This is a genomic window from Roseburia rectibacter, from assembly GCF_014287515.2.
Lineage (GTDB): Bacteria > Bacillota > Clostridia > Lachnospirales > Lachnospiraceae > Roseburia > Roseburia rectibacter.
The window spans coordinates 655343-886028 of sequence record NZ_CP092473.1 but is presented as its reverse complement, the minus strand read 5'-3'; the positions used below and the strand labels follow the sequence as shown (position 1 = coordinate 886028).

The following is a 230686-nucleotide window of genomic DNA, read 5'->3' as shown; positions in this document are numbered from 1 at the left end:
CCCCTGTTTTACAGTTATTCCTTCTTCATCCACGCAGTAATGCAGGCTGTTCTTCAACACCTCAGATGCTGCAATACGCTGTTTTGAGCGAAGATAAAGTGTGACCGGCATATAAAATAAGATCAGCACTCCAAGCAAACTGCCAAGAACTGCATAGGACAACCCGCGTTCACTATATTTCGTACCTGCCGCAATAAAGCAGATCACTGCTGCGATCACGGAAATCCATCCGGATGCACCGGTATAGGTCTGGTACATGTTAAAACGAAACATATCCTTTGCGGTCAATGTTATATCAAATTCCAATCTCATCGTCAATCCCCCGCCATTTTAGAATCAGCTTAGTATAACATTTTTTGAAAAAAAAGAAAAGACGCATTTCCTGCGTCTTTTCTCCTGAAAAACAAAGTTGCTGTTTTACTGATACCGGCAAATACCGAAATCAGCTTCACTGCTTATGACTGTCTTCCTTTTAAAATCGGAGAAATGTGTTTGTAAGTCACAAATGTAATGACTACGGAAAACATTCCTTTGACAAAGGTAAACGGCATGTTAAAGCAGATCAGGCACTGTAAAATGCTCTTCATTGACGGAGCGATCAGCTGATATGCTCCGAGTACTGCCTCCTGCGGCATGAAGTTGTAATATACCGGATATACAAGGAAGTAGTTAGAAACTACACTGAAAGCTCCCATGATCACTGCTCCAAGTACGGAACCGATGAGTGCGGTCGTTCTTGTCTTTTTGTATTTGTAAAGAAGTCCTGCCGGCAGTACAAATGCCACACCAAGAATAAAGTTTGAAAGTTCTCCTACGCCACCCGTAGATGTAATGAACAGATGAAGAACATTCTTAACCAGACAGATGATCACGCCACAGAGCGGTCCCATGGCAAATGATCCGATCAGTGCCGGAAGTTCTGAGAGATCCATCTTGATAAATGACGGCATAAACGGCACGGAAAAATCCAGAAACATCAGGATATATGCCACTGCTGAGAGCATTGCTGTCACCGTCAGATATCTCACATTGACTCTTTTTACGGTTACTGTTTTGTTTGTTGCATCCATTTCACTCGTCTCCTTTTCTCTTTCGGAAAATATACGAGGGATTGTAAGCGTGTTTACACAATAAAACCCCAGATGTACAAATCATCCGGGGTTCTCATGTAACAGAAACGTCTTTGCTGACGTCTTATCATTCACATGCTTATCTTCTCTCATCCAGACTATACTGTCGGTTCCGGAATCTCACCGGATCAGCTGCCTTAGCAGGTCACGGACTTTGTAAATGAATCTGATCCTATAAGATCAGCACTCTCTACGTCACCGTCGGTCGGGAATCTGCAAATCTTACTGCATCACCCTGCCCCGAAGAATTAATATTATTTTTTTCGTGTTCTATTGTATGCATCTTTTGCGTATCTGTCAACCATTAATTTTCATGGTCAGTGCAATACGCTGTTTTTTCAGATCAACATCCAGTACTTTGACCTCAACAATATCACCGACACTTACCACCTCAAGCGGATGTTTGATAAAGCGGTCACACATCTGTGAAATATGTACCAGACCATCCTGATGTACTCCGATATCCACAAATGCACCAAAATCAATGACATTCCGGACTGTTCCTTTCAGAATCATTCCAGGTTTTAAATCTTTCATGTCAAGCACATCACTGCGCAGGATCGGTTTTGGCATATCCTCTCTTGGATCACGCGCCGGTTTTTCAAGTTCTTTTACGATATCCTGCAGTGTGATCTCGCCTACCCCAAGCTCTTCCGCCAGTTTTTTATAATCGGATATTTTCCCTGAAATGCCGTCTAATCTGCGTTCTTTCACATCATCTGTCGTATATCCGAGACGCTCTAACAGTGTCTTTGCTGCTGCATAACTTTCCGGGTGCACACCTGTTGCATCCAGCGGATTTTTTCCATCGTTGATGCGCAGGAAACCTGCACACTGCTCATATGCTTTTGGTCCTAATTTTGCAACTTTCAAAAGCTGGTTTCTCGCCTCAAAACGGCCATTTTCTTCACGGTATGCAACAATATTTTTTGCAACTGCCTTGCTGATGCCGGAAATATATTCAAGCAATGATGCCGACGCAGTGTTTAAATCAACACCGACTCTGTTTACGCAATCCTCTACAACTCCACCGAGTGCTTCACTTAGTTTTTTCTGGTTCATGTCATGCTGATACTGACCTACACCGATGGATTTCGGATCGATTTTTACAAGCTCCGCCAAAGGATCCTGCAGACGGCGTGCCATGGATGCTGCGCTTCGCTGTCCAACATCAAACTGCGGAAACTCCTCCGTTGCAAGTTTACTTGCAGAATAGACAGATGCCCCTGCCTCGTTGACGATGATGTACTGCACTTTCACCGGTATCTCTTTTAATAACTCTACAATAACCTGCTCGGACTCGCGGGATGCTGTACCGTTTCCAAGCGAGATCAGCGTAATATGATATTTTGAGATCAGCTTCTTTAAAACTGCTTTTGCTTCTTCTACCTTATTCTGTGGTGCGGTCGGATAAATGACTGTGGTATCAAGCACTTTTCCGGTCTGATCCACCACGGCAAGTTTACAGCCGGTACGGAATGCCGGATCCCAGCCAAGCACAACCTGTCCTGCAATTGGAGGCTGCATCAAAAGCTGCTCTAAGTTCTTGCCAAATACTTTGATTGCCCCATCCTCTGCCTTTTCGGTCAGGTCACTGCGGATCTCACGCTCAATGGCTGGCGCGATCAGACGGTCATAGGCATCTTCTATCACTTCTTTTAATACCGGAGTTGTCTGTGGATTGTCACGCACGATCACCTTTTTTTCAAGATATCGCAAAATATCCTCGACCGGTGCCTCAATTTTTACTGTTAAAAATTTTTCATTTTCTCCACGATTTAATGCTAAAATACGGTGCCCTGCAAGTTTTGCTACCGGCTCATCAAATTCATAGTACATCTCATAAACAGACTCTGCCTCAGGATCTTTCGCAGCAGAAACCAAACGTCCTTTTTTAACAGTCAGATCACGGATACGGCTTCGGTAATCTGCCTCGTCTGAAATACTTTCTGCAATGATATCTTTTGCTCCTGCGATCGCATCTGAGGCACTCATCACTTCTTTTTCCGGATCAACAAATTTTTCTGCTTCTTCCTCTAAAGATGTATTTAACATCTGCAGGGTAATGATACTGGCAAGCGGCTCTAACCCTTTTTCTTTCGCGATCGTTGCCCTGGTGCGGCGTTTTGGTTTATAAGGACGATACAGATCTTCCACCACGACCATCGTCTCTGCCGCTAATATCTGTGCTTTTAACTCATCGGTCAGTTTTCCCTGTTCCTCGATGCTTGCAAGAACCGTCTCTTTACGCTCTTCGAGATTTCTTAAATAAGTCAGTCTCTCATATAAGTTACGAAGTACCTCATCATTGAGTGCTCCGGTTGCCTCCTTACGGTAACGGGCGATAAATGGAATTGTATTTCCCTCGTCGATCAGCTTTACAGCTGCTTCAGTCTGATTTTTACGGATTCCGAGTTCTTCGGAAATCTTTGCAATAATATCCATAGCTGCTCCTTTTTCTTTCACCGGTCTCCATTTTTTCTCCGGCACAGTATATCTATTATAGCGAAATATCCACATGGATTCAAGGTGGCGTTGTTTTTTTCCACATTGCATGATACACTATTGTTAGTATTTGCAAGAATGGAGATTTTTATGGATCATCAATTTTACAGACCAATGCCAGACCGGCGTTCAAAACATATGGAAAATCTTTCCTTTATCATGGGCATCATTGCACTATCAACATTTTGTCTGATTTATCCTGCACTGATCTGCGGGGCACTCGGCATTGTATTTGCACTGCTCTCACGCGGCGGTGAGACAACTTTTAGCAGCCGTGCCAAACTTGGACTTGCTTTAAGCAGCGTAGCACTTGGTATCATTATTCTGCTGTTAATCTATTCCGTCGTATTCGCCAACGTTTATTATGGCGGCATTGAAAATATGATGCGGGAGAGCTGCAAGTCTTTAGGAATTGATTATAATATGCTGTTTCCGCAGAATTGAGTTCTGATATTTTAAATAAATAGCGGCTTTAAATTTTATAAAAGATTTATACCCCAGAAAAACCGAACCAAATTTTTTATCGCACAGTTAACAATAAGAATCGCAAGTCCGATCCAGAGATACCGGTCTTTATAGTGCATTGCAACTGATAGTTTATGCTGTGAGAGCCGCTCAATTGTCTGGCTGATCAGAAACCATCCACATAATACCGCTGCGTATAACACAAACGGATGCTCAAAAAATGATATCAGAAAATGTCCCTGAAAGAGGGCACGTACCGCTCTGGTTCCTCCGCAGCCCGGACAGTAATAGCCGGTTACGGCGTGGAACAGGCATGGGTAGAGATAGTTTTCAATACGAAAGCCAGTTATTTGAGAAATGAGCAGATACATGCAGCAGATGGCTGCGCTGCTCAGACCAAGAATATATAAAATGTCATCTATTTTTTTCTGTTCATAAGTGTTTCTTTTTTCCATTCTCCACATTATATCAGAAATCCGTATCTATACAACCCCCTGCCACCTATGCTATAATTTATTCTAATCGCAGCAGAACTGCTGTATGATCTAAAAGGAGTTATTCACTGAATGAAACGCACATCAAAAGAACTCAAACGTATTGCACGTGATATTTTAAATGACAGATACCGTATTCCTATGGCAGCTTTTGTTGCCACAACACTGATCGCAACTGTGATCGAATCTCCTTTTTCCTTTTCCATGGGCGATAATCCGACAAATATGCAGCTTGTGATCTCACTGATCGCAGAACTTCTCATATCCGTTGTCAGTTTTGTATTAGGATGTGGTGTAGCAAAAGTCCATCTGTCCATGACACGCGGAAATGATTTCAGACTTCGTGATATTTTTGATCCATTCAAAAGAAATACCGACCGCTTTTTTATCGCAGGATTTATATTTTTGCTGATGATCTTTGTCTCCATGCTTCCTGTGATCGGCAGTTTTACTTATGCAGTAATCGTAGATTTTTCACTTACTTCTATTGTGATCACAATAGTAACCGGTATTCTTTCCCTGATCTTAAGCTGCTATTTTATGCTTACCTATCATTTTATCGGATATATTACGCTCGATCATCCTAAGTTAAAATGCCGTGAGGTATTCAAAGAATGCAGACTTCTCATGCACGGCAACCGTATGCGTCTGCTTTATATTATGCTCAGTTTTATCGGATATGGGTTATTAATTCTCTGCTCGTTTGGCATCGCATCCCTCTGGGTTGTTCCTTACCAGACAGAAACACTCGTTATTTTTTATCTGGACTGTACCGGAGAATTGAACCGGATTCCAGTCCGCAGTTATACAAATACTGATACAACCCAATTTTGATTCCACAACGCACTTTCCATCGAAGGTGCGTTTCTTATGGGATAAAACCGCAAAACAAAGGAGGAAAATCTTCTGCTCCTGCATAGGCAGTCGCATTTTGCTCCGCAAAACAAAGGAGGATTTTATGAATCAATCTAATCAGAACAATGAACCCATTCGCGATGCCTCAGTACTTGGCATGCCAAAGATGCTGCTGCTCGGTCTGCAGCACATGTTCGCCATGTTCGGCGCAACCATTCTTGTCCCGATCTTAGTCAACAGTTACTTCGGGGAAGATGTACTGCATGTACAGGTCACTTTGATCTGCGCCGGTATCGGCACCTTATTTTTCCACTTCTGCACCAAATTTAAAGTTCCGGCTTTTCTTGGTTCTTCTTTTGCATTTTTAGGTGGATATGCAACGATCGCTTCCATGGATTCCGGTGTGTTTGCCGATATGTCAAATGCTGACAAACTGTCCTATGCCTGCGGCGGAGTTGTCGTTGCCGGACTTTTATATCTGATCCTTGCACTGATCATCAAACTTGCCGGCGTCAAAAAAGTCATGCGTTTCCTGCCACCGGTCGTTACCGGTCCGATCATTATCTGCATCGGTTTAAGCCTTGCCGGCTCTGCTGTAAATAACGCATCCAAAAACTGGCTTTTAGCACTGATCGCACTTGCAGTCATTATCATTTTTAATATCTGGGGAAAAGGAATGTTTAAGATCATCCCGATCCTGATGGGTGTTATCATTTCCTACTGTGCAGCTCTTATCTTTAACGCACTTGGCATGACAAATGCGGATGGCTCTGCAATTCTCGATTTTACAAATATTGCGGCAGCTTCCTGGGTTGGTGTTCCTGCATTTTCCATCTGCAGATTCAATATCTCTGCCATCCTTGTGATGGCTCCGATTGCTCTTGCAACCATGATGGAACACATCGGAGATATCTCCGCAATCTCTGCAACTGTAGATCAGAATTTTATCGAAGATCCGGGGCTGCACCGCACATTGATCGGAGATGGTCTTGCAACTGCACTCTCGGCATTCTTTGGTGGTCCTGCCAACACGACCTACGGTGAAAATACCGGTGTTCTTGAATTGAGCCGGGTTCACGATCCGAAAGTCATCCGTCTCGCAGCATGCTATGCGATCATATTAAGTTTCATTCCAAAAATGGCTGAGGTGATCGGTTCCATGCCATCTGCGATCATCGGTGGTGTCAGCTTTATGCTCTACGGCATGATCTCAGCGATCGGTGTCCGGAATGTAGTAGAAAACCACGTTGATTTTACAAAATCAAGAAACCTTATCATCGCAGGTGTCATCTTTGTATGTGGTCTTGGTTTTTCGGACGGTCTTACTTTTACCGTTGCCGGAACTTCCATCACACTCACATCCTTAGCGATCGCTGCGATCGCAGGTATTCTTTTAAATGCGATCCTGCCAGGTAATGATTATCATTTTGGCAAAGATCCAAAGATCGATGCAAACCGCGGTCTTGATATGATCCCGAATCTGCATGAAGATACAAGCTATGCAGATGACGAGGAGTAAATAATCAGTTGTAATAAATAAAAATGCGGTATCTGCAAACACACGGATACCGCATTTTTCTTTCTTATGATTTTCACCTGTTACATTTTTTATCTGCTAAATATAATGAATCTTAATCACGCCAAAATTCGCCGCTCCGCGCAGATACAGTGCCGCAACACTGCTTCCTTCACTGTGTCCTATCGCTTCCACTGCTCCGAAAGAATGTCTCAGTTCATTCTGTACTTTCCATTCTTTTGGAATATAAAGATTGGTCTCTCCAAAATTGTTTTCCACCTCAATTGATGCAGCATCCCCTGCGATCATTGCATTATCAAAATAAACACTCATGCTTCCGAAATTGTTTTCAAGCCGCGCATCACAGAAATGATCCGAATTGATATAACGAATCGCAGAACCAAAATTATTTTCACAGCGGATATGCTCTCCGCTGCACTGTTCACTGTCTGATGCACCTGTTTTTTCATCCCAGTTTATCGTTTTTTCCCAGGAATTTTTCTTTCTCCGGACATCTTTAAAAATCATCGAAAGTCCAATGCTTAAAAGCAATGCTGCACCAAGTATCGTCCAGTTTGTCAGATTCAGTCTTTCCAGGCCAAGAGGTTTTCTGTAAATAATACAGATAAATGCAATTGCAAACGTCATGGAATAAAAGTTTACTTCTCTTATTCCATCCACGAACAGCCAGACAAACATGATCGTCATAAAAATACCGGGTAAACCAACACCGATTTCAATCCCGGTACTGCTGGTCACTAAATATACCGCTGCAAGAAATACAAAAAACAGTCCCCATGCAATATTTTTCTTTTTCATTGACATAACCTTCTTTCTTCTAATTTTCTGATCAATGGTTTGTAATAATACCTTGACACATATACTTTTTTGTGTGTATTCTCAAATGCCACAACGCTCGACGCCGTCAGATTCCGGTTGATGGAAAAAATATGGGTGGTATTTAAGATTGTCGACTTTGACACTCTCATAAAAAATCCAGGAAGAATTTCCTCAAGTTCATACAGTTTGTATCTTGCCTCATACAGATTATTCCCCGTATGTGCCACCACTCCACTGTCTGCCGTCTCAAAAAACAATATGTCGTTCATCGGCAGATAATACTCGGTATTTCCTTTGTATAGAACCATCTTCTGAACTGCACCAGCCGCTTCACTGACTGCTTTTTGTATGGCTGCGATCTGTTCTGTCATACCACGGCAGCGGATGATGACTTCTTCCTCTGCCACCTGCTCATCCATTTCGATTTTGATTTTCATACTAATCTCCATTCTTGCGCTGCTTTTAAGCGCATCACAAGTTTGTGCGAAGCACAAATCTTGCGTATGAAAAATCTTTAATTTTTCATATCATTCTCCAGTACTGTACTGCTTTTCATCTGCAACCCATTTTTGTACTTAAAGCAAACCGGTTTTCTTTCTTACTGACAAGATCATTATAAAAAACGAACCACCTGATGTAAATGTTTTTACACCAAGTGGTTCGTTTTTCTATGGTAAGTGGTAATTATTTTACATGATACGGTTCATTGCAGAAAGTGCTCTGACTGCTGTCTGCAGGTAAGGATTTTCTGTCTCATAGAATTTTCCTTCGTCTGCCTTTTCTGCAAATGCAGGATCTAACGGAATCTTTCCAAATACCGGAAGTGTCAGCTCTGCTGCAACATCCTCAATATGGCTCTCACCGAATAATTTGATCTCCCTGCCACAGTCCGGGCATTTTAAATAACTGAAATTCTCGATCAGTCCCAGTACCGGAACATGCATCATTTCTGCCATATTGTATGCCTTTTTGACAATCATCTGCACCAGTTCCTGCGGTGAGGTAACGATCACAATACCATCGACCGGAAGTGACTGGAATACCGTAAGCGGCACATCACCAGTTCCTGGCGGCATATCAACAAATAAGTAATCAATATCTCCCCAGACAGTCTCATTCCAGAACTGTTTTACCACACCTGCGATCACAGGTCCTCTCCAGATGACCGGGTCTTCCTCATTATCCAAAAGCAGATTGACGGACATTACTTTGATACCGTTTTCTGCTTCAAGCGGGATCATTCCCTCCTCTGTACCTACAACCTGACCATGTACACCGAGCATTTTCGGAATGGATGGTCCTGTGATATCCGCATCCATGATGCCAACTTTATAGCCGGCCTGTTTCATTGCACATGCAAGTGATGCCGTCACAAACGATTTGCCGACTCCACCTTTTCCGCTGACAACTCCGATTACTTTTTTTACATTGGATGATGGATTCATCGGTTCTTTTGCGATTCCGTTTCCACCTTTTGCTTTGCTCGGACAGCCTTCACAGCTCTCCCTGCTACAGCTTGATGCGCTGCTGCAACTACTATTTTCTGCCATGTCTCATACACTCCTTTTTATCTTCATTCCTGCAGATATTTTATTCTGCCCAATCTTATCTTTCTGATTCCTGTGCCCGCTTTTTAAATATCTCCTGCAATGACTCCGTATAAGGTGCCCGTGCGATTCCGTATTCCGTCACAATTCCAGCGATCAGTTCATGATCTGTCACATCAAATGCCGGATTAAACACCTTTACATCCTTTGGTGCCATGCGCTCTTTGTACCACATCTCAGTCACTTCCTCTGCCGGACGCTGCTCGATATTAATATCGGCTCCCGTCTTTGTATTAAGGTCGATCGTTGAAGTCGGTGCACAGATATAAACCGGTACATTATAATATTTTGCTACTGCTGCAACCACGGATGTTCCGATCTTGTTTGCCGTATCACCGTTCGCTGCCACGCGGTCGCAGCCGACGAATACTGCATTGACCCATCCATTTTTCATAACCGTTGCAGACATATTATCACAGATCAGGGTAACATCCACTCCGGAGGACTGTAATTCAAATGCCGTCAGTCTTGCCCCTTGTAACAGTGGTCTTGTCTCATCTGCAAACACTTTAAAATGATAGCCCTTTTCTTCCCCAAGATAGATCGGTGCTGTTGCCGTGCCATACTTGCTGGTTGCAAGCTGTCCGGCATTACAGTGGGTTAAAATGCCATCTCCCGGTTTTACCAGTGTCAGACCATATTCGCCGATCTTTCTGCAGACACGGATATCCTCCTGCCAGATCTCTATTGCCTCTTCTTTTAAATATTCTTTGATTCTCGCCACATTCTCATCGGCATGCGCTTCTAAAACGCCCTGCACCCGGTTAAGCGCCCAGCTTAAATTAACCGCTGTCGGTCTTGCAGATTCTAAATACTCTTTCTGTTTTATAAACTCATCATGAAAAGTATCATAATCTGCCGCGCCGCTCTGTTTTGCCAGAAGATAGATTCCAAATGCCGCTGCAACCCCGATCGCCGGAGCTCCCCTTACCTTAAGCAGGTAAATGGCATCCCAGATCTCTTCCGCTGTCTTTAAAGCGATCAGCTCTATCTTTCCCGGAAGTTTCGTCTGATCGATGATAATAATTGCATTATTTTCATCATCTAAGCGCACCGTATCATAATTCATGATATTGTCATTTTCTTTGCACTGCTGCATCTTCGTGACCTGTGCCTTTCTTCTTTTATCCACTTCTTTTTATTATACACGCTAAAGAAACAATTTTAAAGTCTGACGCCGGTACTTTTTAAGAAACAAAAAAGAATGGAACATTATCTGCCCCCTTTTAATGCTCTTTTCTTTTCTTTTCATACATTTTAACATCTGCACGGGATCTCGCCGCTTCGAAATCCATATCCTTCTCTGCATCAAATCCGGCAAAACCATAGGCAATCTGTATCTTTGGAATCGTATGGCTCTGATTAAACTCCTGCTGTTCCAATTCAAGTTCTTTCAGTCTTTCTTCCAGATCAAAACCACCCCTGTTTTGAATGACAGTGCAGAACTCATCACCACCAATGCGGTAACATCTTCCATGGCTGCCAAATACACGCGAAATGATCTCAGCAGCATTTTTGATATAAGAATCACCCATCGCATGCCCCATCGTATCATTGCAGTGTTTTAAATTATTCAGGTCAAATGTCACGATCAGTGTTCCATCTGCCTGTTGTTTTTCTTTTACCCATTCATCATAAGAATTACGGTTATACAGACCGGTCAGCACACCAAATCTTCCAATGATATCTGTCTTAATCCCAGGATTCCTGTCAGTTGAAGCAGCATCTGAATAACAAAATTAAGATATGCCATGACACAGATCGTCTCTGAAATCCATCTGTCTTTTATTTTCCAGAAACACTTCATAAACTGAACAAACGGCGGTATCATCAACATCAGTGAAACTGCCGAAACAAATGCACATGCCGTCCGGCTTGGAATCAGGATCGTTGCCATCTTTGTTTCATTAAAAGACCATATCCCCGTCAATAACGCAAAGACACCAAAATATGAAATATCACGTTCGATTGGAACTCTTTTATGCGCCATCAGCCAGTATCCGATTAAAACAACACCCACCATAATTTCGAGCAGGCTGACAATAACCTCGGCTCCTGAACTGTATAACAAATATTTATACATCCGTCCGGTATCCCCGGCATAAAAATCAATCTTTTTCTGACGGACCTGCGGATATGCTGCCCGGACGATTACAGTAAGTTGTTCTGTCTCTGACGGTACATCCACAAAATTCCATATCACTCCCGGCGAATTACCAAAAAACGAGTGTAACTGTTCCACCGAATAGATCAGCTTGTCATCCGCATATACCCAGACAGCCATATGCGATGTAAAAAAACGCACACAATACCCTGTATCACTTATTTCCTGCGTAGAAAATACAATACGCATTCGATATCCTGTTTTTTATCTTATTCTTCAAATCATGTCCTCTTTATGTACTGCTTTTTCCACAAAAAAATCTTGAAAAAATAGAAGGCCTGCTCTTTTTTTCTTCTTCTTTTTTGGGAAATCTTTCTTCTTCTGAATAATCCGGTACCCAGTCAACGAAAAAAAATCTGTCATCTACATCTGTTCTGCCATTAAAATGCCTGCACATGTCTTTAATGACTTCCATCATCGCATCTGCCATTTTCTCTGCATCCTGTGCCATGCGGTCACAAAATTCCATTCCACGGTCCGGTCCTTCTTCCCCCCAGATACAGTCATCTCCAAGCACTCTTAATTTATTCAGACGATCCCTCTGATCCTTGACAGTGCTGAAAAAACGGCTCACTAAAACATTATGCTCTTCTTTGTCGGTATAACATAAAAACTCTTCTAACAGTGTACCTTCCGAAAATCCGATCTCGTAATAATCATTATAAAAGCGGCATATCCGCTCTGCCGTTTTACGGAACAAAATCCCGCTCTGCTGTGGTTCCTTCCAGTAGTGCTTTTCTGCTTCCACAAGCTCTTTGTAAATTTCATCGTACGCAGTCTTGATTTTCGGATCTTTTATCTCACATTCCATCATAAAGTCAAAATTCATTTCTGTCTTCCTCCGCAAAGTTCACTCCAGATCACATTCTTTAAACGTCTTGTCAATGATGTCGTTCCCGCATCCTTAAGCTGCATGGTAAGCAGCATCGTAAGACCGTCTTTTGGGCTGTTGCAGAAATATGCCCCAAGCCATCCATCCCAGCCATATTCTCCTATTGAAGTAAACAGTGGGGATTTTCCAGGGTCTTTCTGGATTCTCAATAAATTGGCATAGGTATATCCGCGAATCCCCTCCCAGCACTGATCTAATACTTCCTGCTGCCAAGGCATTAATGATCCATTTGTCATATATCGTACTGTCTGCGTTTTTAATATCTGTTTTCCCTGATAAGAGCCATCCTGCATTAACATTGACGCAAACTTCGCATAATCATCTAACGTTGAAACCAGTCCTGCGCCACCCGATTCAAATGCCGGTTCCTGTTTCATTGCATTCATGATACCAAGATGATCTTCCGTATAAAGTTTTAGTCCATCTTCCGTCCTCTGGTACACTTTTGCAAGACGGTTCTGTTTCTCCTGCGGCACATAAAATGCAGTGTCTTTCATGCCAAGCGGCTCAAAAAATTCTTCTTTTAAAAATTCTCCAAAAGACTTTCCACTGATCACTTCAATGACTGCTCCAAGTACATCTGCAGATGTACCATACTGAAAACTTTCTCCCGGCTGGAACTGAAGCGGTATCAGACCAAGACGGTTTGCAATCTCCTGCGTAGTCAGCGCATCTTCCAGATATAAATGTTCTTTGATACGGTCAAAAAGTTTTTCCGTCTCCATGGAACAGACGCTCGTGATATCTCCACCATACATCAGACCTGATGTCATATTGAGCAGATCACAGATTCTGACCGGTTTCTCCGCCGAAACCAGTTTTCCTCCTTCTGCAACGATCGCATTGTGAAATCCCGGCAGAAATTCTTCCACAAAAGCTCCCGGATCAAGAAGCCCCCGCTCCATTAAAAGCATGGCAGCAGCAGATGTAACCGGTTTTGACATGGAATAAAGCCGTACTATGGTATCACGCTCATATTTTCTGCCTGCTTTAATGTCTGCATGTCCGCCTGCTGCAAATGCCTTTTCCTTTCCATCCTGTATGACCAGAATATTCGCTCCGGCAATCTCCTTTTTTTCTACTGATTTTTCAATCAGTTGTTCCAGTTTCTGACTTAATTCCATTGAAGTTTCCCCATTTCCACACATACTGCTGTAAAAAATCCGATAAATCATATCGTGCTGTTAACGCACTGACAACCGCTGCCATTCACACATACTGTATACACATCAGATCAATATTTCCCTTAACACTTTCTCATCTGCAGTGACAGATCCCTGAATCATTGCCGCACTTCCGCCACCTCGTGCACCGGTTTTTTCGCGGAGCAGGGCGGCAATCTCCCTGCAGTCCTTTGTTTTACTTCCGATGATAAAATTATAACCACCGTCTTCTTTTTCCACAAAAATACCGCAGATCCCGTCATGTGCTTCCACAAGCCCATTGATGGCATTACGCATGACCGGTGTATCAAGATCTGTCTCAAACAAAAGCACATTTTCCTGTTCTGCTGGAATCTCTTTGATCTTCTGATCAATGAGTTTCTGCTTTGCCTGTGCCAGTTTGTATTTCAGATCCTGGTTGGACTGTTTTAATTTTTCCACAAGCTGTGGAAGCAGCTCCTGATTCGCAGAAAGTGTACCGGAAATTGCTGAAATGATCTGTGATTTTTTCTGTTCCTCCTCTAAGGCACGAAAACCGCTTAAAATACTGATTCTGACACCACCTTTATAATTAGAAAGGCTCTGTACATTGAGTGTTCCGATCTCACCTGTACGCTTTACATGCGGTGCACAGCAGGCACAGACGTCCACGCCGGGGATCGTCACGATACGCACCTGTCCCTCGATCTCGATCTTACTGCGGTAATCAAGTGCTGCAAGTTCTTCTTTTGCCGGATAAGTAATTTCCACAGGGAGATTTTTTACGATCACATCATTGACTGCCGTCTCTATCTCTTTGACCTCATCTGCGGTCAGGACACCATTAAAATCCATTGTAACTATATTGTCGCTTAAATGAAATCCGACATTGTCATATCCAAATCTGCTGTGTACGATCCCGGAAAATATATGCTCACCGGAATGCTGCTGCATATTGTTAAAACGATGTGTCCAGTCAATCTTTCCATGTACATTTTCACCAACAGCAAGCGGTTCTTTTAAACTGTGTGTGACCACATCTTTTTTGATCTGTACATCAGTCACCTCTATGCCGTTTATCGTTCCTTTATCAGGACTCTGACCGCCTTCTTCCGGGAAGAAAAGTGTCCTGTCCAATACAACATGGTAACCACTCTCATCTTTATCATGATATGCCTCACAGGATAAAACTTTTGCATCGAACTCTACTGCATATGCATCCTGATCGTATAATTTTTCTGTCATATTCTTCCTCTTTTCTACTACAATACTGGTGTAAAATCCTCGGTGTCTCCGCAGAAAAGTCCGCCTAAAGAAGCCACGATCTTTTGCATTGCATTCTTTGCGATATCAAATTCTTCCGGTTTTATGGTAACAAGAAATACACACTCACATCCATGTTCTTTCGCAAATGCCGCTGTGATCTCATCTTTTGCCGGAATCTCTGTCTGTTCAATATCAAGCGTTGCTCCATCACTTAATCCTACTTCCAATACACCAGCATCCTCCCAGATCTCTACCTCATAAGATGCTGTTATTGTATCATCATTTGCATTTGTAAGCACATCAAAAATATGACGTACTGTCACATTTTCAGGTGCAAAATATAACCAATCGCCCGGCATATGATTGTTTTCTTTTTTGCTTTTCTTTGGTTTGCTCTGCTGTTTCATCGGATTTTCCTCCGTTTTCTTACTCTGCACTTCGGGTAAACAGTAACATTCTGTACTTTAGTATAGCATAATCTGACATTTTTTCTACTGACATTTCTATATTTTTCTTATATAATTATAGATAATAAATATCATATATCCGGGAGCGGGCACTCCCCTTATATGAAACGTACAGGAGGCACACAGTATGGAAGCATCAAACGTTTATTTTACATCTTTTAAAGCAACAGAGCATGAAAATCTGCTCCAGAAATTACACCGTCTTATGAAAACAGCCGGTTTTGAAACGATCGATTTTACTGACAAATACGCAGCGATCAAAATACATTTCGGTGAATATGGCAATCTTGCATTTCTTCGTCCGAATTATGCCAGAGTCGTTGCCGATTATGTCAAGGAACTAGGTGGAAAACCTTTCCTCACTGACTGCAATACTTTATATGTCGGCAGCCGTAAAAATGCCTTAGACCATCTTGAGACAGCTTATGTCAATGGATTTTCCCCTTACCAGACCGGATGCCATGTCATCATCGGTGACGGCTTAAAAGGTACGGATGAGACGATCGTTCCGATCGACGGTGAATATGTCAAAGAAGCAAAGATCGGACATGCTATCATGGATGCAGATGTTTTTATTTCCCTGACGCATTTCAAAGGTCACGAGATGGCAGGTTTTGGCGGTGCACTCAAAAACATCGGCATGGGATGTGGTTCAAGAGCTGGAAAAATGGAGCAGCACTGCGATGGCAAACCAAGTGTAGACCAGTCCTTATGTGTCGGATGTGGTGCCTGCAGCCGGATCTGTGCGCACGGTGCACCACAGTTTAAAGATCATAAAGCATCAATCGATCATGATAAATGTGTCGGATGCGGGCGCTGCTTAGCTGTATGTCCGAAGGATGCGATCGCTGCTGATTACAATGATTCCATCGCCATGCTCAACTATAAGATGGCAGAATACAGTTTAGCTGTCTGCAAAGACCGTCCGTGTTTCCATGTTTCACTGATCTGCGACGTTTCACCCAATTGTGACTGTCATGCAGAAAACGATATTCCGATCATTCCAAATGTCGGTATGTTAGCATCTTTCGATCCGGTCGCACTTGACGTTGCCTGTGCTGATCTGTGCAACCAGATGACTCCGGTGGAAAACAGTGTCCTTGGTGAAAATATAAAAGTTCATGGCAATGAGAAAGATCACGATCATTTCCATATGACACATCCGGATACGGAGTGGAGAAGCTGCATTTCTCATGCAGTGAAGATCGGACTGGGAAGTGACCAGTATAAGCTGATTACGCTTTAGTGCATTTGAAATTGATATTCAGCCTAATGACCTGCCAGAATTTTTATCTGCCACATTGCATTACACGAATCATTTCACAGACTGCCAAACCAATAATACGAAATATTTTAAATTTTTCCATAATCACCACAATTTGTTTATTTCGACAGTTTTGAAATGAACACCATAAAAATTTACGTACCGCCAAGGGTGTAAAATGAGTTCCCCGGCGAAGGGTGGTTCACAACTTAGCGGCTGGCAAATTGCATCAAGCCGGGATTCGTTTTGTGACTTTGGGAGAAAATTAGGCAATCTTAGTCTGCCTGTTCACGATACAGTGTTGTGCTGCCACGGATGGCAGCACAAGTCTTAATGCCCCTGGACGGGGCGTTTAAGACGCACACGTCACTCCGAGAAACACTAAATCAGGCTGACTTAGCTTGCCTTATTTTCGGACAACGAAACAAAACAGTCCCGGCTTGATGCAATTTGCCACTCACAAAACTGCGCCCCTTCGCCGGGGAACTCAAATCACACCCGAACCATCATTTATCACGCAGCTCCCATCATATTTAACCCAATCACATCATAATACCCGAAAAAAGCTACCGCAATTTATGCGATAGCTTTTTTCATCATATCATAAATCAAACTTATACTTCTGACTCTTTTGCATTATCCAACGCGATCAGTTTGGAAATGATCTCCTCACAGATCTGCGTGACATTTTTTCCATCAGTGGCAACTGTAATATCTGCAACAGCCTCATAACGGTCTTTTCGTTTGTCCATCAGGCTGCTGATAAACTCAACATTCATGTTATTGTTCAGGATCGGGCGTTCATCACTGTCTTTGACACGCTCATAGATCGTCTCAGGTTTTGCAGTCAGAAGTACGACACGTCCATTCTTTTTCATGTGATCGGTATTCTCTTCTCTCATGACAACACCACCACCGCAGGAAACGATCGTCTGTTTTCTCTTCTGCATTTCGATTAAAGTATTACTCTCTAAGTTACGGAAATATGCCTCACCGTATTCATCAAAGATCTCAGAAATGGACATACCCTGTTTTTCTACGATCATCTGATCCATCTCCACACGATCCATTTCAAGTTTATCTTTCAGCTCACCGGCGATCGTACTCTTTCCTGCTCCCATGAATCCGATCAGGAAAATATTGTAATCAAACAGGCTCTTTGCCTGGATACGGCGGCTGTTTTTCATGATATATTTGAAAATATCAAGGATCTCTTCCTCGAACTCATTGTCACCGAGTTTGTTCTTTAATGCATCGGTCTGTTTCTTCTCCTGTTCCGGCTGTAAGATTGGAATACCGGTTGCTTTCTTATAAGAAATGATTTCCTGTATATATGACATTCGAACCGCAAGCTGTTCGATGATAATATCATCACATTCTCCAATTTTATCACGGATTGCTTCTATCTTATCCATTATAATTTACCTGCACTTTCCTCTTTATTCTATAAAAAGCATTATAACAAGATACCTTGCATTCCGCAAGCAAAATATTTTAACGCTTTAAAGTATTTATGTTTTAAAGTGGATGATATCATTTTTTACAGCTTTTTATTCAGCCACATCTTTCATATCACCAAGATATGCATCAATCAGATCTTCAGAAACATTGTTTTCAATCGACTCATACACAGGTTTACAAAGTTCCCGGATCTGGCTATACATCTCATCACTCAGTGAAATGATCTTTGTACCGCTCTCTTCAATTGTCTGGATACGGGATGCGATACGCTCATCCGACTGCTCTCTGGCATATTCTTTTGCCGTCTCCGCAGCTTCCCGGATAATCTCCTGCTGTTCATCTGTTAAACCCTCAAAAAACTCATCACTGACGATCAGTGAGATCAGGTGTGGCAGATGGTTTGTCTCAACAACATAGTCCTGCTGTTCATACAACTTATTAGAAACAATAACCTCGTATGGATTTTCCTGCGCATCAATGGTTCCCTGCTGCAACCCGATATAAACCTCTGAAAATGTCATCGGTGTCGGACTTGCACCAAGCGCTTTCCAGTAAGCCATATGATAGGAGTTTTCCATGGTACGGATCTTCTGTCCCTTAAAATCAGAAATAGACTGTACATTACAATTTGTCGTCATGACACGGAATCCCTGATCGGCATATCCCAAAAGAACATATCCTGCATCTCCATATACCTGCTGCATCATGGAAAGGAAATCAGGGTTATCCACATGTTCCCGCACTTCATCGATGGTTTCAAACACTGCCGGCATATCAAATACTGCAACATCTGGCATAAAAGTTACCTGCGGTGCCGTGTTCTGCACCACAAAAGGAATATCCCCTTCTTTACAGGATTCTAATAATTCCCTGTCTCCGCCAAGTACACTGTTTGGATAAACAGAAATCAGCATAGTTCCATCACTTAAGCGTTCCACTTCCTCAGCAAATTTCTCCGCATAGATCTGTGTGACTGTATCCTCCGGACTCGAACTTCCAAGCGGCCATGCATACCGTTGTACTCTCACCTGATCCTGTGCGTCTTTATTTCCGCAGCCGCTCATCAAAAGTACCGTACCTGCAAGCACTCCGCACACTATTTTTTCCTTATATTTTTTCAATTATTTGCCCTCCTTTTAAAGCAGACAAAGACTGATTGCCGGAATAAATGCGATCAAAAGCAGTGCAAGCAGGAAATATCCGATCATTGGCATTGCTTTTTTTGCGATCTGCATCATCGGCACATTCGTAAGCGAACTTGCCACAAACAGATTGACACCGACCGGAGGTGTAACAAATCCAACTGCAAGGTTTACGATCATCATGACACCAAAGTGGATCGGATTCATTCCAACATGCTGCACGATCGGCAGTAAGATCGGGCTTAAGATCAGAATCGCCGGAGTCGTATCCATGACCATACCAACGATCAAGAGTACCACATTGATCACAAGAAGCAGTACGATCTCATTTGAAAAATGTGTCATGATCCATGCGCTGACATCCTGCGGAACCTGCATCAGCGTAAGTACACGCGAAAATGCCGTCGATGTTGCAAGGATAAATAAGATCGGTGCATAGGTCTTCATCGCCTCCACCATAATGCCCCAGATCTGTTTTACTTTAATGGACTTATAAATAAACAGACTGACAAATAAAGAATAAAATACAGAAATGACAGCCGCCTCTGTCGGTGATGCCACACCGGTATAAATACAGCCAAGTACGATCACCGGACTGAGCAGTGCCCAGATGCTCTCTTTTAAAATATTGAAGAAACCTTTTTCTTTGAGCTGATTCATTTTTGCCTGGATCTTTTCTCTGTCTTCTCCATGATGGCGGCAGTAATAATATGCATAAAAGATCAGCAGTGCACTGATCATCATTCCAGGTACGATTCCTGCTAAAAACAGATCACTGACTGATTCACCCGTCGCCATCGCATACATGATAAATGGAATACTCGGCGGGATGATAACTCCCAGACCGCCTGCCACAGCAACGATCGCCGTGGAAAAATCTTTCTCATAACCAAGCTCGATCAGAAGCGGGATCGTCATACTGCCGACTGCCGCAACCGTCGCCGGGGCTGATCCTGAGATTGCACCATAAAACAGACAGGTAATAATCACTGCACATGGAATCCCCGCTCTTTTATTTCCAAGGAAATATACAAATACATCAAATAATTTTTCTGAAATCTTGCCGTGTGCCATGAGGATTCCCGCAAGCACAAACATCGGCACTGCAAGTAACGGGAAACTGTCAATTCCTCCGACCATGGAACGGATGACATATCCTGCACTTGCCGTAAAAGAAGCATCAAATGCTCCCGGCAGTACAGCTACAATTCCAAGTGAAATAGAGATCGGAATTGCAATGATAAGACATATGGCAAAAATAATAAAAACAACAACTGCTGACATCTATTTCTCCTTTCCCACTGCAGAATGTGAATCATCTGTATTTACATGATCCGGCTGTTCCGGAGCCTCAATCACTGCTTCCTCGATCACGGACGCGATATTACCCTCTTCTAATGGCTTCTTTTCTTTTCCAAGCAAAATACGCCACTCACCAAACCAGCGCTGCACGATACGGAATGCGGTCAGAATAAAGCAGAAAAATGGAGCCGACTGTACATAATACATTGGCAGTCCACATGCCGGGCTGACCTGTCCACTCTCGATCGTTGCCTTTAAATACAGGAAGGAGAACGGTATCAGATAAACAAAAAATACAAATTCTACGGTCAGATTTGTGATTTTAAAAATAGTTTTTCCACGTTTTGGGAACATTTTGATAAACTGATCCACCTTGATAGAAATGCATTTTCTGGTACAGAGACTCACACTTAAAAATGCAGACCATATAAACAGATATCTTGTGATCTCCTCTGACCACGAAAGCGATACTCCAAGAATATATCTGGAAAATACCTGACATCCCATGATCAGCGTCATAGCCGCTAACATGAGAACCATCAGAATTTCTTCAAGACTTTCGTCTATGACATGAATAAATTTTTTCATGCAGCCTTTTCTCCTTCCTTCGTATAACTTCTCTTTATCAATATACAAAATCATTCATTTGTAATAAACGATTTTATACTTATTATTATATCTTATCAGATTTCTCTGTTTTTTTAATGCAATTCTAACAAAAACCGGATGTCAAAAAACTCCATTCGACATCCGGTTTTGTTTTCTTATGAGAATTGTCTCGGTACGGGACATCCATTTTTATGGCTATTCTTACATACTCTCATGAATCAGATTTAAAATTGTATTTAAGTCTGCTGCATTCATCTGGCCCGGTGCAGATGCTTTTCCAACTGCTCCAAAAGTCAGTGCAGAACCGAATACTTCACCACAGAGACGGCTGATCAGACCAGTTCCTGCCATAGACATGGTGATGATCGGTCTGTCTGCATATTCAGATACCATCTCTTCTGTTGCTGCAAGAAGTGTTAAAACATCTTTTTTATTCTGCGGCATTACTGCGATCTTCGGAATATCTGCGTCTAAATCCTGCATTTTGCGGAGACGTCCTACGATATCATCTTTATCCGGTGTCTTGTCAAAGTCATGATTGGAAGCAACAACTGCCACACCAGCTTCATGTGCAGCTTTAATGATCTCTTTCACATAAGAATCACCTGTGAAAGCCTCCACATCAACCAGATCAACCAGCCCTGTTGCTGCTGCTTTTTTATTTAATTCTACATAAACATCTGGCTCGATCGCTTTCTCGCCACCCTCTTTAGAGGTACGGAAAGTGAACAGGATCGGTGTATTGCCAAGTGCCGGACGAAGATCTTTTAATACGTCCTCGACCTGTGCAAAATCAAACACACCGTCAAACCAGTCAACACGCCACTCAACAACATCCATTTTTACATCTGCAAAAGATTTTGCTGCTGCAAGAATCTCTTCTTTTGTTTTACCAACAATCGGTACACAGATCTTCGGCACGCCTTCACCGATTCTGACACCGCGGACTTCTACATAGTTGCTCATATGAATCCTCCATTCCTGTGTGTAAAAATCTCTTATATGATTCTTCACACGAATCTTTTTTAATTATCTGCTTTTGCCTGCACAACCATACTTGTATAACGAAGATTTACAAATAATCCAAGTAATACACCTACTGCTGTTAATACGATATTCATAACCATAACCTGTGAAGGCTGCATCTTTGATGCTGCTGTCAGGATCGTATAATTACACAGTGAGGAAGCGATCATAACAAGTGCCGTTACCGTTCCCTTGATTTTCGGGAAAAGCATGTTGCAGACTGATGTAGCGATCTGAAGCAGTCCGCCTGCGCCTGCCCAGCCGATCAGGAATGCACCTGCGATCATAAGAGGCTGGCTCTTTCCAACTAATACAACAATTAATGTAGCAAGACAGATTACCGGATAGATCACAATAAATCTGACATCTTTAATTTTTCTTGTTAATAATGCTGTTACGATAAGTGCAAGCATTGTTCCTGCGGAATAGTAAGTCTGCATGATGGAAGGATCTGTCCAGCCCACATTCTCTTTTGCAAAGTTCTGCGCACAGTTTAACCAGAGCTGGAATGTACCGGTACAGGTAAAACCGATCAGGATCATTGCAACAGACTCGATGGAAAAATGTGTATGTTTTAAGCTGGCGATCAGTCCTTCTTTTTCTCCCGCTGCCTTCTGATCCGCATCCGGAAGAGGGAAAAGCATTACTAATACTAATAATACAATATAAATGATACCACATCCAAAGAATAATATGTTATAAGATGTAAGACCTGCTGCTGTTGTTGCTACCGTTACGCCAAGTACGAATGGCAGGATCATCTGTGCGATTGCAATGAAAAATTTAATTCCCATCGTTGCAACACCCGGTGCTTTATAAATGATCTCACCTACAGCCGGGTAAATTCCGGTATCAAGGAAAGAGTTGGCAATACCTCCGATGATGGCACAGATATATGCGATCTGATATCCACCATTTGTTCCTGCATTAAATGCAAGCGCAAGACCGATCAGATATACTGCATAAGAACCGCTTCCGATTGCAGTAGAGATACGACGTCCTAACTTATCAGAAAGAGGACCTGCAAATGGAAGTGCGATCAGTCTTCCCAGTCCAAGTGCGGCAGAAATAGCTGTGATTGCCATAGCTTCCACACCCCAGGATGCAGCAAGAGCTTCCTTGATCACTGCCTGTCCTAAAATAGAACATCCGACACCATGGATAAAATAATTTAAATAAAGAATCAGTGCGCTCGGTAAATATTTTTTATTCATTGATTTTCTCCTCAATTTGAGTTGTGATGCAGCGGCATTTTTTCATACCGCCGCATGTGACTGGGGGATTTTATTCGTATTTGATGTTTAATACTTCTTTCATGTGCTCGATCGGCATATCTTTTCCAGTCCAGAGTTTAAATGCTGCTGCTCCCTGGAATAACATCATGCCAAGACCGTTCATTGTCTTACATCCAACTTCTTTTGCCATGGAACGCATCTTTGTCTCAAGTGGAGAATAAGGTACGTCTACAACGATCAGTTCCGGACGGAAGAAAGATTTATCAGGAACAACGGACATTCCCTCTAACGGTTTCATACCAACACCTGTTCCGTTTACGAAGATGTAAGAATCTGCCATCTCTTCTCTTAATTTCTCTTTGTCGTCTAAATCATAAAGAGTAGCTTTGCAGTTTGTTCTCTCATTGATCTTCTTAACAGTTGCCTCTGCGTTCTCCCAGAATTTATCATGAATATTGAAGATAGAGATTTCTTTTACGCCATCTAATGCAGCCTGGATCTCGATTGCTGTTGCAGCTCCGCCGGCACCTGCGATGGTCATTTTCTTTCCGATCACGTCAATGTCGTTGTCTTTTAATGCCTGCATAAATCCGATACCATCTGTGATATGTCCTGTTAATACACCGTTGTCATTAACGATCGTATTTACAGCTCCGCAAAGCTCTGCAGCCGGTGATAATTTATCAAGATACTGACCAACAACTGTTTTGTTTGGCATAGATACGTTAGAACCAACCATCTTTAATGCGCGAAGACCTTTGATCGCATCCTCTAAGGTACTGTTGTCAACCTCGAATGCAAGGTAAGCATAGTCAAGTCCTAAATATGCAAATGCCTCATTGTGCATTGCCGGTGAACTTGAATGTCTGATTGGGTAAGCCATTAATCCGATAAGCTCTGTGTGACCTGTGATTCTCTCTGCCATAGTAGTGTTCTCCTTTTTCTTTTTTGTTTGATTTTCTTATTTAGTTTCATGTTTTTAACATTACCTGCCCGCTTTGTTAAAAACTTAACAACCTCTGATGTAATTATTATACAACGCTTTTTTCAATACATCCAATGCCAATTTCATGCTTTTTTAATAGTTTTAATGTACTAATCATGATATAATGTGTACAAAAACAATGGTTTTATTTTGTAATCGATAGATATTATCTATCATTTATAAGGAGATCTATACATGACACTTAATCAATTGAGTTATTTTTACCAAGCAGCCGTCCTTCAGCACTTCAACCAGGCAGCAGAAAAAATGAATATTTCAGAACCAAGTTTAAGCCGTTCCATTGCTGCTTTAGAAAATGAACTTGGTGTCACACTTTTTGAAAAACGCGGGCGAAATGTCACGCTCACAAAAGCCGGGGAGATTTTTTTAGAGCATGTCACGCAGATTTTAGATGATGTTACACGCGCCTCAAATAAAATGCAGCAGATTGCAACAAACGGTGGACATATTGATATTGCTTATGTTTCCCCGCTTGCCCGTGAATTTATTCCAAATACGGTACGCGCTTTTCTTTCCTTAGAGCAGAATAAAAATATTACGTTTCATTTTTTTCAGGATATTACTTCCATGAATATAGAAGGTTTGAAGAAAGGTTCTTATGATCTGATCTTTGGTTCCTACTCTGCGAATGAACCAAATATTGAGTTTATACCTATTATAAAGCAGGACCTTGTGGCAATCCTTCCCATAGGACATCCTCTCGGTAAAAAAGCTGAAATTGAAGCCGGGGATTTCGAAAAATACCCGGTGCTTGGATACGCAAGACATTCCGGTCTTGGCAAATACACACGTAACTTTTTTAAAGACCACGATGTGATCCCGAATTTTATCTGCGAGTCTCCGGATGAAAACGGAATTGCCTCACTTGTGGCAAAAAACTTTGGGATTGCTCTCGTTGCCGATGTTGATACGATTCACAGGGATGATATCTGCATCAGGCCGCTCATTTCACAGGAAACTTTTTCACACACGGTATATATGGGATATATGCGTGGAAAATATCAACTGCCGGCTGTGCAGAGGTTTATCCAGTTTGTACGGAAATCATACCATTGATAATGCAGCTGTCAGCTTGCCCGAAACTCATTCCATTGATAATGCGGCTGTCAGCTTGCCCGAAACTCATTCCATTGATAATGCGGCTGTCAGCTTACGCGAAACTCATTGCAGGCTGTGAATATTGTGAGGCGGGAACCCATTTAACGAAGGCACGCTTACGCTGCCTGTCGCTCGCAGCGGTACTAAGCGACCAGAATACGGTCGCTAAGTACCGGCGACTCCAGAGCACCTTCTTATAAATGGGGTCCCGCCTCACAACTGACTTTACTGTATTGATGAGTTTCGCTTCACTCTGTTTTCTGTATCGATGAGTTTCGCTTCACTCTGTTTTCTGTATCGGTGAGTTTCGCTTCACTCTGTTTTCTGTATCGGTGAGTTTCGCTTCACTCTGTTTTCTGTATTGGTGAGTTTCGCTTCACTCTGTTTTCTGTATTGGTGAGTTTCGCTTCACTCTGTCTCCTGCGTGACAAACTGGATAAAGGATTTCGCTACGGGGGAGAGGTAGCGTTTTTTCATGGTGGCAAGGTAGACATGGCGTTCGTATTCCGGGTTTGTGATTGTCAGGGTTTTGACGTCGAGGGTTTTTAAGATTGGAATATCCGGCATGACTGCAATGCCAAATCCCTGGGCGACAAGTCCTGCCATGCTGCCATCTTCCTCTATTTCAAAGGCGATCTTTGGAAATACGCTGATCTGTTCATACATCTGGTCGATCACCGGGCGCAGTCCGCTTCCTTTCTGGAAATAGATCTGTGGATAATCTACGGTATCTTTTAAATCCACCGTGTCGTACATGGCAAGCGGGTGGTTTTTCGGTACGGCAAGCACTAACTTCTGATCGCCGATCTGCCGGAATTCGATATCCGGCTCCCCGTCCTGATAAGAGGAAAATACCATATCATACCTGTCATTTTTCAGTCCCTCTAAAATATCTCCTGTCGTTCCGACAATAAAATGAAACTCAATATGGTAATCCGGGTAAGCATCTAAGAATCTCCGCACCATTTTCGGTACAAATGTACTGCCTAAAGTATAAATATAAGCAAGATGTATCATACCTTCTTTGCTTCCATTTAATTCTTTTGTCCGCTGCACCCCCTCCTCTAATACTTTTAAGGATTCTTCCACATATGGAAGAAAAATCTTTCCATAACGTGTCAGAACAACATTTCTGCCTTTTTTTTCAAACAATCTCGTTCCCAGTTCCTGCTCTAACTGTGCGATCGCATGACTTAATGATGGCTGTGTAATCGATAAGATCTGCGCCGCCCTTGTATAATGTTCTTCCTTTGCCAATGTCTTAAAATATTGTAACTGACTTAAATTCATGAATCCATCCCCCGGTTTCTTCCGAATTGTTTCAATATTATAAGAATAACAATCTTACCGCGCAGAATCAATAGAGAAAATCTATCATTTTCCCCGAAAAAACGAATTGGATTTTTTTAATATTTCGGGGTACATTAATCACAGAAAGAGCACACAGACTTTTTCATTGTTAAAAAAGTAACTATCTAAAACACAATTATCTGCCCGCTCAAAACTGCACGCCTACCGCGCCACGTTTTCTGACATTCTAAAAGCTATGCTGCAGTTTTCACCATCCAACAATCTCAACTACACAATTTATTCATTTAAATGCAAAGGAGATTTTATCATGAAAAGCAAATACCCTCATATTTTTGAACCAATGACCATCCGTCGTATGACCGTAAAAAACAGAATCGTTATGACACCAATGGGAACAAACTATGGTGAGCAGAACGGAGAAATGAGTTTCCTTCATATTAATTACTATGAGCAGCGTGCAAAAGGCGGTACTGGTCTTTTGATCGTGGAAAACGCAAGTGTTGATTCCCCTCAGGGTTCTAACGGTACTACACAGCTTCGTATCGATTTAGACAACTATATCCCGCGTCTTTTCAAATTATGTGAAAACGTACACAAACACGGTGCATGCATCGCTATCCAGTTAAACCATGCAGGTGCTTCTGCAATGTCTTCCCGTATCGGAATGCAGCCGGTTTCTGCTTCTGATGTACCTTCTAAAGCAGGCGGAGAGATTCCTCGTCCATTAGAGAAAGACGAGATCATGCATATTGTAAAAAAATACGGTGAAGCTGCAAAACGTGCACAGATCTGTGGATTCGATGCAGTTGAGATCCATGCAGGACACTCTTACCTGATCAGCCAGTTTCTTTCTCCTACTACCAATAAGAGAACAGACGAATTTGGCGGTTCTCCGGAAAACCGTGCAAGATTTGCCAAACTGGTTATCGAGGAAGTTCGTAAACAGGTCGGACCTTTCTTCCCGATCTTCGTTCGTATCAGTGCTGACGAGATGGTAGAAGGTGGAAATACTTTAGAGGATACCTTAGAGTATTTACAGTACTTTGAAAAAGAAGTCGATGTATTTGACGTTTCCTGTGGTCTGAATGGTTCCATCCAGTACCAGATCGATGCAAACTATTTACCGGACGGATGGCGTTCTTACATGGCAAAAGCTGTAAAAGAAAAATATGGCAAACCATGTATGACCGTTGGTAACATCCGTGATCCGAAAGTTGCTGAGGATATCTTAGCAAAAGGTGATGCTGATTTCATCGGAATGGGTCGTGGACTGATCGCAGATCCGGAATGGGTAAACAAAGTTGAGTTTGGAAAAGAATGTGATATCCGCAAATGTATTTCCTGTAATATCGGATGTGCAGGACATCGTATCGGATTAAATCAGCCGATCCGTTGTACTGTAAACCCGGCAGTCAACTCAGGCGAAGATTACATGAAGCATAAGATCAACAAACCTTGCAACGTCGTAGTCATCGGTGGCGGTACCGCAGGTTTAGAGGCAGCCTGCACTGCAGCCGAAGTCGGATGTACCACTTTCTTAATCGAGAAAAAAGCAGAGCTTGGCGGACTTGCTTCCGTAATCTCCAAGATTCCGGACAAGAAACGTTTAGCTGACTTCCCGAACTATATGATTCACCGTGCAAGCAAACTTCACAACTTATTCATCTTCAAAAATACAAGTGCTACACCAGAATTAGTAAAGAGCTTGAACCCGGATATCATCGTAAATGCAACAGGTTCTGTACCTACATTACCACCGATCACCGGTCTGCATGACCTTGTTGACAAAGATAACAGCAACGTTGCTACTGTATTAAAGATGATCGACCGCATCAATGAATATCCTGAAAAAATGGATGGCAAAAAAGTTGCGATCATCGGTGGTGGTGCCGTAGGTCTTGACGTAATGGAATTCTTTACCGAGCGCGGTTCTGATGTAACCATGGTAGAGATGCTTCCAATGATCGGAAATGGTCTTGATCCGGTTACAAAATGCGATACCAACGCTAAGATGGCAAAATACAATGTAAAACAAATGACAAATACTGCACTGCAGGAAGTTCAGAACGATCGCTTTATCGTTAAAAACCCACAGGGTGAGATCGAGGAAATTCCATTTGATTATGGATTCATCTGCCTTGGTATGAGAGCAAACAACCCGATCTTAGATCAGTTGGAGGAGACTTTCGCTGATACTAACGTAGAGATCGTAAATATCGGTGACAGTAAACGTGCAAGAAGAATCATTGAAGGTACTGAAGAAGGACGTAATATCTTAAATGTACTTGCAAAACATGATTATCTGTAATCCCAGAGAGTATTTTAATTCATAGGATATAATTTCCTATAAAATAGTAATCGTAGGCAAAATACCGCTCATCATAAAAACAGCCTGGAATTTCAAAAATCCCAGACTGTTTTTTTATATATTCTTTCATCCAATATCCAGTTTTGCTCTGAATACATCACAATTTTATATATGCTTTCTTCTTTCCATCCAATATTCTTCAGATTTTAGCTGAAGAATAACTTCTTCACATCATCGACCGGCATATCCTGTCCGGTGTAAAGTTTGAATGCAGCAACCCCCTGCCACAATAGCATTCCTTTTCCACCAACACAGGTGCATCCTGCTTCTTTTGCTTCTCTTAAAAGTTTTGTCTCTTCCGGGTTATATACAGCATCTGCAACAACAAGTCCCGGACGGAATGCAGACAGATCTTTTACAACGCTCTGGTCATCCATCGGCTTCATTCCAACGATCGTAGCATTTGCAAAAATATCACTCGACTGGATCTCCTCTGTCATCTTTGCGGTATCTGCAATATCATATACATTTACCACACACTCCGGCACTGCTTTTTTGATCTTCTCTGCAGTCTGCAGTGTTCTCTCAAAAAATGCATCCTTGATATTGAAAATAGAGATTTCTCTCGCACCATCTAAGGCACACTGTACCTGAATCGCTGTTGCGGCACCACCACCTCCGGCTACCGTGATCTTTTTGCCTTTGATCTCGATACCGTGATCTCTTAAATTATGTACAAAACCTTCGCCGTCTGTGATATGACCGGTCAGTTTTCCGTTATCATTGACGATCGTATTGACCGCACCAATGATCTGTGCTGCCGGTGACAATTCATCCATGTATTTTGCAGCCTCAACCTTATCCGGCATGGTAACATTGCAGCCACGCATATTGAAAGTCTTCATTGCAGCGATTGCATCCTTTACTTTATCTTCCTTTATATCAAAAGCCACATAAGCATAATCTAATCCCAGCTTCTCAAAGCTGTAATTGTACATCGCCGGTGATCCTGAATGACCAACCGGTGAACCGATCAATGCTAAAAGACCTGTGTGGCCTGAAATACGCTTTTCCATGTTTAAAATCCTCCTTGTTTTCCGAAGGAAAATGTGACTGTCTTTACAGGAGCAGAGGATTTTCCTCCTTGTTTTCTTACGCAAAATTATTTTAGTAACATGATATCCTCTTTTTCTGATAATATCAAGTACTTTTTTTATTTAAAGCATTAAAGCACTGAATAAAATGCAATTTGACAGAACCGGATGTATTTCTTAAAATAATTTGTGTACCTTTTTCCCAACAAATGATGGTTTGTGGGTGATATGCGTCGCCCGTCCAAATGGTGTGTCGCAGGTCTGTGAGCGGCATCTTGCGCAAAGCCGAATTAATTTTGGTTCCGTTGTCCGAAAATAAGAAAAGCTAGGTCTGCCTGATTTAGGTTATGGCGGAGTGACGTGACCGGCGTTCAACGAGCCATCCTTGGCTCGTGAAGCCTTGTTCTGCCATCCGTGGCAGAACATCACTGTGTAACTACAGGCAGACCAAGTTTTTCTAATTTTCTCCCAAAGTCACAAAATTAGCTTCGACTTTGCGCAAGATGCCAGCCGTCAGGTTATGAACACCATTTGGGTGGGCGGTTCATCTCGAAACTGGGGGCGTAGGTGCGAATTTTTGATATTCGCTTGAATGAAAATATGCTTAAAATGCTAATGTGCTGTATCATTAATATTCAACCTAATGGCTTCCCAGAATTTTTATATGCTACATTGTATTACATGAATTATTTCGTAAAATGCCAGACAAAATAACACAGAATATTTTTTTCAAATGTGTATGGCAATAAACATAGGCATAACGGGATACATTGAGGTTTTCCAGTATTATCAAACCAATAATAATCTATTAAACATAGTTATTTGGAAATATTTTTTTATCAGATTCAGACACAAAACACTAAAAATTTACACCCGCCAAAGTTGTAAAATGAGTTCCCCGGCGAAGGGATGGTTCACAACTTAGTGGCTGGCAAATCGCATCAAGCCGGGATCCGTTTTGTGACTTTGGTAGAAAATTAGAAAGTCTTTGTATGCCTGTTCACAATACAGTGTTGTGCTGCCACGGACGGCAGCACAAGTCTTAATGTGCCCGGATGGCACATTTAAGACGCACACGTCACTCCGCCACAATATAAATCAGGCATACTAATTTCACTCTGATTATTATCAGAGTGAAATCGCTTTCTTATTTTCGTACAACGGAACAAAACGAGTTCCGGCTTGATGCAATTTGCCACTCACAAAACTGTAAATCCACCCTTCGCCGGGGAACTCACATCACAACCACAAACCAATATTTGCCGGGTAACTCATAGCACCATAAATTTTTCTTAAATGGAGGATAAAAATGAACAGTATCATAAGACCTATGACACCTAAAGACAAAAACAGTGTTCTTGAAATGATGCGTGTATTTTACACATCACCGGCAGTTTTTACAAACGGTTCCGACGACATTTTCCGGAATGATATCGAAAACTGTATCAATGACTGTCCTTATCTGGAAGGATATATTTTTGAAGTATCCGGCGAAATCCAGGGATATGGCATGATCGCCAAAAGTTTTTCCACAGAATTTGGCAGACCATGTATGTGGATTGAGGATATTTATATCAAAGAATCCTGCCGTGGAACCGGTATCGGAAGCAAATTTATTGATTATATCGGGAAAAAATACCCGGATGCCATCCTCAGACTGGAAGTAGAGGAAGAAAATAACAGAGCCATCAAAGTCTATGAAAAAAATGGTTTTTCCTTTTTACCTTATATGGAAATGAAAAAATAATCGTTTCTGACAGACCAATCATGAAAAACACGAAACTTTGAGAAAAAGACAGGATCACGGGCTAACCCATAATCCTGTCTTTTTCATATGTCCATTCCATTCATCTGAACTAAAAATTCATCTAAAACAAATATTCATTTAAACTAAACATTTACCTGAAATTAGCGCTCTCTGCAATATTTTATGCTAACATTTCATCTTTTAATACATTATGATCCCGCAGCACTTTCTCAACCACAGTACCCTTTACAAGACGGATCAGCGGTTTCTTTAATGCATTAAGCGGTCCAGGAAGCTGGATCTCTAATGGGGATTTGCCATCCATGAGTTTGACACTGCTGTCTAAGAGTTCACGGATATCATATACGCTTCCCCATACCTCAGGTACACCACGATCTACGCCAAGCAGTCCGTATACAGCCTCCATTGCAGTTCTGACAGAGTACTCTGTGGTAAATACAGTATCTCTCGGTGTCTCTGCAAACTGTCCTAAGAATGCAAAGTTTACACATCCATCCGGGATAACATCCGGGCGGTCACCTTTGGTTCTTGGCATAAAGAATGCTGTGATGTATGGCATCATAGTCGGTACGCAGACAGCGCTGTGCTCTGCAAGTTCTTCGATCTGATCCGTCGGTACACCCATATGATACAGCCACTCTTCCGTGATCTCTTTACCGGTACACTCTTTCATAGGTTTCTTTACATAATCACCCGGTACATCGGTAAACAATCCGTATACCCATACGCAGACTTTATCTTTATCCTGATCCTTGAACTGTCCCTGTCTGTTGATCGTCCAGCTTAACAGCCAGCTCGAATCCTTGCAGCTTACGATACCACCGGTTACAACTTTGCCACTCTTTGGATCTCTCTTACAGATATTCGTGATATATGGCAGGATCTTATCATCCAGCGTAGTTACCGTTGCAGACTCCCAGTTTGTCTTGGCAACATCGGAACAAAATTTCTCCGGGCGTCCAAACGACGGATCCTGTTTTGCAATGTTTTTCCATAAATTCCAGCAGCCACTGTTGCGGACTTCTGCATCTCCGTTCGGCGCATGGTTCTGATCACCATAAATCGTGCCTTCGGTGCAGCTTCCGTTTGTCACAAATACAAGATCATTTTCTGTCAGGACAATACCGCTCTCAACACCTTTTACCTTACACTCGATCGCTGTAGCTACTTTTTTGTCACCTTTGATATCAAAGATCACGTTGGTAACTTCCGTATTAAACTGGAAATCAACCCCTGCTGCTTCCAGATATTTCTGCATTGGCAGGATCAATGATTCATACTGATTGTATTTGGTAAATTTCAATGCACTGAAATCTGGGAGACCTGCGATATGATGGATGAATCTCTGGAAATAAAGTTTCATCTCCAATGCGCTGTGCCAGTTTTCAAATGCAAACATGGTTCTCCAGTACAGCCAGAAAGTAGAATCAAACACTTCATCATCAAAGACATCCTCGATCGTCTTGTCGTAGAGATCCTCGTCTTTGGTCATGAAAAGTTTCATGATCTCCATACAGCCTTTCTGGCTTAAATTGAATCTTCCATCTGTATGTGCATCCTCGCCACGGTTTTCAGTTGCACGGCACAGAGAATAGTTCGGATCTTCTTTGTTCAGCCAGTAATATTCATCCAGGACAGATACACCAGGCGTCTCAATCGAAGGAATACTGCGGAAGAGATCCCACAGACACTCAAAATGGTTCTCCATCTCACGACCGCCGCGCATTACATATCCTCTGGACGGATCAAAAATACCATCACATGCACCGCCGGCAATATCCATTGCCTCTAAAATATGGATATGATCGCCCGGCATCTGTCCGTCACGGACCAGAAAACATGCTGCTGCTAAAGATGCAAGACCGCTTCCTACGATGTAAGCGTTTTTCTCATCGACACCTTCCGGTTTTTTCGGATGTGCAAATGCCTCGTAGTTACCGTTGGTATAATAAATACCTTTGCTGTTTTTCTCGTATTTTCCACGCTCTGTATTGCGGTATGGTGTTCCACTCTCTGCCTGCTGTTTTTCGGCGATTTTCTTTGCCTTTGCCTGTTTGTGGCTGTTGCTTGCCGCAACTGCTGCCACACCGGCTCCTGCTGCAATCAAAGATGCTAACGCGATGGTTTTATTTTTATTTGACATAATAAGAATCTCCTTTCTAACTGCTTTTATTATCTTCGTTCTGTGGTCATCTTATTACTTCCCGGATAAAAATCCAATATACAAAACAGGCGGAATGACAATATTTTTATCATTCCGCCTGTTTTGATAAATAATCGGCCCTGCATTTACAAATCCGGTACAGCGTACCTAAATTAACCGGACGACGTTGCTGACTGTCATCCGAAACATAAATCACACTTCATCTAAAAAATTTCCAATCGAATTACTGATATTTCCGTGCAGTGTCAGACTCATTTTTTTGACGATCGTGCTGTAGTCTTCCTGCATACCGTCTTTGATCCAGTCTAACATCACACCGACAAAACCATACTTGTAAAAATCTGCAATAAAACGTTTATCTTCCTCCGGGAGACCGGTTCCTTCCGCCTTCTCATTTACCACACCCTCGATCAGTTCAAACGTCAGCTTATAAAGATAACTTTCAATCTGTTCCTTGCTGACCGAACGGTATACATTCATGATAAACGGTTTATTTTCCAGCACTGCCTTAAAAATCTGCTCTAACCCTTCCTGCCAGGAATTGTAGGTTCGTTTTCCCTGCAGCGCCCGCTTTCCGTCCTCCACGCATGCCCATTCAACCAGATCATAGATATCTTTAAAATGGTAATAAAATGCCATACGGCTGATTCCACAGTCCGTGGTCAGATCCTGGATCGTAATTTTATCTAATGGTTTCTGTAAAAGTAATTTTTTTAAGGATGCCTCTAATGCTCTTTTGGTTGTATTACTCATACGGACACTCCTTTTCCTTCGTATTTATAATAAATCACAAGTTGTTTAACTATTTTCCCTCGTTTCATACATCTGAAAATACTTGTCTGAATTTTAGCATACCGCTGCTATTCTGTCATTAAAAAGCCTCTATTTTAATGATATTTGTAATTATTGCAATCGAGTAGGAGGGAAATCTGAGTGATTTCCCGACCTCTCACACCACCGTGCGTACCGTTCGGTACACGGCGGTTCAGTCAACTTAACAAGTAACACACCTTTCGGTGTAGTAATCTAACATTGAGATTAATCCAAAACGGGTTAGTCTTTCTTTTGTAACGGCTACATTCATGGCACCGCCTTGACAGCAGTGTGCGATTCTCGCACCATTATAAGCCGTTGAGTACGCTAGTTTCTTATATACCCCTAGCTTTATTAAGTTCTTCGCGCGATTCTGTGGAGTTTTCCAATGTTTCCATATACACATGCGCAATCGAAATCTTATGCTTTGGTCGAGCGTGGCACATAACACCTTCATACTACCTATTTTAAAGTAGTTAATCCACCCTCTGATAAGCTGATTAAGTTTCTCAACCTTATAGCTGTTACTAACGCCCCAGCTACGACAAGTGAGTTCTTTCATTCGCCTCTTGAACTTTGCTACTGATTTTGCATGTGGTTTTGCCTTAAATTGGTGTGCTCTTGAATCAAAGTAGAATCCGAAACCCAGATATTTCAATCCTCTTGGTCTATCTACTTTGCTCTTGGTCATGTTAACTTTGAGTCCTAGTTTCTCTTCAATAAAACGAGATATGTTTCTCATTACACGATTGGCAGACATTTCGCTTCCGACCATAATAATACAGTCATCCGCGTATCGTACAAAGTTAAGCCCTCTCTTTTCCATTTCCTTATCAAGTTCATTCAGCATGATATTTGCCAGTAATGGTGAAAGATTTCCTCCTTGTGGTGTTCCCACAATAGAATCCTCATACTCATCATCAATCATGATTCCACTGACAAGATATTTCCTAATGATAGAGATAACATCTCCATCTTTTATAGTTCTGCCTATGATGGTCATAAGCTTGTCATGGTTTACTGTGTCAAAGAACTTTTCCAAGTCAATGTCTACAATCCAGTCGTTGCCCTCGTTCATCATATCAAGTGCTGTCAGGATTGCCTGTTGTGCACATCTGTTCGGTCTGAATCCATAACTATGATCATGGAACTGCTCCTCATAGATTGGTGTTAAGACCTGTGCAATAGCTTGTTGTATAAATCTGTCTGTTACTGTTGGCACTCCCAGGTTTCTGAAACCGCCATCGGGTTTTGGTATCTCCACTCTCCGTACTGGCTGAGGTTTATACTTTCTTGTCCTCAGCTGCTCCTTAATGATTTCGCCGTTCTTTGCAAGATGTTCCTTAAGTTCTGTGCACTTCATTCCGTCCACTCCCTCTGCACCTTTGTTTCGTACGACCTGCAGATATGCTCTGTTGAGGTTATCGCTAGATAATATCTGCTCCATTAGACTACTTGTGTCCATGCGTTCTTTCCTTTCCGTCTCGCTTGATTTGACCATCTTTTACCCGATTGGTTACGGCAGATGTTATCTCTTCTGCAATACGAGACATACTCAAACTTATTGATTGTTCGCCCCTTTGCTCCATCTCTATTACAGAGACTTCTTCACTACTATGGGCTCGGCTGACTTCTCACAGTTCGTTGTTACTAGGCTAATGAAACCCCTGTGAGACCTCCACGCTTAAGGTGCACGCTCTTTCCTCTCATCTATCCGCCACATTTACTCGTACTTCCAGCAACTTTAGGACTTCATCTCTTTTGGCAGACTTATCCGTATTTCCGAGCCTTATATGTGATTTCTGTCCGTCGGACCAAGAGTTTGCTTACAGCTTCCTTCAGATTCCACCTCACGATGGACACCCTTGCTGTTCTGCTATACACTTCCTCGTTGCCTAGGCGTGTTCGGGACTTTCACCCATTAGAGCGCGCCCATGGCGCGCAAACCAAAAAATCCACCATTTGGGGAAATGGTGGATTTAAAAAGGGGGAGAATTTATGAAAAAAAGTTTTATCACTCTTTCGTGATACTAATAATATATCCGCAATTTGTGAAATCCCGTTGTACATTTTTTGAATACTCTTTGAAGAATCTGTAACAATTCGTTCACACAACGGCTTTCATGTTTTATCTGCCAAGACGGATCACATTCCAGGTTGCTTTTTTCAATACGCTTGTAACAACACCATCATCCAGTTTACTTCTGTCATTTGCAGCAACCGGATATACATTCTGCTCGTTCAGTGTATTTACTGCTTTCAGGTCATCATTTTCCATCACGATATGCTCTTTGATCCGGTATCCCGCAAAGCTGCGCACATCGGTGGTAAGCTCTACATCCTCTTCCAGGTTACGGTTTACTGCAAAGATCGTAACCTCATCCTTTTCTTCATTATAGACAGCTACAGATTCCACGTCCGTGATCTCGTCATGCTTTGCAGTTGCATGTTTTGAACTTGCGATCACCGGCTGCAATGCAATGCCTCTGCCATATTTAGATGCATGCATGAAAGGATAGAAAATCGTCTGTTTCCATGCTCCGCCTGCCGCATCGGTCATAATCGGTGCGATAACATTGACTAACTGTGCCAGGCATGCCATCTTGACACGGTCTGCATGTTTCATCAGCGTGATCAGCATCAGTCCGACTAACAATGCATCCTCGAAGTTATAAATATCCTCTAACATCGGAGGTGCTACCTGCCATGGATGATTTTCTGTAATATCATCATCTGCGGCATTCGAGTGGAACCATACATTCCATTCATCAAAACTTAAATTCATAACTTTTTTGCTGCGTTTTTTCGCTTTAACATAATCACAGGTTGCAATGACTGTACGGATAAATGTATCCATATCATCGGACTGCGCAAGAAAATCATTGCTGTCATTGTCACGGTTGCCATAATACTGATGCATGGAAATATAGTCCACATAATCATAAGTATGACTGAGTGTAACAGCCTCCCAGTCCGGGAAGGTTGGCATATCCAGATTTGAACTTCCGCAGGATACCAGTTCGATATCCGGATCGATCAGACGCATTGCTTTTGCGGTCTCCTCCGCAAGTCTTCCGTACTCTTCCATTGTCTTGTGTCCGATCTGCCATGGTCCGTCCATCTCATTTCCAAGGCACCAGACTTTGATCTTATGCGGATCTTTCACACCATGTTTGATACGCAGGTCACTGTATTTCGTTCCCGAAGGATGATTGCAGTACTCTAAAAGATTGCAGGCATCTGCAATGCCGCGGGTTCCAAGGTTCACTGCCATCATGACATCAGAATTGACTTTCTTTGCCCATTTGGAAAATTCGTTTAAACCGATTTCATTTTTCTCTAAACTTCTCCATGCAAGTTCCAGACGGTGCGGGCGCTCCTCAACCGGCCCCACAGAATCCTCCCAGAAAAAGTTTGACACAAAGTTGCCGCCCGGATAGCGGATGATCGGAACGTCCAGCTCCTTTACCAGCTCCATCACATCTTTGCGGAATCCATCCTCGTCTGCAGACGGATGTCCCGGCTGATAGATTCCCTCATAAACCGCTCTTCCAAGGTGTTCGATAAAAGAACCGTAAATTCTTTTATCGATCGGAGCGATCTGAAATTCTTTATCCAGTACCATTTTTGCTTTTCTACTCATGTATATTTCCTCCTGTCACTTAAAATCTTACTCTTTTACCGCACCTGCTGTCATACCTTCAATAAAGTATTTCTGGAAGCAGATAAATAAGATAAATATCGGTATGATGGAAAATACAGAACCAACAACTAACAGACTGTAGTTATCACCATACGGATTGATCAGTGTGTTAAGACCAATGGTCAGTGTATATTTGTCGGCAGAACGGATAACCAGCAACGGCCACAAATAGTTGTTCCATGCATTCATACCATTTAAGATCGCCATCGCGGAAAATGCCGGTTTCATGATCGGTACGATCAGCTTAAAGAAAATACCGTACTCTGTCGCACCATCGATACGTCCTGCTTCGATCAACGATTTGGGCAGTCCTAAAAGATACTGCCGGAAGAAAAAGATCGTAGATGCATGTGCCAAAAACGGAAGCACAACCGATACATAACTGTCCATCATGCCCCAGCTTGAAATCTGTTTGTAAAGAGGGAGCATAATAACCTCAAACGGTACAGAGAGGATCAGAAGAACTATAATAAAGAAAAAGTTCTTTCCCTTAAAATCATATGCTGCAAATCCATATGCAACAAATGCACTGATCGCCAATGTCAGGATTACAGTGATCACGGTTAGGATAAGGCTGTTGCCAAACCATGTCCAGTAATCATGTTTGCCTGTAAAAAGTAATTTGTAATTGTCCAGTGTTAAATGCGGGATATCCAGATTCAGATTTAATCCATACTGAAGCAGGAAGTTTCCCGGTTTAAAACTGGCTAATACCAACAGATAGATCGGCAGAACGGTAAGGATCGCAAGGATGGAAAAAAATATGATCATACCGATGGTTGCTGCCCTGTCTTTCTTTTTCTGGCTCATTCCAACAGATTCTGCTGCCATATTATCTCTCCTCCTTCTTAAATGTTCCGGTCAATGCAAGCTGGATGATATTAATGATCATAACAATGATAAGAAGTACTAAACCAACTGCACATGCATATCCCATTGCACGCTTCTCAATACCCTGACGATACAGATAACCAACGATCGTAAGTCCGATATTCTGTGGGGAGTTATTACCTTTCCACAGCATGTAAGACTCAAGGAACATGGAAAGTCCTGCATAAATACTAATTGTTAATACATAGATCGTAGTCGGTTTTACAAGCGGTACTGAAATGCTCTTAAACTGCTGCCACTTTGTCGCTCCGTCGATGGAAGCCGCCTCGTAGAGATCCGTGGAGATATTCTGTAACCCTGCAAGGAAATAGAGGATATTGACACCGGTCCAGCGCCAGCACGCTACTAGGAGAAGTGCAAAGTATCCGGTCCATTCACCTTTCAGCCATTTGATGGAAGAATGTCCAAAGAAATTTAAAATCTGGTTTGCAAGTGCCGTATCCATCTCACCAAACATCAGACGGAAGATTGTACCTACAACGACAACAGATGTCAGTGCCGGGATAAAATAAACAGACTTGAAAAATCCCTTCGCCTTCATCAGTTTACTGTTTAACATACTTGCAAATAACATTGGAAACGGAATTAAAAGTACCAGTGTTCCCACCATGTATTTAAAACTGTTCCAGACTGCTTTTCTGAAATATGTATCAGAGAGTAATCTCTTATAGTTGTTCATTCCAACCCATTTATCTTTCAGGACGTCCTGAAAACTTAACAGTACACCATTTGCGATCGGGAATACCCAAAACAAAATGACTGTCAGAACAAATGGAAGAATAAACACATAAGGTGCTGCTTTTTGCGAATACAAAAACTTCTTCACTTTATTCATGCTGTAATGCCCCCTTTTCCCTCATAACAGGAAACGGGATGCAGGACATCTGCCCCACATCCCTGCCTGTTTAAACCTGTCTCTTATTCTCCAAATTCATTCTGAAGTGCAGACTGTGCCTCGTCTAACGCTTCTTTTACATCCATACCGGACTCGAAGATATTATTCAAAGTCTCTGTACAGAAGATATTGTTGATGGATGGCATCTTCTCATCTGTATAGCAGGTCAGTAATCCAATGCCGTCCTGAACATCTAATAATGCATCAAATGGTTTTGTGTTGAAGTACTGTACATACTGATTATCCGGGTTCTCTGTTACGGATTTGTCTGTCCATACTGCTGTGTTAACCGGGTCAAATCCTAATACGTTCCAAACTTCTACGTTTGCTGTGTCAGAAAGTTTGATGTAAGCGAATACTTCTGCTGCAAGGTCAGCATTCGGACTGGATGCTACAACTGCTGTACCGGTACCACCACCACCGATGGTCTTTACTGCATCGTTGTCACCAAATACAGGAGGTGCTGCGATTGCAACTTTACCGGAAAGGTCTGTCATGTAGCTTAAGTAACGGCTGGTCTGCCAGAATGGCATGATTGCTGCTGCGACATCACCGCTGTTGTATAACGGATATGCTTCCTCGTTGTCAGGCTGTCCACCGGCGATAACGTCCATAGCACCTGCATCCTGCATATCTTTCATGGTCTGTAAACATTCAACCATTGTGTCATTGTTTACTGCAAGGCTTCCATCATCATTTAAGTAATCTCCGCCTTTCTGAGCGAGCATTAAGTTTAATGTCCACTGAGCAGTTGTCTCACATGCTGCAAATGTTTTTCCGGTTGCTTCTTTGTATTTTGCACCTGCTTCTTTGAAGTCATCCCAGGTCTTGATGGTTGTGTAATCAATACCTGCTGCCTCTAATGCTTCCGTGTTGTAGAAAGCAACGGTTGTACCAACGTGTGTCGGGAATCCATAATAGTTACCATCTTTGGAGTAAAGCTGTAATCTGGACTCTACTACATTGTCAAGATACGGTTCTACTGCATCGTTCAATGGTTTTAATCCGATATCACCTGTCATGAATGCAGGGAATTTACCAAGCTCGATATCAACGACATCCGGAGCACCCTCTCCTGACTCTAATGCAAGTGATAATTTGTTGTGCATATCATCATATGCCATGTTGGATAAAACAAGTTTAACCTTCTTATCCGGATTTTCCTCATTCCATTTCTCAGCCATGTTAGTGTAGAAATCCTGATGGTTCTCGATGAATGTCCAGACCTCAAGTGTTGTGACATCATCACCTTCTACATCCATCTCTCTTCTTCCTGCGCCGCTGTCTGCGCTCTCAGTACCGGATGCTGCTTCCCCCGCATCGGCGCTGGTGTTTCCTGCTGTGGAATTACCGCCACATCCAGCGAGCATTCCAACTGTCATTGCTGCACACATTAATGCTGCTAAAACCTTTTTCTTCATACTTTTACCTCCCAAATGGTTTTTCTTTATCAGATCGGAAGTATCTCCTTTTTTCAGATGATCTTCCGTGTGATACATATTTTTCTGTCAGATCAGATTCCTGATCCAGACTGCCATCTCCCCGGTTTTCCGGTTTCCCCAGTAACAATATGGGACTGCTTTCAATGTTACATCCTTTAACTCCGGCGGCTGTTCTTTGTATAACTCTTCTGCCGTCCAGTTATCTTCTAAGATACGTTTTCCCTTTGCCTCTACTGTCATCACACCGCCTAAAAGCTGTTCTTCCCACTTTTCGGTCAGCGGCTCTTTTGTATCTACATATAGGGAACTTAAATTTGCTCCATTATCTGTTTCCTCAATGCAATATACCAGCGGTCCACGCATGATACATACTTTTCCTTCATCCGCTCTGACTTTTGGATTTGCATATACAAATCTTGCTTTCATATCACAGGATATCCTGATCTCCTCAGATGCCATAAGATCTGTTATCATAAGATAGCCGTTTTTAATGAGCGGTGTTTCAATTTTCTGTTTTCCGCGCCACACGTTAAATTCTTTCGTGTAACCAGGAATCCTGAGTGCCAGTGTTCCTTTGGACGCTTCCTTTGAATCCAGACGGATCGTTACCGTTCCATCCTTTAAGAAATTACTTTCCACATCCACTTCTGTCTCTGTTTCTCCGATCAGAAGTTTTGTCTGATTCGATATATATAAATTGATGTATAAACTGTTTTCATCTGCCCCGTAGATGTACTGTCCTAAGGAGGCAAGTGTTCTTGCTATATTCGGTGGACAGCACGCCACGCCAAACCATTTCTGTCTGACCGGTTTTACATGTTCCATGGATGTCCGTTCAATACAGTTATCCGGCCATACTTCCAATGGATTTACATAGAAGAAACTCTTTCCATCCATCGCAATTCCGGCAAGTACCGTATTATACAGTGCTTTTTCCACAATGTCCGCATATTTAGCATCCTTTGTGATCTGTTCCATCCGCTTTGCAAACATCGCCAGTCCGATGGATGCACAGGATTCGGAATAATTTCTGTCATTCGGAAGGTCATAGTCGGTTGTAAACCGCTCTAACAATCCTGATGAACCGATACCGCCTGTGATGTACATTCTTTTCTCTGTCATGTTATTCCAGAGTGTTTTACAGGCATCTAATAATGTCTCATCCTGATATTCATATGCCAGATCTGCCATCGCACTGTAGAGATAAACAGCTCTTACTGCATGCCCCTCTGCCGTTTTCTGCTCCCTTACCGGCAGATGCGACTGGGAATATTCCGGTACATATCCGGCAAATTCAGGAAATATCTGCTGATATTTTTCTTTCTTCTCTTCCTGAAAGAAATAATTTTCTCCCACACCTCTTGCATCAATAAAAAACTTTGCAAGATCAAGATATCTTTTCTGTCCGGTTGCCCGGTACAATTTTACTAAAGCAAGTTCTACTTCCGGATGCCCCGGATAGCCATGACACTTTCCTTTCTCCGGTCCAAATGTCTCACAGATCAGATCTGCAAATCTTGAAACGATGTCGAGGAACTTTCTTTTTCCTGTTGCATTGTAATATGCAACCGCTGCTTCGATCATGTGTCCTGCCGTGTAAAGCTCATGTCCTTCTTTCAGATTCGTCCATCTTCTGTCAGGTTCTTTGATCGTGAAGTAGGTATTTAAATATCCGTCTTCACATTGTGCCTTCCCTATCAGGTCGATCGTCTCATCGGCAAGTTTTTCCAACTTGTCATCTCTTCCGGATGAATCTAAGGTAAATGCAACTGCCTCTAACCACTTTGCAACATCGGTATCCTGAAAGACAGCTCCTTCAAAATCTCCCTCTGCCTCACCTGCAGCAATCTTAAAGTTCTTGATACAGTGGCTTGGCGCCGCATCTTTCACATTGTCATTTAACGTGTTCCACTGGTAAGGAAGTATGACATCTTTTACTAATCGGATGTATTTATCCCAAAATGCATCTTTGATCTGAATCTGATGCAGCGGCACATCTGTCAGTTTTTTCTTCTCCATAACTTCCTCCCTCCTTCATGCGCCTGTCATGTGTAATATTAAACGTTTAACCAGGTCAAAATGTCTGTTCTCAGTTTATTCACACTTCATTCATACTTTTTGCATGTTTTTTGAAGTGCTTTTGCTTTTTTTCGTTATTTTGATTGATTTCTATTTCGTTCTTGTTTATATATAACATACTGTTTGCAATAATTAAAGTCTGTTATTTTATATTTATATCAATATATTACTATTTTTTATTATATTTTCTTCTCTTTTCTAACTTTTTCTAAGTTTTTGCTTTTTCGCACAATTTATTTATTTTTTAAATCGTTTAACCATGTGCAACTTGCACAAATAGTGCATATTTCCTATAAAGCATTACATTTATTCACAAATATCTTCACCTACATAAAATAAGCCCTTTCTGCCGGATAATCAGCAAAAAGGACTTATTTACGGATGACAAAGTATTTTATTTCTATAATGTTTTGATCGACTGACGGATTAACTGTTTACATGGGACTTTATATACCAGCGGTTCTTCTGTCTCACCCGGCTGATTTTCCACAAGACCTATCATAACCTCAGCAGCTCTGTAACCGATATCATGAAGCGGAAGTTCGGTTGTGGAAAGCGGCGGTTTATAATAACTTGACAGTTCTCTGTTATCATACCCTGCGATTGAAATCTCCTGAGGTATTTTAATTCCCGATTCATCTGCCCAGTCATAGCATCCGCCTGCCATAAGGTCATTCATACAGAATATGGCAGTTACCTGTTTCTTAAAAAGCTGCTTTGCACCAATATGTCCGGATTCTCTCCCCCAGTCTCCGTAATAGATCAGCTCAGGATCGTACAAAAGCCCCGCATCACGCAACGCTTTCTGGTACCCGATCAGACGCGCCTGTGCATGGAGACTGTCGGTTTTTCCTGTTATCACTCCAATCTTTTTATGTCCCTTTGTGATCAGATAGCGGATCATCTCATATGCTCCCCGCTCATCATCCACAACTACGGAAGGAATGCTTTTACTCTCCGTATAGCCGTATGCCATCACAGCCGGAATGCTTAAATTGTCGGGAATACAATGCATGATGCGCTCATGTGCCGTCACATAGATAATTCCATCCACCTGTGTTGCGATCAGTTTCTTGATCTCCTCATCCACCAGTCCGTAATAATCCGTTCTGTGATAATAATAATCATTATATTTTTTATACAATCTTAAATTGGTCAGAAGGATCTGATATTTTACCTTTTCACAATATTCCGTAATACCGTCAATGATGTCCGGGATACTAAAGATCGTCATATCCTCTGCAATGACTCCGATGCTTCTGGTATTGCGCGCTTTTAAATTTTTTGCCACATAGTTTGGCATATAATCCATTTCTTTTGCAGTTTTTAACACAAGATTTCTTGTCGTTTCGCTTGCCCCCGGCTTTTCATTCAGGATATTCGAAACGGTAGCTACCGACACACCGCAGGCTTTTGCAATTTCTTTGATCGTCGCCATAACCTTACCTCCCGTACCACAAATCCCCTTTATTTAACAATATTTCCAATCAAAAATCAATATCTTTCGATCAGGTATCGAATTTTTGCCCCGGTTATGCTACACTGGTATCTATGAGAATCTTAATTTTATCCTGTAATACCGGCGAAGGGCACAATGCCGCCGGAAAAGCGATCCGGGAAGCTGCCATCCGGTGCGGCCACACTGCCGACATGCTGGATATATTTCTGCTCTCCGGCAAAAAAACTTCACATGCAGTAGGCGGTGCCTACGTGGAACTTGTAAAACATATGCCACATGCTTTTGGTATGCTCTATAAAATCGGCATGGCGATTTCGAGTAGCAAACATAAATCACCTGTCTACTATACCAATGCACTGATGGCAAAAAAACTTGCCGCCTATTTAAAACAGCATGATTATGATATCATCGTAACGCCACACCTTTACCCGGCAGAAACAATGACGTACATGAAGAAAAAGGGGATGCTAAAAATTCCTGCTGCTGCGATCGGCACCGATTATACCTGTATTCCATTCTGGGAAGAGACAGAGCTGGATGCCTATTTTCTGCCCCATGAGGACTGCGTTGCAGAATATGTACACCGTGGGATTCCTGCTGACAGACTATACCCTTACGGTATTCCTGTCAGTCACGCATTTTCCCCTTCTGACGACCGCATTTTAGCGAAGATCCGTGCGCGCAATTCCTTAAATCTGCCACCAAATGTCCCGATCTGCCTTGTTATGAGTGGCAGTATGGGATTCGGGAAACTCGCTGTCTTTGCGGCTGAACTTTCACTGCGTTTAAGATCCGGCGAGCATATGATCATTATCTGTGGCAATAACAAGCACATTTATGATGTGCTGCAAAAACAATTTAAGAATCATCCGCGTGTTCATATTCTTGGCTACACCAACCGTGTTGCCGACTATATGGATGCCTGTGATGTGATCTTTACCAAACCGGGTGGTCTCACCTCCACAGAAGCGTTAGTAAAGCGTATTCCGATCGTCCATACAGCACCGATTCCCGGATGTGAGACCGCAAACCGCAATTTCTTTGTAAAGAGACATCTTTCCGTCTCCTCAAAATATATTGCAAAACAGATCACACTCGGAAAAAGACTGCTCACCAGCTCCCCTGATGGGCATGGAAATATTTCCCTGCGGGAAGAAATGCTTTTCGCACAGATGGAAAATGGGAAACCGGACGCTGCCGTGCACATCATAAAAACATTAGAAAAAATAGTTACTGGTCACACAATGTATGCATTTTAAATTATTATGACATATTTTATTTTTATCCTTCTGGGATTTGTTTTAGGCAGTACATTATTTGCCTACTGGATTTCCAGATTATTTTTCAAAACCGACATTACAAAAACATCCACTGATCACAATCCTGGTGTCGCAAATGCTTACATGCAGGCAGGTTTTTTCGCAGGTACATTATCCCTGCTCTGTGAACTTTTAAAAGGTACCATTCCGGTGTTTTTTGCCGGAAAATTCTTAGACTGCGGTTCCCTGCTGTTTGCGCTTGTCATGGCAGCTCCTGTATTCGGTCACGCTTTCCCTTTTTTCCAAAAAGAAAAAGGCGGCAAAGCAATTGCCGTCTCTTTCGGAGTTATGATCGGACTGTTTCCGGAAATTTATCCTCTCATCAGCCTGATCTTTTATTATATTTTATTTTCACTGGTGCTCACACTGCGCCCGCATTCTTTCCGGTCCGTCATTACATACGGACTGTTTACGCTGACTGTGTTTGTGATCGTACCTCAAAATTCCATACGACTCGGCTGTTTTATCATTTCAGCGGTCGTGATCTACCGTCATATCATCCGCTACCACGATGAGCCGCTGCAGATCTTACTGTTCGGAAAGCATCTGTTATTTCAGAAACATTGATCCTACTTTTGACTGTGCACAGTTTTTGTGTGCAGAACTTCCATATAGCCTCATCCTGTGATTATTTTACCAGCAGAGCACCTCATGACCGTCTTCCGTCACCAGTACCATGATCTCCCACTGTGCAGACGGAAGTCCGTCCTCGGTATAAACTTCCCAGTCGTTCTTATCATCTACATAGATGTCTACTTTGCCCATATTGACCATCGGTTCGATCGTAAAGATCATACCTGGAACTAAGAGCATTTCCTGTCCACGTTTTGTGTTGTAGCCAACCCATGGTTCTTCATGAAACTCAAGTCCGACTCCATGTCCACCGATCTCACGCACAACTGTATAGCCGTTTGCAAATGCATGGTCATGCACAGCCTGCCCCATATCGCCTAAAAATCCCCATGGTTTTACTTCTTTTAATCCAAGTTCCACGCACTCTTTTGTGACTTCCACAAGACGCTTCTTCTCCGGGCTTACATCCCCGATGCAGAACATTCTTGAAGAATCTGAAAAATATCCGTTTAAAATCGTAGATACATCTACATTAATGATATCCCCGGACTTTAAAATCACATCTTTAGACGGAAAACCATGACATACCTGATCATTTACAGAAGTACATACACTGTACGGATATCCCTCATAATTAAGCGGTGCCGGAATACCACCCATTTCTGTTGTCATATCATAAACGATCTTGTCAATCTCTGCTGTATTCATACCCTCATGGATATGCTTCTCAATATAATCCAGCACTGCTATATTGATCTTGCAGCTCTCTTTAATTCCTGCGATCTGATCAGCATTCTTAATAAGGTCATGTGTCGGGACAATATGTCCCTGTGAAGCGATCAGGGCGATACGCTCATCAAATGCCTGATGGCATGCTTTGTATTTTTTCCCGCTTCCGCACCAGCACGGATCATTTCTCCCAATTTTTACTGACATAATTTCTGCACCACCTGATTGATCACACTTCCGTCAGCCTTTCCTTTTAACTCCGGCATAACAGCTTTCATGATCTGTCCTTTATTTTTACTTGCTGCCACATCAGCAAACTTCTCTGTAATATATGCCTCTACCTCTTCTGCTGACATCATCTGTGGTGCATATTCTGCAAAAATATCATATCTTGTCTGGTATTCTGCCAGAAGATCTTCCCTGCTTGCAGGACAGGTGTCAATCTGCTCTTTTACAGATTTCATCTCCTTTAAGATCACTCTGTTTACCAGTTCCTCTTTAATATCATCTCTGCATCCCTCGTCGATCGCAGCTTTCTTCGCTGCGGAAACAAGTGTGGAAATTGCATCCTTACGTACTTTATCTCTCGCCTTCATGGCAGCTATCATATCTTTTTGTAATGTTTCAAACTGCATAATACTCCTACCTTCCTGATTCTAATAATCTTTATTGATTATAGCATAATTTCCATATAATTCATAATTTTTTTCAATATCTATTGCTGCTTTTTTATCATCAAAGTTACAACACACGCCGCACCGTTGTGATCGTACGATAGGTTGCATTTCCATAACAGATACCACTCGACGGTGTCGATGCATGGACGATCCTGCCGCCACCCATATAGATTGCCACATGTCCGGGATAACAGATAATATCCCCCGGCTGTGCATTCTCATAGCTGACTGCCTGTCCGCTCGACTGGAGTGCATAGGAACTTCTTGGAAGTGAAACACCAAAATGGCTGTATACAAGAGACACAAAACCGGAGCAGTCCGTTCCATCCGTCAGACTGTTTCCACCAAACACATATGGATTTCCCACAAAATTAGTCGCATAAGATACCACACTGCTGCCACTCACACCGGTAGAATAGGACGGATTTAAAGCATTATTCGTCAATCCTGTTGAACTGCTGTTAGAGGAACCACTGTCAGAACTGCTCCCCGAAGAACTGTTTCCTGAATCTGTTGTGGATGTACTGCCTCCTGTACTGTCTGTTGATGTTCCACCATCCGTAGATGCAGTCTGGGATGTATTATTCTTTTTGCTTTTCTTTGCCTTTGCTTCTGCTTCTTTTCTGGCTTTTTCCTGACGTGCCTGTTCCTGTACGATCACTTCATTCTGTTTACGGATTGTGGAAGCATACTGACTCGCCAGAGTCTTTGCATTTGAAAGCTGTGAATCAAAATCTGCGATCTGTGCTTTCTTTTCATTGATCACCTGATTTAAAGATGCTTCCTGCTGCTCATAACTTTGTTTCAACTCCTCCATATCTGCCAGTTCCTGCTCTAACTGTGACTCTAAATCTGCCACCTGCTGTACCGTCTCCTGATATGCCACTAAAAGCTCCCTGTCATAGCTGTATACCTCTGAGACATATTCCACACGGTTTAAAAGATCCGATATATCTTCTGACTTCACAATGGCATCTAAAAATGTATCATCACCATTTTCATACATGTACTGGATTCTCTGCTTCATATCCGCATACTGCTTCTGTTCCTTTTCCTGTGCCGCTGCAAGGTCTGTCTTTGCCTGATCGATCTCTCCTTCCTTGTTGTCAATATCTGTCTTTAAAAGTTCCATATCTGTCAGAAGTGACATCAACTGCTCATCATATGCTGCCATCTGACTTTTCACTTTACTCTGCTCACTCTGTATATTGTTAATCTGCTGGTTAATGTTATCTAAATTCTGCTGTGCCTCATTTTTTTTCTTCTGCGCATCTTTGATCACAGATGCATCTGCAGAGTAAAAACACGCAAATCCGATCACACCTGCCATAACCACAGCGATCATTCTTTTTCTTTTTTTTGTATATTTTAATGCCTTTTCCCACTTCATCAAGCATTTCTCCTTCTGTTACCTGCAAAAATAAGCACGGCAGACTGCGACTGGCAGAATCCGTACTTATTTATTCTATCACACTTTATTATATGTTTGTTAGGATTTCCACAAATTCACAAATACTTAATATTTTACCCGACCTGTTTCACGATCAAAATCTTTTCACCTGCGGAAAGTGTCTCACTTTTTCTATGGTTTGTCTCCATGATATTTTGTATGGTCGTATGATTTTCTTTCGCGATCGTCCACAGGTCATCTCCCTCCCTGGCTATATACCCCACCAGTCCCGGCCGGTTTCTGAGCATCTCAAGATCCGGTTGTGACTCTGTGGCATCTTCGATATTTGGTATGATTTCCGAAACAAAGGCGAGCAGATCAAGCCGTACTGCTGCACGGATCTCAACATGCTCCTGATCCAGCATAACTGCAGAAAGCTGTTCTAATGAAGCATCCAGCTCCACCTTTGCCTGCGTTGACATTTCCGGGATTTCCACAAGCTGTGAAAATGGATAAATTTCCTGCATCGCTCCAACCGGCATATGATCATCCGGAGTAATATATAAAATATGAACCTCGATCGTTCCTTCCGCAAGAACACCTTCCGGCGTTATTTCCTGCCGTTCTAAAAGTACTTTTCCCTCACAGGAACAGATCTGAAGGACTTTTTCTTTGTCCTCTTTTAATTCCATCTGCTCAGTCATCCTGCACTTTGCGGCATTTTTAACAAGAAGTCTCTCCAGCGGACACTCCTTCCAGACAGGCTTTACATCTTTCTGCAATGAGTACAGATCTGTTAAAAGCCTTATCTTTTCTTCCTTCCAGATACGGATATGCATATCTAATGCCAGTTCCATGACAAGGATTCTCTCCTCCCCATCATAATCCGGTTTGACTTCCAGCTCCATCGTCACAGGTATCATCTTTACCTGCCAGATACAGTCATTCTCCATGACACCGCACTCTGCCTGTGCATCCAGCGGAACTGTTGTCTCATACCAGGATAAATGTTCTCCTTCCTCCTCATCATTGTATAATATGGAAACCAGTATTTCCCCGGAAAATCTAATATTGCCTTCCGTAAGCCTGCTTTCAACATTGCGTAGCTGCATACTCTGCCAGAGTATTTCACGGATATTCGGTTTACTTGATGGCAGAACCGCCTCACTTTTCTGTCTGCAGATATCACGCCGCACCACGAGCAGTTTTAACGCTTCCTTTTCTACAATATTCTGTTCATAGTCACTGCCATCTGAAAGTTCACTTGTCAGCTCCTCATCCACTTCTGTATCTGCAGATGCCGTCAGGACAATTACCGCACGGATATTTAGTTTTCTGGAGTTGATCACACCAACGGTAAGATCTTCTATATCCCCCACAGCATGAACTGCATCATATTCACTCAGTCCATCCATATTGAGCCGTTCCTGAAATGGGATTTCACCACGCAGGCAGCTTATTTTACCTTCCTGTTTATCACTCCGATAAAGTACTTTAAAAATAAGGCTTCCCTTGATCCATGCAGCCCCCTCCATCGCCTTTACCTCATCAAAGCGCAGTTCTCCATGTTCTTTTATTACTTTTACAATATCCTGTCTGTAGTCCGGCACATTATAGTCATCATCCAATGTGATCTGTGTAACTGCAGATCCTCTTTTTTCACTTCTATGTAGTTTTATTTTCTGAAATTCCAAAAAAAGTCCCCCATTCCGAATCTTTGTAACCATCTTATTCGGACATGGGGGATTTTATACCTGTTTAGCACAATTTCATGCGTATATCTCTTGTAACAATATCAGAATAACTGAATGATAATAACTGAGGTGGATTTTCTTCACGCTCATCATTTACCAGGATCGTGAATACGCTTGGGTAAGCATTCTGGATGACGCCTTCCTGGATGTCAACTTTATTGCGTCCTCGGTCAAGCTGAATCATTACTTTTTTCCCGCACTGCTGATGCACGGATGCCCGAACTTTTCTGATGTCTGCCTGTTGCATGTGTTCTACCTCCTTAATCCGGTATTCTGCAATCATACACATTTGTAATAATATCTCTACCGGACTCCTTTTCTGCTTTAGAATAGCACTGTGCTAAATTTTTGTCAAACATAATTAAATTATTTAAAAAAATTTTAAGAATATTTACTCAAAAATGATACTTTTGTCCTGGTTTTTTACCTGAATTATAATATAAGGAAAACTTGGGCTTGCGTTTGTAACTTCGCCCTTTCTTGGCCCGATGAGTTCTGTATCAAATACCACTGCATTTGTGGTCAGATAACAGTCTTTCACACAGATACTGTATCCTCCTGTCGCCTGTTCTCCATATCCACGTACAATATACAGATCATCCTCCATCTCATAAGTGAGTTTAAAATCCGCTGCTTTCTTTTCTTCGATCATTGATCTTAACTCTTCCGGTGTCTCAGATTCCTCAACGATCGTATATGTAAGATCACTTACCTTCGTTTCATTTGTCTGCTCGATACTGCATCCGCTGATCACTCCCGCCATCAGCAGACCCACCCCACATATTCTTACCAGATACTTTTGAAACATGCTTTCTTACACCCGCCCCTAGTTTACGCTTCTATCTTAATATATGGCTTCTTACCTTTAAATATGTCTTTTTTAGTTGTTTTTCCCCTGGATACCTTATATAATGTGGATATATAAAACTTGGGGATTTCCCCGGAAAGGACACACTATGTTACGCGCAATACTTGCATTGCTTTTTGCCATACTCTATCTGATCATTGGTATTCCGGTGCTTTTTGTCGAGTGGATCATCGGGAAATTTAACCGCCAAGCTGCCGATATCAGCCAGCTGCGCATGGTACAGTGGGCATTTCGTGTCATTCTCTTTATCTGTGGCACAAAACTAACCATCATCGGGGAGGAAAATGTTCCAAAAGACCAGCCGGTTCTTTACATCGGCAATCACAGAAGTTATTTCGATATCATCATCACTTACTCACGCTGTCCGCGTCTGACCGGTTATGTCGCAAAGGATTCCATGAAAAAAGTTCCTCTTTTATCTACCTGGATGACACGGCTGCACTGTCTGTTCATCAACCGTTCTGATGTCAAGGAAGCATTAAAGACGATCCTTGCAGGAATCGATAATATCAAAAATGGGATTTCCATGTGTATTTTTCCTGAAGGAACACGCAACAAAACGGATGATCTGATGCTCCCATTCAAAGAAGGAAGTTTTAAAATGGCAGAAAAAACCGGATGTCTGATTGTACCTATGGCGATCTCCGGTTCCGCCGATATTTTAGAAGCACATTTTCCAAAAGTAAAACCGGTACATGTCATTGTAGAATATGGCAGACCGATCGATCCGAAGTCTTTAGACAAAGACACACGTAAAAAGATCGGTGCACACTGTCAGGGTGTGATCGCCGGAATGCTTGAGAAAAATGATCCACAGATTTGAATTATCTGCCACATGTTTCGTATATATTCGATTGTTCTGGATATGCAGAAAAATCCCCGAACCACCATCGTGATCCGGGGATTTTTATTTTTCATAAACGATTATAAATTCGCATTTTCCCACAGTTACTTACTTTGTAAGCTGTCCTACGACCTCCGGGAATCCCATAAAATGAGATGCCTTTACTAATACAGTGTCACCACTCTTCACATAAGGTAGCAATTCTGCTGTGAGTTCATCTTTTGATTTAAAATAATGAACCTCCGTCTGTGGACTGCATTTTTTTACCGCCTGTGCCAGATTCTCTGACAATACGCCCGCTGCAAACAGGACATCGATTCCTTTTCCTTTAAAATGCTCTCCGACCATTGCATGCAATTCTTTCTCATTCTCACCAAGTTCTCCCATATCACCAAGCACTGCAATCTTTCTGTCTGGTGCCGCTGCAAGCACGTCAATGGACGCTTTCATAGAAACAGGATTGGCATTGTAACAATCGTCGATGATCGTCATTCCCTCCTTATGGATCAGATTGCTTCTTCCTCCGATTGTTTTGACTGACTCGATCCCACGTTTCATTTCATCCACACTAAGACCGAGCTTTCTTGCAACACAGACTGCCGCTAACGCATTGTATACATTATGCTCTCCTGCGATTGGAATCATCACTGCAAAATTCTCTTCCCCAATATGTATTACCGCTTTTGTTCCGTCTAACCCCACCGGCTCTACATCCGTTGCATATACTTCTTTCTCTGCAAGATATTTTTCGCCCTGCTCTGTCTTTGCAAGTTTTGCTTCTTTTCCGATACCGTAAAATACTGTCTTATTTCCGTTTACTGTCTTTTTCTCACAGAGTTTATCATCGTCCCCATTTAACACAGCAATTCCTTCCGGTGTCAGATGCTCAAAACTCTCTGTTTTTGCCTTTAATATTCCATCTCTGGTCAGAAGATTCTCCAGATGGCACAATCCGATATTAGTGATCACACAGATATCCGGATACGCCATTTCCGCAAGGCGGTGCATCTCTCCAAATTCTGAGATTCCCATCTCAAGCACTGCAACTTCATGCTGTTCCCTGATCTTAAAGATCGTAAGCGGAAGACCGATCTCATTATTGAAGTTTCCCTCTGTCTTTAACACATTATATTTCTGGGAAAGAACCGATGCGATCATCTCTTTTGTGCTTGTTTTTCCAACACTTCCGGTAATGCCGACAACTTTGATATCGAGAGTTCTCCTGTAATATGCCGCAAGTTTTTTCATCGCACCAAGCGTTGATTCTACTCTGATATACGGGCCTGCCGGATCAGAAAGCTCCTGCTCGGATAATACGGCAAGTGCTCCTTTTTCAAATACCTGCGGTATAAACCGGTGACCGTCCACCTTTTCTCCTTTTACCGCAATAAAAAGATATCCCGGCTCTACCTGTCTGCTGTCTATCACAGCTCCGGTAATTTCTTTTGTTTTGTCTGTCTCACTGCCATAATATACTCCGTCGCACACTTCTGTAATGCGTTCCAGCGTCATATTTTTCATGATAATCTCCATTCCTGATTTTTATTTTTCGTATTTACTCATGGAAATCTGAATCAGCTTCTCACACAATTCGTTAAAGTTCACACCGACAACCTGTGCTTCCTGTGGCAGAAGACTTGTAGGTGTCATTCCCGGTAAAGTATTTGCCTCTAAACAATAAATGTTTTCGTTCTCATCTAACAGGAAATCTGTACGTGAATAGGTGTCAAGTCCAAGCACCTGTGCTACCTGTTCTGCATAATGCTGCATTTTCTCTGTGACAACTTCAGAAAGTTCCGCCGGACAGGTCTCAACTGCACTGCCTGCTTTGTATTTATTCTTGTAATCATAGAATCCCTGCACCGGAGCGATCTCAATGATCGGAAGTGCCTTTCCCTCGATCACACCGACAGAAAACTCACGTCCCTTCACATATTCTTCCACGATCAGATTTTCTTCCCAGCGGAAAGCTTCATCTAAAGCGGCTTTATATTCATCCGCATTATGTGCGATAGAAACACCGATACTCGAACCACCACAGCACGGTTTTACCACACATGGGAAACTGATGCCAAGTTTTGCGATATCATCGCTGCGGTCAGCCTTTTTCATGGACGCACCCTTTGGAGCCGGTATGCCAGCAGATAAAAACAGTTTTTTCGACATTTCTTTATCCATGGCAAGCGCACTGCTCAAATAACCGCTGCCTGTATAACGAATCCCAAACAGATCAAATGCAGCCTGGATCTTACCATTTTCCCCATTTTCTCCATGCAGTGCCATAAATACAATATCTGACATCTGACACAATTCGATCACATTCGGTCCAAAGAAATTATCTGACTGATCTTTTCTGGATGCTTTTACCTTTGCAAGATCCGGTGCGATTTCCGGTATTCCGGACACTTTTACGCTCACTTCTTCACTCCGGTCAAAAATACCTGTCAGATCTTCTTTTTTATCACTGTATCCCATAAATACATCAAGTAAGATCACCTGATGTCCATTCTCTCTCAATGCCTTTGCCACCATATCTCCGGTTTTAAAGGAAACATCTCTTTCTGTACTTAAACCACCTGCTAAAACAACAATCTTCATGGTATACTCTCCTTACTCATAAAAACATTTCTGCTTTATAGTATACCTTTTTTCTTTATGTGGCAAGGAATTTGCACATTCCTTTGTACTTTTTATGCCTGCATGACATCCTTTCTTAATTTATTTTCTGCCGTTAGGCAATGTCTCCTGGCAGTGCCTCCCGACAGGCGAACACCATTTTCTTTATTTTACTCCCCGTTTTCCCGCATTACCTGCAGCAGCCACAAAAATATCTGTCTGCCAAGCAGATCCTGTCTACCGATCATACTTCCATACCGGTATATTTTTGCAACTACATCTTCGCAACGTTCTTTTTCCCCCGTCAGCAATATTTCACAGAGCAATCCATATCGCTCTCTGTTCCCAGTGCACTGCCTGTCGATTTCTTTCCATAGTTCCGGATACCTTCTTGCCAGATCCACCAGCATCTCCACCCCGTTGTACATTTCTTCCACTTTTTTCTGCTTTATTATATAATTTTCCACTCTTACTCTACTGTCATGCAGGCACTTATACTACATAAGTATCTTATGTCTGTCGAATTTTGTCAACTACATTTGATTTTTCATTTCAGATATTTTGATTACCAAAATATCTTGACAATCTTCTGCGTATCCTATATATTTGTTTTTGTTTGATAGTCAAACTATTTTGTTGGAGGATTAAAAATGAGTGTACGAATTATTGTTGATTCCGCATCTGATCTCACAAAAGAACGGGCAGATGTATTAAATCTTGATTATATGCCTTTAAAAACCATCTTTGGTGAAACGGAATATTTAGACGGTGTTACCATTTCCCATAAAGAATTTTATGAAAAACTGATCGAATGTGGAACGATCCCGACGACCAGCCAGATATCGCCTCATGACTTTGAAGCTAAATTCAAAGAAGTAAAAGATGCCGGCGACACCGCTGTTGTGATCTGCCTGTCCTCCCTTTTATCCGGTACATACCAGAGTGCCCACATTGCACTCGATGGTTACGAGGACTGCATCACATTAGTGGACAGCTTAAATGTATGCCTCGGCGAACAGATTCTCGTACTTTATGCCGTAAGACTGCGCGACCAGGGACTTTCCGCAAAAGAAATTGCCGAAAAACTTGAAGAAAAGAAGAAGGATGTCTGCGTCTTAGCCGTATTTGATACCCTCGAATATTTAAAACAGGGTGGACGTATCTCAAAGACTGCTGCATGGGCTGGAAATATCCTGTCCATCAAGCCTGTTATTGCTATCGAAAAAGGTGAAGTTGTAATCTTAGGAAAAGCAAGGGGGTCTAAAAACGGTAATAATATCCTCATCCAGGAAGTGAAAAATAAAAACGGCATTGATTTTTCCATGCCGTATATGCTGGGATACAGTGGACTCGACGATTCACTGCTTCAGAAATATATTGCAGACAGCGCAGATCTCTGGGCCAGTCAGACAAAGGAGCTGCCGGTCAGCACAATCGGTAGTACAATCGGGACACACGCCGGTCCGGGAGCGATCTGTGTATCGTTCTTTCATAATGCTTAATACAGAATATAGGAACGAAAGGTATATTTCAATTTATTGACCGTCAAATTGCACAAAATCACAGTACAACAAAAACCACCCTGCGGCATTCTCCTGCCACAGGGTGGTTTTATTCACAGCACAATTCTGCAATGATCCATTTTAATATTCCGGTTCGATCAATCCGTATGTGTTGCCTTTTCTCTTGTATACAACGTTGACATCTTCTGTCTCCGCATTGATAAATACGAAGAAATCATGTCCTAATAACTCCATCTGTACACATGCATCTTCCGGATACATCGGCTTCATATCGAACTTCTTAGAACGGATGATCTTGATCTCCTCGTCATCATCAGATGCTGCATCCAGAAAATCCTGTTTGAAAACGGACGCTGCGCTCTGCTGTTTCGTAACCAGCTTCGTTCTATATTTCTTTAACTGACGTTCAATAACCTCTTCTACCAGATCGATCGATACATACATATCGTTGCTTACCTGTTCAGAACGAATATAGTTTCCTTTCATCGGAATCGTAACTTCCACCTTCTGGCGTTCCTTCTCCACGCTCAGCGTTACATAGACATCTGTGTCCGGTGTGAAGTACTTCTCTAATTTGTTTAACTTGTCCTCCACTGCCTCTTTGATACCATCGGTCAATTCAATGTTTCTCCCTGTAATCTTGATTCTCATGATGTCCAACCCCTTTGCCGTTTATTTGATACAGATTTATATCATGGTTTTATTATAGCACTTTCCACAAATATTTCAATACAATATATCATTTTTTATATATTTTTCAGAATATTTATATTTTCCTGTAATATTCTTGTAAAAATACATGTTATTACATATTTGAAAAAACCGCATTACAAGTGACCATTTCCTATCTCCTGTAACACGGCTGTTTTCTATTTCATTGCATCTCTTATGACCTTTTCTGCCCATTTTGCTTCTTCTTTGGTAAGCTGCGGTGTATCCTTGAGAACATAGTCCATGCCAAGATTATCGTATTTAACCTTTCCAAGCGCATGATACGGCAGTACTTCGAGTTTTTCCACATTTGAAAGTGTCTTTAAAAATTGTCCTAGTTCCGTCAATTCTTCCTTTTCAAATGTGATGCCGGGGACAACAACATGACGTATCCATACCGGCTTTTTCTTCTGATCCAGATATCTTGCAAATGCTAAAATATTCTGATTGGAATGTCCGGTCAGTTTACGGTGATCCTCGTCACAGATATGCTTGATATCAAGCATTACAAGATCTGTAACATTAAGCAGTCTGTCTATTTTTTCAAGTGTGATCCCTGATGCAGAGTTTTCATCCTCTGGAAATCCCGGAAACATAATACCTGATGTATCTAAACAGGTATGGATCCCGTGTGCCTTTGCTTTTTCAAACAGTTCCGTCAGAAAATCGATCTGAAGCATCGGCTCCCCACCGGTGGCAGTGATCCCGCCAGTCCGGTAAAAAGAGGCATTACGCATGAAGCGGTCGATGATCTCATCCGCCTCCATCTGTTTTCCATCCGTAAGCACCCAGGTATCCGGGTTGTGACAATACTGGCAGCGCATCGGACAGCCTTCAAAAAATACAACAAATCGTACCCCCGGACCGTCCACGGTGCCAAATGATTCCAGAGAATGAATATAACCCATTGTAATCTCCTTTATTTTACATTAATTCGTGGAAAGTTCTTGCAATAACCTCATCCTGCTGCTCTTTGGTCAGTTTGATAAAGTTAACTGCATAACCTGATACACGGATCGTAAGCTGTGGATATTCCTCCGGATGCTTCTGTGCATCAAGTAATGTTTCCTTATTTAATACATTTACATTTAAATGGTGGCCGCCTTTTTCTGCATAACCGTCAAGCAGTGCAACAAGGTTTGTCTGTGCACTTTCTTCTGTCTTTCCAAGTGCATCCGGCACAATGGTAAAGGTATTGGAAATACCATCCTGCGCATCCATAAACGGCATTTTTGCAACAGAGGCCAGAGAAGCAACTGCACCATTTTTATCACGTCCATGCATTGGGTTTGCGCCCGGAGCAAATGCAACACCTTTCTTTCTTCCATCCGGAGTTGCACCTGTATTTTTACCATAAGATACATTTGATGTAATGGTAAGAATGGAAGTCGTTGCAATACCTCCGCGATAGGTGTGATTTCCTTTTACATATTTAATGAATGTATGCAGAACTTCTTTTGCGATCTCATCTACGCGGTCATCATCATTACCGTATTTCGGGAAGTCTCCCTCAACCTCAAAGTCTACGGTAATTCCGTTCTCATCACGGATCGGTTTTACTTTCGCATATTTAATGGCAGATAAAGAATCTGCTACTACGGAAAATCCTGCAATACCGGTTGCGAACCAGCGTCTTACCTGTTTGTCATGCAGTGCCATCTGCAGTTTCTCGTAGCAGTATTTGTCGTGCATATAATGAATGATGTTTAATGCATTGACATAGACGCCTGCAAGCCATTTCATCATGTCTTTGTATTTCTCCCATACCTCGTCATAATCAAGGTATTCAGATGTGATCGGGCGGTATTTAGGTCCTACCTGTTTGCCGCTTATCTCATCCACACCACCGTTGATGGCATAGAGTAAACATTTTGCAAGGTTTGCACGTGCTCCGAAGAACTGCATCTCTTTTCCGATCCTCATGGAAGATACACAGCATGCAATGCCGTAGTCATCGCCATGAACCACACGCATGATATCATCATTTTCGTACTGGATCGCAGAATGTTTGATCGAGATCTCTGCACAGAACTTTTTAAAGTTCTCCGGAAGTTTTGCAGACCATAAAACTGTCATATTAGGCTCCGGTGCTGCTCCGATGTTGTTTAAAGTATTTAAATAACGGTAAGACATTTTTGTTACCATATGTCTTCCATCTACACCGATTCCGGCAATAGACTCTGTTACCCATGTCGGATCTCCGGCAAAAATAGTGTTGTACTCCGGCGTACGGGCAAATTTTACACAGCGCAGTTTCATTACGAACTGATCGATGATCTCCTGGATCTCTTTCTCAGTGAAAGTTCCTTCACGAAGATCACGCTCTGCATAGATATCTAAGAATGTAGAAGTACGTCCAAGGCTCATTGCCGCACCATTCTGCTCTTTGACTGCTGCAAGGTATGCAAAATAAACAGCCTGTGTTGCCTCAAGAACGTTTGTTGCCGGCTTTGAAATGTCACATCCGTAAATCTTTGCTAATTCTTTTAACATTTTAAGAGCTCTGATCTGCTCGGATAATTCCTCGCGCTCACGGATAACGTCAGAATACATAATCGTACGTGTGGATTCTAACTGTTCTTCCTTGTCTGCGATCAGACGATCCACACCATAAAGAGCCGGTCTTCTGTAATCGCCAATGATACGTCCGCGTCCGTATGCATCCGGAAGACCGGTAATGATATGTGCAGAACGGCAGGCTCTCATCTCCGGTGTATAAGCGTCAAACACACCCGCATTGTGTGTCTTTCTGTGTGTTGTGAAATATTCTACCACTTCCGGGTCTACTTTATACCCATTATCTTCACATGCCTTAATTGCCATACGGATACCGCCATAAGGCTGTAAGGAACGTTTGAATGGTTTATCTGTCTGGAAACCTACGATCTTCTCCTTATCTTTGTCTAAGTACGCAGGTCCATGGGAAGTGATCGTGGAAATGATCTTTGTATCCATATCGAGCACGCCGCCGGCCTCTCTCTCCTGCTTTGAAAGCTCTAATACGTCCTGCCAGAGTGCTGTGGTATCCTCTGTCGGTCCCTCCAAGAAAGAGCTGTCACCATCGTATGGCTTATAATTTCTCTGAATGAAGTCTCTGACATTTACTTCATTCTCCCATGCTCCACCATTAAAATCTCTCCATTCGTTTTGCATTATTTTTCCTCCTGTTTGCTGAAAACTATGGTTTACCTGTATAAAACGGATCTGATCCCCCAATATTTTGGTATTGCTGGAAAATATTGGTAGTTATTTCTAACTTTTGTTAGTTAGTTCTAACGCAGTGAATATATCATGTTTCATCACTGCTTGTCAATATCCGCTTCGTTTCCGGAACTGTTCTTTTTTTCATACAAAAGGATTCCTGTAAGAAGAATATCTTTAAGAATAAAAGAAACCGACAGTCCGGGTTATCTCGCCCAGACGGTCGGCATTGTAAACGTTATACTTCATGTGGTTCTTCCACTTTTTCCGTCAGTCATATAACAATTAGATGTTATAATTTTTTTTTTAAATTTTCAATAGGTAAAATGTACCAAAAATTTTTTAGATCATTGTATAAATTGCTATACTGTCTTTTTCTTCATTTTTGACCTGATAGAGTGCTTCATCCGCTCTGTGATACAATTCACGGAAACTCCTTCCATCCTCAGGACCAAATGCAATGCCAATGCTTGCTGTCGGTTCCTCCGCCATTCCGATCATTTCTTTTTGGAGGCGCAGACGGCGTAAGACTTCATCTGCCTGACTTTGTATCTGCGCACGGTCTTTTACATCCGGAATAAATACTGCAAATTCATCCCCGCCCATGCGTCCGATGCGGGCATTATTACCATAGACTTCCCTTAAAATATTTGATATCCCCATAATGATACTGTCACCAGCCCAATGTCCATACATATCATTGATCTGCTTAAAATTATCCAGATCCAGGGCGATGTATGCATAATTCTGTCCTTCTTCTACTGCCTCTAATTCTTCTTTGATACGTTCTTCCATTGTACCGCGGTTTAAAAGTCTCGTCATGGAATCTCTCGCCGCACAGTCTTTTAAATATTCTCTTTCCCGCGCGTAGCGTCTGTTTTTTTCTACCTTCTCTGTTACATCAGTGATCGTAATATAACTGACAGGCTTTAACTCCATAGATACCATAACACGAAAAGACAGCCACTTTTTATTTCCGTCCTTCGTCTCTGTCAGAGCAGTCAGCTCAAATGGCTCGCCTGTCAGGATTTCTTCATGATGATCCCGCATGACCTCTCTTAGATCAATATCCAAAAACCGGCTCCATCCGCCCTGCACTTTTTTTATATATTCCTCTCTTGTGTAACCGAGCATGTGATATGCCATCTGATTCACATAATATACCTTGCGTTCTCTTCCCTCACCGCTTACGACAAGACCAAACGGAACATTTTTCATGACTTTGTGAAAAACCTTTTCCTCCAATACTGAGCTTTCCATTCTCCCTCTCCTGTTAAAAATTTAACCAACTGATCCCCAGGACAGTATACTACATTACTTTAAAATAAAAAAGTGTTTTTATGAATATTTTTCTTTCTTCTAGACTTCCATACTTTTTTCCTATATAATTTATCTAATTATTTTTTTACTTAATGGAGAAAATTAGTATGAAAATAACATTTTTCACGCAGGAATGGAGAATTTTATGAAAATTGGCATTATTTCCGATACACACGGTATATTTCGCGAAGAATGGCACCGTCATTTAGATGGCTGTGATTACCTGATCCATGCAGGCGATTTCTGTACACAGAAAAATTATGACAGTTTCCGGAATTTTGGTATTCCGCTTTATATGGTCCGCGGCAACAATGACCGCGGCGACTGGGCAAAAAATCTTCCTGAATTTTTACAGTTCCGCATTGGCGGCAAAACTTTTTTCCTGGTTCATAATCAGTTTGTCCTTCCATTTGACCTGACGGATGCTGATTTTCTTATCTTCGGACATACCCATCACTATACGTTTTATGAGCGTTTCAATAAAGTATATATCAATCCGGGCAGTGCCAGTGACGGACGCGGAGATTCAAAGAGTCTTGTGATCCTGACTCTGTCCGGCAGCAATTACAGTTTAGAACGTGTCATTCTGTGATTTTCACAGATTTTGAAAGGAGAGGATTTCCTTGTTACACATCACCTCGTTAAATGATGGGCTTGAACTTTTTAAGGCACTTGGTTCCGATGTAAGAATTGAAATTTTAAATATTTTGCTTGAAAACGACAATATGAGCATGAATGAGCTCGCCTCACGTCTGAATATTACAAATGGTGCTTTAACCAGCCATATTAAAAAACTTGAAAGCAGCGGACTGATCACAATTTCAAGTGAATCTGCCGGTCACGGCAACCAGAAGATCTGTTCCATTCATTTAGATAAGATCCTGATCGATTTAGAAAAGCCTGTGGATATTGAGAATGTTTATCATACAGAATTAAAAGTCGGTCATTATACGAATTATCAGATCTGTCCGACCTGTGGGCTCGCCTCCGCAGACGCCCTGATCGGTGAAGTAGATGATCCCCGGTATTTTGACCATCCGGACCGCTATAACGCTGATATTTTATGGTTTACCAGAGGATATGTTGAGTATGCCATTCCAAATTTCATCCCGGCTTCCAAAAAGATCACACAGATCACGATTTCTGCAGAACTGAGTTCCGAAGCACCCGGCATCAATAATGACTGGCCTTCCGATATCAGTTTTTATTTAAACGACATTCATATCGGCGACTGGACTTCGCCCGGCGATTTCGGTGATGTAAAAGGACTGCTGACACCGGACTGGTGGTATCCGAACTGGAACCAGTACGGTCTGTTAAAACAGCTTGTCATAAATAAAAATGGAACATATATCGATGGACTGAAAATATCTGATGTCAAAATCGATGATTTTCACCTCAACTGCCGCAGTAATATCCGCTTCCGCCTCGCTGTGGAAGACAGTGCAAAACATGTCGGCGGACTTACAATCTTTGGAAAATCCTTTGGAAATTACAGTCAGGATATCAAGGTAAGCCTTGGCTATACCCCGGTGGAAGAAATACAATAATATCATTATCATAAATTAATAAAAAATGGTAACAGTCCGTCTGAACTGTTACCATTTTTTATGTGGGCATTTTGAAACGGCTGCCGCAGCGCGCAGCTCCACATAGCAGCCGCACGCACCGCAGGTTCCCGCATTTAAAAGATCACAGGTTTTACAGACATTAAGACGTCTCTCATACTCGCTCTCTGATACCTGATCTTCTTTTTTGATCGCCTCTTTATATTTCTCTATCATTTTTGCATCTGCCTCCGCCATCTCGCGCAGCAGACACTTTTTACAGATCTGTGCCATATGTCCATCTCCGTCTGTAACTTTCGTTACTGTTCACACTTCCAGTGTAACCAGCAACTAATTTCCCGCCATTGCTGACAATTTTTTATTTTGCAAGACGCAGCTCGATCACACTGTTTGCCGGCATTGTGACATTCACGCCGTTTTCCGTCTCCTCATAGGCAGTAAAATCTTTCTCTGTCACGGTATCCGGTGCCTCAAATGTGTTATGTGCATGCATATCGGAATCGGTCACGATCCTTGCCTCGGTCACATGATAGCCACGGTTCGCAAACTGTATCTCAACATTTTCCGGTGCTTCCACAGACAGATTGTTCATAGTAACGGTGATCACGCCATTCTCATCCATAGATACTGACTCTGTGATCTTTGGCACTCTCCATTCATCCGGTCCGATCTCTCCTGCACCGGTTAAGCTGCTCTCTAACAGGTCTGCCCCCTGATGATGACGATACATATGCATAACATGATAAGTCGGTGTTTTGATCATCTGATCGCCCTCTGTTAAAATCACAGACTGTAAAACATTGACCATCTGTGCTAATGCCGCCATTTTTACACGGTCGCTGTGCTTATTAAAGATATTTAAGGTAATGCCTGCAACGAGTGCATCACGCACCGTATTCTGCTGATATAAAAATCCCGGATTTGTTCCCGGTTCACAGGTATACCAGGTTCCCCACTCATCCACGATCATGCCGACTTTTTTATCCGGATCATACTCATCCATGATCGCACCATGGCGCTCGATCAATGTCTCCATGTACAGTGCCTTTGACAGAGTCTTGTACCATACATCTGCATCAAAATCTGTGGAACTTCCCTTGATCTCCCATCCTTCCGGATGTACATAGTAATGGAGGGAGAGTCCATCCATAAATCCATGCCACTGCTCTGCATGGTCAAATGCTGTTTTTAACACGCCTTTTGTCCAATAATAATCTGCCACATTTGCACCACAGCAGATTTTTTTGATCGGGCGGTCCGGATGATAATTGCGCACATAAGTCTGGTATCTGCGGTATTCGTTCGCATAATATTCCGGCGTCATGTTACCGCCGCATCCCCAGTTCTCATTGCCGACACCAAAGTAATCCACTTTCCACGGAGCCTCATGTCCGTTTTCTTTTCTTAAATCTGCCATCGGAGAAACGCCTTCAAAAGTCATGTATTCCACCCACTCAGACATTTCACGGACAGTTCCGCTTCCGAGGTTTCCATTGACATACGTCTTACATCCGATCTGTCTGCACAACTCCATGTATTCATGGGTTCCGAAACTGTTATCTTCCACGACACCACCCCAGTGCGTATTGATCATTTTTTTACGTTTCTCTTTCGGTCCGATTCCGTCCATCCAGTGATATTCATCTGCAAAGCAGCCACCCGGCCAGCGCAGCACCGGAACTTTTAATTTTTTTAATGCCTCCACAACATCGGTTCGCATTCCATTTACATTCGGAATCTTAGAATTTTCCCCGACATAAATTCCCTCGTAAATACATCTCCCCAGATGTTCTGAAAAATGTCCATAGATCTCCGGTTCGATCCGGCTCTTTTTGTTTTCCTCATTAATAATCAGTTTTGCCATTTTCCCTCTCCTTTTATCTTTTAATTTTCATAGGAAAATACCGGTCTTCCGGCATCATCCCACTTTACTTTCATAAGCATGGCATGACGGTTCGGATTGTACAGTGGATCACCAATGATTTCCGTCTCCGTCCGCGCATGGTAAACCATGATGTCATTTCCATTTTCATCCACAGTAAACGAGTTGTGTCCCGGCCCGTAAATGCCCAGTTTCTCACAGGTCTTAAGCACCGGATAACGCTCTTTTTTCCATAACCGCGGATCCAGCAGATCGGCATCCTCATCGATAGACAACATTCCGACACAGTAATCCACACCCGTCTCGCTTGCCGAGTAAGTTAAAAACAGTTTCCCATTATGATGTATCACTGCAGGTCCCTCATTGACCCAGAATCCTTTTCGCTCCCAGTCATAATCCGGCGTGGTTAAAAGCACCTGTACCGTTTTTAACTGATTACCGGATTCCATCTTTGCGATATACAGATTGGAAACCATCCTGCCAACCCCGACTTTTTCTGCCCATACATAGTAATATTCACCTTTATTTTCAAACACCGTTGCATCCAGCGAAAATGCCTCAAAGGAAAACTCATCTTCCTCAGCGCGTTTCATCTTGCCAAGTTCTACCCATTCATCCGTCAGCGGATTCTCTCCCTGACACTCTAAAACATACGGACGGATCTTCCAGATATCTTCCTTCTCGCCCCCTGCAAAATAAATATACCACTTTCCAAACAGGTAATGTATCTCTGGTGCCCAGATATGATAACTCATCGGACCGGACTCATGTTTCTTCCAGATCATGACTTCTTCTGCTTCCGGCAATTCCTCCAGTGACCCTGCACGTCTTAACACGATCCCATCATATGCCGGAACGGATGCCGTAAAATAATAGGAACCGTCCACATGACGATAAACATATGGATCGGCACGCTGTAAGATCCAGGGTTCGTTGTACTTTAATTTCTTTTCAGTTGTCATGCTTTATCCTCCCCTCTGATGACATTCGCACTGTATTTTTTCTTAGCTATAGTATACTACTTCTTTCTCTTATTGTATATAATATTCTAAAATATTATATATTTTTCTAAATAAATGGCAAATAAAAAACGGTGGAGCCAGTCTGCACTCCACCGTCATTTTATTTCTATTAATATTTTTGTTTTTCAAAGTATTTCTTTGTCTCTGCAACTACCACACCGCTCAATGCAACCAGTGCGATCAGGTTTGGCAGAGCCATGAGTCCATTGAAGATATCTGCGATCGTCCATACAGCAGATACTGTCATGAACGGTCCGATAAACACTGCAAGGATATACAGCCAGCGATATCCTTTTAAGACAGCCTTTTTGTCTCCGACTAAATATTCCAGGCACTTTTCACTGTAATAGTTCCAGCCAAGGATCGTTGTAAATGCGAAGAATACCAGACAGACCATCAGCATAAATGATGCCACCTGCTCCGGAAATGGCAGTCCCATCTGGAATGCCTTTGTGGTTACAGATACACCTTCTAATCCCATATCCCAGGCTCCTGTGATCACGATAGAAAGTCCTGTCATCGTACAGATGATCACGGTGTCAATGATTGTTCCAAGCATGGAAACAAGTCCCTGTGCCACCGGCTCGTTTGTCTGTGCCGCTGCTGCTGCGATCGGCGCACTTCCAAGTCCTGCCTCATTTGAAAAGATTCCGCGGGCAATTCCCATCTGCATGGCGATCAGTATGGAGCCAAGTGTTCCGCCTGCAGCCGCACGCAGTCCAAATGCACTCTGCACGATCTCAACAAGTGCCCCCGGAATCGCACTAAGGTGTGTAAAAAGAACGATCAGTACCACAACCACATAAAGCAGTGCCATAAAAGGTACCACAACCTGTGCCACCGTAGAGATACGCTTAATACCTCCAATGATGACCAGTGCCACACACAGGGTAAGGATAATTCCTGCGATCACAACTGTCCAGGAATATGTTCTTCCAAACAATTCCACTGTACACGTATTCTGTGGATCAAAGAAATTATTCACAGCACTCGTGATTCCGTTAATCTGTGTGAAAGTTCCGATTCCAAGTAACCCCACACCAACACCAAAAAATGCAAAAATCTTTGCAAGCCATTTCCATTTCTCGCCCATTCCGTTTTCGATGTAATAAAACGGTCCTCCGACGATATGACCATCTTTTGCTACAACACGGTACTTAATGGCAAGTAAACACTCGGAATATTTTGTTGCTGTTCCAAGCAGTGCCGCGATCCACATCCAGAACAATGCTCCGGGACCTCCGGCAACAAGCGCTGTTGCTACTCCGACAATATTACCTGTTCCGATCGTTGCAGAGAGTGCTGTACAAAGTGCACCAAAACTGGAAACTTCCCCATGTTCCCCGTTTTTTTCATTTGCCAACATATGTTTTATGGCAAGTGACAGTTTTGTGATCTGAAGTCCGCGCAGACGGATCGTAAGAAAGATACCAACCGCAAGGATCAGTACGATCAGTGGAACACCCCAGACGAAATCATCAATCGCTTTTAACATTTGTATTCGTTCCTTTCCTTGGCTTTACATATGTACCACTTTACCATGGGAAAAAACTCTTTGCAAGCACTTATTTTACTTAAAATATTTTACACCCCAGACACTCTCATTTGCCCCGACTGCAGAAAATGTCATTACATCCGTTCCCGCTTCATCTTTCATCTGACAAAATACACCGTTGTATTCTTTGTCTCCGTATGTAACTGTCATATAACAGGTTCCTTCCTCCATGCTCCAGGTTCCTTCCATATTTTCACCGTATACTTTTCCATTCTCCATAAGTACCAGTTTTACCGGCTCGGCGATCTCTGCATTGATCGCAGTTCCCTGGTCGATCACATAATACGTTCCCGCCACCTCTGAAATATCATAACCGTCTTCTGCGATCGTCTCGCCATCGGTTGCATAAGGCAGCATACATGGCCATCCATCCCGGTTCAGAAAATACTGATGCACACGCGGTTCATGATATTCCTGTCCATTGTCAAAACGGGTATGATATACAATATATTTTTTTCCATCTTCATCCACAAAAGCAGAGTTGTGACCGGTCGCCATATATGCCTTATCAAGCCCCGGCAGATAATAATTACCAGAAAGTTTCAGACCATAAGCTGCATTATCATCCCACATGCCAGGATATGCCCCATTCATATCGATATATTCTCCATCCACTGTTTTAGAACGGAACACGCGCATCTGATAACCACCCTCTCTGGTTAAAGAACCATAGGAAACAAACAGGTAATAATATCCGCTCTCATCATCATAGAGGATATAAGGTCCTTCGATCGATTTATGTCCACCGCCAAGAAGCCGTTTTCCAAAATAAGTATCCACATCATTTTCATCGTCTTCCTGCGGATGAATGACAAGTCCTGTTTTCTCATCGATCTCTAAAAGAAAAATTCCACCCGACCACGAACCATAGACCATCCACATTTTTCCGTCGGCATCATAAAAAACAGTCGGATCGATCGCATTTGGATATTTCTCATAATTATATTTATTTCCTGCCATAATATAGTTCTTTTTGGCATAATCGATATCCACATAGTCAAGTACATCGGTTGCTTCAATCGTATCCTTTGTAAAGCCGGAATAGACCAGTGCCCCCTTCCATGTATACGGTCCCTGCGGCTGATTTGAAACCGCATAGCACAGGTTTGATGCATTCCATGTCGAAGACGTGCAAAAATACATATAGTATAATCCCTGCTCCCTGTTATAAATTACATCCGGTGCCCATACATGATATTTCTTATCATCGGTTGGTATCACAGAATCTTTACTTCCTGTATAATCAAATACATGTTCTGTTCCAAGCAGATTGTCAAAAATCGGATTCGACTGCGTATATCCGTCTCCGATCGATGTCCAGTTCCGCAGATCTTTCGATGACGCAGCAGACATGTGCGATCCAAAAATGTAATAGGTACCATCTGCCTCTATCACAGACGGATCATGTACACTGACTCCTGCCTTAATATCAGCCGTCGTTATTCCATCATAACTGACTGTAAAATCTTTTGGAACCTTCTCTCCTCCTGTCAATGCTGCCCCCGCAAGCACTGCAGTAAATCCCAATACAATACACGTAGAAAAAATGATTTTGTTATGTTTTCTCATACTGTCCTCCTTCTATACTGATAATCTCTGCTATACCCCAATTTCTGATTATCATTTTATTTCGTATGATACTTCTACAATAACAAAATCATTCTTGTTTTACAATTATTTAGTTTATATTTTTCTAAAATATTTTATTTTTATATTTATTCCGGCTGCCACTCCTGCTCCCGGAACAGATTATCCACGATCACACGGTACTCTGCCACCCGCTGTGTCTTTTTGATCTGCTTTACATATTTTTCCGGTTCCGTGAAGTATTTCGCAAAATAAAACCATAGTTCTTTCATCCGGAACAGTGTATTGCGCTCCCCTGACATTACATCCAGATAACCTTTCAGTACATCATCATGAAACGCATGAAACTGATCTTTTGTAATCGGCGCATGTCCCATCAGCTCTCCAACCAGTCCCGGATTCTTTAAAATTCCACGCCCAAGCATCATATGCTCTGTGTGCTGCGCAGTACTTCCACTGCCATGTTCCCTGTCTTTTCCTTCCATCTTCTGTATCCAGGCTTTATAATCATCCACCGAGCAGATATCACCGTTGTAACACAAGGTGTGTCTGCTGTTTTCCACTGCATATAAAAATGCATCCATGTCCGGCGTATTATTATAAAAGTCTTTCTGTACCCTCGGATGAATAATAAGCTCCTCCATCGGATATTTTTCATAAATGGAAAGAATACGTTCCCACTCCCCGGCATCATTTATGCCAATGCGGGTTTTTACCGATATTCTAAGCGGACAGTCTGCAAAAATTTCTTCCAGAAAATGATCCAATTCTTCCGGCACTGCAAGAAAACCTGCTCCACGGTGCTTTGTGACAACCGTACCGGATGGACATCCGAGATTTAAATTAACACTCTCATATCCATAGTTCCCCAGTTCTTTTGCAATCGCAAGAAAATCTTCTGCACGGTTTGTCAGGATCTGCGGAACCACATGCATCCCTTTGTTATGCTCCGGCAGAATGTCCTTGATCTCTTTGTAGTTCATCTTTTTATTGTTGATAAACGGTGTAAAATAAGTATCAATATCTCCAAAGTGCTTCTGATATGCATTACGGAACACAAAACCTGTGAGTCCTTCCATCGGTGCTAAATAAAATTTCATTTCTGCCATCCTACAATGCTTCCCACTGTGCATACAGTTTTACCTTTGCGCCGTCCGTGAGTGAAAGATTCGATACAGATGCCTCATCTCCATAAAAAGTCTCACTGCCATCCGGTCTGGTACTCCATCCGATAAACTGATATCCATTTTTCTGGAATGTATTTGCAGGCAGTTTATAAGTCGTATTGTATTTGCAGGAACTGATCGATCTCATCGTTCCGGCGGTTGCACCATTTCCATCAAATACAATGTCATAAGTATTGATCTTCCATTTTGCATACAGCTTGTAATTTTTGCGGGTTCCTTTCGTAATCTTTGTGATCCTGTTTTTATAAGCAGAATCCGTATACCATCCTTGAAACGTATACCCCTCTTTTGTGGCTGCTGCCAGTTTAAAAGTAGGTGTATCATAATAATAGCTGGTCGGATTGCCGGAAGGAACAGTACCACCACCTGATACATATTTTATGGAGTATGCTTTCTTACTCCACTGTGCATACAAAGTGATCGTTTTGCCGTTTTTAGCTGTGATATTGCGGATATCCTCTCCGTCCTCATAAAAATCACCTTTACCGTTTTTCTTTGTATTCCAGCCTTCAAACACATAGCCTGTACGCTTATATTTATTTTTTGCCAGTGTGTATGTACTGCCATATTTACAGACAGTCACATTTTTCATGGATCCACCGGTTGCACCATTGCCATTGTATTTGATCTTATATTTGTTAATCTGCCATTTTGCATAGAATGTAAGATTTCCAATGGTACCTTTTTTCACCTGTGTCACACGTCTGGTGCATTTTTTGTCTTTATACCAGCCTTTGAATGTATAACCGTATCTGACCGGTGTTTTTAATTTGAATGTCTTAGTATCTACATTGTATTTCTTTACTGTTCCGTCAGCAAGTTCTCCACCGTTTGCCTTGTAAATGATCTTGTAAGTATTTCTTGACCACTGTGCATACAGATCAACGACTGCACCATTCTTTGAGGAAAGATTCTCTATTTCTTCCCTGTTACCGTATTTTCTGCCACTTCCATCTGCTTTTGTGCTCCAGCGGACAAATTTATATCCCTTACGCTTGAATTTATTGCTGTTAAGCGTATAGTCCATATCATACTCAAGATTTTTCATTTCTTTTACACTGCCACTGGTTGCCTTGTTTCCATGAAAACGGATCGTATATTTATTTGCTTTCCATTTTGCATACAATGTAAGATTGCCTTTTGAACCTTTCGGGATCGTTGTGATCTGGTTCTTAAAGCTGCTCTCCTTATACCATCCCTCAAAAGTATAACCTTTTTTGGTCGGTTTCTTCAATGTAATCGTCTCAGTTGTAACCTTATACGACGATGGATTTGCACTGTTGTTTTCTCCATCATACAGTACATATTTAATTGTATATTTTTTATTTACCGGATTGTCCGGGTTATCGGGATCATCCGGGTCATCCGGACTGTCGCTGCTATATTTCGCCCAATAGACATCTCTCGCACGTTTTGCACGTCCTTCAAAATATACACTGGCACAGCGCTCAAAATAACGTGCCCAGTTATATCCTGCCGTATAGGCTCCGTCTGCAGTGTTTTCCACATTTTTAATTTTGGAAAATGCACTGCTTTCCGAATGCTCCAGCTCATATTTTAAGAACTTAAGCTGACCCTCGATAGAAGTATAATCATAGCCATTACTGCTGCAGTAATTCTTAAGATTATCAAATCTTGATGCATTCCACTGGCAGATACCATAACTGATCTTGCCATTGGTATCGATGACACTTGCGGTCGGATTAAAAGATGATTCACTCTCAATATTCGAAAGCACGCCACAGGCTGCTGCCGTATTTAATTTCAGCTTCTTTTTTGCAAAATTATATACTTTTTTCTCGTTGGATTTTTTCTCACTCTGCGAAATACCAGCACCTTTGTATAAGCCTGTACCAGAAATGATCACATTGATATACGGTATTTTCCTTTTCAGTCCTGCTCCAAGGGAATATTGCTCTGTATCCCATCCCGGATCAAATTCATAGACAAAATAATTTGTATTATCATAATCTCCGACACAGTGCCAGGTTACCGGAATGCTTGTGGCATCCTTTCCGCCATCCAGATACACATCAATGCTCTGTGGCATTTTAGCCAGCAGACGTTCCAGGCTGATCTTGCCCGTCATACGGATTTCTTTCGGATTGTCCGCCAGGTCTGCAAAACCTGTGATTTTTCTTTTCTCTGCCATGCTTTCCTGTGTCTTTGTTTCTGCTGCATACACAGACATATCTGTTGCAGCCGTACCGACAGCAAGCAGGAGCGCCATCGCCCCTGCTGCCAGTCTTGTCATGATTTTCTTTGCATAACTTTTCATAGCTGTCCTCATTCCTGCGGATTAACAGTATCCTAAGATTTTTATTAATAGGTCTTATACCGGATACTGATATTTACCTTGCCGTTTACACCATTTACCGTACCCTGATTTGTATATCTCCACATTGCAACATTTCCTTTGCCCTGATAGCCGCTTCCAAGGCTTTCTGCACGGTAATTGATGATCCACAGATCTGTTCCTGTAAGTTTGCTGGTATCCACATACTTGCCAGGATACTGCTGTAAAAGTTTCTGGTTGATTCCAAGTGCAAACTTATACTGTTTACCGCCATCAATGATCTCCGTCTTAAATGCATTGATAAAATCAATTCTCTGCGTTGCTGTTACATTGTTGTATAACAGTGACATATCATCCAGTACATACACAACCGGATAATCAAGCTTCTGTGCATTCAGGATATTTAATACTTTATCGCCCTCACTCTTTGCCTGAGCTGCATTCTGCGCCACGGAATAGCAGTATACACCAACTTTAAGACCTGCTGCTTTTGCATTATTATAATTCGTCTGGAACTTTGCATCTGCTGTTGTTCCTTTGGAAATACGGAGCATTACACATTCATATCCAGATGCCTTAATGGCATTAAAATCTACCGTACCGTTATCACTGGAGATATCGATGATCTTGTTTTCCGTATCAAGTTTATCTTTGACTGTTACTGTGATCTCTTTTGTGATTCCGTTTGCGGACGCCTTTACAGTCGTTGTTCCTGCCTTTAAACCATAAATTGTTCCGTCAGAAGAAACAACTGCAATCGTGGAGTTAGATGAAGTCCAGTATACCACACCGTATGGTTTTGCAGTTGCTGTTACTTTTACACTCGTTCCTGTCTTGATCAGTACACTCGTTGTGCTCACTTCAAGTGCTGACGATATAACACTTACACAATCCGTTGTCGCACTGACATATGCTCCACGAACCGCATATATCTTATAGTAATAAGTTTTTCCTGTTACAGCGGTATAATCAACAAAAGAGTTTGTCGTACAAAGTTCAGTAGCAATCCTGTATGTTCCATTCTCAGAAGTACTTCTAAGTACCGTATAGGTTTCTGCACCATCTACCGCATTCCATGTCAGTTTGATCTGGTTTTCTGCAATTGAGGCTGCATACAGTCCAGTCGGTTTTGTAAGTACCGGTGTTGCCTGTTTTACGGCAGAGTAATTGCCATATAGTTTCTTTCCATTTTTATTCACATAAGCTCTTACTTTATAATAATAGGTCTTTCCTGTCTCTAACTTACTGTTCTTATAAGAAAGCGTATTAACGGAAGAACAGGTTTTGACTGATTTATATTTTCCATCTTTCTCTGTTGCACGATATACACGATATCCATCACACCCTTCTACTTTCTTCCAGGAGACCGTAATGGTGTTATAATTTGCCGCAACTACCTGAATGGATGGTTTTCCCGGAAGCACCTGCATGGACGCCGGCTCTGAATAATCACTGTAGATTGTCTTTCTGCCGGATGTACAGAATGTGCGGACTTTATAGTAATAAGTATTACCGGTTACAAGTCCTTTATCTACATACGAGGTCGTCGTTCCCTTATTGATGGTTTTGATCTTTCTGTATTTTCCATTTTCGGAAGTACTGCGGTAAATTGCATATCCCTTTACATAGCTGTTTTTGGATGCTTTTACCTTTTTCCATGTAACTTTCAGGCTTTCATTTCCTGCTGACTTAATTTTTACAGTTGTGACACTCGGTGAAGCTGTAATTCCTTTTGCAGGCGAATAAGAGGAGCGAAGCACTTTGCCACCTGCAATATTTTTATAGGTCACTACCTTATAATAATATTTTTTACCGATCTTGACAGTCTTGTCTGTATAAGATCCGGTCATGGCTCCGCTCTTTCTTTTTACGGTTCCGATCTGCTTATAGCTTCCTTTTTTGGAAGTTGAACGATAAACAAGGTATCCGTCCTCGTCCCCGGCAGAAGTCACATTCCATGTCAATACAACGCTGTTATATTTGCCGGCTTTGATCGTATCGATCGTTACCGGAAGAAGTTTTGGTGTTGCGGTAAGCTCATTTGAAGTTCCACCATATGCTCTTTTTCCATTTTTATCTTTTGCAAAAGAAACTACTTTAAACGTGTACTTCTGACCAGGTGTAAGTCCTGTCACTGTATAGGAAGTGCTCTTTGTACTGCACCGTTTCAGCAGCTGGTCAGCACCGTTTACGATCTGATATACCGCATATCCGCCACCGGTCGATGGCATGTTAACTTTATTCCAGGTCAGTTTGACCGCTGTTGCACCTGCTGCTTCTGATTTTAATGTTACTGCTTCCGGTGCTGCTTTGATCGTCTGTACATCAGAATATTTTCCTGCTACATCCTTATCTCCAACCGTACGGAATGCACAGACTTTGTAGTAATATTTTTTTCCTACGGATAATTTTTTATCGGTATAAGTAAGTGTTGTCTTATCATTGACAGTCTTAACTTTTCTGTATCCGCTGTCCTTTTTGGTAGAACGATATATTTTATAACCATGTGCACCACTGATCTGGTTCCATGTGATCGTCACACTGTTGTAAGACGCATTTTTAAGTGCGATCTGTGGTGCCTCTAAAGCAGGGGTTGCTGTCGATTCATTGGAATAATCTCCATATACCTGACTTCCATTAACCGTTTTATATGCTCTTACTTTGTATGTATAAGCTGTACCTGCTGTAACCTTTGTATCACTGTAACCTGTCTTTTCGCCTGCTACAGTTGCGATCTTTTTGTAGGAAGATGATGACGTTTTTCTGTAAACTTCATAACCTGTCACCCCATCCACTGCACTCCATGTCAGATTTACTTCTTTATAACCTGCTGATTCTGCAGTCAGTTTTGTTGCTGACGGAAGCGGTTTTCCGGAAAGGATACCGGATGCATCGCCATAAACCTTTTTACCATTGACCACACAATATGGCTGTACTTTATAATAGTAAGTGTTTCCGGCTGTCAGTGCTGTATCCACATAGCTTACTGCTCCATTCGTGATATCCATGATCTGCGTATCCACTTTTGACTTATCTGTGGAACGATATACGATATATCCGGTTGCACCATCCACTTTTTCCCATTTCAGTGTCAGGCTGCTGTAGCCTTCCGCTGTAACCGATGTCAATGCAGCTTTTCCAAGCTGTGGTGCTGCTTTTATGGTTGCATATGTATCCGTATTGGCATAATCCTGTTGTCCGTTGTTTGTGTATTTCGTATATGCGTATACATGATAAATATAAATGATCCCCGTCTGTACTCCCGTATCTTTATATGATACTGCATCCACGCCATCCACATGTGCGATCGTCTGCTCTGTATCTGCACCTTCCACTTTTCGTGTGATGGTATAACCATCTGCATCTGCTGCCTTTGCCCAGTTCAGACTTACCGTATTATAAGTAGTCTCAGCGGTGCAGTTTGCAGGTGCCTTTTCCGGTTTTACAACAACATAATATGTATCCTTGTCACTTGGATTGTCCTTTACCTGCAGTGTGAGGATTGCGACTCCTGCTGTAAGCGTCTTTACCTGTCCTGTAAGCTTTCCATTTACCATCGATGTGGTAAGTGCCGCCACACTGTTGTCATCGATCAGCCACTCGACCTTCGGCTCGTTATCTCCTGTTGTCTCAAACGAATATCCCGGAAGTGCAACCGTCTCTCCGGCACTGACAACTGCATATCTGTCTTTTTTACTGATAATAACTCCGCTTGCCGCTGCTTCTTTGATCTCTGTTTCCTCGGTAGCTTCTGTCTCTTCAGCCGTCTCAGTTGCTTCCGTAACTTCGGTCGTCTCTGTCGCTTCAGTTGTCTCCGTAGCCTCGGTTACCTCTGTCGCTTCGGTTGTCTCCGTTACTTCGGTTGTCTCCTCAGTTTCAGTTGCTTCCGTAACCTCGGTCTGTCCTGTTACCTCAGATGGATTCTCCTGTTCACCATTTTCTTTTGTCTGCTCTGACTGCTCATCTGCTAAAACTCCGGTCTCATTTTCTGTATCCTCTGCCTGCTCTACTACCTGTCCGTTTGCAGCTTCTGCCGCAAATGTCATGGTATCGGAACAGATGATCATAGCACCCGCCAATGTGATGCACAGACCGCGCTTTAACCATTCCAGTTTCTTTTTTATCATAACATTTTGCCTCCCATCCTCTTATTTTTCCTCTTTTGGGGGCAGTTCTTCACATAAACTGCCATCATTGGTATTGTAGCACAATTTTCCTTTTGAATATAGTTTATAAGGGATTTTAAGCAAATATTAAGATTTTTTAAGCGTAATACTGCGCCTGCGTCCGGTAAATCTCTGCGTAGATTCCATTTCCTGCCAAAAGTGTATCATGCGTTCCAATCTCAGCGATACCTCCGGCATCTAACACAACGATCCGGTCACAGAATTTACAGCTGCTCATGCGATGGGAAATATAAATAGCAGTCTTATTTTTTACCATCTCATTAAAATTCTCATAAATCTGTGCCTCAGCGATCGGATCTAAAGCGGCAGTCGGCTCATCTAAGATCACAAACGGCGCGTCTTTATAAAGTGCACGTGCAATGGCAAGCCGCTGTGCTTCACCGCCGGAAATATCGACTCCTGCACCATTGTTATTGTAAAGCTGCGTCTTTAAACCGTCTTTCATTGCTCTCACACGTCCGGAGAGTTCGACCTGATCTAACACTTCCCATGCTCTCTCTTCATCCACCTTGCTGCTTGCAGCGATATTTTCGCCGACCGGCAGGGAAAACATCGCAAAATCCTGAAAGACAACCGAAAATGCCCTTGTGTATTCCGCATAATTGTATTTCCAGATATCAATGCCGTTTAAGGTGATCGTGCCCTCCGTCGGCTCATAAAGGCGGCAGAGCAGTTTGACTAACGTCGTTTTCCCGGCACCGTTTTTTCCGACCAGTGCCATTTTCTCACCAATGTTAAATTTTAAGCTGACATGGTTTAACACCTTTGTCTCACAGTCCGGGTAGGCAAAACTTACATCATGAAATTCAAATTCATACTGTCCGTCATCTCTCTTTTCAATCGGCAGTGTGCCATCGTAATCCATTGCCGGACTTTGTATAAATTCATCAAAAACACTTAAATATTCCGCTGAAAATTGAAAAGAAATGACCTGTGACCCAAATTCCGTGATACAGTTAACGGTCTGTGAAATGACACCCGCATATAAAATAACATTTCCGATATCGATCATCCCGTTTAATGCTTTCATGCCTACCAGCAGATAGGCGACTCCTGCTGCAAACTGATTGATACCTTCGATCGAACCTATGAATTTCCCATTTAATTTTCCCATCTGTAAATAAATGTTAAATCCTTCCATCTTCTGCCGGAATTTTCCCAGAAAAAATCCTGACAGACCATAAAGTCTGATATCTTTGCTGTTTTTTTCTGTCCGCCATCGATTTTCAGTATCAGCAGCAGGAAAAATACGACCGAATAACACATGGAAAAAAACTGTACAAAGATCTGATAACAGGTGTCTATCTGATCTTTAATATCCCCACTTCCCCCTGCCGTAAGTTTTGCACGCCTTAAAGAATCTATCGTCTCCTGTTTTTCAAATTTTTCATACTGCAGTTCAAATGCTTTGTCTGCCATCTGCTGCCTTACGATCTGCTGGCAGCTTTCTCCGAGTACTTCTATCCGTTTCTGGCAGAACCGGTTCACCAGCTCACATACAAACTGTGACAGTAAAAGTACCGCCACACTTTTCACACATGCCTCATAATCTCCTTCAATCGCATGGTTTAAAATCTGTGCCGAAAAATAAAATACCAGAAACGGAACGGACGCTTTCATAAATCCGCCTGCCGCCATGACAACAGCCACATCTTTTTTCCCTTTACTGATCATCTTTATAAAACTTGTAAATTCATGCCATATCTTCTTCATGTGACTGTGCCCCTTCCTCTTTGTAATATTTGCTCTGCACCAGGAACATTTCGGCGTACCCGCCACCCTTGTTCATCAATTCCTCATGGGTTCCTTCCTCCGTGATCTTTCCGTTTTCCAGAAACAGGATATGGTCACAGAACCGCGTCGACGCCAGACGGTGGGAAATAAAAAGCGCCGTTTTTCCCATCAGCATTTCATTGTATTTTTCATACATCTCATTTTCTGCGATCGCATCCAACGCTGCGGTCGGCTCATCCAGTAATAAAAGTGCACATCCTTTATAGAGTGCACGCGCAAGCATCAGCTTCTGCGTCTCCCCGCCGGAAAGATGGATTCCATCTTCCCTTACCTCTTTTCCGATAAATGTTTCCTCTTTCTGTGGCAGTTTCTGTATCTTCTCCCACAGTCCGGCATCCTTTAATGCCTCCCTGCATTTTTCCTCATCATAGTCCGCTCCCATACTGCATGAAACGTTGTCCGCAATGGAAAAAGAATAGATAAATGCATCCTGAAAAACTGCAGCAAGCGACCGGTACCATGCGTCAAGATCCATTGTGGCAAGATCTGTTCCGTTGATATAGATATGTCCTTCATCCGGCATATAAAAACCGCATAACAGTTTGACGATCGTTGATTTTCCGGCACCGTTAATGCCGACCAATGCCATCTTTCCGCCTTTTTTCATATGAAAACTCACATCATCTAATATCTTATAATCAGTTCCCGGATAAGAAAAACTGACATGTGAAAATTCAACCTCTACTGCCGCCAGTTCATCCTCTAACCGGACTTCCTCACCATGGTGATATATATTCTCCAGCTCTGTAAATTTCTGCATCTGTCCAACCGGTTTTAAACAGGCTGATATCTGGCTGATCTTCATGGTCAGTTCCGAAAAATAAGTGGAAAATCCACTGACAATTCCGATATAAAGCACAAAACGTGCCACGGACATTCCCTGCATCAGCTGCCCGATCAGATAACCGTAACAGATCACATCCCTGCCAAGCTGCAGCAGCAGTCCAAACAGATCATCCGCAAAATAACAGGCTTTTTCTTTTGCAAGTAATGTCTGATATTTCTTGTTTGCAGCCCGGTAATGACCACTCAGCCATTCTTTCATCTGGTAAAGCCTTACATCTTTTCCGTTTTCCACGGTATATGCCTGACGGTCGATATAATCCTGTGTTACCGTAAGTTCTGCCTTTGCATCACGGTGCTTTAATTCATAATTATTTGCCAGTTTATAACTTAAGATCTGGATCAGTGAAATTGTGACTAAAAGCACAACTAGCCATGCCGACACGCCGGAGATTAAGGATGCATACAGGATCAATGCACCGGCTTCCTTTAAGAGCTCGACATCACAATGTAAGACGCCCTCGACACCTCTATAATTTCCGCTGACTGCCTCTCCTGCTTTCTTTAAAAGCTGCTGGACTTTTTCATCCTCACACTGTACATAATCAAGTGACATAAATTTCTGATAGCAGCGTTCGGTCATTCTGCTGCAGCGGAATTTAACGTACTGGAACTGATTTCTCCGCTTCAGATATCCGGTGATCATACACCAGATACTGTATCCGACAAAAAATGTCACAAGTTTTGCCATTGCTGTAGGCAGAGCTGCTGCGGTGATCATACCTTTTGTGTACTGCTCTAAGAATGCTACGATCATGGATGGAATCAAAATTGTGCCAAAGCCTTTGCCAATCTCAGCAATGATCTCTGCAAGGGCAAAAAAGATAGTGGACCTGTTGTAGTGCCATAGTTCGCTGAGGATGTAATGCTGGCTTGCTAAGGCGGTGTATTTTTTCGGTTGGTTCATGATGTTGTGGCTCCTCTCGTTTGGGGTGGTGGTGGCTCGATCATTTTGAAACTCTGATGCAGGTTGTGGATGTTGTGAGAGGCAGACCAATTTAACGAAGGCACGCTTGCGCTGCGTGTCGCTCGTAGCGGATACTAAGCGACCAAAATACGGTCGCTAAGTACCGACGGCTCCCCAGCACCTTCTTATAAATTGGTCTGTCTCTCACAACAACTCTGCGTTCTGGATGAGTTTCATAATGATCTATCTCCACTATTTTCCCTGATACTTTCGTGATTTTGGTACATCTGTACGTTATGTCACTTCTTTGTTTACACTCTATCATTATTTTTCACTTTAACACAAAAAGTGCACGGAAGGTTATCTTCCGTGCACCAACGGTATCATCCATATTCAAACACATTTTCTCCCAATTTTTTTCAGAAACTTTTACAATGGCAGCATAATCTCCGTCACAAACACCCCCGGCTCATTCTGCCGGTTAATATAGCCGCCATATTTTTCAACCACAAGATTGATCCGTTTTAATCCATGTCCGTGATTCCCCCGCTTTTTGCTGATATACTCGGAATCCATCTTCCGCACTGTCTCATTCGTTGCATTTGACACCGAAATATAAAGCTGTTTTTTTAGCACGCCGATATAAAGGCGGATAAACGGTTTCTCCGCGGTAAGTTTCTCACAGGATTCCACAGCATTATCAAGGAGGTTTCCGATCAGGGCACACAGATCGATATCACTGACGGCAAGTGTTTCCGGGCATTTCGCCTGATAATCGATAGCGATTCCGTTTTTCTGTGCTAAGGATATTTTTGAATTTAAGATGGCATCTAAATTGACATTTCCAGTCTCGATCAGCTGGTTGACGTGATCTAAATCCTGCTCCAACAATCCTAAATATTCCTCTAACCTGTCATACTGCCCCATCTTCACATACGCTTTCATCGCCTGTAAATGATTGTGGTAATCGTGACGCCAGCCGCGCATGGTAAGATAGATATTCTGTATCTCCTGCACCTGTTTTTCGAGCAGGGCATTCTGGTACTCCATATTCTTTTCTTCCAGATATTTTGTAATCAGGGGTATCCTCATTTTGTTCCTCATTCCTGCTGTTTACAGCAAACTTCTTCTCCGAGGGGTGCACATCCCGCCTGAAAGGCTTTTTCATTCATAGGACGTAATTTCCTATGAATAAAAAACTTATTTTTCACACATATCCCCATGTTCCATATAATACCGGATAAACGCTTCATTTACACTCTTATATGCATTCCTGCTCACCGGCACACTACTGCCATCCGAAAGGATGCACTCTGTGCGCTGCACGCGCTCCACCGCCGCAAGGCTGACAATAAAGCTCCTGTGCGTGCTGACAAATTTTTCTGCCTGTTCCGGCTGATTTTCCATCAATTTCCCTGCTATTTCAGAAAGGTTCTTTTTGTATTCATAATCACCCGCGCTCGTGTGCAGACGGATATAATGCCCTTTCGCCTCCACACTATAAATGGTATCGACCGGAATTTTTACAGTCTCCCCATCCACGTTTTCGATCAGATAGCGTCTTTCTTTGCCAAGCGCATAAGAAATCTCCTCCAGCAGAGAAAACAGCTTTGTCTCTTCCACCGGTTTTAACAGGTAACGCAACGCCCCGACCTCATACCCTTCAAACACATACTCACTGCGGTTCGTCAAAAATACGATAGGGAGATTTTTATCCCATTTCCGTATCTCCTTCGCAAGCGCCATGCCATCCATGCCGTCCATATCAATATCCAAAAAGAGCAGATCGAAAGGAAAGCTGTCCGGATGCTCAAATAACAGCTCCTTTGCACTGCCATAGCCAAAATATATAGCAGTGCTTTTCCTTTCATCTGCCCATTTTCTGATCAGTTGTTCCATATATTCTAACTGGATCTTTTCATCTTCACAATATGCAATATTCATTCTATTCCTGATCCCTGCATTTTTGTTATTGTTCACACAGTAACTTATTTCTATCTGACTTTTCAGCCTCCCACTGTTATTTTCTGTCTGATCTATTCTGCATAAGTCTCTAAATCCCGCGCCAGCAGATAAGTAGCGTCAATAATCTCTTTGGTCTGTTTCATTGCCTCTACCGCATGTTCTGCTGTCTGAAGTCCTTCTGTGGAAGAAGCAGCTATTTCTTCACCAGTTGCAGAGAGATTCGATATACTCTGGGAAATTGTGTCTGTACTGTTTAAAATGGACTGCATACTTCCCTCGATCTCTCCGATTGCACTTGCCAGTGACTGCATTTCGTCATTGATGGTCTCAAATTTATTCTTTGTTGTCTCAATCAGTTCGTTCTGTTCACGGATTGAATCCGCAGAATGTTCCATACTATCCATCGCATGCTGTGCATCTTCATTCAGATCCTGAATGATATCCGTGATCCGGTTCGTTGCATCTTTTGTCTGCTCCGATAACTGACGGATTTCTTCCGCAACGACTGCAAACCCTTTTCCTGCCTCACCTGCTCTTGCTGCCTCAATAGAAGCATTCAATGCAAGAAGATTGGTCTGGCTGGAGATACTTAAGATAGTCGCAACAATTCCTTTTACTTCCTCCACACGGTTGCTGACCTGTTTGGTGGACTCTGCCGCCTGGTTACTTGCCTGCTCCACATTGTCAGCCTGATTTTTTAATCCTGTTACCAGTCTCGCACCCTCTGCCACATTCTCCATCGTATGATTTGCCTTATCAATCATCGCTTCGGTTTCTTTTTCTGCACTGTCCGTATTCTTATGGATTTCCTCACACATCAATGCCTGCTGCTGGATTGCCTCCGCAGTACTTCCCGTGCTCTGGGCAATATTGGAAATAGATTCATTGTTATTATTGATCACTTCCTCTAATGTCTCTAATTTTTCTTTCGCAGAATCAAAATGTTTCACCAGATTTTCCGCTGTAACCAGCATCTTTTCGGATGCTGCAGCCTGCACCTCCAGATTCTCTTCATTAAATTTTGTAAGGAGGATAGATGTCTCACGCACTGCATAGATCAATATGCCAAGCACGATCATTCCAAAAATAAGTTCACTCGAATCTGCGGTTCCACGGATAATCTGTGCAATAATATGGATCACATTTCCAACAACTGCGATCGTTCCTCCTATATATAAAAACCGTACATTTAAATAAATGGTACTTGCTGCCAGAAGCGGCATCGCATACGCATATACGAAATTTGTATGATTAAATACAAGGAAAATAAAATAGACTGCTGTTGCTGTTCCAAGCAGAATCTCTCCGCCTCTTTTTACATCCCAGAACTTCTTCGCATAAGTATTCACAACTATGATCCCCACAACTGTTGCCACTGCCTGAATCGCCACTGTAATCTTAAATCCGGTCAGACATGCCGCTACTGATAAAAATGTCATTACGATCAGCTGCGCCATCACGACATTGTATACTTTCTGGTTTGCTCTTATATATTGTGTACTTGTCATCCTGTATTTCTCCCCTTCTTTTGTATTCTGTGTCAGATTGCATATTTATTATAATATCTCTATCGCAAAAAACAATATTTTTGGCATAAAATCAAGAATTTCTTAATCTTTTTCGACATATTATGCCATAAAATGGGGTAAAAATCGAGTGTGACTTTATGGTAGAGCTACATATCTGTTGTATGCGTAACACTGCCCACAGATTCCAAGAACTATTCATCCAATATACACAATCGCTCTCAATTATTTACCACTTAATATTTATATCTAATCAAGTTGCTCAAACAACAAATCTACATATTTCTGACCAATTAAATATTCTAACAATGCTTTTCTCCTATGAAAACATCCACTAATATAATTAGGATATACACAAATCAACATACTATCAAAATACTTAAATCCCCTCTTTATTCTATTATAGTATTTAGGTCTTTCATTGAGTCCGCTTTTCTTATGAATACATTCATCAAATACATATGATAATATTCATTATTACCTTTTAATTCAAAGCAAATTTTTTTCAGCAAATCGTCCCAAGAATATGAATTTCCCAAATATCTTAGACTCATTCCTGTACCTACAAATAACAATGGGTGATTACGGAATTTTCGTATAAAATCAGATAATTGCATTTTTTCATCCCTTTTGCCACAAAAATAATTTTATTATATTACAATTCTGTTCTCTTCTCATCGTTAGCTAATTGATTATACTTTCTTCTCCATGCACGCAATGTTTTTTACATATACCATCTTCAGATTCAAAAGCACATATTCCAACTATACCATTACTTCAGCAAATATCAGGATTTGTATACCTGCATCCTAAAGTAGTATTTTCTGTATCTCCATCATTTAATGGTGTGGAAAAACCAACCTGTATTTTATTCATTATCATCCATCCTTAATAAGATATTGTTGTAATATTCCTCATTTATCTCAAAACCGATATACTCCCTTTTTAATCTTTTTGCTGCGACTAATGTTGTACCACATCCGCAAAACGGATCTAACACTGTCTGTCCTTCTTTAGTAACTAATGAAATAAGTATTTCCATTAATTCCACTGCTTTTTGTGTCGGATGTAATCCTCTATCAGTTTTTTGAGTTTTTACTTTTAAGATATTAGAGCATACTTCAATACCTTCATTCAGAGTAGTTAATTCTTTTAACTTATTTTCATTAAATGCGCCAACTTCATATTTAGTTATGTTATCTGTCAAAGTAGTTCCCTGCGGATAGGGCTTCATGAACCACAGTATTGGTTCGAATAATGGACGAAGATTTCCTATTTTCCACCCTTCCCATGCCAAACTATTCTGTTCATCATTTCTTCTATCAAAAACACAACTAATTCTCTGTGCTCTGTATGCCGCCGAGTCTTTCTCCCACGCAATCATATCTTTAAAAATAAAACCTGCATCTTCCATTGCGCAAATACATCTATGAGCCATTCTCCGTCCTGCAAATATGAAGCAACTTGCACCTGGTTTCAATACTCTCAACCAATCTTCCGCCCATGATGAGCACCATTGATAATATTCAATCGGAATATTCTTATCTGATTGAGCCCATCCATTTAATGGTTTGCCTCTAGTTTTAAAAATTGTCCCACTTTTTTCTTGAGCTGGGCTTTTCCCTAACAGTGCACTATTTGTATTATTATGTAAAACATCCCATTTATCGTAATTAATTCCATATGGAATATCAGACAATATCAAATGCACAGATTCTGTATCCACACTCTTTATTAATTGTATTGAATCTCCCAATTCAACTCTGCCCATCAATATTCACCTACCTGTTCAATTTATCTATATACTGTGAAATAGCATTTATTTTTTCCTGTAATTTCTTTGCTTTAATTAATTCTTCTATTGCTTTTTCTTTGGTAAATTTCTTTATTTCCTCTATGCAACCATTCCAATATGATATTTCTGTTTTCCCCCTATATGTAATTAATCTTTTATAATCATTTAACATACTTCTATATTGCGCTTCTGGCAAACCTATTTTCTTTGCAACATAAACATCCATTTTAGGTAAAAAACAACATTTAGCATTAGCAAAACTTAATGATTTATCTCTTGCTATCATTTGGGAGGCATTCCATAATGATTCCAAAGATAATGATTCTGTCTCTTTTACATTTTTTTCAAGTAAAATAGATATATGTTCCCAAGACAACAAACATACATTATTTTCGAGAGCTTTTGAATATATTTGACTAGTAGATTGTGGGTATTGAAAATATGGTGCTACTAAAACAGCATATTCATTCTCAGAACCACGCCAATCACTCAAGTTACTCACTTTAAAATCTTTCTGATTCTTTGCTGTTCTACTCAATCTAAAACATTTTGCATCAGCAACTAAGCTATATTTATATCCCGAAATACTTTCTGCCAATATATCAGCACTATCTGCTCTTTCATCCAAAGCCCTCGATGCCAACCCTAACAATCTAAAACATCTTGCTAAAACTATATCCGAAGCCTTTGAATATAATTTTTCTTCTGTAGAATCATGTTCAATATTTTCAGGAATAGTACCTATCTGCTTTACGATTTCTTTGAAATCTTCCTCTGATATTTCATCAATATATTTTCTTATTTTCTCAGTTGCTTCCTTGAAATCTATTGTAGAAAGTTCTTTTATTTGATTTATAAGTTTTTCAAACATTTCATATCTCCTTTTTATATTTCTTATTATCTGATATTGTCCAATTACCATCAAATGTAAATACTACATCTATTCTATTTTCAAAACACAATATTTGTATTATTCTTTGCTAAATGTACATTTTTCATTGCCTAAATTGCTATCCTATATACCTCTTAACTTAACTTTTTATATTATATTCGATATATTGAATAATAGCAACGGAACTTGTGTTTGACTCTTTTATATTATATCACCGTCATAAACCGAACACAAGTTCTATCATAAATTTTATCTCCCCATCATACGCCTCCCACAACCTCTTCTGCTCCGTTCCAATCCTCAATATTTTCTGCAAATCCCTAGCCATAGCCACAACATTAGCATCCATCTGCTCTACTGTCCCTGTCCGGTTACCAGCCTTAATTTCCCACTGAATTGTCTCTTTGATGTAATATTCCCTAGTCTCCACATTCATATATCCATACACCGATTATGAATATCCATTGCTTTTCTCTATGAATACCGGAGCCACTTCACCCTTAGAAGTTTTCCACCTCATAAGCCTTTGAAACCAGCAGATTCCTTCTTTTATCAGCTCCTTGGAATTCTCCAGCAGTTTGCCTAATTCACTAAGTATTCCTCTAAATGAATTACCTGCTTCAATCGTCTTATCCGATTCAACCTGATTGGCATATTCTTCTATTGTCGGTGCAAATAATCTGAATGATGATACAAAAGCATTGATCGTATCAAGCAATTCTACTGCTTTATTTGCTTTATCTGTCATGCTTTCCAGCTCTTGTTTTACCGATTGAAGTTCTGACCGCTTTTCATCAAGTTCCTTAGTCTGTCTCCTTTCCAATTCCCTGTATGCAATTTGCGAAGCGGTTAACACAATATCCGCATCTTGCACTTGTTCCTGTATAGTCAAATATGTGGACATTAGCAAGCCAGGAAACCCAAATTCATTTGACAGAAAACCATTCAGCAAGAAGGAAATCAAAACTTTGTGGGACGCACAAGAATCCAATCAATGATGATAATATGCAGCTTGCAGAAAAGTCCAGGGAAAAGATTCTGACAATCAAAGGCAACACACATGATGGATATGATGTCATCTTCAAGGATGGAAGAACAGTTCATTGCAAGACAAAACTGGAAATCAGAAAATGTCTTGCACAAGACAACAAAAGTCTTGCACAAGACACCTGATTCAGTGTTACTAATTTGTTTCTAACTTGTTACTAACAGACAAAAATTCATAAAAACGGACAAAAAGAAAAATCCCACAAATCCAAGGAATACCTTGAATCTGTGGGACTGATTTTTGTTCTTGAATTATCTCTTTGAGAACTGCGGAGCGCGACGAGCTGCTTTGAGACCGTATTTCTTACGCTCTTTCATACGAGGATCACGTGTTAAGAATCCTGCTTTCTTTAATACTGGTCTGTAGTCAGCGTCTACATTTAATAACGCACGAGCGATACCATGACGGATAGCTCCTGCCTGTCCTGTGTATCCACCACCACGAACGTTTACTAAAACGTCGAATTTATCAGCTGTCTCGGTAGCTGTTAAAGGCTGACGAACAACAACCTTTAATGTCTCTAACCCGAAATACTCATCCATATCTCTTTTATTGATGGTAACTTTACCTGTACCTGGTACTAAATATACTCTGGCAACAGATGATTTTCTTCTTCCTGTTCCGTAATACTTTGTATTAGCCACTGTTTTTCCCTCCTAATTAAAATGTTAAAGCTTCAGGTTTCTGAGCTGCATGCTTGTGATCCGGTCCAACGTATACGAATAATTTTGTATACATCTCTCTTCCTAAAGGTCCTTTTGGAAGCATGCCTTTTACTGCGTGCTCAATAACTCTTTCCGGATGTTTTGCTAACATTTCTTTTAAGGTAGTTTCTTTCATACCACCTACATAATCAGAGTGATTGTAGTAGATTTTCTGGTCTAATTTCTTACCAGTTACTTTAATCTTCTCAGCGTTAACAACGATTACATAATCACCTGTGTCGATGTGCGGTGTAAAGATTGCTTTATTCTTTCCTCTTAATACTTTAGCAACTTCAGATGCTAAACGTCCTAATGTCATACCTTCAGCGTCAACTACATACCATTTTCTATCAATGGTAGCTGGGCTAGCCATAAAAGTTTTCATTGATCTTCCTCCTAGAAATAATGTTACGGAACACCGCTGCAATGTGAATGTCCAGGACACACCGCTTGGTATTCAATAAATTGTTTATAGCTTAAATGTCGCTCCGGGGCTTTGGATTGACATTACTTCACTATCACAGACTTAAATAGTATAGTACACGACGCCTTGTGTGTCAAGTTTTTTTTGCCTTACTGTAAACTTTTTCCTGCCTATTTTATGATTTCAAACTTAAATTTATTACTGCTCCAGACATTATCCTTAAAATGAATTTCTATTGTTTTCCAGTCTGCCGGAACCTCATATCCTATTACACCATTCATTTTTTTCCCTGCTGCAATGGTTCCATCTAATTGATTTGCATCGTTTTTCTCCAAAAGAGCGTTCAGTGAATAGTTTAATGCGTAATCATCCGCATACGCTTCAAAACTTGCCATACTGCTTATATTTATTTCAGAATCAGAATTATTGGCAATCTCAAACTCTACCAGAACAAACTCATTTCCATCCGATGGTTTATTATACTCTGATCCACTATTCTGCGTATAGTTGACCATTGTAACCTGTACATCATTCATTTCCGCGGTTTCGCCAATGCCAAATATATCTTTCTCGCTATTCTCCTGTCCGGCAGATGTATCTTCTGTCATATTTTTTTCTGTATCTGTCTTATTATCCGTAGTATTCTGCACCGGATCATTCTCCACTTTTTTCGGTTTATCCTCTCCACCACCCGAAATTGCTGCAATAAGTGCAACCACGATCACAGCGATCACGATCCATTTACCGATGCCACCCTGTTTCTTTCTGCAGTTCGGGCATACCTTCGCGTCTTTTGGTATCTCCGTCTTGCAATACTTACATACCTTTGTTCCCTTTTCCATTTCAAATCCTCCTGTGTTTTGCGGAGCAAAATGCGACTGCCTTTGCAGGAGCAGAGGATTTTCCTCCTATGTTTTGCGGAGCAAAATGCGACTGCCTTTGCAGGAGCAGAGTATTTTACTCCTATGTTTTGCGGAGCAAAATGTCTGCTATGCAAGCAGCTTTATAGCTTCCATAGCATGTGCCTCTTGCATGGAGCAATGCCCAGCAAGCTGTGCATGATTTTCCTCCTGTGTTTTATATCATCCTACTTTATGCTACTTTATCCTACTTAGTGGTATATGTCAACCATTTATCGTATATATAAAATATAAAAGAAGAAATGAGGTTATCTATGAAACCATTAAAAAATAAAGTAAGCATTACACTTGATTCAGATGTTATCGAACAGTTAAAACTCCTCGCAGAACAGGATGACCGTTCTTTTTCCCAATACATCAATATGATATTAAAGGAATATCTGTCTCAACAGGATAAAAAGAAAGAAGCGTAAAACAGCTTCTGTCTTATGCTTCTCTCATCTTAACCATATTTATTTCGTTTTTGGTATGCTCTGTGCATACATTTTCTCTGTTCCTTTAAAATAATATCGCTTCTAAGGTTACACATATCACAGCTGCCGCAAAAATAAAAATAAATTCCGCAGCCACATAACCGATCAGTCTTATGATCCGTTTTTTGCTGTTTACAACCGGTATATTTCTCCGTATCCCCATATAGTCGCAGACAAAAAATATAAATACGATCTGTGACAGCCAGAGTACAAAACGTTCCAGTGTAAGCTCTTTAGCCGCGAGCGGCTGCCCCTTACTACCACTCAATTCTAACGACCAGAAGAAATATGTAACAAATGCATACCCCAAAACAGAAACGATCATTTTCCACAGTTTTCCAGATCGAAAACCGGGTATTTTATAAAAAGGCGGCTTATGAATACTCACATTTTCCATATTGTAAGACGCACTCACTGCACCGCTTACAGCAGTTTCAAGTTCATCCACATTCTGATACCTGTCTTTTGGATTTAAATTGATGCATTTTAATACCACCGGTTTTAAACGCCCCTCCGTTATCCTTTCCAGAGGAAAACAACGCATGAGCATATAATTAAGCAGTACACCCATCGCATAAATATCAGTTCTCGCATCTGTCTGCCCGAATCCGAACTGCTCCGGTGCTGCATAGCCTTCCGTTCCCATCATAACGGTATCTTTTGACTTGCCCGGCTGGTAAATCCTTGCAATATCAAAATCAATCAGCTTTACTTCTCCCTCATTGGTGATGATCACATTCTCTGCTTTCAGATCTCTGCATATGACCGGCATTTTCGCATTATGTAAAGGATGAAGTGCCCTGCACAGACAGATTATGACCTCTGCTGCTTCCCTCTCCGAAAAAAATTTTTCCCGCAGCATTTCTTCCAGATTTTTTCCGCTTAAATATTCCTCGATCACGATCAGATTCGTCTCTGTCTGTATACATTCATAAATTTCCGGTATATATGGATTCGGATTTTTCTTTAAAAAAAGATAAATCTCCTTCAAATCCGGTGCAACATACTTTCTTACACCAATGACACCATTTACTTTATTCCTTACGATATGTACTTTTTCATTCTCATTCAGCCTGCCAAGATCCACATATTCCGACAGACGGTATTCTTCCTCAAGCAGCATATGACTTTCCACCAGTTTCTTGCATTCATCTGTATAACACGCTATGATAGATGTCGGACAGTAAAACAACCTTACTCTTTTTGCCTGATGACATCTGTATAATCATATAAATGTATTTTATTATTTTGGGGACAACAATTCAAGGAGACCTTATGAAACAGCAAACGACAGACGAATTAATGAAACTTCTCACTGCCACCAAAAATACGGCTGAATTAAAACAATATACCGATACACTTCCGGAAATGGCAGCCGTCTCGACTTTTCCGGAATATCTGAACGAACAGATGATAGCCCACAATATAACCGCTGCAAATCTGATCGCCGCAGCCCAGATACAGCGCAATTACGGCTACCAGATCTTAGACGGCAGACGAAGTCCCTCCCGTGATAAGGTTATTTCTCTCTGCCTTGCGCTAAAGCTCGATCTTTTGGAAACGCAGCGTGCTCTCACGCTCACAAAAAACGGACAGCTCTATTCTAAAAGCAAACGTGACTCTATCCTCATTTTTGCCATAGAAAAAAAGCTGTCCGTGATCGATGCCAATGCCCTCTTAGAAGAATTAGGTGAGCCTTCTCTAAGCTGACTGACTTCAGCCGTATTTTAAAATATTCCGTTATCCTGCTTACTCAAACTCGATCCCCATCATCGTAAGTCCATGTGCCGGTGCCGTAGGTCCTGCCGCACTGCGGTCTTTTTTTGCAAGGATCTCTCCCACTTCATCCGGTGCAACCGCGCCACCGCCAACCTGCACTAACGTCCCTGCAATGATCCGTACCATATTATAAAGGAAACCATTCCCGGTCACACGGATCGTAATGATATCCCCATCTTTTTCCACATCACAGGCATAAATGGTACGCACCGTCGTTTTTACCTGTGCACCGATCGCACAGAAACTCTTAAAATCATGCTCGCCCACTAGATAAGATGCCGCCTTTTTCATTTTTTCCACATCCAGCGGATAATGATAAAAATAAGTATCCAGCCGTCTTGTAGGCATACGGAATGTCCTGTTTAAGATGCGGTATTCGTAAGTCTTTCTGCTGTTCTGATAACGTGGATGCCAGCCATCCTCCACTTTGCATGATCCCTGCACCACAATATCCTCCGGCAGTCTCTGATTCAGGGCAAATGCGATCTTATCTGCCGGCATCCTCGTGTTCGTATCAAACACCGCAATATTTCCAAGTGAGTGTACCCCGGAATCCGTCCGGCTTGCACCGCTCACCACGATCTCTTCCCCCAAAAGTTTCGAGAGATTTTTATTTAACACTTCCTCTATCGTGATGCCGTTCGGCTGCACCTGCCATCCTTTGTAATTTGTGCCGTCATACGCCACAACCATTTTTATACGCATACTGATCCTGTCCCCATTTCTAAACAGCCTGCCGTGTCTGCTTCCATAACTATCTATTTGTTTCTGTGGCACAAAGCTGCTTATATTTTGCAGCTTCATGCAACAAAATTTACTGCGGAAACGGTAAAAAGAATCTGCACAACAGAATAACCACAAAATATCCGATCACAAGCACATATGCCTTATGATCCACACCCGCATAACGCAGCGGTTTCATCTTGGTTCTGCCCTCACCGCCATTATAGCAGCGTGCCTCCATCGCCATCGCAAGGTCATCGGCGCGGCGGAACGCAGAAACAAACAACGGTACTAAAAGAGGAATCATATTTTTCACTCTCTGTAGCAGATTGCCGCTCTCAAAATCAGCACCTCTTGCCATCTGTGCTTTCATGATCTTGTCCGTCTCCTCGATGAGGATTGGAATAAAACGAAGTGCGATCGACATCATCATTGCGATCGCATGTACCGGAACACCGATTTTTGTCAAAGGCATCAATGATTTTTCCAGACCATCCGTAAGCTGGTTTGGCGTTGTTGTAAGTGTCATGATCGAAGTACCAAGAATCAGGTAAGTCAGCCGGATCGCCATCAGAATCGCATTCTGCGCACCTTCTGCTGTGATCTTAAAGATCCAGAAACTCACGATCGGTGTACCCGGTGTCAGGAAAAGATTAAAAGCCGCCGTGATCAGCATCAGCACCACGATTGCCTTTAACCCCTTTACCATAAACTTAAACGGAACCTTCGATGACTTAATGCAGAAGACCAAAAATACAGTCGCAACAAGTAATGCCGCAATCCCTTTAAAACAAAACAATGAAATAATATAAATAAATGTAGCAAACAGTTTTACGCGCGGGTCCAGTTTATGAATGACGGAATCCGCCGGATAATACTGGCCCAGTGTAATATCTCTTAACATCTTCTTCCTCCGAACCGTTACATATGAAAGTCTGTTTTTCCGGAATCAATCCCGGTCAGCGCCTCAAGCAGACACGCTCTCGCCTCTGCTACTGTCGTGGCATCTGTATCAACATTCAGACCTTTTTCCTTCAGTTCATGCATCAGGTAAGTCACCTGCGGTGCCGCAAGACCAACTGATTCAAGCTCCTTATAATGGCGGAACACTTCTTTCGGCGCGCCATCAAACATCACGCTTCCATGATTCATTACGATAATCCGCTCCACATATTTTGCGACATCCTCCATGCTGTGTGATACCAGAATAACCGTAATGCCCCGCTCCCTGTGCATCCGCTCCACAAGATCTAAAATTTCATCACGTCCTGCCGGATCAAGTCCTGCTGTCGGCTCATCTAGGATCAGTACTTCCGGCTTCATCGCAAGCACGCCCGCGATCGCAACACGACGTTTCTGTCCACCGGAAAGATCAAACGGAGACTGGTAATACAGTTCTTCCGGCAGTCCGACACTTCGCAGAGCCTCAAATGCCCTAAGTCCTGCCTCTTCTTTTGATAATCCCTGATTTTTCGGTCCAAAACACACATCATCAAAAATGGTTGTCTCAAACAACTGGTGCTCCGGATACTGGAATACCAGACCAACACGGTTTCTTAGCTCACGCAGATCAAAATCATCCTCATAAATATCCTGACCATGAAAATATATCGTTCCGGATGTGGCTTTCATCAGTCCGTTCAGATGCTGGATCAGAGTTGATTTACCGGAACCGGTATGCCCGATCACACCGATAAACTGTCCATCCTCGATTGTTAAGTTCACATCCTTTAACGCCTGAATCTGGTACGCAGTTCCCTCGCTGTATACATAATTCACTTTATCTAAAATAATTGACATGTTCATCCTCATTTCTTAGTCAATCTGTGCAATCCTAAGGATATGTCCGACCAGTTCTTCCCTCGTCAGCACGCCAAGCGGAATATCGAGTCCAGACTGTCTGAGCAAGTCCGCAAGGATCGTAACCTGCGGTACATCAAGCCTGTATTCTTTGAGTTTTCCGACCTGTGAAAAAATCTCACGCGGAGTTCCCTGCATGACAACTTTTCCCTTATCCATTACGATCACCTTATCAGCACCGACTACCTCTTCCATATAATGTGTGATCAGAATGATCGTGACACCCTTTTTCTCATTAAGTTCATGTGCAGTACGGATGACATCTGCTCTTCCGTTCGGATCAAGCATCGCCGTCGGCTCATCTAACACGATACATTTTGGCTCCATCGCAACAACGCCTGCGATCGCAACACGCTGTTTCTGTCCACCGGAGAGCTTATTCGGTGAATGATGGCGGTATTTTAACATGCCGACCGCCTTTAGGCTCTCCTCCACACGCTGCCAGATCTCATCTGTCGGCACACCGATATTTTCCGGTCCGAATCCGACATCCTCCTCTACTACGCTCGCAATGATCTGGTTGTCAGGATTCTGGAAAACCATTCCGGCGGTTTTTCGCACCGGAATGACATTTTCTTCTTTTGAAACATCCATGCCGTCCACAAAGAGACTTCCCTCGGACGGGGCTAACAGTGCATTGATATGCTTCGCAAGCGTAGATTTACCGGAACCGTTATGCCCTAAAATTGCGATAAAATCTCCCTGCTTCACATCGAGATCCACATGATCTAAGGCAGTCTGGATCGACTCTACGTTTCCCTCTTCATCACGTCTGATATATTCATGCACAAGCTGTTTTGCCTTAATAATTCCCATCTGTTTTTATTCCTTCCCGTATCAGTCATCCCAGCGCAGTCTGTGCAGTTCTCCCTGCAGCTTCATATGGTCAAACTGATTCTGTCTGAGTGCCTCATAGAGCACGATCGCAACGGAATTTGACAGGTTCAGTGAACGTGTCTCCCCGATCATCGGGATCCGCACACAGGTATCCGGATTGGCTTTTAAGATCTCCTCCGGGATTCCTGCACTCTCTTTTCCAAACATAATATAGCAGTCCGGCTCGTAGGAAACCTCTGTGTATACATGGCGTCCCTTTGTCGTTGCCATATAGATCTTTGCACCCGGATTTTTCTCACAGAAATCATCCCAGTTCACATAGGTCGTCACGTCAAGCTCACTCCAGTAATCCATCCCGGCACGCTTGATCGATTTTTCATCAAGATGAAATCCAAGCGGTTCGATCAGATGGAGCCTTGTCCCTGTTGCGACACAGGTTCTTCCGATATTTCCGGTATTTGCCGGGATCTCCGGCTCATATAAAACAATATTTAACTTTGCCATAATAATCCTCATTTCCAGGCAGTCTGCCAAACAGACCACAATATGAAAAATAAGCTGTCATGCCTGTTTTTCACCCTGTTTTCTCAGCCCTGTAATAAATGCCTCCATGCGGTTCATCGCCTCTTTTAAATTCTCCAGCGAATACGCATAGGAAATACGGATAAATCCTTCCCCGCAGTCTCCGAATGCCGTTCCCGGAACGACTGCAAGCTTCTCTGTATTTAAAAGCTCCGTGGCAAACTGCTCGGATGTCATACCGAATTCGCTGATGCACGGGAACACATAAAATGCTCCAAATGGCTCGAAACAGGAAAGTCCCATTTCTTTAAAACGATGAAGCAGATAACGGCGTCTGCCATTATACTCCTCTCTCATCTGTGCCACATCTTCATCTCCGTTTTTGAGAGCCTCAACACCTGCATACTGGCTCGTAGACGGTGCACACATGATCGCAAACTGATGGATCTTTAACATCTGCCCGATGATCACACGCGGTCCGCATGCATATCCGAGACGCCAGCCTGTCATGGCATGTGATTTTGAAAATCCATTGATCACGATCGTCCGCTCCCACATGCCAGGTAAAGATGCGATCGTTACATGTTTTTCAAGATAAGTAAGCTCGGAATATATCTCATCACTCAGCACAAAAATATCGTGTTTTTTAATCACTTCCGCAATTTTCTCAAGATCGGATCTTTCCATGACCGCACCGGTCGGATTGTTTGGGAACGGAAGCACTAAAAGTTTTGTCTTCGGCGTGATCGCAGCCTCTAATTCCTCCGGTGTCAGACGGAACTCATTTTCTGCCTTTAACTCAATGATGACCGGCACTGCACCTGCTAAAATGGCACAAGGCACATAAGATACATAGCTTGGCTGCGGGATCAAAACCTCATCTCCCGGATCTAACATGGCACGCATAGCCGCATCGATCGCCTCACTGCCTCCGATCGTAACCATGATCTCATGATCCACGTCATAAGATATCCCGTAATGACGGTTCAGATAACGGTCGATCTCTGTCTTTAACTCTTTTAAACCTGCATTTGAGGTATAATGTGTTTTTCCTTTTTCCAGGGAATAAATACCCTCGTCGCGGATATGCCACGGCGTATCAAAATCCGGCTCGCCGACACCAAGGGAGATTGCGTCCTTCATCTCATGTACCACATCGAAGAACTTACGGATCCCGGACGGTTGGATCGTTGTAATTGTTTTATTTAATGGATCTCTCATATTACATCTCTATCCTTTCATCTTTTGCCGGTTCTGCCATAACGGTTCCGTGATCTTTGTATTTTTTCAGAATAAAATTCGTCTTTGTACTTAAAACAGAATCAAGCGGTGAAAGTTTATTGGAAACAAACTGGGAAACCTCACGCAGTGTCTTTCCCTCAATCGTTACCATAAAATCAAATCCGCCGGAGATCAGATAAACGGAATTTACTTCCGGATAGTTGTAAATGCGCTCTGCCACCTTGTCAAATCCCATTCCGCGCTGTGGTGTGACACGCACCTCGATTAAAGCTGTCACCTTTTCAATTCCCGCCTTATCCCAGTCGATCAGGGTATGGTATCCGCAGATAATATGCTCCTCTTCCATTTTCTGAAGCTCATTTACCACGGCTGCCTCATCTACACCTAAAATGATAGCCAGTTCCTTTAAATCAATTCTGCTGTTCTTCTCTATAAAAGTTAAAATCTTTTCACGCATGATAATCCTATCCTCCATAATTTGTACTCTTTTGAGCACTATCTTAATTTCTGACAATAGATTTTCCCGCTAAATGCACAATCTATTGTTATGATACTACCTTATATAATTCGTCCGTCTTAGGCGGTTCTAAAAACCGTCTCTCATCCTCATTTAATAGAACTCTGTCATTTCCGGCTGTTGCTTTTCCGATAATTGTTGCCGGTATTCCTGCTTTTTTCAGTTCATTTACCAGCAGATTGCCATCGGCTGCTGCCATCAGCATAGAACCGCTTGAGATCAGTTCATATGGGTTGATTCCGAAAAATTCACAGATCTCGATTGTTTCCTGACGAACGGGAATCTTTTTTAAATCGATTTCAAGTCCGACGCCAGATGCTTCTGCCATTTCCCAGAGTGCACCAAAGATACCGCCCTCTGTGACGTCATGCATAGCACTAACGCCAGACCGAACGGCGACTGCAGCCTCTGAAAGTACGGATAAATATACATCCAGTTTTTTTGCATTTTCAACAAATGGTGCAGAAAATCTCGTTAACAGTTCTTTTTCTTTTTCCTTTGCAATGATGGATGTTCCCTCGATCCCGATCCATTTTGTCACAAGGATATCCATTCCCGGTTTTGCCCCGCCGGTAGAGATCACACATCCGTCTTTTACTTTTCCAACACCACATACGGAAATGACCGGCTGATTTACAACTGCAGTGATCTCCGTATGACCGCCCATGACCTGCACACCTGCTTTCGCACATGCTGCCTCTACCTGCTGCATCATCTCTCTTAACTCCGGTTCCTCAACCTCTGGTGGAAGTAAGACCGTAAGCAGCACACCGACAGGCTCTGCTCCCGCACTGGCAAGATCATTTGCTGTGATCTGGATCGCAAGCGTACCGATATCCTGTGCCGTTCCTGTGATCGGATCTGTTGACATCACAAGTGTCTCATCCTCTGCCAGCTTGACCGCCGCACAGTCCTCTCCCACACCGGCGCCTAAGACAACCTCCGGTCTTTTGGTATGTATCTGTTTAAATACGGAGCGTTTGAGCACATTCTCCGGTACTTTTCCAATCTTCATCGCAAACTCCATTCCTGTTTATAGTTATAGGCTGTCTCTTACGAGGCAGCCTCTTTTTGTTTCTTATAATAAATTACTGACCATTTCCGCCGTTATCTCCGCTGACATCCACCTGTCCGTCTCCGACGATTGCCTGCTCCTCTGCAGACTGGTTTTCAGCCGGCTGTTCCTGTGTAGTCGATGCCGCTGCCGTAAACTGAGCCACTGCGGCATAGATAGTCCCCTCGTCACCGGTCGCTAATGCAGCGCCGATCGTCGCTGATGCATTCGGATCTTCTGACGCGGTTCCAACATTGACGATCTTCGGTGATGCTTTGTAAGTACTCTTATTAAATACTTCGCGGCTTTCTTCCACACCGTCTACTGTAACAACTTTCCAAAGCTGTGCCACATATCCGACATGTTTTCCCTGTGATACATTCATCGTTCCTACCGGATCTCCGGTTGCCACAAACTGTGTACCCGGATCCTGCTCCGACACAACTTCACTCTCATATGTTACCTTGCGGTTTGCAGGTCTTGTCTCTTCCCCGTAAATATTGAAATAAACATTTTTCCCGGAAGTATATCCTTCAATATAGATCGGTACATCCTGATTATTTACGAATTTTAAATCCTTATAATCACCTGCGATCGCAGCATCCATAGATGGCTTTACATAGGTAACGATCATAGAATGGTTTGAACGCTCCGTAACTTCAAGCTCCGCTAATATAACTGCATTATATAAAGTCGTTGAAACCTGGCAGACACCACCGCCATATGACTGCACCGTCTGTCCGTTCTCATAGGCTCCTGCTAATTCATAACCATTTGCTGCATCTAACGGTCCGATCGTCTCGTATACAGAAAACTCTTCTCCCGGATACAGAACAGTTCCGTTGATCTTATCAGCTGCTGTTGCAATATTATCACAGCGGTTCTGAGTGGAAGAACTGTAATTCGTATTGAATCCACCAAGCAGGTCTTTTACCTTAGAAAGCTCTTCTTCACTTCCCTTAGGTTCCACGATCTCCGCTGACAGCTCAATACTTCCACCCTGTCCGTCCCAGCCGTCACTGACATAATTTTCAATCGCAGCGATCGACTTTTCCACATTGATCTCAACACCCTGTGATCCTTTAATGATCTTAAACGTACCGTTCTCACGTACCAGTCCGTTGTCTACTGCTTTCTGATCAAGCTCATCCGCTTTCTCGTCAAGTAACTCAGAAACCGTATCATGATCTACGTTCAACACCATATCAATGACAACATTGCCATTTTCAAGGTCTTTTTTATCCTTATATCTTTTGATCAGATTACCGCTCTTTCCGACATCCATCGCCTCTGAAACAACGTTCATATCGGTAAACTCAAGTGCAAGATCCGATGCTTTCACCTGTGTGCTGCGCTCTCCCGCAGTCAGTGTAAATACTGCTTCCCCTGCATTATTTACATAATCAGTCACTGCACTCAGAGCTTCCTGCTCTGTCATGCCGCCAACATCAATATTGCCAATATAAACTCCCTCTGCGATACGGTCTGTATCTTCCGCTTTTGCCTGCGTCGGATTCATAACGAAGCCAAATGCCATGGCTAACCCCAGAGCTGTTAATATCTTACCTGCTTTTTTCATCTTTTCCCTCTGAAACTATTGCTTTTACTGAATCTTTGTTGTTCATTTTATCACAACTGCCCTCTTTTTCAAGATGCATTACCACGAATATATTTGACTGTTTGCCCTGTTTTTAGTATATTTTACATGAACAGATTTATTACAACAGTGCCGCAAGTACAGTAGTAAGTAACATTGTTCCTACCAGAATGATCACAACTGCTGCAAGTACTTTTTTATTTTTCTTTTTACTGAAATCATACATATCGATGTACCTCCATTTCAAAAACACGGCACGGAAAGGATTTAACATGCCACTTTTAGGTTTATTTATTGCAGTTACCTGCCTGCTCACATTTTTCCGCAAACGTTCCATCCGCTCTCAGGAGAGCGCCACCGACCGTTTCTGGAAAAAAGAATCCATTGCAAACAACACCCGTTTAAAGGATTTAAGCGGACTTCCCTATATTACCATACCTTTTGATAAATTTCCAATAGGTATGTACGAAAATGATTTATTAAAAAAATATGAAAAAACTCTGCAGGCTCTTTCCGGACAAAAGATCGTCAATCTGGGCACGCAGACCAATACCGATCTAAAGATCGCCTATGGGACTGCCAGTCTCCCTGCCCTGACTGACTACGAGCAGAATTTTACCACACTTTGCCAGGCTCTCACTGCCTATGCAGGGCAGCTTATAGAACTCGGTCATACGAATGAAGCCCGCACAATTTTAGAATACGGCATCAGCATTGGTTCTGATTTAAGCCAGAACTATCTGCTTTTAGCTGAGATCTACCAGTCTTCCGGTGATACGGAACAGATCCGTAAACTCCTTTCATCTGCAGAACAGCTTGACTCCCTGATGAAACGTTCGATCGTAGAAAAACTGACTGCAATGCTCCCAGAGGAATCATCCGTTAAAATCTGATTTTTTCCTCTGCAGCTTTCCATGTCTGGCAATAAGCTGATCTGTAAGTCTTGATGCTTCACTTCTTGTCATCTCTGCAAGATCATCCGGCAGTTTTATCTGATAATGTGCTGCATATTCCCTTAAATATTTCATCTGCCGTGCCGTTGCCGGTGTCTGCTTTTTTACCTTATAAAGAAGCGGTTTCGGCAAAAAATCTTCGGCATGTTCTTCCTCATACCGTTCCCTGAGTGCCTCATAAACCTGCCACGTTTCGTAAGCGTCATGAAATGCACGATGTGCATTTTCTCTTTTTACCCCAAAATATGCACACAGACTTTCCAGATCTTTTTTCTGTTCTCTGGGCAAAAATTTCCGTGCAAGTTTTAAAGTATCGACCGCATTCCGCTCTAACGGCATATTGTGGTTGACTGCCCACTGTTTTAAAAAACCGTAGTCAAAAATCACATTCTGCCCAACGATGATATCATCTCCGATAAATTCAAAAAACTGCTTCATGGCATTTTCTTTTTCTGCACCTTCCTGTACCATCGTCTCTGTAATTCCGGTAAGTTCGGTTACTTTTTCCGGTATCTTTATATTCTGACGTAAAATTGCACCAAACTGATCGACGGCATGATGGTTTCTGACTTTGACTGCCCCCACTTCTAAAATATGATCGGTCTTTACATTCAGACCTGTCATTTCAAGATCAATTACTACATAATCCTGCATTTTCGTCCTCCATGATCCATGTTACCTTTGCCTGATGATCTAAAGGATCTCTGTCTGTATAATCAAACAGTGCATATAATGGCTTTTCTGCACGCTCTGGCAATTCTTTTAATACACGCTCTCCTTTATCCGGAAACCGGTAGGAAAAACACTCCACATGGGACTGCTTTCCATTTTTACAGTATATCCGCGTCACCTGTTTCCATGTGCTTAAATCTTTTGCCCATGCCGGTCTGCTCTTGCAGTTTTCCCGGTAATACAGATCAAAGATCAGGCTTTCTTTTATAATATCAGAAATCTCACAAAGATTTTGCACTTCCTGTAGATTTTCCTTCTCCGTGTCAGCAGAAAATGTTTCTTCCACGAACTCAAGCAAAATTTCCGAACGCCGGATTCTCGCATGGCTCATGCCAAAGTAGCCTTTTTTCTCATAAAATTTCCCAAGATCCTGAAACAGGAAAAAAGCACTTTTAAACAGAACTCCGAGTACTTTCATCGTAACTTCAAACTGCCCGCTGTTATAATACACTTCAAGCATTTCTTCCACCTGGCGTATCTTTAATACATCATCATAAGGCAGCCATTTTGTTTTAAGCACCTCATAAGGCGGTCTGCTGTGGTATGCGATCTCATATTCTTTCGCATGCTCATACATATAGGAGCCCTTTAACACCTTTAAGAAGCCAAGCTGCAACTGGTTCGGACGAAGTTCATAAATCTCGTCAAAAGATTTTGCAAATATATCATAATCTTCAAATGGAAGTCCTGCGATCAGATCTAAATGTTCATGGATGTTCTCATGTTTCTGAACCTCTCTCACAACTTCCTTTAACCGTTCAAGCTGCATGGTACGGTGGATTTCTTTGATCGTTGCCCCATTTGTCGACTGCACACCGATCTCTAACTGGATCAGTCCCGGCCGCATGGTACCGATCAGGGCAAGTTCTTCCTCCTTTAACAGATCTGCCGAAATTTCAAAATGAAAGTTGGTGATCCCATTATCATGTTCTTTGATGTAAGACCAGATCTCCATCGCATGCGCATGATTGCAGTTGAATGTCCTGTCCACAAATTTTACCTGTGGAACTTCCCGGTCAATAAAAAACTGCAGTTCCTTCTTCACAAGTTCCGTGTTGCGGAAACGAAGCTGCTTTTCCACGGAGGAAAGGCAGTAACTGCAGGAAAACGGACATCCACGGCTTGATTCATAATAAATGATACGGTTTTTAAAATCGCCTGCTTCATCATAACAAAATGGAATATCGCTTAAATCAAGCATCTCACGCGGTGCGGTAAAAACGATTTCTTCTTCATTCCGGTATGCGATCCCGGCAATTTCTCCGAGATTTACACTTTGTTTTATTGTCTGTATTTCTTTTATTTCTTTTGCTTCTTTGTTGCTTCGTATTTCTCCGGCATAATACTCTGCCAGTTCACAGAAAGTCTTTTCCCCTTCCCCGATCATCACACCGGTAATCTGCGGATGGCATCTTAAAAAGCTCTCCGTCTCGTAGGATACCTCAGGACCTCCCACCCAGATCGGCACTTCCGGACGCAGCTTGTGAAATTCCTCTGCCAGTTCCTCCACATAAGCAATATTCCAGATATAGCAGGAAAACATTAAAACATCCGGTTTTGCCTTATAAATTCCCTCTAAGATATCTTCCATCTGGTTATTGATCGTGTATTCTCCGATCTCCACCGTGTCTGAAGCCGTCATGCCTTTCGCATAATGTGCGGCATATGCACGCAGATTATACACAGCAAGATTGGAATGTATGTATTTGGCGTTAATCGCCGTAAGTAAAATTTTCATCTGTTCTGCCTCCAACATTACCATTATAACGGAGAAAAAAACTTGTTGCAACGTACGAAAAAAATCCGGTTCCCAGCCGCCAGATTTTTCTGGCAGCCGAAAACCGGATTTATCCTACCGCAAAATATGTTTTACGATAACGTCTATTCCCGCGATCCACAGAAGTATCGCTCCTGCAATATATGCTTTTGTCTTATGCTCAAATCCCAGATGATATCCGGTATAGATACCAGCCACGACAACCGCAATGGTAAGTCCCGCAACCATCAGAAGCATCACAAGAAGATTTGTTCCAAGGAAACCAAATGCTATACCCGTCAGCAGGGTATAACTACTGGTAACTGCTGCAATTGCAAGCAGATGTTTCCAGCCGAGTTTCTGCTCACAGTGCTCTATGATCCGCTCATTTTTTATGGCTTTTGCAACCAGCCGCACTCCCAGGCAGAAAAAGATGGCTGCTGCAATGACAAACCCGGTCACTTTTTCATTGTGCGTTATGGTGTTACGGTACAAAAGTCCTGACAGGTAGCTTCCGACGAACAGTGCTGCCATCTGCCATGCAGCAATCAGTGCACACAGTTTGACAAGCTGTTTTTTGTCGATCTTTGCTACCAGTGATCCCTGACACTCCATGGCTGCAAATATATCCAGCGATATGCCTGCTATGATCAGCAGATTCTCCAACGCATTCATCTTACTCCTCCTAAAAGCGGTTCTTTAGTCTTCTGCTTTTACCGCATCCGTTTTGATAATAAATTTAACACTTCCGTTCACGCCATCTGCAATATCGGTATAAGTCTGGTAATCAGCACCGGCATCTAATACAGCCTGGATACGGTCAACAAGCGGCTCGATATCTCCATTGTAAGAATTGATGATTTCGTCGATTCCTTCTTCACTGAACTCTGTGATTCCGTCTGCAAGTTTATGTGCACCGTCAGAAAGCTCTCCCACACCATCAATGATCGCATCGGTTCCATCACTTAAAGTGCCTGCACCATCGTTTAATTTTTCATTATTAGAAACAAGTGTGGATGCCCCGCTTGCAAGCTGGTCTGTGCCGCTCTTTAACTGCTCAGCTCCTGTTGCAAGTGATCCGGCTTTCTCTTTCAACTGTCCGATACCACCGTCTAAAGTATTTAAACCGTCAGACAGATCAGACGCTCCTTTGTGCAGAGTCGTTGCTCCATCTGCCACCTGACCTGCTCCTGTTGCAAGATCACCTGCTCCTTTCTTTAAGGTTCCTGCTCCTGTTGCAAGGTCTCCGGCACCCTTCTTTAACTTGGTTGCTCCTGTTGCAAGATCACTTGCTCCTTTCTTTAAGGTTCCTGCTCCTGTTGCAAGATCACTTGCTCCCTGTGCCACCTGACCAGAACCACTAGTCAGATCATCCATTTTTCCAGCCATAGTACTGATTGCACCGGATGCCTGCGCTGCTCCATCTGCCACCTGTTTCGCACCAGCCTGAAGTGCTGTAAGCTGTGCCTGTGTTGTCGGATCAGAAATCTGACTAGCTGCTTCATCGATAGCTGAAACAGCTCCCTGAGCCTGACCAATTGTTGCGATCTTGTCTGACAGGCTTACCGCTACAGTCATTGCATCATTTACACTGTTGATTGAAACACCGCCAAGTGCCTGTCCCACCTGCGTAAAAATTGCTGTTGCACTTGCAGGATTTGCACTGTACATGGCAATTCCGTTCATCAGATTTGACTGTGCGCTCTTTAATGATTCGATCGTAGCCTGTGCATTTTCAATGGATGTACCATTTGCCTGTAAATTGGCATTGATCTGATCTTTTTTAGTCTGTAAAGTTGCTGCCATATCTCCCAATTTTCCAACGAATGTATCCACACCTGCACTGACTGCAGATGCTCCGCCTGCAAGCGTTGTTTCACCGCCGTTGACAGCAGTATTTAAATCTTTTACTCCTTTCGCAAGTGTCTGGACACCTGTATTCAGACTGGAAGCTCCGGCAGCCAAAGTATCTGCTCCAGTGGACAAATCAGACGCTCCAGTGGATAACGTATCTGCTCCGGTAGAAAGATCATTCACTCCGGTGGAAAGTGTATTGGCTCCGGTGGAAAGATCACTTGCACCTTTGGACAATGTATTGGCTCCGGTAGATACATCCTTGGCACCTTTCTTTAAGGTTCCTGCTCCGTCTTTTAAGGAAGATGCTCCTTTTGCTGCACTTGCTGAACCATCTTTTAAGGTTCCCACACCACTGATCAGTGTTGGTACACTTCCTGCTAAGGTATCCACACCACTCTTTAATGTTCCGATTCCTGTGGATAAAGTAGAAGCTCCATCCGTATAATCTTTGATACCGTTCTTTAATGTTCCGACACCGTCTTTAAACTCACCCATCTTGGATTTTAAAGTATCTACACCGTCTGCGAGCTCACCGGAACCATCTTTTAACTGATCTGTTGCATCTGTTAAAGTATCTAACATATCATCAACTTCAGAAAGATCTGCATCTCCGTCTTTGCTGATAAAGTTTGTTGCATTCATCACAACTGTCATTGTGGTGCTTAATGAGAAATTCTCCACATCTGCAGTTACTTCCACGTAATCCGGGATCGATACATCTCCGTCAAAATCAGAATCATCCACATCTAAGCTCTCTTTTAATCCCGGAAGTGCATATCCGACTACAATATTATTTTTGCCATCGGAGATTACTTTACCATTGGTAACTTTTACATTAGAAAAGCTGTCATCTAATACCATTCCGCTGATCGCAGCAAATGGGACATAGATTTCTTCCTCTTTTCCGTCGATCTTTGTTTTTACCGTCTCATTGTTGGTGTAATCAAAACGGATCGTTACTTTTCCTGATTTTCCTGCAAGTTCTTCCGGCTTTACTTCCTTACCATCCAAAGAATAGGTAATTGTCTGGGATACCGGTGTCTCTTTTGTGGAGGTTCCCTGATAATAGATATCGTTGCCGTCTGCCTGCCAGGTCAGTTTGCTGCCATCCTGTTTGAATGTCTCATCACCTTTTACATTTTCGATGTCCTTTAAGTCTGAAGCATCTTCGATGGTATCTTTATTTCCATCATTGATCAGATGATCGGAAACGATCACTTTGCGCTCTTTTCCGGTACTGTCTGCAAGGACATATACGGTTTCTTCCTTGCCAATCTCTTTCTCGCTGAATTTGATACTGTCATCTAATGCATCTTTTAATTTGCTCTCAGCATCGGAATCTTTTGTATCTGATTTTTTGCTGTCTTTTTCGGTACTCTCTGTACTCTCAGTGCTCTCCTGTGCGGTCTTTGCTGCAAATACGTTTGCTGTGGAAACGCCTGTTCCAACCATTCCGACAACCAGCACACCTGCGATAATACGAATCACATATTTCTTTGTAAATTTTTTCTTTAATTCCGGTAATTTCATCTTTTTTTCCTCCTCTATTTTACTGAACTGATGAATCTTTTTTATAACGGAAACCTGCACTTGTTGCACAGATCAATTTATCAAATACCATAAACATTGCCGGCAGAATAAATGCTACGACGATCAGACTGATCAGGGCACCTCTTGCAAGAAGCATACATAAGGAACTGATCATATCGATACTGGAGTATAATCCAACACCAAATGTTGCTGCAAAGAAGCTTAATGCACTGACGATGACTGACTGTAAGGAACTGTCTAACGCTGTTTTTACTGCATCACGTTTCTCTGCTCCGTGGTTTCTTGCTCTCTTATATTTGTTTGTCATAAGAATTGCATAGTCAACGGTTGCACCGAGCTGGATCGTTCCGATTACGATGGAAGCGATAAACGGAAGAACCGTTCCGGTATAATGCGGGATACCCATGTTGATGAAAATCGCAAACTCGATTACCATAACAAGGATGACCGGTAATGAGATCGACTTTAATACGAATGCGATAATAATGAAGATTAAAATAATAGAAACTGCATTTACTGTGTTAAAGTCTGTATTTGTAATCGTGATCAGATCCTCCGTACATGGAGCTTCACCAATTAACATTGCGGTGTCATCATATTTTTTAATGATATCGCGGATCGCATCACACTGTGCATTTACCTCATCTGATCCTGTCTTGTACTCAGACATAACATAGATCATCTGATATTTTCCATTGTCAAGCATCTCTTTGATATCATCCGGGATCATATCCTTTGGTACGGTAGGTCCCATAACGGAATCAAGTCCTAATGCCAGTTTTACACCGTCCACATCACCGATCTCATTTTCCAGGTTTCTTGCATCTTTGGAGTTTAGATCGCTGCTTGCAAGGATCACATGTGTCGCACCCATATCAAAATCATTTTCCAGTGCGTTTCCTGCTTTTACACTCTCTAAGTTATCCGGAAGTGTTCCCATCAGATCATAATATACCTGATTGTGATTCTGTCCGTAAAAAGCAGGTCCGATGATCGCTAAGAATAAAATAATAAAAATCCAATAATGTTTTGTCACAAATCCTCCGATACGTCCAAGATCCGGTATGAAGGCTTTATGTCTTGTCTTTTCGATCCATTTATCCATTGCAAGGATCATTGCAGGAAGGATCGTAACACATCCGATAACACCAAATACAACACCTTTTGCCATAACAACACCAAGATCCATACCAAGTGTAAATGTCATGAAACACATTGCAAGGAATCCGGCGATCGTCGTGATGGAACTTCCGACTACGGAAGTTAACGTCTGTGAGATTGCATGGGACATCGCACGTTTCCTGTCATCCGGATAGCGTTCCTGGTTCTCTAAGTAGCTGTGCCACAGGAAAATGGAGTAGTCCATCGTTACTGCAAGCTGTAACACTGCTGCAAGTGCCTGTGTGACAAAAGAAATCTCTCCGGCAATAAAGTTTGTTCCAAGGTTGTATACGATTGCCATACCGATACTCAGAAGGAAGATAAACGGTAAAAGGAATGAGTCCATCGTAAGTGCAAGCACCAGTGCGGATAATCCTGCTGCGATCACAACATACATGATGACCTCACTGTTACAGATCTTTTTGATATCGGTAACGACTGCGGACATACCGCTCAAAAGACACTGTTCATTGGTCAGTCCCCGTATCTCCTCGATGGTATCAAGTGTCTCATCTGCTGACATGGACGTGTCAAATGTAATGATCATAAGCTGGCTGCCTGTATCTGCATTCTGCAGGGAATCTCTCAGGTCATCCGGCAGCATATCCATCGGGATGGAAATATCAGCAAGTGCACCGTACCATAAAACATCTTTTACATGGTCGATCTCTTTTAACTTATCCTCTAACTGCGTGATCTCTTTTTCCTGCATGCCATCTATGACCGCCACGGAAAAAGCACCTGTTCCAAACTCGTCTAACAGGATATCCTGTCCTTTCATCGTCTCAATATCTCCCGGGAGATATGAGAGGATATCGTAATTGATCCGCGTATTCATGTAAGTGATCCCGGTCGGTATCAACAGCAAAAAACTCAGGATCAGAATCGGGATACGGAATTTCACTACCCATTTTCCAAACTTAATCATCTTTTTCACTCTTTTCTTTCTTTTTATTTTCCTGTGGCATACATTCCCCCTGCCACAATTTCCTTTAGTGTAAAAAAAAAGACTAAATCTGAAAAGATTCAATCTAATTTTTCTGTAGCATCTTATTATACAAATTGCCCAAAATGTATATCAAAGTTAACATTTGATTCCGATTGTATATTTAATTCACATATTAAAGTTCCGCTAAAATATCTTCCATGGATCTCTTTATGATGTAATCATAGATCTCTGCTAACTCCCGCGCTGAGATCGTCATCCCGGACCGAATCCAGTTCATGACAATATAGCACATGGACTGTGCATAATACGCAGCAATACGTTCCGGTGTCAGCCAGACATACTTTGGTTTCTTCGTGGCTGCCGAACGTTCAAACACCCTCAGGAACACCTTCATGATACAGGACTGTGCAATGCTCTCAAACGAGTTCTGCCCCTCTAAGTGGATCGCTTTCTGATAAAACTCCTTTTCTCTTTCAATGTTGGAAAATAAAAGTATCAATGCCTCGTTTACCATACCGTTCTGTATCAGAGGTTCTGCCGGAGCGATCAGCTGTGTATCTATGATCCACTCCAAAAGTTCATATTTGTCCTGAAAATGGTTATAAAATGTCGGCCGTATCACGCCTGCCTTATCTGTAATCTCTTTGATCGTAATCTTCTCGATCGGCTGTTTTAATGCAAGTTCTTTAAAACTTTCTGCCAAAAGCGTATCTATCGCGCTCTTTCCCTGTCCAGTCATATCTCCCTCAAAGTATTTTTACATAATCATTCTTCCTATGGTAACGCTGCGACCTTCCGGATCATCACGGAGATTGAGCATCTCGCCTGTCTCCACGATCTGTACCAGCGGTCTGAGAGAAAAATCTCTAAAATTCTTTGCCACAATGCCGCGCTGTCCGTTTGATAACTCCACTTCGCATCCAATCGGATAAACCGCCATTCTGCGTAAAAATATATTAACTAACTGCGGATCAAATTCCGCTCCCGCCATTGCCATCATATATTCAATCGCATCTGCCGGCGAAAGCTGTTCCCTGCCGGGACGCTTTGATATCATTGCATCATAGCTGTCTGTAACTTTAATGATCCTCGCATATAACGGTATGTCTCTTCCGCTTTTTTCCAGCGGATATCCTTCACCATTAAACCATTCATGATGCATCAGTATCCCACTATAAACCATCGCAGGAAAATGATAGGATGTTTTCAAATATTCTGCTCCAAGTTTTGGATGACTTTTCCACGCTTCCCTCTCTTTCCCGGTAAGCGGCCATTTTCCATTTGCGATTTCTTCAGGTAAAAACTTTTTTCCTAAATCATGCAGTATTGCTGCAATTCCAAGATCATATAATTTGTTTCGTTCCAGTCCGTATCTCGCTCCAACCATGATAGAGAGCACACCGACATTCACTGAATGGTAATAAATATATTCATCATAATTGCGGATATCCATTATGTTAAACATTACATCGCCATTTTTCAGGATATCTTCCACAACATTTTTCACTGTCATGCGCAGCTTCACTTCATCGACCGGCAATTCGCTGTCATCCGTATCAAAATCAAACAGCTCATGTATCAGTTTTAATGCCTGACAACGCACCTGTGGTGTGAGCACCTGTTGTATCTCTATGCCACATGTAAATTCATCATCTATGTATATTCCAGGATATCCGAGGAACTCCAGGTTGGATATATATTCTGATGTCAGGAGCAGATGTTTCGCTAAAAGAAGTCTTCCCGCTCCATCATAAATATCCTGTCCAAGAGCCATTCCCGGCTTTAACCTGCTTGTCGGTATATAGCGCATGTACTTATCCTTTCAAATTACAATACATATATTTTATACCATTTATTCGTCAAATTCAACTGTCACAAAGTACCCTTTTGGGGTTTCTTTTACGTCTACAACTTTTCCCTCTCTTGATCTGATCCGTTCACTTACCGCATAATTTGCAGACATCGCATATGCCTTTCCTAATGTATAATAGTAGGAACTTGGCAGTTTTCCCTCTGTGACCGGCAAAACATCCCCGACCTCTAACAATCCCGTGCGTTCCATTTTAAACTCTTCACATCTCATTTTCTTTCCTCTTTTCTGCACCGGCTATATCAAAAGCACCATTGTCACACCAAAAGCATTATAGTATAATATTTCTACATTCTCAAGAAAAATCACTTCCGGAGGCTCCTTACCATATGTTGTCAGAACACAAAGATACGATTCTGGAAAATTTCCTGTCGTCTGCGATCCGCACTTTAAATACCGATGAAATTTACAATATCCTGATAGATTCTCTCATTTTGCTGCTGAATCCCCAGGGACTTTTACTAACACAGAATTTAAACACCAGACGTTCCTTTTACACTGTACGCAGATGGGGAGATATTTTCTTTGAAAAAGATTACTCCGTTCCTTCTGACGCATTTCTCGAAGAGATACTGCACCAAAAAGGTTTTCTTGTAACAGGATCAGATTTTCTTACGGACAATCCTCTGTTAACTCCCCGGCAGAGCCGCTGGCTCGCACAGCAAAATATTCACGCAATCAAGGCGATCCGTTATCAGCAGGCTGTCATTGGTCTTTTGTATATTGCTGACGATGCGGACCGCATCTACACCGAAGAGGAACTTGTCTGTCTCGACCGTATCTGTTACTATGCTGCGTATCTTCTGCGCAACGCCAACCTGTATTATAATGCTTACCATGCTTCGATCACAGACAGTCTTACTTCCTTATATAATAGAAAACATGCCTTTGAATGTATCAAAGATGCCTGTTCGACGGATACCCCGATCAGTCTGATCCTGCTCGACATTGATGATTTCAAGCTCTACAATGAGCTTTACGGTGCCACGGAAGGAGATAATCTGATCACGCTCTGTGCACAGGCAATCCTTTCAAAGATCAGCCCGTCTGACCTCGCATTCCGTTATGGTACAGATGTTTTTATGATACTGACACAGGGGGATGATCCCACCAGTGCAGGTGCACTTGCTAATGAGATCATCCATAATATCATCAGTCTGCGGAGCAAAAACGATACCGTGTGGGACACAAGCATTACCTGTGGTATATCCACTTTCCCATCTATTTCTCCAGATGCGAAAACACTGCTCCATAATGCAGAACAGGCGATCTATTATGGTAAACTAGGGGGCAAAGGTCACCTTACCGTTTACCGGGCCGGTCTTGAGACACGTTCCACCGATTCGAACTTAAGAACTGCATACGAACGTGTTGCGCCTACCATCTATGCACTGACCGCTGCGATCGATGCCAAGGACAGCTACACATTTATCCATTCCATGAATGTGTCGAAATATGCTGTGATCTTAGCCAGAGATCTTGGCATGAGTGAAAATGACATCGAACTTGTGCGTGATGCCGGTATGCTGCATGACATCGGAAAAATCAGTATTCCGGAACGTATTTTACAGAAAACCTCGGAACTGACACCGGAAGAATATGAGATCATGAAGACACATGTTGAAAACTCCACAAAAATGATCCGTTATCTGCCACATATGGATTATGTAATTCCTGCAGTACTTGGTCATCACGAACGGTATGATGGCACGGGATATCCGCGTGGTCTTGCCGGTGAGGATATTCCTTATATGGCAAGAATACTTACCATCGCCGATTGTTTTGATGCCATGACTGCCAGACGTCCATACAAAAATCCGCTCTCTGTCTCCTATGCTGTCAGTGAACTGAAAAAAAACAGTGGAACACAGTTTGATCCGGAATTAGTCGACGTATTTATCCGGCTTATCAATGAAGGTAAAATTACAGTATAGCGCAGTCTGGGCAATCAGATGCAGCTTGCTCAAATATTCTATTATCACGAACCAAAAAAGTGTCCCTGAAAATCTTTTATCCAGATTTTCAGGGACACTTTTTATATCTGTTTCTCTTTCTTTCCGCTTAATCACTTAATCGATTTCTTTATAATCTACGTCGACTGCTTTCGCTTCCTGCTCCATATCTTTCACCGTCCGCACCGTCTTTGTCACAACCCACAGATCACTGATTCCATCATAGATCAGGGCTGCTCCTACAAACTGCATGGCAAGTTTGACCATGCCAAACGCATTGACAATGCAGAGCACGCCAAATGCAATACTGATAATGGCAATGATCAGCATAATCCACCATCTGTCATATCCGCCATTCTTTGATTCTAACGCCATTTTCACATCCTGCACACCGTGAACAGCAAGTATCACACCGATCACGATCGGTACCAGGCTCACGATACTGCTCGGTTTTAAGAAGATCCATACACCGATGATCAGCACGATCAGCCCAAGGATTCCGGTGAACATATAACCGTTTCTATTGGTAATATAGGAAAACAGTTCTACCCCTCCAAGAATGATAAGTCCTGCGGCAAGCACTTTACATACGATATCGATCGTCTCTCCCGGCCATACGATCAGAACCACGCCCAATGCGATGCATAAAACTGCTGACATTATTGCATCCGCCTTTACTCTCTTAAAAAAATCTTTCATACTCTGCCTCATTTCCCGCCACACATGTTCTTATATGTGGCGCATTTTAATTCACCTCATATATTGCCTTAATTTCCCTTATTAGAATAACATTTTTTTATTTTTTCGTAAACATACATTCTGTTTCAGTTGTCTATTTTTTGCTGTGGTGTTACAATGAGCGCAGTTCATTCATGAAAGGAGTTTTCTCTATGGGAAAAGAAGTAAAAACAAATGCCATGCGCATTTTAGACCGCAATAAAATACCTTATGAAATTATCAATTATGAGTGTGATGAATTTATAGACGGTCTGCATACCGCAGAAAAGACCGGTGCTCCGGTAGAACAGTCGTTTAAAACGCTCGTTATGTCCGGCAAGGCTGCCGCCGGCGGGAACAGGCAGTATTATGTTTTTGTCGTACCGATCGCAGAGGAAGTCTATCTGAAAGCTGCCGCAAAATGTGTCGGTGAAAAATCACTTGAAATGCTTCACGTAAAAGATCTGACTCCACTTACCGGCTATGTGCGTGGCGGCTGCTCACCTCTTGGCATGAAAAAGCAGTTCCCAACCGTCGTACATGAAAGCGCTGCTTCCTTCGATAAGATTTATATCAGCGGTGGACGCATCGGTACCTCCATCACGGTAAACCCGGATGCGCTCTTAAAAGTCACCCGCGGACAATATGCCGATATCATCCAGCATAACGAAAGATAAAGGGAAGGGACTGTCATACTAACAAAGTTAGTGAGACAGCCCCTTCCTTCATGTTATATCATTTTTTCATTTACCTGTCTGAGACATCATATCCCAGATCTAGCTTGTCACCTCTGCGCCTTCACCTCTGGCAAGATCCATGATCTTCTGAAGTTCAGCACCCTCTACCGGTGCCACACCGTGATCTATATGTTTTCCGTCCTCTAAAAGCTCTCCTAACATGCGGACATCTTTTTCTTTTGACATCTCGATCGTATAATAGCCGGCTTTTCCGGTCTTAGGATTGATCGTCAGGTAAATACGGTAGCAAAGTGGCGGAACTAAGCCTTTTTCCGGAAGATCTACACGGATCAATGTCAGATCTTCTGCAATATCAAGTGCCATTACAGAGTAATCGTTCTCTGTGTATGGATTTAACTTTGGCTCCTTGAACACGCCTGCAAAAATCTCATTGACAAAAGCCTCTTTCTCATCACACAGCTTGTTGATGAACTCCTGTTTTTCGGTAAACAGACGCTTTGGCAGTACTGCAAACTCAACCTGACGCTTTACAAATACCTGAAACTGTGCCGGTGTCATCTTCACCTGTTTCATCTGTGCAGCACGTTTTGCCGCCTGCTCGTCAACTTCATGTAACTTCTGTACAAGTTCTGTCTTTAACACAAGGTTGTCAGAAAATGGATTGATCACCATTCCGGCAAGTTTTAATTCCGGTTTTACAACGATATTATTGCATGCCGGGAATGGCATGTTAAGCATCGCCTGGCTCTTTGGCTCCTCCGGGATCTGCGCTTTTGACGTATATACTACTAAAAACTGTTCTTCATTACTATTCTTTAAAAAACATGGAATCGGACGATCCGGTGCCTGTAACATTGCCGGCACAAACAGCTTTGTCGGACGAAGCAGATTCAGCACTGTGGTAAGATTCTCTTTCGTGCGGTCTGCGGCATATTCCTTAATGGCCTCCTCAAGTCTGTCGTTCGTGATTTCCATTGTCATTTTCTCTTCCATAATTTCCAATATCCTTTCCTGCAAAAACCTGCCCAAAACTTACGGACACCTCATTATACCACACCCCCCGTAAAAAATGAATGTTTTTTTTAGCTCCACCGCCCACCAGACGATACCGCCTGCTGATCTTTTCCCTTTAAATTTTTCTTATCTCTTTTTTCTCCCAGACAGCCTCCCAATACTAACAGTTCATGTCCGAGTAAAGGCATGGCTGCAAGTACCAGCAGTTTTACCCATTCAAGCAGTGTTAATCTGCAGGTTCCAAACAGATTAACAAAATAAGGAACTTCCGTCACGAGAAGCTGCAGTCCTGTTCCGATTGCGAATGCAGCAATCATTAATCTGTTTTCCAGATGGTTCATCTGAAACAGCGATGTTTCAACATCACGCATACCGATCGCATGAAAGAGCTGAGACATACCAAGTACCGTAAATGCATAGGTCTGGCAGCGGCTTAAAAGCTCTGCATCTGCCAGAAGCAGCCTGATTGCTGCCGGTGTGACCGTGCTGCCCGCCCCAAGCAGGATTCCCACCGGAAGCTGCAAAAACGCTGTCATACTGATAAATGCGATCAATGCCCCATAAAAACAGGTACAGTTTAACCCACCCCCTGCAAACAGACTCTCATCCTTTCCGCGCGGTGGTCTGTCCATGTAACTTTTATTTTCTTCCTCATCCACACCAAGCGCCAGTGCCGGAAGCGAATCTGTGATCAGATTGATCCATAGAATATGACTTGATTTTAACGGTGCCGCAAATCCGCAGGCTACAGCCGCAAGCATTGTTATGATCTCCCCGAAATTAGAAGACAACAGAAATATCACAGATTTCCGGATATTCTCATAAATACATCTTCCCTGCGCAATGGCTTTTGCGATCGTCGCAAAATTATCATCCGTCAACACAATGTCCGCTGCATTTTTCGCCACATCCGTTCCTGCCTTTCCCATAGCGATCCCGACATCTGCTGCTTTCAATGACGGTGCATCATTGACACCATCTCCTGTCATTGCAGTAATCTCCCCGTTTTTCTTACATGCCGCCACGATGCGCACCTTATGCTCCGGCGAAACATGGGCAAACACACGCACCTTTTTTATTTTTTCTGCAAGCATTTCATCTGTCATATCCGTTAACGTTTCTCCCGAAATGCACTCACTTTCTTCCGATGCAATGTGCAGTTCTTTTGCAATCGCAAATGCCGTATCGATCCGATCCCCCGTGATCATGATCGTTTTTACCCCTGCACGGTAAAACTCCATTACAGCCTCCTGTGCCTCCGGACGTATGGGATCAGCCATTCCAACAATTCCCAGAAAAGTCAGCCCGTTTTCCTTTAAACCGTCAGCCGGATTTCGCATCCCAAGTGCCAGTACCCGGAGTGCATCTTTCGTAAACGTACGGATCACCTGATCGATTTCTTTTCGTCTCTCCGGGGTCATCGGCACACGCTCACCATCTTTCATCAGGAATGCAGCACGCTCTAATATTTCATCCGGGGAACCTTTGGTATAAGAAATTTTTTCTTTTTCTCCCCGGTGTAATGTCGTCATCATTTTCCGGTCGGAATCAAACGCGATTTCCTGTATTCTCGGAAAACTTTCTTCTAATCTCTCTCTCTGCAGATCAAATTTTTCCGCCATATCAAGCAGGGCAAGTTCTGTGGGATCTCCGATCCGTTCCCCACGGACAGACGCATCATTGCAAAGGGTATATCCCTCCAGAAAATATCTGTTTTTTCTGCGGTTGAGATTCTTTGGTTCGCAGATTTTTCCATCTGTATAACATCTTGTCACAGTCATACGGTTCTGCGTCAGTGTTCCCGTCTTATCCGAGCATACCACGCTCACACAGCCTAATGTCTCCACACTCGGCAGTCTTTTTACGATCGTATTGACCTTCACCATACGTGATACCGAAAGTGCAAGTACCATCGTAACGATCGCCGGCAGACCTTCCGGAACTGCAGCAACCGCTAATGATATTGCCGTGATCAGCATTTCTGCAACATTGCGCCTCTGCAAAACTGCCATGACAAACAACAGGATACACAAAAAGACAGAAACGGTACCAAGGATTTTTCCAAGATCCGCCAGCCTTTTCTGTAACGGCGTCAGCTCCGTTTTTGTCCCGGAAAGCAATTTTGCGATACCGCCTATCTTCGTATCCATCCCTATCGCAGTGACGATTCCTTCTCCACGTCCATATGTAACATTAGTGGTCATATATGCCTCATTTTGATCCGTCGTATTTTTAGGAACCGGAACAGATTCGCCGGTAAGCGCTGACTCCTCGATCTTTAAATTGACAGCCGATATGATCCTGATATCTGCCGGCACCTGTCTGCCTGCTTCAAGGCAGACAATATCCCCCGGTATCAGATCCGATGCCGGAATCTCATGGATTCCATCCTCATCATGGAGCAGTGCATGCGGACTTGTCATTTTTTCCAATGCCTCTAATGCCCGCTTTGCCTTCCCCTCCTGGATCACTCCGACTATGGCATTTAAAAGCACTACTGCAAGTATAATGCACATGTCCCCAAATTCCTGCAGCAGAAGAGATATTGCTGCCGCCGCAAACAAAATAAAAATAAGCGGATCATTCAGCTGTTCCACAAAACATGACAGCATCGATTTTTCTTCTTCTTTATCCAACAGGTTATATCCCCGTTTCTGCTCTTTTTGCTGTTCATTTGACTTTTCCTGCATCATAGCCTCCCTACCGCATACTTTTCACATCAAGGTTCTGCCAGGGGCTTTTTGATTCATAGGACGTAATCTCCTATGAATCAAAAAAGCCTGCCCTCATAATCTGTGATTACCACATCTTATGAGGACAGGCCATGATTCATGACAATAGATTTTATTTTAATACAAACTTGCCAACGATCTCACGCAGATTATCTGCACAGGAGTAACATTCAGATACCATATCATGTGTAGCGCCTGTTTTTTCAACCATACCGCTTGTTTTTTCAGCAATATCGGATACACCGACTGCGGCTTCGCCCACAGTATCATTGATGCCGCTTAACGCCTGTGCGATCGACTCGATCAGATCTGAAAGCTGCAGCATGGAATCTTTTACCTGATTCATGTTGGACTTGAATACATCTGCATCTTCCTGATACTGTTCGCCAACCTTTTCAAACTCTTTATAATCTTCAATTACATTCGTTTCCAGAAATTCTGTCGTTTCACCCAGACACTCTGTCATATTGCCAACTGCTTCATTGACGGCTTTTACAATATTACCGATATCAGCGATCGCTTTTGAAGTCTGGTCTGCAAGGCTTCCGATCTCTGTCGCAACAACTGCAAATCCACGTCCTGCCTCTCCGGCTCTTGCAGCCTCAATACTTGCATTCAAAGCTAAAAGTCCGGTCTGTGAAGAGATCTCCATAATGGTATTGGTCAGTTCATTGATCTTTTCAACTGCCTTTGATCCCTCGATCGCCTTTTCAGATTTCTCTTTGACACTTGTATACATATCCATAGTACGGGAACTTGCAGTTACTGTCTTATTGCGCAGATTCTTTGCTCTGTCCATAACTTCATTGGAAACATCTGCACCTTTTTCTGCCATCTCTGTAAGCCGCTCAGCTTCATCCTTCATGGTACCGACATTCTCATTGATATTTACAGTAGTTGCGGCTGTCTCCTGCATGCCTGCTGCAAGCTGCTGGCTGGTTGCTGAGTTATCCGAACACATATGGTCTACGGTCTCAGTTACCTGTTTTAATCCATCTACATTTCCGGTGATCTGCTGGCTTGCCGTATCAATATTTGCAACCATTTCACGCAGATTCTTTCTCATGATGCGAAGTTCACGCGCCATGAAACCGGTTTCGTCTGTTCTTTTGCACAGACCATCACTTTTTGCATTGTGACTGAAATTCAGATTTGCAGTATTCTTTATAATCTCTGTCAGGCTTTCAAGCGGTGCGCAGATAAAACGGCTTAACACATAGCCAATGATCACACATACAACAAGCGTAATCGCTGCTGTGATACACATAGAACGGATCATCTCATTGACCGGCTCTACAATATCACTCTTATCAGCCGATACGACCACGATCATGTGATCCGGGGTCAGGGCATACCCTGCATACTTGATTGCACCATTAAAATCATATTCAACAACAGCATTCTCCGGAACGGTTCCGGATGCAAGCTGTGATACCACACCTTTAATAACGGGATTTTCAACCGTTTTTCCGATCTTGTCTGCTGTCGGATGATAAAGCATTGTGCCATCCGCTGACACCAGATAAGCATATGCACTGTCTACGCCTTTCATGCTGATATCACTTACAACCCTAGAAAACTGTTCATCCGTTGCTATCTCTGCCGGAATATTTCCAATCGTCTGCGCTCCCATCTCTGCCAGACTTAGGATGTAATGCGCATTGACTGTCTCAACAACATCACTCGACTTTGAACTGGCATTGATCATACTTCCCACCAATGATACAACAACAATAAAAACGGCAAGGAGTGTAATTTTTGCCGAAATGGAATGAATGAATGTAACTTTTTCCTGTTTCATCGTACCTTTCTTCCGTATCAAATCTGAACACGGTTTTCCCTTCTTATAGTATAAATTGAATAATTGCATTATAGCACAAATCCACCAATAGTTAACACCCTATTTGCGCTAAAATTTTAAAATGCCCGATCGGTGCTGTTTACAGCTGACTTCTTCTCCGCAAGATGCCCATCCCGCCCGGAGGGCTTTTTGATTCATAGGACGTAATTTTCTATGAATTAAAAAAACACCGGTTCTAAAACCGATGTCTTACTTCTCTCTATAATGCCGGCGACCGGAATCGAACCGGTACTGTATTTCTACAACAGGATTTTAAGTCCTGCGCGTCTGCCAGTTCCGCCACGCCGGCATTTTTCATATGTACTGCCGCCTATGTTCGAAGACTTTCACTCACGAGCTACTTAAAAATGTCATCCTACCGGACAATACATAATGGGCAGAGGTGGATTCGAACCACCGAAGCAAATTGCAGCAGATTTACAGTCTGTCCCCTTTGGCCACTCGGGAATCTGCCCATTCATCAGATACACAAAATGCGCTCTGACAAGAAAAGATTATAGCATAGTGACTTCTTTTATGCAAGCATTTTTTATCAATGTACTAGTCTCTTGTTCTGTCATACATCAGAACAACAGCAGAATATTTCTGCAAGCTTACTTTAAACACTCCATCCACTACTTCATACTTTTTCGGCATCAAGGAATAACCTGTCTCATTTGAAAGGATTACGCGCTCTAACACCGCATTTTTCGGTATACCGCACTGCCATACCTCAAGCGTTACATCACGTTCTTCCTCTTTATTATTTACCAGAACAACAAACTGCTGGCTGCGGTTAAATCTTGCGTAACAAAGCAGATTATCATCTGCTCGCAGATTACCATCTGCATTACTGCCTGTATGATTTCCGTTCGCGGAAGTTCCATTTAAAAACATGAGGGAGCCGGTGCGGAGTGCCTCGTTTTCTTTGTGGATATGGATGATATCACGGTGAAAATCGATCAGAACGACATCCTCTTTTCCCCATGGATAGGTACGTCTGTTATCCGGATCTGTAAATCCGCAGAGTCCCGCCTCGTCTCCATAATAAATCGTCGGTGCTCCCGGCCATGTCATCTGAACAACGACCGCCTCACGGAATACTGCCGGCTTTATTCCTTCCTCGGCGGCTGCGGTACCAAGTGCTGCTGCACGTCCCGCTTTTTCATTGGTTCTTGTCATAAATCTGGAATGATCATGATTCGAAAGCTCATTCATGGCACACAAAAGCTGTGATGTCTGGAGACTTGCCATATAATGACGCATGGAACCCTCAAAATCTTTCAAACTTCCCTTTAACTGTGGCTTTGATTCATCACTGTGTTTTTCCATACCGGTTAAAAACCATGTCAGCGGCTCCATGAACGCGTCATAATTCATAACGGTATCCCACTGGTCACCTTTCTGCAGCCATTCTTTTGGATCACCGTAATGTTCTGCCAGAATAATTGCATTGGGATTTGCTGTTTTTACTGATTTACGGAAATCTCTCCAGAACTTATGGTTCATTTCCGGGGAATGTCCTAAATCTGCAGCAACATCAAGTCTCCAGCCATCTGCATTGTATGGCGGTGATACCCATTTTGCTGCAACACGCATAATGTCATCATACAATTTTTCAGAACCTTCATAGTTGAGTTTTGGCAGCGTATCATGCCCCCACCAGCCTTCGTAAGTCGTATTATAAGGCCATGCAAACTGATCCTGAAAGCCAAAGAAATTACGATATGGACTGTCTTTTGAAATAAACGCACCATCCTCATAATCCCCGCTTACCTGATAGATTTCCTCCCGGTCAAGCCACTTATTGAAAGAACCACAATGATTAAATACACCGTCTAAGATAACTTTCATGCCGCGCGCATGAATCTCTTTCACCAGCTCTGCAAAAAATTCATTGCTCGCCTCAAGATTTTTCTTATTCGTTACACGGTTAATATAGCGTGTTGCTTTCCGGTTATCACTCACGCCATCTTTTAACAGTTCTCCACCATCCTCTACGATTTTACCGTAATGAGGATCTATATAGTCATAATCCTGAATATCATATTTGTGATTGGAAGGTGACACAAATAATGGGTTAAAATAAATTACTTCCACGCCAAGATTCTGCAGATAACCCAGTTTTTGTCTGACTCCCTCGAGATCTCCACCGTAAAACTCTGCGACAGAAAAATCAGACGGACACTGATCCCAGCTATCCATCTTTCTGCTGGTAGAACGGATATAATAATACTCATCCGTCAACACATCATTTGATGTATCACCATTATAAAAACGGTCAACTAAGATCTGGTACATAACAGCACCTTTTGACCAGTCCGGTGTTGAAAATCCAGGAATGATACAGAAACGGTACTCGTCACGTTTTTCCTTGCTGATGCCATAACGGTCATAATACACATTTAACATACCGCTTGCTACCTTAAAATAATAGTAAAACGGTTCCTCACCAAGCGTGATCTTTACCTCATAATAGTCAAAGGCTCCCTCGGTCTCTGTTTTTTTCATTTTATATTTTTTATCTTGCGTGCACAACCAGACGATATCGACATTGTCACGTGCTGTACGGAACCGGATCGTCACTTCTTCACCGGCTTTTGGTTCCACCGGCTGTCTGTAATCTGCCGTTCCATCTGAAAATAGCGCATTCTTTTTCAACAGTGGACGCATCTGCATAATATATCTTTGTATACGATTTAATTCATAAACTGATTCTTCCTGATTCATAAAATATAAATTCTCCGATAATCAGAGAATTTTCCTCCTCATCTACGAAAATTTACGAAAATTCTATTTTATTATAACACAGAATGGTACTTTAGCAATGAAAAAATCCAAGCACATACCTAATATTTTTATAGCACATTATCCTCTGTTAGCCAATTATTTTATCCGATATACAGATGATAGCAAAAGATCTATTTACACTAATTATTTCACTGCGCCTGCATTTATCTGAACTGACAAAGCAGCATTACACCGAAGTTCTTGCGCACAAGGGTTCTATTTATGACTGTCCTCCTTCACTCGTATTTCAATACTACCGTCTTAGGGCAGAAGAAGATGCAATAAGCTGGGATGAAGCCTATTCGGTCGTAGATGACTATGATACACGGAAAAAAGAAATAATCCCGGATGAAACAGAACTGGATTATCTGTCCTTTTATGTGGATCTTCCAATTCTGCTGATGTACTTTCTGTCTCATACCTCTCTTTCCGAGACAGAAAAAGACCACAAAAACCTCAGTTACCTCAGTTTGGTCATCCGTTTCCTTTCGACAAGGCATTACCGTCTGCACACATACTCGCAGTATGACAGTATGCGTATGGCATGTTTTCATCCGATCGTGTTAGATACCTTCCACTACCCGGTAGAAAAGACGAATTTTATCTGATCCGCATGCACCCGGATCTCTATGCAAAACTTGCTTCTCTGGTCGGTCCAAAACGTGAAAATATTTATTACGATGTCTACTGTACTTTTGCAAATAAAAAAAGATAGCTATCGGCTAGCTATCTTTTTAGGAGAAGGTATTTTTACTATGGGGTATAGCAAAAACTATATATAATGTATTGGGGGGTTTTTACAGTAATTATAATAGCATGAGCGGCAGGATAAGTGTGCACAAACTTAAACTTTTTTTACGGCTCAAACTATACAAAATAAACAGTACCTTAGTACCAGCTTTTAAACTGGTACTAAAATTTTGCACAAACGATTGCGCATCAGATTTCCCAATAGTTTTCATGGAAGATCACTTTGCGGTAAGTTCCGAATGTCAGCCAGTGATTCCAGAACTCTGTATCTGTCTCTCCCTGTCCATATCCATCTAAGAATGTCTGTAAGTCTTTCTGTGATTTTACATTCACCGCAAATCCTCTTCCATTTACAACCGGAACACCTGAGTAACGGTATTCACCTAATGGAAGGATCGCTCCGATCTTATTGTCACGCACCTGTACTGCAACCTGGTCTCTTAATATCAGAATATCAAAATACTCCGGATATTCATAAGTTTCACTCTTTGTCGGGATCTCATCGCCTACTGTGTATTTTTTCTGTTCCGGTTTGTGTTTTGCAATGGAAGATTTCTCCATGTTATAGTAGAACTCTTCAAAGATATCTCCCCGTGCCTTTAAATCTCCATAAACAAATACCGGCTCATCTGTCTCATTGCCGCTTGCAAACTGCTCTACAACACCGCAGGCAGACGTCATGTTCGTCACACGGTCGATTAAGATCAGTTCGCCCATAGTCTTATGTTTCTTAAATACATCAAGCGGGATCTTTTCATCCAGCACGATATTGCAGACTGCGATCTCATTCTTTCCTAATGTATCGGTTGAATGATGTTCTCCGGTATTCACATCGATCTTATATGTGATCTCTGTTACGGTACCTGTGATCAGTTTCGTTCCAAGTTTGATAAAGTAATCGCCACCTGCTGACAACTTATTATCATCCATCCACAAAAGTGTTGTGGTAAATTTCTGTGCTGCCGTAATGCCGCTGCCATTTTCCAGCACACATCCTCTTGATACATCGATCTCTTTATCTAACTGAATGGTAACCGGCTGTCCGGTCTGTGCAGTATCTGCCTCTTTTCCGGCTACCAAAATACTTTTTACATTGGCTGTCTCATTGCCCGGTAATACGGTTAATGTATCACTCACACGCACTTCGCCTGCCTCAATCTGTCCCTGGAAACCGCGGAACGTATGGTTTGGACGGCACACACGCTGTACCGGCATATAAAATCCCTGCTCTTTTGACTTTTCTGTCACATCAACTTCTTCGAGATAGGTTAAGATCGGTTCTCCTGTGTACCATGGGATATTATCGGATTTCTTTGTGACATTATCACCCTCTGTTGCGGATACCGGAATGATCTTAACGCTCTCTAATCCAAGTTCACCTGCAAGCTGCAAAATTTCTGCCTGGATCGCATTAAATTTTTCCTGGTCGTAACCGATCAGATCCATCTTGTTTACCGCAAATACAAAGTAACGGATTCCCATCAGTGCACAGATCCTTGCATGGCGTCTTGTCTGCACAAGCACGCCCTGTGTTGCATCGAGAAGAATGATGGCAAGGTCTGCAAAGGAAGCTCCAACTGCCATATTTCTGGTATACTCTTCATGTCCAGGGGTATCTGCAACGATAAAACTTCTTTTTTCTGTTGTAAAATAACGGTATGCGACGTCGATCGTGATACCCTGCTCGCGCTCTGCCATCAGACCGTCAAGCAGCAGGGAATAATCGATAGCGCCCTCTCTGCTTCCAACTTTACTGTCTAATTCAAGTGCTTTCTCCTGATCTGCATACAGCAGTTTTGCATCATATAAAATATGTCCGATCAATGTGGATTTTCCATCATCCACACTTCCGCAGGTAATAAATTTAAGTAAACCTTTCATTTAGAAATACCCCTCCCTTTTTCTACGCTCCATGCTGCCTGCCGCTTCGTTATCGATCACACGGCTGGTACGCTCTGAAGATACGGCTGCAAGTGTCTCATCAATAATCTCATCCAAAGTCTCCGCATCGGACTCAACGCCGCCGGTTAACGGATAACATCCTAATGTACGGAAACGGACTTTTTTCATCTCCGGCTTCTCACCTTCACGGAATTTGAAGCGGTCATCATCCACCATGATAATATTGCCGTCACGGTATACGACCGGACGCTCTTTTGCAAAATAGAGTGGCACGATCTCGATGTTCTCACGTTTGATGTACTGCCAGATATCCTTTTCTGTCCAGTTTGAGATTGGGAATACACGGATGCTCTCACCTTTATTGATCTTGGTATTGTAAAGTTTCCACATCTCCGGTCTCTGGTTTTTCGGATCCCACGCCTGTGCCTCATTACGAAAAGAGAAAATTCTCTCTTTCGCACGGGATTTTTCCTCATCACGACGGCCACCGCCAAATGCTGCCGTAAACTCATATTTTTTGAGTGCCTGTTTTAATGCCTGTGTCTTCATGATATCCGTGTAAGCGGAACCGTGGTCAAATGGGTTAATACCGGCATCCACACCTTCCTGATTGGTATAAACCAGCATTTCAATGCCGTTCTCTTTTGCAATGCGGTCACGAAACTCGATCATTTCACGGAATTTCCAGGTCGTATCGATATGTAAAAATGGGAAAGGCGGCTTCTCCGGATAAAATGCTTTCATGGCAAGGTGCAGCATAACGGAGCTGTCCTTTCCAATGGAGTAAAGCATTACCGGCTTTTCGCACTCAGCGGCTACTTCACGGATGATGTAGATCGCCTCTGCCTCCAATTCGTCCAAATGTGATAATCCACTCATAAAATATCCTCCTCTATTTTGCTGTGTTTTAATATTTATTGGCATCTTTTTTATTGATCTGTATAACGGTCTGACTGCCGTCGGGGGCAGTGACTGTCCAGAGGCGGTAGTCTCCATCCTCTTTGGTGGTTAAGGTACTGCCTCTGCCGCCGATGTCGGCTCCTAAAAAGAAATCGATTGCCTCTGCCCTGCACTCTTTGACGCAGGATGTGCAGCCCCAGCAGTCTCTTGGCTCTTTGATGTATGCCTTGCCGTTTTCATCTGCCTTGATCAGGTTTCCCGGACATACTTCGATGCAGCGTCTGCATTTTACACATTTACTTTTATTGATCGCTATGCTCACAGGGTGCCTCCTTTCTGACCAAAATCCGGTGTCTGTGCCAGATCACGGAGCAGAATTTTGATCTTTCCATTTTCATAAACGGAATTAACTGCCTTCCTGTTCCATTCTTCTTTTGTTCCCGGATGATCCATATTCTGTCCGAAACCGCGCCAGCGTGTCTCTTTTCTCGCCTTTAAGTGTGCGATCACACTTTTACATACGACTAAACGTTCCTTTACCTCGTAAATATGTAACAGATCATCTGTATCTTTTGCGGTCAGATCTTTTGTCAGTGCTAAAAGCTGGTCAATTTTTTCTTCTGCGATATTAAGCTGTTTTTCATTGTAGCGGTAATTGGTTCCGATTCCACCTGCATAGGCATCCATAACCTTCTGCATTGCCTCCTCGACCTGCTCCGTACCGAAGAATGATTTTTTCTCCGCAAAATAGGCTTCATATTCCCGGTCTGCTTTTTCTGCCAGCTTTTCTAATTCTTCCTCTGACTGCAGATCTGCATCTGCGAGTTCAAGATCCTTTAAGATCGTTTCCGCCGCTATCTCGCCCTCCACCAGCGCTCCTGTCACATATTTCTGCGGGCATCCTCCTGCAACATCTCCGGCTGCATAAAGTCCTTTCAAGGTGGTTCTTCTCGCATCGTCGATCCAGTAACCGCTCGCGGTATGGCCACCCACGATATAAGGCTCAGTGCCCTCGATCTCGACATCCTGCTCATTCGGCTCTTTTCCACTCTCGATCCATTTTAAAGTCTGGCTCGGTGCCATATTTAAATATGCTTTTAACAGATCTTTGCCCTGCTCATCTTTGATTCCTTCCGTATGCAGGTAACACGGTCCTCTGCCTTCCTGATTCTCTGCAACCGTACCGTAGACACGTTCCTCTGTCGTAATGCCGTATTTTGTTTCATAGACATCCCCAAGTGAGTTGATCTGTTTTGCCCCGACTCCCTGTGCGATCGTTCCGGTCGGTGCGATCGTATCTTTACAGCGGAGTGCTATAAAACGCATCTCAAAGGTCGTCATCTCTGCTCCGGCTAAAATTCCCATCGCATATCCGGCTCCTGTATTAAACGGCGGATACCACATCTTATGTCTCGAAAATCCCGGATTGTTCGGACGGTAAAGTCCTGCCGCACCACCGGTCGCACAGAGAATGGCTTTTGCTGAAAAAATATATGCCTTTTTCTCATTGACATCAAAACCGTATGCCCCGGTAACCTGATCCTGCACAGTAATGTAATCTGTGATGTTCACGTGATTGATGACCTTCACATTTTTCTGTGCCCTCACTGCTTCCGCTAAGATTGGTTTGATGTTCTCTCCGTTGATCTTGATATTCCGGTTGCCTCTTGTCACATATTTTCCATTTTCATCTTTTAAAATAACAAGTCCTAATTCCTCTAACCTTGCTGTCACACGGTTTAATCCCTGCGACATGGAGAGCAGCAGATCACTTCTTACAATGCCATTGGCGTCCTTTGTAGCATAGTCCACATAATCCTGTGGCTTTCTCCCCTCTGTAATGTATGCATTTAACGCATTCACTCCTGCTGCAAGACAGCCGCTTCTTATAATATTGGCTTTTTCTGCGATCACAACGTTAAGTTCCGGTCTTTGCTCTGCGATCGTCAGTGCCGCGTAACAACCGGAGGTTCCACCCCCAATGATCAGCACATCTGATGTAATGATTTCTGTTTTCATATAATCTCTATTCTCCTGACTCCTTAAATATAGAACAGCTTCTCTGTTTCGATATTGGCATTTTCTACAATCTGTACATTCTGCATTCCCGCCTCGTCTGCTAAGAACGCAAACACCTGATAGATAAATACGTTGACACGCTCGCCCTCCGTGATCGGAGTCTCCTCTAATCTCCGGTTAGCCACAAGCAGCACATCATGTACCCTCACATGAAGTTCTACCTCTCTGCCACGGAACATCACACGCTCCACAACACCTTCCTCCACAGAAGAAGAAAAACGGCTCTGCTCTGTTTCCTTTGTGACACTCACATGCTCCGGTCTTACCACAGCATGAAAACCTTCACCCAGTTGCTCATATCCATGAAAACTCGTGATGTTGCTGATCCTTGTCGGACTACCCATGAATTCTGTGACAAATGGCGTCTTCGGCTGGCTGTATATCTCAATCGGAGTTCCCGCCTGCTCGATGTGTCCGTGGTTGGTAATGATGATCTCATCGGCAACCTCAATCGCTTCATCCTGATCATGCGTGACAAAGATACTGGTAATACCGACTCTCGTGATCATCTCCCGAAGCCAGCTTCTAAGCTCCTGACGCACTTTTGCATCAATGGCTGCAAACGGTTCATCTAAAAGAAGAAGTTCCGGATTCGGTGCTAAGGCTCTCGCAAATGCAACTCTCTGTCTCTGTCCACCGGATAACTGGTTCGGATAACGCTTCTCAAATCCCTTTAACCCGACTAACTCGACTAACTCATCAACACGTCGTTTGATATCCGATTTTTTCCATTTTTTTACATCCAGTCCAAATGCTATATTATCATATACGGTCATATAGCGGAACAATGCATAATTTTGGAATACAAACCCGATTCCACGCTCACTCGCAGGCACATCATTGACAACTCTTCCATCAATGATGATCTCACCGGAATCCGCATGTTCTAATCCTGCCAGCATTCGAAGGATCGTTGTTTTTCCACTGCCGCTTGGTCCAAGCAGACCGATCAGTTTTCCTTTTCCGATTCCAAAATTAATATCATCGGATGCCTGAAAATCTTTATATTTTTTATTCACCTGCCTAAGTTCTACATAATTTTGTTCCGCCATAACCTGCTCCATTTCCATGCTGCATTATCTGTTTTTTTGTTCCTTCTATTCTCTGTCAAGTACTTCCGGTAACATTTTTACGCTTCTTTTCCCTTATGCTCTAACACACTGCGAAGCACTAAGATCACGACTGCCATACACACCAGAATCGCCGATACTGCAAACGCACCCGTAAAATCATAACCCTGATATAAAAGTTCAATGTAAAGCGGCATAGTATTTGTTTTTCCCTGAAGATGTCCTGATAAAACAGACACCGCACCAAACTCTCCCATTGCTCTTGCTGTACAAAGGACGATTCCATAAAGCAGTGCCCATTTGATATGTGGAAAAGTGATCTTCCGGAAAATCGTAAAACCATTTGCCCCCATCAGCGCTGCCGCCTCTTCCTCATCCGTACCAAGTGTGGAAAGCACCGGTATGATCTCCCTTGAAATAAATGGGAATGTCACAAACACGGTTGCTACCACGATTCCCGGTACTGCAAATATCATCTTGATCCCCGCTGACCGCAGATACTCATAAAGAATACTCTGCCGTCCAAATGTGAGGATATAGATCAGTCCGGCAATGACCGGTGAGATTGTAAGTGGAAGGTCGATCAGCGTGGACAATATCTTTTTTCCATGGAACTGGAACCGCGTGATACACCAGGATGCTGCAATTCCAAAGATGGTATTGACCACCACAGCGATCAGCGTTACTTCTAATGTAAGCCCGATCGCTTTTAATGCATAATAATCGGTAACTGCTGCCACAAATACCTTGATGCCTTCCCCGAATGCAGTTACAAGGACATATGTGAGCGGCAGTATCAGCATCACTATAAGAAATAAAGCACTGATGCCGATCAGGATCCATTTGAGTGGTCCCGAATTTTTTCTGATCTCCATAGCTTTTCTCCTTCCTTTTATCTGATTTTGATAAAATCTGACAGATGTTGTGCCAATATCCATGCACCTGCAATATTATGCGATACCGCTGACAATCTTCGATGCCCTGCTCTGCAGCCATGCATTGATAAAAAGAATCACAAATGCTGCCGCTAACATCACAAGGGCGATCGAGGTTGCACCCGCATAATCAAATTCCTGAAGTTTTGACATGATCATAAGCGGTGCGATCTCCGTCTCATAAGGCGTATTTCCCGCAATGAACACTACGCTTCCGTATTCGCCAAGTCCTCTTGCAAAAGACATCGTAAATCCGGCGATCAAAGACGGTAAGATTTCCGGTAAGATTACGCGGAACATGGTCTGTCTGCTGTTTGCACCAAGGATATTTGCCGCCTCCTCGTACTGGATATCTATTTTTTCCAGAACCGGCTGCACCGCCCGCACAACAAACGGGATTCCGATAAACACCAGTGCTACGATGATTCCAAGTCTTGTATATGCGATCTTAATTCCAAACTTCTGAAAAAATGCTCCTACCCAGCCTTCCGTCGTAGTCAGATGTGTCAGTGCGATGCCCGCCACTGCAGTCGGAAGCGCAAATGGAAGTTCTATGATGCCGTCCATGATCGCTTTTCCCGGAAAATCATACCTTACAAGCACCCATGCAATGATCATACCCATAACTGCATCAATCGCTGCCGCCACAAATGCGGTAAAAAAACTGACTGCATAACTGGATAAAACACGCGGTCTTGTGATCGTCTGAATAAATTCTGACGGTGAAAGTTTCGCAGAAAATATAACCAGCGAACATAACGGAATAATAACGATCAGTCCAAGCATTGTTATGGTGATCCCAAATGACAGCCCGAATCCGGGGATCACTCGTTTATTTTTACTTTTTTTCATATGAATCCTGCCCCCTTCATCATTATCTGTTACGTTCATAGATTGTATCGAAGATCCCGCCATCTGAGAAATGTTTCTCTATCACTGTATTCCATCCCCCAAAATGACTGATATCTGCCAGATCAACATCCGTCACCATCCATTTTCCATCGGAAGGAATTTCTGCGATCTCACGTGTTCCTTCCTCTGTATAAAATTCCTTTACAATATCTGGATCTGCCGGACGGTAATAATTTTCTCCCACAAGTTTCTGTGCCTCATCCGAATACAGATAATTTAAGTATTCCTCTGCCACAGCCCTGCTGCCTCTCCGGTCAACCACTTCATCCACAACTGCCACGGTCGGCTGACAGAGTACCGATGCCGATGGAACAACAATCTCATATTCCCCCGGCTCTTCCTGCATGGATAAAAATGCTTCATTCTCCCATGCAATTAAAACATCGCCCTGACCATTCTCAATGAATGTCGTTGTGGAACCGCGTGCACCAGAATCCAAAACCAGCACATTCTGATATAACGTCTTCATATGCTCCGTAATCTCTTCCTCGCTCTCGCCCTTTCTCTCAAAATAGTACCATGCTGCAAGATAATTCCATCTCGCTCCACCGGACGTCTTTGGATTCGGAGTAATAACGCTGACATCTGATCTGAGCAGATCATCCCAGTCTTTGATCTGTTTTGGATTGCCTTTCCGCACAAGAAAAACAATTGTTGAAGTATAAGGAGCGCTGTCATCCGGAAACTCTGATACAAAACCCTGATCGATCAGCCCGGAATCGGAGATTGTCTGGATATCACCTTCTAATGCAAGTGTTACCACATCTGCGTCCAGTCCGTTTGCAACCTCAAGTGCCTGTTTTCCGGAACCGCCATGAGACTGGATGATCCTTACTTTCTGCCCTGCCTGTTCTTCCCAGTGTTGTTCAAACATGGTATTGTAGGCCTTGTATAATTCTCTGGTCGGATCGTAGGAAACATTGACGATCTCTACTGTATCCGCATCTGCCACACTGCCGCATCCGGCGAATGTCCCCATTGCAAGCATCACTGCCGCAAGGATTGCTGCCATCCTCTTTCTCATTGTCCCTCCACTCCGTAAAACCTGCATCATGCATATGTAAAATCTGTGTCTTCTGTAGCTGTTTTTTCTTTTCATATATTTCCTATAAGATTACTAGGATTATAACTTTAGTTCGCTAATGTGTCAAGATATAATTGGAAATTTTTTTCAATTATGTAATGTTGATCTGATCCGGAGATAATCCGGTTATAGACAAAAAAAATGAAACCTGGGGTCAGGTTCCATTTTTAGGAGAAGGTATTTTTACTATGGGGTATAGCAAAAACTATATATAATGTATTGGGGGGTTTTTACGGTTATTATAATAGCATGCCCCCGCAAATAAGTGTGCACAAAGTTCACAATTTTTTATAGTTGTTTTTATACATATTGTACAGTACCTTGGTACCATATTTTGAGCGTAACAGAAAAATCTGCACAATTACTTCTCAAATAATGCTTCAAATTCCTGCTGGCTGATCTTTTCTTTTTCTAACAGAAGGTTTGCACAGGCATCTAATACATCACGGTTATCTGTGATCATCTGCTTTGCTTTCGCATAACATTCATCAATGATACGCTTGATCTCCTGATCGATCGCACTTGCTACACCCTCGCTGTATCCTCTGGCATGTGCAAGATCACGTCCGATGAATACTTCATCATCATCATTGTCATAGCAGATCAGACCGATATTATCAGACATACCATATTTAGTGACCATGGCCTTTGCCATCTGGGTCGCCTGCTTGATATCCTGTGATGCCCCGGTCGTGATGTCATCAAATACAAGTTCTTCCGCCACACGTCCGCCAAGTGATACAACGATATCCTGTAACATCTTGCCCTTCGTGTTAAACATCTCATCCTTTTCCGGCAAAGGCATGGTATATCCTGCAGCGCCGCTTCCGGTCGGAATGATCGAAACAGAATAAACAGGTCCTACATCCGGTAATAAATGGAATAAGATTGCATGACCGGATTCGTGGAATGCCGTGATACGTTTTTCCTTGTCAGAGATCACGCGGCTTTTCTTCTCCGCACCGATTCCGACTTTTACAAAGGACTTCTTGATGTCATCCTGTCTGATATAGGCACGGTTATCTTTTGCCGCAACGATCGCAGCTTCATTCAGAAGATTTTCAAGATCTGCACCGGTAAATCCTGCTGTTGTCTGTGCGATCTGTTTTAAGTCAACGTCATCGCCAAGAGGCTTGTTTTTTGCATGAACGGAAAGGATCTCCTCTCTTCCGCGCACATCCGGGCGACCCACAACAACTTTACGGTCAAAACGTCCCGGACGCATGATCGCCGGATCTAAGATATCCACACGGTTGGTCGCAGCCATGACAATAATGCCTTCATTCACGCCAAATCCGTCCATCTCGACAAGCATCTGGTTTAAGGTCTGCTCGCGCTCGTCGTGACCGCCGCCCATACCTGTTCCTCTTCGTCTTGCAACTGCATCGATCTCATCGATAAAAATGATACACGGTGCATTTTTCTTTGCTTCCTCAAAAAGGTCACGAACTCTCGATGCACCGACACCGACAAACATCTCTACAAAATCAGAACCTGAAATAGAGAAAAATGGTACTCCCGCCTCTCCTGCGATCGCTTTTGCAAGCAATGTCTTACCGGTACCAGGAGGTCCCACCAAAAGTACACCTTTGGGGATTCTCGCACCAAGCTGTGTATATTTCTTCGGTGCGCGTAAGAAATCAACGATTTCTTCTAACTCTTCTTTTTCTTCCTGCAATCCTGCCACATCCGAGAACTTCACACGTTTCGCCGGATCATCACTCATCCTTCTCGCACGGCTCTTTCCAAAATTCATCATCTTGCTTCCGCCACCTGAATTTGCTGCCGCCTGATTTGTCATGATCATAAAGAAAATGAACATCGCAGCAAAAATGATCAGATATGGAAGCAGTGTCAAAAGCCAGCTCTCCTCCGGCGGATTCTGTACCGTATAGGTCTTAAATCCGGTTTCCCGCATATACTGCTCAATCTCTGCTACGTCAGAGACAAGCATCACCTGCGTACTCGAATCGCTGAATGTAATGTTCACACTTCCCGTAGGCACCTCACGGTTCGGTACCACATTAACCTGTGTCACCTTACCCTCTGCTAACGCCGTCTCAAACTGCTGCCTCGTATAAGTATTGGTCACATTGTTACCGTCGAGCCAGTACCAGATTGCAATGACAGCAAGCACTAATATCAGATATACTCCAAATCCTCTAAAACCGCTTCTCTTATTATTCAATCCTATTTCTCCTTTATTCCTCTATCTCCACAAATCCAATATAAGGCAGATTACGGTACTGCTGATCATAATCAAGGCCATAACCTACTACAAACTCGTCCGGTATCTCAAATCCGACATAGTCAACCTTTACATCCACAACCCTGCGGTCCGGTTTGTCAAGCAGTGTACACAGACGAACGCTCTTTGGACTTCTTGTTTTCAAATTCTCTAAAAGATAACTTAAAGTTCTTCCTGTATCGATGATATCCTCAACAACAATAACATTTTTTCCTTCAATACTGGTTGATAAATCCTGTACGATCTTTACGATACCACTGGATTCTGTGCCGGAACCATAACTGGAAACTGACATAAATTCCACTTCCACCGGTACGGTGATTCTTTTTGCCAGCTCACAGGTAAAGAAAGATGCTCCCTTTAAAATACAGATCAGACATACAGATTCCCCTGCGTAATCCTCACTGATCCTTGCACCTAATTCCCTGATCTTCTTGTCAATCTCTTCTTCCGTAAAATGAACATTAATGTTTTTAATCTTCACGATAATTTCCTCCGTCGATCCTTACTTCCAGGATCCTTTTTGTATCTTCTTTTATTTTGCAGACGGCACTGATCCGCCCGCCAATGACCCATAACACATGCGACTGCTGCGCTAAAAGCCATATGTGATCTCTTTTTATCTGCGGTATTTTTTCATCAATAAAATAGCTCTTTAATTTCTTTTTGTGTCCTGCATCATCCACCGTCAGATAATCTCCGGATGTCCGGCTCCGAAACTGCAAGCCACATTCTATCCTATCATAATTCAGCCATTTCGTATACTGATTTTTAGGAATTTCGTCAATTTTTCCCGAAAATAAAAGCAGTCTGAGGCTCACACTGGCATCCGGCAATGTGATCGTTACCGTTTCTCCCGCTTCTAATTTTGCAAAATCTGTCTCTGTGAGCTTATAAACCGGCCGGACATTTTCGTTTTTATCTTCAGGTTCCAGCTTCTTCCATGCTCCCCCGGCATCCTTTTGGATTTCCCCACGGCGCAGTCTTACCCCTTCATAGACCCTGCATGCCGTCACCTGATATGGAAGCATGATCTCACGTCCGGTCTGTTTTTCCATCAGGGCACAGACATCCTGCACATGTACCATACCGATATCTTTCCTGCTGCCAGATGCTTTTCCTAATACCGCATGAACGATCTCCTGCCGGATGATATCAGGATACTGCTGCCACTCATTTTTTAAAATAGTATATGCGCCATCTGTAAAAGCGCAGCATGTCTGCATTGCCTTTTTAGTCTCCTGTTCCATATAATCAACTGCCTGCTGTAAAAGCAGTGCACTCTGATTGATATGGGAAACCGACTGTTCATTGACCTTTAACAGTTCCGGCAGAACACAGTGACGGATACGGTTTCTGCTGTAATTTATATCCAGATTAGTGCCATCTGTCCGGTACTCCTGACCGGCTTTATCAAGGTACTCCTCAATCTGTTTTCTTGAAACACAAAGAAGCGGACGCACAATGGAAATGTCTCCTGCAAGTACACGCTTCGGGTGCATTCCGCACATTCCATGGATTCCGCTCCCTCTCGCCATCTGAAACAAAACCGTCTCTGCATTGTCATTTGCATGATGTGCAAGGGCAATGCAGACATGTCCCGCTCCGTTTTTCTTAAGTTTCTCTGCCTCCTTTTGATAACAGTCATAACGGAGTATCCTCGCAGCTTCCTCAATGCCAAGTCCCTCCGCAGCCGCATATTCCGGCACACTGACCGGACATATCCTGCATGGAACCCCTTTTTGTCTGCAGAGTTCTTCTGCAAACGCTGCATCCTTCCTGCTCTCTCCTCCCCGGATACCGTGCTCTACATGTATTGCCAAAAGCGTGTATCCGATTCTTTCGCGCAATTCCAAAAGCACCAGCAAAAGTGCCACAGAATCCGCCCCACCGGACAGCCCTACGATCACGGTATCCCCTTCTGTCATCAGTTTTTCTTTTTTGATCCAGTTTAATACATCTTCTGTCATTTATTTTTCCCATATACATGCCGCTAACACGGTCATATCATCCTTAGCCTTTCCTCCCGTAAAAAGCATCACACGCTCCATGATCTTCTTTGCCAGTATCCCCGGATTATTCGTCTGTATGCTCTCTATGATCTCCTGCATGGTATCCTCCGGTTTCTTTACATGCAGATATTCTAACACACCATCCGTTACCATGACAACAAAATCACCACCCATGAGTTTTGTTTCCTGCGTGGAAATATCCATCTGTACCTGTGCTCCAACCGGCAGGCTCTGTGAAGCAATACATTCCACCTCCGTTCCTCTCTTTATAAAAGTTGCCGCCGCACCGATCTTATATAACCTTGCCATTCCTGTATACAGATTGATCTTGCAGAGATCAACTGTGGAATACAGATCATCTGCTCCTTTCATGACCATCGCAGAATTCATCATGCGGATCGCTGTCTCTACAGAAAAACCTGCCTCTAAAAAACGCTCAACAAGGTCTAATACCATCTCACTCTCTTTACATGCCATGCTTCCGGAACCCATGCCGTCAGAAAGTCCAAGAAGGAATTCCCCCCGCTCTAACTCCAGAAAAGAAAAATTATCTCCCGATATTTTTGCCCCGTCTTTTTTGACTCTCGCAATTCCCTGCACATTGCGGTACACCGTATCCTCATAAAAAACATAACTGACCGGTTCCCTCGAAATAAAAGTTTTCGTATCTGCCGCTGCACGCATCTGCTTTCCTAAAGCATGTTCTGCCGCGGTCACAAATGATTTTAAAGCAATACACCCTCCCCTTCTGCTTTTTAAAGTCGCACTCAGTTTTAACCTGCCATCCAATGTCTCGATCAGATGAATCTCCTCAATCGAGATTCCCTTCTCTTTCGCACGGTAGCGTATCTCGGAGATTGCCCTCCTCTCCTGCGCATCAAGCACGCGTTCTTCTCTTGCACAGTCCTGCATGATATATGCCATGGCATCAAGCTGTTCCGCAATCACCTGCCTGTTTTCCAAAAGCCGGTTGTACCATGCATGATTTAAACTAACACGTTCAAATACACGTACTGCCTCCTCCACCATATCCCGGCTTTTTGCACAATACTTTTTCAGTTCTGCCTCATTTTCTGCTCCCGGCTCCCCCTTCTGCCAGATTGAGGTGATCATCGAGGACAAAATCCCATAAAGCGGTGTACAGTCCCTCTCCCAGCAAAGTGTGCAGGAATCGCAGGAAGCACAGACTTTTCCGGTCAGCTCATTTTGTACCCTGCCAAGCTCGTCCGCTGCATATTTTTCTTTTCCTGTGCTCATATTTAAGAAAATCTGAGATAGTCCCTGGAAAGATTCCGCATAATTTTTTAAACGCTCGCCATTTCCTGTCTCCGGCAGATCCTCCGTTTTCTGCTGCACAGGTGTCCACTCCATCAGGAAATGAATGCTGCGGTTTAAAAGGATCACTGCACCAAATATAAATATAGACTCTAAAAATACCGCCGCACCAGCCGGCTGGTTTTTCCATTCCAGAAGACTCCCGCAAAACGATAAGATCAGTGTGGTAAGCCCCGCCATCACACCTGCTAAAAATGCAGGACATCCTTCATTTGCCCATTCGATCAGCTTTACAGCACCAATCATAACGATCAGTGTTACTCCATATTTTACCGCAGCGGTAAGCGGCATAAATATGGTCATTCCTATGTACATAAACGCAAGCAGCATGACTCCGTTTACCTGCTCTAAATAAAGTGCCGTAAAATATGCGGGCACAAGCGGATAACATCCCATCACACTGACACTGCATACCAGGCTCCCAAGTATACTGAATATCATTTGTCTGATTCTGGTCTTTTTCATTTACTGTCTCCTTACACTTTCTTATTTTCCCCGCCATCCACCGGATCTCATCCGGCTGATTTTTTCGGGTGCATCCCATTATAGGAGTCAGGAACAAAAATCTTTGTCAAAGAAAAGCCCGGTTTCAAAAAAGTTTTCGCCAAAATTCCTTTTTTGATATCCTTTCGAGGGAGTTCAAAACAGTTGATTATTTTTAGGAATTTCAAAATGCCATCACACCTTATTCACGTTATATGGTATAATTCATTATTACATCTTATATAAAACGTTTCATGGGAGGAATAAAATGTATACAGCAGACAGTAAACGTTATGAAACCATGCAGTATAACCGCTGTGGAGCAAGCGGATTAAAACTTCCGGTCGTATCTTTGGGATTATGGCACAATTTCGGTGATACCGGATGTTATGACAACATGAAGGCAATGTGCCGCACCGCCTTTGATCACGGCATTACCCACTTTGATCTCGCCAACAATTACGGTCCTGCCTACGGAAGTGCAGAGCGCAATTTCGGTCAGATCTTAAAAGATGATCTTATGCCTTACCGTGATGAGCTTTTGATCAGTACAAAAGCCGGTTATGATATGTGGGAGGGACCTTATGGCAACTGGGGAAGCCGTAAATATCTGATCGCAAGTTTAGACCAGAGCTTAAAGAGACTTGGACTTGAATATGTCGATATTTTCTACCATCACCGCATGGACCCGGAAACACCGCTTGAAGAGACAATGGGGGCTCTTGATTCCATCGTAAAAAGCGGTAAGGCACTTTATGCCGGACTTTCTAACTATGATGGACCAACCTTAAAGAAAGCGGCAGCTATCTTAAATGACTTAAAATGCCCGTTCATCATTAACCAGAACCGCTATTCGATCTTTGACCGTACCATCGAAAATAACGGCCTAAAGGAAACTGCGCATGATCTTCATAAAGGTATCATCGCCTTCTCACCTTTAGCCCAGGGTATGCTGACCAACCGCTACTTAAACGGTATCCCGGCAGACAGCCGTATTGCAAAGGACGGCCGCTTTTTACATGAATCTTCCTTAACGCCGGAACGCCTGGCTCAGATCAAAGCATTAAATGAACTGGCAGGAGAACGTGGTCAGACACTTGCAGAGATGGCATTAAGCTGGATCTTAAAGGACGATCATGTGACAAGTGTTCTGATCGGTGCCTCAAAACCGGAACAGATCTTAGACAATATCGGTATCATCGGACATACTTCTTTCTCCAAAGAAGAACTTGAAAAAATCGACGCTATCGCAAAATAAGTAAACAAAAAAACAGTTCCAGATGCGTTATCCGCACATCATGGAACTGTTTTTTAATCATTATCTGTAATCTATTTTTTCGCTTCCTTGAAGATGATCTCATTATCATAGGCAAGTCCTAATTTACTCTTTGCAGTATCTTCCACATACTGTTGGGACTTTGTATATGTCTCATAATTGCTCAGTTGTTCTCCCCTTGCAGTTTCATCCTCTAACTGCTTCTGGAGTGATGCTTCCTGCTGTATGTACTCCTGATCCTTCTGGTAAACCCGGATGATCTGAACAGACATTACCGCAACAAATGCAATGACGATCAATCCAATACAAAGCTTGCCTGCTCTGTTATTATTCTTTTTTCGACGTCCCCTACCTGCCATATCTGTTTCCTTCCATCTGATATACCGCTGTCCTGACTGTTTTTCGCAAACATACCGTCAGACTATAGTTTACATAACCCAATTTTAACTGCTCTGCACACTTTTTTCAATCGTTTTCTAAAAAAATGTATAATTTTTTTCCCATGTTTTCTGACTGGTAGTAAAATAGTACCAAATATTTTGCCGAGCAGACCAAAAACCGCCCCAAAGACCATCACATTGATCCGTATGACAAAACGGCTGAGCAGAAGATAGTAGAGCAGCATGCCAAGCACGATTCCACCTATGGAAAATCCTCTCACCATGCCGTCATTTTCCCGATACAACATCACAAAAACCACTGCCGTACAGCAGATCCAGTATACAAAATCCTCCATGCCGATCCAGAAATTCCCATGGGGCACGATTCTGCGAAAAATACGCAGGATATCATACAAAAGAAACAATGCTCCGCCAATCAGTATGGATACTCCAAGTGAGGCTGCCTGTTCACTGATCGCCGCGCTGACAGCCATCATTTAAACAATCTCCCTAAAATAGATTCTGCCTGTTTTCCTGTACTTTTGATATCGGAATAAGTCAGGGAATCGATTCTTCCTTCAATATCAATTTCGCCTTTTTCCAAAGTCAGACGATTCACATGGAGATCGTGCCCTTTTATCAAAAGCATACCAAGTTCTGTTTCTAACAGAATTTCTGCCACATCAAATGACAACACGTCCACAACTCCGGAAAAAGCCCCGCTTTTGCGGTTTGCAAGCAGTACTTTATGTGACTTTGTCACATTTGTATTTCTATCATCCATCCTAAGACCTCCTGATACTTATTAGCGGAAATATCTATCACCGTTTCTAAATATATTAGAAGGTCTTTGTTTTTATGCTATATATTCAAATAAATCTTTTGCCTGTTCTTTTTTTGTCGTATCCAACAGATCAAGCACACGCACTTTTACGGTTTTCGTTGGATTGTCAACACTTTTTCAGACAAATTTTTTTAGGTTATTTTTCCGATATTGTACAGGCGTTTGATACCCTAAGGAAGAATGTATGCGGTGATGATTATACCAGTTTACATAATCCCATAGTTTTATCTTCAGTTCTTCCTGCGTATGGAATGTTTCATTCCATACAAATTCTGTTTTTATAATCTTGAACGTAGCTTCTGCCACTGCATTGTCATAAGGACATCCCTTATGGCTCAGGGAGCGTTCCATATGGAACGTTTCTAACAGTTCTTCAATTGTCTCGTTTTTAAATTCATTTCCACGGTCTGTGTGGAAAATATGGATTTCCGACAGATTTCCGTCTACTTTCATAAATGCCTGTTTTACAAGTTCTGCTGTTTTATGTTCTCCTGCACTGTATCCAATAATCTCCCTGTTAAAAAGATCAATCAGTACACAAATATAATTCCAGCGGTTTCCTACCCTTACGTAGGTCAAATCACTTACCACTACATTGCGGTATGGCTGGTTTTGAAATTGTCGGTTCAACACATTCTCTACTTTTGATTCATTACATCTGTCTTTTTGCGGTTTAAACTGTGCTGTAGTATAGCTTGATACCAGACCTTCCTGTTTCATAATCCGTCCAATCCTGCGTCTTGATACCTGTTTCCCGCAATCAGCCAGTTCTTTCTTGATCTTTCGTGTACCATAATGGTTCCGGCTTTTTCTAAAAATTTCCTGAATGTCTGCAGTGAGTTCTGATTCATCTTTTTTTGCTGCTGCTTCATAATAATAGGTGCTTCTGTTTACCTGTAGGACGCGACACATTGCTGATACAGAGTATTTGTGGGCATTTGCTTTAATCACATTTACTTTCGTCCTAAGATCAGCGCCGCTTGTTTTAAAATATCATTTTCCATTCTTAACTGCTGGTTTTCTTTCCGAAGCCGGATCAGTTCTTCCTGCTCCGGAGTCCGGTTATCTTTTTCATGGAAAGAACCGGAATTGGATGCCTGCTTTACCCACTTGTCAAACAGGGAAGTAGCAATGTCATATTCACGGCAGATATCACATCTGCGTTTGCCGGAACGATATAGTTCCACCAGTTGCTGTTTAAATTCATCTGTATATTTGCGAGGTTTTCGTCGTTGTTTTTGTTCGGTCATAAAGAGTGCTCCTTCGTGTATTTATTATAGATTATATGACCTTAAAAAATCTGTCCAGTTAATTGTAACCTATCCACGTTCCAAATGCGATCTCAATGATATCTCCGACTTTGACATTAACCGATGCCTTTGCCGGTTTTCCATTTACCGATACCCTTCCTGCATCGCACGCTTCATTTGCCACCGTACGGCGTTTGATCAGACGGGATACCTTTAAAAATTTATCAAGTCTCATTATATAATCCTCCTCTTATTCATAAAATGCAATGAACAAAGAGCCGCTTGCGACTCTTTCGCGCTCGAGTGGTGCTGTTTACAGCTAACTTCTTCTCCGCGAGATGCGCATCCCGCCCGGAGGGCCTTTTGTGTAATAGGGAATTTCCTATTACATTAAAAAGCGGATTCCGCAACCGGAACCCGCTTAGAATCTTTTCTGTTATGATTATGCGTTAACCATATCTTTTAAAGCCTTACCAGCTTTGAATTTTGGAGCTTTAGAAGCCGGAATAACCATCTCTTTACCGCTCTGTGGGTTTCTTCCTGTTCTCTCTGCTCTCTCAGATACTTCAAATGTTCCGAATCCAACTAACTGGATCTTCTCACCTTTTTTTAATTCTTCAGCTACAACGTCTGTGAAAGCTTTTAATGCTGCTTCTGCGTCTTTTTTGCTTAATTCAGTTTTCTCAGCCATTGCTGCAACTAATTCTGCTTTGTTCATGTTAAAAATTCCTCCTCTGGATTTTCACAGTAAATTTAATTTTGCGGTCTTCTGATGCACCAATCCCTGACGGATATCCGTACACTGTAATACCTACTTCATTATTTATACTTGTTTTTACTTCTGTTGTCAAGGAAAATCCCCTAAATATGGGCATTTTTACATACATTTTCCGTTCAGGATTATGATTAAAGCATTTTATCGATCATCGCATGTACTGCTTTTGATAAATCGGATGATTTTTTGTCAGCATCTGCAAGGGAAGTTCCCTTTACACCCAGATAAAATTTTACTTTCGGCTCTGTACCGGATGGTCTTACACATACCCACGCACCATCTGTCATCTCGTAGTAAAGAACGTTAGAAGATGGAAGTCCTGTCGGTGTAACCTTACCGGTTGCAAGATCTGTAACAGTGTCTTTCTTATAGTCGCGGATTGCAGTCACTTTATAATCACCGATCTCCTGTGGTGCCTGATCACGCAGTGTATTCATGATCTCCTGAATCTTTGCAAGACCCTCGATACCTTTTAAGGTGATGGATGTCACATCATCTTTGTAATAGCCGTATCTCTCATACATTGCAAGCATTGCATCCCACAATGTCATGTTCTTTGTCTTATAGTAAGCGGCTGCTTCACAGAGTGTCATGGATGCTACGATCGCATCTTTATCTCTCGCATAGGTTCCTGTCAGACAGCCATAGCTTTCTTCCATACCAAACAGATAGGTTCCTTTTCCTGTTTTCTCAAATTCCAAGATCTTCTGACCGATAAATTTAAATCCGGTCAGCACTTCTACCAGCTCGATTCCATAATAGTCAGCGATCGCATCTGCCATATTCGTAGAAACGATAGAACGGATAAATGCACCGTCAGCCGGAAGGCTTCCGTCACGCTCTTTGCGCTGTCCGATCACATAATCACCGATCAGGCATCCTGACATATTACCGGTTAAGCTGTGATATTCTCCTGTTTTGCTGTCCTTTACATACACACCGAGACGGTCTGCATCCGGATCTGTCGCAAGAATTAAGTCTGCATCTACTTTTTTGCCAAGGGCAAGTCCAAGTTCAAATGCTTCTGCTGCTTCCGGGTTCGGATAACTTACCGTCGGAAAATCACCATCCGGCAGCTCCTGCTCCGGAACAACATATACATTTTTGAAGCCAAGCTCTTTTAATACACGGCGTACCGGAATATTTCCTGTTCCATGTAATGGTGTATAAACGATCTTTAACTCTCCGCCCACTTTATCAATGCAGTCCTGATGCAGAACCAGTTTCTTTAATTCAGCAATGTAAGGATCGTCGATATCTGCTCCGATCACCTGATAAAGTCCTGCTGCTTTTGCCTCATCAAGCGGCATGGTCTTTACTGTTGCATAATCGGTTACTTTTTTTACTTCATCCATGATTCCGGTATCATGCGGAGGTGTGATCTGTGCACCATCCTCCCAGTATACTTTATATCCATTGTACTCCGGTGGATTGTGGCTTGCTGTCACATTGATTCCGGCAATACAGCCTAATTTACGTACTGCATAGGAAAGTTCCGGGGTTGGTCTTAAAGATTCAAATACATATGCTTTGATTCCGTTTGCTGCCAGGCAGAGTGCTGCTTCATCTGCAAATTCCGGTGACATGTGGCGGGAATCATAGGCGATCGCAACTCCGCGCTTCTGCCCGTTTACCTTGCTGATATAATTTGCAAGTCCCTGTGTAGCCTTGCGTACGGTGTAAATATTCATACGGTTGGTTCCGGCTCCGATCACACCACGGAGTCCTGCCGTACCGAATTCCAGATCCATATAAAAACGGTCTTCGATCTCTTTTTCGTTTCCCGCAATATTTTTCAGTTCATTTCTGGTATCCTCATCAAAGTAAGGATTATTCAGCCAGCTCTCATAATTTTCTTTGTATCCCATTTTTCTTTCCTCCCATACTTATGATTCTGTCTTTATATTAGCGATAACAAACTTGTTTTTCAAGTACTATTCCATGCTAAATTTGTACAATTCTGTCCTTTTTAATTACTGTTTCCGGATAACGTTGACAAAAGTTCTGACAGAGTAGAGAGATAATCCGTACTGCTGCCCGTTGATGTGCCATCCCCGGTGCCGGTTCCCGAAGTCCCATCCGTCAAAATTCCGCTGCTGTTTTCCAGTGAATCCCCCGTCGAGGTTCCAGTGCTGCTTCCCACAGAAGTTCCGGCAGTTGTTCCGCTGCTTTCCCCAGCTGTATGGCTTCCTGCAAGACTTCCCGCAAGGCTCCCTGCCGCTCCATCTGTCGTAGTATCTGTTTCGTTCGTCACGGAATCCGCTGTTTTTTCTGTTTCTGTCTCTTCCGCAGTGCTTTCTGTTCCACTTCCATCACCGGACATTCCGATCACGATCGTTGCCTCTTTTGAATTAACAAACAGCTTCTTATTGTAAGTATCATATCCGGGAGCTGTAACAGCAAGACTGTGCACTCCATACTGGATCGGAACTGCCTCCTCGGTGTCGATCACTTTTCCATCAATCTGAATGATCGCATCCTCCACATCCACAGCAAATAAAATATTTCCAAACTTTGGTCCCTCACCCTTTAAAGTGTTAAGATCAAGTGTCTCTTTCTGTCCGCTCTCGATCGTAAGATCTGTACTTCCGCCATATCCGTTATTTGCCACAGTCACAGTATAAGTTCCTGCCGGCAGTTCCATCGTCATATCTTTGGTCACTTCCGCAAATATTTTGCTTCCGATCTGGATAAAACTTCCCTCAAAAAGTTCTGTATTCGTCAGCGCAAGTTCCCCATGTCCGGTTGTGACAACAATGGAGATCATTTTTTTCCTATACCGGTCACCCGCAGTGTATCTAAATCGGACAGATCTGATAACTGCTTTCTCACATCATCTTCACAGATATAAAGATCTGCATCATAGGAATACCGTTCATCTCCGATCTTAAAAATCCTCCGATCCATATCCACCGAATAACGTGATACATCCGGATATTCCCAGACAGCATCGGAAATCTGCACCTGCGTGATCTTTCCCTGATCATCTTTTTCTCCCACCGTGATCACTCTGCCGGGTTCAAAATAAGACACCGCTGTGCGGTTTCCATATTTATCGAGAAATCTGGTTGCGATTGTGTAATAATACACATATTCTTTACCGGATGCGATCTGCTCTAATGTCAGACATTCTGCCTGCATATCATTCGATCTGATCAGGAACTGGTCTGTTCCGACCACATCTTCCCCGGTTGCCTCCACCGACTCATTTGCATCATCCGAAACATCCTCCGTTTTGGCATCTTTCTCCTGATCCGGGTAATAATAACGCCCGGTCACAACCGTATTCTTCTTTCCGCATGCACTAAACAGCATGATCATTGCTGCAAGCAGCAAAATAATCCTGTATTTTATCTTCATGTGCTCTCCTGCTTTCTAAAATATTGTGCAAATAATTATACCGCAAACTATCTACACGGTAAAGTGGAAGAGCATCTGTAAAAACTGTTCCCTTGCATCTTCCTGCGCAATAACTTTCTCTAATTTTTCTATATTTCTCCCTGACAGCCATGCTTTATGTGAATTATAATAACGGTTTGCGATCTTCCAGAATTTTTCCGGATATGCAAGATAAACATACAGATATTTCAGTTCTTCCGGCGACAGCTTTTTTACCCGGTCATAATTACGTATCAGATCCATGCCAAGTCCTGCATTCCAGTTATTCTTTTCCATCATTTTCCGGATAAAGTTTGCAAGATCCCCGACTCTCTCCTGATACAGGAAATTTTCAAAATGAACGACTGCAATTCCATCCTGTGAGAAAATAACATTGTGCTGGTTATAGTCACCATGACAGAATCCGATCAGTTTCTCCTGCCGTCCAAGATCCTTTAAAATATCCGTTGTCTCTTTCGCTTTTTTCACATATTCCGGATACCAGACCGCAAACATCATCTCAAAATCATTTTTTTTCTTTTTTGCACGGATATAATTCTTTACTTTGTTTAACTCACGGTTTCTTTTTTCATAAAGCATTAACAGACTGTTCTGTCCCGATCGTAAAAACTCCGGTACACTGCCCTCATAATTCTGTGCAGACTGATGCAGCAGCGCAAGTTCTTTTACTGCGCTAAACATATCTGACCTGTTTTTCGTATCACATTCTGCACCCGGATACGCCTGATATAATATGTATTTTGTTTCCTCCTCATTCACAGAAAACGGCTCGCCCTCTTTTGTGCGCATTATCGTTTCCACAGTTCTTCCCTGTCTATCAAGATGATCCAGCATATCTGCTAAAAACTCTGCCCGTTCTTTCGAACCTCTGTATTCACGCAATATTTTTGGTCCCTGTTCGGTATCACACTGATAGCTGTCCCGTCCTCTTGAGATGGATTTTACTTCCAGTTCGTATTGTTCTAATACCTGTTCCGGTCGATTATACAAAAAAACGCCCCCCATATGATTGATTACGGTCTTACCACCGTGTCTCTTCATCATATGAGAGGGTTTGTTCATTCATGACTACAGATTCTCTCCAATAGTCTTTCTTTTGTATTCAGCTCCGGTTCATCAAGCACCAGTTCCAAAAGACCTTTTAATGTTTCCCCGATCTCTTTTCCCGGTTTCATCCCGGCAGCGATCAGGTCACTTCCATTGACTGCCAGGTCCCGTATCGTAAGGCACTGATTTTTTTCTAAAATATCCCGGTATAATGCCTCATATCCATCCACGTATGCTAACTTTTCTCCCCTCTGGTATTCGCTCTGTGCCAGGATATCTGCACGTTTTACCGCAAACAATGCCGGATACTGTTCCACTCCGATCCTGCTTACTGCTCTTCTAATATTTTTCTCTGAAAGAGGCGGATTATCATCATGCCAGCACACCAGACGGCACACCTTATCCGTCGTATCATTGTCAAACTTTAACCGGCGCAGGATCTTTCGTGCGATCTCACTGCCTTCCTTCGGATGTCCGTAAAAATGATCGCTGCCAGACTCATCCGTGGTCCTGCACGCAGGTTTTGCCACATCGTGTAACAACATTGTAAGGCGCAGCACCTTATCTCCCACAATATGATTTAAGGCTGCCACAGTGTGTTCCCCGACCGAATAACAATGATGCTTTGTGTTCTGCGGCGTCTCCATCATACGGTCAAACTCCGGCAGAAATACTGCTGTAAGACCTGTCTCCCATGCTGTTTTGATCTCGCCCGGATGCGCAGAAGTAATTAATTTTACCAGTTCGGTCTGTACCCGTTCCGCACTGACTTTTGCAATATTCGGTGCAAGTTTTACCATCGCCTTTTTTGTCTCTTCCTCAATCGCAAATCCAAGCTGTGCAGCAAAACGCACGGCACGAAGCATCCTAAGCGCATCTTCCGAAAAACGCTCTGTGGCACATCCCACGCATCGTATCACGCCCCGCTCTAAATCACCCACACCGTCAAATGCATCGACCAGACCGTTTTTGTCATTATATGCCATGGCATTGATTGTAAAATCACGCCGTTTTAAATCTTCCAGCAGACTCGCCGTGAACTGCACGTTTTTCGGGTGTCTTGCATCCTCATATTCACCGTCGATCCGGTAAGTTGTCACTTCAAATCCCTCATGTTCCACCATCACGGTGACTGTTCCATGCTGTATCCCGGTATCAATGGTATGGATCTTTTTTTCGGCAAATATTTCTTTAACCTGCTCCGGTTTCGCCTGTGTCGTGATATCCCAGTCCCCCGGTGTGCGGTGTAACATGGTGTCGCGCACACAGCCGCCGACTGCATACGCTTCATAGCCATGTTCTTCTAATGTTTCTATGATAAATTTTACTTTTTCCGGCAAAACGATTTTCATATACGGTAAGTTCCCTTTTTTGTTGTCTTGATCGAATAGAGCAGATCATCCGCCCGCTTGATCATCTGGTTGATTTCTTCCTCGTCATGAACGTCTTTCGCCGACACGATTCCAATGGAACAGGAAATACGCTGCTCTTTTTTGATAGAAATCTGTTTTTTCAGTTTCTCAGAAATCGCTCCTTCAAAACCGTCTGCCTGATCGATCTTTTTATAGATCAGCTCTGCTGTCTCTGTAAGTTTTTCTTCGTCTGCAGTAAAAAATACGATAATGTATTCATCCCCGCCGTAGCGGCATACAAATCCCTGTTTTTCACACAGACCCGAGAAAATGTCTGCCATTTCCTTTAAAACCAGATCTCCGACATCATGACCGTAAGTATCATTATAATGTTTAAAATTATCGAGATCAATAAACATCAGTCCCAGTTCCGGTTTTCGTTTTCCTCCCAGGAATTCATCCATCAGGGCTTTGATTCTCCGGTAAAACCCTTCTCTGTTGTAAATTCCAGTCAGTTGGTCTGTAACCGCAGAAAGATAAAGTTTATTGTTCATCTCGTATATTTTATCATATGCGTCCAGACGGTTCAAAGAATATTTTACCTCCCGGAACAAAAGCTGATACATGTTTAAGTCATCTTCATCTAACATATATCTGTTTACGGAAGAATGCCAGTTATCCTTCATCCTCACATAGGCGATCAGGAAATTTTCCAGTTTTGAATTGTTAAAATACGGTACTGCCACTAAAGAACACACATCATCCTCACCAAATAATGATGTGATATCCTGGTGCTCATTATAATTGCTGCTGATCTTCGAGATTGCATAACCTCCCGGATTCCGTTTCAGGGAAGCAATGATCCTGCCCGTCTGCCCGTCGTTTAATTCTATCCCTGTATTGTTGTATAACACCTGCGTCTGTCTCTCCATACAGCGCGCATATACCGCGCAATCCACATTAAAATGATTTAAAAACGTTTTCATGACCGCATCGATCATTTCTTCTGCACTGACTCCGGTCACGTCGATCAGTTTCTGCCAGGTTAAAATAAAATCCAGCTGGTGTTTTTTACTCTTATAAGCAAGCACCATACTTTCCTGCCAGAGAAGCGCATCTAATTCCTGTACGGAAATCTCCTTCTTCCCATCCTCATCATCTAAAGGCGGCAGGGTATCCATAATTTTTTCTGCCAGCTTTCCATAAGTGTTAAAATGTTTGTTTTCGTATTCCTCCAGTATGTTCTTTTGTTTTACTTCCCCTTTTTTATTTCCAAGATGATTGAAACACTCCATTCGCTTTTTCCGGAAAAGTGCATAGCTGAAAAACTGATTTCCCTCGGAGCATCTCAGATAATTCTCCGCTTTTTCATAATCTAAGTCAGCTTTTTCATAATCTCTATCGTATACGGCAAGCAATCCGCGGGAAAATGTATATAAAAACATGTCGTCATCAACTTTCGCATAATCATGGACAGTTCCAAACCCATCTCCCATCTTTTCTTTTTCTATAACGTAATTTAAAAACTGTCTGCAATTATTTAAGTAGCGCTCACAATTAAACCTGTTGCCCTCTAAAACAGACACAAGTGCAAGAAGTCCATATAATTTTGACAGATTGCATACCCTCAGACTGTTTAAATGCAGACGTTCCACAGCCTTCATGCACTGTGTCAGATAAAATTCCGCCTTTTCATACTGACCGCACATAATGCAGTTTAAAGACATATTATACTGCACTTCTGCAATATCTCCCGGCTCCCTCAGATAATAAAACAGACGGATGGCATGCGTGTAATACGCCATTGCACGTTCATTTTCACCGATCGCACATAAATTATATGCAATTCCCGAATAGATACGGCCTGCCTGGATTGATCTTTTATCTTTCAATGCTTCATACGTGCGCACCGAATAAAGCAGGGAAATTTCATACATGCCATTTGTCGACGAAAGCATGATATTTTTCTGGTATGCCGTGTTGATCAGATGTTCATTTTCGATTTCTTTGGCAATACGTATTCCCTTGCTGAAGTAGATCAGAAGTTCTTCAGACTGATTCGCCTTCTCGACGATTTCCGGCTTATTGTCATATGCATAAATATATACATGTGCCAGATGATTGCGGTAATTGTAGCGGATCAGATTTTCGGTCAGGCTTTTCTCTATTTTTACATCCTGCGCACAGAAAAATATGTTATACCAGCCGGACATCTGTATCTGGGTTTTGAGTAACTCGGATAAAAACTTCCGGTAATCATCCGATATTTTTTCTGCAATACAATATGTTTCGCCTGCCATCTCTAAGGCTTCTTTTAATTTTCCCTGATACATATACGCAGTTGCGATCAGATAGTCCTGCTCATATGCACACTCATCTTCCCTTCCGGCAAGATGAATTTTTTCTAAATCCTCGCAGATTTCAAGAGCTTTGGGAATATCCTTCCTTAAAATGGAAACTTTTGCAAATAAAAGCCACATGCGAAAACGCGCAGGATCATCGACAAAGAGATTATCAAATTTTATCTTTCGCTCTATAACCTCCAGATAATATGCTGCCTGGTCAAAATCAAGAAATTCCACCATATTCTGCAGTTTGCGGTAGACCTTTTCGCTTCCGTAGTCAGCATATTTTCCATCATCTGCGATTTCTTCTTTTTTCCTGCCGGAATTTCCGATATGGTAAATCTTGCTGCCATCATCTAATGTCTCGTAAAGCATCTCCCAGTCCGGCACTAAAAACTCCGGCATTGCCTGAATATCACTGACCCCAAGCACAAGACCTATATTGCTGTTCTCGGCTTTTAAAATTCGCGCTGTCAATTGCATCGTACTTTTTGAGGCCAGCTGAAAACGGTTCAAAATAAGAAGAACCGGATGCCTGTCTGCAATGGCATACAGCATACGTTCAAGTGCCGCTAGCATGCGCTCCTGTTCATATGCCACCTCATCGAGCAAAATGATCTCTTCCCTTTTTGCATATCCCCGGTTAAAATAGCCAAGCAGTACCGGCCGGTGCAGATAATACACATCACATTCTTCCATAAATTCTTCGAATGTACCCGTCATATACCGCCTGAAGCCATCACAGATCATGGTAAGATACGGCTCATATGCACTGGTGATCTCACCCGGTTCAAATTCGTGCATCTGTACGAAAATATTCTCCATTTTCTCCAGCTGATCTGTATAACTTAATTCTTCTATGGAAAATTGTCCACTGTATCTGACCAGAAGATGGTTCTTTTCCACAGTTCCCAAACCGGCTGCCACCTGTTCTATCGCACCATCATAATACTTTTCTATCATCTTCTCCCATCCCCCTGAAAAAATAATATTTTGTGTTACATGTACTTTCTGCAGGTCTTATGATCCCATTTTAAAAACGCTACCGGAATCGTTTCCATTTTATGTTAAAAGTAAACAGAACCGTATGATTCAGCGAATCTGTCTATATTCGCTGAATCACTTTGCGGTTCTGTTTTTATTTTTTAGTATGCTTTACCCCAATATACTAATTTGTGAGCCGGTTTTCCGCAGCATACACATACATCTGAGATATGTTCCTGATCATGAAACGGCATACAGCGTGATGTCACTGCAAGATCTTCTTTGATCTTATCCTCACATGCCTGATCTCCACACCACATTGCACGGATAAAGCCCGGTTTCTCATTTGCGATTGTTGTAAACTCTTCGTAGTTATGTGCATCCCAGATATGTGCATCTCTGTGTGCCTTTGCACGCTCAAACATATCTTTCTGGATCTGCTCTAATAACTCCGGAAGTTTTGCTTCAAGCTCATCTAATGCAACCTCGATCTTCTCTCTGGTATCACGGCGCACAATCACACATTTGCCTGCTGCAATATCCTTTGGTCCAAGTTCGATACGAACCGGAATACCTCTCATCTCCTGCTCGGAGAATTTCCATCCCGGACTCTTGTCAGAATCATCAAGTTTTGCACGGCAGACTTTTCCGATACGCTCGCAGACTTCTTTTGCGGTGTCAAGCACACCATCTTTCTGCTGCTGGATCGGGATGACCATAGCCTGTACCGGTGCAATACGCGGTGGCAGCACAAGTCCTGAATCATCTCCGTGTACCATAATGATCGCACCGATCAGACGTGTTGTCATACCCCAGGATGTCTGATATACATACTGAAGTTTGTTGTCCTTATCAGTGTACTGAATGCCAAATGCTTTTGCAAATCCATTGCCAAAGTTATGGCTGGTTCCTGACTGCAATGCTTTTCCATCATGCATCAGCGCTTCGATCGTGTAAGTTGCATCTGCGCCTGCGAATTTTTCTTTTTCTGTCTTCTGTCCACGGATAACCGGCATTGCAAGTACATCCTCACAGAAATCCGCATAGACATTTAACATCTGTACGGTTCTCTGCTCTGCTTCCTCTGCAGTCGCATGTGCGGTATGTCCCTCCTGCCATAAGAACTCTCTGGAACGTAAGAACGGACGTGTTTCCTTCTCCCATCTTACAACAGAACACCACTGGTTATATACCTTTGGCAGATCACGGTAAGACTGGATAATATTTTTATAAAAATCACAGAACAATGTCTCTGAAGTCGGTCTGACACACAGACGCTCCGGAAGCTGATTTAAGCCGCCGTAAGTAACCCATGCAACTTCCGGTGCAAACCCTTCCACGTGATCTTTTTCTTTCTCTAACAGACTCTCCGGGATAAACAACGGTAAATATACATTTTCAACGCCTGTCTCTTTGAAACGGCGGTCTAATTCATGCTGGATATTCTCCCAGATCGCGTAACCCGCCGGACGAAGGATCATACATCCCTTTACGGATGAATAATCGATCAGTTCCGCTTTTTTGACCACGTCTGTATACCACTGGGCAAAATCTTCCTCCATGGAAGTGATTGCCTCTACTAACTTCTTGTCCTTTGCCATGATAAATCTCCTTATTCTTTAAAAACCTTTGGATTTATTTTATGATAAACCAAAAGGCTTGTCAATTTTAAACTCCAGTTTTCTATGTGTCTTTGGATGACGGAATGCGATCTTGAAAGAACATAGTGCAAGCTGTTTTCCTGACGGGGTAATATTTTCTTTGAAATTATACTTTTTATCCCCGACGATCGGCATTCCTGCATGTGCAAGCTGTACGCGGATCTGATGATGACGTCCGGTATCAAGCTTTATTCGTAAAATGGCATTTCTCCCATTCTGCTCAATTACTTCATAGGAAAGTTTTGCATGTTTTGCCTGCAAAGTTCCTCTCTCTACCACCTCAGATGTGTTTGTCTGTCCATTCTGTAAGAGATCATCCTCTAAGGTTCCCTTTTTCTCTTCCGGCACTCCGTCCGTCATGGCATAATAGTATTTGTCTGTCAGTTTTGTTTTGATCTGACGGCTCAAATCCGATGCTGCCTCTTTATTTTTAGCAAATACCATGACTCCTGCGACCGGCTGGTCCAGACGGTGCACCACACCGATATAAGGTGTTTCTCCTTTGGATGCCCGGTAGTTTTTAAGCAGGCTCTCCATATCCGCCTGTCCGATACGTTTTGTCTGTGTTGCCACGCCTGCCGGCTTTTTGCAGACGATAATATCTTCATCTTCATAAATGATCGCTGGCTGCATACTGTTCCTCATTTCTACTATTTGACCGGCATATTATCCACGCAGCTTACAAAATCCTCTCTCCTTGCGGACTCTTCTCCCGGCAGCGGAGTGGAACGCTTTCCGCCACTCTTGGAACATTCCTGACATACATCCGAACCAGCCGATGCTTCTGTTCTTCCAAATCTGCACTGCTCCGGGTGATCTCCGCTTGCAAGATACACACCTTCTATATTTTCTCCTGTCACTATGACAGTTGGTTTTTCATAGTTACCCATCTTTTGTTTCCTCGCTTATCCTTTATTTCATCCGGATGACTGACTTTGTCAGAGCCCGAACTTCTTTATTATATACCCTTTTTATACTCCAGTTCAAGTTCCTCTGCCAGATATCCATCACTCATGCAGTGCATATCTGAAATTCCTTCACTCATGAGCTCATATACTTTGGAATGATAAAAAAAGTTTAAGGCTGCATCAACGGATTTTCCTGTTTTTTTAGCAAATAGTTCAACTACCGTATTAAAAACTTTATCATTCGCTGCACCACCTATAACAATATCATAATCAGAGGCATCTCTTCTACTTCTGCAGTTTAATATAAAATCCAGCCATTCTTCAGAATATGAATCAAATTTCAAAACATTTAGATTGTGCTCTATACTTTCGTCAAATTCATATGCGGAAACAATTCCAGGTTTTCCGCGTCTTTTAAATTTACCACACCACTTAACAGCCTATTTCGTATTCTGGAATTATATAATCATTCAAAATACTGCTCTTCTCTGTCAATGCACTGTATATTGTCTGCGCATTTACCCCCAGCTTAACTGCAACATTTTCAATACAAAATATTGCAAATTCCAATTCTTCTGAATTTTCTATATTTTGTTTTGTCATTTTTTCTCCATTCCGGTTATTTTTTATCTGTTATTTAATAACATAATACCACAAAAAGATCCTGTCCATAAAAACAGAATCTTCTTGTGGTATTATGTTCACAAACTACAATTTAAAGTAGTACCCCACTCCCCAAATAGTCGGAGACTATTTGGGGACACAAACTATAGTTTAAAGCGGTATCCGACACCCCAAATAGTCGGAGACTATTTGGGGACACAAACTATAGTTTAAAGCGGTACCCTACCCCCCAAATAGTCTCTATATACTGGGGTTTATTGGTATTCATCTCAATCTTTTCCCTGATCTTTTTGATATGCACAGTCACGGTTGCGATATCTCCGATCGACTCCATATCCCAGATCTCACGGAAAAGTTCTTCCTTTGTGAACACATGGTTCGGATGCTCTGCTAAGAATGTTAAAAGATCGAACTCCTTGGTCGTAAACTGCTTTTCTTCTCCATTCACCCAGACACGTCTCGCTGTTTTATCAATACGGATGCCACGGATCTCAATGACGTCATTCTCCACGATATTGCTTCCGATCAGCCGTTCATAGCGGGCAAGATGTGCTTTGACCCGTGCGACAAGCTCACTCGGTGAAAACGGCTTTGTAATGTAATCATCTGCACCGAGTCCGAGTCCCCTGATCTTGTCAATATCATCTTTTTTGGCAGATACCATAAGTATCGGTGTATTCTTTTCTTCTCTGATCTGTTTACAGATCTCAAATCCGTCAATCCCCGGCAGCATCAGATCTAAGATATACATATCAAAATCTTCCGAGAGTGCACGTTTTAACCCGACCACCCCGTCATTCTCGATCTCAACCTCAAAACCACTTAATTCCAAATAATCTTTCTCTAAATCTGCGATTGCTACCTCGTCTTCAATAATCAAAACCTTACTCATTTGGTACCTCCTGATATTTACGAATTACAAAATACATAACTGTTCCGATGGCTTCCTTACTGGTTGCCCAGATCTTTCCACCGTGGTCTTCTATGATCTTCTTTACAATAGACAAACCGATACCGCTGCCACCGGTTGCAGAATTACGCGACGCATCCGCACGATAAAAGCGGTCAAAAATATATGGCAGATCTCTTGCAGAGATACCTCTGCCGTTGTCCTCGATCTCCACCTGGATAAAGTCACCGACATCTTTGATACGGATATTGATAAATCCCTGCTGTTTATCCAGATACTTGATGGAATTACCTATAATATTATGGATCACACGGCGGAGCTGCTCCGGATCTGCAATGATCAGAACATTTTCATCCACATAATTAAAATAAGCAAGCCTGATATTTCTTGTCTCGAGGTCAAGCCCGATCTCCTCTACGCAGTCATTAAAATATTCTGATACGTTAATTTTTGCAAAATTATATGGAATACGATTTGTATCAATTTTAGCATACAATGTCAACTCATTTAAAAGTGTATCCATTTCGTTTGCCTTATTATAGATCGTGCGGATATATTTATCCCGTTTCTCCGGTGTATCAGCTACACCATCCATAAGTCCTTCCGCATATCCCTTTACTGCTGTGATCGGTGTCTTTAAATCATGCGCAATATTACTGATCAGTGTCTTATTTTCTTTTTCACCCTCGATCTTTTCCTCCGCATTGTCTTTTAAGCGCAGACGCATCTCCTCAAACGATCTGCAGAGTTCACCGATCTCATCCTTGCTGTCCGATTCCACGGAGAAATCAAGATTACCATCTTTGATATTCTGTGCTGCCGTCTGCAGTTTTCTGATCGGATTGATCATGCTCGTATACATCCAGATGGTTAACATTGTCGCTGTCAGCACAAGAATGAGAATAATGGAAACTAATACATCAATGAGCAGTTTCTTTACCTCAGGAACAGTCTCCTCTAAAATTGTAACGATAAATGCACTTCCCGCACTTCCATCCTGAAACTGGAAATCGATCTGCTTGATCAGTACCTGTTCATCACCGTCAATGTAAGTTCCGGCATCCTCATCTTTCACAGTATCCCCATAGGATGGCAGCTGTGTCAGAAGTGAAATACTTGCATCCTCGCCAATGTAAATCAGCTCCTTATCTTTTCTTACGATCAGATAAGAACTCTTCTCCTCTAAAGTCTGATTAAGTTCATCTAAATAATCCTGATCTTCCAGCCGCGCCGGATCATCCTTCGCCGTATCCTTCAGTTCTTTGAAACATTCTTTGGTAAAGCGGCTCAGAAGCTGCATGGAATTTGAAAAATAACTATAATTATTTTCCGTGATCCCATAAGTCTGCTCAATCGCTTTTACCTGGATACGCTGAAAACTGAAAAGTGCCGCCATCATCAGCACGATCGGGACAAAAATAATAATACAAAAAGAAATAATAATTTTGGATTTCAGTTTCATTGTAATCTCCCTGCCATAAAAAATGGTCATAAAAGCATCTTTATGATTTCATAAAAATACCTTTATGACCTATTATAACATGAAAAATTACAAATCCCATTTATTTTATATAAAATTGTCTAAACTTTTTGTGAAACCGGATCTGTCTTTTCACTTAAAATCTTCGAGGAAATTTATTTCGAGGAAATTTATTTCAAGGAAATTTATTTCCTTATAGATATTTCTTTAATGTATCAGCCTTATCAACTGCCTCCCACGGAAGGTCTAAGTCTGTACGTCCGAAATGTCCGTAAGCTGCTGTTCCACGGTAGATCGGTCTTCTTAAGTCAAGCATCTTGATGATACCTGCCGGACGAAGGTCGAAGTTCTCACGAATGATCTCAACTAACTTCTCATCGGATAATTTGCCTGTTCCGAAAGTATCTACCATAACGGATGTCGGCTGTGCAACACCGATCGCATAGGATAACTGGATCTCACATTTTTCTGCAAGACCTGCTGCTACGATGTTCTTTGCAACGTAACGTGCTGCATATGCTGCAGAACGGTCAACCTTTGTGCAGTCTTTTCCAGAGAAAGCTCCGCCGCCGTGACGTGCATATCCGCCGTAAGTGTCTACGATGATCTTACGTCCTGTTAAACCTGCATCTCCGTGTGGTCCGCCGATTACAAAACGTCCGGTCGGGTTAATGAAGAACTTGGTATCTGCATCGATCATATCTTTCGGAAGGATCGGATCGAAAACATATTTTTTGATGTCTGCATGAATCTGCTCCTGTGTTACATCATCATCATGCTGAGTAGATAATACAACTGCCTCAAGACGTACCGGTTTTCCAGCCTCATCGTACTCTACGGAAACCTGTGTCTTTCCGTCCGGTCTTAAGTAAGTCAGTGTACCGTCTTTTCTTACTTTTGTGAGCTGTAATGCCAGTTTGTGTGCTAAAGAGATCGGATATGGCATTAACTCCGGTGTCTCGTTGGTTGCATAACCAAACATCATACCCTGATCACCAGCTCCGGTATCAAGATCATCTGTCAGGGCACCCTCTTTTGCTTCTAATGCTTTATCAACACCCATTGCAATATCCGGTGACTGCTGGTCAAGTGCTACCATAACTGCACATGTATTTCCGTCAAATCCTGTCTTGGCATCGTTGTAACCGATCTCATTTACCGTTTTACGAACGATTGCCGGGATATCTAACTGTGCTTTTGTGGTGATCTCTCCGGTTACTAAAACGAAACCTGTACAGCTTGCGGTTTCACATGCAACACGGCTCATTGGATCTTCTGCCATACATGCATCTAAGATTGCGTCAGAGATTGCATCGCAGACTTTGTCAGGATGTCCTTCTGTTACGGATTCTGATGTAAATAATCTTTTTTCCATTCTTTTGCTCCTTTTTCTGATAGTGTTTTTTGCGTTTTCGCAAAAAAAAATCCACTTGCGAAAAACAAGTGGAAGTGATATCTGTAAATCAATCATCAAATCCTCTTATTGTTCGAACATATATACTGTAACGTACAATTCGCTCAGGTTGGCACCTTCCGTAGAGGGGTTGCCGTGACTTCACAGATCCTTTGTATCTCCATCACTCTGAATAAGAAAATTCTAAAAGTTATTAAGTTATAAAACTCACAGTGACTAACATACACCTGTTTTTCTAAAATGTCAAGGTATAATTTCTTAACCTTTTGCACAAACCCGATTGACTTTCAAATATGAAAATTCTATACTATACTTAATTATAAACGTACATATAATAGAATGCATGTTCCGCGGACATTCTGTTATCATGAATGAAATGGGGTTTTTTATGAAAAAGGTAACAGTCAACAAACTTGAACCCGGCATGATTACTGCCGAACAGATTCTGACAAAGAACGGACAGATGATCGTTGATAAAGGTGTCACACTTACAAGACCACTTATCATGCGTCTTTCTTTTTACTGTGTTTTAGAGGTCGGTATTGAAGATCCGGATGAACCAAAAGAACCGGAAACACCACATTTTATTCCGGCTTATTCCCAGAAGGTAAAAGCCTCGAAAGAATTTCAGACATTCCAGTTTGATCATTCTTTCGTATTGAACTCCTTAAAGTTTTCCATGGAAGGCTATGTTTTTCATGATCAGCCGCTTGACACAAATGATCTTCTTGACCAGACAGTTAAACTGTTTAATTCCTGTAAAACATCACTTGAGCTTTTTGATATGCTGCACAATATGCGTGCTTACGATGACAGCACTTATGCACATTCTTTAAATGTAGCTCTGATCTGCCGGCGTATCGGTAAATGGCTGAAAGTAGATGCTGACACTTTAGACACTTTAACACTCTGTGGTCTTTTGCATGATATCGGGAAATTAAAGATTCCGGATGATATTTTAAATAAACCAGGCAAATATACAGACGAAGAATTTGATCTCGTCAAAAGACATACAAAATTTGGCTACGAATTATTAAAACCGCTGCAGATCGATCCTCATATTAAAAAAGCTGCCCTGCTTCATCATGAGCGTTGTGATGGATCCGGTTATCCGCTAAAAGCAATCCAGAAAGACTTAGATGACTGCTCAATGATCGTTGCGATCGCTGATGTTTATGATGCCATGACTGCTGCAAGATCTTACCGTGCTCCTCTTTGTCCATTTCAGGTCATTGAGCGTTTTGAACAGGAAGGTCTTCAGAAGTATAAGCCAAAGTTCATCCTGACTTTTTTACAGCATATCGCATCCACTTATCAGAACAACCGTGTTCTTTTAAGTAACGGGCAGAGTGCCAATATCGTTATGTTAAACCAGCAGCATCTTGCAAGACCGATCGTACAGTTGAACGATAACTCCTGCATTGATTTGTCTACACGTCTTGATCTGCATATCCAGAGTATTCTGTAAGCGGACTGATTGCTGTAGATAGAATCCACTATTTTTCGGATATACCTGCAGTTTCAAAAAGAAGCGCTCAAAGAGGCTCCTTAGAAAACGATCATATTTTCTGATCGTTTTCTAACAGAGCTGCCTCTTCGAGCGCTTCTTCTGCTTCCTCTTCGATTTCTTCCGGTGTTCCATTCAAAACCGGTATCTTTCCAATATGCATAAACACACGTGCGGCAATCAACGGAACAAATCCCACAAATGCGCCATACACACCATATGCATAGACAGACACACATCCGATACATGCACCTGCAAAAAAAGAAAGTACTGTCATGGTATACATGATTCCTTTTCTGCGAAATTCCGGATCCTTTGTCAATATGTACTGTGTCCATGCAAGCAGCGACTGCTTAAAATTATTCGTGGTAAAAATGCTTGCACTGTTATACCCGGATGCACCGGAATAACTTCCCCACTGGAATGCCGAACAGAAAAATATCGGATAAAGACTTACAACCGCAGACATTCCCTCCGGCATGACCGCTGTTGCGGTAAGTCCTGCCGCATCTACCCAGAGTACCAGCCTTCGCATATCCAGTCTGGTAAAATTCGTCAGCAGATAGGAGATAACGATCGCACTGCCAAAAATAAGAAATGCCAGAAATCTTATTCCCACTTCTGCAAAATCTTTACCGGTAAGTGCCGCTGCCATCTCCATAACGTTTCCGGTCTGTGCAGATCCAAAATTTCCTGCATGCAGCAATATCGCATAAGTTCCAAGGAATCCACCAACCAGCGTGAGATTCCAGTGAAGTATCATATCCAGTTCTTTTTGAAATATTTTTCTCATCTTTATCCTCATTTCCTATGAATCAAAAAAAGACGTCTCCTATACCCGGAAACGCCCTTCTCTACTCCTAAGATACTTTCAGTGTAAACTTCTGAATCTCTTTCTCTGTACTTACTTTCTCGATCACAGCCCCCAGTGATGCGAGTTTTTTCTCAAATTCTTCATATCCACGTTCAATATAGTAGATATCATCTACCACTGTGATTCCTTCTGCTGCCAGCCCTGCGATCACAAGAGCCGCTCCCGCCCGCAGATCCGGTGCATTAACACGTGCTCCGGTATAATTGTCAACTCCGCCGATGATCGCTATATTGCTCTCGACTTTAAAATTGGCACCCATGCGCGCAAGCTCGCCCACATATTTAAAACGATTTTCAAAAATGCTTTCCGTAACGGTACTCGTACCCTCTGAAATACCTAATACCACTGCGATCTGTGGCTGCATATCCGTTGGAAATCCCGGATACGGAAGCGTTGTAACCTGTGTATGATGCAATGGTTTTGAAGATACCACGCGTACCGCATCATCAAACTCCTCCACCTCACATCCGATCTCAAGCAGTTTTGCGCTGATCGCTTCTAAGTGCTTCGGAATTACATTTTTTACTGTAATATCTCCCTTTGTGGCTGCTGCAGCAAGCATAAATGTTCCGGCTTCAATCTGATCCGGAATGATAGAATACTCTGTTTTATGCAGCTTCTCCACTCCGACGATACGGATCACATCCGTACCTGCACCTCTGATATTAGCACCCATGCTGTTTAAAAAGTTGGCTGCATCTACAACATGAGGTTCCTTTGCAGCATTTTCCAAAGTTGTTTTTCCCTCTGCCATGGCTGCTGCCATCATAATGTTAATCGTTGCACCGACAGATACCTTATCCAGATATATATGCGTTCCTTTTAACTGCTTTGCATCTGCAACCACAAGACCATGCCGGATATCTACTGTCGCACCTAATGCACGGAATCCTTTCAGATGAAGGTCAAACGGACGGCTTCCGATATCACAGCCACCCGGAAGAGCTACCTCTGCATGTTTATACTTGCCAAGGAGAGCTCCAAGCAGATAATAGGATGCCCTTATCTTACGGATATATTCATTGTCCACAACCAGATTGTGAATAAATGATCCGTTCATTTTCACCGTATGTGTATCCAGTCTGTCTACCTTCGCTCCGATATCACTGATCGCATTTAACAGCACATTGATATCTCTGACATTTGGTAAATTTTCTATTGTAACGGTCTCATCCGTCATGACTGCCGCAGAAATGATGGCAAGCGCAGCATTTTTTGCCCCGCCGATTTCCACTTCACCGACTAACGGATTGCCTCCTTTAATGACATATTGTTCCATATCACACCTCTATGAACCTTTTCATACAAACACATAATTATAGTTGCTATTATGTGCTTTTGTCAAGAATTATATCACAGTTTCAATTTTGTTGTAAATATGCAGATATTCCCAAAAAAATCTGCATTTCCACACACTTTACATTCAATTTTTATCAGTTACTGATATACTTCAGTGGATTAACTGCTGCGCCTCCGATATAGATTTCAAAATGCACATGCGGTCCTGTGGAGCGTCCGGTGCTTCCACTCAGTGCGATCGGTTCTCCCTGCTCCACTTTCTGGCCAACTTTCACTAACAGTTTACTGTTATGTGCATAACGTGTCAGTCTTCCATCTGCATGGCTGATCACGACATTGTTACCGTATCCTCCATTATAAGAAGCCTGGATCACAGTTCCGGCACAGGACGCATACACGGTTGTTCCAACCGGGCATGCCCAGTCCACACCTTTATGCATTCTTCCCCAGCGTCTTCCGAATCCCGATGTAAATCTTCCGCCGGCAATCGGTTTGATGTATGTCGGTGGTACGATCGTTCCCCGTTCCACAACTGCTGCCTTCGCTGCCGTCATGATTTTCTGGTGTGCCAGCTCCCTGCTTACCTCAGAGCCGTTTTCATATACGACGATATCATTTCTCTCACGATGTCCTGACACACCTTCTTCTATAACTTCCTCCTGATTGGTATACCAGGAATCATTTTCCATAATGACAGGTTCTTCCTCATAATCTTCCTCGTAAACTTCCCCTACAGTCAGCCTGATCTTTAAATCCGGTTCCGGAACCGCAATGATAAGCTCCTGTCCTTCTCGCAGTGCGTCTGCATTTTCGAGTCCGTTTAATGCCATAATATCCGTAACTTTTGTGTCATGGTCAAGTGCGATCACAGAGAGACAGTCACCACTCTCTACTACATATATTTTATTCGATTCTTTCTCTTTTGTTACTTCCGCAGCAGCATCACCCGGATTAGTAAATGCATCCGGCTGCACGTAATTTTCATAAACCTCAACATTTTCCACAAATGCCATGTCAAGGACACCTGTTTCATAAAAATCCGCCGCATCCGACGTCACAGCATCCAAAAGCTGTGTTGCCGACTCTAATGAGACACCTGCAAGCGATGATGCCTGTATATCCTGTGTTTCTTTTTCCCCTTCTTTTGCCAAATCGGCTTCGCTTTCTTTTTGTTTCAGATCCGCCGTTAATATTCCGTCAATCTGTCCTTCCAACGACTGGTATGTAACTGTATACGCATCTTCTTCATCCGCTTTTTTTCTGACCTGGTTCAAAAAATCCGTCACTTCATCGATTGTTGTAAAATTCCCACGGTAGGAACCGATCGCAACTGTATATGCACGCTCTCTGCTCTCAATCGTCTTTTCTGACAGCACATTTTTCAGTTGCTCTTCTAATGCTTCTTTCTTTTCCAGATGCACAAACGGCTTCTTTTCTGTCTTTACTGACCATTCATAATCCATACACAGACGTTTTTCTGACTCTGCTGCCAGTTCTCTTCTTGCCTTCCGGATTGCCTCCTTCACATCGACATTTTCTGCCACATAACCGACAAATATTCCATCTATATACACACTCTGATAACTCTGTCCTAATGCCGTCTGCTGCGTCAGTGCACCTCCCGCCAATATTATAAGAAATCCACCGGTAACGATCATTCCAGACAATAGTTTTTTATCTTTTAATCTTTTGTTCATCTTCTGACTCTTTCATTCCATTGATGTGATTTTACAAAGATTCTTTTTGGATCTGTGCCACAATCTTCTCGATCGTCTGTTCCACATTCAGACCATTCTCTGCAATCGTAATGTCTGCATATTTTTCATACAGTACAATTCTCTCATCATACAGATCTTTTAAAGTCTGTCCATCTTTTAAAACAACGCCCCTGCCTTTAATATCCGACAGTCTGCGGCTGATTCCTGTATAATCTAATTTTAAATAGATCACAGTTCCGATCTGCTTTAAATGCTCCATTGCCTCTTTTCCATATACAACACTTCCTCCGGTGGCAATGACTGAATGATGTGCTTCTATTTCACTGTTAATACGGTTTTCGACCGCAATAAATCCGTCAGGTCCTTCTTCTGCAATGATCTCGCGCAGCAGCTTTCCCTCTTTTTCCTGAATAACCAGATCTGCATCTACAAACTGATAGCCTAATACCTTTGCCAATATGACTCCCACGGTGCTTTTTCCGACACCAGGCATTCCGATCAGTACAATATTTTCTTTCTCCATCTGTTTTCTCCCACTATAAAAAACGTCGAAAGACTGTGCTTTCGACGTTCTCTTTTTACTCTGTTGCCTGCTCCGTCGTGCTTTCTGTCTCTGTATCTTTTATAGTTGTAAACAGGTTATCAAAATTCACGTCATCCCAGACTTTTTCTTTCACTGCCCACTCGATTCCTTCTTTCCATCCATCGAGCGTCTCATTATACAGATCATCTTTGCGCTGCTCAATAATGCTCTGGCGTGTCTCCTCTGTCGCATCCGCATCCACTTCTTTATCGAGACGTGCCACAAAATAAGAGCTGTCACCCTCGATCAGATCTGTCACTTCGCCTTCTTTTAAATCTTTCAGTGCCGCTAAAAGTTTCTCATCCACAGAATCATCTTCCTGTGTAAACGTGCCGGTACTTACTGTATAGCCTGCATCCTCTGCTGCTGCATCAAGACCGTCTTCCTTTGCTGCCTTTGCAAAATCAGCCACCTTTGCTGCAAGCTCCTCTTTCTCCTCATCCGTATAATCTACGGTATTGCCGCTCTCATCCCTATGTGTCGTCTTAGAAACACCTACATAACTATATGCGCCTGTTTTTGCTTCCTCATCCGTTACATTAGTGTCTGCATCCGCAACGATCGCTGCTTTCATTTTGCTCTGGATCGTCTCTAATGTAAGATATTCTTCCACGATTTCCTGCGTTGCACCGAGTGCCTTTATCGCATCTTTACTGTTATCTTCCATAAACTGTGTTGCAGCTGCGGTGATCGCCGCTTTCTCATCATCTGTAATGCTGACATTATACTCATCCATATGAAGCTGCAGCACGTACATATCTTCTAAAGAATCCATCACACTGTCTTTAAAATTATCCTGTCCGGTCGTTCCATTTCCATACAGATCAGATGTCCAGACATTTTTTCCAAAATATGCGGTATAAAAATCATCTGCTCCCGCCTGCCCAAATCTTGCTGCAAAGTTTGCGATTCCAAGTGTTACCGACTCTCCATTTAAAGTTGCCACTGTTTTATCTTTATTGACTCCGCCACAGCCTGTAAGTACAGATAAAGCCATAGCGCCACTTAACAATAATGCGGTAATTTTTCTGCTGTTCATATATTCCTCCCAGTGCCCTCTTTTTCAGATATAGGCAGTCATTCAGTTTATTATAATTCGTTTTATCAAAAGCCGCAAGTTATTTTTCCATCAGCATCTCTCCCGCACGCTTTAAAAATATCTCCATCACATCTTTTGCTTCCACATATTTTTCCCTGGTATTCAGTTTCAGGAAATAAGTAAAATACGGTTCTTTCGCATCCATGGTAAACTTCACATGATTGTTAAAGGATGCTGTAAACTCCGGAATTGCCGCCACATTGATCTTTGCTTTCTCATACAGGGTAAACCGCAGTGCATCACCTTTCTGTGAAATATCCGTGAAATAAAGATGATGTGCCATGGATTTTACCCTTGCAATATAAAGCAGATTTTCGACAGATTTTGGCGGATCTCCAAAACGGTCGATCAGTTCTTCTAACATCTCTTCTGACTCATCCGCAGTCTCAATGCCTGCAATACGCTTATAAATGTCAAGTTTCTGCATCTCGTTCGGAATATATCCCATCGGAATATAAGCATCAATATCAATGTCGATCGAAGTGTCAAAACTTTCAGCAACTTCCATGCCTTTTGCTTCCTTAACCGCTTCATTTAACATTTTACAGTAAAGATCGTATCCGACTGCCTCCATATGCCCATGCTGCTTGGCACCAAGCAGATTTCCCGCACCGCGGATCTCTAAATCCCGCATGGCGATCTTAAAACCGCTTCCAAGCTCCGTATACTCTTTGATCGCAGCCAGCCTTTTTTCTGCTACCTCTTTTAACATCTTATCCCTGCGGTACATTAAAAACGCATATGCTGTCCGGTTCGATCTGCCGACACGTCCACGAAGCTGATAAAGCTGTGACAATCCCATGTTATCCGCATCATGGATGATCATGGTATTCACATTTGAAATATCCAGTCCTGTCTCAATGATCGTTGTGGAGACCAGTACATCAATCTCACCATTAATAAAACGATACATGATATTTTCTAATTCTGTCTCTTTCATCTGTCCATGCGCATAGGCAACATTTGCCTCCGGCACAAGCTCTGCAATTTTAGCTGCCACATCTGCAATCTCTTTCACACGGTTGTATACATAATATGCCTGTCCCCCACGGGAAAGCTCTCTTGAGATTGCTTCGCGTACCAGTTCCTCATTGTATTCCATTACATACGTCTGGATCGGTACACGGTCCATCGGCGGTTCCTCTAATACACTCATATCACGGATTCCGATCAGACTCATATGAAGCGTCCTTGGAATCGGTGTTGCTGTGAGCGTGAGCACATCGATATTTGTCTTTAACTGTTTGATCTTTTCTTTGTGCGTCACACCAAAACGCTGTTCCTCATCAATAATCAAAAGTCCAAGATCCTTATATACCACATCTTTCGACAGCAGTCTGTGTGTCCCGATAATGATATCAACGCTTCCTTTTTTCAATGCCTCCACTGTCTTTTTCTGTTCTGCACTGCTCCGGAAACGACACAAAAGATCAATATTGACCGGAAAATCTTTCATACGCTGCACAAAGTTATTGTAATGCTGCTGCGCTAAAATCGTCGTCGGCACTAAAAAAGCAACCTGTTTTCCGTCCTGCACTGCCTTAAAAGCCGCACGTATCGCAATTTCCGTCTTTCCATACCCGACATCACCACAGATCAGGCGATCCATGATCTTCGTGCTTTCCATATCTTTTTTCGTCGCCTCGATCGCAAGCTCCTGATCTTCCGTCTCTTCAAACGGGAACATTTCCTCAAATTCTCTCTGCCAGACAGTATCCGGTCCATAGACAAATCCATCCTGATCCTGTCTCATTGCGTAAAGTTTCACAAGATCCTGTGCAATCTCTTTTACTGCACCGCGCACCTTCGTCTTGGTCTTATTCCATTCCTGTCCGCCTAATTTATTCAGCTTTGGTTTTTTCGCATCTGCACCGGCATATTTCTGGATCAGTTCTAACTGTGTTGCAAGGATATATAAGTTTCCACCGCCGGCATACTCAATTTTGATATAATCTTTAACCGTCTTATCAACTTCGATCTTTTCGATTCCGCGGTAGATTCCGAGTCCATGATTTTCATGAACAACATAGTCACCAACGTTAAGGTCGGTAAAACTTGCAATTTTTTCTCCCTCATAGGTGCGGCGGTGTTTCTTTTTTTTCTTTTCACTGCCGAAAATATCGCTCTCTGAGATCACAACAAATTTGAGTAACGGATATTCATAACCTTTTTTGATCTTACCGTAACCGGTCATGATCTCACCCGGTTTTACCTCATGGTCGAAGTCTTCTGAATAAAAAGCATTCAGTTCCTCTGCCATCAGATCTTCTGCCAGCCGCTTCGCACGCGTTCTTGATCCGGAAAGCAAAATCACACGGTATCCGTTTTTTTTGTAACGGGTGAGATCTTTGACCAGAAGTTCAAAACTGTTATTATATGGATTGACCGTCTTTGAGTTGATGGTAAATTTTTCTTTGATATCCACATGACTGTTTTTTAAATCCAGTGCCACCAAAGAAATACATGCCATTGTTTCAATTTTTGCCAGGATTTCCTTACAGGAAAAAAGTTCCCGCATCTGTCCAGGCAGAATATAACCTTTTTCAAGACGCTGTTTCATGCTCTCGGAAAACTCCGTTTCCGTCACCATGCCGCGCTCAATGGAACGTGCCAGCTCATCCACAAAAATAATCGTATTCTCCCTGTTAAAGTAATCAAGTAACGATACTCTTTCCTCACAAAAATACGACAGATACGCGTCAAGTCCTGCACTGATACCTAACTCTCCCGCTTCCTCTGCAATCTGGGCAGCAGTACTTTTTATGCGGTGTGCCTCCTCCGTTTTCATTTCTTTCCGGAGTTTTGCAGATACCTTATCAGCCTCTTTTAAGATCCTTCCGATCCCCGCCTGCCGTTCCTGTACTGTCAGTACCAGTTCACAGGCAGGATAAATTGAAATTTCCTCCAGATTTTCAATCGATCGCTGGCTTTCCGCATCAAAGGAACGGATAGAGTCAACCTCGTCCCCCCAGAATTCAATTCGAAACGGATTATCTTCTGTCAGTGGAAATATATCTAAAATTCCGCCACGCACCGAAAACTCTCCCATCGTTTCTGCCTGATAGTTTTTTTCGTAACCAAGCTCCACTAAGTGTTTTACCAGTTCTTCGAGATTTAATGTATCCCCGACCGCAACCTTTATCACGGACTGAATAAAATTTTCCGGTACTGGCATTGGATTCATAAGTCCGTCAAATGTAGTTATTATGGTGCACGCCGGTTCTTCTGCAAGCATTTTTAATGCATTGATACGCTCTGCAGTAAGTACATTTCCACGGATATCCGACTGATAAAAAAGGATATCTTTTGCAGGATAATACGCTGCCTTCGGATCAAAGAACCGATATTCTTCATAGATTTCTTTCGCTCTCTGCTCCTGAAACGTAACAATGATCCTGTTTCCAGAACCATTGTTTACACTGTACATAAGATGTGGTTTTGCCGCATCTATACATCCTGAGATCTGCGCGATCCCGCGCAGCTTCTGCACTATCGCACTTAAATTTTCAAATTCTTTCAGCTCTTTTAAAGGTTCCGAAAAAGCTCTCATGATAATCCCCATTCCGGTGTGTGAAAATCTTTATTCACACAAATCCCATTTACGCTTCTTTCTTTTTTACATTATAATGATTCATCGCTGCATCTGTTTCACCGGCAACCATCATTTCAACAGCCTCTACGGCATGCCCGATCGCTTTTTCAACTTCTACGCGGTCTGCAGCATCAAAATGTCCTAACACATGGTCTGCAAGATCCCAGCCCGCCGGTTTTTCCCCGACACCGACTTTGATGCGCAAAAAATTCTGCGTCCCGGTCATCGCAATGATATTTTTGATGCCGTTGTGCCCGCCTGCACTTCCTTTCTTGCGGATGCGCAGATTTCCCGGCGCAAGGCTGATGTCATCATAGATCACGATCATCTCTTCTTCCGGGTCCATCTTGTAATAACTGAGCAGTTCTGCCACACTCTCCCCGCTTAAATTCATATATGTCTGTGGTTTTGCCAGCACAACTTTCACACCGTTTATGACACCTTTTCCACAGAGTGCCTTATGTTTTTTTTCACTGATACTGATATTATATTTCTCTGCAAGCGCATCCATGACATCAAATCCGATATTGTGTCTGGTGTGCTCATACTGTTTTCCCGGATTTCCGAGCCCTACGATCAAAAACATGTATTTCTCCATTTCTGTATCTTTTATCCACAGTGACCGGAATAAATCTTTCCATCCCATTTATTTTGCCTGATTCCGTCTGCGAATGATCTCTGCTGCAGATTTCAACTGCTCCTGGTCATTCACACCCATGATATCCTCCGGATCACTTAATGCAAATGCATCCACTTTTAGTCCTTTGTTCTTTATAATTGTCAGCGTATCCGGCAGATAATATTCACCCTGCGCATTATTCGGCTGGATTTTTTCAAGTGCCTCTTTTAATTCCTTTGTATCAAAAATATACATACCGGAATTGATCTCATGAGAAGCTCTCTCTTCCTCACTTGCATCTTTGTGCTCTACACTTTTTACGAAATTACCATCTGCATCACGGATGATCCTTCCATATCCGGTCGGATCTTCCACCATGGCAGATAATACTGTCACGGTATTTTTGTTTGTTGTATGATATTCTCTTAAACGCTTCAGTGTATCTGCTGTGATCAAAGGTGTATCTCCAAACAGGATCATTGTCTGTCCCGCATCTCCTAAGAAATCCTTTGCACAGCGCACTGCATGCCCGGTTCCAAGCTGTTCCTCCTGTAATACAAAGCTGACCTCCTGATGCAGGATCGTCTCCCGTACGACTTCATATTTGTATCCGACAACCAGACAGATATCATCTGCACCTGCTCCGATCGCTGCTTCGATTGCATAATCTACCAGACATTTTCCTTCTATTGTATGTACCACTTTCGGCAGATCTGATTTCATACGTGTTCCTTTACCTGCTGCAAGTATTACCGCTTTTAACTGTTCCATATGTATCCTCCTGCATCTACGTGCTATTTTTCTGATATTGTTCACCATACCATACTGTTTTTCTCATTGCAGTCTATGTTTTATTTTACAGGACTTTCCTGATTTTACAAGTATTTTTCACACCGTCATTATAATAAGCTGCCGCCAAATGATGGTTTGTTTATGAAATAAATCGCCCGTCCAAATGGTGTTTCATAGGCTTGTGAATGGCATCTTGCGCAAAGCCGAAGTAATTTTTGTTCCGTTGTACGAAAATAAGAAAAGTCTAGGTATGCCTGATTTAGGTTTTCTCGGAGTGACGTGACCGGCAACAACGAGTCATCCATGACTCGATGCTGCCTTGTTCTGCCATCCGTGGCAGAACATCACTGTGTGTAGACAGGCATACCAAGATTTTCTAATTTTCTCCCAAAGTCACAAAATTAGCTTCGGCTTTGCGCAAGATGCCAGCCTCCAGGTTATGAACACCATTGGGGCGGGCGGTTCATCTCAAAACTGGGGGCGTAGGTGCGAATTTTCGATATTCGCACAAATGGAAATATTCTTAAAATGCTAATATACTGTATCATTAATATTCAACCTAATGGCTTCCCAGATTTTCCATCTGCTACATTGTATTACATGATTTTTTCGTAAATTTCCAGACCAATAACACAAAATATTTTCAAATGTGTATGGAAATAAAGACACAAAACACTAAAAATTTACGCACCCCCAAAGTTGTAAAATGAGTTCCCCGGCGAAGGGTGGTTCATAACCTTGCGGCTGGCAAATCGCATCAAGCCGGGACTCGTTTTGTGACTTTGGGAGAAAATTAGAAAGTCTTAGTATGCCTGTTCACAATACAGTGTTGTGCTGCCATGGACGGCAGCACAAGTCCTAATGTGCCCGGATGGCGCATTTAGGACGCACACGTCACTCCGCCCCAACCTGAATCAGGCATGCTTAGAGTTTCTTATTTTCGGACAACGGAAACAAAACAGTCCCGGCTTGATGCAATTTGCCAATCGTAAACCCCCGGAACCACCCTACACAGGGAAACTCATGTCACCCACAAACCATCATTTGGCGAATCAACTGTTTAACACACCAAAAAGCGGCTGTAACAACAATCCCCTGTTACAGCCGCTCATTCTTTTTATTCTGCCGACACAACAATCTTCCTCAAAGACCTGCTGCCAAAAGCTCCTTACTCCTCAGCAGCTAATGTCTCCTCGTACTTTTCCAAGATCAGTTTCTGAATCCGTTCTCTTGTACCAGAGTTGATCGGATGTGCAATATCGCGGTATTCTCCATCCGCAGCCTTGCGGCTTGGCATTGCAATAAAAAGACCTTTTTCCCCTTCAATGATCTTGATATCATGTACCACGAACTCTTCATCGATCGTGATTGAAACTACCGCTTTCATCTTGCCTTCTTTTTCTACTTTTCTGATCCTCACGTCCGTTATCTGCATGTCTTATGTCCCCCTTTAAGTTGTTTTACCCTTGTCCCGAAAATGCATTTTTACAACACGTAGCGCTCATTGTTCTCAGAAACAATCTTGATACCATTGTCTCCACAATAATATGTATTTGCTTTCAATGTGTCCCTGCTCTCCACGATACAGTTCTCGATATGTGTATTATCGCCAATATATACATCATTTAAGATAATAGAGTTTTTAATTACACAGTTCTTGCCAACAAATACTTTTTTGAACAGGATAGAATTTTCCACTTTGCTGTTCACGATACATCCGCTCGCGATCAGGCTGTTCCGCACATCAGAGCCTGCATTATATTTTGCAGGTGGGAGATCATCAACCTTTGAATAGATCTTCGGCTCATCATGGAAAAAGTATCTGCGTACCTCCGGTTTCAGGAAATCCATATTTGTCTGGTAATAAGACTCAACAGTTGCGATGTTGCTCCAGTATTCTTTCATCTTGTAACCATAGATACGCTTCATATTTTTATAACGAATCAGAATATCCGTAACAAAATCCCAGCGTCCTTCCTCTGCACTGCGCTCTAACATCTCGATCAACTGCCTTCTGCGCACGATATAAATACCGGTAGAAATGGTGTTAGACTGGGATACCATCGGTTTCTCTTCAAATTCTACGATCCTGGAATCTTCATTCATCCGTACCACACCAAAACGGCTTACATCCACATCCGGTGCCATATCTTTGCACACTACCGTGATATCCGCTTTCTTTTCGATATGATATTCAAGTACTTTATTGTAATCAATCTTATAAACACAATCACCGCTCGTAATGATGACATACGGTTCATGGCGTTTCTTTAAGAAGCTGATATTCTGATACATGGCATCTGCCGTTCCGCGATACCACCAGCTGTTATCAACCGTAACTGTCGGGTTAAATACGAACAGTCCACCCTGTTTTCTTCCGAAATCCCACCATTTTGAGGAACTCAGATGCTCATTTAAGGATCTGGCGCTGTACTGTGTCAGTACTGCAACTGTCTGTATATGCGAATTGCTCATATTGCTGAGTGCAAAATCAATGCTGCGATAGCTGCCTCCGACAGGCATTGCTGCAATCGCTCTTTTATTGGATAGTTCCTGCATACGGCTGTTATTACCGCCAGCTAAAATAATACCTATTGCCTTCATTCTGAGTCACCTGCCTTAATAATTACTTCACCGCTTCCAAGAATTCCATCCGGATAATCTTCTTTTTCCGTAACTCCGGAAATTGCCGTATTCTTTCCTATCTGAACGCCATCCGGCACCACGGAATCTTCACCTATTGTTACAAGACCAAAAGAATATATACTTGCATTCAGCTTGTTCGGTGCTTCCTCACCGACTCCAAGCACCACATTGTTACCAATATGGCAGTTTTCTGCAACGATTGACTTATCTATCGTGACACCTTCACCAATCTGTGTCCCTTTCATAATTATTGAATTCCTTACTACACTGCCTTTACCGATCGTAACACCTGCACCGATGACAGAACTGTGCACTTCTCCATATATTTCAGATCCCTCACCGATAATACTCTTCTCAACCACAGAATCTTCTGACAGATACTGCGGTTCAATGATATCGCTCTTTGTGTAGATCTTCCAGTATTCTTCATACAGATTGAACTCCGGGATCAGATCGATGAGTTCCATATTGGCTTCCCAATAGGAGCCTAAGGTTCCAACATCCTTCCAGTAACCATTAAATTCATAGGCGAAAAGACGTTTTCCTCTCTCATGGCAGTATGGAATAATATGCTTGCCGAAATCACAGCCACTCTGGTCTTTCATGGCATGTAATGCTTCCTTCAAAACATTCCAGCTGAAAATATAGATTCCCATGGATGCAAGATTACTTCTCGGCTCTGCCGGTTTCTCCTCAAAATCCTGTATTTTTTTATTTTCATCCGCGATCACGATTCCAAACCTGCTTGCTTCCTCGATCGGTACCGGCATTGTTGCAATCGTTACATCTGCATGATTTTCTTTATGGAAATCGAGCATTACCTCATAATCCATCTTATAAATATGGTCACCTGATAAGATCAGGACATATTCCGGATTATAGCTCTCCATGTAATTCATATTCTGGTAGATTGCATTTGCTGTTCCACTGTACCACTCGCTGTTATTGCTCTTCTCATAAGGTGGAAGCACCGTTACACCGCCATTGTTACGGTCAAGATCCCACGGAATACCGATTCCGATATGGGTATTTAAACGTAACGGCTGATACTGTGTCAGAACACCAACGGTATCAATTCCTGAATTAATACAATTGCTGAGTGGGAAATCGATAATACGATACTTTCCTCCAAACGCAACTGCGGGTTTGGCAACCTTTGCTGTAAGCACTCCAAGACGGCTGCCCTGTCCTCCAGCCAATAGCATGGCTATCATTTCTTTTCGAATCACGTCAATCACCTCTCGTCACTTTCTAGTCAATCTATTCCTTTTGGTATTTTTAATTATACCACACTTCAAATCTCATGTACATCATTTTTCACAATATTTTTTATCGTTTTTACATATTTTTGACACATTGCACAAATTGATAAAATTTTATCTACAATTCTTTTTTTCTGTCGAAAAGATTTTTCCTCAAAAGAATTTGCAAATTGATTCCATACGGGTATAATGAAACAAACAGAATTATTAATAAAAACAGGCAGGTATCAATAAATGTATAAAATCAATTTCAACCAGCCGCTGCACATCCATTTCATCGGGATCGGCGGTATCAGCATGAGTGGTCTTGCTGAGATACTTTTAGAAGAACATTTTACCATCTCAGGATCTGACACAAAGGAATCCGGACTGACCAGACATTTAGAGCACATGGGTGCCCGTATTTTTTACGGTCAGAAGGCCGAAAACCTTAGCGATGACATTGATCTTATCGTCTACACCGCAGCCATCCGTGAAGACAATCCGGAATACGCGGCCGCAAGAGAGAGCAGCATCCCAATGTTAAGCCGTGCAGAACTGCTTGGCCAGATCATGGACAATTACAACAATTCCATCGCCGTTGCCGGTACCCACGGAAAAACGACGACCACATCCATGATCAGTCAGATCCTTCTTGCCGCAAATGCAGATCCTACTATTTCCGTGGGTGGGATTTTAAAAGCCATCGACGGCAATATAAAAGTAGGCAAGTCCGATATTTTTGTATCCGAAGCGTGCGAATATACCAACAGTTTTCTTCATTTTTATCCACGCTACAGTGTCATTTTAAACGTGGAAGCGGAACACCTTGACTTCTTTAAAGATATTCAGGACATCCGCAATTCATTCCGAAAATTTGCAGGAAATACAAAAAAAGACGGTGCGATCATTATCAACGGTGAAATTGAAAATTACACCGAGCTTACAGATGGTTTAGATCCCAAGGTGATCACTTTCGGTCTGAATGACTCCTGCGACTATTATCCGTCCGCTGTTACATTTGATGAGACAGCATGTGCTTCCTTTACAGCTATGCATCACGGTTCTCCGGTCATGGATGTCAAACTGCATGTTCCAGGCATGCACAATATCTCAAATGCGCTTGCAGCGATTGCACTTACACTTGACCTTGGCATTTCAAAGGATGCGATCCTCGCCGGTTTATCCGCTTTCGGAGGTGCAGACCGTCGTTTTGAATATAAAGGATGTGTGGATGGCGTTACTATCATTGATGATTATGCGCATCATCCGACAGAGATCCGTGCAACATTAACTGCTGCAAAGAATTATCCGCACAAACGTCTGGTCTTAGCTTTCCAGCCGCACACTTATTCCAGGACAAAAGCATTTTTAGATGACTTTGCAGATGTGCTTTCCATGGCTGACGTAGTCGTTCTTGCAGATATCTATGCTGCCCGCGAGAAAAATACTTACGGAATCAGCTCGAAAGATATCCTTGAAAAATTAAAGGACAAAGGAACAGAATGCTATTATTTCCCTTCCTTTGAAGAAATCGAGAAATTTTTATTGAAAAAATGTATAAACGGTGATCTGTTGATAACTATGGGTGCCGGAGATATCGTAAACGTTGGTGAACACCTTCTTGGCAGATAAGTTATCCACATTATCCACATTCGATTGGGGAAAACTTCAACCATCGAATGTGGATTTTTCTTGTCGACATAACATGTCCCTCTTTTATTGTTCCGTTTTCTTTCATGTCCCTTGTTTTCTGTATTTTGTCACAGTTGCCATCACTTTCGTTTTTTATGTATTCACTTTTTATCCACATTATCCACATTCCCCTTAACCCTTGATTTTACAGCATTTGTATTCAAAATTGTTCTTCTCTTTTTTCTTTTCCTATGCTATAATTTGTGGCGCAGCAAATATTTATGCTTATACTTTTAGAATATTATCGAAAGAGGGTTTCCTTCATGGCTAAAATACTAATCCACAGTGACAGCGCATCTTCTGCCACGAGTGTATCGAATATTTTTATTGATGAATATATGTCTGACGCAAATGGAGAATTTGTAAAGATCTACCTGTACCTGCTGCGTCTGATGAATGCCCCGGATTCCGCTTTTTCGATTTCTTCCATTGCAGATAAATTCGAACACACAGAAAAAGATGTAAAACGTGCCTTAAGTTATTGGGAACGCATGCATCTTTTGCGTCTGGAATACGATACAGATCATAACTTAACCGGTGTGTGCCTTATTGATTCTGCATCCAGAGATAAAACTGATGTAACCGGCGAATTTTCAGAAAATGAATCTGCCGCAGAGGCACCCGACTCAAACAACATTTCATCATCTGCAGACGAATACACCTCCTCAGATGATGATGGTATTTCTTCTGCAGATACGGAAAGTTTTCCTCCAAAGAGGGATTACACCCGCGATGAATTAAAACAGTTTCAGGAAAATGACCAGATCGCAGAACTTCTTTTTATTACAGAACGCTATCTCGGACGCCCTCTCAGCCAGACTGATACAAACACGCTTTTGTATTTATATGAAGAACTTTCTTTTTCACCGGATCTGATCGAATATCTGGTGGAATACTGCGTAAGCAAAAACCATACTGCGATCCGCTACATCGAAGCTACGGCGTTGAAATGGGCAGAAAGCGGTATCCGGACTGTAACCTCCGCCAAACAGGAAGCAAAGATCCACAGTCCGGCTTATTATGCAGTAATGCGTTCCTTTGGCATTACCGGAAGGAATCTCGTTCCATCTGAAACAGACTTCATTGAAAAATGGCGTTCCGAGTATGGTTTTTCCATCGACATCATCTGTGCGGCATGTCAGCAGACCATACAGAGTATCCATCAGCCGAGTTTTCCTTACACGGATAAAATGCTTTCGAACTGGCGTAAATTAAACGTACATACCATGGAAGATGTAAAACGTTTAAATCTTGAACATAAAGAACGTGCAAAGACTTCCGCACAGGAAGCGGCTGGTTCAAAAAATAAGTTCAACAACATCGGACACCGTTCCTATGAATATGATGAGCTTGAAAAAATGTTACTGACAACCAATTCAAAACGCTGATACCATAGAATAGTATGAAAATATTGTCTTCATACTAAAACAGGCAAAAATGGAGATTAGGATAAGAACATGCCTCTGACAAATTCGCAATATGACGAGATCATACGGGCATACGATGCCCGGCAGTTAAAAAATGAACATGACAGGGAAGAACGGACACGCTATGCCTACATCAAGATTCCGCGTCTCCGCGAGATTGATGATGCCATCGCAACCTGTTCCGTTGCACAGGCAAAGAAGCTCTTAGACGGCGATACCAAAGCTCTTCATACCTTAAAAGAACAGATTGCCTCCTACCGCAGTGAGAAAAAGGATCTTCTAAAAAAAGCCGGTCTGGCTGCTGATTATTTAGAAACTGCTTACGAGTGCCCGGATTGTAAAGATACCGGTTTTATTGACGGGAAACGCTGCCACTGTTTTACACAGGCTGCGATCGATTTAGTCTATACCCAGTCGAATTTAAAAAGCATCCTGCTCCGTGAGAATTTTTCCACATTTTCTTTTGACTATTATTCTGATAAAGACATAAATCCTGCAACCGGGTTATCATCTTTGGCAACAGCAAAAGATGCCGTTGCGAAATGTCATGATTTTATTGATCACTTTGATGATACATTTTCCAATCTGTACTTTTACGGAGATACCGGCATCGGCAAAACGTTTCTGTCAAACTGTGTTGCAAAAGAGCTGATGGATCACGGTCATTCTGTAATTTACTTTACGGCGTTCCAATTATTTGATATATTAAGCAAGGGTGTATTTGCAAAAGATGAGGAAGCGATTGCCGCAAATGAAAATATTTTTACCTGCGATCTTCTGATCATCGATGATCTCGGCACAGAGCTTACAAATTCTTTTACGACTTCCCAGTTGTTTTTGTGCTTAAACGAAAGGATCCTGCACCGGAAATCAACCATCATTTCCACAAACCTCGGATTGTCCCAGCTTACCGATCTGTATTCGGAGCGAATCTTATCAAGAATTATGGACAATTATGTTCTGATCAAATTATTCGGGGAAGATATCCGGATGCAGAAACGAAGACGCTGATGTTCTATAAACACAAAATACATTTTCTGCCTTCAATTAGAGCAATCTATTGAAATACATGTAAACAAATTTTTATGGAGGAACCATTCAATGCCAAACGATGAAAGAAACCTGGAAACCTTACCTGATGGAGCACTCGGTCTGATCCCGCTTGAGAGCTGCAAAGAGCTTGGTCTGAAAGTAGACAAGTACCTGGTCGGCTGGAGAGAAAAAAGACAGCATCAGCATGCATCTGATCTTGCCTTTAAAGATTACCGCCGCGATTCTTACATCATCTCTACCGCTGTTCCGCGTTTTGGAACCGGCGAAGCAAAAGGTGTGATCAAAGAGTCTGTCCGTGGATACGATCTGTACCTGATGGTCGATGTGACAAATTACAGTCTTACCTACTCCGTATGCGGCCATGAGAACCACATGTCACCGGATGACCACTATGCAGATTTAAAACGTATTATCGCAGCCGTTGGCGGTAAAGCAAGACGTATCACCGTCATCATTCCTTTCTTATATGAAAGCCGTCAGCACAAACGTACTTCCCGCGAATCTTTAGATTGTGCTTTAGCATTACAGGAACTGACTGCAATGGGTGTAGATAACATCATCACATTTGATGCACATGACCCGCGTGTACAGAATGCGATCCCGTTAAAAGGCTTCGAGACCGTACAGCCTGCTTACCAGTTCGTAAAAGGTATCTTACGCGAAGTAACCGACTTAAAGATCGATTCCGATCATATGATGGTAATCAGCCCGGATGAAGGTGGTACCAACCGTGCTGTATATCTTGCAAGCGTTCTCGGATTAGATGTCGGTATGTTCTATAAGAGACGTGATTACAGCCGTATCGTAGACGGACGCAACCCGATCGTTGCGCATGAGTTTTTAGGTTCCTCCGTAGAGGGAAAAGATGTTATCATCATCGATGATATGATTTCTTCCGGTGAAAGTATGATCGATGTTGCAACAGAGTTAAAGAAACGTAAAGCAAACCGTATCTTCGTCGTTGCAACTTTCGGACTCTTCACAAACGGTTTAGAGAAATTTGATCAGGCAGTTGCAGATGGAACGATCTACAAAGTCGTTACCACAAACCTTACCTATCAGACACCGGAACTCTTATCCAAACCATATTACATCAGCTGTGATATGAGCAAATACATCGCTTATATCATTGATACCTTAAACCATGATTCTTCCATCAGCGATCTGTTAAACCCGTATGACAGAATCGAACGTCTGGTATCTAAATACAAGGCAGAGCAGAAATAATTCATTCTGAAATATCAAAAAAGCCGGTACTTTTTCGTGCCGGCTTTTCTTATACAATGGAATGCATGCCTATAAACATTCTGGCATCAAAAAAAGAAACCATCATACACTTTTGTATAACGGTTTCTTCTTATCTCATTTCTATGTAAGTCCGTCTGGCAAACGCTCCTAAAACAGATCAACTCTTCCTGCAAACTTCTGGTTGATCACATAGTACGCTGCAAATTCTTCCGGTTTTAAATATACCTGAAGGCTCTTGATGGATGATGCTCTGTGACCATCTGCAACAAACTCATTTTTTGCTTTCTCAATCACATCTGCAACAATCGCTTCATTCCCCTGATACTGGATAAATACTTCCGGTTTTAATTCTTCTTTTGCTGCCTTTGCTGCTTTCTTTGCTGCTCTTGACGGTTTCTTTTCTCTTGCCGGTTTTGCTGTTTCTTTTGTCTCAGCTGCTGTATCTTTGACTGTCTCAGTCTTTGCTGCTGCTTTTTCTTCTACAGCTTCTTTGACTGCTGCTGTCTTTTCTGTTACTGCTGCTTTTACTTCAGATGCAGACTCTTTGACTGCTGTCTTCACATCCTGTGCTGCATTTTTTGCTGCCTGTAAAACATCACTGGCCTTCTCATTTGTCTTAGGCTCTGCTTCCTTTACCTGATTTGTCTTTTCTGCTTTGATTGCATTATTTTTTGCTACAGTTCCTTTTGCCATAATGAATTCCCTCCTCAACAAAACTTACTCACAAACTAAAAACTTCTCCATTGCGTCTAATGCTTCTTCTTCATCGCTTCCTTCAGCGACAATATTCACTGTCATACCCTTTGAAGGATTAAATGCCATGATTCCCATGATACTCTTTGCATTGATCCTGCGGTTATTGCTCTCAAGGATAATCTCACTGTCATAGCGGCAAGCCACCTGAACCAGTTCTGCAATTGGATTATCATGTTCTTTTGAAACATTCGAAACCACTACTTCTTTTCTGCTCATATTCATCCTCTTCCTCTTTTCAAGTACTTCTCAAAATATAACCCATTCGACTTTAATTTGCAATACGTCTCACTTAAATCTGTTAAAGTTCAACGAACTATTCTATGGAAGCACTGTTTTTTTATGCAGTTTTCTCGTTTTTTTCATGTATATATACTTACAATGTGTCTGTATATCCGCATTTTTGTTCTTTTACTTGAGGTATGTGAAAAATACATTTCCGGCTTCCTTAAAAACTTCATCCGCATCTGTCAGGCTCTGCTTAAAATTACTTCCGGTTGACGGATCAAAGATAATGACATTATTGGCATCATAGCCTACCACAAGTACCGCTTCATCGCTTCCCGTCATCGCAAATACAGGATTGCCACAGCTTACATAGTAAAGGACTTCCTCCACACTGCATCCTGTCAGATCTAAAATTCTTGCATCTTTCATGGTATTGCTCAGAATATTCTTTGGTGTTTCTCCGCCTGCGATCAATGCACTTACACTGATATTAATTCCCTCCTTTTCAAGCATTGCATTGATACACTGCGCAATACTGTTAGAGGATGCATCTTCCGCGCCAACCGCAATATCGGAAAGAGCCGGTCTTATCGCCTCTCTGGAACGTTTCCAGATATATTTCTGATCTTTTCCTACCACAACTCCCATATTTTCATTCGCTTTTGTGATCGCATCTGCCACCTGATCTGTGGTATAGACCACATCACCTTTTACATAAACATAATATTTCCTACTATCACCCTTATCCTCAAGTGTGAGTGTACGCTCCTGCTCTAATATGGTTTCTCTCGGGGTAAGCAGCCTCGGAGCCTTCGCCCCTACAGTTTCCGGCAGAGATATTTCAAACTGGGTTTCTTTGCTGTCGGAATTACTGCTTACAATGGAAACAATTTTATTTCCATCTCCCTCCCTGTTCATGATCATATCCTGATCTGCATCAACATAGGCGGTTCCATTATACTGGATGCGGTTTAAATACATAGTATAATCATCAATATCAACACCTGATACATAATAACCATTTTTTTCATAAGTTTTTAACACAGATGGTTCATCGGACGACACATCCAGAATTTTAATCTGATACATCGGAAAAATAACATTCCCGGCAGCTTCTGTTGATACATCTGCAGCATTCGCTACACCATATACAAAATCATCTCCCATAAATCCAAGCGGTTTTACATATTTGCTGCTTCCTTCTGTTATCGTTGTTATTTTTTCATTCGAAAAGTTTATGAGACAGATCGTATCACTCTGTCCATTCTGGCTGCCTTTTGTCCATGCAAAATAGCGGTCAGACTCCGAAACTGCATATATTTCCTTATCCAGTCCTTTTATCAGCTCTTTCATTTCCAATGTACTAAGATCTATCCCATATACACTGCCGTCCACCATCAGATATAATTCTCCGCCCTCATTCACATACATCAGCTGACCAAGTTCTGATTTCATAACTTCATATGCTTTATCGGAAGAAATGAATGCCAGTTCTTCATTTGTATTTGAAAGACTGTCATAATGATTTACCTGTATTCCCACTTCCCCCTCGTGGCTTCCGCGGTTCATATAACCATACACGATATAATCAAGGCTCCCTGCCTCATCAATCCGGACGATCTTGATATCATGTTCGCCATAATTTTCGCGGCTGTCAATTCCTTCATATCCGCGGAAACTGAATACTTTTGCAAGCGTATTTTCTGTCTCGTTATAGCTCCACAGCTCCCCCTCCTGTACAAAGGCTACTGTAGTCCCAGTCTCATTTGCCTGATACTCCACATTTCCCGAACGTATTCCAAGTTCAATATAATTATCAAAAAAGTTGACATTTTCCCCACGGAAGATCTGATTCATACGGCGTTCAAAATTAAGCAGATACATACGGCTGCTCGTATAACGCACACGATAATATTCTTCTACATTATAATATTCGCTCTCGCCGTCCTCCCCGATACTCGTTACAACATAATCCAGCACGATCACATTATAAGTATCTGTGATCTCTTTTATCGATGGCACTGGTGTCGTTAACTGCTCTCCGTTAAAATCTGCCCATGCAAGCTGTTTCAACGAAGAATTTAACGAAACAAACTGTAAGGTGGTATTATCCCCGGTCGTTTTTTCCATGTACGTTGACAACGTTCCCGACGTTTCACTATTAAATGTGGTATTATGAAACTCCTTAACAAATTTCAGGGATTCATCTATATGCGCATTCTGCATCTCCACGATTCTTGTATAATAATAGATCACATCATTCCCGCTCTCTAAATTAATGAGCAGTAAATATTCTTCCCCCTCCTGAAGAAGATTCTGAATTTCCAGTTCCGCTCTGATCATACCTTTTTTTTCATCGTAGGAACTGACATCTGCATTAGCGATCAGTCTCTCCCCATCAAGACTCCGTATTTCATAAGATATAGCATCTATACTCGTCTCATACGTCTGAATTGTAACCGGGAGTTTTCTGTCTTTTCCGATCGGCGTGATCGTATCGCGCATGCTTGCGGCATTCATTTTTGTACGATATCCATGTAATTCATTGATTTCCTGTTCGCTGCTCTCTAATGAAATAACCGGTAACGTAGCATTTTTCATTTCTGTTGTCAGATCTTCATTGACATGATTTGTCATCATACTAAATATTCCGACCGCCACAAAAAAAATGACGGTCAGTACGACTGCCTTAATTGCACCTTTCTGCACGATATTATCTCCTTGCTCTATGTGAATGAAATATATTTTCTCTGTTAAACCGCAAAAAAAGCGATAGCTATATTGTATGCATTTTTTTTCAAATCCGCAATGCCTATTGCCGATTCTTTTAGAAAATTTAAGATATCAAGTAAGAAAGAATCCTGCCCGGAGGGCTTTTTATGTAATAGGCACTTTCAACGAATTTTCCTATTACACAAAAAAGGGCACCTCACATTGAGGTACCTGCCCTTTTTCCTGTATCAGATATTTTACCACCAGCGTCTGCATCTTCTGTGTCTGCAGCGCCGTTTATACATCTCGTTATTTAATAATACCCCGATCAGACTCCTCATATCATCATGTCCTCTGGGCGGTGGAGGCGGCATCCCCGGTCCTGGTTGCGGCGGTGGAGGCATTCCCGGTCCCGGCGGTGGATTCATTCCACCCCAGTACTGTTCTGCCTCAACATTATTTTCTTCTCCTGCCACCTTACGGTAAATCCGCTCTGCCACCTGCTCTAACATCAGACGATCCGGATATTCGTCAAACATCAGGCTTCCCTCATACTCCATTTTATCGCACTCATCTTCCACGTAAGAAAGGATCGTCTTTACCTCTTTCGGATAAAGCTCTTTCATGCGTTCCATATCTTTTTCATATTCCATTTCCGTAAGATACAGATTCTGCATCGGATAACTCATGTAAAATGGCATTTTGGGTACATCCATCTGCATACGGAAAAACTGTTCCTGATTATAGTCCACACATTACTCCTGTCACTAACATCTCTATATCATATGCTTAAGGAATATTTTTGTGTCATCAGCCATACCATAAATCCTACTCAAAAAGAATATTTTTGTATTTTGTGTAACCTTCTTTGTTCATCTGTACGGATGCCTCTTTTTCATTTCCCTTATGCGTAAACATGTACTCATTATAAGCACCATCACGATAAGCAAAATCCTCTCCGTTATCCTGGTAATGCAGGTATATTCCATCTCCCGGATATATGCGCATTTTCAAGGTATCATACGGCTTTTCACCAACATACTGTGCCAGTTCATAAGTCGGGATCATTCCTCCCTCTTTCACGAACATCGGACAGGTATCAAGCGGTGCATCCACCATGTAATACTGTTTTCCCTGATATGGTTTCTTTGTCTCATAATCATACCAGGTACCTTCCGGAAGATATACGATCTTCTTTGTCTCTCCCTGCTCTAAAACAGGTGCAACAAGAAGATTCTCTCCTACTAAAAATTCACCGTTTAAGTTCCATGTTTCCGGATCATTTTCATAATGCAGAACCAGCGGACGCATAACCGGCAGTCCCGTCAGTTCACACTCGTGGAACAGATCATACAGATACGGAAGCAGCTGATATCTTAATTCTACAAATTTGCGGTAAATGCGAAGCGTTTTCTCATCAAACTGCCATGGCTCCTGGTATGTACTTCCCACGGAAGAATGGTTACGGAACAGTGGTGAAAATGCACCAACCTGAACCCAGCGGCACATCAGTTCCGGTGTACAGTCTGCTCCGAATCCGCCGACGTCTGTTCCTGCAAATGCAATTCCACTCATACCGAGATTGCAGAGTTGTGGGACTGCCATTCTAAGATGTGCCCAGAGGCTCTGGTTATCTCCTGTCCATACCGTAGAGTATTTCTGCGTTCCTGCATAACATGCTCTTGTGATGACAAACGGTCTTCTTTTATCATTTTCCTTTAATCCCTCGTAGGTAGCCTTTGACATCAGATGACCATAAACGTTATGCATTGCTGCATGATCCGTTTTTTGATCCTCATCCGTGAATACTACATCCTGTGGAAGTTCTCCACGGAAACTTGCAGGCTCGTTCATATCATTCCATGTTCCACGTACACCAAGATCAACTAAAAACTTCTGATTGTCCGCCCACCATTTTCTGACATCCGGTTTTCCAAAATCAGGATACACAGCCTCTCCCGGCCACACTTCATTAACGTATACTTCACCTTCCGGTGTTTTTGCAAAATAATCATTCGCAATTCCCTCATCATATTTTGCATATCCCGGATCTAATTTCACACCCGGATCGATGATGCAGACAACCTTAAAACCATCCTCTGCAATTTCTTTTATGATTCCTCCCGGTGCTCCAAAATCCTTTTCATTCCAGGTAAATACGCGATAACCATCCATATAATCGATATCAAAATGAATCGTATCGCACGGTATCTGTAGTTCTCTGTATTTATGCGCCACACGTCTGATATCCTCGGCGGACAGATATCCCCATCTCGACTGATGATGTCCTAATGTCCACAACTGCGGCAATGGTGTCCTGCCGGTCAGATAGGTATAACCTTCCACGATATCCGTCATTTTCTCTCCGGAAATAAAATAGTAATCGAGATTTCCGTTCTCTGCACTGTAATAATAGTATGCATCATTCTCTTTTCCGAGATTAACATGGGATCTGTAGGTATTGTCAAAAAACATTCCAAATACACCTGTCTTTTTTAACGTGATCAGGAATGGAATTGATTTATACAATGCCTTAAAATCGTCCGTGTGCGCCTGCGGAAGATCAGAATTCCAGTTTTCATATTCATAGTTTCTTTTATTTAAAACGCCTGTCTTATCTCCAAGCCCATAGAATTTTTCATCTCCGTCCATCTTCTTTATGACCATGACAGGATCTTCTTTTTCACCATCTGCAGAGACAGCATGTCCCTCAGATTCTAAAGTAGCAAGTGCTTCATCACTTAATCTTGCTTTTTTCTTTCGCTCTCCCCTGAAATCTTCGCATAAAAGTGTACCGTCTTCTTTATAAAAATCAATGTGAAAATCATCATGTACTTCTGCTGTCAGTTTATCGGTTTTAATCTGTACTGCTCCGTTCTCCTCAGAGACTTTTACGGAAACATTCTGTCTTTTATCTCCTTCGATTGCCTTTGAGCGGTGATCTTTTGACTGATACGGAACAAATACATTCATGATCGTATCCGTAACTGCTGTGACATATGCCGTTCCATGTTCAAATTCAAACTCTACTGTACTGCCATTGATCTGATAAGAAAGTTTTTTCCCTAACATATATTTCTCCTTTTCTTTTTACATTTTTGCAATTTCCTGTAATTCCTGCAACAGATCAAGATCCGACTGCTGCACTTTCATATTTGTTGTGATCGGTTCTGCTCCGGGCTTTGTCACGGTAATCTCAATAATGGTTCCTTCCGTGATGCCGGTCGAAAATACTGCATTTAAAAATGCGGCAAATTTCGGATGGTTTGCCGTGAATTTATTTTTTGCATTCATGATTTTCATAATTGAAGCCGGATTCATCATAATTATTCTCCTTTTCCCGTGTATTTTTCGTTTATATTACTTTAGTACCGCCATTATACTATAATATGGAGGATTTGTCCCGAAAAATTACGAAATTTTCTATGCGGTTTCCAAGGTTTCCTTTCATTTTTCCGTTACAGAATGGAAAATCGTTCGTCAAAATGCTGGTTTGTTTATGAAATAAATCGCCCGCCCAAATGGTGTGTTGTAGGTCTGTGAGTGGCATCTTGCGCAAAGCCGGAGTTAATTTGGGTTCCATTGTACGAAAATAAGAAAAATCTAAGTGTGTCTGAGTTAGATTTTCTCGGAGTGACGTGACCGGCGTTCAACGAGCCATCCGTGGCTCGTGAAGCCTTGTTCTGCCATCCGTGGCAGAACATCACTGTATATCTACAGGCACACTAAGATTTTCTAATTTTCTCCCAAAGTCACAAAATCAGCTTCGGCTTTGCGCAAGATGCCGGCCTCCAGGTTATGAAACACCATTTGGGTGGGCGGTTCATCTCAAAACTGGGGGCGTAGGTGCGAATTTTTGATATTCATTATGCCTATAATCTGCTTATGATCCTAATGTACTGTATCATTGATATTCAGACTAATGACTTGCCAAAATTTCCATCTGCTACATTGTACTACATGAATTGTTTCATAAATTGCCAGACCAAATAACACAGAATATTTTTTTCAAATGTGTATGGCAATAAACATAGGCATAACGGGATACATTGAGGTTTTTCCAGTATTATCAAACCAATAATAATCTATTAAACATAGTTATTTGGAAATATTTTTTATCAGATTCAGACACAAAACACTAAAAATTTACGCACTACCCAAGGTTGTAAAATGAGTTCCCCGGCGAAGGGTGGTTCACAACTTAGTGGCTGGCAAATCGCATCAAGCCGGAACTTGTTTTGTGACTTTGGGAGAAAATTAGTCAATCTTAGACTGCCTGTCCGTAACACAGTGTTGTGCTGCCACGGACGGCAGCACAAGTCTTAATGCCCCCGGACGGGGCGTTTAAGACGCACACGTCACTCCGCCACAACCTATACCAGGCAGCCTTAGATTGACTTATTTTCGTACAACGGAACAAAACGAGTCCCGGCTTGATGCAATTTGCCAATCTAAAACCCCCGGAACCACCCTACACGAGGAAACTCATGTCACCCACAAACCAGCATTTGTCAGATAGCTAATTTCAATCCGTATTGTTCTGTGCATTGTAAACGAACTGCATATCCACCAGTTCTTCATACTGGTAAGTCCCCTGATATACATCCGATGCAATGGATACTTCCATATCATTTTTTACTGCTTCCTGCGTGATCACACCATCCATGCTCCAAAGTTCATCTGCATAGGCGCGGTCGATCGCAGCTTCTATATCTTCTGGCGGTGTGGTCGGAAATTCTTTTTCTGCAGCCCGGACTGCGATCTCCTTATCCTGCGCCGCAGTCAGAGATTTTAACATCGCATTCACAAAGTGCTGTACTGTTTCCGGATCATTGCTGATTGTCGATTCTGCTACACTTAAAACAGAGTAAGCATAATCTCCTAAATCTGTAAACTGGTAAAATGCATCTGTCCATACCCCCTGCTTCATCCCATCTACAATCTGGGGTTCTGCTGCCCAGGAAATATCTGCCTGACCGCTCTGCACCACAGCAACGGAAGTTGACATGTCTGCCGGCTCTACCATCACAACATCACGATCCGGATCAAGTCCGAGTGAAAGCAAAAGATAGCGCACGCATAAATTCGGGCTGCCGCCAAATCTGCCGGAATTGATCTTCTTGCCTTTTAAATATTGTGCAAGTTCTTCATCCGTATTTCCAGTATATTCTTCACCGACTGCTGCACACAGGTACACATTTGCACGGTTTACACAGTTGCAGACGGCAATTACCGGGTCAGGGCAGTTTCCGGATGCATTCGGGATCGCATTCGAATCCACTCCACCGATCACGCCCCATGCATCCCCGCTCATCACAGATGTCACATGCGAGCCGCCCGTAGCCTGTATCACCTCCACATCAAGTCCTTCCTCCTCAAAAAATCCCTCCTGCTGCCCAACATAAAGTGGAAGATACCCGATCGAATGTAACGGCTCTGCGATCACAATCTTCTTTAACGCCTCACTCTCCTGCCCTGCCTTATCACCACCGCAGGCTGTCGCCAATAGCACGGCAGCAAATAAAACGCATCCAAAACAACTAAACCATTTCCTTTTTAATATTTTTCTTGTTAACATCTCTGCCTGTTTTCTCTTTTTCATATAATATGGCTTTACGTGCCAAAAGGTGTCTTTACGCCTTACGGTAAATGGCAAGATGTTCCGTCATCCATTTTTCCAGTTCCACCACCGCAAGGTACATTACCATTGCAAGCAGTGACAGCACGATCACCCCAACCCACACTAATGTAGTATCTAAAATAGTGCCCGCATAGATGACCATTCTTCCAAGTCCATGCCCAGATGCGATAAATTCCCCGACGATCGCACCTGCGAGCGCCAAAGAAATATTGATCCGGAGGCTCCCAAGCATCCAGGGAAGCACTGCCGGAACCACAACTTTACCAAAAACCTGCCACCTGGTGGCACCAAGTGAATAAAGCAAAGTTTCCATCGACTCATCCACATTTTCGACGCCGCTGACTGTCGCAAGCGCACATGATATTACTGTCATTAAAAATGCCAGGATTACTTTGGATGAAAAACCGATACCAAACAGCACGATTAAAATTGGTGCAAGTGCCAGCTTTGGCACTGCATTAAACATCACAAGATACGGTTCAAAAATTTTTGCAAATGTCTTTGACCACCAGAATGACAATCCTAACACTGCGCCGCCTAACGTTCCTGCCAGAAAACCACCGATCGTAGACATAGATGTAAAATAGATGTCATATGCAAGATTTTTTTCTTTCCACTGAACGATCGCTGTCCGTACAATCAATGAAGGAGAACTCCAGTAATAATCATCGATCCATCCACACATAGCACTCACTTCCCAAAGGATTAAAATTGCAATTCCAAATAAAATCCTTCCTGTCCGGATGCCTTTTTTCTGTTTTTTCTGCCTTAATTTTTCCTTTCCGTCTGACTGCATTGCCCCAACGGATTTCGGCTCATAATAATATGCTTCATACGCCTTTTTTTCCATCAGACATTCCTCCTGTCAAATGCTGTTTTAAATCCCAGAAATCAGCTTCCAGCATATCTTCCTGCTTTCTTGGACGTTTTAAGTTAACATTGATTTTTTCTTTTACGTAACCAGGCCGTTCCGAAAAAACATAAATGATATCCGACAGATAAATTGCCTCATCGATATCATGCGTCACAAATAAGACTGTTTTATGAAAATCTTCCCAGATCTCTAACAGCCAGTTTTGCATGGACTGTCTTGTCTGCGCATCCAGTGCGCCAAACGGCTCATCTAACAAAATGATCTCCCGGTCATACAAAAGCGTGCGAAGAAGTGCTGCTCTCTGCCTCATTCCACCGGACAGTTCGCACGGATAATTTTTTTCAAATCCCAAAAGTCCATACTTTTCCATCAGGGGCAGTGCCTGTTTTCTCGCTTCCCTCTTCGGTACCCCCTTGATTTCAAGTCCCAAAATAATATTGTCGATGATCGTACGCCACGGAAGAAGCATATCTTTTTGCAGCATATAACCAACATAGCCCTTTTCCCCTAAAATGCTTTTCCCGCCGATCGTAATATCTCCCGATGTCGGTGGCAGAAGTCCTGCCACAATGTTAAACAGCGTCGACTTTCCACACCCGCTCGGCCCAATGATCGAAACGAATTTCCCATGTGGTATGGAAAGGTCTATCGGTCGTAATATCTGACGCATTTCCCCATTATTATAAAAGCATTTTGTAATGCCTGAAATTTTTATATCTTCATAAGCCATAACAGCAGCTTCTCTAACTCATTCTTATTGTAATATATTCATATATCCGGCACTTTGACATATAAAAATCCGGAAACAGAGGATCATCCCCCATTTCCGGATCACACACAAATTCTCTTAAAATATTTTCTCTTAAAGCATTTTCTTTTTCTTAAAATATACGATCTCACCTGCAATGATAAATATACTGGCAATGATCACAACCGGATATGCATACTTCCATCGGAACTCCGGCATATTGGGGAAATTCATTCCGTACCATCCTGCGATCAATGTCAAAGGAAGAAAGATCGTTGTGACAACCGTCAGGATACTCATGACTTTATTCTGCTGAACATCGATCAATGACTGGTATAACTCACGGATCTGTACCAGATACTCTCTCAAAAGTTCTACATGGTCATGCAGACGTTCCACACGGTTTGCATAGAGCTGCCAGAGTGACTGCTCCTTATCTGTCAGTATCTGTCCAAAATCACTCTGCATGGCATCTGCCAGATTTACAAGCTGCTCGTAATAAGCATGATACGCCGAAAAGCGTTTCCGGTACCGGAGTATGATCTCATAAAAATGTTCCGGAATCTTTTTTAACAGTTCTTCCTCGATCGAAGCTAATTTTTCTTCCTGCTGCTGCAGATAGATCACATCATCCTCGATCAGCATTTCAAAGATCATGACAAGAAGCTGATTCATACTTATTTCTTCCGGTATGACTTTTTCCAGTTTTCCCAGACATGTCTTTAAAAAACTGCCATCCTCGATCAGTAACAGTTCATCGCCCCTCAGATAAAATCCAAATACAATATAAGTTATTTCACCTTTTAATACGCGCGGTATCTTCATTGTCCCAAACAGACAGTCTCCATAATTTTCCGCCTTACAATACTGCACCGGATTCATACTGCGGTAAAGATTCCGCTTGTGAGGATATTCCCCCTCTAGCTCCTTAAATTCTGCTGTTGACATCAGACAGATTTTTTTTTCACTGTTTAAATGATATTCCTGCATGTTTTATTTTACCAGTTTTGCGATCACCTTCACCAGCGCTTCAATATCAGCACCGGACGTATTGATACACAGGTCATAATTTAATTTGTCCCCCCAGGTCTGTCCGGTAAAAAACTGATAATATTTCGAACGTTTTTTATCCACATCCTGAATATGACGTCTTAACTCTTTATCCGTAAAATGTTCCTGCTCCGGTGCACGTTTTCTGCAGCGTTCCATACGCGATTCCATGTCTGCATAAATAAACAGACGCAGCGGATCTTTATCACGCAGGATATAGTCTGCACTTCTTCCGACAATTACGCAGTCTGATTTTTCTGCAAGTTCCTGCACCAAAAGGCTCTGCTCCCTGTAAACCGCATTGTTCTGCTCCATCACCGGGTCCACGCCCATATAAAAAGTTCTTCCGATCGTGATCGGCATCAGCGTGGAAGGACTGTTTTCCATTACATGCTGTACATAACCTTCTGCAAGTTTTGTCCGCTTCGCAATCTCTGTAATGATCTCATTATCATAATAGGCGATTCCCAGTTCATCCGAAAGTCTCTTTCCAACCTCACGTCCGCCACTGCCAAATTCACGCCCGATCGTTATAATTTTTCCCATATGTATCATCTCCTGATTCGTCATTTTTTATAAATAGACTATAACACTTTCCCACATTAACGTCCAACTCTATTTTTAATCAACGCTCTTTAAAGATTCCGTCATACTGATCGCATCGATCTTCTTTCGCATCAGGCGGTCCACAAACCAGGTAAATACCATGGTCAGCACCAGACTGTATAAAAAGCTGATCTGTTTTACATGCACATCAAAAGACACCATATCCACAACGATCTGGCTCATGACAAACCGGTGCAGAAATATGCCAAGCACAAGTCCTACAAGTGCGCCAAGAAATGTAAGGATCGTGTTTTCCCGGAAAACATATGCTGCTGTCTCATTCTCATAAAAACCAAGCACCTCGATCGTTGCGATCTCACGCACACGCTCTGTAATATTAATATTCGTCAGGTTATATAAAACAATAAATGCAAGTCCCGCTGCACACAGAATGATGACAGCAACGATCAGATCCATACTGCTCATCATACTTGAAAAACGTTCCATATCATCCTGTGAAATATTTACCGCTGCCACATCCGCCATCGCCATTAACGCTGTTCCAAGTAAATGCGCATCTGTACCCTCGGAAACAGACACAAATGCCGTCTTATATTCCGGTTCTGCTTTCATCTGTTCCGCGTAAGTATCTGCCGACAGATACACATAATTATATACAAAATTCTCACAGACACCGCTTACCGTCACCTTAAGCGTTTTCATATCGGAATCCTGCAGTGTCACGGTATCCCCTGTCTTTATTCCAAGTTCATCTGCCACTTTCGCTGAAATAACCGTCTCTCCCTTTTGTGGAAATGCGATCGGCTCCTTTTTTTCCGTATGTAAGTTGATAAACGGCGTTATATCCGAATCCGGATCTGCCATAATAAGGCTGACAGATTTCGTCTTTTCCTCACCGACTAAATCCATGCTCTTTTCTGCCACAAACACAAAGTTTTTTACACCGTCTTTTTCTTTATTTTCCAGTTCATCTTTCTGTTTCTGTGCAACAGACGATGAATAGGTAATCCCGATATCATAAGTCTGTATCTGCGTATACTGCTGCGTTATGATCCCCGTCACGGAATCACGTACCCCGAATCCGGTTACTAAAAGTGCACTGCATCCGCTGATCCCCACAACCATCATAAAAAATCTTTTTTTATACCGGAAAATGTTCCGCATTGACACTTTCTGCAGAAACTTAAGCCTCTTCCAGATAAACGGCAGATATTCGAGAAATACACGTTTTCCAGCTTTCGGTGTTTTCGGACGCATCAGTTCTGCCGCAACCTCCGTCAGTTCCCGCCGGACAGATACAAATGTTGTGCCAACAGAGCAAATAAGCGATACGGTCACGGAAATGACTGCTAATTTCCAGTCAAACACATACACTAACGACTCCATCTTATAGAGCATGCCATACGCATACCAGATTACTTTCGGAAACATTACAGTTCCAAGTGCAAATCCAGCCACGCAGCCGGTCAGTGCTGCCGATCCGGAATAAAACATATATTTTGCCATGATCGTATGCTCACTGTAACCTAATGCCTTTAAAACACCGATCTGCGTCCGCTGTTCTTCCACCATACGGTTCATCGTTGTCACACAGACTAACGCTGCTACCAGGAAGAAGAAAATCGGAAACACATCCGCAACTCCGTCGACGATACCGGAATCACTTTCAAAACATACATAACCAACATTCGTATCACGCCCAAGCACATAGGTATCCGGCTCTTTTAATTCCTGCAGCGTCTTTTCCCCATCGCTGATCTTTTTTTCAGCTTTTTCTATCTCTTTATTGTAAGTCGAAAGCCCGTCCTCATATTCCTTTTTCCCATCCTCATACTGCTTCTTTGCATCGGATAATTCCGCTTCTTTTTCTGCAATCTGTGCCTTGGACTCTTCCAACTGCTTTTTTGCATCTGCAAGCTGCTTTTCACCTTCTTCAATCTGACTTTTTGCATCTTCTAACTGTATTTTTGCATCATCAAGCTGACTCTTTGTCCCTTCTTTTTTCTCTGCAAGCTGTTTTTTCCCATCCAAAAGTTTCGTCTCTGCTTCCGAACGTACCGTCTGATAGCGTTCTGCTGCAAGATTCTCTGCCAGTGTTTCCCACGCATCCTGTTTCTGGTTTATGTAAGCATCATATTCTTCACTGTACAGTGGAAAATCACTGTCAAATTTCACATAGACTTCCGTATAATACTCATCCGCAAATCCTTCTGGCAAAAGATAGGCAAATCCGCTTACCCTGCCATTGCCAAGCGATGTGCTTCCACGCTCAAACTGCGAATACAATGGTGACTGCACAATTCCGGTAATCTTGTACTCCCTGCTCGAAAAATGTTCCAGATCATCCGCATCATTGTCCCCGGAAAGTTTGATCGTTTTTCCGATCATGGATGCATCATAAAGATTGGAATCCACCACACATTCCGATGCATTTTCCGGCAATTTTCCATCCACGAGCACCAGACGGTTGACATTCTCCGTGATGCTGTGCATTTTTATGACACGCTCTTTCCCGCCGCTCTCACAGATAATATCAAACGTGACTGCTCCTTCTGCTGCCGCTACATCTTTTTGTTCTTTTATGGTTTCCACTTCGTCCTCTGAAAAACCGACCGTAGAAATCAGGCGGTAATCATAAAGAGATGTCTTATCAAAATAACGCTGTGCCGTTTCTAACATTGCAGGCTGTGTTACCTTAAGTCCCGCAAAAAATCCCACTCCCAATGCAACGATAGCAAGGATGGCTAAAAATCTGCCAAGGCTTTCTTTTATTTCCCTGAATGTTGATTTCCATATCATTGATCTCATAACCATCTACCACTCTATATCTGCAATATCTGCAATGTACTCATTTTTTTCCATGGACACGACCGTTCCGCTCTTTACCGTAATGATGCGGTCTGCCATCGCTGTCAGTGCCTGATTATGTGTGATGACAACAACCGTCTTTCCTTTTTCGCGGCAGGTATCCTGCAATAATTTTAAAACTGCTTTTCCGGTATTGTAATCAAGTGCCCCTGTCGGTTCATCACAGAGTAAGAGCTTTGGATTTTTGGCAAGTGCACGTGCGATCGCCACGCGCTGCTGTTCTCCGCCGGAAAGCTGTGCCGGGAAATTGGACAAACGATCCTTTAATCCGACTTCCTCAAGCACTTTTGCTGCCGGAAGCGGATCTTTACAGATCTGTGCGGCTAACTCCACATTTTCAATTGCTGTCAGATTCTGTACGAGGTTGTAAAACTGAAACACAAATCCAATGTCAAAACGCCGGTAGGAAGTAAGCTGTTTTTTGTCGTAGCCTGAAATTTCCTGTCCGTCTAAAAACACCTGTCCGCTGCTTAAGGAATCCATTCCTCCTAAAATATTTAAAATAGTGGTTTTTCCGGCGCCGGATGCACCGACGATAACGCAGAATTCTCCTTTTTCGATCTCAAAGTTAACGTCGTGGAGAGCAGTGATATCAAGTTCACCGGTATGGTAGATTTTGCCCACGTTCGAAAAGGTTACAAATGATGGCATGTGATAAGTCCTCTCTTGTTGTGTATGAATTACTTCTATAAACTATAAAAAGTGTAAACCGTCAGGACTTATTTTGCAAATAAAATGTTTCTAAAAAATCCGCTGACACCATTTTCATCTGCTTCTGTTTTTTCCAGAATATTTTTCAGGTATTTATCGGCTGTTTCCCTGTCTGCAAACATTTCAAGGTTATCGCAGTTCCGCTCTGGCATACTGCTTCTGTCCCTGACGGCATATTTTTTCTTATGATTTTTCCATACTTCTCTATAAATATCTCTAATTCCTGAATCGTCATTGTGTTTTCCTCTTAGTCGCGATTAAGATTAGGAACTATGTCCTTACACTGATATATTGTCACAAAAATCATTTCGGTTCATGTTAATACGCGGAAATATAAATGCGGAAATATATCAAATGATTTTGATATATTTCCGCATAAATCTGCTGCACTTACATTAGTATTTTACCGCGCCTTCTGTCGGCTATATCTTTCTGTTCTTATTTCACACACCCTGCTTCACACTGCAAATCCGGAAAACGACAATTCTGCCCCATCTGCAACCCTGCTGCAGATATTGACTGCCCTGCCCATCACACCGGAAAACTCGTCATCTTTTGTGATCACTTTCATGTACATATGATCACCGTTTACTTCCACGCTCTCCACATCCTCGATCTCTCTCATCTCACGTTCTACTTCTGCCACCTGTGCTTTTGTCAGCTTCTTTGACAAATGATAATATCTTCCCATCAGAACCTCCATTTCCTGCGCATTCTTTGCACACAATCTGTTTTGAACCGTTCCAGAACAATTGGATACGTCATTCATAACTTTTGTTAGTTGTTTCTAATTGTTTATATTATACCCCTGTCAGAAGAAGATGGCGCACGAATAAGTGAGATTATTTATCATTTAACATTTCTTCCATCGTGTGCCAGCCAAGCACCGCACATTTTACACGGGCAGGCATATGAGAGATATCCTGAAGCGAGGATGCCTCCTCAAGTCTGTCAATTTCCTCCGGTGTCGCTTCATCATGAATCATTTTTAAAAATATATCCGAAAGTTCCAGTGCCTCCTCTTTTGTTCTTCCGATGATAAGATCAAGCATCATGTCCGCAGAAGCCTGTGAAACAGCACACCCGCTTCCGGCAAATGCGCCATCCGTTATTTTTCCATCTTCCACCTTAAGCTGAAGTACAATATCATCTCCACAGCTTGGATTCACACCTTCTAATGCAAAATTTGCATCCTTTAAAACCTGCTTATGCAGCGGATGTAAGTTGTGCTCTGTCAGAATCGTATTGTAAAAACTTCTACTCTCCATATCCCATCCTCCTTCGAACGCCGGCTAGACAGTCTAAGAAACGTTCGATATCTTTTTTGTCATTATAAAATGCCAGACTGACACGCGCAGATGACGGCACACCGAGATGTTTTAACAACGGCTGTGCGCAGTGGTGTCCTGCACGGACTGCAATCTGACTGTCATCTAAAATAGAAGCAATATCATGCGGATGTACACCATCTATCACAAAACTTAAAATACCACCATGTTCCTCCGGTTTGCTGCTTCCTAAGATATGCACATACGGAATCTGATCCATGCCATCAAATAACATTTTTGTCAGCTTTTCTTCCCGCTTTTGAATCGTATCCATTCCGATGTCATTCATATAATCAATAGCTGCCGCAAGTCCGGCGGCTCCTGCCCCATTGACCGTTCCAGCTTCAAATTTATGTGGCAGTTCAGCGTAAACTGCCCCAGTTCTTGTCACCGTCTCGATCATCTCTCCACCTGTTAAAAATGGCGGCATTTCCTCTAACAGTGCTTCTTTCCCGTAAAGCACACCGATTCCCATCGGCGCCATCATTTTATGACCGGAAAATGCAATAAAGTCAGCGTCCATCGCCGTGACATCCACATTTTTATGCAAAACTGCCTGTGCGGCATCCACTAACACCACACCGCCTTTTTCATGCACCATTTTTATGATTTTTTCCACCGGATTTCGTCTGCCAAGGACATTTGAGACCAGTCCTATCGCTGCAAACTTTGTTTTTTCACCGATGGCATTTGAAATTGCCTCATCTGTAAGGCTTCCGTCCTGTTCACAATCCAGATAAACAAGTTTTGCACCTGTCCTTTCCGCCACCATCTGCCATGGAAGCAGATTGCTGTGATGTTCCATAATTGTGACAAGGATCTCATCCCCTGTTTTTAAATTGGAAAGTCCATAGCTGTATGCCACAAGATTGATGCTCTCCGTTGTATTTCTGGTAAAAATGATCTCCCGTTCACTTTTTGCATGAATAAAATCACGCACCTTTTCCCTTGCAGACTCATACTGTTCTGTCGCTGCAAGACCAAGCGAATAAAGTCCCCGCAGGGGATTTGCATTGTATTTTTCATAAAATTCCTGCTCTGCCAAAAGTACCTTCGCCGGCCGCTGTGCGGTTGCCGCATTGTCTAAATATACCAGCTGATTGTCTCTTAACAGTGGAAAATCTTTTTTATAATCAGGCATCTTTATCATCCTCCTTCCATATCCGGATGCTGTTTGCGATCATTGTGCATCCAGCATCATCTGGATTTCTTTTTGTATCTCCTCTGACGGGATTTTTGCACAGAGTGCGTCAACCCTTGCACGCACCACAAGACGTTTTGCCTCTTCGCTGTCGAACCCTCTGCTTGCTAAATAAAAGAGCATCTGCTCATCAAGTCTTCCGATCGTCGCGCCGTGGCTTCCTTCCACATCTTCTTCCCCACAGAGAATCAATGGTATTGTCTGATTTTCGACACCCTCATCGATCAAAAGCACCTCCTCGCTCTCCGCACCTTTCGCACCGGCACATCCTGTGATAAAATCAATCGTTCCGCGGAACAGTTTTTTCGCATTTCCTTTTAAAATGCCGTTTGCATCCATCTGGCTTTCTGTCTTTTTCCCAATATGTCTTGCCACATAGTTCATGTCATAACGGTCATTCCCATCCGCAAGATATCCAATGTCTGCCCGAAATGTACTGTGTGCACCGGCAAGTTCCATCTGACATCCCGCATACAGATCTTTTGCACCAAGCTGCATCTGAAGCAGTGCCACCGATGTATCTTTTTCGCATGCACCGCCGATATCAAGTAGGGCACATGCATTTTTACCTAAAAGCTGTGCGGCATATATTTTTACTTTTGCTCCCTCTTTCGCATCAACCAGTAACTGGTGTATCACTGTCCCACTGCTATTTTTATCAGAGGAAAATATAAAAATAACTTCTATTTCGCTGTCTTTTTCAGCTATAATCTGCATGCGGTTAAAGTAATTTTTTTCTGCATCATACTGATATGAAATAACAACCGGACTTTTTATCTGTACATTTTCTTCGATCCGAAGTGTATCTGCCATATCCTGACTGCCCAGTTCTGATATCTGCGCTCCCATTCCGGTTTTGATTCCTTTTTTTATTTCCCTTTTTTCAAAACTTACACCCTCCGGCAGCTTTCCGTTACTATTATCCGAAGTCTCCACCCCAACTTGCGGTATGCATGGGATGGCATCTGTAACTGCCGTAACCTGTGATTCATTCATCTTAAGCCAGTTCCATGTCTTTGCCGGAAGCTCGTTTATAATCCATTCTTTTTCCATCAGCCTATGCTCCCTTCCATCTCAAGCTGGATCAGATTGTTCATTTCCAGTGCATATTCCAGTGGCAGTTCTTTCGATACATCATCCGCAAATCCGCTGACGATCATTGAGCGTGCCTCCTGCTCACTGATGCCGCGTGACATCAGATAAAAAACTGCGTCATCACTGATCCTGCCGATTTTTGCTTCATGCCCGACATCCGCCATAGCGGTTTTGATATCCATTGCCGGGATTGTATCTGATCTTGAAATACCATCCAGCATAAGAGATTCACAGGATACTGCCGCCTTACTGTTTTTCGCTTCTTTTCCAATGACTACGGAACTGCGGAATGTACTGATTCCTCCATCTTTTGAGATTGATTTTGTATTGATGTAGGAAGAAGTATCCGGCGCGTTCTGCACTACTTTTGCACCGGTATCAAGGTTCTGCCCTTTACCGGCAAACGTGATGCCGGTAAATTCCATGTGTGCACCTTTTCCATTTAAAATACTCATCGGGTACAGATACGATGTATGGGAACCAAAAGAACCGGACACCCACTCGATCGTTCCGCCCTCCTCGACTAACGCACGTTTTGTATTCAGATTGTACATATTTTTTGACCAGTTTTCGATCGTAGAATAGCGCAGCTTTGCATTTTTATGGACAAATAATTCCACACATCCAGCATGCAGGTTTGCCACATTATAACGCGGTGCAGAACACCCTTCGATAAAATGCAGATATGCCCCCTCATCCACAATGATAAGCGTATGTTCAAACTGTCCTGCTCCCGGTGCATTCAGTCTGAAATATGACTGCAATGGGAAGTCTAAGGACACTCCGGGTGGCACATAGACAAACGATCCTCCAGACCAGACGGCTCCGTGCAGTGCCGCAAATTTGTGGTCATTCGGTTTGACCAGTTTCATAAAATGTCTGCGGATCATGTCGGCATATTCGCCCTTCATCGCACTCTCAATGTCACTGTATACAACTCCCTGTGCTTCCACTTCCGCTTTCACATGATGGTAGACCATCTCAGAATCATACTGCGCTCCGACACCTGCCAATGATTTTCGCTCCGCTTCCGGTATTCCAAGTCGTTCAAACGTATCTTTGATCTCTCCCGGCACTTCCGACCATTTTCCCCGCATCTGTGTTTTCGGCCGCACATAAGTCTCAATGTGATCCATATCAAGTCCGTCGATCGGTGGTCCCCAGTCCGGGATTTTCATCTGTCTGTAAATCTGAAGTGATTTCATCCGGAACTCACGCATCCACACCGGATCATCTTTTTCATCTGAAATTTTACGCACGATCTCTTCCGTCAATCCCGCTTCCATATGGTATGCATCTTTATCATCATTCCGGATATCATAAATCGTGCGGTCGATATCCGCTACATAAGTTTTTTCTTTCATGATCATCCTCATTTCTATCACGGTTTATTTTTTGCACTGTTTTCTGCTCTATTGCAGCTTACTTTTCACACTGTTTTCAGGTTATATCGCAGCTTATTTTTCACACTATCTTTATTCCTGCTGACCATAATTTATTTTACGCCAGATAGTCTTTATATCCTTCGCGGTTGATCTTGTCCACCAGGCTTCCATCCCCGGTCGCAACAATCTGCCCATCCACCATGATATGTGTATAATCCACGTGCAGATGCTCTAAGATCCTGGTGCTGTGTGTGATGATCAATAGTCCTTTGTCATTATTTTTCCGGTATTCCTCAATGCCTGCCGAAACGAGACGTACCGCATCCACATCCAGTCCGGAATCTGTTTCGTCCAAAATTGCAAGTTCTGGTTTTAACAGCATCATCTGTAAAATCTCCGTTTTCTTTTTCTCTCCACCAGAAAATCCAACGTTTAATGCACGGCTTTTATAGGACTCATCCATCTGCAAAATCTTCATTGCAGCATCCACTTCTTTCATAAATGTCCAGATCCGCACTTTATCTCCCCGCCGTTTGCGCACTGCATTATTTAAAAAGGAATCCAGTGCCAGTCCCGGTACTTCGAGTGGCTCCTGAAATGACAGGAAAATTCCGTCCTGCGCTCTCTTATCCGCCGGTTCCTCTGTGATATCTTTTCCGAGGAATTCAATGATTCCCCCTTTAACTTGATATTTCGGATTGCCCATCAGCACATAGCCAAGTGTCGATTTTCCGGCTCCATTCGGTCCCATCAGCACATGCGTCTCACCACGTTTTATCTCCAGATTGACATGGTGCAGCAGTTCTTTGTCCTCCACACCCACAGTCAGATCTTTTATCTTTAACATTGATCTATCCATCAATCATACCCCTTTCTTTCACATTTTTATTTCCTAGTATTTTAGTAGGATATTGTAAAAATATTATACCGCTATTTATTTTTGAATACAAGCGATTGCAGGGGTTGTAATTGAGAGTGTTTTTCAATAAGAGAATTGGAATAAAAAGAACGCCAAAAGCCATCCCTGACCTTTCGCGTCCTTTCCATGATACAGAGGAGAAAATAAATTATAATATGAATAAATTTCTTATTTTACATTAAATGCACCCATTCCCGGATACACTGCTGCACTTCCAAGTTCTTCCTCAATGCGGAGAAGCTGGTTGTATTTTGCAACACGCTCCGTTCTGCTCGGTGCGCCGGTCTTGATCTGGCAGGTATTTAATGCCACCGCGAGATCTGCAATCGTGGTGTCTTCCGTCTCACCGGAACGGTGGGAAGAAATCGCCGTGTAGCCTGCCTTATGAGCCATCTTGATTGCCTCTAAGGTCTCAGATACGGAACCGATCTGATTTAACTTGATCAGAATCGCATTGCCACAGCCATTGTCGATACCTTTTTTCAGACGCTCTGTATTAGTTACGAATAAATCGTCCCCGACAAGCTGTACCTTACCGCCAAGTTCTTTGGTCAGAAGTTTCCAGCCATCCCAGTCTTCCTCATCAAGTGCATCCTCGATGGAAATGATCGGGTATTTTTCAACCAGTTTCTTCCAGTGCTCGATCAGTTCTGCAGAAGTAAATTCGGTGCCCGCCTTTGGCAGTTTATAAAATCCTTTTCCTTTCTCGCTCTTCCACTCGGAGGAAGCTGCATCCATTGCAATTCTGAAATCTCTGCCCGGCTCGTATCCTGCATTTTTCACAGCATCTAATATGTACTCGATTGCCTCTTCATCAGATGCAAGATCCGGTGCAAAACCACCTTCATCACCGACAGAAGTTGCAAGTCCTTTGCTCTTTAACAATGTAGCAAGTGCGTGGAACACTTCCGCACACCAGCGGAGCGCCTCCTTAAAACTCGGTGCACCGACCGGCATGATCATGAACTCCTGCACGTCTACCGTGTTTGCTGCATGTGCACCACCATTTAAAATATTCATCATAGGAACTGGCAGACGGTTGCCTGAAATGCCGCCTAAGAAACGGTAAAGCGGAATATCAAGTGAGATGGAAGCTGCACGTGCCGCTGCAATCGACACTGCTAAGATCGCATTTGCTCCCAGTTTTGATTTATCCTTTGTTCCGTCTGCTGCGATCATCGCTGCATCCACTGCATAAATGTCGCTGGCATCCATTCCAACGATTGTATCGTTGATAATTGTATTAATATTTTCAACTGCCTTGGTAACGCCTTTGCCAAGATATCTCGACTTATCGCCGTCGCGAAGCTCTAATGCTTCAAATTCTCCGGTCGATGCACCGCTTGGTGCCATTCCCCTTCCAATGGTACCGTCCACTAAATATACTTCAGCTTCCACGGTAGGATTACCTCTGGAGTCTAAAATCTCTCTTCCGATTACTTTTTCAATCGCTAAATAATTCATTCCCGCTGTCTCCTTTTCCTCATTTGCAGACGATCTTACCGGAATCTGAAAGGTAGCAACTTTCGGATTCCGGGCAGGGGTGTCTGATTCCCCCTGTGATATTCAAAAATGTCCGCGCTTCCACCCGCGTCACTTTTTCTTGGTCTGCATGATTTACACTATTGTTAGTTATATCTAACTGCTGTTTAGTATAGCGAACATCTGAGCAAAAAACAAGAATGGGAAATGAGACTCTTTCTCATTTTCCATTCTTCATTATTGGATTCTGGCTTTTGTTCTTTGATTTCTGATCTGTTCATGAACTGCCTCACAAATGATGATTTGTTGGGCTATGAGTTCCCCGGCTAAGGGTGGCGTCGCAGTTTTGTGAGTGGCAAATTGCATCAAGCCGGGACTGTTTTGTTTCGTTGTCCGAAAATAAGACAATCTAAGGCTGCCTGGTTCAGGTTGTGGCGGAGTGACGTGTGCGTCTTAAATGTGCCATCCGGGCACATTAAGACTTGTGCTGCCGTCCGTGGCAGCACAACACTGTATTGCGGACAGGCAGTCTAAGATTGACTAATTTTCTCCCAAAGTCACAAAACGAGTCCTGGCTTGATGCGATTTGCTAGCCGCAAGGTTGTGAACCACCCTTCGCTGGGGAACTCATTTTACAACCTTGTGTAGTGCGTAAATTTTTAGTGTTTTATGTGTGAATCTGATTAAAAAAATATTTTCAAATAACTATATTCAATAGTTTATTATTTTTTTGATTACACTGGCAAAAACCTCGATATATAACACTATGCTCATATTTATTGCCATACACATTTGAAAATATTTTTTGTTATTGGTCTGGAAATTTACGAAACGATTCGTATAATATAATGTAGCATATAAAAATTCTGGGAAGTCATCAGGCTGAATATCAATGATACAGCACATTAGGATTTTAAGTATATTTCCATTCGTGCGAATATCAAAAATCCGCACTTACGCCCCCCAGATTTTGAGATGAACCGCCCACCCAAATGGTGTTCACAACCTGGCGGCTGGTATCTTGCGCAAAACCGGAGCTAATTTTGTGACTTTGGGAGAAAATTAGAAAATCTTGGTATGCCTGTAGATATACAGTGATGTTCTGCCACGGATGGCAGAACGAGGCAGCATCGAGTCATGGATGACTCGTTGTTGCCGATCACGTCACTCCGAGAAAACCTAAATCAGGCATACCTAGACTTTTCTTATTTTCGTACAACGGAACAAAAATTACTTCGGCTTTGCGCAAGATGCCATTCACAAGCCTATGAAACACCATTTGGACGGGCGATTTATTTCATAAACAAACCATCATTTGCTGGGAAACCCGATTCACCCACCACAGATCTCCGTGATCAGTTTCACCCACTTATCCGGATAAACTGCAAGCAGTTCTTCATGCTGCAGATCCAACTCATGCAGAACCGGTCTTTTAAAATGCTTTTGATATCGCGCACGATACTTTTCTCCCATTTTAAGGGCATATAAAATATGTATCTCTGTTCCCGGCGGGTCGATCTGATCTGGCAGTGGCGTGATCAGATCAGAATAAAACTGGTTTTCGACACTCTTTTTTGTAATGTGGCTCATATCAGCATCCGGTGTCTTTATCATATCCATAAATGCTTTGATATAGCCATCGTCTTCTGCCATCATCTTTTCCATTTTCTTTTTCATAAAAGGAATTTTCATCTCACCTTTCTTAAGAAACGGATAAAAGATCGGTGCCATCAGTTTTGTCATAAGTTTCGCTGAAATCTTCCCGGACTGGTCTAAATCAGAACCACCTAAAATCCCATAATCCATATGGATATTCTGACGTGCTGCAAGTAATCCAACAAAGGAACCGCCAAGAGAACAGCCATATGCGGCACAGATATGACCGCCAAATTCTTTCTTTATATACTGCTCTATCTTTTCCGTCTCCTCTGTCATCGTTGGAAACTCTGTCTGCTCCGTCTCATCAAATCCATCATAGGAAACACATGCCACCTGAAAATATTCTTCTAACGGCTCTATCACTTTTTCAAAATTTCCTTTCCAGTGACAACAGGTTCCCGGGAAAAGGAAAATAACCGGTTTTTCTTTCTCTCCAAAACAATATACTTTCATAGAATTCTACCTTCTTTAAAATGTTTTTCATATGTTAGTTATTTCTAACTAATTTTATGATAACACTTGTATAAGAAGGTGTAAAGCTGTTCTGTTTTAGAGTTATTCTTCCACTTCCCATGAATCGCACAGTGACCGTACCCGGATCTTAGGCACGCCTTCTGCCCCCTCCGGCAAAACAGCCGTAATCTCATAAGGTTCTTTTCCGGTCAGATGCATAAAATTATCCGACCAGACCAGATCCACATTACTCTCCACTGAAACGAAAAATGCCGGAGCATCTGATTTTAACCGCACCGTCAGCAGATTGCCTTCTATCATTACATCAAAAGTAATCTCTGCTTTTTTGATCTGCATATGTTTATACGGTTTTGGCATTTCAACCTGACGGCTCAAAGTTCCATCGGAGTGTGTAAATACCGCCTCCACAAAAACTTCACTTTCCCTGCCTTCTATCACATCTTTCAAAGAAACCGGCCCCATTGCTTTCACGGACAACGGTTCACATACTGCACGCTGCGAATTTTTCCAGAGAACTTCCCCCAGCATATTTTTCACGAAAACCGTGACATCAGACGATACTTCCTGCATTGTCTCATTTTGCAGATATGGCGTATAGACTGCATCTTCAGATACCTTTAAGCTGCCGAGTACATCCGCATAAAAATGTCTTGAAAAATACTGCAGTGCCTTCCATCTTCCAAAATAATCAATACTTGCCCAGGATGCGACCGGCCAGTTATCATTTAACTGCCAGTAAATTGCACCCATACAGCGTCCCCTGTTTCTGCGCCAGTGTTCCACACCGCTTTTGATTGCGATTGCCTGCAGCACCTGGCTGATATAGATCAGACTCTCAAAATCTTTTGGATATAAAAAGTTCTCCGCAATATAATGCAGAATTTTAGCATTTGCAGAACCATTTTTCTGATGACTCTCCATAACTTCGGAAAAGATATTGCGATCCTCAGGCAGGGTAAAGGTATTGATGGTTTTTTTACAAGGGAACGACTGGAATCCAAATTCTGAGCAAAATCTAAAATAGTAATTTTCATAGTCAGAAAACGGCTTTTCTCCATGCCATACATCCCAGTAATGACGATCCCCGATATCATCGCTGTCCGGGTCCGTAAAATTACCGCCGGATGATGGGGAAGAAGGCCAGTAAAACGTTGCATCATTTTCACTCTTTAATGCTTCCGGGATCAGCTTTTCAAACATTGTCAGGTAATCCTGTTTTAATGCATCCGAATGATCATTAAAACCACCCCAGTGATCCCAGGCTGATTCCATCTCATTGTTGCCACACCAAAGTCCAAGACTTGCGTGGTGTCTTAATCTTTTTACATTATCTTTTGTTTCTTCTATAATGCTCTCCCGCAACGCATCCGTAAGTTCGTAGACATTGCAGGCATACATAAAATCCTGCCATACGATCAGACCATGCTCATCACAGTAATCATAGAAAACATCCGCCGGATAATATCCACCACCCCAGATACGGATACAGTTAAAATGACACGCCACCGCAATATCCAGCAATTCATAAATGCGCTCAGGTGTAATCTTTGAATAAATACAGTCCTCCGGGATATAATCCGCACCCTTGGCAAAAATCTTTACCCCATTGACACAAAATGCAAACTCCTCACCCCATGCATCCTTTTCCCGGCTGACCGTCAATGTACGCAGACCAATGCGCAGCTCTTTTACATCCAGAAATTCTCCGCCCAGAAAAAGTTCCGCACGCACCGTATAAAGCGGCTGTGCACCGTATCCGTTCGGCCACCAGAGTTTCGGATCTTCAACCAGACATTTTCCATCCGAAAAAGAAATCTGTTTTCCATCCGGTGTCTGCAACGTGATTTTTACCTCAAGATTATCTGCATTCTCTGCCAGTGTCGAATCATTGTTTCCCACACTTTCTTTCAATATCCGGGCATTACTTTCCGCACTCTGTGGTAATACCAGATACTCAGCTTCCGCAATTTCACCGTCCTGTGCCTTTTCCGGCAACATCACTTTTGTTTCTGCCGACAGAAAAACTTTTCCATCTATGTGTTCCTGTCTGATATGCAGATCAGACAGTTCTGCCTTCTCATAGCTGTCAATAAAAATATCACGCCAGATCCCCATATCCGGTAACTGTGGACCCCAGTCCCAGCCAAACATGGAATGTGCTTTCCGGATATACTGATTTCCTTCCATCGCACCGCATGCCGTGTAATGAATCTCTTTTCCCGCTGCCGGCACATGTTCGTTTACATATGCGATTGCAGAATGGATTTTCACTGTGATATTGTTTGTCCCGTTTTTCAGGACATTTGTGCACAGGATCCGGTAACGAAGATGCATGTTATCCACATGCTTTATCAGCATGCCGTTGATAAAAATATCTGCCACCGTGTCGATTCCGTCACAGCAGAGTGCATACACTCTTCCCTCTTCTTTTTTCAGTTCAAATTCCCTTGAAAAAATAAAATCATTTTTCAGCAGCTCTCTTGTCGGGTACTCATTCATCCGGTAAAATGGATCTTCAAGTAAACCGTGTTCTGTCAGTCCGGAAAGTACTGAACCCGGAATCTCCACCGGGCAGAGCAGTGTTTCATCCGCTTTTTTTAACTGCCAGGTACCATTTAAATAAAATTTTTCATGTTGTGCCATAAATATTCTCCATTCCCTTTCGAATCATTTTTTCAAAACTTTCCCGGAAATGCATATCATCCTCCGTGTTTCTCTTTTTGGGTCCTTTCAGATGATTCTTCCCGGATGCCCGCCTCGCCTTTTTATTCATATGGCGCTCTAACAGCATCCGGTCGATGTTATCATCCGTGTACCACCTTCCGGACTGATGGATTGCAAATGCACCTTTTCCAAGTGCCATCGCCGCTACCCCATAATCCTGTGTCACAACGATATCTCCCTTCCGGCATAAATTAACCAGTGCAAAATCCACCGCATCTGCCCCGGCACCAATGATCTTTACTTCACTGTAATCAGAATATAAAACGTGATTCGTGTCACATAACAGCGTCACCGGTATCTTATATTTGATTGCAAGTTCTTCCACGATTCCCACCACCGGGCAGGCATCCGCATCCACATAGATCTGCATAAATTCTCCATTCCTGCATTTTTATTCATCATAATAAAATGATCTGTCAAACATACATTCCATTATTTGTATCTCAAATTCCTGTATGCCATAGAAGCTGTTTGTTCTGCTTACCTGTTGTATTATAACAAGGATCTTCTATAATTTCCAAATAAATCCGATCAAAAAAATTAGGGAAGCCCATCCGACCTCCCTAACTTATTTCTCATATAAAATGTTTGATTTCTATTTCCTGTTTTTCGATCAATAATTACTTATTTGTCTTCAGTTTATATGTTTTTCCGAATTCGCCATAATATTTTTTAGAACCCGATTTCACAAATCCACGAACGCGGAACTTATACGTTGTCCCCTTCTTTAACTGTATAATGTTTGCAGATGAAAAATCAGATGCTACCGTCTTTACTTTCGTAAACTCCTCTAAATCCGGATCATACATCCACACTTCATACCCGGATACGCCCTTTTGCTTTTTCCAGGATAATTTTATGGACTGCTTAGTTGCCGCAACCCGTTTTATATTATTTACTTTATTCGGGAGTACAATAACAGTTATATTGCTGGTTACACCTTGTGATTTTACGGAAATCTTACAGCTTCCCGGCGCTACTGCAACGATTTTTCCTTTTGATGAAACCTTTGCAACCGATGTTTTTGTTGACTTATATGTAAATTTCGTATTCTTGACAACTTTATCTGATTTTTTTAAAACTGCATCGATTGTTGTTTTGTCGCCAGGCTCAAGAATAACCTTTTTTTCAGAAAGCACTATTTTTTTCTCTGATTTTAGCTGAATGTCAGCAGTTGCATGTGGCTGTAATCCTAAATAATAAGTTCCTGCCATCAGAGAATATTTTTCTGTTCTTTTCAATACTCCTGACCGTGTTCCAACATTATATTCTTCGCCTACTCTTTCGCCATCTGAATTGTAGAGCTGAATCCAGCAGTCACTTCCACCTGTTTCCTGTGCAAAAAGTGTAAGATTTGTCTTTTCTGTCAGTTTTACAGTAACAAAATCATAATAATTCCACTCATGGCTGTTCCATGCCAGAATATCTGCCTTCCCTGCCTGTGGTGAATCATTTGCCGCAATATGGTATAACTTATCCAACTGAATCTTCGGCGCATCTTTCATTTCCCTTGTTGCCTTGATCGTTTGTTTTGCCATAACCTCTGCCGGCTTTGCAATTCCCCCGACAATCATGCCACAAAGCATAATTGCGCATACTGCCAATAGTCTGATTTTCTTTTTCATTCTCATTTCCTCCTTTTTCTATTTTTTATCATATATGTATGTCTCCTTCTTGTCAACATTTCGCAATTTGACACCTCTATCAGAATCACTTAAAATGAAATTCAGAAACTTATTAATTCATAACAATAGATTGCCCGCAAAGCGTACACTCTATTATTTTACTAAATGACAAGGGGTTTTTTTTATTATGGTAGATATTCCAATGAGATCCTCTGCTCCCGTCACCAGGCAGACCGTTCTTTCCATCAACGAGCGGAAAGTCGAGGGAGCTAAAACAACACGAACTATCACTTCGATCAACCACACACAATCTCAGACTGCATCAAAAGCATCTTCCGGAACGACTTCTTCCATGCAACACACTGCCATGCACCCTGCATCCACACCGACGTCAAAACCTTTACCTCCACTGGTACATATGGTGCAAAAAGGTCAGAAAACACCACTGGAGAATTCCGGGAAACTCACTTCCATAAAGGCATGTCTTGGATGGAATGTCAAAAATCCTGCCTGTGATGTGGATGTGTCCGCATTTCTGCTCGGTGCATCAGGCAAGGTGATCGGTGATTCCTGGTTCGTCTTTTACGGGCAGACCGAAAGTCCTGATCACAGCACGGTTTTTCATGTTGAGGACGGTGCTGACCGCGAAAGCATTTCCGTTGATTTCACCAAACTGGATACATCCGTTGCCAGAATCGTATTTGTGTTGACGATCAACGAAACATTAGAAAAAAATCTAAACTTCGGAATGCTTCAGGACGCTTATATCCGCATTATGGATTCTGCCGGTGCCGAATTAGTCAGCTTTAAAATGGATGAATATTACTCAAATGTAACATCCATGATGATCGGCGAACTGTATCTGCATAACGGCGCATGGAAGTTTAATGCCATCGGAAACGGCGTGGCAAAAGATCTCGCAGGATTATGCGAGATGTATGGAGTTCAGGTTATTTAAAACAAAGGATTAGATTTTGGAGGGAATTTGTTATGTTAACATTTGAAACAGTAAACGAACTTACTTTAAAGGTTACCTGCACTGGCAGTGATGTACTCTTTACAAAAGCAGGTGCATTTATCGCCGGAGAAAATGCCGGTGGAAAGAATTACAAATTTGAAAAAGTCTTGCTTGGACCGCAGAATAATATCGGGCAGGCTCTGCTTGGTCAGCTTGCACGAAGAGTGACCGGAGAAAATCTCCCACTTATGAAGGTAACTTTAAATGGTGATTCTGTTACCTATTACGCAAATTATGGTCAGCATGTTGTGGTCTATCACTTAGAGCAGGGGGAAACTATCTCAGTGGAATCCGAAAATATTCTCGCTTTCTCCCAGGATTGTGATTACAGTGTCCGTTTTATCGGTGTCGGTGTGCTTTCCCAGAAGGGTCTCGCAACTTCCACTCTGATTGCACGTGGAAAAGATGCATATGTCGCCGTGCTCTGTAACGGCAACCCGATTGTTTTAAGCAACGTGATGTCTCAGGATACGCTCTCTGTGGATCCGGATGCTGTTGTATGCTGGGTTGGAAATGGACACTGTGATCCTCAGGTGACGGCAGATATCTCCTGGAAAACATTTATCGGACAGGCTTCCGGTGAGTCTTATCAGTTTGAGTGGCATGGGAATTGTCCGGTTACGGTGATTATTCAGCCTTCGGAACGCAGAGGCGGAATCAGTGTGAGTATGGATTAGTGAAGATCCGTGAAAACTAAAGTGCAAAAAGAGGGGGATACGAAGTTTTGCGGGGGTAAGTTGCGCGAAGCTGAGGCTCGTTTTGTTCCGTTGTGCGAGGGGGCACCTGTATTGCATGCTGCCAGGCTGTAACCTCTTTAGAATTTTAACTTTACAGGTAAAAACGGAGTCTGTTGCAAGTGGCATCATCCTGGGTGGATGATACCTTTTGCAACGGACTCCGTTTTTATTTTCAGACATTGCTCTAATAGGGCATCTGAAAATATTTTTTTCGGATGCATCTCATCTATTTTTTTCCGGGTTACGGATGTTTTGGGGATTTCATATTTTTGTGTGAATCCGTGTGGGACAAGTCCGCGGTCGGCGGTTAATATCATGGGGATATCAAAGGCGCTGTCTCCGGCGGCAATCACGAATTCCGGTTTTAGTTTCTGTCTGAGGCGGTCTATTGCCGTTCCTTTATTCAGAGAACGCGGTACTACATATACTTTTTCGCCGTTGGAAAAGACATCTGCATATTTTATATTGAGAGATGTTTTTAAATCATTTACAACTGTTTGGGGATCATTACATTTTGTAAAGAGAAACAGCTTTTCAATATACCGGAGTTCGAATTTTCTGCGTGGATCTTTTTCTAGCAGTTCCATTGCAAGATTCATTTCATCCCTGCTATCCGACACAAGGTGCAGGGAATCCTGATACCACGCTTCATCCCGCATACCATCTACCAGAAGAACACCGCCGTTACAGACTAATGCATAGGGGAATTGTCCAATTCCAAGGTCGATGCGCTGATATTGTTCCAACGTTCTTGTGGTCGTTGGAACAATCAGCATTTCATTTTTTACCTGCTGCAAAAGACGATATGTTTCCTCTGTGATGTAGGATATTTCCCTCCCCTGATAGAATTCCACATTTCGCTTCCGCATCCCGATGTCATGTTTATAGGAATAGATGATCGTATTATCTAAATCAGTATGAAAGACAATCATTTTTTCGAAACGATGGCTTTTCTTACCATATCAACCGGAATGATAAGTACCGCTAACAACATGGAAACAAGCAATGCTTTTGCATTTAAAGTTGTTGTGCTGAATACCTGACCACCAATTTCAATAATGATGGTCTGCAGTACAAAGATCGCACCCATGACAATGATAAAGTTCTTATTTTCTCTGATGTGTTCAAATACATTAAATTTCTCTGATCTGGTATTTAAACTGTTAAAGATAATGGAATAAATGAAAAACGCAAACATAAATGTTTTTTCATATAATTCCGGGTCAGCACAGCCTGCCGGTGTTACAAAATCTGTAATCCCACCAATGTTTTCCAGGATCAGGATCGAACCGAGTGTAATAAATACAGAACTGGTTCCGATCGCAGATTTGATATAAGTTGTTAAAATGTTATCTTTTCTGAGTGCCGGTTTTTCATTCATGTAACGGTCAAGGATCGGCTCTCCACCAAATGCCATGGCTGCCAATGTATCCATGATCAGGTTGATCCATAAGATCTGTACAATGGAAAACGGCTCTGTCCATCCGAGGATCGGTGCGATGATGTTCATCAAAAGGGTACTGATATTTACCGTCAGCTGGAAGATCAGGAATTTACCTACTGACTTAGACATCGTTCTACTGTTTAATACGCAGTCTTTAATGGATGTCAGACTGTTATTTAAGATGACAACGTCACCTGCCTCCTGGGCAACTGCTGTACCGTCTCCCATGGCAAATCCGATATCTGCCTGTTTTAATGCCGGTGCATCATTGACACCGTCTCCTGTCATACCGCAGACATTATCAAGCTGCTGTGAAATAGAGACAAGTCTCTTCTTATCAAGCGGTTTTGCCCTGCTTACCACACGAAGGTTCGGAAGTTTTTTCTTTAATTCTTCATCTGACATCTGCTCTAATTCCTCATGGGTAAGAACAACGTCATTCTTCTCATCTTTTAAGATTCCGGCTTCTTTTGCGATGGCAACTGCTGTTTCCTCTGCATCACCGGTTACCATAACAACCTGGATACCTGCATTATTTAAAATCTCAACGGTCTCAACCGCATCTGTTCTTACATTATCCCTTAAGCAGAGCACTGCCATTAAGACTGTTTTTCCATCTGCGATCTTTGCAACAGAAAGTAACTTCATAGTTCGCTTTGCCTGTGCAAGCATCTGGTCTTCCACTGCTTTTTTATCTGCAGAAGTGAACTCTTTTTCCTCACCGGATGGAAGCATATAATGCGTTACTTTACCGATGATATTTTCTGTTGCACCTTTCCAGTAAACCAGTCCGTTTTTCAGTGTAACAGTCGCACATTTCTTCTCAGAATCAAATCCGCTGATATCAGCAACTTTATCCGGATCATTTTTTGAATCATCATAACCGTGCTCTAATGCATATCCTAAAAGAGCCCTGTCCATGTTGTTGCTTCCGATCGGTTTTCCTTCAGATATTTTTGCAAGGTTATTTAATGTGATCGCTTCAATAAATTCCTGATTAGGAATATGATCCACGATTTTACCATCACCGGTGATAAATTCCACTAATGATAAATTACCCTGTGTGATGGTTCCTGTTTTATCACTGAATAAGACATTCATGTATGCAGAATCCGAAAACGCTGCCTTATGACTGACAAGAATATTTTTCTTGTACATGGACTCTGTGTTCATGGACTGCACCAGACTGTTCATCATCGGAAGACCTTCCGGCACCGCCATGATAACGATAGATGCCATTAACATAACTGCCTCAGCAACTAAAAGCAGAACATAAACAACTGTGATCGGTTCGTCCGTACGGATCAGATTCAGTACAACATCTAATACGCCCGCAATGGCAGCCGCAGATACACCAAGTTTACCGATACCGGCAGCTACCACTTCCAGTTTCAGGCTTGAAGTATCTTTTCTCTCATCCTCTTCATTGTCATCCGTCAGAGCCTTGTTGATCTTTCCAAGCTCGGATGCATCACCGATGACAGTTGCAACCATATAACCTTCACCGGAGGTCACTACAGATCCCATAAATATTTTATTTGCAGATGCGTAGTCTGTAGATTCCGCTTCATCAAGGTTGTCAGCAGCCGTTTTGTCCTCGTCTCTTGACTCACCGTTTAATGCAGCCTGTGAAACTTTGATGTGTCCTTCAAATAACACACCATCGGTCGGCACCTTATCACCAGCCTGAACAAGGATCGTATCTCCTTTTACGATCTCACTGGTAAGGATATTGACCAGTTTTCCATTTCTCATGACTTTCGCATAAGTCTTGTTATACTCTTCCTGTAACGCCTCACTTCTGGAACTGTTGCGGTATTCCGATAAAGTACTGAAGCCGGTTGCAAGCGCAATTGCCAAAACAATACTTATGATCTCAACAACATCATTTTCTCCCGCTAATGCCGGTACAAATACACCGATAACGGAAATAACGATTTTCATGACCAGTGCTGCACATAATACTTTGATCCAAATGTCATCAAATGCTCCGATGAACATTGACCACAGTGATTCTGTCTCTTTTTTTGCAAGAGCATTTGTTCCAAAATCCTGTTTGCTCTTGTTTACCTGTGAGTCTGACAGACCTCTCATCAGCTCTTCTTTATTTATGTTACTCATTTTGGGTAATTAACCTCCTCTAAAGTATCAAGTCTATTTATACAAATCTTCTGCTCAGTTCGCCAAGTCCAGGGTCATTTGTCCCCTGACCAACAGCACTGAACTTCCATTCTCCGTTATGTCTGTACACTTCTCCAAATATCATTGCCGTCATACCGGAATAATTTTCAGTCAGGTTGTACTTGCACATTTCATTATTGTTTCTTGCATCAACTAAACGGATGAATGCATTCTCAATCATGCCAAAATGCTGATGTCTCTGAACCGCCTGATAAATATTTACAACGATTACGATTTTGTCATACTCCTGTGGTACTTTTGCAAGGTCGATCACGATCTGCTCGTCATCTCCATCACCGGCTCCTGTCAGGTTGTCTCCCTGATGATTTACGGTACCTGATTTATGGTGCAAATTACCAAAATAAACGATGTCTGATTTATCCACCAGTTTTCCATTCTTTAACATCAGTGCGGATGCATCACAGTCGATCGGCTGCTGCTTTGATCCGCCCCCGAATAAAGCACTTAAGAATCCACCTCCGGATGAAGACTGCTGCACTTCATCCCATCCAAGACCGACAATAATCTTTGACAATCCTGCGTTATCTTTTGACAGACTGACCTTCTGTCCTTTCTGTAAACTAATTGACATTACAATCCTCCTTGTTTTGCGGAGCAAAATGCGACTGCCATTGCAGGAGCAGAGGATTTTACTCCTTGTTTTCCTCCCTTATGCCACTTCAATTCCATAGTGTCCGCAAAGTGCTGCGAGTCCGCCCTGGAAACCACTTCCAATTGCGTTAAATTTCCATTCTCCGTTATGTCTGTATAATTCACCGACAACGACTGCTGTCTCAATGGAGAAATCCTCTCCCAAGTCATAACGGATCATTTCTTTTCCGGTTGTCTCATCCACCAGACGGATAAACGCATTGGATACCTGTCCAAAATTCTGGCGTCTTGCCTCTGCCTCATAGATGGTTACGGTAAAAGCGATTCGCTCAATGTTTGCCGGTACTTTGGAAAGATCGATCTGGACCTGTTCGTCATCGCCTTCTCCCTCTCCGGTTAAGTTATCGCCCATATGTTTTACAGACTCACTTGGATGAACCAGGTTTCCATAAAATACAAACTCTTTATCTGTCGGGCATTTTCCATCTGCGCCTAACATAAATGCTGCTGCATCCAGGTCAAAATCTGCACCTGAATCATATGCATTGACATCCCAGCCAAGACCAACCATGATATTTTTCAGTCCCGGATTTCCTTTTGTTAAATCTACTTTCTGTCCTTTTGATAAATTAATTGGCATAGTATTACCTCCTTAGAATAAATGAATCTATAGTTATTTCAAATAACTTACTTGTTTGCCGGCGGCATATGATACTGTCTGTTGAAGTCCGCCTTGATTGCCTCAAGCCTTGCCTGATCTTCCACACGTTTCTTTCGGCAGTCTTCCTGAATTCTTCTGGTTTCTTCAATACCGCTCGTAATCGTTCTCCAGGTCGTTTCAAGTGTCTCAATCTGAATAGAGCTTCCGGATGCCATCTTAGCAGTAGCCTTAGAAACCTCTACAGTATTCTGTGCATTCTTAATAAGCATCTCATTCGTCTTCTTATCAAGAGCTGACATTGCCTCCGCCTGAATGCGCTGGCGTTTCAGCAGAATTGCCTGTGCAAGTGCCTGTTTAAATACAGGAAGCGTCACGATAAATGCGGAATTAATTTTTCTGACCAGATTATAATTGCTGAATTCCATCGCTTTGATCATCGGAATGGACTGCATTGCAACATTCTCTGCTGTTCGAAGATCCTGTGTACGCTGCTCCATCATCATCAATGCCTGATTTAAACTGGTAAGTTCAAACCGGATCGACTCGTCTCCGGTAGTCTCCATATCCTGCTGTCTTTTCGCAATATATGCTTCGATTTCTTTGCATGCCTGCTCGCCGGCAAGAATATATTTCACGAGTTCATGATAATAATTTACATTTGCCTCAAACATCGTATTTAATTTACGGTTTGACTGTTTGATCTCCGACTCATAGCCTTTGAGCTGAACGTAGATCTTATCGACTTCTTCGCCCATTGTGTGGTATTTTGCAAGAATCTTGTCGAGCTGTTTTTTCATATTTCCAAATAATTTTCCAAACAGTCCCGGATTTTCTTTGATCTCATCGATATCAAACTGATCCATGATCTTTGCTAACGTTTTTAACATTTCGCTGGTATCGTCTAACTGTGACATATTCATACTGTTTAACACAACATCCGAAGCCTTTGAAATCTCCTCTGCCACCTCTGCTCCAAATGTGACGATCGTCTCAAGATTATTGATCTCGATCGTACTGACGATCCGGTCAACTTCATCAGAATTGACCAGTTCTGAGTTCATTTTTTCCCTGTCGGCAACAATATCATATTGTTCCACAACAGCGATCTCATCCTTTGTGTCCGGAACTGCTGTGGCTGCCGGTGCTTCCGCAGTCATTGTTTTGCTAAAATCAAGTCCCATACGATTCCTCCATTTCTGCGTGTGAAATGTTTTTCACACTAATTACCTCTCTTAAAAAATTTCTCCCGCCAAGTGTAGCGTGTACTGCCAAATGAAATACTATTCAGGTCAGGGACTTGCAGATCATATTTATATTCCCCGATCTGGTGTTCTTCCATTAGTTGCCCGTTAAAATATTTTTCAATACTCTGATATCCTGTCGGTACAAAAAATACGATATCAAATCCAATCAGATGTAAAAATGCTGTCAGGATCGAATCCTCTAACGAAATTACCGTCTCCGATGTATTAATGTAGATCATTTTCGGATTTTTCCGGGTAAGATCAAATTTCTGGATCAGTCTTACAATATCCTTTGGCAGATTTAAAATCTGCGCAATGACTGTATATTCCATGCCATTTTCCCCGATTCCCTTTATCATTTTCTGATTGATCAAAAGCTGCATCTTATCGAGAATCATTTCCTGTATATCTTCTCTCAGGATACCATACGGATATTTCGGATGTGCTTTGATCTTATTTCGCTGCAATTTTCCATTCTTAAAAAATTCGGCAGCATACATTTTCATCGGATTCGGTGCCATCGGCTCTATATAAGGCGCCTTTTTTATCACAATGGTATCTTCCGTAACCAATTCTTTTACTGATGTCCAGTAATGATCCGTCTGTCCATCTTTTACACCGGAAACCTTTGCAAAAATAACCGGTATGTTGACCACACCATCGACCACACTAAAATCCGGCCGGTACTTCAGCTCCTGATCCCACAGGATCTTTATTTCTTCATACATGGTCTGCAGGCTGATGATATTCGCCTTTCCATACTGCTGATTCCGGTACATTCCGGTGTCCTGATACATTAATGTATCCAGTTCTCTCTCCGCATGATATGCCACTGTTCCCATTTTAACCTGTGAATTTTCTTCCGGAAACCTTTCCATGGTAAGACTTTCCTCATAATTCAGTTCATACAGCAAAGGATCTGTAAGCTGACAAGGTACATTCCGGTTCGGGCACAGGATCACCACATCAACCGGCAGTCTTGCTAAAAACTTAAGAAACAGTGCCTCATTTTCATTCTGACAACCACCCATGTGAATAAAACATCCGATTTCCGGCATCTTCCAGTCAGAAAATAAAGACGGCAGATATCTCTTTAGCCAGCACAACAGATATACCGCCTTACTGGTGAGCCTGTTTAAATTATCGCCTTCTTTGCTAAATTCTGCAAGAAGAATATCAACAAATGTTTTATGCATGATCTTCTGCAGTTCCATACTTGCCGGATATTTTATATTGGCGGAAAGATCCATGATAAGCTGATCTGCTTTTGCATAGTTTCCTCGCCGGATATCTGCGATCTCATCCGGTGTCGGTCTTTCAATCTCTCCATTTACGATCACAGTCTTTCGTCTGGCATTTTTCAGTTCAAGCTGCAGCTGAAACAATTCGTTTGCATAAGTCAGCTTGTCCTCTGCTCCATTGATCCGGTAAAAACAATTATAAAAGAAACGGGAATCTGTCCCTCTGCTCAACACACTTTTTTTGATATCTTCAAATCCTTTTCCGCTGATCCAGGCATTAGTACAGTTATTGACAGAAGGAAGATTTCCATACAGCCGTTCTTTTTCAAAATCATTTTGTATCGCTTCACGGACTTTCTTTAAGCAGTATTCTTCCGGGAAAGCTGTCATCCCCTCCATTTTTAGATCGTCCGATAAAACGGAATCCGGATCTGACTTAAGGTACCCTGCATCACCGTGATACTGCAGCAACACCACATCACACCCTGCATTTGACAGGATTGATATCAGCATCAGCTCGTAATTACTGATATCCCCCTCATAAAGGATCTTGGGCAGTTCATTTGCCCCAAGCTGGTTTACAATCCGCTCAAATTTGTAATACAGCCAGCACATAAATTTGATATATGCATTTTTTTGCATATTCTCTGTTTTTCCATTCCGTCTCATGGAATCAAGCGAGTCATAAATCGAATCTGCCACATTCTTCCTTTGCAGATCGTTCATACGCGGCAGCCATTTCTTTAACCCAGCGGTTATAAATGACGGATCCATCCGAAAATCCATACCCATAATTTCCGAATAATACGCAAGATTCTGCTCATCCGGATTAGGGATTTTCCCTTCGATCACCACGCCCTTTCTTCTTGCCGTGTCATAATATTTTTTTATAAAATCACCGATTTTTTCCGTGTATCCATTGATCCGGTAAAAATACACCTCTCTGCTTTGTCTGCTATCGAGATCGACAAAGTAATCATCAAGGCTGCGAATCTTTTTATGTTCTAACATAGCGCATTCTCACCTTCAATATCTGTTCATTTTGTTTTTATTCATCACATAGCCAAGACCTGAACCGACAATACCACCCAAAATATGTGTCAGATTTGAAACATTATCCCGGATAAATATGCCATCATACACCTGCTGCCCGATATAGATCAGTGCAACCAGAATAAATGTAAGCGGGATTTTTCCTTCTTCAATACTTGTTAAGGATGCAAGTAATATAAACGCAAATACAACACCGCTTGCACCAAGAAGCTGGACATGGGGGAAAAATATGAAATTGATCACACCTGTCACCAGCGCTGTCGTTAAAATTACAAATAAAATATTTGCCGACCCATACTTTTCTTCCAAAAGCGGCCCTACAACCAATAACATCATAATATTTCCAAAGAAATGATCCCAGCTGGCATGTCCGAATACATGTCCAAAAAACCGGATGTATGTGAACGGACTTGCTAACGATGACCGGTAGACACTGAAAAATGTCCGCGTGGATGCACTTCCTGTCAATTTATCCAAAATCAACACGATAAAGCAGATAATTGTAAATCCCAAAATCACCGGAGAATTAAATGACAGACGTATCTTTTTGCCACTGTTACTCATACGTTTCCTTCCTTATTATAGAATCTTCTAAAAGTATAGCATACTGCTGTAATGTGTCAGAGCAGCTTATACGTCTGATTGTATCACACATATTACGTCTAATCCATCTATCTTTTTACCTATATTAATGCTATAATTCAATTTGCATTACAATTTACGCACTCAGGGGGATTTTTACAAATTGAAAAATGATATGATTTATTACAGTGTTGGCGCACTGCTCTATTGTCCTGCCAATAAAAAAACGATTGCTGACTCTGTGATTCATGAAAAATTTGGAAATAAATATTCTCTGGCTTTATGCCTTGAAGATACGATCAATGACAATTTTGTGATGGAAGCCGAGCAGGATCTGATTGCTTCCATCCATCAGATATTTGAAAGTTTCCAGGATCATCCTTTTTATCTTCCGAAAATCTTTATCCGCGTCCGCAATGCCGGTCAGATTGGACGCTTAACAAAGGCTTTCGGCGACAGCATAAAGCTGATCACCGGTTATATCATTCCGAAATTTACTACTGATGCCGCCAACTCTTATATAGAAGAAATGATCCGGGCAAACGAACAGGCTTCAAAGAAATTATATATGATGCCGATCTATGAAAGTTCCTCCATCATTGATCTAAGACACCGCGTTGATATCCTGTACGATTTAAAGAACCTGCTTCACCCAGTGGAAGATCTCGTTTTAAATATCCGTGTCGGCGGAAATGATCTGTGTCACATGTTTGGCTTCCGCCGTCATTCCGACGAGTCCATTCACCGGATCAAACCTGTTGCTGATATTTTTTCTGATATCATAACCGTTTACGGCATGGACTACGTCATCTCCGGTCCTGTGTGGGAATATTATTCGGGTGATAATTGGGAAAATGGATTAATTCAGGAATTAAAAGACGATAAACTCTGCGGATTCACCGGAAAAACTGTCATCCATCCAAACCAGATCTCCGTTGTAAACAAAGCTTATCAGGTTACACGATCAGATTTTAACGATGCAAAAGCAATTTTAAACTGGGATAAAAGCTCTGCCTCCCTGGTTGCCGGAAATCCGGCTCAGGAAAGGATGAACGAGTACAAAACCCACCATAACTGGGCAGAAAAAATATTTTTTCTTGCAGAGGTCTTTGGCATCCAGAACTAAATTTATGTATGCATAAATTCATTGGCATGATAGACCAGACTTATCTATGCATAAATTTCCTTGGAAACCGACAGTATTTTTATATATCTGACATTTTTTTAATGATACCGCAGCATTTATAATGCCTCATCGGATAATACTGGATTGGTACATTTTTTTCCTCCGCTAATCTCACAAGATGTCCAAGCTGCGGATCTCCCTTATACCTCTCATCAATCAGAATCTTCCAGGGAACCCTTCGGAGCAATACTCTTGTTGCCTCACCAATTCCCGGCTTGATCAGATTGATGTCATCAATTTCAAATGTTTCTGCGATCTGTTTTACCTCACCAATACCAAAGCCTTCCACCCGCTTATCTTCTTTTCCTGCATCCATATTAAATTCTTTTTCAATGGTATGGATAAACTCGTAGGACAGATCCGAATCTTTTAATTCGCCATAATAGACAGCTCCGTGAAAATCATCTTTGCCTATGATATCACTTCTTAAAAATGTTCTGCTGACCAGACCTGACACTGTGCTGTTTAAACAGGAACTCGGTATTAAAATGTCATCATGCGTACCACAAAGTTCTGTCACATTGGCAGGATCTGCTATCACAGCAATATCGGACGATACATCTTCATACTGCGCAAGATCTTTTTTCAATTCATTTAAAATCGCGCCTTTTCCAATCCACCCGTCCACAAACAACAACTGCCCCGGCTCATACCGGCTCAACAGATATTTCATCGCATTGTCATCAATCCCTCTACCACGAATGATGGAAATAGAATAATGCGGTACATTGATATGATATTTTTTTGCAATGTATCTTTTGACTAAAATTCCGATTGGAATACCTGCACGGGCCAATGAAACGAGCACAATGTTCTGTCCCTTTTTTTCAATGATCTTGTCCGCAAGTCTTCCAACTGCCAGTGCTACCGGTTTTGCATAATTTTTTAACGCTTCCCGGTATACCTGCATATATTTTTCTGTCGGAACATATTCGATTGGAAGCATTTCACTGTAATGCCTGCCCGCCTGAATCAGTTTTTCCCGTTCTTCGGTCGGCTCTGGCTGCACCATGCCAGTGATATCTTTTAGTAAAAGGATCACATCCTCATCGCTGTATGAACTTCTCATTTTTGTCCTCATTCCTATATTCTCTTTAATACCAACGGATCACAGATATATTTTCATTTTTCATCCGAAGTGCGTAAATCAGCGTTTCTAATCCTTTTAACGACGCTAATGCTGCATCCGTCATAACGATAACCCTGTCATAGTTTTCCAAATCATAAATAAAAGTCTTTCGATCCGGATCATATAAGCTGCGCAGTTCATATCTGCAATGCAGTGGATACTCTTCCTCGGTACTGACCGCGATCGGACTTCTAGTCGTAGAATGGCAGCGGACAACACATCCCATTTTTTCGATTTCGTACCCTGTCAGAAGTGCCGGATACATAAACTCTTCCGTGCCAATCACAAGTACACGTTCACCCTGTTTCACAACAGTCTCTGTGATCACGGTTTTCGCAAGTTTTTTACATGCAGCCTCATATTGTTTTGCGTCAACGAAACGTCTTGCATTCATCCATCCGGGAATCGATATGATATGTTCCCGCATATTCTTCTCCGATTGCACATCAATATCCGCGCTTTCCTGCGTATGATTCTCCGGTATCGCACAAATATATAAACCATCACATCTATACTGCTCCGCAACCGTACCGTATCCGGAATGATCCGTTTTTACCAGATAATGAAGTTCTATTTTTTCATCCTGGTAAATTTTTAAGTATTCTTCTGTCATTCCATTTAACAATGAAGCAACTGCAAATTTTGTTTTTTTCTGATACTCTTTTGTTATGATCTTAATGATATTCATGATCGTATTCCCAGTGGTCACCTCATCCTCTATAAATACAATCCTGTCGATATCATTTATCACACGGTCTATATCATCTTTTACTAATTTCTGCTCAGTCGCATGGCTGTGTGCTTCTGAAAAAAATAAATATCTGGCATCCTGTATTACTTCCCGCGTTGTCTGGATATACTTTGTTCCCAGAGTGATCGCAGCCTGCGCACCGATTGCTGTTGCAGTTTCCGCAAAACCGATCAAAAGCAGTCTCTCGCCTTCATATTTTCCCTGAAGCTTCTCTGCAAGACTTTTGAAAAGATTCAATGCTTTCGAAGGTTCTACCGGAACATGCTTTCCCTGCAGTGGATCTACTACTAGATAACTTCTTTTTGTGTTGTTCTCCCGTTTTGCTATTTTAACTAAGTCTTTTTCCTGATATTTCATATGTTTTTGATTTTCCTGACGTTCGTTAATTTTTTACGATCTGTTTTCCAAAGGTTTGGAGATATTCCTGGGCAGTCTGTAATGATATATTTAGTTTTTTCTGCAACCGCTCTAAAATAGCGTCTTCTGGCAACCCTAGATCACAACATGTATCTACAATTCCTTCCGCTCTGCCACGCATTTCTCCTCTTGCTTCTCCTCTTGCTACATCCTGCTCTATTTCATCTTTCATTAATTCCCGTAATGCTTCGCACATACCATTCGCCCTCCTTACCTTCTGATATATTTCATAATTCGCACTGACACTTGCCTGTAATACTGCGTCTATATTATTCCGCTCCCGCGGTGTCTTCATATTTTCTGTCTGTTCTAAAAACTTCCTGATATCCTCTATATCGGCATTTGCAGATAAGATTCTTAGGCTGCTGTGCATAGTCCGGTTCAACCTGCTGATCACCACGATCTGCACCGGGAATAAAATGTTCCCTCTCACGTAATAAATACCTGGATATTTTTCTTCCAGTACATATCCTTTTCGTTCTAATTCAAAAAACAGTTCTCTTGGATATGCTTCACGGAACAATGACACGGTCAGTTCGTCCGCCGGGATTTCATCGATTGTTTTCCCATATCCTTTATAAAGGCAGGCATATCCAAGTGTTTTGTAAAAGGTGTCTATCGACAGTTCATCTCCCGGTCCTTTGTATTCTAACACATTGTACTTTCGCATGATATGACCGATTTCATTTTTCATCACTTTTTCTGCATTTTCTTCTTTTATGATCAGAAGATCAATACGGATCGGTTCTTTACTCAAATGATACTCCGATATTAAATCAAGTTCCTCGATGTTTTCTTTTAGTTCCAGTTCCGCTGCTGCATAAAACGCAGGATGCCACTGGATCTTTTTGGCTTTGTCTGATGACGATTTCTTTGTCTTTTGCGCGATAATCGTTTCCTCCCTTTTGTTCGGGAGAGTCGCGTGATATTTTCGAATTCTCCCTGCTTTTACTTTTATTTGGCTGGTGATTTAAAAGCATTGAAAATTCTGATATCCGACGTGGTGGCTTGCTTATTGATATACAAAGCCCTTAACGTGGTTTTGACTTGTTTTGAAACGGCGTATGCTACCTGATAGATTTTGTTAGAATGTAATGCTTTGTTTTTATAAATTTTATACATAAGCGTAGAAACAACATATCCATAAAATATGTATTCTAAACGCATCTGGTCGTTTTCGTGAAAATGTGTGCGTTTAACTTATACCATCTGCTTTCCAAAAGTCTTTAGGTATTCCTGGGCAGTCTGTAATGATATATTTAGTTTTTTCTGCAACCGCTCTAAAATAGCGTCTTCTGGCAACCCTAAATCACAACATGTATCTACAATTCCACGTGCTTCTCCTCTCGCTTCTCCTCTCGCTACATCCTGCTCTATTTCATCTTTCATTAATTCCCGTAATGCTTCGCACATACCATTCGCCCTCCTTACCTTTTGATATATTTCATAGTTCGCACTAACACTTGCATGCAATACCGCATCTATATTATTCCGCTCTCGCGGTGTCTTCATGTTTTCCGTTTGTTCTAAGAACTTCCTGATATCCTCTATATCGGCATTTGCAGATAAGATTCTTAGACTGCTGTGCATAACCCGGCTTAACCTGCTGATCACTACAATCTGCACTGGGAACAAAATGTTCCCTCCCACGTAATAAATGCCGGGATATTTTTCTTCTAAGGTATATCCTTTCCTTTTCAATTCCAAAAACAGTTCTTTTGGATATGCCTCTCGAAATAAGGATACTGTTAATTCTTCTGCTGGAATTTCATTGGTCGTTTTCCCATATCCTTTATAAAGGCAGGCATATCCAAGTGTTTTGTAAAGAGTGTCTATCGACAGTTCATCTCCCGGTCCTTTGTATTCTAACACATTGTACTTTCGCATGATATGACCGATTTCATTTTTCATCATTTTTTCTGCATTTTCTTCTTTTATGATCAGAAGATCAATACGGATCGGTTCTTTACTCAGATGATACTCCGATATTAAATCAAGTTCCTCGATGTTTTCCTTTAGTTCCAGTTCCGCTGCTGCATAAAACGCAGGATGCCACTGGATCTTTTTGGCTTTGTCTGATGACGATTTCTTTGTCTTTTGCGCGATAATCATTTCCTCCCTTTTGTTTGGGAGAACCGCCTGATATTTTCGAATTCTCCCTGCTTTTTCTTTTATTTGCTGGTAATTTAAAAGCATTGAAAATTCTGATATCCGACGTGGTGGCTTGCTTATTGATATACAAAGCCCTTAACGTGGTTTTGACTTGTTTTGAAACGGCGTATGCTGCCTGATAGATTTTGTTAGAATGTAGTGCTTTGAATAGATTGTAACATACCGACATATATCTGTCAGTAGTATCACATATTTTTTATTATTTTTGTAATATCTGCACAAAATATGTATTCCAATGTGAAATAGTGCTTCACAATATCTTATCCTGAATTATTCACGGAACAGTATCTGAACTGATAACTGTACCATGAATCCCAAAATTGACCCATGTAGCCTAAACATCGCTCAACCAATCTCCAAAAAGGGTATAAAATCCCTGTAGCAGAGTCCTGAGCGGTTATTAAGCTGTCAAGGTTCGTTAATAGTTGCTATTCCAGCTGTACATTCAGCTTACCGATATTTGAAAGTGTCTCATAGAATTCATTCTTATAAGGGCAGCTGCTACACAGCTTGAATGTGATATATCTTGCTGAACGAATTACTTTTGCAGCAATCTTCAGCAGTTTTAAACGGACGGTATCTATGCGTTGTTTTCGCATGTTTGCTGATAACGCCAATCGTCTAAACCAATTAAATATGTTATACGCAAGAGCGTGTACCTGAAGTCTGTTTGCATTTACGATTCTGGTATGACTGCTTACGGAAGCAAAATCAAAACCGGATTTGCTTTCTTTGATAAAGTTTTCCATCAGACCTCGCTTGCAGTAAAATTTGATAAGATACTCTGGTGCGGAATCCATGTTTGTGACAACAAATGTGTACATGTAAACCATCTGGTTTTCCGGCTTTTCAACCTTGCATACCACACGCCTTTCATAAGGCCATGACTTTGCTTTGTACATGAATTCACCATAAACTACCGCATAATCCACTTTGTTATTTCTGGTGATTTCATTAAGTTCATCCACAAAATAGGATGCTTTTTCACGGAGAAGACCATTCTCCTTCAGCCGGATCACATAGCTTGTGCCGTTTTCTTCACACTGCTTATAAAGATCAGGAGTCGCAAAACCACTATCACCACGAAGCAGAATACGGATTGCAGGATAATCATTCTGGTATTCATCCAGTATCGGCTGCAGGAAGTCAACCACTCCTGTACAGGAATACTGTGTTCCATCACGAAGCTGTACTTTTATCAGATCTCCAGTCATTCCGTCATAACAGACAAGCGGATGATAACCATTGCTTTGATAATGAAAGTTAAAGGCTCTGCCTTCCTGTCTGCCGTATGCATCAAGAAGGGTGGAATCCAGATCCAGAATAACAGCCGATGGCATCTGAATACTGTAAATTTTCTTCCGAAGCACTCTGGCAATCGCAAGGAACTGGTTTAAGGTATCTTCATCCATACGGTTAAAGAATCTCGATACCGTAGGCTGTGATGCAAGCGCATCTTTTTCAAGTACAGACTTGAATACCGGATCATTGGTCAGTTCATCGGAAGCATCATCTTCGAAATAACCGGCAATGATCATATATATCATCTGGAGCAGATTTTTCTGATCCGTGTGATATCTGAATAATGCAGGATCATTGGTCTTGAAAGTTTTGTCTAAAAGCTTATCAATACCAAGCTTGCTTATGAATTCTTTGATAAGAAGCAGACCTGCATCGGAGGAGAGATCTCCTCCATCAAAATTTATTTTTATCTGTCTATTGCTTTCTAAGGCTAAGGTGTTTACAATACTCATAAAGGGCTCCTTTGGGTTATTTTTTAAGATTCGACACCTTAATTTTACCACAAATGGATGCTCTTTTTTCATTCATCTGATAGGTGAAAAGCAATATTCAGTTAAAATATAGAAACTATGTGGTTTTCAGCCACTTTCACGGCTGTGCCGTGAATAATATAGGCTTATTTATTTCATTATCAATTATTCGATTTACCTTTTCCAACCTAGGAGCAAACATCAATCTGTATATTTGTTCGATGGGGCTTTCATAAGATGAATAAACCGGTGGATATAATATAATTTCTTCCAGTAATTCTCTCTTAAAATCCTCATTCTTTATTGGTTCTTCCAAATACTGATATAATTGTTCTAAACGCTGCTCCTGCGATGTTGAAAAAATTCTTCTACATTGCGAACACTCATAACTGCCATCCTCTAATGTTCTCAATAACGAATTCACTTTAATTGCTCCAATTAGTTCTGGCTCTCCCTCCACACTTATTCCCAACA

At 42.3% G+C, this 230686-nt stretch carries 198 protein-coding genes, 2 tRNA genes, 3 pseudogenes and 3 riboswitches (2 of these 206 cut by a window edge); of the genes and pseudogenes, 29 read left to right on the top strand and 174 right to left on the bottom strand.

All coding sequences use genetic code 11. From position 1 onward, the window contains the following. From H8S51_RS04170 to H8S51_RS04160, 3 genes are all read right to left on the bottom strand, one after another. On the bottom strand, window positions 1-312 hold the 5' portion of the coding sequence (locus H8S51_RS04170) for a YcxB family protein (protein WP_186900534.1). It extends 186 nt beyond the left edge of the window; 312 of the gene's 498 nt are visible here — the first part of the coding sequence; it begins with the start codon at window positions 310-312; its stop codon lies off the left edge, out of view. A 143-nt stretch (window positions 313-455) separates the two neighbouring features. After that, window positions 456-1070 (bottom strand): ECF transporter S component, encoded by a 615-nt coding sequence (locus H8S51_RS04165; protein WP_186900535.1) that lies wholly within the window; start codon window positions 1068-1070, stop codon window positions 456-458. Between the two features lie 137 nt (window positions 1071-1207). Continuing rightward, a riboswitch (FMN riboswitch) is annotated at window positions 1208-1382 on the bottom strand. A 45-nt stretch (window positions 1383-1427) separates the two neighbouring features. Beyond that, a complete protein-coding gene (locus H8S51_RS04160) occupies window positions 1428-3575 on the bottom strand; it encodes a Tex family protein (RefSeq protein ID WP_186900546.1) in 2148 nt (715 codons plus the stop codon). 150 nt (window positions 3576-3725) lie between these two features. Between H8S51_RS04160 and H8S51_RS04155 the strand changes: the two genes are divergently transcribed. Further along, complete coding sequence (locus H8S51_RS04155) at window positions 3726-4079, top strand: hypothetical protein (RefSeq protein WP_241070889.1); 354 nt, start codon at window positions 3726-3728, stop codon at window positions 4077-4079. 35 nt (window positions 4080-4114) lie between these two features. Here H8S51_RS04155 and H8S51_RS04150 read toward each other — a convergent pair whose 3' ends face one another. Then, window positions 4115-4555 (bottom strand): DUF2752 domain-containing protein, encoded by a 441-nt coding sequence (locus H8S51_RS04150; RefSeq protein ID WP_117922345.1) that lies wholly within the window; start codon window positions 4553-4555, stop codon window positions 4115-4117. A gap of 111 nt (window positions 4556-4666) precedes the next feature. Here H8S51_RS04150 and H8S51_RS04145 point away from each other — a divergent pair, with 111 nt between their 5' ends. Then, a complete protein-coding gene (locus H8S51_RS04145; RefSeq protein WP_118210511.1) occupies window positions 4667-5428 on the top strand; it encodes a DUF975 family protein in 762 nt (253 codons plus the stop codon). A gap of 124 nt (window positions 5429-5552) precedes the next feature. Then, window positions 5553-6968, top strand: a complete 1416-nt coding sequence (locus H8S51_RS04140; RefSeq protein WP_117922332.1) for a uracil-xanthine permease family protein — start codon at window positions 5553-5555, stop codon at window positions 6966-6968. A 96-nt stretch (window positions 6969-7064) separates the two neighbouring features. Here H8S51_RS04140 and H8S51_RS04135 read toward each other — a convergent pair whose 3' ends face one another. From H8S51_RS04135 to H8S51_RS04090, 10 genes are all read right to left on the bottom strand, one after another. Continuing rightward, window positions 7065-7784 carry a LiaF transmembrane domain-containing protein gene (locus tag H8S51_RS04135; RefSeq protein WP_118210512.1) on the bottom strand — a complete coding sequence of 240 codons (720 nt, stop codon included), beginning with the start codon at window positions 7782-7784 and terminating at the stop codon, window positions 7065-7067. Further along, on the bottom strand, window positions 7781-8242 hold the full coding sequence (locus H8S51_RS04130; protein ID WP_117922330.1) for a LytTR family DNA-binding domain-containing protein: 462 nt from the start codon (window positions 8240-8242) through the stop codon (window positions 7781-7783). The genes H8S51_RS04135 and H8S51_RS04130 overlap by 4 nt, the downstream gene beginning before the upstream one ends. Before the next feature lie 252 nt (window positions 8243-8494). Continuing rightward, window positions 8495-9355 carry an Mrp/NBP35 family ATP-binding protein gene (locus tag H8S51_RS04125; protein ID WP_117922329.1) on the bottom strand — a complete coding sequence of 287 codons (861 nt, stop codon included), beginning with the start codon at window positions 9353-9355 and terminating at the stop codon, window positions 8495-8497. A gap of 55 nt (window positions 9356-9410) precedes the next feature. After that, window positions 9411-10511, bottom strand: a complete 1101-nt coding sequence (gene mtnA / locus H8S51_RS04120) for an S-methyl-5-thioribose-1-phosphate isomerase (protein WP_186900548.1) — start codon at window positions 10509-10511, stop codon at window positions 9411-9413. Between the two features lie 127 nt (window positions 10512-10638). Next, window positions 10639-11079, bottom strand: a complete 441-nt coding sequence (locus H8S51_RS04115) for a GGDEF domain-containing protein (protein WP_186900536.1) — start codon at window positions 11077-11079, stop codon at window positions 10639-10641. Beyond that, window positions 11073-11765 carry a hypothetical protein gene (locus H8S51_RS04110; protein WP_186900537.1) on the bottom strand — a complete coding sequence of 231 codons (693 nt, stop codon included), beginning with the start codon at window positions 11763-11765 and terminating at the stop codon, window positions 11073-11075. The genes H8S51_RS04115 and H8S51_RS04110 overlap by 7 nt, the downstream gene beginning before the upstream one ends. A 43-nt stretch (window positions 11766-11808) precedes the next feature. Then, window positions 11809-12405 carry a hypothetical protein gene (locus tag H8S51_RS04105; protein WP_117922325.1) on the bottom strand — a complete coding sequence of 199 codons (597 nt, stop codon included), beginning with the start codon at window positions 12403-12405 and terminating at the stop codon, window positions 11809-11811. Beyond that, window positions 12402-13592, bottom strand: coding sequence for a serine hydrolase domain-containing protein (locus H8S51_RS04100; RefSeq protein ID WP_118210537.1), 1191 nt, complete (start codon window positions 13590-13592; stop codon window positions 12402-12404). Before H8S51_RS04100 ends, H8S51_RS04105 begins: the two co-directional genes overlap by 4 nt. Window positions 13593-13697: 105 nt before the next feature. Beyond that, window positions 13698-14855 (bottom strand): alanyl-tRNA editing protein, encoded by a 1158-nt coding sequence (locus tag H8S51_RS04095; protein ID WP_186900538.1) that lies wholly within the window; start codon window positions 14853-14855, stop codon window positions 13698-13700. A gap of 17 nt (window positions 14856-14872) precedes the next feature. Then, window positions 14873-15283, bottom strand: a complete 411-nt coding sequence (locus tag H8S51_RS04090; RefSeq protein ID WP_118210516.1) for a hypothetical protein — start codon at window positions 15281-15283, stop codon at window positions 14873-14875. 187 nt (window positions 15284-15470) lie between these two features. On the opposite strand from H8S51_RS04090, the gene H8S51_RS04085 reads away from it, so the two are divergent. Beyond that, entirely contained in the window at window positions 15471-16589 is a 1119-nt protein-coding gene (locus H8S51_RS04085; protein ID WP_186900539.1) for a DUF362 domain-containing protein, read from the top strand. A 632-nt stretch (window positions 16590-17221) separates the two neighbouring features. On the opposite strand, the gene H8S51_RS04080 is transcribed toward H8S51_RS04085, so the two are convergent. The 7 genes from H8S51_RS04080 to H8S51_RS04050 form a co-directional block, all read right to left on the bottom strand. Next, on the bottom strand, window positions 17222-18022 hold the full coding sequence (locus tag H8S51_RS04080) for a shikimate kinase (RefSeq protein WP_117922320.1): 801 nt from the start codon (window positions 18020-18022) through the stop codon (window positions 17222-17224). A 135-nt stretch (window positions 18023-18157) separates the two neighbouring features. Continuing rightward, complete coding sequence (locus tag H8S51_RS04075) at window positions 18158-19189, bottom strand: TRAP transporter substrate-binding protein (RefSeq protein WP_186900540.1); 1032 nt, start codon at window positions 19187-19189, stop codon at window positions 18158-18160. Between the two features lie 15 nt (window positions 19190-19204). Beyond that, window positions 19205-20494: a TRAP transporter large permease gene (locus H8S51_RS04070; RefSeq protein WP_117922318.1), complete on the bottom strand. Its 1290-nt coding sequence runs from the start codon at window positions 20492-20494 to the stop codon at window positions 19205-19207. After that, complete coding sequence (locus H8S51_RS04065; protein WP_118210520.1) at window positions 20495-21100, bottom strand: TRAP transporter small permease; 606 nt, start codon at window positions 21098-21100, stop codon at window positions 20495-20497. A gap of 222 nt (window positions 21101-21322) precedes the next feature. Then, on the bottom strand, window positions 21323-22087 hold the full coding sequence (gene aroD / locus H8S51_RS04060; RefSeq protein WP_117922316.1) for a type I 3-dehydroquinate dehydratase: 765 nt from the start codon (window positions 22085-22087) through the stop codon (window positions 21323-21325). A gap of 59 nt (window positions 22088-22146) precedes the next feature. Then, window positions 22147-23361, bottom strand: coding sequence for an MFS transporter (locus H8S51_RS04055; protein ID WP_186900541.1), 1215 nt, complete (start codon window positions 23359-23361; stop codon window positions 22147-22149). A 70-nt stretch (window positions 23362-23431) separates the two neighbouring features. Continuing rightward, window positions 23432-24307, bottom strand: a complete 876-nt coding sequence (locus H8S51_RS04050; RefSeq protein WP_117922314.1) for a shikimate dehydrogenase — start codon at window positions 24305-24307, stop codon at window positions 23432-23434. Window positions 24308-24562: 255 nt separating this feature from the next. On the opposite strand from H8S51_RS04050, the gene H8S51_RS04045 reads away from it, so the two are divergent. Then, a complete protein-coding gene (locus tag H8S51_RS04045) occupies window positions 24563-25444 on the top strand; it encodes a LysR family transcriptional regulator (protein ID WP_186900542.1) in 882 nt (293 codons plus the stop codon). A gap of 450 nt (window positions 25445-25894) precedes the next feature. On the opposite strand, the gene H8S51_RS04040 is transcribed toward H8S51_RS04045, so the two are convergent. Then, complete coding sequence (locus tag H8S51_RS04040; protein ID WP_186900543.1) at window positions 25895-26776, bottom strand: LysR family transcriptional regulator; 882 nt, start codon at window positions 26774-26776, stop codon at window positions 25895-25897. Window positions 26777-27104: 328 nt separating this feature from the next. Between H8S51_RS04040 and H8S51_RS04035 the strand changes: the two genes are divergently transcribed. Further along, window positions 27105-29105, top strand: coding sequence for an NAD(P)/FAD-dependent oxidoreductase (locus tag H8S51_RS04035; RefSeq protein WP_118210524.1), 2001 nt, complete (start codon window positions 27105-27107; stop codon window positions 29103-29105). A 206-nt stretch (window positions 29106-29311) separates the two neighbouring features. Here the strand turns inward: H8S51_RS04035 and aroE are convergent, their stop codons facing one another. After that, entirely contained in the window at window positions 29312-30181 is an 870-nt protein-coding gene (aroE, locus tag H8S51_RS04030; RefSeq protein ID WP_118210525.1) for a shikimate dehydrogenase, read from the bottom strand. Between the two features lie 1327 nt (window positions 30182-31508). Between aroE and H8S51_RS04025 the strand changes: the two genes are divergently transcribed. Continuing rightward, window positions 31509-31946, top strand: coding sequence for a GNAT family N-acetyltransferase (locus H8S51_RS04025; protein ID WP_117920104.1), 438 nt, complete (start codon window positions 31509-31511; stop codon window positions 31944-31946). Between the two features lie 181 nt (window positions 31947-32127). On the opposite strand, the gene H8S51_RS04020 is transcribed toward H8S51_RS04025, so the two are convergent. The 9 genes from H8S51_RS04020 to H8S51_RS03980 all read right to left on the bottom strand — a co-directional run bounded on the left by H8S51_RS04020 (window position 32128) and on the right by H8S51_RS03980 (window position 45392). Continuing rightward, window positions 32128-34110: an oleate hydratase gene (locus H8S51_RS04020; protein WP_186900544.1), complete on the bottom strand. Its 1983-nt coding sequence runs from the start codon at window positions 34108-34110 to the stop codon at window positions 32128-32130. A 213-nt stretch (window positions 34111-34323) separates the two neighbouring features. Then, entirely contained in the window at window positions 34324-34884 is a 561-nt protein-coding gene (locus H8S51_RS04015; RefSeq protein ID WP_186900545.1) for a TetR-like C-terminal domain-containing protein, read from the bottom strand. A 241-nt stretch (window positions 34885-35125) separates the two neighbouring features. Continuing rightward, window positions 35126-36409: a group II intron reverse transcriptase/maturase gene (gene ltrA, locus H8S51_RS04010; RefSeq protein WP_241070849.1), complete on the bottom strand. Its 1284-nt coding sequence runs from the start codon at window positions 36407-36409 to the stop codon at window positions 35126-35128. Between the two features lie 663 nt (window positions 36410-37072). Continuing rightward, window positions 37073-38587: an arabinosylfuranosidase ArfA gene (arfA, locus tag H8S51_RS04005; RefSeq protein WP_186899364.1), complete on the bottom strand. Its 1515-nt coding sequence runs from the start codon at window positions 38585-38587 to the stop codon at window positions 37073-37075. 27 nt (window positions 38588-38614) lie between these two features. After that, window positions 38615-39478 (bottom strand): carbohydrate ABC transporter permease, encoded by an 864-nt coding sequence (locus H8S51_RS04000; RefSeq protein WP_015522226.1) that lies wholly within the window; start codon window positions 39476-39478, stop codon window positions 38615-38617. Window position 39479: 1 nt separating this feature from the next. Beyond that, window positions 39480-40373 carry a carbohydrate ABC transporter permease gene (locus tag H8S51_RS03995; protein ID WP_006856419.1) on the bottom strand — a complete coding sequence of 298 codons (894 nt, stop codon included), beginning with the start codon at window positions 40371-40373 and terminating at the stop codon, window positions 39480-39482. Between the two features lie 83 nt (window positions 40374-40456). Then, a complete protein-coding gene (locus H8S51_RS03990; RefSeq protein ID WP_118413299.1) occupies window positions 40457-41854 on the bottom strand; it encodes an ABC transporter substrate-binding protein in 1398 nt (465 codons plus the stop codon). A gap of 87 nt (window positions 41855-41941) precedes the next feature. Then, window positions 41942-43894, bottom strand: coding sequence for a glycoside hydrolase family 127 protein (locus H8S51_RS03985; RefSeq protein WP_118210408.1), 1953 nt, complete (start codon window positions 43892-43894; stop codon window positions 41942-41944). Between the two features lie 460 nt (window positions 43895-44354). After that, window positions 44355-45392 carry a LacI family DNA-binding transcriptional regulator gene (locus H8S51_RS03980; RefSeq protein WP_118210409.1) on the bottom strand — a complete coding sequence of 346 codons (1038 nt, stop codon included), beginning with the start codon at window positions 45390-45392 and terminating at the stop codon, window positions 44355-44357. A gap of 113 nt (window positions 45393-45505) precedes the next feature. Here H8S51_RS03980 and H8S51_RS03975 point away from each other — a divergent pair, with 113 nt between their 5' ends. Then, window positions 45506-46672: an MGDG synthase family glycosyltransferase gene (locus H8S51_RS03975; RefSeq protein WP_118210410.1), complete on the top strand. Its 1167-nt coding sequence runs from the start codon at window positions 45506-45508 to the stop codon at window positions 46670-46672. Window positions 46673-46678: 6 nt separating this feature from the next. Beyond that, window positions 46679-47299 carry a glycerol-3-phosphate acyltransferase gene (locus tag H8S51_RS03970; protein ID WP_118210411.1) on the top strand — a complete coding sequence of 207 codons (621 nt, stop codon included), beginning with the start codon at window positions 46679-46681 and terminating at the stop codon, window positions 47297-47299. Between the two features lie 66 nt (window positions 47300-47365). Here the strand turns inward: H8S51_RS03970 and H8S51_RS03965 are convergent, their stop codons facing one another. The 6 genes from H8S51_RS03965 to H8S51_RS03940 form a co-directional block, all read right to left on the bottom strand. After that, window positions 47366-48241: a methionyl aminopeptidase gene (locus H8S51_RS03965; RefSeq protein WP_117920089.1), complete on the bottom strand. Its 876-nt coding sequence runs from the start codon at window positions 48239-48241 to the stop codon at window positions 47366-47368. Next, on the bottom strand, window positions 48232-48669 hold the full coding sequence (locus H8S51_RS03960; RefSeq protein ID WP_006856410.1) for a GatB/YqeY domain-containing protein: 438 nt from the start codon (window positions 48667-48669) through the stop codon (window positions 48232-48234). The genes H8S51_RS03965 and H8S51_RS03960 overlap by 10 nt, the downstream gene beginning before the upstream one ends. A gap of 106 nt (window positions 48670-48775) precedes the next feature. After that, window positions 48776-50101 carry a C40 family peptidase gene (locus H8S51_RS03955; RefSeq protein WP_117920087.1) on the bottom strand — a complete coding sequence of 442 codons (1326 nt, stop codon included), beginning with the start codon at window positions 50099-50101 and terminating at the stop codon, window positions 48776-48778. A 134-nt stretch (window positions 50102-50235) separates the two neighbouring features. Then, window positions 50236-51795 (bottom strand): DUF3794 and LysM peptidoglycan-binding domain-containing protein, encoded by a 1560-nt coding sequence (locus H8S51_RS03950; RefSeq protein ID WP_241070888.1) that lies wholly within the window; start codon window positions 51793-51795, stop codon window positions 50236-50238. Between the two features lie 64 nt (window positions 51796-51859). Continuing rightward, on the bottom strand, window positions 51860-52102 hold the full coding sequence (locus tag H8S51_RS03945; protein ID WP_117920124.1) for a Veg family protein: 243 nt from the start codon (window positions 52100-52102) through the stop codon (window positions 51860-51862). Window positions 52103-52246: 144 nt separating this feature from the next. Next, complete coding sequence (locus H8S51_RS03940; protein ID WP_186899362.1) at window positions 52247-52663, bottom strand: protease complex subunit PrcB family protein; 417 nt, start codon at window positions 52661-52663, stop codon at window positions 52247-52249. 148 nt (window positions 52664-52811) lie between these two features. Between H8S51_RS03940 and H8S51_RS03935 the strand changes: the two genes are divergently transcribed. Then, window positions 52812-53546: a lysophospholipid acyltransferase family protein gene (locus H8S51_RS03935; protein WP_117920081.1), complete on the top strand. Its 735-nt coding sequence runs from the start codon at window positions 52812-52814 to the stop codon at window positions 53544-53546. Between the two features lie 129 nt (window positions 53547-53675). Here H8S51_RS03935 and H8S51_RS03930 read toward each other — a convergent pair whose 3' ends face one another. From H8S51_RS03930 to H8S51_RS03920, 3 genes are all read right to left on the bottom strand, one after another. Beyond that, the gene (locus H8S51_RS03930) at window positions 53676-55088 is read right to left on the bottom strand and encodes a UDP-N-acetylmuramoyl-tripeptide--D-alanyl-D-alanine ligase (protein ID WP_118210413.1); all 1413 of its coding nucleotides are present in this window, start codon (window positions 55086-55088) and stop codon (window positions 53676-53678) included. A 21-nt stretch (window positions 55089-55109) separates the two neighbouring features. Beyond that, on the bottom strand, window positions 55110-56165 hold the full coding sequence (locus tag H8S51_RS03925; protein ID WP_186899361.1) for a D-alanine--D-alanine ligase family protein: 1056 nt from the start codon (window positions 56163-56165) through the stop codon (window positions 55110-55112). Window positions 56166-56353: 188 nt separating this feature from the next. Next, window positions 56354-56620 carry a hypothetical protein gene (locus tag H8S51_RS03920; RefSeq protein ID WP_241070887.1) on the bottom strand — a complete coding sequence of 89 codons (267 nt, stop codon included), beginning with the start codon at window positions 56618-56620 and terminating at the stop codon, window positions 56354-56356. A gap of 213 nt (window positions 56621-56833) precedes the next feature. On the opposite strand from H8S51_RS03920, the gene H8S51_RS03915 reads away from it, so the two are divergent. Next, on the top strand, window positions 56834-57685 hold the full coding sequence (locus H8S51_RS03915; protein WP_186899359.1) for a DegV family protein: 852 nt from the start codon (window positions 56834-56836) through the stop codon (window positions 57683-57685). Between the two features lie 141 nt (window positions 57686-57826). On the opposite strand, the gene hpf is transcribed toward H8S51_RS03915, so the two are convergent. The 4 genes from hpf to H8S51_RS03895 form a co-directional block, all read right to left on the bottom strand. Further along, complete coding sequence (gene hpf / locus H8S51_RS03910; protein ID WP_117920071.1) at window positions 57827-58357, bottom strand: ribosome hibernation-promoting factor, HPF/YfiA family; 531 nt, start codon at window positions 58355-58357, stop codon at window positions 57827-57829. 218 nt (window positions 58358-58575) lie between these two features. Beyond that, window positions 58576-59325, bottom strand: a complete 750-nt coding sequence (pflA, locus tag H8S51_RS03905; protein WP_186899358.1) for a pyruvate formate-lyase-activating protein — start codon at window positions 59323-59325, stop codon at window positions 58576-58578. A 16-nt stretch (window positions 59326-59341) separates the two neighbouring features. Then, window positions 59342-61570 carry a formate C-acetyltransferase gene (gene pflB / locus H8S51_RS03900; protein ID WP_186899357.1) on the bottom strand — a complete coding sequence of 743 codons (2229 nt, stop codon included), beginning with the start codon at window positions 61568-61570 and terminating at the stop codon, window positions 59342-59344. 254 nt (window positions 61571-61824) lie between these two features. After that, window positions 61825-61906, bottom strand: a riboswitch (ZMP/ZTP riboswitch). 54 nt (window positions 61907-61960) lie between these two features. After that, window positions 61961-62878: a sensor domain-containing diguanylate cyclase gene (locus tag H8S51_RS03895; RefSeq protein WP_118210416.1), complete on the bottom strand. Its 918-nt coding sequence runs from the start codon at window positions 62876-62878 to the stop codon at window positions 61961-61963. Window positions 62879-63083: 205 nt separating this feature from the next. On the opposite strand from H8S51_RS03895, the gene H8S51_RS03890 reads away from it, so the two are divergent. Both H8S51_RS03890 and H8S51_RS03885 read left to right on the top strand, forming a co-directional pair. After that, window positions 63084-63530: a YfcE family phosphodiesterase gene (locus H8S51_RS03890; protein ID WP_241070886.1), complete on the top strand. Its 447-nt coding sequence runs from the start codon at window positions 63084-63086 to the stop codon at window positions 63528-63530. Window positions 63531-63561: 31 nt separating this feature from the next. Further along, on the top strand, window positions 63562-64488 hold the full coding sequence (locus H8S51_RS03885; RefSeq protein ID WP_117920063.1) for an ArsR/SmtB family transcription factor: 927 nt from the start codon (window positions 63562-63564) through the stop codon (window positions 64486-64488). 48 nt (window positions 64489-64536) lie between these two features. Here the strand turns inward: H8S51_RS03885 and H8S51_RS03880 are convergent, their stop codons facing one another. From H8S51_RS03880 to H8S51_RS03795, 18 genes are all read right to left on the bottom strand, one after another. After that, window positions 64537-64779: a DUF6171 family protein gene (locus H8S51_RS03880; RefSeq protein WP_117920062.1), complete on the bottom strand. Its 243-nt coding sequence runs from the start codon at window positions 64777-64779 to the stop codon at window positions 64537-64539. An 85-nt stretch (window positions 64780-64864) separates the two neighbouring features. After that, window positions 64865-66370, bottom strand: coding sequence for an alpha-N-arabinofuranosidase (locus H8S51_RS03875; protein ID WP_186899356.1), 1506 nt, complete (start codon window positions 66368-66370; stop codon window positions 64865-64867). 20 nt (window positions 66371-66390) lie between these two features. Next, window positions 66391-67350, bottom strand: a complete 960-nt coding sequence (locus H8S51_RS03870) for a family 43 glycosylhydrolase (RefSeq protein ID WP_186899355.1) — start codon at window positions 67348-67350, stop codon at window positions 66391-66393. A 169-nt stretch (window positions 67351-67519) separates the two neighbouring features. Continuing rightward, entirely contained in the window at window positions 67520-68905 is a 1386-nt protein-coding gene (locus tag H8S51_RS03865) for an alanine/glycine:cation symporter family protein (protein WP_186899354.1), read from the bottom strand. A gap of 75 nt (window positions 68906-68980) precedes the next feature. Continuing rightward, the gene (locus H8S51_RS03860) at window positions 68981-70534 is read right to left on the bottom strand and encodes a glycoside hydrolase family 43 protein (RefSeq protein ID WP_186899353.1); all 1554 of its coding nucleotides are present in this window, start codon (window positions 70532-70534) and stop codon (window positions 68981-68983) included. Between the two features lie 146 nt (window positions 70535-70680). Beyond that, complete coding sequence (locus tag H8S51_RS03855; protein WP_117920052.1) at window positions 70681-71661, bottom strand: tRNA dihydrouridine synthase; 981 nt, start codon at window positions 71659-71661, stop codon at window positions 70681-70683. Window position 71662: 1 nt separating this feature from the next. After that, entirely contained in the window at window positions 71663-74017 is a 2355-nt protein-coding gene (locus H8S51_RS03850; RefSeq protein ID WP_241070885.1) for a phage tail tip lysozyme, read from the bottom strand. Between the two features lie 44 nt (window positions 74018-74061). Then, the gene (locus H8S51_RS03845; protein WP_186899351.1) at window positions 74062-78162 is read right to left on the bottom strand and encodes a fibronectin type III domain-containing protein; all 4101 of its coding nucleotides are present in this window, start codon (window positions 78160-78162) and stop codon (window positions 74062-74064) included. Window positions 78163-78298: 136 nt separating this feature from the next. Further along, on the bottom strand, window positions 78299-79363 hold the full coding sequence (locus H8S51_RS03840; RefSeq protein WP_241070884.1) for an ABC transporter ATP-binding protein: 1065 nt from the start codon (window positions 79361-79363) through the stop codon (window positions 78299-78301). Beyond that, complete coding sequence (locus tag H8S51_RS03835) at window positions 79324-79935, bottom strand: hypothetical protein (protein WP_241070883.1); 612 nt, start codon at window positions 79933-79935, stop codon at window positions 79324-79326. The genes H8S51_RS03840 and H8S51_RS03835 overlap by 40 nt, the downstream gene beginning before the upstream one ends. After that, window positions 79916-81766, bottom strand: a complete 1851-nt coding sequence (locus tag H8S51_RS03830; protein WP_186899350.1) for an ABC transporter ATP-binding protein — start codon at window positions 81764-81766, stop codon at window positions 79916-79918. Before H8S51_RS03830 ends, H8S51_RS03835 begins: the two co-directional genes overlap by 20 nt. A 429-nt stretch (window positions 81767-82195) precedes the next feature. Next, window positions 82196-82858: a sensor histidine kinase gene (locus H8S51_RS03825; RefSeq protein WP_186899349.1), complete on the bottom strand. Its 663-nt coding sequence runs from the start codon at window positions 82856-82858 to the stop codon at window positions 82196-82198. A gap of 108 nt (window positions 82859-82966) precedes the next feature. Then, window positions 82967-83710: a LytR/AlgR family response regulator transcription factor gene (locus tag H8S51_RS03820; protein WP_186899348.1), complete on the bottom strand. Its 744-nt coding sequence runs from the start codon at window positions 83708-83710 to the stop codon at window positions 82967-82969. A gap of 92 nt (window positions 83711-83802) precedes the next feature. Next, entirely contained in the window at window positions 83803-85239 is a 1437-nt protein-coding gene (locus H8S51_RS03815; protein ID WP_186899347.1) for a methyl-accepting chemotaxis protein, read from the bottom strand. A gap of 886 nt (window positions 85240-86125) precedes the next feature. Then, complete coding sequence (locus H8S51_RS03810; RefSeq protein ID WP_117920034.1) at window positions 86126-87028, bottom strand: DNA-methyltransferase; 903 nt, start codon at window positions 87026-87028, stop codon at window positions 86126-86128. Window positions 87029-87038: 10 nt separating this feature from the next. Continuing rightward, a complete protein-coding gene (locus H8S51_RS03805; RefSeq protein ID WP_117920032.1) occupies window positions 87039-87923 on the bottom strand; it encodes a HindIII family type II restriction endonuclease in 885 nt (294 codons plus the stop codon). Window positions 87924-88161: 238 nt separating this feature from the next. Next, window positions 88162-88380, bottom strand: a complete 219-nt coding sequence (locus tag H8S51_RS03800; RefSeq protein WP_241070882.1) for a hypothetical protein — start codon at window positions 88378-88380, stop codon at window positions 88162-88164. Window positions 88381-88395: 15 nt separating this feature from the next. Then, complete coding sequence (locus H8S51_RS03795; RefSeq protein WP_241070881.1) at window positions 88396-88692, bottom strand: hypothetical protein; 297 nt, start codon at window positions 88690-88692, stop codon at window positions 88396-88398. 182 nt (window positions 88693-88874) lie between these two features. Here H8S51_RS03795 and H8S51_RS03790 point away from each other — a divergent pair, with 182 nt between their 5' ends. Then, window positions 88875-89117 carry a hypothetical protein gene (locus H8S51_RS03790; protein ID WP_117920030.1) on the top strand — a complete coding sequence of 81 codons (243 nt, stop codon included), beginning with the start codon at window positions 88875-88877 and terminating at the stop codon, window positions 89115-89117. Between the two features lie 126 nt (window positions 89118-89243). On the opposite strand, the gene rpsI is transcribed toward H8S51_RS03790, so the two are convergent. The 3 genes from rpsI to H8S51_RS03775 all read right to left on the bottom strand — a co-directional run bounded on the left by rpsI (window position 89244) and on the right by H8S51_RS03775 (window position 90962). Continuing rightward, a complete protein-coding gene (gene rpsI / locus H8S51_RS03785; RefSeq protein WP_117920028.1) occupies window positions 89244-89636 on the bottom strand; it encodes a 30S ribosomal protein S9 in 393 nt (130 codons plus the stop codon). Window positions 89637-89652: 16 nt separating this feature from the next. Next, the gene (rplM, locus tag H8S51_RS03780) at window positions 89653-90081 is read right to left on the bottom strand and encodes a 50S ribosomal protein L13 (protein ID WP_117920026.1); all 429 of its coding nucleotides are present in this window, start codon (window positions 90079-90081) and stop codon (window positions 89653-89655) included. Window positions 90082-90290: 209 nt separating this feature from the next. Beyond that, window positions 90291-90962, bottom strand: a complete 672-nt coding sequence (locus tag H8S51_RS03775) for a DUF4352 domain-containing protein (protein WP_117920024.1) — start codon at window positions 90960-90962, stop codon at window positions 90291-90293. A 320-nt stretch (window positions 90963-91282) separates the two neighbouring features. Here H8S51_RS03775 and H8S51_RS03770 point away from each other — a divergent pair, with 320 nt between their 5' ends. Then, complete coding sequence (locus H8S51_RS03770) at window positions 91283-91453, top strand: ribbon-helix-helix domain-containing protein (protein ID WP_117920022.1); 171 nt, start codon at window positions 91283-91285, stop codon at window positions 91451-91453. 85 nt (window positions 91454-91538) lie between these two features. Here the strand turns inward: H8S51_RS03770 and H8S51_RS03765 are convergent, their stop codons facing one another. Next, complete coding sequence (locus tag H8S51_RS03765) at window positions 91539-92636, bottom strand: serine/threonine-protein kinase (protein ID WP_241070879.1); 1098 nt, start codon at window positions 92634-92636, stop codon at window positions 91539-91541. 152 nt (window positions 92637-92788) lie between these two features. Between H8S51_RS03765 and H8S51_RS03760 the strand changes: the two genes are divergently transcribed. Continuing rightward, the gene (locus H8S51_RS03760) at window positions 92789-93223 is read left to right on the top strand and encodes an XRE family transcriptional regulator (RefSeq protein ID WP_117920021.1); all 435 of its coding nucleotides are present in this window, start codon (window positions 92789-92791) and stop codon (window positions 93221-93223) included. A gap of 39 nt (window positions 93224-93262) precedes the next feature. Here H8S51_RS03760 and truA read toward each other — a convergent pair whose 3' ends face one another. From truA to H8S51_RS03715, 9 genes are all read right to left on the bottom strand, one after another. Beyond that, window positions 93263-93997 (bottom strand): tRNA pseudouridine(38-40) synthase TruA, encoded by a 735-nt coding sequence (truA, locus tag H8S51_RS03755; protein ID WP_117920118.1) that lies wholly within the window; start codon window positions 93995-93997, stop codon window positions 93263-93265. A 109-nt stretch (window positions 93998-94106) separates the two neighbouring features. After that, complete coding sequence (locus tag H8S51_RS03750; protein ID WP_117920018.1) at window positions 94107-94919, bottom strand: energy-coupling factor transporter transmembrane component T family protein; 813 nt, start codon at window positions 94917-94919, stop codon at window positions 94107-94109. Window positions 94920-94936: 17 nt separating this feature from the next. After that, complete coding sequence (locus tag H8S51_RS03745; RefSeq protein WP_186899346.1) at window positions 94937-95815, bottom strand: energy-coupling factor transporter ATPase; 879 nt, start codon at window positions 95813-95815, stop codon at window positions 94937-94939. A 15-nt stretch (window positions 95816-95830) separates the two neighbouring features. Next, window positions 95831-96691, bottom strand: a complete 861-nt coding sequence (locus H8S51_RS03740; RefSeq protein ID WP_117920014.1) for an energy-coupling factor transporter ATPase — start codon at window positions 96689-96691, stop codon at window positions 95831-95833. Between the two features lie 21 nt (window positions 96692-96712). After that, window positions 96713-97216, bottom strand: a complete 504-nt coding sequence (locus H8S51_RS03735; protein ID WP_015522173.1) for a tRNA (cytidine(34)-2'-O)-methyltransferase — start codon at window positions 97214-97216, stop codon at window positions 96713-96715. A gap of 57 nt (window positions 97217-97273) precedes the next feature. Next, a complete protein-coding gene (locus tag H8S51_RS03730; protein WP_186899345.1) occupies window positions 97274-98455 on the bottom strand; it encodes a pyridoxal phosphate-dependent aminotransferase in 1182 nt (393 codons plus the stop codon). Window position 98456: 1 nt separating this feature from the next. Beyond that, the gene (locus tag H8S51_RS03725; RefSeq protein WP_015560217.1) at window positions 98457-98933 is read right to left on the bottom strand and encodes an Lrp/AsnC family transcriptional regulator; all 477 of its coding nucleotides are present in this window, start codon (window positions 98931-98933) and stop codon (window positions 98457-98459) included. An 88-nt stretch (window positions 98934-99021) separates the two neighbouring features. Continuing rightward, entirely contained in the window at window positions 99022-100008 is a 987-nt protein-coding gene (locus H8S51_RS03720; protein ID WP_186899344.1) for an AIR synthase family protein, read from the bottom strand. A 73-nt stretch (window positions 100009-100081) separates the two neighbouring features. Continuing rightward, on the bottom strand, window positions 100082-101626 hold the full coding sequence (locus H8S51_RS03715) for a VanW family protein (RefSeq protein WP_186899343.1): 1545 nt from the start codon (window positions 101624-101626) through the stop codon (window positions 100082-100084). A gap of 290 nt (window positions 101627-101916) precedes the next feature. On the opposite strand from H8S51_RS03715, the gene H8S51_RS03710 reads away from it, so the two are divergent. Further along, window positions 101917-102537, top strand: a complete 621-nt coding sequence (locus H8S51_RS03710; RefSeq protein WP_186899342.1) for a tetratricopeptide repeat protein — start codon at window positions 101917-101919, stop codon at window positions 102535-102537. Here the strand turns inward: H8S51_RS03710 and H8S51_RS03705 are convergent. From H8S51_RS03705 to H8S51_RS03670, 8 genes are all read right to left on the bottom strand, one after another. Continuing rightward, window positions 102520-103251: a 3'-5' exonuclease gene (locus H8S51_RS03705; RefSeq protein WP_186899341.1), complete on the bottom strand. Its 732-nt coding sequence runs from the start codon at window positions 103249-103251 to the stop codon at window positions 102520-102522. The two genes, H8S51_RS03710 and H8S51_RS03705, sit on opposite strands and share 18 nt — an antisense overlap. After that, entirely contained in the window at window positions 103229-105067 is a 1839-nt protein-coding gene (locus H8S51_RS03700) for a B12-binding domain-containing radical SAM protein (RefSeq protein WP_186899340.1), read from the bottom strand. The genes H8S51_RS03705 and H8S51_RS03700 overlap by 23 nt, the downstream gene beginning before the upstream one ends. 114 nt (window positions 105068-105181) lie before the next feature. Beyond that, window positions 105182-105760 carry a manganese efflux pump MntP gene (locus tag H8S51_RS03695; protein WP_186899339.1) on the bottom strand — a complete coding sequence of 193 codons (579 nt, stop codon included), beginning with the start codon at window positions 105758-105760 and terminating at the stop codon, window positions 105182-105184. Window positions 105761-105784: 24 nt separating this feature from the next. Further along, complete coding sequence (locus H8S51_RS03690) at window positions 105785-108472, bottom strand: YhgE/Pip domain-containing protein (RefSeq protein WP_186899338.1); 2688 nt, start codon at window positions 108470-108472, stop codon at window positions 105785-105787. Window positions 108473-108491: 19 nt separating this feature from the next. Continuing rightward, window positions 108492-110582 carry an efflux RND transporter permease subunit gene (locus H8S51_RS03685; RefSeq protein WP_186899337.1) on the bottom strand — a complete coding sequence of 697 codons (2091 nt, stop codon included), beginning with the start codon at window positions 110580-110582 and terminating at the stop codon, window positions 108492-108494. Window positions 110583-110775: 193 nt separating this feature from the next. Beyond that, a complete protein-coding gene (locus tag H8S51_RS03680; RefSeq protein ID WP_186899336.1) occupies window positions 110776-111342 on the bottom strand; it encodes a TetR/AcrR family transcriptional regulator C-terminal domain-containing protein in 567 nt (188 codons plus the stop codon). A gap of 18 nt (window positions 111343-111360) precedes the next feature. After that, entirely contained in the window at window positions 111361-112413 is a 1053-nt protein-coding gene (locus H8S51_RS03675; protein WP_117919992.1) for an HD-GYP domain-containing protein, read from the bottom strand. Window positions 112414-112455: 42 nt separating this feature from the next. After that, window positions 112456-112686, bottom strand: coding sequence for a hypothetical protein (locus H8S51_RS03670; RefSeq protein WP_117919990.1), 231 nt, complete (start codon window positions 112684-112686; stop codon window positions 112456-112458). Between the two features lie 116 nt (window positions 112687-112802). Here H8S51_RS03670 and H8S51_RS03665 point away from each other — a divergent pair, with 116 nt between their 5' ends. Beyond that, the gene (locus H8S51_RS03665) at window positions 112803-114407 is read left to right on the top strand and encodes a bifunctional diguanylate cyclase/phosphohydrolase (RefSeq protein WP_241070878.1); all 1605 of its coding nucleotides are present in this window, start codon (window positions 112803-112805) and stop codon (window positions 114405-114407) included. A gap of 135 nt (window positions 114408-114542) precedes the next feature. On the opposite strand, the gene H8S51_RS03660 is transcribed toward H8S51_RS03665, so the two are convergent. Next, a complete protein-coding gene (locus tag H8S51_RS03660) occupies window positions 114543-115124 on the bottom strand; it encodes an HdeD family acid-resistance protein (RefSeq protein WP_117919988.1) in 582 nt (193 codons plus the stop codon). Between the two features lie 191 nt (window positions 115125-115315). Between H8S51_RS03660 and ybaK the strand changes: the two genes are divergently transcribed. Beyond that, window positions 115316-115819, top strand: coding sequence for a Cys-tRNA(Pro) deacylase (ybaK, locus tag H8S51_RS03655; protein ID WP_117919986.1), 504 nt, complete (start codon window positions 115316-115318; stop codon window positions 115817-115819). A gap of 99 nt (window positions 115820-115918) precedes the next feature. On the opposite strand, the gene H8S51_RS03650 is transcribed toward ybaK, so the two are convergent. The 6 genes from H8S51_RS03650 to H8S51_RS03625 all read right to left on the bottom strand — a co-directional run bounded on the left by H8S51_RS03650 (window position 115919) and on the right by H8S51_RS03625 (window position 124156). After that, window positions 115919-116833, bottom strand: coding sequence for an SseB family protein (locus H8S51_RS03650; protein ID WP_117920112.1), 915 nt, complete (start codon window positions 116831-116833; stop codon window positions 115919-115921). An 89-nt stretch (window positions 116834-116922) separates the two neighbouring features. Further along, the gene (locus tag H8S51_RS03645; RefSeq protein WP_241070877.1) at window positions 116923-119544 is read right to left on the bottom strand and encodes a cation-translocating P-type ATPase; all 2622 of its coding nucleotides are present in this window, start codon (window positions 119542-119544) and stop codon (window positions 116923-116925) included. 154 nt (window positions 119545-119698) lie between these two features. Next, window positions 119699-121387: a methyl-accepting chemotaxis protein gene (locus tag H8S51_RS03640; RefSeq protein WP_117919982.1), complete on the bottom strand. Its 1689-nt coding sequence runs from the start codon at window positions 121385-121387 to the stop codon at window positions 119699-119701. A gap of 265 nt (window positions 121388-121652) precedes the next feature. Next, a tRNA-Leu gene (locus H8S51_RS03635) sits at window positions 121653-121736 on the bottom strand. An 84-nt stretch (window positions 121737-121820) separates the two neighbouring features. Next, a tRNA-Tyr gene (locus tag H8S51_RS03630) sits at window positions 121821-121902 on the bottom strand. Window positions 121903-121987: 85 nt separating this feature from the next. Next, window positions 121988-124156: a glycoside hydrolase family 13 protein gene (locus H8S51_RS03625; protein WP_186899335.1), complete on the bottom strand. Its 2169-nt coding sequence runs from the start codon at window positions 124154-124156 to the stop codon at window positions 121988-121990. A gap of 176 nt (window positions 124157-124332) precedes the next feature. Between H8S51_RS03625 and H8S51_RS03620 the strand changes: the two genes are divergently transcribed. After that, the gene (locus tag H8S51_RS03620) at window positions 124333-124824 is read left to right on the top strand and encodes a hypothetical protein (RefSeq protein ID WP_186899334.1); all 492 of its coding nucleotides are present in this window, start codon (window positions 124333-124335) and stop codon (window positions 124822-124824) included. Window positions 124825-125155: 331 nt separating this feature from the next. Here H8S51_RS03620 and H8S51_RS03615 read toward each other — a convergent pair whose 3' ends face one another. From H8S51_RS03615 to H8S51_RS03560, 12 genes are all read right to left on the bottom strand, one after another. Next, window positions 125156-126847: a sulfate adenylyltransferase subunit 1 gene (locus H8S51_RS03615; RefSeq protein WP_186899333.1), complete on the bottom strand. Its 1692-nt coding sequence runs from the start codon at window positions 126845-126847 to the stop codon at window positions 125156-125158. Further along, entirely contained in the window at window positions 126848-127747 is a 900-nt protein-coding gene (gene cysD, locus H8S51_RS03610; RefSeq protein ID WP_006856328.1) for a sulfate adenylyltransferase subunit CysD, read from the bottom strand. Between the two features lie 28 nt (window positions 127748-127775). Further along, on the bottom strand, window positions 127776-128090 hold the full coding sequence (locus tag H8S51_RS03605) for a 4Fe-4S dicluster domain-containing protein (protein WP_186899332.1): 315 nt from the start codon (window positions 128088-128090) through the stop codon (window positions 127776-127778). Continuing rightward, window positions 128087-129787, bottom strand: a complete 1701-nt coding sequence (locus H8S51_RS03600) for an adenylyl-sulfate reductase subunit alpha (protein WP_186899331.1) — start codon at window positions 129785-129787, stop codon at window positions 128087-128089. The genes H8S51_RS03605 and H8S51_RS03600 overlap by 4 nt, the downstream gene beginning before the upstream one ends. 23 nt (window positions 129788-129810) lie before the next feature. Continuing rightward, on the bottom strand, window positions 129811-130899 hold the full coding sequence (locus tag H8S51_RS03595; RefSeq protein ID WP_241070876.1) for a sulfate/molybdate ABC transporter ATP-binding protein: 1089 nt from the start codon (window positions 130897-130899) through the stop codon (window positions 129811-129813). A 77-nt stretch (window positions 130900-130976) separates the two neighbouring features. Then, a complete protein-coding gene (gene cysW / locus H8S51_RS03590) occupies window positions 130977-131792 on the bottom strand; it encodes a sulfate ABC transporter permease subunit CysW (protein WP_117920110.1) in 816 nt (271 codons plus the stop codon). A gap of 75 nt (window positions 131793-131867) precedes the next feature. After that, on the bottom strand, window positions 131868-132704 hold the full coding sequence (gene cysT / locus H8S51_RS03585) for a sulfate ABC transporter permease subunit CysT (RefSeq protein WP_186899329.1): 837 nt from the start codon (window positions 132702-132704) through the stop codon (window positions 131868-131870). A gap of 22 nt (window positions 132705-132726) precedes the next feature. Continuing rightward, window positions 132727-133788, bottom strand: a complete 1062-nt coding sequence (locus tag H8S51_RS03580; RefSeq protein WP_186899328.1) for a sulfate ABC transporter substrate-binding protein — start codon at window positions 133786-133788, stop codon at window positions 132727-132729. Window positions 133789-134209: 421 nt separating this feature from the next. After that, entirely contained in the window at window positions 134210-136036 is a 1827-nt protein-coding gene (gene ftsH / locus H8S51_RS03575; RefSeq protein ID WP_207724021.1) for an ATP-dependent zinc metalloprotease FtsH, read from the bottom strand. 13 nt (window positions 136037-136049) lie between these two features. Continuing rightward, window positions 136050-136580, bottom strand: a complete 531-nt coding sequence (hpt, locus tag H8S51_RS03570) for a hypoxanthine phosphoribosyltransferase (protein WP_117919956.1) — start codon at window positions 136578-136580, stop codon at window positions 136050-136052. Beyond that, window positions 136570-138066, bottom strand: coding sequence for a tRNA lysidine(34) synthetase TilS (tilS, locus tag H8S51_RS03565; protein ID WP_186899327.1), 1497 nt, complete (start codon window positions 138064-138066; stop codon window positions 136570-136572). The genes hpt and tilS overlap by 11 nt, the downstream gene beginning before the upstream one ends. Further along, the gene (locus H8S51_RS03560) at window positions 138067-139908 is read right to left on the bottom strand and encodes a SpoIIE family protein phosphatase (RefSeq protein WP_186899326.1); all 1842 of its coding nucleotides are present in this window, start codon (window positions 139906-139908) and stop codon (window positions 138067-138069) included. A 286-nt stretch (window positions 139909-140194) separates the two neighbouring features. Between H8S51_RS03560 and H8S51_RS03555 the strand changes: the two genes are divergently transcribed. Further along, window positions 140195-141184 carry an aldo/keto reductase gene (locus tag H8S51_RS03555; RefSeq protein ID WP_117919950.1) on the top strand — a complete coding sequence of 330 codons (990 nt, stop codon included), beginning with the start codon at window positions 140195-140197 and terminating at the stop codon, window positions 141182-141184. Window positions 141185-141255: 71 nt separating this feature from the next. Here the strand turns inward: H8S51_RS03555 and H8S51_RS03550 are convergent, their stop codons facing one another. The 22 genes and pseudogenes from H8S51_RS03550 to metK form a co-directional block, all read right to left on the bottom strand. After that, complete coding sequence (locus tag H8S51_RS03550; RefSeq protein WP_118209878.1) at window positions 141256-141561, bottom strand: septum formation initiator family protein; 306 nt, start codon at window positions 141559-141561, stop codon at window positions 141256-141258. Between the two features lie 62 nt (window positions 141562-141623). Next, window positions 141624-142079, bottom strand: coding sequence for a spore cortex biosynthesis protein YabQ (gene yabQ, locus H8S51_RS03545; protein ID WP_186899325.1), 456 nt, complete (start codon window positions 142077-142079; stop codon window positions 141624-141626). Next, window positions 142076-142366 (bottom strand): sporulation protein YabP, encoded by a 291-nt coding sequence (gene yabP / locus H8S51_RS03540; protein ID WP_186899324.1) that lies wholly within the window; start codon window positions 142364-142366, stop codon window positions 142076-142078. The genes yabQ and yabP overlap by 4 nt, the downstream gene beginning before the upstream one ends. A 72-nt stretch (window positions 142367-142438) precedes the next feature. Continuing rightward, window positions 142439-142525: pseudogene (locus H8S51_RS18380) on the bottom strand (RNA-binding S4 domain-containing protein); the annotation flags it as partial. Between the two features lie 18 nt (window positions 142526-142543). Further along, window positions 142544-143676, bottom strand: a protein-coding gene (locus H8S51_RS03530; RefSeq protein WP_118772524.1) for an IS3 family transposase whose coding sequence is annotated in 2 segments (ribosomal slippage) — window positions 142544-143409 and window positions 143409-143676 — 1134 coding nt in all. Because the reading frame shifts where the segments join, the coding sequence is not laid out codon by codon here. A gap of 76 nt (window positions 143677-143752) precedes the next feature. Next, window positions 143753-143911 (bottom strand): annotated as a pseudogene (locus H8S51_RS03525) (RNA-binding S4 domain-containing protein); the annotation flags it as partial. Between the two features lie 207 nt (window positions 143912-144118). Beyond that, complete coding sequence (locus tag H8S51_RS03520) at window positions 144119-144394, bottom strand: HU family DNA-binding protein (RefSeq protein ID WP_006856310.1); 276 nt, start codon at window positions 144392-144394, stop codon at window positions 144119-144121. A 188-nt stretch (window positions 144395-144582) separates the two neighbouring features. Continuing rightward, window positions 144583-146319 (bottom strand): phospho-sugar mutase, encoded by a 1737-nt coding sequence (locus H8S51_RS03515; protein ID WP_117919942.1) that lies wholly within the window; start codon window positions 146317-146319, stop codon window positions 144583-144585. A 101-nt stretch (window positions 146320-146420) separates the two neighbouring features. Further along, complete coding sequence (locus H8S51_RS03510; protein WP_241070875.1) at window positions 146421-147218, bottom strand: hypothetical protein; 798 nt, start codon at window positions 147216-147218, stop codon at window positions 146421-146423. Beyond that, window positions 147215-147811 (bottom strand): hypothetical protein, encoded by a 597-nt coding sequence (locus H8S51_RS03505; protein WP_241070874.1) that lies wholly within the window; start codon window positions 147809-147811, stop codon window positions 147215-147217. The genes H8S51_RS03510 and H8S51_RS03505 overlap by 4 nt, the downstream gene beginning before the upstream one ends. 51 nt (window positions 147812-147862) lie before the next feature. Further along, window positions 147863-148840 (bottom strand): CotS family spore coat protein, encoded by a 978-nt coding sequence (locus tag H8S51_RS03500; RefSeq protein ID WP_241070873.1) that lies wholly within the window; start codon window positions 148838-148840, stop codon window positions 147863-147865. Between the two features lie 68 nt (window positions 148841-148908). After that, window positions 148909-150249, bottom strand: coding sequence for a CCA tRNA nucleotidyltransferase (locus H8S51_RS03495; RefSeq protein WP_186899323.1), 1341 nt, complete (start codon window positions 150247-150249; stop codon window positions 148909-148911). Beyond that, window positions 150246-153557 (bottom strand): GGDEF domain-containing protein, encoded by a 3312-nt coding sequence (locus tag H8S51_RS03490; protein WP_186899322.1) that lies wholly within the window; start codon window positions 153555-153557, stop codon window positions 150246-150248. Before H8S51_RS03490 ends, H8S51_RS03495 begins: the two co-directional genes overlap by 4 nt. Window positions 153558-153739: 182 nt before the next feature. Continuing rightward, the gene (gene proS, locus H8S51_RS03485; RefSeq protein WP_117919934.1) at window positions 153740-155179 is read right to left on the bottom strand and encodes a proline--tRNA ligase; all 1440 of its coding nucleotides are present in this window, start codon (window positions 155177-155179) and stop codon (window positions 153740-153742) included. Between the two features lie 39 nt (window positions 155180-155218). After that, the gene (locus H8S51_RS03480) at window positions 155219-155884 is read right to left on the bottom strand and encodes an RluA family pseudouridine synthase (RefSeq protein WP_186899321.1); all 666 of its coding nucleotides are present in this window, start codon (window positions 155882-155884) and stop codon (window positions 155219-155221) included. A gap of 5 nt (window positions 155885-155889) precedes the next feature. Beyond that, the gene (locus H8S51_RS03475; protein ID WP_117919931.1) at window positions 155890-156129 is read right to left on the bottom strand and encodes a hypothetical protein; all 240 of its coding nucleotides are present in this window, start codon (window positions 156127-156129) and stop codon (window positions 155890-155892) included. Between the two features lie 68 nt (window positions 156130-156197). Next, window positions 156198-156410: a DUF3791 domain-containing protein gene (locus H8S51_RS18375; RefSeq protein WP_241071000.1), complete on the bottom strand. Its 213-nt coding sequence runs from the start codon at window positions 156408-156410 to the stop codon at window positions 156198-156200. Beyond that, window positions 156402-156542: pseudogene (locus tag H8S51_RS18370) on the bottom strand (DUF3990 domain-containing protein); the annotation flags it as partial. The pseudogene H8S51_RS18370 and the gene H8S51_RS18375, both read right to left, overlap by 9 nt. 37 nt (window positions 156543-156579) lie before the next feature. After that, complete coding sequence (locus H8S51_RS03460) at window positions 156580-156750, bottom strand: DUF3791 domain-containing protein (RefSeq protein ID WP_186899320.1); 171 nt, start codon at window positions 156748-156750, stop codon at window positions 156580-156582. 223 nt (window positions 156751-156973) lie between these two features. After that, window positions 156974-157663 carry a response regulator transcription factor gene (locus H8S51_RS03455; protein WP_117919927.1) on the bottom strand — a complete coding sequence of 230 codons (690 nt, stop codon included), beginning with the start codon at window positions 157661-157663 and terminating at the stop codon, window positions 156974-156976. Next, complete coding sequence (locus H8S51_RS03450; RefSeq protein ID WP_117919925.1) at window positions 157656-159143, bottom strand: sensor histidine kinase; 1488 nt, start codon at window positions 159141-159143, stop codon at window positions 157656-157658. The genes H8S51_RS03455 and H8S51_RS03450 overlap by 8 nt, the downstream gene beginning before the upstream one ends. Before the next feature lie 211 nt (window positions 159144-159354). Continuing rightward, a complete protein-coding gene (gene metK, locus H8S51_RS03445; protein WP_186899319.1) occupies window positions 159355-160536 on the bottom strand; it encodes a methionine adenosyltransferase in 1182 nt (393 codons plus the stop codon). A 102-nt stretch (window positions 160537-160638) separates the two neighbouring features. Continuing rightward, window positions 160639-160754, bottom strand: a riboswitch (SAM riboswitch). A 209-nt stretch (window positions 160755-160963) separates the two neighbouring features. Here metK and H8S51_RS03440 point away from each other — a divergent pair. Then, on the top strand, window positions 160964-162043 hold the full coding sequence (locus H8S51_RS03440) for an HD-GYP domain-containing protein (RefSeq protein ID WP_241070871.1): 1080 nt from the start codon (window positions 160964-160966) through the stop codon (window positions 162041-162043). A gap of 91 nt (window positions 162044-162134) precedes the next feature. Here H8S51_RS03440 and H8S51_RS03435 read toward each other — a convergent pair whose 3' ends face one another. The 11 genes from H8S51_RS03435 to H8S51_RS03385 all read right to left on the bottom strand — a co-directional run bounded on the left by H8S51_RS03435 (window position 162135) and on the right by H8S51_RS03385 (window position 176533). Then, window positions 162135-162875, bottom strand: coding sequence for a YoaK family protein (locus tag H8S51_RS03435; RefSeq protein WP_186899318.1), 741 nt, complete (start codon window positions 162873-162875; stop codon window positions 162135-162137). A 67-nt stretch (window positions 162876-162942) separates the two neighbouring features. Continuing rightward, window positions 162943-164235 carry a UDP-N-acetylglucosamine 1-carboxyvinyltransferase gene (locus H8S51_RS03430; protein WP_117919919.1) on the bottom strand — a complete coding sequence of 431 codons (1293 nt, stop codon included), beginning with the start codon at window positions 164233-164235 and terminating at the stop codon, window positions 162943-162945. Between the two features lie 154 nt (window positions 164236-164389). After that, a complete protein-coding gene (locus tag H8S51_RS03425) occupies window positions 164390-165952 on the bottom strand; it encodes a M23 family metallopeptidase (RefSeq protein ID WP_118209870.1) in 1563 nt (520 codons plus the stop codon). Between the two features lie 31 nt (window positions 165953-165983). Then, entirely contained in the window at window positions 165984-166496 is a 513-nt protein-coding gene (locus tag H8S51_RS03420) for a shikimate kinase (protein ID WP_117919915.1), read from the bottom strand. A 55-nt stretch (window positions 166497-166551) separates the two neighbouring features. Continuing rightward, entirely contained in the window at window positions 166552-167595 is a 1044-nt protein-coding gene (locus H8S51_RS03415) for a peptidyl-prolyl cis-trans isomerase (protein WP_186899317.1), read from the bottom strand. Between the two features lie 79 nt (window positions 167596-167674). After that, window positions 167675-171205, bottom strand: a complete 3531-nt coding sequence (mfd, locus tag H8S51_RS03410; protein ID WP_186899316.1) for a transcription-repair coupling factor — start codon at window positions 171203-171205, stop codon at window positions 167675-167677. Window positions 171206-171254: 49 nt separating this feature from the next. Then, window positions 171255-171833 carry an aminoacyl-tRNA hydrolase gene (pth, locus tag H8S51_RS03405; RefSeq protein WP_186899368.1) on the bottom strand — a complete coding sequence of 193 codons (579 nt, stop codon included), beginning with the start codon at window positions 171831-171833 and terminating at the stop codon, window positions 171255-171257. Window positions 171834-171893: 60 nt separating this feature from the next. Next, entirely contained in the window at window positions 171894-172637 is a 744-nt protein-coding gene (locus tag H8S51_RS03400) for a sugar phosphate nucleotidyltransferase (protein ID WP_117919907.1), read from the bottom strand. 1189 nt (window positions 172638-173826) lie between these two features. Beyond that, window positions 173827-174093, bottom strand: coding sequence for a septation regulator SpoVG (spoVG, locus tag H8S51_RS03395; RefSeq protein WP_117922555.1), 267 nt, complete (start codon window positions 174091-174093; stop codon window positions 173827-173829). Window positions 174094-174143: 50 nt separating this feature from the next. After that, window positions 174144-175262 carry a glucose-1-phosphate adenylyltransferase subunit GlgD gene (gene glgD / locus H8S51_RS03390; RefSeq protein WP_006856279.1) on the bottom strand — a complete coding sequence of 373 codons (1119 nt, stop codon included), beginning with the start codon at window positions 175260-175262 and terminating at the stop codon, window positions 174144-174146. Next, the gene (locus H8S51_RS03385; RefSeq protein WP_182438857.1) at window positions 175259-176533 is read right to left on the bottom strand and encodes a glucose-1-phosphate adenylyltransferase; all 1275 of its coding nucleotides are present in this window, start codon (window positions 176531-176533) and stop codon (window positions 175259-175261) included. Before H8S51_RS03385 ends, glgD begins: the two co-directional genes overlap by 4 nt. Before the next feature lie 267 nt (window positions 176534-176800). Here H8S51_RS03385 and murC point away from each other — a divergent pair, with 267 nt between their 5' ends. The 4 genes from murC to H8S51_RS03365 all read left to right on the top strand — a co-directional run bounded on the left by murC (window position 176801) and on the right by H8S51_RS03365 (window position 181947). Further along, window positions 176801-178180 carry a UDP-N-acetylmuramate--L-alanine ligase gene (gene murC / locus H8S51_RS03380; protein ID WP_186899315.1) on the top strand — a complete coding sequence of 460 codons (1380 nt, stop codon included), beginning with the start codon at window positions 176801-176803 and terminating at the stop codon, window positions 178178-178180. A 323-nt stretch (window positions 178181-178503) separates the two neighbouring features. Then, window positions 178504-179628, top strand: coding sequence for a DnaD domain protein (locus H8S51_RS03375; protein ID WP_186899314.1), 1125 nt, complete (start codon window positions 178504-178506; stop codon window positions 179626-179628). Between the two features lie 69 nt (window positions 179629-179697). Beyond that, window positions 179698-180678: an ATP-binding protein gene (locus H8S51_RS03370; protein WP_186899313.1), complete on the top strand. Its 981-nt coding sequence runs from the start codon at window positions 179698-179700 to the stop codon at window positions 180676-180678. 90 nt (window positions 180679-180768) lie between these two features. Continuing rightward, window positions 180769-181947 (top strand): ribose-phosphate pyrophosphokinase, encoded by a 1179-nt coding sequence (locus H8S51_RS03365; RefSeq protein WP_006856273.1) that lies wholly within the window; start codon window positions 180769-180771, stop codon window positions 181945-181947. Window positions 181948-182115: 168 nt separating this feature from the next. On the opposite strand, the gene H8S51_RS03360 is transcribed toward H8S51_RS03365, so the two are convergent. The 25 genes from H8S51_RS03360 to H8S51_RS03240 all read right to left on the bottom strand — a co-directional run bounded on the left by H8S51_RS03360 (window position 182116) and on the right by H8S51_RS03240 (window position 212012). Then, entirely contained in the window at window positions 182116-182661 is a 546-nt protein-coding gene (locus H8S51_RS03360) for a DUF6465 family protein (protein WP_022112380.1), read from the bottom strand. 24 nt (window positions 182662-182685) lie between these two features. After that, on the bottom strand, window positions 182686-182940 hold the full coding sequence (locus tag H8S51_RS03355) for an HPr family phosphocarrier protein (RefSeq protein WP_015560179.1): 255 nt from the start codon (window positions 182938-182940) through the stop codon (window positions 182686-182688). Between the two features lie 192 nt (window positions 182941-183132). After that, the gene (locus tag H8S51_RS03350) at window positions 183133-185658 is read right to left on the bottom strand and encodes a hypothetical protein (RefSeq protein ID WP_186899312.1); all 2526 of its coding nucleotides are present in this window, start codon (window positions 185656-185658) and stop codon (window positions 183133-183135) included. A gap of 260 nt (window positions 185659-185918) precedes the next feature. Next, on the bottom strand, window positions 185919-186413 hold the full coding sequence (locus H8S51_RS03345; RefSeq protein WP_186899311.1) for a hypothetical protein: 495 nt from the start codon (window positions 186411-186413) through the stop codon (window positions 185919-185921). 76 nt (window positions 186414-186489) lie between these two features. Next, the gene (locus tag H8S51_RS03340; RefSeq protein WP_186899310.1) at window positions 186490-188733 is read right to left on the bottom strand and encodes a glycoside hydrolase family 31 protein; all 2244 of its coding nucleotides are present in this window, start codon (window positions 188731-188733) and stop codon (window positions 186490-186492) included. An 18-nt stretch (window positions 188734-188751) separates the two neighbouring features. Then, window positions 188752-188985, bottom strand: coding sequence for a hypothetical protein (locus H8S51_RS03335; protein ID WP_186899309.1), 234 nt, complete (start codon window positions 188983-188985; stop codon window positions 188752-188754). 1201 nt (window positions 188986-190186) lie between these two features. Continuing rightward, window positions 190187-191263, bottom strand: a complete 1077-nt coding sequence (locus H8S51_RS03330) for an ABC transporter substrate-binding protein (RefSeq protein ID WP_241070870.1) — start codon at window positions 191261-191263, stop codon at window positions 190187-190189. Window positions 191264-191294: 31 nt separating this feature from the next. Further along, window positions 191295-192152: an ABC transporter permease gene (locus H8S51_RS03325; protein WP_117922642.1), complete on the bottom strand. Its 858-nt coding sequence runs from the start codon at window positions 192150-192152 to the stop codon at window positions 191295-191297. After that, entirely contained in the window at window positions 192133-192906 is a 774-nt protein-coding gene (locus H8S51_RS03320; RefSeq protein WP_118210237.1) for an ABC transporter ATP-binding protein, read from the bottom strand. The genes H8S51_RS03325 and H8S51_RS03320 overlap by 20 nt, the downstream gene beginning before the upstream one ends. Window positions 192907-193038: 132 nt before the next feature. Next, window positions 193039-193914 (bottom strand): magnesium transporter CorA family protein, encoded by an 876-nt coding sequence (locus H8S51_RS03315; RefSeq protein WP_117922640.1) that lies wholly within the window; start codon window positions 193912-193914, stop codon window positions 193039-193041. Between the two features lie 3 nt (window positions 193915-193917). Then, complete coding sequence (locus H8S51_RS03310) at window positions 193918-194520, bottom strand: cytidylate kinase-like family protein (protein WP_186899308.1); 603 nt, start codon at window positions 194518-194520, stop codon at window positions 193918-193920. Between the two features lie 75 nt (window positions 194521-194595). Then, window positions 194596-197349, bottom strand: a complete 2754-nt coding sequence (locus H8S51_RS03305; RefSeq protein ID WP_241070869.1) for an ABC transporter permease — start codon at window positions 197347-197349, stop codon at window positions 194596-194598. Window positions 197350-197355: 6 nt separating this feature from the next. Beyond that, complete coding sequence (locus tag H8S51_RS03300; protein WP_186899307.1) at window positions 197356-198060, bottom strand: ABC transporter ATP-binding protein; 705 nt, start codon at window positions 198058-198060, stop codon at window positions 197356-197358. Between the two features lie 68 nt (window positions 198061-198128). Continuing rightward, complete coding sequence (locus tag H8S51_RS03295) at window positions 198129-198272, bottom strand: hypothetical protein (RefSeq protein ID WP_158570894.1); 144 nt, start codon at window positions 198270-198272, stop codon at window positions 198129-198131. Window positions 198273-198577: 305 nt separating this feature from the next. Beyond that, window positions 198578-198811, bottom strand: a complete 234-nt coding sequence (locus H8S51_RS03290; protein ID WP_117922392.1) for a hypothetical protein — start codon at window positions 198809-198811, stop codon at window positions 198578-198580. 151 nt (window positions 198812-198962) lie between these two features. Next, complete coding sequence (gene sufU / locus H8S51_RS03285) at window positions 198963-199388, bottom strand: Fe-S cluster assembly sulfur transfer protein SufU (RefSeq protein WP_118210233.1); 426 nt, start codon at window positions 199386-199388, stop codon at window positions 198963-198965. Beyond that, window positions 199378-200589, bottom strand: a complete 1212-nt coding sequence (locus H8S51_RS03280) for an aminotransferase class V-fold PLP-dependent enzyme (RefSeq protein ID WP_186899306.1) — start codon at window positions 200587-200589, stop codon at window positions 199378-199380. The genes sufU and H8S51_RS03280 overlap by 11 nt, the downstream gene beginning before the upstream one ends. A gap of 39 nt (window positions 200590-200628) precedes the next feature. Beyond that, complete coding sequence (locus tag H8S51_RS03275) at window positions 200629-201702, bottom strand: SufB/SufD family protein (protein ID WP_186899305.1); 1074 nt, start codon at window positions 201700-201702, stop codon at window positions 200629-200631. After that, entirely contained in the window at window positions 201702-203108 is a 1407-nt protein-coding gene (gene sufB, locus H8S51_RS03270) for a Fe-S cluster assembly protein SufB (RefSeq protein ID WP_186899304.1), read from the bottom strand. The genes H8S51_RS03275 and sufB overlap by 1 nt, the downstream gene beginning before the upstream one ends. Window positions 203109-203244: 136 nt before the next feature. Continuing rightward, window positions 203245-203988, bottom strand: coding sequence for a Fe-S cluster assembly ATPase SufC (gene sufC / locus H8S51_RS03265; protein WP_186899303.1), 744 nt, complete (start codon window positions 203986-203988; stop codon window positions 203245-203247). A 228-nt stretch (window positions 203989-204216) separates the two neighbouring features. Continuing rightward, the gene (gene eno, locus H8S51_RS03260; RefSeq protein WP_186899302.1) at window positions 204217-205512 is read right to left on the bottom strand and encodes a phosphopyruvate hydratase; all 1296 of its coding nucleotides are present in this window, start codon (window positions 205510-205512) and stop codon (window positions 204217-204219) included. Window positions 205513-206862: 1350 nt separating this feature from the next. Next, window positions 206863-207642: an alpha/beta hydrolase gene (locus H8S51_RS03255; protein WP_186899301.1), complete on the bottom strand. Its 780-nt coding sequence runs from the start codon at window positions 207640-207642 to the stop codon at window positions 206863-206865. Between the two features lie 102 nt (window positions 207643-207744). Next, entirely contained in the window at window positions 207745-210306 is a 2562-nt protein-coding gene (locus tag H8S51_RS03250; protein WP_186899300.1) for a glycoside hydrolase family 2 protein, read from the bottom strand. Further along, the gene (locus H8S51_RS03245) at window positions 210293-210757 is read right to left on the bottom strand and encodes a YaiI/YqxD family protein (RefSeq protein ID WP_015560167.1); all 465 of its coding nucleotides are present in this window, start codon (window positions 210755-210757) and stop codon (window positions 210293-210295) included. Before H8S51_RS03245 ends, H8S51_RS03250 begins: the two co-directional genes overlap by 14 nt. Before the next feature lie 250 nt (window positions 210758-211007). Next, the gene (locus H8S51_RS03240) at window positions 211008-212012 is read right to left on the bottom strand and encodes a fibronectin type III domain-containing protein (RefSeq protein WP_186899299.1); all 1005 of its coding nucleotides are present in this window, start codon (window positions 212010-212012) and stop codon (window positions 211008-211010) included. A gap of 187 nt (window positions 212013-212199) precedes the next feature. Here H8S51_RS03240 and H8S51_RS03235 point away from each other — a divergent pair, with 187 nt between their 5' ends. Both H8S51_RS03235 and H8S51_RS03230 read left to right on the top strand, forming a co-directional pair. Beyond that, complete coding sequence (locus H8S51_RS03235) at window positions 212200-212970, top strand: TerD family protein (RefSeq protein WP_186899298.1); 771 nt, start codon at window positions 212200-212202, stop codon at window positions 212968-212970. A 32-nt stretch (window positions 212971-213002) separates the two neighbouring features. Next, entirely contained in the window at window positions 213003-213707 is a 705-nt protein-coding gene (locus H8S51_RS03230; protein ID WP_118210224.1) for an AIM24 family protein, read from the top strand. 185 nt (window positions 213708-213892) lie between these two features. On the opposite strand, the gene H8S51_RS03225 is transcribed toward H8S51_RS03230, so the two are convergent. From H8S51_RS03225 to H8S51_RS03195, 7 genes are all read right to left on the bottom strand, one after another. Next, window positions 213893-214699: an HAD family hydrolase gene (locus H8S51_RS03225; protein ID WP_118210223.1), complete on the bottom strand. Its 807-nt coding sequence runs from the start codon at window positions 214697-214699 to the stop codon at window positions 213893-213895. Beyond that, complete coding sequence (locus H8S51_RS03220) at window positions 214696-217332, bottom strand: cation-translocating P-type ATPase (RefSeq protein ID WP_186899297.1); 2637 nt, start codon at window positions 217330-217332, stop codon at window positions 214696-214698. The genes H8S51_RS03225 and H8S51_RS03220 overlap by 4 nt, the downstream gene beginning before the upstream one ends. Window positions 217333-217369: 37 nt before the next feature. Then, complete coding sequence (locus tag H8S51_RS03215) at window positions 217370-217984, bottom strand: TerD family protein (RefSeq protein ID WP_015522113.1); 615 nt, start codon at window positions 217982-217984, stop codon at window positions 217370-217372. A 78-nt stretch (window positions 217985-218062) separates the two neighbouring features. Further along, the gene (locus tag H8S51_RS03210) at window positions 218063-218644 is read right to left on the bottom strand and encodes a TerD family protein (protein ID WP_118210221.1); all 582 of its coding nucleotides are present in this window, start codon (window positions 218642-218644) and stop codon (window positions 218063-218065) included. Window positions 218645-218691: 47 nt separating this feature from the next. After that, the gene (locus H8S51_RS03205) at window positions 218692-219846 is read right to left on the bottom strand and encodes a toxic anion resistance protein (protein WP_186899296.1); all 1155 of its coding nucleotides are present in this window, start codon (window positions 219844-219846) and stop codon (window positions 218692-218694) included. Between the two features lie 38 nt (window positions 219847-219884). Next, entirely contained in the window at window positions 219885-222161 is a 2277-nt protein-coding gene (locus H8S51_RS03200; RefSeq protein WP_186899295.1) for a YceG family protein, read from the bottom strand. 15 nt (window positions 222162-222176) lie between these two features. Next, entirely contained in the window at window positions 222177-222767 is a 591-nt protein-coding gene (locus tag H8S51_RS03195; protein WP_186899294.1) for a rhomboid family intramembrane serine protease, read from the bottom strand. 181 nt (window positions 222768-222948) lie between these two features. Here H8S51_RS03195 and H8S51_RS03190 point away from each other — a divergent pair, with 181 nt between their 5' ends. Next, window positions 222949-223911 (top strand): HpcH/HpaI aldolase/citrate lyase family protein, encoded by a 963-nt coding sequence (locus tag H8S51_RS03190; protein ID WP_186899293.1) that lies wholly within the window; start codon window positions 222949-222951, stop codon window positions 223909-223911. 79 nt (window positions 223912-223990) lie between these two features. On the opposite strand, the gene H8S51_RS03185 is transcribed toward H8S51_RS03190, so the two are convergent. From H8S51_RS03185 to H8S51_RS03160, 6 genes are all read right to left on the bottom strand, one after another. After that, window positions 223991-225040, bottom strand: a complete 1050-nt coding sequence (locus tag H8S51_RS03185; protein ID WP_186899292.1) for a cysteine protease StiP family protein — start codon at window positions 225038-225040, stop codon at window positions 223991-223993. Between the two features lie 25 nt (window positions 225041-225065). Next, window positions 225066-226208, bottom strand: coding sequence for a phosphoribosyltransferase domain-containing protein (locus H8S51_RS03180; protein WP_186899291.1), 1143 nt, complete (start codon window positions 226206-226208; stop codon window positions 225066-225068). 25 nt (window positions 226209-226233) lie between these two features. Further along, window positions 226234-227025 (bottom strand): flagellar biosynthesis protein FlgM, encoded by a 792-nt coding sequence (locus H8S51_RS03175; protein ID WP_241070868.1) that lies wholly within the window; start codon window positions 227023-227025, stop codon window positions 226234-226236. Between the two features lie 443 nt (window positions 227026-227468). Beyond that, window positions 227469-228380, bottom strand: coding sequence for a hypothetical protein (locus H8S51_RS03170; RefSeq protein WP_241070867.1), 912 nt, complete (start codon window positions 228378-228380; stop codon window positions 227469-227471). Between the two features lie 488 nt (window positions 228381-228868). Continuing rightward, window positions 228869-230194 carry an IS1380 family transposase gene (locus tag H8S51_RS03165; protein ID WP_241070783.1) on the bottom strand — a complete coding sequence of 442 codons (1326 nt, stop codon included), beginning with the start codon at window positions 230192-230194 and terminating at the stop codon, window positions 228869-228871. A 136-nt stretch (window positions 230195-230330) separates the two neighbouring features. Further along, window positions 230331-230686, bottom strand: the 3' portion of a protein-coding gene (locus H8S51_RS03160; protein ID WP_186900035.1) for a hypothetical protein. It continues 151 nt past the right edge of the window; only the last 356 of its 507 coding nucleotides appear in the window; the start codon falls outside the window, past its right edge; its stop codon occupies window positions 230331-230333.

Excerpts from the sequence above, each read along its gene's own strand:
- H8S51_RS04165 (WP_186900535.1), bottom strand. The coding sequence starts at position 1,070 with ATGGATGCAACAAACAAAACAGTAACCGTAAAAAGAGTCAATGTGAGA.
- H8S51_RS04160 (WP_186900546.1), bottom strand. The coding sequence starts at position 3,575 with ATGGATATTATTGCAAAGATTTCCGAAGAACTCGGAATCCGTAAAAAT.
- H8S51_RS04155 (WP_241070889.1), top strand. The coding sequence starts at position 3,726 with ATGGATCATCAATTTTACAGACCAATGCCAGACCGGCGTTCAAAACAT.
- H8S51_RS04150 (WP_117922345.1), bottom strand. The coding sequence starts at position 4,555 with ATGGAAAAAAGAAACACTTATGAACAGAAAAAAATAGATGACATTTTA.
- H8S51_RS04145 (WP_118210511.1), top strand. The coding sequence starts at position 4,667 with ATGAAACGCACATCAAAAGAACTCAAACGTATTGCACGTGATATTTTA.
- H8S51_RS04140 (WP_117922332.1), top strand. The coding sequence starts at position 5,553 with ATGAATCAATCTAATCAGAACAATGAACCCATTCGCGATGCCTCAGTA.
- H8S51_RS04135 (WP_118210512.1), bottom strand. The coding sequence starts at position 7,784 with ATGAAAAAGAAAAATATTGCATGGGGACTGTTTTTTGTATTTCTTGCA.
- H8S51_RS04130 (WP_117922330.1), bottom strand. The coding sequence starts at position 8,242 with ATGAAAATCAAAATCGAAATGGATGAGCAGGTGGCAGAGGAAGAAGTC.
- H8S51_RS04125 (WP_117922329.1), bottom strand. The coding sequence starts at position 9,355 with ATGGCAGAAAATAGTAGTTGCAGCAGCGCATCAAGCTGTAGCAGGGAG.
- mtnA (WP_186900548.1), bottom strand. The coding sequence starts at position 10,511 with ATGCAGCAGTGCAAAGAAAATGACAATATCATGAATTATGATACGGTG.
- H8S51_RS04110 (WP_186900537.1), bottom strand. The coding sequence starts at position 11,765 with ATGCGTATTGTATTTTCTACGCAGGAAATAAGTGATACAGGGTATTGT.
- H8S51_RS04105 (WP_117922325.1), bottom strand. The coding sequence starts at position 12,405 with ATGAATTTTGACTTTATGATGGAATGTGAGATAAAAGATCCGAAAATC.
- H8S51_RS04100 (WP_118210537.1), bottom strand. The coding sequence starts at position 13,592 with ATGGAATTAAGTCAGAAACTGGAACAACTGATTGAAAAATCAGTAGAA.
- H8S51_RS04095 (WP_186900538.1), bottom strand. The coding sequence starts at position 14,855 with ATGACAGAAAAATTATACGATCAGGATGCATATGCAGTAGAGTTCGAT.
- H8S51_RS04090 (WP_118210516.1), bottom strand. The coding sequence starts at position 15,283 with ATGAAACAGCAGAGCAAACCAAAGAAAAGCAAAAAAGAAAACAATCAT.
- H8S51_RS04085 (WP_186900539.1), top strand. The coding sequence starts at position 15,471 with ATGGAAGCATCAAACGTTTATTTTACATCTTTTAAAGCAACAGAGCAT.
- H8S51_RS04080 (WP_117922320.1), bottom strand. The coding sequence starts at position 18,022 with ATGGATAAGATAGAAGCAATCCGTGATAAAATTGGAGAATGTGATGAT.
- H8S51_RS04070 (WP_117922318.1), bottom strand. The coding sequence starts at position 20,494 with ATGTCAGCAGTTGTTGTTTTTATTATTTTTGCCATATGTCTTATCATT.
- H8S51_RS04065 (WP_118210520.1), bottom strand. The coding sequence starts at position 21,100 with ATGAAAAAATTTATTCATGTCATAGACGAAAGTCTTGAAGAAATTCTG.
- aroD (WP_117922316.1), bottom strand. The coding sequence starts at position 22,087 with ATGAGCAACTATGTAGAAGTCCGCGGTGTCAGAATCGGTGAAGGCGTG.
- H8S51_RS04055 (WP_186900541.1), bottom strand. The coding sequence starts at position 23,361 with ATGAATAAAAAATATTTACCGAGCGCACTGATTCTTTATTTAAATTAT.
- H8S51_RS04050 (WP_117922314.1), bottom strand. The coding sequence starts at position 24,307 with ATGGCAGAGAGAATCACAGGTCACACAGAGCTTATCGGATTAATGGCT.
- H8S51_RS04045 (WP_186900542.1), top strand. The coding sequence starts at position 24,563 with ATGACACTTAATCAATTGAGTTATTTTTACCAAGCAGCCGTCCTTCAG.
- H8S51_RS04040 (WP_186900543.1), bottom strand. The coding sequence starts at position 26,776 with ATGAATTTAAGTCAGTTACAATATTTTAAGACATTGGCAAAGGAAGAA.
- H8S51_RS04035 (WP_118210524.1), top strand. The coding sequence starts at position 27,105 with ATGAAAAGCAAATACCCTCATATTTTTGAACCAATGACCATCCGTCGT.
- aroE (WP_118210525.1), bottom strand. The coding sequence starts at position 30,181 with ATGGAAAAGCGTATTTCAGGCCACACAGGTCTTTTAGCATTGATCGGT.
- H8S51_RS04025 (WP_117920104.1), top strand. The coding sequence starts at position 31,509 with ATGAACAGTATCATAAGACCTATGACACCTAAAGACAAAAACAGTGTT.
- H8S51_RS04020 (WP_186900544.1), bottom strand. The coding sequence starts at position 34,110 with ATGTCAAATAAAAATAAAACCATCGCGTTAGCATCTTTGATTGCAGCA.
- H8S51_RS04015 (WP_186900545.1), bottom strand. The coding sequence starts at position 34,884 with ATGAGTAATACAACCAAAAGAGCATTAGAGGCATCCTTAAAAAAATTA.
- ltrA (WP_241070849.1), bottom strand. The coding sequence starts at position 36,409 with ATGGACACAAGTAGTCTAATGGAGCAGATATTATCTAGCGATAACCTC.
- arfA (WP_186899364.1), bottom strand. The coding sequence starts at position 38,587 with ATGAGTAGAAAAGCAAAAATGGTACTGGATAAAGAATTTCAGATCGCT.
- H8S51_RS04000 (WP_015522226.1), bottom strand. The coding sequence starts at position 39,478 with ATGGCAGCAGAATCTGTTGGAATGAGCCAGAAAAAGAAAGACAGGGCA.
- H8S51_RS03995 (WP_006856419.1), bottom strand. The coding sequence starts at position 40,373 with ATGAATAAAGTGAAGAAGTTTTTGTATTCGCAAAAAGCAGCACCTTAT.
- H8S51_RS03990 (WP_118413299.1), bottom strand. The coding sequence starts at position 41,854 with ATGAAGAAAAAGGTTTTAGCAGCATTAATGTGTGCAGCAATGACAGTT.
- H8S51_RS03985 (WP_118210408.1), bottom strand. The coding sequence starts at position 43,894 with ATGGAGAAGAAAAAACTGACAGATGTGCCGCTGCATCAGATTCAGATC.
- H8S51_RS03980 (WP_118210409.1), bottom strand. The coding sequence starts at position 45,392 with ATGGCGACGATCAAAGAAATTGCAAAAGCCTGCGGTGTGTCGGTAGCT.
- H8S51_RS03975 (WP_118210410.1), top strand. The coding sequence starts at position 45,506 with ATGAGAATCTTAATTTTATCCTGTAATACCGGCGAAGGGCACAATGCC.
- H8S51_RS03970 (WP_118210411.1), top strand. The coding sequence starts at position 46,679 with ATGACATATTTTATTTTTATCCTTCTGGGATTTGTTTTAGGCAGTACA.
- H8S51_RS03965 (WP_117920089.1), bottom strand. The coding sequence starts at position 48,241 with ATGTCAGTAAAAATTGGGAGAAATGATCCGTGCTGGTGCGGAAGCGGG.
- H8S51_RS03960 (WP_006856410.1), bottom strand. The coding sequence starts at position 48,669 with ATGCAGTTTGAAACATTACAAAAAGATATGATAGCTGCCATGAAGGCG.
- H8S51_RS03955 (WP_117920087.1), bottom strand. The coding sequence starts at position 50,101 with ATGAAGTGGGAAAAGGCATTAAAATATACAAAAAAAAGAAAAAGAATG.
- H8S51_RS03945 (WP_117920124.1), bottom strand. The coding sequence starts at position 52,102 with ATGCAACAGGCAGACATCAGAAAAGTTCGGGCATCCGTGCATCAGCAG.
- H8S51_RS03940 (WP_186899362.1), bottom strand. The coding sequence starts at position 52,663 with ATGTTTCAAAAGTATCTGGTAAGAATATGTGGGGTGGGTCTGCTGATG.
- H8S51_RS03935 (WP_117920081.1), top strand. The coding sequence starts at position 52,812 with ATGTTACGCGCAATACTTGCATTGCTTTTTGCCATACTCTATCTGATC.
- H8S51_RS03930 (WP_118210413.1), bottom strand. The coding sequence starts at position 55,088 with ATGAAAAATATGACGCTGGAACGCATTACAGAAGTGTGCGACGGAGTA.
- H8S51_RS03925 (WP_186899361.1), bottom strand. The coding sequence starts at position 56,165 with ATGAAGATTGTTGTTTTAGCAGGTGGTTTAAGTACAGAAAGAGATGTT.
- H8S51_RS03915 (WP_186899359.1), top strand. The coding sequence starts at position 56,834 with ATGAGTGTACGAATTATTGTTGATTCCGCATCTGATCTCACAAAAGAA.
- hpf (WP_117920071.1), bottom strand. The coding sequence starts at position 58,357 with ATGAGAATCAAGATTACAGGGAGAAACATTGAATTGACCGATGGTATC.
- pflA (WP_186899358.1), bottom strand. The coding sequence starts at position 59,325 with ATGGGTTATATTCATTCTCTGGAATCATTTGGCACCGTGGACGGTCCG.
- pflB (WP_186899357.1), bottom strand. The coding sequence starts at position 61,570 with ATGCAAAACGAATGGAGAGATTTTAATGGTGGAGCATGGGAGAATGAA.
- H8S51_RS03895 (WP_118210416.1), bottom strand. The coding sequence starts at position 62,878 with ATGGAAAGCTCAGTATTGGAGGAAAAGGTTTTTCACAAAGTCATGAAA.
- H8S51_RS03890 (WP_241070886.1), top strand. The coding sequence starts at position 63,084 with ATGAAAATTGGCATTATTTCCGATACACACGGTATATTTCGCGAAGAA.
- H8S51_RS03880 (WP_117920062.1), bottom strand. The coding sequence starts at position 64,779 with ATGGCACAGATCTGTAAAAAGTGTCTGCTGCGCGAGATGGCGGAGGCA.
- H8S51_RS03875 (WP_186899356.1), bottom strand. The coding sequence starts at position 66,370 with ATGGCAAAACTGATTATTAATGAGGAAAACAAAAAGAGCCGGATCGAA.
- H8S51_RS03870 (WP_186899355.1), bottom strand. The coding sequence starts at position 67,350 with ATGACAACTGAAAAGAAATTAAAGTACAACGAACCCTGGATCTTACAG.
- H8S51_RS03865 (WP_186899354.1), bottom strand. The coding sequence starts at position 68,905 with ATGTTAAAAGCGATTGATGATTTCGTCTGGGGTGTTCCACTGATCGTA.
- H8S51_RS03860 (WP_186899353.1), bottom strand. The coding sequence starts at position 70,534 with ATGAGAAAACATAACAAAATCATTTTTTCTACGTGTATTGTATTGGGA.
- H8S51_RS03855 (WP_117920052.1), bottom strand. The coding sequence starts at position 71,661 with ATGGCAGAAATGAAATTTTATTTAGCACCGATGGAAGGACTCACAGGT.
- H8S51_RS03850 (WP_241070885.1), bottom strand. The coding sequence starts at position 74,017 with ATGAAAAGTTATGCAAAGAAAATCATGACAAGACTGGCAGCAGGGGCG.
- H8S51_RS03845 (WP_186899351.1), bottom strand. The coding sequence starts at position 78,162 with ATGATAAAAAAGAAACTGGAATGGTTAAAGCGCGGTCTGTGCATCACA.
- H8S51_RS03840 (WP_241070884.1), bottom strand. The coding sequence starts at position 79,363 with ATGGAAGGATTTAACATTTATTTACAGATGGGAAAATTAAATGGGAAA.
- H8S51_RS03835 (WP_241070883.1), bottom strand. The coding sequence starts at position 79,935 with ATGAAGAAGATATGGCATGAATTTACAAGTTTTATAAAGATGATCAGT.
- H8S51_RS03830 (WP_186899350.1), bottom strand. The coding sequence starts at position 81,766 with ATGAACCAACCGAAAAAATACACCGCCTTAGCAAGCCAGCATTACATC.
- H8S51_RS03825 (WP_186899349.1), bottom strand. The coding sequence starts at position 82,858 with ATGAGGATACCCCTGATTACAAAATATCTGGAAGAAAAGAATATGGAG.
- H8S51_RS03820 (WP_186899348.1), bottom strand. The coding sequence starts at position 83,710 with ATGAATATTGCATATTGTGAAGATGAAAAGATCCAGTTAGAATATATG.
- H8S51_RS03815 (WP_186899347.1), bottom strand. The coding sequence starts at position 85,239 with ATGACAAGTACACAATATATAAGAGCAAACCAGAAAGTATACAATGTC.
- H8S51_RS03810 (WP_117920034.1), bottom strand. The coding sequence starts at position 87,028 with ATGGGCAGAGTTGAATTGGGAGATTCAATACAATTAATAAAGAGTGTG.
- H8S51_RS03805 (WP_117920032.1), bottom strand. The coding sequence starts at position 87,923 with ATGTTTGAAAAACTTATAAATCAAATAAAAGAACTTTCTACAATAGAT.
- H8S51_RS03800 (WP_241070882.1), bottom strand. The coding sequence starts at position 88,380 with ATGAATGTGGAGACTAGGGAATATTACATCAAAGAGACAATTCAGTGG.
- H8S51_RS03795 (WP_241070881.1), bottom strand. The coding sequence starts at position 88,692 with ATGACAGATAAAGCAAATAAAGCAGTAGAATTGCTTGATACGATCAAT.
- rplM (WP_117920026.1), bottom strand. The coding sequence starts at position 90,081 with ATGAAAACTTTTATGGCTAGCCCAGCTACCATTGATAGAAAATGGTAT.
- H8S51_RS03775 (WP_117920024.1), bottom strand. The coding sequence starts at position 90,962 with ATGGAAAAGGGAACAAAGGTATGTAAGTATTGCAAGACGGAGATACCA.
- H8S51_RS03770 (WP_117920022.1), top strand. The coding sequence starts at position 91,283 with ATGAGGTTATCTATGAAACCATTAAAAAATAAAGTAAGCATTACACTT.
- H8S51_RS03765 (WP_241070879.1), bottom strand. The coding sequence starts at position 92,636 with ATGCTGCTTGAGGAAGAATACCGTCTGTCGGAATATGTGGATCTTGGC.
- H8S51_RS03760 (WP_117920021.1), top strand. The coding sequence starts at position 92,789 with ATGAAACAGCAAACGACAGACGAATTAATGAAACTTCTCACTGCCACC.
- truA (WP_117920118.1), bottom strand. The coding sequence starts at position 93,997 with ATGCGTATAAAAATGGTTGTGGCGTATGACGGCACAAATTACAAAGGA.
- H8S51_RS03750 (WP_117920018.1), bottom strand. The coding sequence starts at position 94,919 with ATGTTAAGAGATATTACACTGGGCCAGTATTATCCGGCGGATTCCGTC.
- H8S51_RS03745 (WP_186899346.1), bottom strand. The coding sequence starts at position 95,815 with ATGTCAATTATTTTAGATAAAGTGAATTATGTATACAGCGAGGGAACT.
- H8S51_RS03740 (WP_117920014.1), bottom strand. The coding sequence starts at position 96,691 with ATGGGAATTATTAAGGCAAAACAGCTTGTGCATGAATATATCAGACGT.
- H8S51_RS03735 (WP_015522173.1), bottom strand. The coding sequence starts at position 97,216 with ATGGCAAAGTTAAATATTGTTTTATATGAGCCGGAGATCCCGGCAAAT.
- H8S51_RS03730 (WP_186899345.1), bottom strand. The coding sequence starts at position 98,455 with ATGAGAGATCCATTAAATAAAACAATTACAACGATCCAACCGTCCGGG.
- H8S51_RS03725 (WP_015560217.1), bottom strand. The coding sequence starts at position 98,933 with ATGCGTGAAAAGATTTTAACTTTTATAGAGAAGAACAGCAGAATTGAT.
- H8S51_RS03720 (WP_186899344.1), bottom strand. The coding sequence starts at position 100,008 with ATGAAGATTGGAAAAGTACCGGAGAATGTGCTCAAACGCTCCGTATTT.
- H8S51_RS03715 (WP_186899343.1), bottom strand. The coding sequence starts at position 101,626 with ATGAAAAAAGCAGGTAAGATATTAACAGCTCTGGGGTTAGCCATGGCA.
- H8S51_RS03710 (WP_186899342.1), top strand. The coding sequence starts at position 101,917 with ATGCCACTTTTAGGTTTATTTATTGCAGTTACCTGCCTGCTCACATTT.
- H8S51_RS03705 (WP_186899341.1), bottom strand. The coding sequence starts at position 103,251 with ATGCAGGATTATGTAGTAATTGATCTTGAAATGACAGGTCTGAATGTA.
- H8S51_RS03700 (WP_186899340.1), bottom strand. The coding sequence starts at position 105,067 with ATGAAAATTTTACTTACGGCGATTAACGCCAAATACATACATTCCAAT.
- H8S51_RS03695 (WP_186899339.1), bottom strand. The coding sequence starts at position 105,760 with ATGAATGCGTTGGAGAATCTGCTGATCATAGCAGGCATATCGCTGGAT.
- H8S51_RS03690 (WP_186899338.1), bottom strand. The coding sequence starts at position 108,472 with ATGAAATTACCGGAATTAAAGAAAAAATTTACAAAGAAATATGTGATT.
- H8S51_RS03685 (WP_186899337.1), bottom strand. The coding sequence starts at position 110,582 with ATGATTAAGTTTGGAAAATGGGTAGTGAAATTCCGTATCCCGATTCTG.
- H8S51_RS03680 (WP_186899336.1), bottom strand. The coding sequence starts at position 111,342 with ATGACTGGACAGGGAAAGAGCGCGATAGATACGCTTTTGGCAGAAAGT.
- H8S51_RS03675 (WP_117919992.1), bottom strand. The coding sequence starts at position 112,413 with ATGCGCTATATACCGACAAGCAGGTTAAAGCCGGGAATGGCTCTTGGA.
- H8S51_RS03670 (WP_117919990.1), bottom strand. The coding sequence starts at position 112,686 with ATGAGATGTGAAGAGTTTAAAATGGAACGCACGGGATTGTTAGAGGTC.
- H8S51_RS03665 (WP_241070878.1), top strand. The coding sequence starts at position 112,803 with ATGTTGTCAGAACACAAAGATACGATTCTGGAAAATTTCCTGTCGTCT.
- H8S51_RS03660 (WP_117919988.1), bottom strand. The coding sequence starts at position 115,124 with ATGAAAGATTTTTTTAAGAGAGTAAAGGCGGATGCAATAATGTCAGCA.
- ybaK (WP_117919986.1), top strand. The coding sequence starts at position 115,316 with ATGGGAAAAGAAGTAAAAACAAATGCCATGCGCATTTTAGACCGCAAT.
- H8S51_RS03650 (WP_117920112.1), bottom strand. The coding sequence starts at position 116,833 with ATGGAAGAGAAAATGACAATGGAAATCACGAACGACAGACTTGAGGAG.
- H8S51_RS03645 (WP_241070877.1), bottom strand. The coding sequence starts at position 119,544 with ATGCAGGAAAAGTCAAATGAACAGCAAAAAGAGCAGAAACGGGGATAT.
- H8S51_RS03640 (WP_117919982.1), bottom strand. The coding sequence starts at position 121,387 with ATGAAACAGGAAAAAGTTACATTCATTCATTCCATTTCGGCAAAAATT.
- H8S51_RS03625 (WP_186899335.1), bottom strand. The coding sequence starts at position 124,156 with ATGAATCAGGAAGAATCAGTTTATGAATTAAATCGTATACAAAGATAT.
- H8S51_RS03620 (WP_186899334.1), top strand. The coding sequence starts at position 124,333 with ATGATAGCAAAAGATCTATTTACACTAATTATTTCACTGCGCCTGCAT.
- H8S51_RS03615 (WP_186899333.1), bottom strand. The coding sequence starts at position 126,847 with ATGAAAGGTTTACTTAAATTTATTACCTGCGGAAGTGTGGATGATGGA.
- cysD (WP_006856328.1), bottom strand. The coding sequence starts at position 127,747 with ATGAGTGGATTATCACATTTGGACGAATTGGAGGCAGAGGCGATCTAC.
- H8S51_RS03600 (WP_186899331.1), bottom strand. The coding sequence starts at position 129,787 with ATGAAAACAGAAATCATTACATCAGATGTGCTGATCATTGGGGGTGGA.
- H8S51_RS03595 (WP_241070876.1), bottom strand. The coding sequence starts at position 130,899 with ATGGCGGAACAAAATTATGTAGAACTTAGGCAGGTGAATAAAAAATAT.
- cysW (WP_117920110.1), bottom strand. The coding sequence starts at position 131,792 with ATGGAGATCAGAAAAAATTCGGGACCACTCAAATGGATCCTGATCGGC.
- cysT (WP_186899329.1), bottom strand. The coding sequence starts at position 132,704 with ATGAAAAAAAGTAAAAATAAACGAGTGATCCCCGGATTCGGGCTGTCA.
- H8S51_RS03580 (WP_186899328.1), bottom strand. The coding sequence starts at position 133,788 with ATGAGAAAGAGGATGGCAGCAATCCTTGCGGCAGTGATGCTTGCAATG.
- tilS (WP_186899327.1), bottom strand. The coding sequence starts at position 138,066 with ATGACAGAAGATGTATTAAACTGGATCAAAAAAGAAAAACTGATGACA.
- H8S51_RS03560 (WP_186899326.1), bottom strand. The coding sequence starts at position 139,908 with ATGAAAAAGACCAGAATCAGACAAATGATATTCAGTATACTTGGGAGC.
- H8S51_RS03555 (WP_117919950.1), top strand. The coding sequence starts at position 140,195 with ATGTATACAGCAGACAGTAAACGTTATGAAACCATGCAGTATAACCGC.
- H8S51_RS03550 (WP_118209878.1), bottom strand. The coding sequence starts at position 141,561 with ATGGCAGGTAGGGGACGTCGAAAAAAGAATAATAACAGAGCAGGCAAG.
- yabQ (WP_186899325.1), bottom strand. The coding sequence starts at position 142,079 with ATGATGGCTGTCAGCGCGGCGATCAGTGAACAGGCAGCCTCACTTGGA.
- yabP (WP_186899324.1), bottom strand. The coding sequence starts at position 142,366 with ATGGATGATAGAAATACAAATGTGACAAAGTCACATAAAGTACTGCTT.
- H8S51_RS03520 (WP_006856310.1), bottom strand. The coding sequence starts at position 144,394 with ATGAACAAAGCAGAATTAGTTGCAGCAATGGCTGAGAAAACTGAATTA.
- H8S51_RS03515 (WP_117919942.1), bottom strand. The coding sequence starts at position 146,319 with ATGGGATACAAAGAAAATTATGAGAGCTGGCTGAATAATCCTTACTTT.
- H8S51_RS03510 (WP_241070875.1), bottom strand. The coding sequence starts at position 147,218 with ATGATCTCCATTGTTGTCACAACCGGACATGGGGAACTTGCGCTGACG.
- H8S51_RS03505 (WP_241070874.1), bottom strand. The coding sequence starts at position 147,811 with ATGAAGATAAAATACAGGATTATTTTGCTGCTTGCAGCAATGATCATG.
- H8S51_RS03495 (WP_186899323.1), bottom strand. The coding sequence starts at position 150,249 with ATGAAAATCGTTTTGCCGGAAAAAGTAAAATTTATCATAGAAACATTA.
- H8S51_RS03490 (WP_186899322.1), bottom strand. The coding sequence starts at position 153,557 with ATGATAGAAAAGTATTATGATGGTGCGATAGAACAGGTGGCAGCCGGT.
- proS (WP_117919934.1), bottom strand. The coding sequence starts at position 155,179 with ATGGCAAAGGACAAGAAGTTAGTAGAGGCAATCACTTCCATGGAGGAA.
- H8S51_RS03480 (WP_186899321.1), bottom strand. The coding sequence starts at position 155,884 with ATGAGGAACAGTATGCAGCCAGCGATCATTTATGAAGATGAAGATATT.
- H8S51_RS03475 (WP_117919931.1), bottom strand. The coding sequence starts at position 156,129 with ATGGGTAACTATGAAAAACCAACTGTCATAGTGACAGGAGAAAATATA.
- H8S51_RS03460 (WP_186899320.1), bottom strand. The coding sequence starts at position 156,750 with ATGACAAAACAAAATATAGAAAATTCAGAAGAATTGGAATTTGCAATA.
- H8S51_RS03455 (WP_117919927.1), bottom strand. The coding sequence starts at position 157,663 with ATGAGTAAGGTTTTGATTATTGAAGACGAGGTAGCAATCGCAGATTTA.
- H8S51_RS03450 (WP_117919925.1), bottom strand. The coding sequence starts at position 159,143 with ATGAAACTGAAATCCAAAATTATTATTTCTTTTTGTATTATTATTTTT.
- metK (WP_186899319.1), bottom strand. The coding sequence starts at position 160,536 with ATGGAAAAAAGATTATTTACATCAGAATCCGTAACAGAAGGACATCCT.
- H8S51_RS03440 (WP_241070871.1), top strand. The coding sequence starts at position 160,964 with ATGAAAAAGGTAACAGTCAACAAACTTGAACCCGGCATGATTACTGCC.
- H8S51_RS03435 (WP_186899318.1), bottom strand. The coding sequence starts at position 162,875 with ATGAGAAAAATATTTCAAAAAGAACTGGATATGATACTTCACTGGAAT.
- H8S51_RS03430 (WP_117919919.1), bottom strand. The coding sequence starts at position 164,235 with ATGGAACAATATGTCATTAAAGGAGGCAATCCGTTAGTCGGTGAAGTG.
- H8S51_RS03425 (WP_118209870.1), bottom strand. The coding sequence starts at position 165,952 with ATGAACAAAAGATTAAAAGATAAAAAACTATTGTCTGGAATGATCGTT.
- H8S51_RS03420 (WP_117919915.1), bottom strand. The coding sequence starts at position 166,496 with ATGGAGAAAGAAAATATTGTACTGATCGGAATGCCTGGTGTCGGAAAA.
- H8S51_RS03415 (WP_186899317.1), bottom strand. The coding sequence starts at position 167,595 with ATGAACAGCAGAAAAATTACCGCATTATTGTTAAGTGGCGCTATGGCT.
- mfd (WP_186899316.1), bottom strand. The coding sequence starts at position 171,205 with ATGAGAGCTTTTTCGGAACCTTTAAAAGAGCTGAAAGAATTTGAAAAT.
- pth (WP_186899368.1), bottom strand. The coding sequence starts at position 171,833 with ATGTTTTTGATCGTAGGGCTCGGAAATCCGGGAAAACAGTATGAGCAC.
- H8S51_RS03400 (WP_117919907.1), bottom strand. The coding sequence starts at position 172,637 with ATGGAACAGTTAAAAGCGGTAATACTTGCAGCAGGTAAAGGAACACGT.
- spoVG (WP_117922555.1), bottom strand. The coding sequence starts at position 174,093 with ATGCAGATAACGGACGTGAGGATCAGAAAAGTAGAAAAAGAAGGCAAG.
- glgD (WP_006856279.1), bottom strand. The coding sequence starts at position 175,262 with ATGAAGGCAATAGGTATTATTTTAGCTGGCGGTAATAACAGCCGTATG.
- murC (WP_186899315.1), top strand. The coding sequence starts at position 176,801 with ATGTATAAAATCAATTTCAACCAGCCGCTGCACATCCATTTCATCGGG.
- H8S51_RS03375 (WP_186899314.1), top strand. The coding sequence starts at position 178,504 with ATGGCTAAAATACTAATCCACAGTGACAGCGCATCTTCTGCCACGAGT.
- H8S51_RS03370 (WP_186899313.1), top strand. The coding sequence starts at position 179,698 with ATGCCTCTGACAAATTCGCAATATGACGAGATCATACGGGCATACGAT.
- H8S51_RS03365 (WP_006856273.1), top strand. The coding sequence starts at position 180,769 with ATGCCAAACGATGAAAGAAACCTGGAAACCTTACCTGATGGAGCACTC.
- H8S51_RS03360 (WP_022112380.1), bottom strand. The coding sequence starts at position 182,661 with ATGGCAAAAGGAACTGTAGCAAAAAATAATGCAATCAAAGCAGAAAAG.
- H8S51_RS03355 (WP_015560179.1), bottom strand. The coding sequence starts at position 182,940 with ATGAGCAGAAAAGAAGTAGTGGTTTCGAATGTTTCAAAAGAACATGAT.
- H8S51_RS03340 (WP_186899310.1), bottom strand. The coding sequence starts at position 188,733 with ATGTTAGGGAAAAAACTTTCTTATCAGATCAATGGCAGTACAGTAGAG.
- H8S51_RS03335 (WP_186899309.1), bottom strand. The coding sequence starts at position 188,985 with ATGATGAATCCGGCTTCAATTATGAAAATCATGAATGCAAAAAATAAA.
- H8S51_RS03330 (WP_241070870.1), bottom strand. The coding sequence starts at position 191,263 with ATGAAAAAGAGAAAACAGGCAGAGATGTTAACAAGAAAAATATTAAAA.
- H8S51_RS03325 (WP_117922642.1), bottom strand. The coding sequence starts at position 192,152 with ATGGAAAAAAAGGCGTATGAAGCATATTATTATGAGCCGAAATCCGTT.
- H8S51_RS03320 (WP_118210237.1), bottom strand. The coding sequence starts at position 192,906 with ATGGCTTATGAAGATATAAAAATTTCAGGCATTACAAAATGCTTTTAT.
- H8S51_RS03315 (WP_117922640.1), bottom strand. The coding sequence starts at position 193,914 with ATGCAGGAATATCATTTAAACAGTGAAAAAAAAATCTGTCTGATGTCA.
- H8S51_RS03310 (WP_186899308.1), bottom strand. The coding sequence starts at position 194,520 with ATGGGAAAAATTATAACGATCGGGCGTGAATTTGGCAGTGGCGGACGT.
- H8S51_RS03305 (WP_241070869.1), bottom strand. The coding sequence starts at position 197,349 with ATGAGATCAATGATATGGAAATCAACATTCAGGGAAATAAAAGAAAGC.
- H8S51_RS03300 (WP_186899307.1), bottom strand. The coding sequence starts at position 198,060 with ATGCCATCATTTGTAACCTTTTCGAACGTGGGCAAAATCTACCATACC.
- H8S51_RS03295 (WP_158570894.1), bottom strand. The coding sequence starts at position 198,272 with ATGCCAGAGCGGAACTGCGATAACCTTGAAATGTTTGCAGACAGGGAA.
- H8S51_RS03290 (WP_117922392.1), bottom strand. The coding sequence starts at position 198,811 with ATGGGAAGATATTATCATTTGTCAAAGAAGCTGACAAAAGCACAGGTG.
- sufU (WP_118210233.1), bottom strand. The coding sequence starts at position 199,388 with ATGGAGAGTAGAAGTTTTTACAATACGATTCTGACAGAGCACAACTTA.
- H8S51_RS03280 (WP_186899306.1), bottom strand. The coding sequence starts at position 200,589 with ATGCCTGATTATAAAAAAGATTTTCCACTGTTAAGAGACAATCAGCTG.
- H8S51_RS03275 (WP_186899305.1), bottom strand. The coding sequence starts at position 201,702 with ATGGAAAAAGAATGGATTATAAACGAGCTTCCGGCAAAGACATGGAAC.
- sufB (WP_186899304.1), bottom strand. The coding sequence starts at position 203,108 with ATGAAAGAAAAAACTTATGTAGCGGATATCGACCGCACGATTTATGAT.
- sufC (WP_186899303.1), bottom strand. The coding sequence starts at position 203,988 with ATGGATAGATCAATGTTAAAGATAAAAGATCTGACTGTGGGTGTGGAG.
- eno (WP_186899302.1), bottom strand. The coding sequence starts at position 205,512 with ATGAATTATTTAGCGATTGAAAAAGTAATCGGAAGAGAGATTTTAGAC.
- H8S51_RS03255 (WP_186899301.1), bottom strand. The coding sequence starts at position 207,642 with ATGAAAGTATATTGTTTTGGAGAGAAAGAAAAACCGGTTATTTTCCTT.
- H8S51_RS03250 (WP_186899300.1), bottom strand. The coding sequence starts at position 210,306 with ATGGCACAACATGAAAAATTTTATTTAAATGGTACCTGGCAGTTAAAA.
- H8S51_RS03245 (WP_015560167.1), bottom strand. The coding sequence starts at position 210,757 with ATGCAGATCTATGTGGATGCGGATGCCTGCCCGGTGGTGGGAATCGTG.
- H8S51_RS03240 (WP_186899299.1), bottom strand. The coding sequence starts at position 212,012 with ATGAAAAAGAAAATCAGACTATTGGCAGTATGCGCAATTATGCTTTGT.
- H8S51_RS03235 (WP_186899298.1), top strand. The coding sequence starts at position 212,200 with ATGGTAGATATTCCAATGAGATCCTCTGCTCCCGTCACCAGGCAGACC.
- H8S51_RS03230 (WP_118210224.1), top strand. The coding sequence starts at position 213,003 with ATGTTAACATTTGAAACAGTAAACGAACTTACTTTAAAGGTTACCTGC.
- H8S51_RS03225 (WP_118210223.1), bottom strand. The coding sequence starts at position 214,699 with ATGATTGTCTTTCATACTGATTTAGATAATACGATCATCTATTCCTAT.
- H8S51_RS03220 (WP_186899297.1), bottom strand. The coding sequence starts at position 217,332 with ATGAGTAACATAAATAAAGAAGAGCTGATGAGAGGTCTGTCAGACTCA.
- H8S51_RS03215 (WP_015522113.1), bottom strand. The coding sequence starts at position 217,984 with ATGTCAATTAGTTTACAGAAAGGACAGAAGGTCAGTCTGTCAAAAGAT.
- H8S51_RS03210 (WP_118210221.1), bottom strand. The coding sequence starts at position 218,644 with ATGCCAATTAATTTATCAAAAGGACAGAAAGTAGATTTAACAAAAGGA.
- H8S51_RS03205 (WP_186899296.1), bottom strand. The coding sequence starts at position 219,846 with ATGGGACTTGATTTTAGCAAAACAATGACTGCGGAAGCACCGGCAGCC.
- H8S51_RS03200 (WP_186899295.1), bottom strand. The coding sequence starts at position 222,161 with ATGTTAGAACATAAAAAGATTCGCAGCCTTGATGATTACTTTGTCGAT.
- H8S51_RS03195 (WP_186899294.1), bottom strand. The coding sequence starts at position 222,767 with ATGAGTAACAGTGGCAAAAAGATACGTCTGTCATTTAATTCTCCGGTG.
- H8S51_RS03185 (WP_186899292.1), bottom strand. The coding sequence starts at position 225,040 with ATGAGAAGTTCATACAGCGATGAGGATGTGATCCTTTTACTAAAAGAT.
- H8S51_RS03180 (WP_186899291.1), bottom strand. The coding sequence starts at position 226,208 with ATGAAATATCAGGAAAAAGACTTAGTTAAAATAGCAAAACGGGAGAAC.
- H8S51_RS03170 (WP_241070867.1), bottom strand. The coding sequence starts at position 228,380 with ATGATTATCGCGCAAAAGACAAAGAAATCGTCATCAGACAAAGCCAAA.
- H8S51_RS03165 (WP_241070783.1), bottom strand. The coding sequence starts at position 230,194 with ATGAGTATTGTAAACACCTTAGCCTTAGAAAGCAATAGACAGATAAAA.